This window comes from Pedobacter nutrimenti (genome assembly GCF_032678445.1).
Lineage (GTDB): Bacteria > Bacteroidota > Bacteroidia > Sphingobacteriales > Sphingobacteriaceae > Pedobacter > Pedobacter nutrimenti_A.
The window spans coordinates 115,343-346,028 of the sequence record NZ_JAVTSQ010000009.1; the positions used below are offsets into that span (position 1 = coordinate 115,343).

The 230,686-nt window shown below is 41.0% G+C and carries 186 protein-coding genes, 1 tRNA gene and 1 pseudogene (2 of these 188 cut by a window edge); 121 read left to right on the plus strand and 67 right to left on the minus strand.

Annotation, left to right across the window (positions count from 1 at the left end; translation table 11 throughout):
* From R2S08_RS17265 to R2S08_RS17285, 5 genes are all read left to right on the plus strand, one after another.
* On the plus strand, positions 1–682 hold the 3' end of the coding sequence (locus tag R2S08_RS17265; protein WP_316836307.1) for a M16 family metallopeptidase. 2,171 nt of this gene lie to the left of the window's left edge; 682 of the gene's 2,853 nt are visible here — the last part of the coding sequence; its start codon lies off the left edge, out of view; its stop codon occupies positions 680–682.
* Positions 683–884: 202 nt separating this feature from the next.
* Entirely contained in the window at positions 885–1,244 is a 360-nt protein-coding gene (locus R2S08_RS17270; RefSeq protein WP_133780008.1) for a helix-turn-helix domain-containing protein, read from the plus strand.
* A gap of 225 nt (positions 1,245–1,469) precedes the next feature.
* Positions 1,470–3,947, plus strand: a complete 2,478-nt coding sequence (locus R2S08_RS17275; RefSeq protein WP_316836308.1) for an SEL1-like repeat protein — start codon at positions 1,470–1,472, stop codon at positions 3,945–3,947.
* A 1-nt stretch (position 3,948) separates the two neighbouring features.
* Positions 3,949–5,739, plus strand: a complete 1,791-nt coding sequence (locus tag R2S08_RS17280; RefSeq protein ID WP_316836309.1) for an HSP90 family protein — start codon at positions 3,949–3,951, stop codon at positions 5,737–5,739.
* A gap of 4 nt (positions 5,740–5,743) precedes the next feature.
* Entirely contained in the window at positions 5,744–6,817 is a 1,074-nt protein-coding gene (locus tag R2S08_RS17285; RefSeq protein ID WP_316836310.1) for a hypothetical protein, read from the plus strand.
* A gap of 10 nt (positions 6,818–6,827) precedes the next feature.
* On the opposite strand, the gene R2S08_RS17290 is transcribed toward R2S08_RS17285, so the two are convergent.
* Positions 6,828–7,067, minus strand: a complete 240-nt coding sequence (locus tag R2S08_RS17290; protein ID WP_316836311.1) for a hypothetical protein — start codon at positions 7,065–7,067, stop codon at positions 6,828–6,830.
* Positions 7,068–7,156: 89 nt separating this feature from the next.
* On the opposite strand from R2S08_RS17290, the gene R2S08_RS17295 reads away from it, so the two are divergent.
* From R2S08_RS17295 to R2S08_RS17360, 14 genes are all read left to right on the plus strand, one after another.
* Entirely contained in the window at positions 7,157–7,588 is a 432-nt protein-coding gene (locus tag R2S08_RS17295; RefSeq protein ID WP_316836312.1) for a hypothetical protein, read from the plus strand.
* A gap of 139 nt (positions 7,589–7,727) precedes the next feature.
* Positions 7,728–9,494 (plus strand): circadian clock protein KaiC, encoded by a 1,767-nt coding sequence (gene kaiC, locus R2S08_RS17300; protein ID WP_316836313.1) that lies wholly within the window; start codon positions 7,728–7,730, stop codon positions 9,492–9,494.
* Positions 9,494–9,775, plus strand: a complete 282-nt coding sequence (gene kaiB, locus R2S08_RS17305; RefSeq protein ID WP_316836314.1) for a circadian clock protein KaiB — start codon at positions 9,494–9,496, stop codon at positions 9,773–9,775. The genes kaiC and kaiB overlap by 1 nt, the downstream gene beginning before the upstream one ends.
* Positions 9,776–9,792: 17 nt before the next feature.
* Complete coding sequence (locus tag R2S08_RS17310) at positions 9,793–10,080, plus strand: circadian clock KaiB family protein (protein ID WP_316836315.1); 288 nt, start codon at positions 9,793–9,795, stop codon at positions 10,078–10,080.
* A gap of 10 nt (positions 10,081–10,090) precedes the next feature.
* The gene (locus tag R2S08_RS17315) at positions 10,091–11,782 is read left to right on the plus strand and encodes an ATP-binding protein (protein ID WP_316836316.1); all 1,692 of its coding nucleotides are present in this window, start codon (positions 10,091–10,093) and stop codon (positions 11,780–11,782) included.
* A gap of 205 nt (positions 11,783–11,987) precedes the next feature.
* Entirely contained in the window at positions 11,988–13,661 is a 1,674-nt protein-coding gene (locus R2S08_RS17320) for a MutS-related protein (protein ID WP_316836317.1), read from the plus strand.
* A gap of 67 nt (positions 13,662–13,728) precedes the next feature.
* On the plus strand, positions 13,729–14,028 hold the full coding sequence (locus tag R2S08_RS17325) for a hypothetical protein (RefSeq protein ID WP_133780019.1): 300 nt from the start codon (positions 13,729–13,731) through the stop codon (positions 14,026–14,028).
* Positions 14,029–14,542: 514 nt separating this feature from the next.
* Positions 14,543–15,307 carry a carbonic anhydrase family protein gene (locus R2S08_RS17330; RefSeq protein ID WP_316836318.1) on the plus strand — a complete coding sequence of 255 codons (765 nt, stop codon included), beginning with the start codon at positions 14,543–14,545 and terminating at the stop codon, positions 15,305–15,307.
* A gap of 71 nt (positions 15,308–15,378) precedes the next feature.
* Complete coding sequence (locus R2S08_RS17335) at positions 15,379–16,989, plus strand: tetratricopeptide repeat protein (RefSeq protein WP_316836319.1); 1,611 nt, start codon at positions 15,379–15,381, stop codon at positions 16,987–16,989.
* A gap of 177 nt (positions 16,990–17,166) precedes the next feature.
* Positions 17,167–20,274: a TonB-dependent receptor gene (locus R2S08_RS17340; protein WP_316836320.1), complete on the plus strand. Its 3,108-nt coding sequence runs from the start codon at positions 17,167–17,169 to the stop codon at positions 20,272–20,274.
* A gap of 17 nt (positions 20,275–20,291) precedes the next feature.
* Positions 20,292–21,803 (plus strand): RagB/SusD family nutrient uptake outer membrane protein, encoded by a 1,512-nt coding sequence (locus R2S08_RS17345; protein ID WP_316836321.1) that lies wholly within the window; start codon positions 20,292–20,294, stop codon positions 21,801–21,803.
* A 30-nt stretch (positions 21,804–21,833) separates the two neighbouring features.
* Positions 21,834–24,965: a glycoside hydrolase family 2 TIM barrel-domain containing protein gene (locus tag R2S08_RS17350; RefSeq protein ID WP_316836322.1), complete on the plus strand. Its 3,132-nt coding sequence runs from the start codon at positions 21,834–21,836 to the stop codon at positions 24,963–24,965.
* 1 nt (position 24,966) lies between these two features.
* A complete protein-coding gene (locus R2S08_RS17355) occupies positions 24,967–26,922 on the plus strand; it encodes an MGH1-like glycoside hydrolase domain-containing protein (RefSeq protein ID WP_316836323.1) in 1,956 nt (651 codons plus the stop codon).
* The gene (locus tag R2S08_RS17360; RefSeq protein WP_316836324.1) at positions 26,919–29,213 is read left to right on the plus strand and encodes an aminotransferase class III-fold pyridoxal phosphate-dependent enzyme; all 2,295 of its coding nucleotides are present in this window, start codon (positions 26,919–26,921) and stop codon (positions 29,211–29,213) included. The genes R2S08_RS17355 and R2S08_RS17360 overlap by 4 nt, the downstream gene beginning before the upstream one ends.
* 39 nt (positions 29,214–29,252) lie before the next feature.
* On the opposite strand, the gene R2S08_RS17365 is transcribed toward R2S08_RS17360, so the two are convergent.
* The 5 genes from R2S08_RS17365 to R2S08_RS17385 form a co-directional block, all read right to left on the minus strand.
* Positions 29,253–29,918, minus strand: coding sequence for a response regulator transcription factor (locus R2S08_RS17365; protein ID WP_316836325.1), 666 nt, complete (start codon positions 29,916–29,918; stop codon positions 29,253–29,255).
* A 19-nt stretch (positions 29,919–29,937) separates the two neighbouring features.
* Complete coding sequence (locus R2S08_RS17370) at positions 29,938–30,678, minus strand: sensor histidine kinase (protein WP_316836326.1); 741 nt, start codon at positions 30,676–30,678, stop codon at positions 29,938–29,940.
* Position 30,679: 1 nt separating this feature from the next.
* Positions 30,680–31,321 (minus strand): hypothetical protein, encoded by a 642-nt coding sequence (locus R2S08_RS17375; RefSeq protein ID WP_316836327.1) that lies wholly within the window; start codon positions 31,319–31,321, stop codon positions 30,680–30,682.
* 17 nt (positions 31,322–31,338) lie between these two features.
* A complete protein-coding gene (locus R2S08_RS17380) occupies positions 31,339–31,842 on the minus strand; it encodes a hypothetical protein (RefSeq protein WP_316836328.1) in 504 nt (167 codons plus the stop codon).
* Between the two features lie 160 nt (positions 31,843–32,002).
* On the minus strand, positions 32,003–32,644 hold the full coding sequence (locus tag R2S08_RS17385; RefSeq protein WP_316836329.1) for a YiiX/YebB-like N1pC/P60 family cysteine hydrolase: 642 nt from the start codon (positions 32,642–32,644) through the stop codon (positions 32,003–32,005).
* A 167-nt stretch (positions 32,645–32,811) separates the two neighbouring features.
* Here R2S08_RS17385 and R2S08_RS17390 point away from each other — a divergent pair, with 167 nt between their 5' ends.
* The 13 genes from R2S08_RS17390 (at position 32,812) to R2S08_RS17450 (ending at position 49,245) form a co-directional block, all read left to right on the plus strand.
* Positions 32,812–33,186 carry a response regulator transcription factor gene (locus tag R2S08_RS17390; RefSeq protein WP_316836330.1) on the plus strand — a complete coding sequence of 125 codons (375 nt, stop codon included), beginning with the start codon at positions 32,812–32,814 and terminating at the stop codon, positions 33,184–33,186.
* Positions 33,187–33,228: 42 nt separating this feature from the next.
* Entirely contained in the window at positions 33,229–33,726 is a 498-nt protein-coding gene (locus R2S08_RS17395) for a phosphoheptose isomerase (RefSeq protein WP_316836331.1), read from the plus strand.
* A gap of 175 nt (positions 33,727–33,901) precedes the next feature.
* Complete coding sequence (locus tag R2S08_RS17400) at positions 33,902–34,630, plus strand: acyl-CoA desaturase (RefSeq protein ID WP_108549608.1); 729 nt, start codon at positions 33,902–33,904, stop codon at positions 34,628–34,630.
* A gap of 124 nt (positions 34,631–34,754) precedes the next feature.
* Entirely contained in the window at positions 34,755–35,171 is a 417-nt protein-coding gene (locus tag R2S08_RS17405; protein WP_316836332.1) for a hypothetical protein, read from the plus strand.
* A 136-nt stretch (positions 35,172–35,307) separates the two neighbouring features.
* On the plus strand, positions 35,308–36,270 hold the full coding sequence (locus tag R2S08_RS17410) for a 3',5'-cyclic-nucleotide phosphodiesterase (RefSeq protein ID WP_316836333.1): 963 nt from the start codon (positions 35,308–35,310) through the stop codon (positions 36,268–36,270).
* A 67-nt stretch (positions 36,271–36,337) separates the two neighbouring features.
* Positions 36,338–36,856 (plus strand): DUF1772 domain-containing protein, encoded by a 519-nt coding sequence (locus tag R2S08_RS17415; RefSeq protein WP_316836334.1) that lies wholly within the window; start codon positions 36,338–36,340, stop codon positions 36,854–36,856.
* A gap of 85 nt (positions 36,857–36,941) precedes the next feature.
* Entirely contained in the window at positions 36,942–39,179 is a 2,238-nt protein-coding gene (locus tag R2S08_RS17420) for a PAS domain S-box protein (protein ID WP_316836335.1), read from the plus strand.
* A 124-nt stretch (positions 39,180–39,303) separates the two neighbouring features.
* A complete protein-coding gene (locus R2S08_RS17425; RefSeq protein WP_316836336.1) occupies positions 39,304–39,888 on the plus strand; it encodes an RNA polymerase sigma-70 factor in 585 nt (194 codons plus the stop codon).
* 68 nt (positions 39,889–39,956) lie between these two features.
* On the plus strand, positions 39,957–41,141 hold the full coding sequence (locus R2S08_RS17430; protein ID WP_316836337.1) for a FecR family protein: 1,185 nt from the start codon (positions 39,957–39,959) through the stop codon (positions 41,139–41,141).
* Positions 41,142–41,415: 274 nt separating this feature from the next.
* A complete protein-coding gene (locus tag R2S08_RS17435; protein ID WP_316836338.1) occupies positions 41,416–45,036 on the plus strand; it encodes a SusC/RagA family TonB-linked outer membrane protein in 3,621 nt (1,206 codons plus the stop codon).
* A gap of 11 nt (positions 45,037–45,047) precedes the next feature.
* On the plus strand, positions 45,048–46,508 hold the full coding sequence (locus R2S08_RS17440) for a RagB/SusD family nutrient uptake outer membrane protein (RefSeq protein WP_316836339.1): 1,461 nt from the start codon (positions 45,048–45,050) through the stop codon (positions 46,506–46,508).
* 10 nt (positions 46,509–46,518) lie between these two features.
* Positions 46,519–47,880 carry a substrate import-associated zinc metallohydrolase lipoprotein gene (locus R2S08_RS17445; protein ID WP_316836340.1) on the plus strand — a complete coding sequence of 454 codons (1,362 nt, stop codon included), beginning with the start codon at positions 46,519–46,521 and terminating at the stop codon, positions 47,878–47,880.
* Between the two features lie 15 nt (positions 47,881–47,895).
* Positions 47,896–49,245: a DUF4302 domain-containing protein gene (locus tag R2S08_RS17450; RefSeq protein ID WP_316836341.1), complete on the plus strand. Its 1,350-nt coding sequence runs from the start codon at positions 47,896–47,898 to the stop codon at positions 49,243–49,245.
* A gap of 64 nt (positions 49,246–49,309) precedes the next feature.
* Here R2S08_RS17450 and R2S08_RS17455 read toward each other — a convergent pair whose 3' ends face one another.
* Positions 49,310–50,644, minus strand: a complete 1,335-nt coding sequence (locus tag R2S08_RS17455) for a DEAD/DEAH box helicase (RefSeq protein WP_108555457.1) — start codon at positions 50,642–50,644, stop codon at positions 49,310–49,312.
* 75 nt (positions 50,645–50,719) lie between these two features.
* Entirely contained in the window at positions 50,720–52,057 is a 1,338-nt protein-coding gene (locus R2S08_RS17460; protein ID WP_316836342.1) for an MFS transporter, read from the minus strand.
* A gap of 128 nt (positions 52,058–52,185) precedes the next feature.
* On the opposite strand from R2S08_RS17460, the gene R2S08_RS17465 reads away from it, so the two are divergent.
* Both R2S08_RS17465 and R2S08_RS17470 read left to right on the plus strand, forming a co-directional pair.
* Positions 52,186–54,087 (plus strand): DNA topoisomerase IV subunit B, encoded by a 1,902-nt coding sequence (locus R2S08_RS17465; protein ID WP_316836343.1) that lies wholly within the window; start codon positions 52,186–52,188, stop codon positions 54,085–54,087.
* Between the two features lie 113 nt (positions 54,088–54,200).
* The gene (locus tag R2S08_RS17470; RefSeq protein WP_316836344.1) at positions 54,201–56,312 is read left to right on the plus strand and encodes an ATP-binding protein; all 2,112 of its coding nucleotides are present in this window, start codon (positions 54,201–54,203) and stop codon (positions 56,310–56,312) included.
* Here the strand turns inward: R2S08_RS17470 and R2S08_RS17475 are convergent.
* From R2S08_RS17475 to R2S08_RS17485, 3 genes are read right to left on the minus strand one after another with little or no spacing between them, the layout of a single operon-like run.
* The gene (locus tag R2S08_RS17475) at positions 56,309–57,301 is read right to left on the minus strand and encodes a YihY/virulence factor BrkB family protein (protein WP_316836345.1); all 993 of its coding nucleotides are present in this window, start codon (positions 57,299–57,301) and stop codon (positions 56,309–56,311) included. The genes R2S08_RS17470 and R2S08_RS17475 overlap by 4 nt on opposite strands.
* A gap of 9 nt (positions 57,302–57,310) precedes the next feature.
* Positions 57,311–59,662, minus strand: coding sequence for a BamA/TamA family outer membrane protein (locus R2S08_RS17480; protein WP_316836346.1), 2,352 nt, complete (start codon positions 59,660–59,662; stop codon positions 57,311–57,313).
* A complete protein-coding gene (locus R2S08_RS17485) occupies positions 59,646–64,700 on the minus strand; it encodes a translocation/assembly module TamB domain-containing protein (protein ID WP_316836347.1) in 5,055 nt (1,684 codons plus the stop codon). Before R2S08_RS17485 ends, R2S08_RS17480 begins: the two co-directional genes overlap by 17 nt.
* Positions 64,701–64,890: 190 nt before the next feature.
* Between R2S08_RS17485 and R2S08_RS17490 the strand changes: the two genes are divergently transcribed.
* Positions 64,891–65,379 carry a cytidine deaminase gene (locus R2S08_RS17490; protein WP_133780047.1) on the plus strand — a complete coding sequence of 163 codons (489 nt, stop codon included), beginning with the start codon at positions 64,891–64,893 and terminating at the stop codon, positions 65,377–65,379.
* A gap of 105 nt (positions 65,380–65,484) precedes the next feature.
* Entirely contained in the window at positions 65,485–68,427 is a 2,943-nt protein-coding gene (locus R2S08_RS17495) for a DNA gyrase/topoisomerase IV subunit A (RefSeq protein WP_316836348.1), read from the plus strand.
* Here the strand turns inward: R2S08_RS17495 and R2S08_RS17500 are convergent.
* From R2S08_RS17500 to R2S08_RS17525, 6 genes are all read right to left on the minus strand, one after another.
* Positions 68,424–70,868 carry a bifunctional YncE family protein/alkaline phosphatase family protein gene (locus tag R2S08_RS17500; RefSeq protein ID WP_316836349.1) on the minus strand — a complete coding sequence of 815 codons (2,445 nt, stop codon included), beginning with the start codon at positions 70,866–70,868 and terminating at the stop codon, positions 68,424–68,426. The two genes, R2S08_RS17495 and R2S08_RS17500, sit on opposite strands and share 4 nt — an antisense overlap.
* An 80-nt stretch (positions 70,869–70,948) precedes the next feature.
* The gene (locus R2S08_RS17505) at positions 70,949–71,533 is read right to left on the minus strand and encodes a HupE/UreJ family protein (RefSeq protein WP_316836350.1); all 585 of its coding nucleotides are present in this window, start codon (positions 71,531–71,533) and stop codon (positions 70,949–70,951) included.
* Between the two features lie 143 nt (positions 71,534–71,676).
* Positions 71,677–72,726 carry a hypothetical protein gene (locus tag R2S08_RS17510; RefSeq protein ID WP_133780051.1) on the minus strand — a complete coding sequence of 350 codons (1,050 nt, stop codon included), beginning with the start codon at positions 72,724–72,726 and terminating at the stop codon, positions 71,677–71,679.
* A gap of 230 nt (positions 72,727–72,956) precedes the next feature.
* A complete protein-coding gene (locus R2S08_RS17515; RefSeq protein WP_108553148.1) occupies positions 72,957–73,838 on the minus strand; it encodes a class I SAM-dependent methyltransferase in 882 nt (293 codons plus the stop codon).
* Between the two features lie 24 nt (positions 73,839–73,862).
* A complete protein-coding gene (locus tag R2S08_RS17520; RefSeq protein ID WP_316836351.1) occupies positions 73,863–74,615 on the minus strand; it encodes an ABC transporter ATP-binding protein in 753 nt (250 codons plus the stop codon).
* Entirely contained in the window at positions 74,612–75,346 is a 735-nt protein-coding gene (locus tag R2S08_RS17525; protein ID WP_108553150.1) for an MlaE family ABC transporter permease, read from the minus strand. Before R2S08_RS17525 ends, R2S08_RS17520 begins: the two co-directional genes overlap by 4 nt.
* Positions 75,347–75,615: 269 nt before the next feature.
* On the opposite strand from R2S08_RS17525, the gene R2S08_RS17530 reads away from it, so the two are divergent.
* From R2S08_RS17530 to R2S08_RS17560, 7 genes are all read left to right on the plus strand, one after another.
* A complete protein-coding gene (locus R2S08_RS17530) occupies positions 75,616–76,218 on the plus strand; it encodes a GNAT family N-acetyltransferase (protein WP_316836352.1) in 603 nt (200 codons plus the stop codon).
* Positions 76,219–76,285: 67 nt separating this feature from the next.
* Positions 76,286–76,981 carry an SDR family oxidoreductase gene (locus tag R2S08_RS17535; RefSeq protein ID WP_316836353.1) on the plus strand — a complete coding sequence of 232 codons (696 nt, stop codon included), beginning with the start codon at positions 76,286–76,288 and terminating at the stop codon, positions 76,979–76,981.
* A gap of 14 nt (positions 76,982–76,995) precedes the next feature.
* Positions 76,996–77,658, plus strand: a complete 663-nt coding sequence (locus R2S08_RS17540; RefSeq protein WP_316836354.1) for a PspC domain-containing protein — start codon at positions 76,996–76,998, stop codon at positions 77,656–77,658.
* A 38-nt stretch (positions 77,659–77,696) separates the two neighbouring features.
* Positions 77,697–78,650 (plus strand): LiaF transmembrane domain-containing protein, encoded by a 954-nt coding sequence (locus R2S08_RS17545; protein ID WP_316836355.1) that lies wholly within the window; start codon positions 77,697–77,699, stop codon positions 78,648–78,650.
* Entirely contained in the window at positions 78,650–79,249 is a 600-nt protein-coding gene (locus R2S08_RS17550; RefSeq protein WP_316836356.1) for an RDD family protein, read from the plus strand. Before R2S08_RS17545 ends, R2S08_RS17550 begins: the two co-directional genes overlap by 1 nt.
* Before the next feature lie 29 nt (positions 79,250–79,278).
* On the plus strand, positions 79,279–81,258 hold the full coding sequence (gene ispG, locus R2S08_RS17555) for a (E)-4-hydroxy-3-methylbut-2-enyl-diphosphate synthase (protein WP_316836357.1): 1,980 nt from the start codon (positions 79,279–79,281) through the stop codon (positions 81,256–81,258).
* 41 nt (positions 81,259–81,299) lie between these two features.
* Positions 81,300–82,559: an MFS transporter gene (locus R2S08_RS17560; RefSeq protein ID WP_316836358.1), complete on the plus strand. Its 1,260-nt coding sequence runs from the start codon at positions 81,300–81,302 to the stop codon at positions 82,557–82,559.
* On the opposite strand, the gene R2S08_RS17565 is transcribed toward R2S08_RS17560, so the two are convergent.
* Entirely contained in the window at positions 82,551–83,369 is an 819-nt protein-coding gene (locus R2S08_RS17565; RefSeq protein ID WP_316836359.1) for an alpha/beta hydrolase, read from the minus strand. The two genes, R2S08_RS17560 and R2S08_RS17565, sit on opposite strands and share 9 nt — an antisense overlap.
* Before the next feature lie 171 nt (positions 83,370–83,540).
* Here R2S08_RS17565 and hemA point away from each other — a divergent pair, with 171 nt between their 5' ends.
* The 14 genes from hemA (at position 83,541) to R2S08_RS17635 (ending at position 96,838) form a co-directional block, all read left to right on the plus strand.
* On the plus strand, positions 83,541–84,767 hold the full coding sequence (gene hemA / locus R2S08_RS17570; RefSeq protein WP_316836360.1) for a glutamyl-tRNA reductase: 1,227 nt from the start codon (positions 83,541–83,543) through the stop codon (positions 84,765–84,767).
* Positions 84,768–84,806: 39 nt separating this feature from the next.
* The gene (gene hemC, locus R2S08_RS17575; RefSeq protein ID WP_316836361.1) at positions 84,807–86,390 is read left to right on the plus strand and encodes a hydroxymethylbilane synthase; all 1,584 of its coding nucleotides are present in this window, start codon (positions 84,807–84,809) and stop codon (positions 86,388–86,390) included.
* Between the two features lie 15 nt (positions 86,391–86,405).
* The gene (gene hemB / locus R2S08_RS17580) at positions 86,406–87,374 is read left to right on the plus strand and encodes a porphobilinogen synthase (RefSeq protein WP_133780062.1); all 969 of its coding nucleotides are present in this window, start codon (positions 86,406–86,408) and stop codon (positions 87,372–87,374) included.
* Position 87,375: 1 nt separating this feature from the next.
* Complete coding sequence (gene hemL / locus R2S08_RS17585; protein ID WP_316836362.1) at positions 87,376–88,749, plus strand: glutamate-1-semialdehyde 2,1-aminomutase; 1,374 nt, start codon at positions 87,376–87,378, stop codon at positions 88,747–88,749.
* A 32-nt stretch (positions 88,750–88,781) separates the two neighbouring features.
* Positions 88,782–89,648 (plus strand): sensor histidine kinase, encoded by an 867-nt coding sequence (locus tag R2S08_RS17590; protein ID WP_108553081.1) that lies wholly within the window; start codon positions 88,782–88,784, stop codon positions 89,646–89,648.
* Positions 89,649–89,653: 5 nt separating this feature from the next.
* Positions 89,654–90,361: a response regulator transcription factor gene (locus R2S08_RS17595; protein WP_108553082.1), complete on the plus strand. Its 708-nt coding sequence runs from the start codon at positions 89,654–89,656 to the stop codon at positions 90,359–90,361.
* On the plus strand, positions 90,361–90,876 hold the full coding sequence (locus R2S08_RS17600) for a hypothetical protein (RefSeq protein ID WP_108553083.1): 516 nt from the start codon (positions 90,361–90,363) through the stop codon (positions 90,874–90,876). Before R2S08_RS17595 ends, R2S08_RS17600 begins: the two co-directional genes overlap by 1 nt.
* A gap of 16 nt (positions 90,877–90,892) precedes the next feature.
* Positions 90,893–91,915: a uroporphyrinogen decarboxylase gene (hemE, locus tag R2S08_RS17605; protein ID WP_316836363.1), complete on the plus strand. Its 1,023-nt coding sequence runs from the start codon at positions 90,893–90,895 to the stop codon at positions 91,913–91,915.
* Between the two features lie 6 nt (positions 91,916–91,921).
* Positions 91,922–92,464, plus strand: a complete 543-nt coding sequence (locus R2S08_RS17610; protein ID WP_316836364.1) for a CopD family protein — start codon at positions 91,922–91,924, stop codon at positions 92,462–92,464.
* A gap of 3 nt (positions 92,465–92,467) precedes the next feature.
* A complete protein-coding gene (locus R2S08_RS17615; RefSeq protein WP_316836365.1) occupies positions 92,468–93,595 on the plus strand; it encodes a hypothetical protein in 1,128 nt (375 codons plus the stop codon).
* Between the two features lie 127 nt (positions 93,596–93,722).
* Positions 93,723–94,226 (plus strand): sigma-70 family RNA polymerase sigma factor, encoded by a 504-nt coding sequence (locus R2S08_RS17620; RefSeq protein WP_316836500.1) that lies wholly within the window; start codon positions 93,723–93,725, stop codon positions 94,224–94,226.
* Complete coding sequence (locus R2S08_RS17625) at positions 94,207–94,947, plus strand: hypothetical protein (protein ID WP_316836366.1); 741 nt, start codon at positions 94,207–94,209, stop codon at positions 94,945–94,947. The genes R2S08_RS17620 and R2S08_RS17625 overlap by 20 nt, the downstream gene beginning before the upstream one ends.
* A 9-nt stretch (positions 94,948–94,956) precedes the next feature.
* Complete coding sequence (locus tag R2S08_RS17630; protein WP_316836367.1) at positions 94,957–95,769, plus strand: outer membrane beta-barrel protein; 813 nt, start codon at positions 94,957–94,959, stop codon at positions 95,767–95,769.
* 76 nt (positions 95,770–95,845) lie between these two features.
* On the plus strand, positions 95,846–96,838 hold the full coding sequence (locus R2S08_RS17635) for an ABC transporter ATP-binding protein (RefSeq protein WP_316836368.1): 993 nt from the start codon (positions 95,846–95,848) through the stop codon (positions 96,836–96,838).
* A gap of 2 nt (positions 96,839–96,840) precedes the next feature.
* Here the strand turns inward: R2S08_RS17635 and R2S08_RS17640 are convergent, their stop codons facing one another.
* Both R2S08_RS17640 and R2S08_RS17645 read right to left on the minus strand, forming a co-directional pair.
* Positions 96,841–98,232 (minus strand): TIM44-like domain-containing protein, encoded by a 1,392-nt coding sequence (locus tag R2S08_RS17640; protein WP_316836369.1) that lies wholly within the window; start codon positions 98,230–98,232, stop codon positions 96,841–96,843.
* Positions 98,233–98,275: 43 nt separating this feature from the next.
* Positions 98,276–99,385: an SPFH domain-containing protein gene (locus tag R2S08_RS17645; protein ID WP_316836370.1), complete on the minus strand. Its 1,110-nt coding sequence runs from the start codon at positions 99,383–99,385 to the stop codon at positions 98,276–98,278.
* Between the two features lie 192 nt (positions 99,386–99,577).
* Between R2S08_RS17645 and R2S08_RS17650 the strand changes: the two genes are divergently transcribed.
* The 4 genes from R2S08_RS17650 (at position 99,578) to R2S08_RS17665 (ending at position 102,736) form a co-directional block, all read left to right on the plus strand.
* Positions 99,578–99,829: a hypothetical protein gene (locus tag R2S08_RS17650; RefSeq protein ID WP_316836371.1), complete on the plus strand. Its 252-nt coding sequence runs from the start codon at positions 99,578–99,580 to the stop codon at positions 99,827–99,829.
* Entirely contained in the window at positions 99,826–101,988 is a 2,163-nt protein-coding gene (locus tag R2S08_RS17655) for a peptidase domain-containing ABC transporter (RefSeq protein ID WP_316836372.1), read from the plus strand. Before R2S08_RS17650 ends, R2S08_RS17655 begins: the two co-directional genes overlap by 4 nt.
* Positions 101,989–101,994: 6 nt before the next feature.
* Complete coding sequence (locus tag R2S08_RS17660; RefSeq protein ID WP_316836373.1) at positions 101,995–102,330, plus strand: hypothetical protein; 336 nt, start codon at positions 101,995–101,997, stop codon at positions 102,328–102,330.
* A 118-nt stretch (positions 102,331–102,448) separates the two neighbouring features.
* Positions 102,449–102,736 carry a GNAT family N-acetyltransferase gene (locus tag R2S08_RS17665; protein ID WP_133780078.1) on the plus strand — a complete coding sequence of 96 codons (288 nt, stop codon included), beginning with the start codon at positions 102,449–102,451 and terminating at the stop codon, positions 102,734–102,736.
* Positions 102,737–103,294: 558 nt separating this feature from the next.
* On the opposite strand, the gene R2S08_RS17670 is transcribed toward R2S08_RS17665, so the two are convergent.
* Both R2S08_RS17670 and R2S08_RS17675 read right to left on the minus strand, forming a co-directional pair.
* Complete coding sequence (locus tag R2S08_RS17670) at positions 103,295–103,720, minus strand: hypothetical protein (protein WP_316836374.1); 426 nt, start codon at positions 103,718–103,720, stop codon at positions 103,295–103,297.
* A 136-nt stretch (positions 103,721–103,856) separates the two neighbouring features.
* A complete protein-coding gene (locus R2S08_RS17675) occupies positions 103,857–104,840 on the minus strand; it encodes a glycosyltransferase (RefSeq protein WP_316836375.1) in 984 nt (327 codons plus the stop codon).
* A gap of 338 nt (positions 104,841–105,178) precedes the next feature.
* On the opposite strand from R2S08_RS17675, the gene R2S08_RS17680 reads away from it, so the two are divergent.
* Positions 105,179–105,733: an RNA polymerase sigma factor gene (locus tag R2S08_RS17680; protein ID WP_316836376.1), complete on the plus strand. Its 555-nt coding sequence runs from the start codon at positions 105,179–105,181 to the stop codon at positions 105,731–105,733.
* Between the two features lie 129 nt (positions 105,734–105,862).
* On the opposite strand, the gene R2S08_RS17685 is transcribed toward R2S08_RS17680, so the two are convergent.
* From R2S08_RS17685 to R2S08_RS17700, 4 genes are all read right to left on the minus strand, one after another.
* Positions 105,863–106,657 (minus strand): hypothetical protein, encoded by a 795-nt coding sequence (locus R2S08_RS17685; RefSeq protein WP_316836377.1) that lies wholly within the window; start codon positions 106,655–106,657, stop codon positions 105,863–105,865.
* 89 nt (positions 106,658–106,746) lie between these two features.
* Positions 106,747–108,201 (minus strand): hypothetical protein, encoded by a 1,455-nt coding sequence (locus tag R2S08_RS17690; protein ID WP_133780084.1) that lies wholly within the window; start codon positions 108,199–108,201, stop codon positions 106,747–106,749.
* Between the two features lie 111 nt (positions 108,202–108,312).
* On the minus strand, positions 108,313–111,519 hold the full coding sequence (locus tag R2S08_RS17695) for a TonB-dependent receptor (RefSeq protein WP_316836378.1): 3,207 nt from the start codon (positions 111,517–111,519) through the stop codon (positions 108,313–108,315).
* Between the two features lie 145 nt (positions 111,520–111,664).
* Positions 111,665–112,654 (minus strand): FecR family protein, encoded by a 990-nt coding sequence (locus R2S08_RS17700; RefSeq protein WP_316836379.1) that lies wholly within the window; start codon positions 112,652–112,654, stop codon positions 111,665–111,667.
* A 265-nt stretch (positions 112,655–112,919) separates the two neighbouring features.
* On the opposite strand from R2S08_RS17700, the gene R2S08_RS17705 reads away from it, so the two are divergent.
* The gene (locus R2S08_RS17705) at positions 112,920–114,236 is read left to right on the plus strand and encodes a S41 family peptidase (RefSeq protein WP_316836501.1); all 1,317 of its coding nucleotides are present in this window, start codon (positions 112,920–112,922) and stop codon (positions 114,234–114,236) included.
* 78 nt (positions 114,237–114,314) lie between these two features.
* Here R2S08_RS17705 and ilvA read toward each other — a convergent pair whose 3' ends face one another.
* The 15 genes from ilvA to atpD form a co-directional block, all read right to left on the minus strand.
* Entirely contained in the window at positions 114,315–115,559 is a 1,245-nt protein-coding gene (ilvA, locus tag R2S08_RS17710; RefSeq protein ID WP_316836380.1) for a threonine ammonia-lyase IlvA, read from the minus strand.
* Between the two features lie 3 nt (positions 115,560–115,562).
* Entirely contained in the window at positions 115,563–116,621 is a 1,059-nt protein-coding gene (gene leuB / locus R2S08_RS17715) for a 3-isopropylmalate dehydrogenase (protein ID WP_316836381.1), read from the minus strand.
* 68 nt (positions 116,622–116,689) lie between these two features.
* Positions 116,690–118,207 (minus strand): alpha-isopropylmalate synthase regulatory domain-containing protein, encoded by a 1,518-nt coding sequence (locus R2S08_RS17720; protein ID WP_316836382.1) that lies wholly within the window; start codon positions 118,205–118,207, stop codon positions 116,690–116,692.
* Positions 118,208–118,225: 18 nt separating this feature from the next.
* Positions 118,226–118,822, minus strand: a complete 597-nt coding sequence (leuD, locus tag R2S08_RS17725; RefSeq protein WP_316836383.1) for a 3-isopropylmalate dehydratase small subunit — start codon at positions 118,820–118,822, stop codon at positions 118,226–118,228.
* Positions 118,823–118,839: 17 nt separating this feature from the next.
* Positions 118,840–120,246, minus strand: coding sequence for a 3-isopropylmalate dehydratase large subunit (leuC, locus tag R2S08_RS17730; protein WP_199076760.1), 1,407 nt, complete (start codon positions 120,244–120,246; stop codon positions 118,840–118,842).
* A gap of 39 nt (positions 120,247–120,285) precedes the next feature.
* A complete protein-coding gene (locus R2S08_RS17735) occupies positions 120,286–121,449 on the minus strand; it encodes a 2-isopropylmalate synthase (RefSeq protein ID WP_316836384.1) in 1,164 nt (387 codons plus the stop codon).
* 11 nt (positions 121,450–121,460) lie between these two features.
* Positions 121,461–122,936, minus strand: coding sequence for an ATP-binding cassette domain-containing protein (locus R2S08_RS17740; RefSeq protein WP_316836385.1), 1,476 nt, complete (start codon positions 122,934–122,936; stop codon positions 121,461–121,463).
* Between the two features lie 6 nt (positions 122,937–122,942).
* Positions 122,943–124,424 (minus strand): ketol-acid reductoisomerase, encoded by a 1,482-nt coding sequence (gene ilvC, locus R2S08_RS17745; RefSeq protein ID WP_316836386.1) that lies wholly within the window; start codon positions 124,422–124,424, stop codon positions 122,943–122,945.
* Between the two features lie 27 nt (positions 124,425–124,451).
* Entirely contained in the window at positions 124,452–124,925 is a 474-nt protein-coding gene (locus R2S08_RS17750) for a DinB family protein (protein WP_316836387.1), read from the minus strand.
* A 17-nt stretch (positions 124,926–124,942) separates the two neighbouring features.
* Positions 124,943–125,560: an acetolactate synthase small subunit gene (gene ilvN, locus R2S08_RS17755; protein WP_316836388.1), complete on the minus strand. Its 618-nt coding sequence runs from the start codon at positions 125,558–125,560 to the stop codon at positions 124,943–124,945.
* Between the two features lie 10 nt (positions 125,561–125,570).
* Positions 125,571–127,310 (minus strand): biosynthetic-type acetolactate synthase large subunit, encoded by a 1,740-nt coding sequence (gene ilvB / locus R2S08_RS17760; RefSeq protein ID WP_316836389.1) that lies wholly within the window; start codon positions 127,308–127,310, stop codon positions 125,571–125,573.
* Between the two features lie 31 nt (positions 127,311–127,341).
* Positions 127,342–129,039 carry a dihydroxy-acid dehydratase gene (ilvD, locus tag R2S08_RS17765; protein WP_316836390.1) on the minus strand — a complete coding sequence of 566 codons (1,698 nt, stop codon included), beginning with the start codon at positions 129,037–129,039 and terminating at the stop codon, positions 127,342–127,344.
* A gap of 20 nt (positions 129,040–129,059) precedes the next feature.
* Positions 129,060–129,950: a branched-chain amino acid transaminase gene (locus R2S08_RS17770; protein WP_316836391.1), complete on the minus strand. Its 891-nt coding sequence runs from the start codon at positions 129,948–129,950 to the stop codon at positions 129,060–129,062.
* A gap of 521 nt (positions 129,951–130,471) precedes the next feature.
* On the minus strand, positions 130,472–130,717 hold the full coding sequence (atpC, locus tag R2S08_RS17775) for an ATP synthase F1 subunit epsilon (protein ID WP_133780101.1): 246 nt from the start codon (positions 130,715–130,717) through the stop codon (positions 130,472–130,474).
* A 23-nt stretch (positions 130,718–130,740) separates the two neighbouring features.
* Complete coding sequence (atpD, locus tag R2S08_RS17780) at positions 130,741–132,246, minus strand: F0F1 ATP synthase subunit beta (protein ID WP_316836392.1); 1,506 nt, start codon at positions 132,244–132,246, stop codon at positions 130,741–130,743.
* Positions 132,247–132,417: 171 nt separating this feature from the next.
* Between atpD and R2S08_RS17785 the strand changes: the two genes are divergently transcribed.
* On the plus strand, positions 132,418–133,320 hold the full coding sequence (locus R2S08_RS17785) for an SDR family oxidoreductase (protein WP_316836393.1): 903 nt from the start codon (positions 132,418–132,420) through the stop codon (positions 133,318–133,320).
* A 570-nt stretch (positions 133,321–133,890) separates the two neighbouring features.
* Here the strand turns inward: R2S08_RS17785 and R2S08_RS17790 are convergent.
* Positions 133,891–134,283, minus strand: a complete 393-nt coding sequence (locus R2S08_RS17790; protein WP_316836394.1) for a VOC family protein — start codon at positions 134,281–134,283, stop codon at positions 133,891–133,893.
* A gap of 260 nt (positions 134,284–134,543) precedes the next feature.
* On the opposite strand from R2S08_RS17790, the pseudogene R2S08_RS28900 reads away from it, so the two are divergent.
* The 11 genes and pseudogenes from R2S08_RS28900 to R2S08_RS17840 all read left to right on the plus strand — a co-directional run.
* A pseudogene (locus R2S08_RS28900) lies at positions 134,544–134,624 on the plus strand (hypothetical protein); the annotation flags it as partial.
* Between the two features lie 52 nt (positions 134,625–134,676).
* Entirely contained in the window at positions 134,677–135,087 is a 411-nt protein-coding gene (locus tag R2S08_RS17795) for a hypothetical protein (RefSeq protein WP_316836395.1), read from the plus strand.
* A 136-nt stretch (positions 135,088–135,223) separates the two neighbouring features.
* Positions 135,224–135,799, plus strand: a complete 576-nt coding sequence (locus R2S08_RS17800) for an RNA polymerase sigma-70 factor (RefSeq protein ID WP_316836396.1) — start codon at positions 135,224–135,226, stop codon at positions 135,797–135,799.
* Between the two features lie 76 nt (positions 135,800–135,875).
* On the plus strand, positions 135,876–137,006 hold the full coding sequence (locus tag R2S08_RS17805) for a FecR family protein (protein WP_316836397.1): 1,131 nt from the start codon (positions 135,876–135,878) through the stop codon (positions 137,004–137,006).
* A 133-nt stretch (positions 137,007–137,139) separates the two neighbouring features.
* Positions 137,140–140,691, plus strand: a complete 3,552-nt coding sequence (locus tag R2S08_RS17810; RefSeq protein ID WP_316836398.1) for a SusC/RagA family TonB-linked outer membrane protein — start codon at positions 137,140–137,142, stop codon at positions 140,689–140,691.
* Positions 140,692–140,702: 11 nt separating this feature from the next.
* Positions 140,703–142,091: a RagB/SusD family nutrient uptake outer membrane protein gene (locus R2S08_RS17815; RefSeq protein WP_316836399.1), complete on the plus strand. Its 1,389-nt coding sequence runs from the start codon at positions 140,703–140,705 to the stop codon at positions 142,089–142,091.
* A 17-nt stretch (positions 142,092–142,108) separates the two neighbouring features.
* On the plus strand, positions 142,109–143,314 hold the full coding sequence (locus tag R2S08_RS17820) for a TlpA disulfide reductase family protein (protein WP_316836400.1): 1,206 nt from the start codon (positions 142,109–142,111) through the stop codon (positions 143,312–143,314).
* 179 nt (positions 143,315–143,493) lie between these two features.
* Positions 143,494–144,147 carry a VOC family protein gene (locus R2S08_RS17825; protein ID WP_316836401.1) on the plus strand — a complete coding sequence of 218 codons (654 nt, stop codon included), beginning with the start codon at positions 143,494–143,496 and terminating at the stop codon, positions 144,145–144,147.
* Between the two features lie 125 nt (positions 144,148–144,272).
* Entirely contained in the window at positions 144,273–145,136 is an 864-nt protein-coding gene (locus tag R2S08_RS17830; protein ID WP_316836402.1) for an OmpA family protein, read from the plus strand.
* 293 nt (positions 145,137–145,429) lie between these two features.
* Positions 145,430–145,702, plus strand: a complete 273-nt coding sequence (locus R2S08_RS17835) for a CBS domain-containing protein (protein ID WP_133780114.1) — start codon at positions 145,430–145,432, stop codon at positions 145,700–145,702.
* A gap of 733 nt (positions 145,703–146,435) precedes the next feature.
* Positions 146,436–146,509, plus strand: a tRNA-Arg gene (locus R2S08_RS17840).
* A gap of 87 nt (positions 146,510–146,596) precedes the next feature.
* Here the strand turns inward: R2S08_RS17840 and R2S08_RS17845 are convergent.
* Positions 146,597–148,990 (minus strand): patatin-like phospholipase family protein, encoded by a 2,394-nt coding sequence (locus R2S08_RS17845; protein WP_316836403.1) that lies wholly within the window; start codon positions 148,988–148,990, stop codon positions 146,597–146,599.
* Between the two features lie 222 nt (positions 148,991–149,212).
* Between R2S08_RS17845 and R2S08_RS17850 the strand changes: the two genes are divergently transcribed.
* A complete protein-coding gene (locus tag R2S08_RS17850) occupies positions 149,213–149,782 on the plus strand; it encodes a hypothetical protein (RefSeq protein ID WP_316836404.1) in 570 nt (189 codons plus the stop codon).
* A 774-nt stretch (positions 149,783–150,556) separates the two neighbouring features.
* Here R2S08_RS17850 and R2S08_RS17855 read toward each other — a convergent pair.
* Entirely contained in the window at positions 150,557–151,903 is a 1,347-nt protein-coding gene (locus tag R2S08_RS17855; RefSeq protein WP_316836405.1) for an alpha-L-fucosidase, read from the minus strand.
* A gap of 296 nt (positions 151,904–152,199) precedes the next feature.
* On the opposite strand from R2S08_RS17855, the gene R2S08_RS17860 reads away from it, so the two are divergent.
* Positions 152,200–153,396, plus strand: coding sequence for a winged helix-turn-helix domain-containing protein (locus R2S08_RS17860; protein ID WP_316836406.1), 1,197 nt, complete (start codon positions 152,200–152,202; stop codon positions 153,394–153,396).
* Positions 153,397–153,451: 55 nt separating this feature from the next.
* Here the strand turns inward: R2S08_RS17860 and R2S08_RS17865 are convergent, their stop codons facing one another.
* Entirely contained in the window at positions 153,452–154,003 is a 552-nt protein-coding gene (locus tag R2S08_RS17865) for a fasciclin domain-containing protein (protein WP_316836407.1), read from the minus strand.
* A gap of 172 nt (positions 154,004–154,175) precedes the next feature.
* Here R2S08_RS17865 and msrA point away from each other — a divergent pair, with 172 nt between their 5' ends.
* Together msrA and msrB are read left to right on the plus strand one after the other, a co-directional pair.
* Positions 154,176–154,835 (plus strand): peptide-methionine (S)-S-oxide reductase MsrA, encoded by a 660-nt coding sequence (gene msrA, locus R2S08_RS17870; protein WP_316836408.1) that lies wholly within the window; start codon positions 154,176–154,178, stop codon positions 154,833–154,835.
* Positions 154,836–154,842: 7 nt separating this feature from the next.
* Positions 154,843–155,355 (plus strand): peptide-methionine (R)-S-oxide reductase MsrB, encoded by a 513-nt coding sequence (gene msrB / locus R2S08_RS17875; RefSeq protein ID WP_316836409.1) that lies wholly within the window; start codon positions 154,843–154,845, stop codon positions 155,353–155,355.
* A gap of 10 nt (positions 155,356–155,365) precedes the next feature.
* On the opposite strand, the gene R2S08_RS17880 is transcribed toward msrB, so the two are convergent.
* On the minus strand, positions 155,366–156,898 hold the full coding sequence (locus tag R2S08_RS17880) for an MFS transporter (protein WP_316836410.1): 1,533 nt from the start codon (positions 156,896–156,898) through the stop codon (positions 155,366–155,368).
* A 359-nt stretch (positions 156,899–157,257) separates the two neighbouring features.
* Here R2S08_RS17880 and R2S08_RS17885 point away from each other — a divergent pair, with 359 nt between their 5' ends.
* From R2S08_RS17885 to R2S08_RS17940, 12 genes are all read left to right on the plus strand, one after another.
* Positions 157,258–157,827, plus strand: a complete 570-nt coding sequence (locus tag R2S08_RS17885; RefSeq protein WP_316836411.1) for an adenylate kinase — start codon at positions 157,258–157,260, stop codon at positions 157,825–157,827.
* Between the two features lie 101 nt (positions 157,828–157,928).
* Positions 157,929–158,930 (plus strand): GTPase ObgE, encoded by a 1,002-nt coding sequence (gene obgE / locus R2S08_RS17890; RefSeq protein ID WP_316836412.1) that lies wholly within the window; start codon positions 157,929–157,931, stop codon positions 158,928–158,930.
* 173 nt (positions 158,931–159,103) lie between these two features.
* Positions 159,104–159,691, plus strand: coding sequence for an N-acetyltransferase (locus tag R2S08_RS17895; RefSeq protein ID WP_316836413.1), 588 nt, complete (start codon positions 159,104–159,106; stop codon positions 159,689–159,691).
* Between the two features lie 5 nt (positions 159,692–159,696).
* Positions 159,697–160,104, plus strand: a complete 408-nt coding sequence (locus R2S08_RS17900) for a hypothetical protein (protein WP_316836414.1) — start codon at positions 159,697–159,699, stop codon at positions 160,102–160,104.
* Positions 160,105–160,181: 77 nt separating this feature from the next.
* Positions 160,182–161,513, plus strand: coding sequence for a sigma-54 dependent transcriptional regulator (locus tag R2S08_RS17905; protein ID WP_316836415.1), 1,332 nt, complete (start codon positions 160,182–160,184; stop codon positions 161,511–161,513).
* A gap of 264 nt (positions 161,514–161,777) precedes the next feature.
* Complete coding sequence (locus R2S08_RS17910) at positions 161,778–161,855, plus strand: potassium-transporting ATPase subunit F (RefSeq protein WP_108555258.1); 78 nt, start codon at positions 161,778–161,780, stop codon at positions 161,853–161,855.
* A gap of 23 nt (positions 161,856–161,878) precedes the next feature.
* The gene (gene kdpA / locus R2S08_RS17915; RefSeq protein WP_316836416.1) at positions 161,879–163,597 is read left to right on the plus strand and encodes a potassium-transporting ATPase subunit KdpA; all 1,719 of its coding nucleotides are present in this window, start codon (positions 161,879–161,881) and stop codon (positions 163,595–163,597) included.
* Positions 163,598–163,602: 5 nt separating this feature from the next.
* The gene (gene kdpB / locus R2S08_RS17920) at positions 163,603–165,633 is read left to right on the plus strand and encodes a potassium-transporting ATPase subunit KdpB (RefSeq protein ID WP_316836417.1); all 2,031 of its coding nucleotides are present in this window, start codon (positions 163,603–163,605) and stop codon (positions 165,631–165,633) included.
* A gap of 12 nt (positions 165,634–165,645) precedes the next feature.
* The gene (kdpC, locus tag R2S08_RS17925) at positions 165,646–166,212 is read left to right on the plus strand and encodes a potassium-transporting ATPase subunit KdpC (protein WP_316836418.1); all 567 of its coding nucleotides are present in this window, start codon (positions 165,646–165,648) and stop codon (positions 166,210–166,212) included.
* Between the two features lie 163 nt (positions 166,213–166,375).
* Entirely contained in the window at positions 166,376–167,446 is a 1,071-nt protein-coding gene (locus R2S08_RS17930) for a porin (protein WP_316836419.1), read from the plus strand.
* 66 nt (positions 167,447–167,512) lie between these two features.
* A complete protein-coding gene (locus R2S08_RS17935) occupies positions 167,513–168,640 on the plus strand; it encodes a sensor protein KdpD (protein ID WP_316836420.1) in 1,128 nt (375 codons plus the stop codon).
* A 25-nt stretch (positions 168,641–168,665) separates the two neighbouring features.
* Positions 168,666–170,420 (plus strand): ATP-binding protein, encoded by a 1,755-nt coding sequence (locus R2S08_RS17940; RefSeq protein WP_316836421.1) that lies wholly within the window; start codon positions 168,666–168,668, stop codon positions 170,418–170,420.
* 6 nt (positions 170,421–170,426) lie between these two features.
* Here R2S08_RS17940 and R2S08_RS17945 read toward each other — a convergent pair whose 3' ends face one another.
* Positions 170,427–171,611: an aspartate aminotransferase family protein gene (locus R2S08_RS17945; RefSeq protein ID WP_316836422.1), complete on the minus strand. Its 1,185-nt coding sequence runs from the start codon at positions 171,609–171,611 to the stop codon at positions 170,427–170,429.
* 14 nt (positions 171,612–171,625) lie between these two features.
* Positions 171,626–172,942, minus strand: coding sequence for a Na+/H+ antiporter NhaA (nhaA, locus tag R2S08_RS17950; RefSeq protein WP_316836423.1), 1,317 nt, complete (start codon positions 172,940–172,942; stop codon positions 171,626–171,628).
* A 138-nt stretch (positions 172,943–173,080) separates the two neighbouring features.
* Here nhaA and trxA point away from each other — a divergent pair, with 138 nt between their 5' ends.
* Positions 173,081–173,383, plus strand: coding sequence for a thioredoxin (gene trxA / locus R2S08_RS17955; RefSeq protein ID WP_316836424.1), 303 nt, complete (start codon positions 173,081–173,083; stop codon positions 173,381–173,383).
* Between the two features lie 6 nt (positions 173,384–173,389).
* Here the strand turns inward: trxA and R2S08_RS17960 are convergent, their stop codons facing one another.
* The 7 genes from R2S08_RS17960 to R2S08_RS17990 are packed head-to-tail and all read right to left on the minus strand — an operon-like array spanning position 173,390 to position 182,415.
* Complete coding sequence (locus R2S08_RS17960; RefSeq protein WP_316836425.1) at positions 173,390–173,938, minus strand: WcaF family extracellular polysaccharide biosynthesis acetyltransferase; 549 nt, start codon at positions 173,936–173,938, stop codon at positions 173,390–173,392.
* Positions 173,910–175,316, minus strand: coding sequence for a glycosyltransferase family 2 protein (locus R2S08_RS17965; RefSeq protein ID WP_316836426.1), 1,407 nt, complete (start codon positions 175,314–175,316; stop codon positions 173,910–173,912). The genes R2S08_RS17960 and R2S08_RS17965 overlap by 29 nt, the downstream gene beginning before the upstream one ends.
* Positions 175,306–176,493 (minus strand): XrtY-associated glycosyltransferase XYAG1, encoded by a 1,188-nt coding sequence (locus tag R2S08_RS17970; RefSeq protein ID WP_316836427.1) that lies wholly within the window; start codon positions 176,491–176,493, stop codon positions 175,306–175,308. Before R2S08_RS17970 ends, R2S08_RS17965 begins: the two co-directional genes overlap by 11 nt.
* Positions 176,459–177,895, minus strand: coding sequence for an exosortase Y-associated Wzy-like protein (locus tag R2S08_RS17975; protein ID WP_316836428.1), 1,437 nt, complete (start codon positions 177,893–177,895; stop codon positions 176,459–176,461). Before R2S08_RS17975 ends, R2S08_RS17970 begins: the two co-directional genes overlap by 35 nt.
* Positions 177,895–179,028, minus strand: coding sequence for a glycosyltransferase family 4 protein (locus R2S08_RS17980; RefSeq protein WP_316836429.1), 1,134 nt, complete (start codon positions 179,026–179,028; stop codon positions 177,895–177,897). Before R2S08_RS17980 ends, R2S08_RS17975 begins: the two co-directional genes overlap by 1 nt.
* Positions 179,021–180,148 carry a glycosyltransferase family 4 protein gene (locus tag R2S08_RS17985; protein WP_316836430.1) on the minus strand — a complete coding sequence of 376 codons (1,128 nt, stop codon included), beginning with the start codon at positions 180,146–180,148 and terminating at the stop codon, positions 179,021–179,023. The genes R2S08_RS17980 and R2S08_RS17985 overlap by 8 nt, the downstream gene beginning before the upstream one ends.
* Positions 180,145–182,415: a polysaccharide biosynthesis tyrosine autokinase gene (locus R2S08_RS17990; protein ID WP_316836431.1), complete on the minus strand. Its 2,271-nt coding sequence runs from the start codon at positions 182,413–182,415 to the stop codon at positions 180,145–180,147. Before R2S08_RS17990 ends, R2S08_RS17985 begins: the two co-directional genes overlap by 4 nt.
* 95 nt (positions 182,416–182,510) lie before the next feature.
* On the opposite strand from R2S08_RS17990, the gene R2S08_RS17995 reads away from it, so the two are divergent.
* From R2S08_RS17995 to R2S08_RS18085, 19 genes are all read left to right on the plus strand, one after another.
* Positions 182,511–183,257 (plus strand): glycosyltransferase family 2 protein, encoded by a 747-nt coding sequence (locus R2S08_RS17995; protein ID WP_316836432.1) that lies wholly within the window; start codon positions 182,511–182,513, stop codon positions 183,255–183,257.
* A gap of 73 nt (positions 183,258–183,330) precedes the next feature.
* On the plus strand, positions 183,331–184,326 hold the full coding sequence (gene gap / locus R2S08_RS18000) for a type I glyceraldehyde-3-phosphate dehydrogenase (RefSeq protein WP_316836433.1): 996 nt from the start codon (positions 183,331–183,333) through the stop codon (positions 184,324–184,326).
* The gene (locus R2S08_RS18005; protein WP_316836434.1) at positions 184,319–184,750 is read left to right on the plus strand and encodes a GNAT family N-acetyltransferase; all 432 of its coding nucleotides are present in this window, start codon (positions 184,319–184,321) and stop codon (positions 184,748–184,750) included. Before gap (R2S08_RS18000) ends, R2S08_RS18005 begins: the two co-directional genes overlap by 8 nt.
* Positions 184,747–185,940 carry a phosphoglycerate kinase gene (locus tag R2S08_RS18010; RefSeq protein WP_316836435.1) on the plus strand — a complete coding sequence of 398 codons (1,194 nt, stop codon included), beginning with the start codon at positions 184,747–184,749 and terminating at the stop codon, positions 185,938–185,940. Before R2S08_RS18005 ends, R2S08_RS18010 begins: the two co-directional genes overlap by 4 nt.
* A gap of 236 nt (positions 185,941–186,176) precedes the next feature.
* Positions 186,177–186,650 (plus strand): division/cell wall cluster transcriptional repressor MraZ, encoded by a 474-nt coding sequence (mraZ, locus tag R2S08_RS18015; RefSeq protein ID WP_316836436.1) that lies wholly within the window; start codon positions 186,177–186,179, stop codon positions 186,648–186,650.
* Positions 186,640–187,545 (plus strand): 16S rRNA (cytosine(1402)-N(4))-methyltransferase RsmH, encoded by a 906-nt coding sequence (gene rsmH, locus R2S08_RS18020; protein WP_316836502.1) that lies wholly within the window; start codon positions 186,640–186,642, stop codon positions 187,543–187,545. The genes mraZ and rsmH overlap by 11 nt, the downstream gene beginning before the upstream one ends.
* The gene (locus tag R2S08_RS18025) at positions 187,542–187,964 is read left to right on the plus strand and encodes an FtsL-like putative cell division protein (protein WP_133780145.1); all 423 of its coding nucleotides are present in this window, start codon (positions 187,542–187,544) and stop codon (positions 187,962–187,964) included. Before rsmH ends, R2S08_RS18025 begins: the two co-directional genes overlap by 4 nt.
* Positions 187,954–190,050 carry a penicillin-binding protein gene (locus R2S08_RS18030; protein WP_133780146.1) on the plus strand — a complete coding sequence of 699 codons (2,097 nt, stop codon included), beginning with the start codon at positions 187,954–187,956 and terminating at the stop codon, positions 190,048–190,050. Before R2S08_RS18025 ends, R2S08_RS18030 begins: the two co-directional genes overlap by 11 nt.
* Before the next feature lies 1 nt (position 190,051).
* A complete protein-coding gene (locus tag R2S08_RS18035; protein ID WP_316836437.1) occupies positions 190,052–191,509 on the plus strand; it encodes a UDP-N-acetylmuramoyl-L-alanyl-D-glutamate--2,6-diaminopimelate ligase in 1,458 nt (485 codons plus the stop codon).
* On the plus strand, positions 191,509–192,756 hold the full coding sequence (gene mraY, locus R2S08_RS18040; RefSeq protein ID WP_133780148.1) for a phospho-N-acetylmuramoyl-pentapeptide-transferase: 1,248 nt from the start codon (positions 191,509–191,511) through the stop codon (positions 192,754–192,756). The genes R2S08_RS18035 and mraY overlap by 1 nt, the downstream gene beginning before the upstream one ends.
* On the plus strand, positions 192,756–194,099 hold the full coding sequence (murD, locus tag R2S08_RS18045; RefSeq protein WP_316836438.1) for a UDP-N-acetylmuramoyl-L-alanine--D-glutamate ligase: 1,344 nt from the start codon (positions 192,756–192,758) through the stop codon (positions 194,097–194,099). The genes mraY and murD overlap by 1 nt, the downstream gene beginning before the upstream one ends.
* 4 nt (positions 194,100–194,103) lie before the next feature.
* Positions 194,104–195,297 carry an FtsW/RodA/SpoVE family cell cycle protein gene (locus R2S08_RS18050; protein WP_316836439.1) on the plus strand — a complete coding sequence of 398 codons (1,194 nt, stop codon included), beginning with the start codon at positions 194,104–194,106 and terminating at the stop codon, positions 195,295–195,297.
* 11 nt (positions 195,298–195,308) lie between these two features.
* Positions 195,309–196,421 carry an undecaprenyldiphospho-muramoylpentapeptide beta-N-acetylglucosaminyltransferase gene (murG, locus tag R2S08_RS18055; protein WP_316836440.1) on the plus strand — a complete coding sequence of 371 codons (1,113 nt, stop codon included), beginning with the start codon at positions 195,309–195,311 and terminating at the stop codon, positions 196,419–196,421.
* Positions 196,422–197,777, plus strand: coding sequence for a UDP-N-acetylmuramate--L-alanine ligase (gene murC / locus R2S08_RS18060; protein ID WP_316836441.1), 1,356 nt, complete (start codon positions 196,422–196,424; stop codon positions 197,775–197,777).
* The gene (locus tag R2S08_RS18065; protein WP_316836442.1) at positions 197,770–198,720 is read left to right on the plus strand and encodes a cell division protein FtsQ; all 951 of its coding nucleotides are present in this window, start codon (positions 197,770–197,772) and stop codon (positions 198,718–198,720) included. Before murC ends, R2S08_RS18065 begins: the two co-directional genes overlap by 8 nt.
* Positions 198,721–198,749: 29 nt before the next feature.
* Positions 198,750–200,111 carry a cell division protein FtsA gene (ftsA, locus tag R2S08_RS18070; RefSeq protein WP_133780154.1) on the plus strand — a complete coding sequence of 454 codons (1,362 nt, stop codon included), beginning with the start codon at positions 198,750–198,752 and terminating at the stop codon, positions 200,109–200,111.
* A 129-nt stretch (positions 200,112–200,240) separates the two neighbouring features.
* Complete coding sequence (gene ftsZ / locus R2S08_RS18075; protein WP_133780155.1) at positions 200,241–201,878, plus strand: cell division protein FtsZ; 1,638 nt, start codon at positions 200,241–200,243, stop codon at positions 201,876–201,878.
* A gap of 115 nt (positions 201,879–201,993) precedes the next feature.
* Complete coding sequence (locus R2S08_RS18080) at positions 201,994–203,232, plus strand: aminotransferase class I/II-fold pyridoxal phosphate-dependent enzyme (RefSeq protein WP_316836443.1); 1,239 nt, start codon at positions 201,994–201,996, stop codon at positions 203,230–203,232.
* A gap of 262 nt (positions 203,233–203,494) precedes the next feature.
* Positions 203,495–203,683, plus strand: a complete 189-nt coding sequence (locus tag R2S08_RS18085; protein WP_108555803.1) for a histone H1 — start codon at positions 203,495–203,497, stop codon at positions 203,681–203,683.
* A gap of 70 nt (positions 203,684–203,753) precedes the next feature.
* Here the strand turns inward: R2S08_RS18085 and dapA are convergent, their stop codons facing one another.
* From dapA to R2S08_RS18100, 3 genes are read right to left on the minus strand one after another with little or no spacing between them, the layout of a single operon-like run.
* The gene (gene dapA, locus R2S08_RS18090) at positions 203,754–204,635 is read right to left on the minus strand and encodes a 4-hydroxy-tetrahydrodipicolinate synthase (protein ID WP_316836444.1); all 882 of its coding nucleotides are present in this window, start codon (positions 204,633–204,635) and stop codon (positions 203,754–203,756) included.
* A gap of 10 nt (positions 204,636–204,645) precedes the next feature.
* A complete protein-coding gene (gene ligA / locus R2S08_RS18095) occupies positions 204,646–206,658 on the minus strand; it encodes an NAD-dependent DNA ligase LigA (RefSeq protein WP_316836445.1) in 2,013 nt (670 codons plus the stop codon).
* A gap of 19 nt (positions 206,659–206,677) precedes the next feature.
* Positions 206,678–207,349, minus strand: a complete 672-nt coding sequence (locus R2S08_RS18100) for a hypothetical protein (protein ID WP_316836446.1) — start codon at positions 207,347–207,349, stop codon at positions 206,678–206,680.
* A gap of 124 nt (positions 207,350–207,473) precedes the next feature.
* Between R2S08_RS18100 and tyrS the strand changes: the two genes are divergently transcribed.
* Positions 207,474–208,760 carry a tyrosine--tRNA ligase gene (gene tyrS / locus R2S08_RS18105; protein ID WP_316836447.1) on the plus strand — a complete coding sequence of 429 codons (1,287 nt, stop codon included), beginning with the start codon at positions 207,474–207,476 and terminating at the stop codon, positions 208,758–208,760.
* An 84-nt stretch (positions 208,761–208,844) separates the two neighbouring features.
* Here the strand turns inward: tyrS and R2S08_RS18110 are convergent, their stop codons facing one another.
* The 3 genes from R2S08_RS18110 to R2S08_RS18120 all read right to left on the minus strand — a co-directional run bounded on the left by R2S08_RS18110 (position 208,845) and on the right by R2S08_RS18120 (position 212,669).
* The gene (locus R2S08_RS18110; RefSeq protein ID WP_316836503.1) at positions 208,845–209,771 is read right to left on the minus strand and encodes an acyl transferase; all 927 of its coding nucleotides are present in this window, start codon (positions 209,769–209,771) and stop codon (positions 208,845–208,847) included.
* A 93-nt stretch (positions 209,772–209,864) separates the two neighbouring features.
* Positions 209,865–210,230 carry a hypothetical protein gene (locus R2S08_RS18115; RefSeq protein ID WP_199079417.1) on the minus strand — a complete coding sequence of 122 codons (366 nt, stop codon included), beginning with the start codon at positions 210,228–210,230 and terminating at the stop codon, positions 209,865–209,867.
* 3 nt (positions 210,231–210,233) lie between these two features.
* Positions 210,234–212,669 (minus strand): penicillin acylase family protein, encoded by a 2,436-nt coding sequence (locus R2S08_RS18120; protein WP_316836448.1) that lies wholly within the window; start codon positions 212,667–212,669, stop codon positions 210,234–210,236.
* Between the two features lie 197 nt (positions 212,670–212,866).
* Here R2S08_RS18120 and R2S08_RS18125 point away from each other — a divergent pair, with 197 nt between their 5' ends.
* The 3 genes from R2S08_RS18125 (at position 212,867) to glgB (ending at position 220,466) form a co-directional block, all read left to right on the plus strand.
* A complete protein-coding gene (locus tag R2S08_RS18125; protein ID WP_316836449.1) occupies positions 212,867–215,752 on the plus strand; it encodes a TonB-dependent receptor in 2,886 nt (961 codons plus the stop codon).
* A gap of 264 nt (positions 215,753–216,016) precedes the next feature.
* The gene (locus R2S08_RS18130) at positions 216,017–218,488 is read left to right on the plus strand and encodes a glycoside hydrolase family 31 protein (protein WP_316836450.1); all 2,472 of its coding nucleotides are present in this window, start codon (positions 216,017–216,019) and stop codon (positions 218,486–218,488) included.
* A 31-nt stretch (positions 218,489–218,519) separates the two neighbouring features.
* Entirely contained in the window at positions 218,520–220,466 is a 1,947-nt protein-coding gene (glgB, locus tag R2S08_RS18135) for a 1,4-alpha-glucan branching protein GlgB (RefSeq protein WP_316836451.1), read from the plus strand.
* Positions 220,467–220,895: 429 nt separating this feature from the next.
* Here the strand turns inward: glgB and R2S08_RS18140 are convergent, their stop codons facing one another.
* Positions 220,896–221,261, minus strand: a complete 366-nt coding sequence (locus R2S08_RS18140) for a DUF6799 domain-containing protein (protein WP_316836452.1) — start codon at positions 221,259–221,261, stop codon at positions 220,896–220,898.
* A gap of 274 nt (positions 221,262–221,535) precedes the next feature.
* Here R2S08_RS18140 and R2S08_RS18145 point away from each other — a divergent pair, with 274 nt between their 5' ends.
* The 3 genes from R2S08_RS18145 (at position 221,536) to map (ending at position 223,712) form a co-directional block, all read left to right on the plus strand.
* Positions 221,536–222,006, plus strand: coding sequence for a redoxin domain-containing protein (locus R2S08_RS18145; protein ID WP_316836453.1), 471 nt, complete (start codon positions 221,536–221,538; stop codon positions 222,004–222,006).
* A 464-nt stretch (positions 222,007–222,470) separates the two neighbouring features.
* Positions 222,471–222,878, plus strand: coding sequence for a GreA/GreB family elongation factor (locus R2S08_RS18150; RefSeq protein WP_316836454.1), 408 nt, complete (start codon positions 222,471–222,473; stop codon positions 222,876–222,878).
* Between the two features lie 69 nt (positions 222,879–222,947).
* On the plus strand, positions 222,948–223,712 hold the full coding sequence (gene map, locus R2S08_RS18155; RefSeq protein WP_316836455.1) for a type I methionyl aminopeptidase: 765 nt from the start codon (positions 222,948–222,950) through the stop codon (positions 223,710–223,712).
* On the opposite strand, the gene R2S08_RS18160 is transcribed toward map, so the two are convergent.
* Positions 223,709–224,599 (minus strand): LysR family transcriptional regulator, encoded by an 891-nt coding sequence (locus R2S08_RS18160; RefSeq protein ID WP_316836456.1) that lies wholly within the window; start codon positions 224,597–224,599, stop codon positions 223,709–223,711. The two genes, map and R2S08_RS18160, sit on opposite strands and share 4 nt — an antisense overlap.
* Before the next feature lie 91 nt (positions 224,600–224,690).
* On the opposite strand from R2S08_RS18160, the gene R2S08_RS18165 reads away from it, so the two are divergent.
* Complete coding sequence (locus R2S08_RS18165) at positions 224,691–225,413, plus strand: class I SAM-dependent methyltransferase (RefSeq protein WP_316836457.1); 723 nt, start codon at positions 224,691–224,693, stop codon at positions 225,411–225,413.
* Between the two features lie 73 nt (positions 225,414–225,486).
* Here the strand turns inward: R2S08_RS18165 and gap (R2S08_RS18170) are convergent, their stop codons facing one another.
* From gap (R2S08_RS18170) to pfkA, 3 genes are read right to left on the minus strand one after another with little or no spacing between them, the layout of a single operon-like run.
* A complete protein-coding gene (gene gap / locus R2S08_RS18170) occupies positions 225,487–226,488 on the minus strand; it encodes a type I glyceraldehyde-3-phosphate dehydrogenase (RefSeq protein WP_108555816.1) in 1,002 nt (333 codons plus the stop codon).
* Positions 226,489–226,493: 5 nt separating this feature from the next.
* Positions 226,494–227,336, minus strand: a complete 843-nt coding sequence (locus R2S08_RS18175) for a hypothetical protein (RefSeq protein WP_316836458.1) — start codon at positions 227,334–227,336, stop codon at positions 226,494–226,496.
* Between the two features lie 3 nt (positions 227,337–227,339).
* Positions 227,340–228,326: a 6-phosphofructokinase gene (gene pfkA, locus R2S08_RS18180; protein WP_316836459.1), complete on the minus strand. Its 987-nt coding sequence runs from the start codon at positions 228,324–228,326 to the stop codon at positions 227,340–227,342.
* Positions 228,327–228,444: 118 nt separating this feature from the next.
* On the opposite strand from pfkA, the gene R2S08_RS18185 reads away from it, so the two are divergent.
* Positions 228,445–229,134 (plus strand): NUDIX hydrolase, encoded by a 690-nt coding sequence (locus tag R2S08_RS18185; protein ID WP_108555819.1) that lies wholly within the window; start codon positions 228,445–228,447, stop codon positions 229,132–229,134.
* Between the two features lie 54 nt (positions 229,135–229,188).
* Here the strand turns inward: R2S08_RS18185 and R2S08_RS18190 are convergent, their stop codons facing one another.
* A complete protein-coding gene (locus R2S08_RS18190) occupies positions 229,189–230,046 on the minus strand; it encodes an N-acetylglucosamine kinase (protein WP_316836460.1) in 858 nt (285 codons plus the stop codon).
* 573 nt (positions 230,047–230,619) lie between these two features.
* On the opposite strand from R2S08_RS18190, the gene R2S08_RS18195 reads away from it, so the two are divergent.
* Positions 230,620–230,686, plus strand: the 5' portion of a protein-coding gene (locus tag R2S08_RS18195; RefSeq protein WP_316836461.1) for a GntG family PLP-dependent aldolase. It continues 959 nt past the right edge of the window; the window shows 67 of its 1,026 coding nt (coding positions 1–67); it begins with the start codon at positions 230,620–230,622; its stop codon lies beyond the right edge, outside the window.

A 230,686-nucleotide genomic window follows, 5' to 3' on the forward strand; every position in this document is an offset into this window, starting at 1 on the left:
TACTTTTGTAGGAAGTATTGATGAAGCAACCATAAAACCATTATTGGAAAAATATCTGGGCTCTTTGCCTTCAAACGGACGTCAGGAAGAAGCAAAAGATCTAGGTATTCATATCCCAGAAGGAAAGATCTCTAAAACAGTATATAAGGGAACAGAACAAAAATCAACTGTATATATGGTGTTTTCCGGGCCTTTCGATTATAGCTATGAAAATGATGTGAAAATGGAAGCTTTGAAAGAAACTTTGGAGATCAGGATGTTAGAGCGATTGAGAGAAGAGGAAAGTGGTGTATATACCCCAAGTGTACAAGTAAGCACTTCGAAGTATCCTCAAGGTAGATTCAGTATGGTCATTTCTTTTGGTTGCGCCCCTGGTAATGTAGAACGTCTGATTGCTTCTGCACTGGATGAAGTAAAGAAAGTAGGTAAAAATGGCCCGTCACTGGAAAATATCAATAAATTTAAAGCTGAAGACCAAAGGAGTAGAGAAACAGGGTTGAAGACGAATAATTTCTGGTTAAACTATTTGAACGGACAGTTGATCAATAATGAACCTTTGACCCAGGTTAATGATTATGATGCTGCGCTAGGCAAAGTTACAGTATCAGGTTTGAAAGATATCGCTGCGAAATATTTGAATGGAGATAATTACATCAGGCTTGTCCTGTCTCCTGAGAAATAATTTTACCGAGACAAAGTGAAAAAGAGCCTGATCATGATTTATGATACAGGCTCTTTTTTTTCAAAATATCCTTGATCCCAGACTAATTTGCTCTTCCTGGAAATAGATAAGAACACAAAAATGCTGTTCATTTGAAAATGAACTAAATGAACAGTATAAAATAGAAAGTTCATTTCTATATTAGAAAACACTTCTATTGTTTATGAGTAAAATAGGCCAAAAAATAAAGACTTTCCGTTTGAAAGCGAGGAAAACACAGGGAGAGCTTGCAGAAGTTCTCGGGATCTCTGTTCCTGCATTTTCGAAAATAGAAAATGGAATTACCGACGTAAATTCAGCCCGGATTATTCAGCTTGCTATTTTGTTTAAAGTAAATGCTGGTGCCTTTTTTGAAGAAACAGATGACCAGCGAGACGAAACCGAAAGAAAACAGGAGCTTTTGTTAAAGCAGCAGCAAGCAACGATTAGTGAATTGCAGGGAAAACTCATCACTTGTTTTGAAGAGAAGGACGAGCTGCAGAAAAGGATCAGAGAAACTGAAGCAGATGTAGTCAAGCATTAAGTTAAACAAGAATGCCACCCGCCCTTAATGAACGTAAAGGGCGGATTAAAATCTGTGCCCGTCTTCTGAGATTGTGGGCGTAAGAAACCCCGTCAAATTTCTATAGAACAGCTCATTTTTTGACCCCAATGGGCTGAAGTAAAAAAAATAATTTTATTATGTTTACCAGAATTCCACGGCGAAAAATGTTGTGGAAATTGTTTTTTTACATTAACCTATAGAAAAATGAATCTTAAACATGCTTATAACACGATCCTTCAGGAAACGGAGAAGGTGGATATAGCACAGGAAATTAGAAACTTAACCAAAGCCGATCTACAACAAAAAGACAATTGGTATAAAGGACTTGCTTTATTAGACCGCGCATCATCCGGTTTGGGGGAGAATAAAGACGAGGTTTTTGCTTTTTATAAGAAACTGGTTACAGAAGGACTGGACTTTAAAGCAAGTGTTTATCTTAATGAAGAAGATTACGACACGCATTTACACATTTTGCTGGCTGCTCTTGAAAAACTTGCAGTCTACTTCCCTATCATATATACACAGATTGCATTTCAGTGCAGAGAGGCCCGAAGATCTCACCGGGATGCTGAAAAAATAATCTATTATCTGGATAAGGCAATTGATCAAAAGGTAGAACTGGGTATTGCTGTAAAAGGTTATTTCCTGTATTATGGGGTATTGATCAAAGAAGATAAAGAAGCTGGTTTGAAATTGCTGAACAGTTCGTCGTCTTTATGGGTTAAATTATATAAAGGCTATATCTCTTTAAATACTGGAGATACCGAAGGGATGCTTTCTCTCATTGCTGAATTAAAAGAAAGTGAAGATTTCTTTTTACTAAAAAGTGCTTTTGTCCTGGAAGGAAATTATTACGATTCTATCCGGGATGAAGCAGCAGCGGCAGCGGTTTATCAAATGCTTTACCAGAACTATGAACATGATTACGCCTTGTTCAGGCTTGCCACAATGAAATTTGCATCCTCGGAAGATCCCGCTGTCAGATCGGAGGCTTTCGCGATGTGGAAAGAGGCTTTTGAATTAGGAACTGTAGAAGCAGCCATTCATTTGGGCTATCATGCTTTACCGGAAAATAATGGAGGTTCTTCATTTGAAGAGGCCATTCACTGGTTTGAATTAGGTTATCTGTATAACAATGCATTTGCGGCTTATCGTCTGGCTTTAATCTATTTGTATGTACCTGAATTTATAAACGGAGAAAAAGGTCTTCATTACCTGAATGTTGCTATTGCCGATGGTTCAGCAGATGCTTTAATTGAAAAGGCAGAAGTATTGCTGGATGGGGCTGTCGTACAAAAAGATGAGCAGGCCGGATTGGAGCTGCTTAGAAAAGCAGTTGAAGATAAAATGCCCTATGCAATGAACCGTTTAGGGTATTTCTATGAGGAAGGTATATTGGTTGGTGACACAGATGTAGAGAAGGCCTTGTCTTATTATGAACAAGCTGCCGAACAGAATTTCCCGGCAGGAATAAACAATTCAGGAAGGATCTACAGATATGGGGTGGCCGGTGAGCCAGATCAGGAAAAAGCAAGAGCTTATTTTGAAAAAGGCGTTGAAATGGGCTTCCCTTATGCCATGACAGAACTGGCTTTTATGTATGAGGATGGCACCATAGTGAAAGATCTTCAGCAATCTTTTGACTTGTTCAAAAGGGCCGCAGAAATGGACTATGCTTTTGCCATTCATGCGACTGGAACGTACCTGGAGAATGCTTACCATATTGAAAGTGCCGATCCAGAGGCTGCATTTAATTGGTACAAGAGAGGTGCAGAACTCGACGATGTGAATTGTACGTTTGAAACAGGGCGTTGCTATCGCTTTGGTATAGGTGTTCCGGAAGATCCGGATCAGGCTATTGCCTATTATCAAAAGGCAGCCGAAAGAGGTAACCCGAAAGCGATGGTAGAACTTGGACTATGCTATGAACACGAATATGGTGTCGCATTTGATGCTCAAAAAGCATTTGACTACATGCAAAGCGCTGCAGAACAAAACTATTATTACGGTGCCTATAAACTGGGTTACTATTATATGCACGGTTTGATCACACAGGATTCTGAAAAGGGATTGGAATGGTTTCATAAAGCGGCAGATGCCGGATATCCGCACGCTATGGTCGAAATTGGTGATTACTACATGTACGATTACGATCGAATTGACCAGGCTGAAAAGGCATTTGACTATTATCAACAGGCTTTTGAACGCGATGTATTGCATGAAGGGCTTGGACTTTGTTACGAGTATGGTTTAGGTGTGGAGACCAATTATCCCGAAGCCTTTAAATATTATGAGATGGCCGCTAACCGGGAATATATTCTGGCCATGTATCATACCGGACGTTGTTACCTCAATGGATCTGGTGTAAAGGCCAATCCGGAACAAGCCTTTCGCTGGTTTAATGATGCGGCACAGCACAACAACATTGCTTCTCAGTATTATACGGGTACGCTCTTACTGACAGGTAAAGGTGTTGCAATGAATAAAGAAGAAGGATTGCAGTGGCTTACTAAAGCTGCGGAAGAAAATTATGCGCTGGCGCAGTTTGAACTCGGAAATTGCTATTTAATGGGAGACGGAGTTGAGGAAGATGAAGAAATGGCGATGTCCTGGTTTGAAAGGGCGGCCGATAATGGCCATGAAAAAGCCATGAAACTCACTGGCAGGAAGAAAGGAAAATAATATGGATGAAAATCAGCAATATTTGTTTCAGGTGAACCTGAAAGGAATGATCTCGCTGTTGTCTGAACATTTATACAGCAATCCAAATACCTTTGTGCGGGAGCTTCTGCAAAATGGGGTAGACGCGATTACTGCATTTAAGACTATAGACGAAGGTCACCTTGGGGCGATACGGATTTACCTTCCCGATGCGAACCGAAAAGAGATGATCTTTGAGGATAACGGAATTGGTTTAAAAGAGGAAGAGATCCATAAATTCCTTGCGGTGATTGGCGAAAGTTCCAAAAGGGAGGCCTTTGAAGCAAAAGATTATATCGGGAAATTTGGGATCGGGCTGTTGTCCTGTTTTGTGGTGTCGAATGAAATTATCGTTGAATCCAGATCGGCACTCAGTGATAAAGCTTTCCGTTGGACAGGCAAGTCAGATGGGACTTACCAAATTACCGAAATCAGTGAGGAACGCCCAATAGGATCTAAAGTTATCCTGCTGCCAAAAGAAGAGTTCAAGCACTTATTTAAACCCGAAACTTTCCGTAAAAATCTGGAGAACTATGGCGAAGCATTGCCTATGCCAATTTATCTCTTTCACGATCAGGAGGAACACTGGATCAATGAAGGGGGAGCTATATGGCTGGACAGTACTGCATCTAAGGAAGAATTACTGGCTTATGGCCGTAAAGTTTTTAACACCAGTTTTTTGGACGCTTTCCCTGTCTCTTCTTCGGCAGGTGCTATAAAAGGGGTAGCTTATGTATTGCCCTTTAAAACCCAGTTTACAGGTAAACAAACCCATAAGATCTATTTAAAACGAATGTTTCTAAGCGATGATGATTGTCGTTTATTGCCCAGTTGGGCCTTTTTTATTCGTTGTGTACTCAATACCGATGGGCTGGATGCCATTGCATCCCGTGAGTCGCTGGTCTATAATGACTTGTTGAAGGAAGCAAAAAAACAAATCGGGCAGTCGATCAAAGGATATCTGAAATCTGTGGGGCTGGTGGATCATTCCATTTATCAAAAGTTGATCAATACACACTATCTGCATCTTAAAGCCATCGCCGCAGAAGATAATGAGCTTCTGCAGGTCTTTATGGATGATTTGCCTTTTGAAACCAATAAAGGAATCCGGACATTTAAAAACATTCGGGAACAGGGGCAGACCATATATTATACACCCAATATTGATGATTTTAAGCAGGTCAGACGTATTGCCGGATCGCAGGGGGTATTGATCATTAATGCTGCCTATACTTTCGAAGAAGAATTGCTCAAGAAAATCCAGCGACTGGACAAACACCTTAAAATTGAACAAATCTCTCCGGGCAGTTTACTGAATACTTTTCATGCCGTAGATATCGCAAATGAGCAGCAATTTGCGGAATTCGAGAAAAGGGCCGCAGAAGTGCTCAAGCCATTGAAATGTACCTGCAGTCTGAAACGTTTTAACCCGGAGGATATACCCGCGATCTATGTGGCACCGCAGGACGATATGAGTACCAGAAATGCGAAACAGGAAGTTTCAGCCAATAATCCCCTTGCAGCAGCTCTGGGTGCATTTGCTCCGAAAAAGAAGGCTGCAGAACCTGTTCTTTGTTTTAATGCCGATAATAAACTGGTAAAAAGGATGATTGAGATCAAGGACCCTTATGTTTTTCCTTCTATTATCCAGATCTTATACGTACAGGCATTATTATTGGGAAAATATCCGGTCAGCGATACAGAAATGAATTTGTTTAACGAAGCACTCCATAACCTGATTATTATGGGCATGGAGAATTTTATTAATATTTAAGAAGATGAGGTATACTTTAGAAATACAGAAGCTCCTAAACCGGGCAAACCAGGAAAACATTCATCCTAAAGATGCAGCTAAATTGTTGATTGAGGCCATCCAGATTGCAGATGCAAATGAGGATATAGAATGGGGATATGAACTTCGGGAAGATTTGATGGATACACAATGGAGATTGGTTGGAAGAGAAGAGTTTGTTCGGGCATTTAGCTGGATGCTGAATACCTATGATGCAGATCCCGAAAACTATGCTGTTGAAGACCTGCTCTGGAAATATAAATGGATTATAGATGAATTGTTCTCCAACCCTGTAGTTCCTTTGGAACAACTGGACAATGTACTTTCCGATTATAAAAGGAGACTGGAAGAAAAAGGCTATGGTTTGCGTTCCTATTACAGCAAACTTCTTCATGAAGCACTGGGTCAAAAAGAATCGGTAGGAAGTAAAAAATACCTGGATCTGGTCAACTCACTTCCAATTGATGAACTGAGCGATTGCAGGGCTTGTGAAATGGATACAGAAGTTGCTTTTCTGGTCAATGAAGGCGATTTTACCGCTGCTTATCAGAAAGCGCAGCCATTGCTGCAAAAACAATACACTTGTGCGCATGTTCCCGTAATCACCTTGTGTCAGCTGTGTTACCTTGCAGTTAAAAATAATGAAAATGAAAAAGCGGAGGAATTATTTGTCCGCGCTGAAGAAGAACTGCAGGAAAGGGAAGAAGATTCCACTTTAATTGTGTCTATCGGATTGCTGATCGTATTCTTGTTCCATAACCATAAAGAAAAAGGCTGGGAATATATAGTGAAATACCTTCCATGGGCAATGGAATGCAGAACCAGCCGGGAGTTTTTCTTTTCGCAGTATATGGCCGAAGCACTGAAACTGGAAGATCAGGAAAAACAAGTTACACTAGAATTGCCGCATGAACATCCTTTGTATACTTCTGCTCATACCTATAAAGTAAAAGATCTCTACGACTTCTATTGTAAACAAGCACAAAGAAATGCCGCACAATTCGATGAACGTAACGGCAATTCGAATTTTTCAACTCAATTGGAGCAGGCTCTGAATTAACATTGCCTGCTTAAGAATCGGTACCTCCTTCTTTTGCTTTGGGGGCAATGTTATCTTCCGCATCCAAAGTAAAAGAACTTTCAGCAGCATTAAATGCTTGCTTTAATAATTCCGTATCAGGTTGCTCACCGGCAGCCTGATCATATTCTTCATCAAAGCCATTGGAATGAATGTCTTTTTGACTCTGCTGATCATCTGATTCCGAGTTCAGTGAATCGTCTAATGGTACGTTATCTTCTGGATTTATCATCTTCTTTATTTTTTAGGAATATAACAACTCAGGCGAACTAATGTTTCAATCGATAATATTGAGTACCTTTAAGGTCAGAAAAAATAATTATGAATTACGAAGAGTATTACAATGAGCTTTCAAGTGAACTGGAGAGGTCTGCAAGTGTATTGAAAGAATACGATGATTTGGAAGCACATTTTATGAGCTCAACGCACAGCCGTGTCAGGTATGAATCTTATGTTTTAAGTTCTATGCCAGTGGGAATTGTTGACATCGTCTATATCCTCACCTCCGGAACCATGACAGTAAGCTTTGATATGGAGCTGAAAAATACTCTTAAAAACAATACCAGGTTGCAGTACACATTAGGCGTGAGCCGTCTGTTTGATAAAGAGAGAGTCAAGATATTAGGCATTTTCAAATCACTAACTGAAATTGCAAATGACGATGTGCTCTTAAACATATTAAATGGGATCAGAAATGACCTTAGCAAAAATGAAGACAGGATTGTTAAGCTTAAGGAGCTTATGAGAAGGTAATTCTTCTTCTGAAAAACATTTTTTTTTACAACGGGCATGGCTATATAAGTTATGCCCGTTTTTTTATGCACTAAACATTTAGGCATTATCCTTGTTATTTACATCATTCCCAAGTGGAGAAATCTATAGAGCGTAAAATATGTCGGTAAAAAAAGAAACTTCATTACGTTTAAATAAGAAACTGGTCACAATGCCCAAGACTAAAACGGGCATTAATGGATTAGATGAAATTACCCTGGGTGGTTTGCCTTCTGGCAGGCCAACCCTGATTTGTGGTGGCCCTGGATGTGGGAAAACATTATTCTCTCTTGAGTTTCTAGTTCGTGGAGCCCAGGATTTCAATGAACCAGGTGTGTTTGTTGCATTTGAAGAAAAGGCTGATGAACTGCTGATGAACGTGGCATCCCTGGGCTTTGACCTGGAAAAATTACAAAGAGAAAAAAAGATCAGGATGGATTATATCCATATTGACAAAACTGAAATTGAAGAAACAGGTGAATATGATCTGGAAGGGCTTTTTATCCGACTTGGTTATGCTATAGACAGCATTGGCGCTAAGAGGGTCGTATTAGACACGATAGAGAACCTCTTTGCCGGATTGTCTAACGAAGGGATACTGAGGGCCGAACTCCGCAGGTTGTTCCGGTGGCTAAAGGATAAAGGAGTAACCGCGATTGTAACTGGTGAAAAGGGAAAGGAAAGTCTAACCAGGCAGGGCTTGGAAGAATATGTTTCTGACTGTGTGATCCTACTCGATCACAGGGTAATTAACCAGATTTCGACCAGACGACTGAGAGTTGTGAAGTATAGAGGTTCGCTGCATGGCACTAATGAATATCCGTTTTTAATAGATCAGGATGGGATTTCGGTCTTGCCGGTAACCTCATTAACTTTAGATAAACCTGTTTCGTCAGAGACCATCTCTTCGGGGATCGGTGCACTGGACGAAATGTTTCCTATGGGGGGCTTTTACAAAGGAAGCAGCATCCTGGTTTCGGGAACGGCTGGTACAGGAAAGACCAGTATTGCGGCCAGCTTTGTAAATCATGCCTGCTTAAAAAAAGACAAATGCTTGTTTTTTGCATTCGAAGAATCGCCTGCGCAGATTGTCCGTAACATGAAATCCATAGGCATGAACTTGCAGGAACATATCGATAATGGCCTGCTTCAGTTTTATGCTTCGCGTCCAACTATGTTTGGACTGGAGATGCATCTGGTTGCAATTCACAAGGCCATCCAGAAATTTAAACCTAAAGTTGTGGTGCTGGATCCAATCACAAATCTGATCACAGTAGGCAGCTTTAGCGACGTTAAGGCGATGTTGGTGCGGTTAATTGATTTCTTGCAAAACGAACAGATTACGGTGATGTTTACGGCATTAACTTTAAATACAGTTATAAGTGAACAGACAGATGACGGTGTTTCTTCGCTGGTAGATGCCTGGTTGTATATTAAAGATATTGAACTTAATGGTGAGCGCAACCGGGGATTATACATTATGAAATCACGGGGAATGCACCATTCCAATCAAGTGCGGGAATTTCTGATCACTAGCGGGGGGCTGGAACTGGTTGATGTTTATCTTGGCCCGGAAGGTATATTGACCGGTTCGGCACGGGAAGCGCAAATGTTATTGGAAGAAACAGGACAAATTTTACATAGCCATGCGGTAAGCCGCAAGGACAGGGAACTGCTCCGTAAACGTAAAATACTGGAAGCAAAGATTGAGAATTTAAAATCTGAATTTGAATCGGCCGAAGAAGAACTGAACAAGATTTACACGGAGGAGGAGATTAAAAGGAGAGTAATGGAAGAAAACCGGCAAAAGATCACAGAAATCAGAAAAACCAGTGGAAAGTCTTTAGCTGACAAGCAACAGAATAATAAGTCAAAAACAAACAAATAGTGGAAGAGAGATATGAACTGAGGCTGTATGTAGCTGGTAAGACCCAGAAATCAGTCACTGCACTTAGCAATCTGAAGAAGTATTGCGAAGAACATTTAAGCGGTCAGTATTCCATTGAGGTGATCGATCTTCTTCTTCAGCCGCAACTGGCAGAAGGGGATCAGATCCTGGCTATTCCTACCTTGGTGAAGAAAGTCCCTGAACCGGTCAGGAAAATTATTGGAGATCTCTCCAATAAAGAAAAAGTATTAGTTGGATTAGATATCCGTCCCAGATCTTAATTGTATTACGAAGGATTATGAATATAGAAGAGGAGCCAGTTTATATACTCAGGTTATTTGTTGCAGGAGCTTCTTCTAAATCGATTCGGGCAATCAATAACCTGCAGGGAATTTTAGACGAAAAGCTTAAGAATAAATATGAAATGGAAATCATTGATGTGCATCAGCAGCCTGAAATTGTAAAAAGAGATGATGTTGTTGCTGTTCCCATGCTCATAAAGAAATCTCCAGGACCGGAAAGGCGTCTTGTTGGAGATATGTCAGATACTCAGCGTGTACTGAGAGGATTAGGACTATTGGTATAAAATTTTGCTTTTGGAGAATTTAAAGACACTTAAGGAATTACAGGACCAATTACGGGAAACTCAGTTTCAATTGGAAGAAGCGAAAGATATGCTCGAGGCCATACGCCTGGGGGAAGTGGACGCGCTGGTTCTTAAAGGAAACGATGGGCATCAGATCTATACGCTGAAAAGTGCCGATCAGACCTACAGGATCTTTATTGAACAGATGACCGAAGGGGCAATTACCCTGAATGAGAAAGGGAATATTCTGTATTGTAATTCCCGTTTTGCAGGATTGGTTGGTCTCCCCCTGGAAAAAGTAACTGGTCGGCCACTCGTGAAATTTATAGATAAAAAAGACTTGAAGAAGTATGAAGTACTCATTGAAGGGGCGTGGGGAAATACAATAAAGGGTGAATTGAAAATACGTACCTCTACTGGCGAAAAAATCTGTGTACAATTGTCTTTGAAAATGCTGGACCTGGAAGAGGGGCTATCCATGAGCATCATTATTACTGATCTGACAGACCAAAAGAAGAACGAAAAATTATTAAAGCAAAGGAACAAACAACTAAAAAGAGCGGAGCGCATCGCAAATGATCTGAATGTTAATCTGGAGAAGACGGTTAAAGAAAGAACGGCAGAGCTCCGCCGAAATCAGGAGCAACTTGGCAGGATTCTGGAAACCATGGCCGAAGGCGTTGGCATAACCGATGTAGAAGGGAAATTGCTTTATGCTAATCCTATGGCACAAAAAATATTAGGATTAAAGCCAGGTGAAATTACAAAAGGAATATATGATAATCCTCAATGGCAAAACCTTCGTTTAGACGGTAGTTTTTTACCAGAGGTTGAACACCCGATGCATCTGTCAATGAAAACAGGGAAGCCTGTTTATGATTTTGAAATTGGTATCCGACCTCCCGGCAGGGAAACCTTTTACATCTCTATTAATGCTGCTCCCATTCATGATGAGGAAGGAAATATTACGGGGAGTATTGGCACATTTATGGACGTAACACATCGACGGATGGCTATCCGGCAGAAGGATGATTTCATTAGTGTGGCCAGTCATGAACTTAAAACGCCTATCACCAGTCTTAAGGCTTCTCTTCAATTGCTGAACCGCTTAAAAGATAAGAATGAAATTTCCTCCAGTAATATGGTTCCTCTGCTCATTCAGCAGGCCAATAAGAGCATGGACAAAGTGACGGCTTTAATTAATGACCTTTTGAATGCGGGGAAATATACGGAAGGGCAGCTCCACCTCAACAAGACCCGCTTCAGTTTGGTGAAAATGATTAGAGAGAGCCTGCAGCATCTTCATGCTTCAGATGGCTATAAAATAAATGTAACGGGTGACGAAGATATCCTGGTTTTTGCAGATGCCGACCGGATTGAGCAAGTGGTCGTAAATTTTGTAAATAATGCAGTTAAATATGCTCCTGAATCCAAATTCATCTTTGTCTTGATATCAGGAACGGACCAGGAATCAAAACTGGAAGTTAGAGATGAAGGAAACGGAATTGCTGAAGAGAAACTCCCTTATATCTTTGAAAGATATTACCGTGTAGATGAAAGTGGCAGTCAATATTCTGGACTAGGGCTTGGGCTGTATATTTCGGCAGGAATTATCAAGAAGCATGGAGGGAAAATCGGTGTGGAGAGTAAACCGGGAAAGGGAAGCACATTTTGGTTTAGTCTTCCCGCGGAGCAATTGTAAAAAAAAAATATAAATAAATGACATTAAAGTGGTGGTATATGTTGGAACAATAATTATATTTGCTTCGAGAGCGTTAATTTAAGGGGGTAAATCGAAAGATTTATCTCCTTTTCTTTTTTTACCCCTGACTCTCGGTTCATTGGATTAATTTCTTTTTCGGATCTCTAAATTGTATAGATTTGGCAGAAATTAAATCCTTTTCAAGATGATCTACCTGCTGGGTATTCCCGTTGTCCTTATTCTTCTGTGGTTTTTTATAAGATTCAAGCGTCAGCAGGAAATGCGAAAACGGGCAGAAGAAGTCATCACCAAATGGTCTCAGCCCTCTGAACATTCTATAGACTTCAAACAGCTCAAAGGCTACTGCGCTTACTTTGCACAGGAAAGCGGAGGTCATTTATCTGATGCAATTGCTGCGGATATAGATCTTGAAAATCTGTTTGCCTATATAGACAGGACCAACAGTAAGCCGGGACAACAGTACCTGTACCAGAAATTAAGATCCGGGAAGAAAGACCCCGAAGCTTTGAAACAACTTGATCTTCTGGCAGAGCAATTTGCTGCAGATGAACACCTCAGGATCAGTACAGAAATTGAATTGTCTGCACTGGGCAGTAAGAATGCCTATTATATACATGAATTGTTTACCACAAGTTATCAAGCTTTGTACAGCGGATGGATCAGTTTGTACATCCGCTTTGCTGCGCTGCTGTGGATTGCTTCAGTTGTATTGACTGTTGTTTTAAAGAACCAGATGTTTTTTCTGCTGAGCCTGGGTCTGACGCTGTTTAACTTCTACCTGCATTACGGCAATAAAAAGAAAATATCAAGCTATGTTCATTCGCTGCCGCAATTGTATAAGCTGATGAGGGCGGCCGAGCGTATACTGAAGCTGGTGGTCCATCCGGATGCTCAGTCCGCAAAGGCAAGCTTGAAGGAACTTGCACCGCTTCAGCGTTCCCTGAGTATGGTTAATTTTCAGGATAAAACAAGCGGAGATCCAACGGATCTCAGTGCCAGCGCACTTGAACTGATTAAAACCTTTTTGCTGGTAGAACCGGCAATGTTCCTCAAATCTGTAAACCGGATCAATCAGCAGAGGAGCAACATAGAAATATTGTTCAATTTTATAGGTCAAACAGATATGGCCATTTCAGTGCTTTCTTTAAGAACAGGACTGCCTTATTATTGTAAACCCGATTTCAGCGGGGTAAAAGAAGAACTTAAGGTGACTGATCTGTACCATCCACTGGTGGAAAACTGTGTGGCCAATTCTATTAAAGTAAAGGCGGAACAGGGGGTATTGATCACGGGTTCAAATATGTCAGGAAAAACCACTTTTATCCGCTCTTTGGTCATCAATGCGCTCTTGTCGCAAACTTTATATACTTCCTGTTCCAATTGTTATTCGGCGCCTTTTATGAACCTGTTTACCAGTATCCGGATGAGCGATGATCTGGAAGAACACAAGAGTTATTTTCAGGCTGAGGCTTTGTCGATCCTGGATATTGTGAATAAAACGATGGGACAGAAGGAGAGCAGTCTGATTCTGATTGACGAGATCTTCAGAGGCACCAATACGATTGAACGTGTTGCTGCTGCTAAAGCCATTCTGTCTTATCTTACGGCCCATAAGAATTTTACCTTCGTTTCTACACATGATCTGGAGCTGGCAGAGCTGCTGGGTAAGGAATATGCAGTGTATTCATTTGAAGAATTGGTATCTGAAACGCGACTGGTATTTGATTATAAGATTAAACCTGGGGTACTGAAAAATAAAAACGGGCTGGCTATTTTATCTTCAATGGGCTATCCACAGTCTATTATTGAAGATGCGACTGCCATCAGTACGGTTTTGCGAAAAAAATATGATCTTTAATTCACAGGTTCAGAACTTTTTCAAATACAATTGCGTTATTTTTGATTATGTATTAATTTAGGCGGATATGCACGAATATAAGGAACAACTTTTTCAGAACCTTAAAAGACATCTAAAGGGTTCAGGGTGGACATTGGTTAAGCTATTTGAAGGCAGAGGAGAGATCCGGATCATTCTTCCAGGTAACCAGGATGTGAAGACTGAATTTGAAAAGATTTACAGCATTCTGGATCAGCTGCCTGACATAGATCTTGAACCCGAACAGGTTATCATTGGTTATTGTAATAAAGACGCGATCAATTATCATTGTACGATTATCAATCCTGATCAGGAATTATTGATAAAAAGCATGTATTTAAACGAGTAGTTTTTTATAAGTGAATTTTTGGAAAATTCTGTACAACTGCTTCAAGACTAACGATATCAGGCGGGCTGAAGAAGCCCGCAGATCTCTGAGGTCTTTCCGCAGTGTACGAGAATTTTCCTTAGCAAATTGCAGAGGAGGGTGGTGACCGGGTAAGGCGCAGAAACCGGGTAAGGCGCAGAGATTAGGTAAGGCGCAGAGATTGGGTGTGATGCAGAGATTAGGTGTGGTGCAGAAAGTGGGTATGGTGCAGAAAGGGGGTATGGATGGGGTCTGGGTTATACCTTGATCTGTGTTGGTTGTTCGATGATCCGGCCTTTTAGCGCCGATTGTTCGGTAGAAGTACCTGTTTGCCTAAGTTACGTCGCAGGAGCGGCGGAGAAGTGACGAACCGAGACGAAGCCACGTCTCTTTGTCTCGTCACTGAGTCTTATACGGATATAGCTATATAGTTGGTCTATTTTATTTATCCATTTAAATAACTACAATTGTGCTGCAAATTTAAACTTCGGCATTAATGAGCATTTTAGACACCCTACTCGTTTTCTCCCTAATTGTAATGGTTATTTTATTTGTCTTAAAGGGCAAAAATAAGGCAGGAACTCAACAAGGTGCTGTGGAAGATGAAATGAGTATTGACAAAAAGGAGGTGATTGCTGGAAAAGTACTCACTGCAGAAGAGCAGTCTGCCCTTGCGCCTGATACCGTGCTTGCTATTTTAAAAGAAGGGAACCGGGAATTTGTAGAGGGTGCCTTAACCGTAAGAAACAATTCTGAAAGAATTCGTCAGGCCTCTTTGGGTCAGTATCCACTTGCCGTTGTGCTGTCCTGCCTGGATTCCAGAGTTCCGGTAGAGGATGTTTTTCATCGGGGTATAGGTGATATTTTTGTCGCCAGGGTTGCGGGGAATATCGTCAATGAGGACATCCTGGGGAGTTTGGAGTATGCCTGCAAAGTTTCAGGTTCCAAGGTGATCCTGGTTCTTGGACATGAGCACTGTGGTGCTATTAAATCTGCTATTGATGATGTCAAGTTGGGAAATATCACCCCGTTACTGGCTAAAATACGTCCCGCGGTGCTGTCTAGCAGTGATTTTGTAGGTGAAAAGACATCTGCTAATGCGAAATATATGCACCATGTATGCGAAGAGAATGTAAAACTCAGTGTACGCAATATAAGAGAACATAGCCCGATCCTGAAAGAAATGGAGGAGGAAGGGGAAATCCTTATTGTCGGTGCTGTATACGATATGGGGACAGGCAAAGTAAATTTTTCCATGTAATTGCCTTAAAGATTCTATCTTTAACAACAGGATGTCTATTCATAACAAAGACGATCGGAAAATAACCAGATATGCTGAATAAAATTGGGATGGCTGCGGTGTTCAGGACTGCTGTTCTTGCTGCTTTATTTTTAATTTGTATTTCTTGCTTTGGTCAATCTGAAAGAGATCCGGTGAAGCAGAAAATTGCCTTATTGAACCAGAAAGCAAAACGCCTGAATCAGGACTCTACCAATCAGGCTATTGCTTATGCTTATCAAGCCTACCTGCTGGCTTACGAGAATAAGTTAAAGGAGCAGGAAGCGGATGCGATGGTGATCCTTGCTGAAGGTTATTTGTACAATGATATTTACGATCTGGCACTTGAATATGGCTTTAAGGCGCTGGAAATCTATAAAGTCAAAGGAACCCGGGAGCAGATTGCCGCCAACTATACTTTGCTGGGCTGGATCTATTATGATGTGGAAAATGCGGAACTTTCATTGAAATATCATACCATGGCTTATGAGCTGTATAAGAAAATTCATAATGAAAATAAAGCATCGGTTTCTTTAAATGGTATTGGCCTGAGCTATCAGTTAAAAAATGAGTTTAAAAAGGCGGCTGCTTACTTTAAGCAGGTATTGGCCGAAGCGGAACGTCTTCATAAAAAAGTACTGATCAGTGCGGCTTATAATAATTTGGGCATCAGCAGCAATAACGAAGATGACTATAACCAGGCTATTCTTTACTTTCATAAATCACTGGAATATTCAACAGGGCAGGTGCTTTCTCTTGCAGAAGTTCATAACCAGATGGCTTTTTCGCTGGTGAAGCTCGGTCGTTATAAGGATGCAAAAGAATCATTGGATAAAGCGCTGTTTTATATCAGCCAATCCAGTTCCAACTCTAAAAAGGAAAACCTGCTCGACAATTATAAAGTTTCCTCACAGCTCTATCAGTTAACTGGTGACTACCAAAAAGCTTATGAAAATATCCAAAAATACAATGCCATAAGAGAGGAATTCCTATCCAAGAACAAAGTAAATGCTTTGCTCTCTATGACGATGAAGAGGGAAGCCCAGGATAAAGAGCGGCAAATCAAAGCACTTTCCCTGGAGAAGAGCCTGAAATCTTATCAGCGGAACACATTGGCCATTATTATTGTGCTGTTGGTTATAATTGGGTTTCTGCTGTATAATAAGCTGCGGAGCAGGCAAAGAAAGAATACAGAGCTTGCAGAAATTAAACAGCAAGCCTTAAATAATAAATTAGAGTTCAACAATATGGAGCTGAAAAATTATGCTCTATATATGTCACATCGGAATGAGCTTATTACAAATTTTATTGAGGAATTAAGCGTACTGGACAAATCCGGTTCTGCAGAAATATCCTTAAAACTGCATAAGTTGATCCACAAATTTCGGTATGACATTAATATTGAAAAATACGTGGAAGATTTCAATTTGCAGATAGAAACCAAATACCGGGATTTCTTTTACAACCTGCAGCAGAAATTTCCTGATCTTACTCAAAACGAACGCCGGCTTTGTGCGCAGATCCGTCTAAGTTTGTCGATCAAAGAAATTGCCTCTCTGAACAATATTTCTGTTAAGTCAGCTGAAATGGCGAGGTACCGTTTGCGTAAACATTTTGGGCTGAATCCTACCGACAGTCTCAATGATTTCCTGAAATCTTTCTAATTTCAAAATGTTGCCTTAAATGGCTTCTATCGCCACATGTAGAGGTCGTGTAGGGGTAGTTTATGTTCGATGTAGGGGTAGGTCCCTTCGTTTTTTGCCTTATGTAATCTTTAGGTTTGAGTAACCAATGTAGCCAGGCCAGAGGTCTGGATATTTATCAACTTCAAACCAAATATTATGATTAAAAATTTACGATGGTCAATTCATTTCCTTTTTGGGCTGCTTCTGATCTTCCTGGGAGGAAGTGTCTATGCCCAGAATACCCTGGTTAAAGGGCAAGTCTTAAATGAGATCGATCAGCCGGTAGCCGGCATTAGCATCAAAATAAAAGGGAGTACTACAGGAACCACGTCAGCCGCAGATGGTAGTTTTTCGATCAGAGCGGGTGCAAAGGACATTCTGATTTTCTCGGCGGTCAGTTTTAAAACACAGGAAATCCCCGTTGTTCCAGGGAAAGACATCACCGTAAAGATGATCATGGACATGAAGGGGCTGGACGAAGTGGTTGTGGTGGGCTATGGTACACAGAAAAAAAGCAACCTGACCAGTGCGGTCAGTTCTGTAAGCGGAGAAAAGCTAGACCAGGTCGCTTCCAATAATCCTGTAAATGCTTTACAGGGCCGTGTAGCGGGCTTATCTGTCAGCAGCCCAGGAGGCAATCCAGGCCAGTCTTCGGATGTTCGTTTAAGAGGTGTAGGAACTTTTGGCGCACACCAGCCATTGTACATCATTGACGGTGTTCCGGGCGACCCATATTATTTGAGCAGTAATGATGTTGCTTCCGTTGAGGTGCTGAAGGACGGTGCTGCCGCCTCTATCTATGGCTCTAATAGTGCCAACGGGGTCATCCTCATCACCACCAAAAAAGGTAAAAAAGGGGCGCCAATAATTGATTTTTCAGGTTATTACAGCGCGGTTAATCCGACAAAGAAATACAGTTTCCTGGATGCCAATGGCTATAAGCAGGTGCACAATCAGATGTATACCAATGCCGGCGAATCAGCACCGGATTTTCCTGCGTATATCACCAAAGCCAGCAATAACAATACCGACTGGCAGAAGCTGATCAACCGTCAGGGCATTTCACAAAACTACAATCTGGGTTTAAATGGAGGAGGAGATTATCTGACCTATGCTTTGAGTGGTGACCTGACCGACGATAAAGGGACATTTATTGGTTCTGGTTTTAACAAAAAATCCTTTAAATCAAGGAATGATTTTACAAAGGGCATACTGACTGTAGGAAGTAACATTACGTATACGGAAACCATGTCTGAGCCAGCAAAATTTGATGTTAAAGATGCCTATTTCCAGTCACCTTTACTACCGGTATACGACACCAAGGAAAAATACGGATACGGATTAACCGAAAACGGTCTGCCTAAATTTCAGAATCCGATAGCGGCTGATCATTTCCTGGAAGCCAATACCAAAATTAAATACCTGGCCGCCAATATGAAGGTAGGACTTCAGTTGTATAAGGGCCTGAAGTATACCGCTAACCTCAGTTATATTTCTTCACAGCAGGAAGATTATTCCCACCATCCGCCCTATAGAGCCAATGCCAACGATCCTGCGGTGTCTTATCCACAGGTATATGACAGGATCTCCAATTATAAAGAACGTTTGATGGAGCATTTGCTCAACTATGACTTTGATATCGATAAACATAGTTTTAAATTACTTGCAGGTTATACCGCACAGGAGAAAACCAACCGGTACCTGAGCGCAACTGTAGATGGCAAGACCATTGTCCGCACGGTGGTTAATGGCAAAATTGTTGAAACCGAAGTGCCGGCAGGTTTTAGCAATCCTGATTTTAATACGATTAATGCAGGCCTGGGCGGTACTTTTAATGCTACCGGGTCCAACAATAAATATGTTCGCCTGTCTACACTGGGTAGATTTAACTATGCCTACGACAATAAATATTTGTTACAGGTTTCCGTGCGCCGGGATGGTTCTTCTGTATTTGGAGAGGACAGAAGATATGGAGTATTCCCTTCCGTATCTGCGGGCTGGAACATTAACAAAGAGAATTTCCTAAAAGAAATAACCTGGTTAAATGCTTTAAAACTCAGGGCAAGTTATGGCGAACTGGGTAATGAAGGCGCATTGGGCTTTTATGACCATCAGGCCTTGATCACGACCGACAACACCTGGGCAGGAGGTTATGTACAAGGCTCGGGGGCCACGCCATGGCCAGGTTCGGCCAGCTATTCTCTGCTGAACAGGGATTTGCGCTGGGAAACTATAAAATCTAAAAATATTGGACTTGACTTTGGTCTGTTCAACAATGCGCTGACCGGATCGTTAAACTATTTTAACAACACAACCGATGGATTGCTGATCACCAAAGAGGTGCCGCCATCGGCTGGATTAAACAATCCCATCCTGAACGTAGGCAAGATCGCCAATAAAGGACTGGAACTGGAAGCCAATTATAAATTCTCAAGAGAAGACTGGCATTTTGATTTTGGTGGTGCGTTCAGTTTGTTGAGAAACAGAGTGATCAGCCTGGCCAATGCAGATCAGATATTGATGGGAACCGGATTAAGGTATGGAACAGACCATATCCCTACACAAACCAGGGTAGGTAAAGAAATTGGTGCTTTCTATCTGTATGAAGCCAATGGTTTGTTTCAGTCTGATGCAGAAGCTGCCAACTATAAAAATTCAGCTGGCGAGCGTTTACAGCCGGATGCTAAAGCTGGTGATGTGAGGTTCCGGGATACCAATGGAGACGGGGTAATTGATGAGAAAGACAAGACTTACCAAGGCTCAGGTTTTGCCAGAGTGGAATACAGCTTAAACATGAGCGTAAATTATAAGAATTTTGACTTGTCACTTTTCTGGCAGGGTGTAGGTGGCAATAAGATTTATAATGGTAACCGTTTTGAATTGGAAGGTATGGATGCCGGAAGAAATTTCCTTTCTACCACTCTGGATGCCTGGACACCTCAGCACACCAATACAGATATGCCTCGTGCAGTGCTTGGTGATCCAAATGGCAATGCCAGAGAATCGACCCGTTTTTTGGAAAATGGAGCTTATCTCCGGTTAAAACTGGTACAATTGGGTTATACGCTTCCGGCTAAGGTGCTTCAAAAGATGAAGGTCAACCGATTGAGGGTGTATTTAAGTGCCCAAAACCTGATTACGATCACTAAATATTCAGGTCTTGATCCCGAAGTGGGCAATTTCACCGTACTGGATACAGGGGTAGACCGTATGCTTTATCCTCAGAATAAGAGATTACTGGCTGGTCTTCAACTAACTTTTTAACCTAATTCTATTTTCTGATGAACACAAAAAAACTATATATAGTCCTTTGCCTGCTGCTGGCAGTTGCAGGATGTAAAAAAAGTGAACTGGAACAAAATATTCCTGACCAGTTAACTGTAGATAATTTCTGGACCAGTAAAGAACATGCTTTGTCTGGGCTAGCTTCGGCCTATTCCCAACTGGAAGGCTTTGTTGCCTGGGATAATTACGTAGAAGCCCGCTCGGTAAGGGAGTTTTACCGGGAAGATTATGTGGTTCCTGGAGCTGATGCCTATAACTATCCCTGGTGGACCGAGCATTATAATTTTAATTTCACCTCCGGAAACTATGCTATAGATCTGCTTTGGAGAGAAAACTACAAGGGCATCAATTTTTCCAATCAGGTGATTGAAGGCCTGGTTAAAATGAGCAGTACGGCAATTGATGACGCCAGTAAGAATCAATATTTAGCAGAAGCGAAATTCCTGAGGGCCTATTATCATTTTAAACTGCTTAATAATTTCAGCAAGGTCATTATTCGGGACAAAGTCCCTACTTCAGAAGCTGACTTGTCTAAACCTTTTTCTTCCCGTGCGGAAGTCTATGATTTTATTTTGAAAGACTTGAAAGAAGCAGAGCCGAATCTTCCTTTAAGATCTGCCCGTCCGGCTACAGAACTGGGCAGGGTTACTAAAGGGGCTGCTGAAGCTTATTTAGGCAAAGTATATCTCTATCGCGCAGGCGAAGACAAAAACAACGCTTATTATACGGAGTCTGCTGGTTGGCTGCAGAAAGTAATTCTTTCCACAGAATATAGCCTGGATCCCAAGTTTGTGGACATGTTTAATGGCGTGACTAAAAACAGTGTAGAGTCTATTTTTGAATTGCAGCAGACAGCTGATGCTTCGAGCGGGGCTTATTACCGTTCTTATCTGAGCGATTGGGTGGCCGCATCAGAATTGGGTGGCTACGGCGAAATCTACGGTACACCACGTTTGCTGAACGAGATGACCAAGGAAGGAAAAATAGCCAGTGGTAAATACGATGCAAGGGTATACCAGACTTTGTATTTCAATGATCCTTATTTTAACAATCCTGCAGATCCGCAGATTTACGGAAGTACCTACAACGCATTATTTGGTGCAACAGCAAAGACAATTGCTTTTCGTAAATGGATACCGGCAACTCCAGATCGTATTGGTTTATCCAATGCCATCAATTTTCCTTTAATGCGTTATGCCGATGTGTTATTGATGTATGCAGAAGTTTTAAATGCGCAGAACAATGCTGAGGCTTCTAAGTACATCAACCTGGTGCGTAAAAGGGCTGGTTTGCCAGATGCGCCTTCGGGCAACCAGCAAACGGTATTTAACCAGATTGTACATGAAAGAGTGATGGAATTTACCCTGGAGGGCAGCCGGTTTTATGATCTGAGAAGATGGGGCCTGCTCAGCCAGAATATGCAAGCCGCAGGAAGAAGTTTCAGCCCCGATAAGGCCTTTTATCCAACACCGCTTAAAGAGGTGACCAACAACCCTGACGCTCAATAAATAAGATCTGAATCTATCATTTGGAAGGCTATGAAAATAGCCTTCCATCATTATATGCCCATGAAATGTCTTAAATTCTTTGTTTTACTTTGCTTCGCCTTGTTCCTGACGCCTGTGCTGATGAAAGGGCAGAATGCAGACTGGGAAAATCCATCCATACCCTCCAGGAACGTGGTAAAGCCTCATGCCTGGTTTCTTCCAAATCAGCCCCTGTTGCAATCTTTGGATGGGATGTGGAGGTTTAAAATCGTTCAGAATCCATCATTAAGGTCTTTGGATTTTTTTAAAGATACAGATCAGACCAAAGACTGGGGTCAGATAAAGGTTCCTGCACACTGGCAAACCGAAGGTTACGATAAATACATTTTCACAGATGTGGAATATCCTATCCCGCCAAACCCACCCTTTGTACCTAAAGATTATAATCCGGTTGGATCTTATCAGCGTGATTTTATCCTGGATCCCGACTGGGCAGATAAACAGGTATTTATCCATCTCGGTGCGGTTAACTCCTTCTTCTATATATGGATCAATGGACAGCTGATGGGTTTCAGCAAAGACAGCAAGACACCAACAGAGTTTGACATTACCAAAGCCTTGAAAAAAGGTAAGAATACGGTGTCCCTGCAAGTGTTTCGCTTCAGCGATGCGACCTATCTGGAAGGACAGGATATGTGGAAGTTAAGTGGGATTGAAAGAAGTGTCTTCCTGATCGCAAGACCTGTTTTTCACATTGCGGATTTTAGCATCAAAGCGACACTGGACAGTGCCTATCAGAACGGGCTTTTTGACCTGAATGTCGAATTCAACAAACGACCCGCAAAAAGCGAAACAGGCAGTCTAAAGGTAGAACTGACGGATGTTTCAGGAAAAGCGGTTTTCCAGCAAAATCAGCAGCTGAAATCTGGGGAGCGTTTTAATTTTGCTTCGAAGATCAATGCAGTTAGGGCTTGGAACGCCGAACATCCAAATCTATACACCCTTACCATCAGGCATCTGGATGCACAGGGGGCAGAAGTAGAAAGTATTACCCGTCAAATTGGCTTTAGAACAACCGAAGTTAAAGGTGGGCTTTTTCTACTCAATGGCCAGGCCATTAAAATCAAAGGCGTAAATCGCCACGAGCACAATATGCTGACGGGTAAGGTAATTACAGAAGCCGATATGCTTCGGGACATTCGCCTCATGAAGCAAATGAACATTAATGCGGTAAGGGCCAGTCATTATCCGAATGGAGAACGCTGGTATGAACTCTGTGACCAGTACGGTTTATATGTTATTGACGAGGTGAATCTGGAATGCGATGGTATGAGTTTTACGCCGATGGAGACGCTTTCAGGTCAGCCGGAATGGAAAAATTCCTATATGGACCGTACTCAGCGTATGTGGGAGCGTGACAAAAACTTTACCTGTATCATTACCTGGTCTTTGGGCAATGAAAGTGGATTTGGGCCCAATTTTGTAGCCACTTACAATTGGATCAAGTCAAGAGACAAGACTCGTCCGGTGCAATATGAAGCCACAAAAGATGAACATTACTCAGACATCTGGTGTCCAATGTACAAATCCATTAGTATTATGGAGAACTATGTGAAAACCTGGAGAACCAGACCGATGATTCAGTGCGAGTATGCCCATATGATGGGCAACAGCGGGGGTAATTTAAAAGACGACTGGGATTTGATCTATAAGCATAAACAGTTACAGGGTGGTTTTATCTGGGATTTTTCTGATCAGACTTTTGCCCGTAAGGATGAAAAAGGCAATAAGATTTGGGCCTATGGCCGGGACATGGGGACTGTGGGCCTGACCAGCGATACCAGTTTTTGTGCCGACGGCTTGTTAAATTCAGATCGTACTTTCCATCCGCAGGCCTATGAATTACAAAAGGTTTATCAGAATATTTCTTTCGAAAAGGTTGATCTTAAAAATTACAAGTTCAACATCAGAAACAGGTTTGACTTTACCAATTTATCGGCTTATGTCCTGCGCTGGTTCATAAAAGGGGATGGGGCGTTAATCTGCTCGGGAAAACTACCTGAAACAGTACTTGGTCCGCAGGAGGAAAAGGAGATAAGTATAGAGGTGCCAGCATTTGAAGCTAAACCTGGCGTTGAATATTTCATGACGCTGGAAGCCTATACGGGAAATGCATCCGGGTTGTTAGACAAGGATTTCATTATAGCAAAAGAGCAGTTTAAACTTCCTTTTGAGGTTAAGGCGGTGGTCGCAGAGACAGGAAGAAGTGAAAAGTTGAAGAAACAAGTGGAGGGGGAGCATCTTCGCCTTTATGGGAAGGATATCATGATTGGATTTAACCAAAAGACCGGCTTACTGGAAGCCTACGAGATTTCAGGCAGGCCTGTGATACAACAAGCTTTGGAACCGCATTTCTGGAGGGCAGCAACTGATAATGATATTGGCAACAGCCTGCAGATCCGGAGTAAGGTTTGGCAAAACGCTTTTCAGACTGCAGAACTGAAATCTTTTAAAAACACTATGGCGGGTAAAGACAAGGCCGTTGTAGAGACGATACATGAGCTGCCTGCTGTAGGCAGTACCATCACCACCAGGTATATCGTTCATAGCAGTGGAGATGTAGAGGTGAGTTATCAGATGAAAACGGGCACCCGTTCTGTGGCTGAACCGCAAAGGATTGGTATGAGGATGATCCTGAACCCGGAATTTGATCAGGCCAGCTGGCTTGGCAAAGGGCCTTTTGATAATTATTCAGACCGGAACTATGCTGCACATACTGATGTGTATCGTATGCCCGCAGATTCTCTGTTTTATCCATATCCAAGGGCACAGGAGAGTGGTTACCGGACCAGTATCCGCTGGGTATCTCTGCAGAACAGAGATGGAGAAGGGCTAATGGCTATTGCAGGTACTTCGCTACTAAGTACAGGTATCCTGCATTTTGATATGAAGAATCTTGATTTTGATAAAAATGCACCAAGGAATGTGCATGGAGGATCTATGACCAATGAAAAGTTGATCTGGTGGAATATTGACCATCAGCAGATGGGAGTAGGTGGCGACAACAGCTGGGGAGCACAAACTCATCCGCAGTACAGGCTTCCCTACCAGGATTATTCCTATTCTTTTACGTTGCGGCCAATTTTTAAAAATGAACAATTAACAGAAAGGGCTAAACCTTAATATGAAGAAATTATTTTTTGTACTGCTCAGTTTTGGGCTGAGTTTTTCTTATGCACAAAATACCCGGAGCAATTTCCCTGATGTTTTAAAGTTAGGTTATCAAGTCCAGCGGCCAGACCGAATTGAAACGAATGTATTTGCTGATTTAGGTGCATGGCATGCCTATACCTTACCTTCGGATAGTGGAGATTACGGTTCTTTTATTGGCCCTTTGGTCATGGATATGAGTGGCCAGTGGCTGGCCAATTCGATCGCTAAATTATCTGTGAAAGAAAGAGGAAAGATTATAGATCTGAGAAAAGGGCGGATAGTGCAGCATTATTATCCTGGAATGCTGGAACAGGAAATCCAGGTGGCACGACTCCGGATCACACTACGGCTTATTTATGTTTCCAGCATGGAAGCTATGGTGCAAACACAGATCTCTAATCTTTCCTTACAGAAACGTAAACTGGAATTGAGTTGGTCGGGTCAGGTACTTTTGAAAGATGCCGAATTGAAAAAGGATAAAAACGGTATTGCTGTTTTGTTTGATAAGGACCATGTTTTTCGTTTGAATTTTTCCGGTCAAAAGAACATTAAGATTCTGAAAGATACCTATCATGCCAGTCAGTTGCCTGTAAGCCTGGCCTCAGGCGGGGTTTATCAGACAGTATATGCGCAGTATTATCACCCTGAAAAAGCTTTAACCCTTTCCTTGTCCGGGTATACAGATTTTAAAAAAGCGCAACGGGCAAACCAGCTGCGCTGGAGCCATTATCTTGATCAATACTTTAATGCACCCGGAAAGCAGATTAAAGATCCCATGCAGCGCAGGATTGCAGTCAAATCTGTGGTCACCTTGATCACGAACTGGAGGACTAAGGCAAAGGACCTGCTCCATGACGGGGTATTTCCATCGCTGAATTACCAGGGGTTTTATGGGTTTTGGAGCTGGGACAGCTGGAAACAGGCCGTCGGGCTAAGTTATTTTAATCCTGAACTGGCCAAAAGCAATATTTTATCCATGTTTGACTATCAGGATAAGTATGGCATGGTGGCTGATTGTGTGTATACGGATAAAACAGAAAACAACTGGCGGGATACCAAACCACCTTTGGCTGCCTGGAGTGTATGGAAAATCCAAGAACAGGCACCAGATCCCACCTTTTTGAAGCGTATATATCCCATGCTGGTTAAGTACCATCAATGGTGGTATACAAACAGAGACCACAATCGGAATGGACTTTGTGAGTACGGGTCAACAGACGGGACGAGAATTGCTGCTGCCTGGGAAAGTGGGATGGATAATGCCGTTCGCTTTGATCTGGCTAAATTATTGAAAAACAATGATTCTGCCTGGTCGCTTAATCAGGAATCCGTAGACCTCAATGCCTATTTATATGCAGAAAAGGGTTACCTCGCCCGGATCGCTGGTGCCATCGGCTTGACCGAAGAGGCCAGACAGTGGGAAAGCGGACGAGCATCCTTAAAAAGTAAGATAAACGAAACTTTCTATCAGGCAGAGAAGGGCTATTACCATGATAAATTATTGGATGGCCAGTGGATGGAAGCCGAAGGGCCTGAAGGATGGATCCCATTGTGGTGTGGGATTGCCGATGCAGGACAGGCAGAAGCTGTATTAAAAGTGATGCAGGATCAGCATAAATTTAATACGTTTGTTCCTTTACCAACACTGGCTGCTGATCATCCGAGATTTGATCCCTTGAAAGGATATTGGCGAGGTCCGGTATGGTTAGATCAGGTATATTTTGGTTTAAGCGGATTGCAGCGATATGGTTATACGAAGGAGGCGGCTCGTTTGCTGGAGCAGCTCCTGAAAAATGCAGAAGGACTGTCTGCCCAGGGGCCTATACGTGAAAATTACCATCCCATTTCTGGTAAGGGGTTGAATGCCATGAATTTCAGTTGGTCTGCAGCCCATTTATTAATGTTATTAAAAGAAAACAAGTTATGATACTTTCCGAAACCTATATTAAAGAACTCATCACCGATCATTACCAGATGGAAGTCTCCGTACAAAAGATGGAGGGCTATGAGGATCAGAATTTCCTGCTTGAGGACCATGCCGGACAAAAATTTATTGCAAAAATTACCAGCGGCGCAGATCAGTTGCCGTTTTTGGAAGCACAGTTAAAAGCTATGCAGCATCTGGAGCAAAAGGGACATGATGCAATACAAAAGGTAGTTAAAAATAAGGAAGGAAATGCTTTGATTTCTTTTGTACAGGGCGACGCTGCATTGGCATTAAGGGTGTTGACCTATCTTGACGGTACTTTTATGGGCCATTCGGCTGTACGACTGCCTGTTGTTATGGATAGCCTGGGTACACAGCTGGCTATGATGGATAAGTATCTGGAAGATTTTAAGCATCCAGCAGCTTACCGCTATACCGAATGGGACCTGGCCAAGGTATTGGACAGCAGAAAAAAGCTGGTACATATTCAGGACCATGAAAAAAGAACCATGGCTGCTTACTTTTTGCTGCAGTATGAGATGGAGGTACTACCCCTGCAAAATCAGTTAAGAAAAGCGGTTATTCATAATGATGCGAATGATTATAATGTGCTGGTTAAAGACGGAACCGTTACGGGAATTATAGATTTTGGAGATATGGTGGAAAGTCAATTGGTGCATAATCTGGCCATTGCTTGTACATATGCCATGTTTAAACAGCCAGATCCACTGGCTATTGCAGAACGGCTGGTAAAAAGTTATCATAAAACTTATCCGATCACTGAAACTGAACTTTCGGTATTGTATTACCTCATTGCGGCCCGTTTGTCTATGAGTGTAAGTACTTCTGCGCATCAAAGAACCCAAAGTAATAATCCGCACCACTTTATTTCAGAGGAGGATGCCTGGACACTTTTATACCAGTGGATAAAAATCAATCCTCTGCTTGCCAGGAACAGATTTAACCTTTGTTGCGGATATGCGTCCGTATTTGTTCCTGAAGAGGCCTATTCGGCATTAAAAGAAGCAAGAAAAGAGCATATTGGAGCGAATCTGAGTATCAGTTACCGTAAAAGCCTGAAGATCAGCAGGGGAGCGCTACAGTATCTTTATGACGATCAGGGACGAACATATATTGATTGTGTCAATAATGTAAGCCATGTTGGTCATTGCCATCCGGTAGTGGTGAAAGCTATGCAAAAACAACTGGCCAGACTGAATACCAATACCCGTTACCTGCACGACAGCCTGGTGGAATATGCGCGTTTGCTTACAGCTACGTTACCTGAAAAGCTGAAAGTATGTTACTTTACCAATTCGGGTAGCGAGGCAAATGATCTGGCGATCCGGATCAGTAGACATTTTACCAAACAGAGGGATGTCATCGTGCTGGATCATGCCTATCATGGTACGTCCACTGTGGCTATGGAACTCAGTCCTTATAAATTTGATGGGCCAGGTGGGGCTGGCCAGCAGTCTTATATCCATAAGGGAATGAATCCGGACCTTTATCGTGGGCCTTACCGTTATGGAGATCCGGAAGCTGGTAAAAAATATGCTTCGGATATTTCGGATACCATTAAACAGCTTAAAGAACAAGGGACGGGTATCGCTGCCTTTATTTGTGAGACTTTACTTGGCGTAGGCGGACAGATTCCTCTTCCGGATGGTTATCTGAAAGAAGTTTATGCCCTGGTGCGCAAAGCCGGTGGTTTGTGTATTGCAGATGAGGTACAGGTGGGCTTTGGACGAGTGGGTGAGAAATTCTGGGGCTTTGAATTACAGGATGTGGAGCCAGATATTGTTGTTCTGGGTAAGCCTATAGGTAATGGTCATCCTCTTGCCGCAGTGGTGGTCACGGAGGAAGTGGCTGCAGCTTTCAATAATGGTATGGAGTATTTTAATACCTATGGTGGCAACCCCGTTTCTATGGAAACCGGAATTGCCGTGATGGAAGTGATCCGGGAAGAAAAATTGCAGGAAAGGGCGCTGGAAACAGGGAATTACCTGATCGAGGAACTGAAAAAGCTGATGTCAAAACACCAGATCATTGGAGATGTAAGAGGCAAAGGTTTATTTGTAGGCGTAGAATTGGTTACTGACCGGGAAAATCTGAACCCTGCGGTTCCGCAAATTGATGAAATTGTAGAAAAAATGAAAGAGCGTGGTTTTCTGATCAGTACAGATGGTCCTTTGCATAATGTCCTGAAAATTAAGCCGCCAATGGTGTTTAATATTGAAAATGCGTCTGCGTTAGCTGCTCATTTAGATGAGGTTCTAAAAGCTTATTGATGCTATATTATGGGGCTATCTAAACCCTTTTGGATAGCCTCATAATATATCTTCTTCACTGATGATGTTGTTCTTGAGAGCAAAAATAACCAGACCGGCCATATTTCTTGCATTGATTTTCTCCATAATCTTTATTCTGTGTCCTTCAACAGTTCTTTTGCTTAAAAATATTTTATCTGCAATTTGCTGAGCGGTGTATTGCTGGCAAATCAGTTTGATGATCTCTTTCTCTCGTTCTGTAAAGGAGATTTCTTTTTCTTTCCCCGATTTAAAACGGCTGCGGACAATCATAGAAGCCAGCAAGGAAGAAGTATGGCTGCAATAGTAGTTTTTACCGTCGTATACACTGGTCACGGCATCTATGATCTCATTTTTATGCGCATTTTTTAACAGATAACCGCTGGCCCCTGCTTCGAGCATCTCAATAATCAACTTCTCTTCATCAAACATAGATAGTGCAATCACTTTAACTTCCGGGTATTTTTGCCGGATCAGTTTTGTGGTTTCTATTCCATCCATAACGGGCATTTTAATGTCGGTAAGCACAACGTCTGGCATCTTTGAACCTACAAGTTCAAGCAGGTGGAGTCCATTAGAAACCTGCCCGCAAATGCTGAAGTTCTGCTGTCTGGATAACATTAGAGAGAGACCATCTAAAAAGATTTCGTGGTCATCGGCTATTGCAATGGTGATAGGGGGAATCATGTTGTTCTAAATTTACAAATTAATTCACTGGTATTTTAATGATAATTTCACAGCCTTTATTTCTTGAAGTTTGTATTTTACAGGAAGCACCAATGAGTTCACAGCGGCTCTCCATGCTTTTCAGACCGAGGCCTGTAGAGCTCTTTTGCACGTCTTCCAACTCAAAGCCAACACCATTGTCTTTGATATAGAGTACCAGTTCCTCCGGCTTTTCAACAGTATAGATTTGTAAGAACGTTGCCTTAGCGTGTTTAACAGCATTGTGTACTGTTTCCTGTATGATCCTGAACAAGTGGACCTCATTTTCGGCTGTAACTTTTTCAAGTCCGGGCCCCTGGAATTTAATCTTGAGCCCGTGAATTGAGCTGCAACGGTAAAGATATTCTTCAATAGCATCGGTAAGCCCTTTTCTGTGTAGGGTATTGGGCATTAGATTGTAAGATATTTCTCTCAGGCTTTTAATAATTTCATCGATGTGCTGCCCTGCTTTGTGGATGATCCGGCTATCCTCGGATTCTTGTACATCTATACTTTGTATATTTAATTTTACTGCCGAAAGCAATGGTCCAAGGCTATCATGAAGATCATTGGCAATCCTTTTTCTTTCCGATTCCTGCATCATGATTTCCGCCCTGATCCTTTCTCTCTGCAAGCTGATATAACGCCTGTGGTAGCGGATGATGGAAATAATAAAAAAAGCGATAATGACTGCAATTAGCAGGGAAATGAAAAGAACCGTATGAAGAATCTTATCTTCCATATTAAGTTTCCCGGGAAGGTATGAAATAAACTGCAGCTGCAAAAATCACATTTACGAAAAAATTGAGGTAACCGAAAAACAGAATGATCTTCCCCGCAATCAGAGATTTGTCGTATCCAATGTAGAATGAGGCTTCATAAATGATCTGATAAATGAAAAAGATCATGAATCCCATACTGAGAAGAAACCTGGTATTTCGGAACAGGTTGCCTTTATATTGAACAATCATGGCATTTATGGTATTGATACTGAGTAATACGATAATAAAGGCGTAGAAAATCCTAAAATAAGGTCTGAAACTGAAGAGATGCTGATAAATCAGATGGTCCATAATCCATACGCCTGAGGTGAGCAAGGCCAGACAGATAAAAAGTGTTTTTTTATGTTTAACAGATCCCCAAAGATAGAACTGATAGAGAATAATTAGACATTCGAGTAAACTGTAGATATTGGTTGAAATGGCATTGCTTTTATGGTAGATGTCGACCAGTAAGAAACTACTGATTTCAGAGATAAAAGCAATGCCAAGTAAAATAATGAAGGGAAGAAACTGCAGGTCGAAACTTTTTCTCAAGCGGAGGAATGCAATCAAAATAGGCAGCAATATGGATTGGCTTAAGAAAAAGGTGAAGAGCAGGTTCATAAAACATTTTTTAATGATTAATAGCCATCTAATTGACTTAACGAGCAAATAGTAGGACAACGCTGGCCGGTTTCCATAATGAGTCCCTCAGAAGACATGCTCTTCAGAGACTGGATATTGGATCTTTTTGGCAGGATATCATGATTCTCTCCATCTGTCCCCACTAAGATCAGACGGACCAGGCCCAGGCTATCTTTTCCCATATAGATTCTTATTCCACTTGCACCGTGCTGGTTCAGGAGCGCAAGTATAGCGTCTTTATTAAATCTTTCAGAATAAGGCATATTAAATGCTTTTTCCAGGTAGGTTGAATTGTTGAGCTGGCGGTTAAGTTCTGTTTTGCCTTTCTTAAATCCGGAGGTGAGCTGAATGGCTGTACCCAGGGAAATTTTGTGGACCTGTACACTGTCGATGTTCACCGGATAGCGTTGGTCAGGATCAATTTGCCTGCATCTGGAGAAACCAAGCAGGAAGATGATCCCTGCAATGTAGATTGGGAATGATTGGGTTAAGGTTTTCATAAAACTTTAATTTTTGGTTGATTATATGCAAATCGTTAGCCGCGTTTTATTTGTGGCCTTCTATTTGGTTGGTTTACACAAAGTAACGCAAAATTAAAGTGCTTTGAAAGCGTAGAATTGCCTGAAAAATTCAGGTATTAATACCTATAGATTTTTAGTTTTAATTTGAGTACACGCCCAGAATGTCAAGTTTAGGAGAAAGTGAAATTCCCCCAGGATTGCAACCGGGTTTGCCTTCTGGAACCGGTACGCCCAATTGATCAAAATATGCCTTCCATGCAGGGAAATAAGTATCAGATCCAGGTTGTTTATAGGTCATTGGAAGCAACTCAAAGAACGGATGATCATTATTTGCATATTTAAAGGCATCGTAAATCAATTCAGAACAATAGTATTTTCCGTTATCATACAAATATTGGTCATCATAGGGTACACCAAACTGGTGGATAGAATAGGTTAAAGCGCGCCGTATAAGAGATTTGTATGTTTTTTTTAGCCGGCCAACGTAATGCGGATGCTTGGACTTGCCAAGAAAGGCCTCTAGTGTACTCATGTGTACATCTTTACCCGAAGCTTCTATGATGTATGCCGTATCATTGCGCAGATAGACCATGCCCATATGACTGAATTTGTTGCCTCCATATCCCTGTGTAACGGCATTGATGGCATCGCAAAGCGGACCACAATCCAGGTCCTGGAAAATGAGATCACCAGATTTTAAGTGAATTTTTTGCTGAGCGAAACTTCCGAGGGTAATGAACATCAGAAAAAAAAGAAAATTGTATGGTTTAGAAGAGATCATGAAGTTCTTTATCAGTTATGTCTGTAAAAATGTAATAATTATTAAACAGTTCATAAATAATTAACACTCGTTAACGATTAAGTTAAACAAAAATGTAACATATATGCCCGATTTGAATTTTATGGCAATATTGTTGCTGTTAAAGCATTTCAACAAATATTTAAATTATGGTAAAAAGGATACATGTTCTCGAAGATGATACTGACATCAGATATATTATTGAATTTCTGCTTAAAGATGAAGGATATGAATTGCAGTTGTCTTCCTCTTTTAGTGAATTAAAGTCCAAATTAAGGGATTCTGTGCCCGATTTGTTTATTCTGGATGTGATGCTGCCTGATGGTGATGGTGCTGATATTTGTTCAGATTTAAAAAGTGATCTCTTTACAAAACATATTCCCGTAATTGTGATGTCTGCAAATGATCAGAATAAAGAGAAAAGCATAACAGCAGGGGCAGATGATTATATTAAAAAGCCTTTTGATATTGATTATATTGTAAGCAGGATTGATAAATTAATAGGCAAGGCTGTTAAAAAATAAATCTCATCTGTTATATTTGGTCAATCAATTACAAGATTTAAAATGTCAGATCAAAAGAAAGAAATATTTAGCGGCGTTACACAACGCCTTAAGATCGAAGGTTTCAACGTAGTTAACGTTGATGATACCCGTCCATGGGGTGGTTTTTTCGTGATAGATGAAGAACAGGCACAACAGTTTGCCAATGTCTACTTTGATGGATTAAATGTTAATGACCTTAAGATTAGCGGCAAATTGAGCCCTAAGATCCTGGTGGTTGCTCCTGATTCCCGTTTATCATGGCAATATCACCATCGTCGTGCTGAAATCTGGCAGGTGGTGAGTGGAAATGTGGGCATCATTACCAGTGATACGGATGAGCAGGGAGAAGTGAAAACGCTTACACCTGGTACCAGGGTAAAACTTGAAAAAGGAGAAAGACACCGTTTAATTGGTTTAAAAGACTGGGGTATAGTTTCCGAAATCTGGCAGCATACTGATCCTGAAAATCCTTCTGACGAATCTGATATCGTTAGGGTGCAGGATGATTTTGGAAGATAGAATATTTCCCTTATCAATAAAAAATGCCGTGGATTTGAATAGATCCACGGCATTTTTATTTGGAGATTTGAAAGCTGTTCAAAATAATTCTAAATAAGCGTCATAATTTGATTACTTTTGAGGTTTGAACAGTTTAACGTAAGCGGATTACGTTGGTATACATTCAGTGCTTTATATGATTATTTTAGTTTTCTTCCTTTTACATTGGTTTCTCTCTCTCTTTTCCCAGACTTTTTTTCTTCATCGTTATGCTTCGCATAAGATGTTTAAAATGAATACCTTTTGGGAGAAGTTTTTTTATCTGATTACATTCCTATCTCAGGGTTCGTCTTTTCTAAATCCTCGTGCTTACGCAATTTTGCACCGGATGCATCACGCTTTTAGTGACACAGAGAAAGATCCGCATTCGCCGCATTTTGTAAAAGACGTATGGGGAATGATGATCCAGACTAAAAATATATACCTGAATTATTCCAAATACAATGTTGAACCTGAAGAGCAGTTCAGGGATAAATACCCATCATGGCCTATAATTGATAAAATTGGTGACTCCTGGGTTACCCGGATCATCTTTATCAGTTTTTACGTGTGGTTTTATGTTACTTTTGCTACGGCCTGGTGGATGTTTCTGTTGTTACCTATTCATTTTTTAATGGGACCAATACATGGAGCTATTGTAAACTGGTGCGGGCATAAATATGGTTATTCTAATCATGACAACAATGATCACAGCAAGAATTCCTTACCGCTTGACTTTTTAATGTTAGGAGAGCTGTTTCAAAATAACCATCACAAAAAACCAAATAATCCAAATTTTGCATCAAGGTGGTTCGAGTTTGATCCTACTTATCCTGTCATGAAAGTGATGCACTGGATGCGCATCATACGCATCAGGAAGACCTAAGCCTTCCTGATACCTGAGTGCAGTTTAGTATTTCTGTCCCTTAAAAAACTTATTGTTATTTTGTATTTGATGTAGCGTTTCTTTTTTTTGCTTCGTTTATATCGATAACCAAAACGACTAAATTATGCGATCCATTCATTCTTTAACTAAATTCCTTTTCGTTTCCTGCTTATTTCTTATGGTATCCTGCAGCAAGGATAAAGCCAAACTCGTTGTCGATGAAACCCTACCAGGAACATGGAAACTTTCCGCGTCTTATGCTGATATTGGCAATGGTCAGGGTAAATGGACACCCGTATCCGAGCATTCTGCCTCTCTTTTTTTGGTCACGTTTAAAGATAATGGCGTGCTCGAAGGTAATGCCTATAGTGACTATTCGACTTATTCTGTGAAGGATAGTGTAACACTTACTTTTTTTAAGAAAGACAAAACCGAGCAGAATTATAGATTTAAAATTAGCAATGGTGAATTGACCATGAGCCCTGCCGGACCTATTATGTGTATAGAAGGTTGTGGTTCTAAATTCGTGAAAACGAAATAAAGTTCTTTACTTAAGGCCTTTTCCGGGTTTTTTATGTAGATAAAAGAGCAAGTTTAATACTGCTCTTTTTTTATGGTGATACCGGCGTGGTTATTCATCTGTTTATTTAAGTTTGTGCACTGCAATTCTATAAATTATGTTCAGAAAAACTTGTCTTATCGCTTTTATTGTGCTTGCCGCTTTTCATCAGGTATCTGCCCAGTCCCGTACGTCATCGTTTAAAGTCATTCCGCTTGGTGTTAAGGGTGGGATAGAAGAGGACAATCTTTCTGCCTATTTGCTTGCTCCGCAAGGTAGTGACAGTTATATCTGCCTGGATGCCGGAACCTTAAATACCGGGATACGCAAAGCGATAGACAGAGGTGTTCTGAAAGGAAAGCCTGATGAAGTATTAAAAAGGCAAATCAAAGGGTATTTGATATCACACGGACACCTCGATCATGTTTCTGGTCTGATCATTAATTCGCCGGAGGATAGTGTTAAAAAGATTTATGGCATGCCAAAGGTACTAGGAGTTTTAAGAGATAAATATTTTACCTGGGATGCCTGGGCCAATTTTGGTAATGAAGGAGAAAAGCCAATCTTGAAAAAATATAGTTATACGGCACTGGAAGAAAATGTTGAAAGGCCTCTCGATGGAACAGAGATGACTGTTAAAGCTTTTACGCTGAGTCATGGAAATCCTTATCAGAGTACAGCTTTTTTGGTAGGGCATCAGAATAGTTATGCGCTTTATCTCGGAGATACCGGCGCAGATGAAATTGAGAAGTCTGATAAAATGCGTCTTCTATGGGAGCAGGTTACACCTTTAATCAATAAAAACGAGTTGAAGGCTGTTTTCCTGGAAGTTTCTTTTCCAAATGAACAGCCTGAAAATCTGTTGTTTGGTCATCTTACACCAAAACTTTTTTTTAAAGAACTGGAGCAGTTAAAAAATCTTTGCAAAGCGGGTACATTTGAAAAAGTAAACTTTATTATTACTCATATTAAGCCACCTTTACAGGCAGAAGAGTTGATACGGAAAGAGCTTAAAGAAGCAAATACGAAAAATTTAAAGCTGATCTTTCCTAAGCAAGGAGAATTGTTGCTGTTGAATTGACAAGTTGTCGGTTTTGTTCTATTTCGTGCCTCTTGATTTCCATAATTTTAGGCAAATAAATAAAAACATGGAATCAAAAGAAAACATATTACCCGTAGTGGTATTGGTCCTTACTGCAACGATGGCTGCACTGGTAGCTGGTCTGTTCTACTCCTGGTCCTGCAGCGTAATCCCTGGCTTATCCCGTTTATCTGATAAAAACTATCTCGCTGCAATGCAGTCTATAAACAAGGCCATATTAAATCCTGTATTTTTTGTGAGTTTTATAGGAACATTAGTTTTACTCCCGCTCAGCACATACCAGTTTTATGTCAGGCCTTTATCCATTCAGTTCTGGCTATTGGCCATTGCCACATTGATCTATACTATTGGGGTTTTTGGAGTAACTGTTTTTGGAAATGTCCCCTTAAATGATCAGTTAGCTGCTTTCAACTTATCTTCAGCCGGGCCAACAGAGATTGCAGTTCATAGAATGAAATTTGAAGGGGCCTGGAATAACTTCAATACCCTTCGTACAATTTCTGCGGTATCGGTATTGGTTTTGGTCATTATTTGCTGTACGCAAATGACTGTCTCTGGAAAATAGCTTTTAACCTGCAAGAAAAATAACATTTTTCTTGTTTCAGTCGTTGTATTTCAAAGGTTATATTTGTTGTATTAAATGACCAAGTATGATTTCAGCTGCTGATTTACTCCAGATCTTCCACATCAGTCCTATACCTATTGCTATTTTGGATGTTGATCTGAAGCTTTTGGCAGTATCCAATCAATGGTTAAAAACCTATGGAATGGAAAGGGCGCAAGTAATTGGACAATCCTATTGCACTATTTTTCCAGAAAGAAGCAGAGAATGGCTTACTATTTTAGAGCAAGCTGTTAGGGGTAAAGACCAGTCAGGAGAAGATCAGATTAATGAGCCATCGTCCTTGAATAACAGGTGGATGAAATGGGAGGTCAAAGCCTGGAAAAGTCAGCATGGAAATGTGGGGGGCGTGATCATATATAGTGAAGATATTACACTCCATAAACAGAGTACCTTCCAGGACCAGCAGTTTCGTCTGTTTATGGATTACCTTCCTGGTTTATGCTGGATTACCAACGAGGAGAATGTCCTTACCTATGCGAATAATGATTTTTTTGAAACTCTGCATCTCCCTAAAGATGTGGTGGGTAAAAATAACGAAGAGATCTTTGGATCAGACGTCGCAAAAAATGCGCACATTAATAATATGGAAGTACTCCGGACCCAGCAAAGCAAGGAGTTGTTCCAGACTATTCGCGGACAGGATGGATATCCTCAGTATTTTAAAACCTATAAGTTCCCTTTTATGGATGCCTCAGGGAAACAGAATCTGGTTGGAGCAGTAAGTTTTGATATTACCAAGCATAAACAGCTGGAAGAGAACTTGTATCAAAGTGAGGAGCAGTTTAGACAAGCCTTTGAGCATTCTCTGATCGGTATGGCCTTGATCTCTCCCGAGGGCAGGTGGAAACGGGTCAATTCCAGTTTATGTGATATCCTTGGGTATTGCGAAGAAGAATTACAGCAATTGTATATACAGGACATTACACATCCTGAGGATTTGCATAGAAGTTCTGAAAGCCTGAAGGAACTGGCAGATGGGATCCGCGAAAACGTCAAAATGGAGAAACGGTATATCCATAAAGACGGATCAGTGATATGGGTGGTTATTGCAGCAACTATGTTGAAAGATAGCTTGGGGCATCCCCTGCACTATGTCTCCCAGATAGAGGATATTACCAAAAGAAAAGAAATTGAGGGGAATTTGCTGTTAAGTGAGAAAAAATACCGGACCATTTTTGAAAATGTACAGGACGTTTTTTATCAGGCAGACCAGCAGGGAAGAGTAACCGAAATCAGCCCCTCTATCTTGCAGTATTCCGGTTATACCCGGGAGGAGATTATTGGGCGGCCGGTTATTGATTTTTATTACTACCCTCATGACCGGGACAGAATTATCGAAAGCCTGCAAAAAGATGGATTTGTTATAGACTTTGAAGCCAGATTGAAAACAATTAACCAGGAACTCCGGTATGCTTCAGTGAATGCCAGACTGATCCGGGAGAATGGCCTGGTTGTGGGAACGGAAGGAAGTATGCGGGACATTACGGCCAGAAAATCACAAGATAATGCGCTGAAGGCATTAAATACGGAATTGACGGCCTCGAATGAGCAAAAGAACAAACTACTTTCCATCATAGGACATGATTTGCGTAACCCGATTTCAGGAAGTTTACAGTTACTGGATCTAACGTTAAATGATTTTCAATCCAGTTCGGCTGAAGAAGTACACACCTATCTTTCTATGATGAAACAGGAACTGTCTAGTGCAAATGAGCTTTTGGAAGATCTGCTGACCTGGGCCAAATCTCAGTTTAATGCAGTTAGTTTTAATCCTGTTAACATTGAGGACCTGGCCGCTCAGTTACAGAAGTGCTTACTCAGTATTTTGCCTATGGCGGAGAAGAAAGGCATTCGTGTGCTGCAGTCTGTGGAACCAGATTTAGAGCTCAGTGCAGATAAAGCGATGTTGGATACGATTATTCGAAATTTAGTTTCAAATGCAGTTAAGTTTTCCTATAAAAACGGAGAGATATTAATTAAAGCGATTAAAAATGATACAGGTGTACAGTTTTCTGTGAGTGACAGCGGAATTGGTATCCCTAAAGATAAGGTGCAGGAATTGTTTAACAGCAAATCAAATTATACGACTTTTGGAACGTTGGGAGAAAAGGGAACGGGGCTTGGACTCAATCTTGTAAGTGATTTTGTAGCCAAACACGGAGGAGAGATCTGGCTGGAGAGCGAAGAAGGAAAAGGAACCACATTCTATTTTACCATACCGGCTGGTATAGGTACATTTAAAGAAAACGAGGAAGAAGAATAGGCTTTAGCGATCTGATCTAAAGTTCCTTTTTTAGTATATTTTGTTATTACGGATAGATTTACGCATTTTAGTTAAGAATAATGCTGGTTAATCAGTAGAATCTTAAATGGAGTAGTTTTAATTTATGGGCAGATACAGTAAATACTCAGATAAGGAATTAGCCGACCTGTTAAAGTCTGGAGACCAGTCTGCCTTTACTGAAATTTATAATCGTTACTGGAGTGTAATGTACGCACATGTTTACAAAATGCTTCGCGACAGAGAAGAAGCAAAAGATGTCATCCAGGAAATTTTCAGTAAACTATGGCTTAAAGCAACTGAAATCAGATCTAATCAAAATCTTGCAGGTTTTTTATATGTTGCTGCACGTAACAGGGTTTTAAATCTCATGGAGCAACATCGGGTTCGGAACGATTATGTTAAATCCATTGCTTCATTTGTTTCGGAAATAGATCCTGGTGCGATTGACCGCGTAGATGAAAAAAAAATAACACAAATTATTGAACAGGAGATTCTTAACCTGCCTCCAAAAATGCGTGAAATTTTTGAAATGAGCAGAAAGGAGAATCTTTCACATAAAGAAATTGCGGAAAAACTGAATATATCTGATCAAACGGTGAAAAAGCAGGTTCAAAATGCATTAAAAATTATAAGGCCAAAGATCAGTAATCTGAGCATATTCGTTTTTGCTCTGATTATTTTGAAATAATTTAAAAATCTTCTACCCCCAAAGTCCTTTTGCCCGGTTTTATCTATAAATACATTAACTGAATTTAGATGAACCACAAAGAAGCTGCACTACTTCTTGAAAAATATAATAAAGGAACGGCTACTGATGAAGAAATCAGACTGTTGGAGAACTGGTACAATGCAGAAAGTCTGAGCCGGAGATTTGCCGATGATGAAACTGATCTGGATCGTTTGAAGGAAGAGATTTGGGAGGGAACATTAAAACGCTCAAATCTGGTAGCACCTCCCTGTAAATCCAAAGTAAAATCATCTGCACTGAGAATCTGGAGTTATCGCATTTCTGCAGCAGCTGTTGTTGTTCTTTGCCTGGGTATTTTCTTCATCCAGCGGTCAAAGCACCGTTTTGCGGTCACTATGGAAATGGCTAATCGTATCCCCGGTGGAAGTAACAAAGCCACCTTAACGCTTGCAAATGGGAGAAAGATTGTGTTGTCTGATGCAGTTAAAGGAAAACTGGCTGAAGAGGCTGGCGTAAACATTACTAAAACAGCAGATGGAAAATTGATTTATGAAATAAAGGAATCTTCGGACGGAAAGTCAGAAGACAGGGAGATCACTTCTGCTTTTAATATCATTTCTACCGCGCGGGGAGAAGAATATCAGGTTGTGCTTCCGGATGGGTCAAAAATATGGCTCAATGCAGAATCTTCTTTAAAATACCCAACTTCATTTAAAGCGAAAGCGGACCGGAAGGTTGAACTGACTGGTGAGGCTTACTTTGAGATCGCTAAAGATAAAGCACATCCTTTTAAGGTAAAAACAAAGGATCAGGAAGTGGAAGTATTGGGGACACACTTTAACATCAACAGTTATGTTGAAAATGGAGGTGTGAAAACCACACTTTTAGAGGGCTCGGTAAAGGTTTCTCCCCTTGGTAATGGGCAAAATGTCCTTCTGGAAAATTCTGTTCTCCTTAAACCAGGAGAACAGTCGGTTCACCAGGCAGGGAGTATAAGCGTAGTGCAGGCCAACCTGGAACAAGCAGTATCCTGGAAGGAGGGATGGTTTTATTATAAAAGTACAAGCCTCGAAAACGTATTACGGGAAGCTGCCAGATGGTACAATCTGGAGGTGGTTTATCAAGGTCATATTCCTGCCGATCGTTTTACAGGGAAAGTTCCCCGGAATGCCAGTTTGGGTAAGTTTATCAAGGTTCTTGAACTTAGTGATATAAAATTCAGAATAGAAGGCCGAAAAATGCTAGTGAATTAAACATATAATAATTAATCAATCAACTCAAATCCAAAAAACAACCAAAACATGGAAAAAATCTACAGAGACGACGGGATTTAAACTCCCGAAAGGTGATCAGAAATAAAGGACCCCGATGGCGATCGGGATCCTTATAATGACTGGGTTCACCCATTTAACATTTTTTTGCAATCCGTTTAATTAGAAACCCAACCAAAACAAAAATATGAATAATATTATTCATTGCGGCCTGCTGTCCAAAAAATGGCAGGTACGCAATCAAATTTGGCGAATTATGAAGTTAACCTTCGTTTTTTTATTCTCCGCATTTATGCAGTTAAGTGCGGCCGGAATAGCCCAAAGCATAAATCTTAATAAAAGAGATACCCCGCTCACCCAGATTTTTACAGATCTTGGTAAACAAAGTGGTTATCAGTTTTTCTACAATGAACGTTTACTGGAAAGAGCAAGTAAAGTAGATGTTAAAATTAAGAACGGGACCCTGGAAGAGGCATTGAATTTATGCTTTAAAGATCAACCTTTTTCCTATGAGATTCTGGATAAAATAGTGGTGATCAAGGAAAAGGACAAGACTATTTTTGACAGGATATCTGCTTACATTACGGCTGTCCAGATAAAAGGTCGTGTTACAGATCAAAGGGGCCATCCGATCCCAGGCGTAAGTGTACGGGAAAAGGGTAAAGGTGTCTCTGCGTTTACAAATGGAGAAGGCCAGTACCAGATTAATGCAGATGCTGGTGCAACACTTATATTTAGTTACATCGGGTATAAGACACAGGAAGTTAATGTTGCCGGAAGAACAACTTTAAATGTCAGTTTGGAGGAGGACGTGAGCGTATTGAAGGAGGTTAATATTTCAACAGGTTATCAAACCCTGGACAAGAAAACGTTTACGGGTTCTTCGACCCTGGTAAAGGCATCCGACGCAGAACGAAATGGGGTTCCCGACATTAGCCGGATGCTTGAAGGGCAGGTTGCCGGAGTAACTGTACAAAATGTTTCAGGAACGTTTGGTGCTGCACCTAAGATTCGTGTACGTGGTGCAACTTCCTTTTCGGGCGACAATAAGCCATTGTGGGTTGTGGATGGTATCATTTTGGAAGATGTTGTCAATATCTCTAATGAAGCCTTGACAACCGGAGATGCGAATACCTTAATTGGCTCTTCGGTGGCGGGTTTAAATCCAGACGATATTGAGAGTTTTAATATTCTGAAAGATGCGGCCGCGACGGGTATGTATGGTGCAAGAGCAATGAATGGGGTTATCGTTGTAACCACAAAAAAAGGCAGGCAAACACAAGGTGCTCCAAAGATTAGCTATAGTGGAAACTTCACGACCTATGCGAAACCATCTTATTCAAGTTTTGATGTGTTAAATTCTGCAGACCAGATGGCTGTTATGATTGAGATGCAGAATAAAGGATATTATCAGATCCCGGATGCATCCAGAGGCAATACGGGCGGGATCTTCTATAAAATGTACAACATGCTGTATGACTATGATGAAACCACAAAAACCTGGGCGCTCAGAAATGATAATGCCAGTAAGGTTGCATTCTTGTCCAGATATGCCAATGCAAATACGGATTGGTTCAATGTCTTATTTAAAAATTCTTTGCAGCAGGACCATTCCATCAGCATTAATTCAGGCACAGAAAAATTTCAAACCTATGCTTCTACCTCCTTTCTGCATGATGATGGACAAACAATAGGTAATAGTGTAGATCGTTTTACAGGGAATTATAGAGCCAATTTTAAATTAAGCGATAAGTTAAGTGGCGAATTGCTGGCAAATGGTTCTGTTCGTAACCAGCAGGCTCCTGGAACAACGGTCTTGCAATCTGATCCTGTTTATGGTAGTTATTATAGAGGATTTGACATTAATCCCTATAATTATGCGTTGAATACCAGTAGGTTGATTACGCCATATGATGAAAATGGAAACCTCGAATATTTCAGACAAAATAGTGCACCTTTTAATATCCTGAATGAGTTGAATACCAATTATCTAAAATTGGCAATGATCGACTTTAAAGTTCAGGGAGGCTTAAATTATAAGATTATACCTGAATTGACTTATTCATTGGATGGTGCTTATAGATTTACGAGAACAGAAAGCCAGATCTATATCTTAAAGAACTCCAATATGGCTACGTCATTTAGAACTGTTGATGATGCCACTTCTGCTCAGAACAATCCCAATTTATATAAAGATCCGGATTTTCCGAATGGTTTGCCGCTGAGTGTTCTTCCTGATGGCGGCTTTTATAAAATGACTGGAGATAATTTGAAATCCTATTATTTCCGACAAAATCTGCAGTACAATAAAACATTCAATAAAGACCACAACCTGAATGTTTTTGGAGCAATGGAGGTACGGTATGCGGACAGGCAGAATGAGTATTTTGACGGTGCGGGTTATCAGTATGAAAATGGAGGTCTGGTGAGCTCTGACTACCATTATTTCAAACAGGCTGCTGAAACTGGTAAGCCTTATTTTGGGATGGGGTACGGCCTGGACCGTTACATTGCCTATTTTTCCAATGCAGCCTATACTTATAAAGAAAAATATACCCTGAAGTTGTCTGGTCGTTATGATGGGTCTAATCTGATGGGAAAAAGTACGGTGGCCAGGTGGTTACCTACATGGAATGTGTCGGGTAGCTGGAACATTGACGAAGAAAGCTTTTGGCCAAAGAACAGTATTTTAACAGCCGCTAAACTTAGGGCTTCCTATGGCTTGGTTGCCAGTATCGGCAATGCGACAAATTCTTCTGCCGTCTTTTATAATCAAATTGCCAGGAGACCAAATATAAATGACCAGGAGGTACAAACTTTCATTTCAAGTTTAGAGAATGCTCAGTTAACCTGGGAAAAAACCAAGGACTTTAATATTGGACTGGATTTATCTTTGCTCAATGACCGATTGAACTTAACTGTTGATGTATACAACAGAAATATTTTTGATTTGATAGGTGATATTAAAACTTCAGGGATTGGAGGTCAGTATCAAAAAACGGCGAATTACGGAGGGATGAAAGGCCATGGTATTGAGTTTGCTATAACAGGCAAAGTTATAGATCATGAAAACTTCAAATGGAGAACAAATTTTAATTTTGGATACAATACCAATAAAGTAACTAATCTGGACGTTGCACCTAATGTATGGAGGTCAATTTCAGCCAATGGAGCTCCGGTAGAGGGCTATTCTCAGAGAAGTTTATTTTCTGTGAAATTTGCCGGTCTGAATCATGATTATGGATACCCAACTTTCATAGGGCCGGATGGGAAAGCGACGACTTATATCGGTTTGCAGGATGATGATTTGTCATTTTTAAAATATGAAGGCCCGGTTGATCCAACGTTTGCAGGCGGATTTTATAATCAATTCTCTTATAAGGGATTTAGCTTATCTGCATTGTTTGGCTTTTCTGCTGGAAATTTCCTTCGCTTAAAACCAACCGTTAAAAGCAGCTATGATGATCTGACGGCACTAAGCCGGGATGTCTTAAACAGATGGGTGCTGCCAGGAGATGAAAAGTTTACCAGCATACCCGCCATTTTAGACCCGCTTTCAGCGGCGAAGATAGTTGGCGCAGACGGGGCTACTGTAGATATCAGGTACCCGTATAATCTATACAATTACTCTACAGAAAGAGTAGTAAAAGGAGACTATATCAAACTCAGACAATTGTCTCTTACTTATAGCATTCCTAAAAAGATATATACAAAACTCAAAATGTCGAATGCGCAACTCTCGCTGGTGGGTAATAATATTTGGCTTATTTACGCTGATAAACGTTTGAACGGGCAGGATCCGGAGTTTTATGCATCTGGTGGCGTTGCTATGCCTGTTGCCAAGCAGTATACTTTATCGTTAAAATTTGGATTTTAATAAGAATAAATATGAAACTACATAAAATATCAGTTATCCTTTTGAGCCTTGTTCCCTTTGTTTTACCATCGTGTAAAAAATATTTAAACGAGGCGCCAGATAACAGAACAGAAATCAACTCCGTAGATAAGGTGGCCCAGCTGGTCTCTACTGCTTATCCTACCTACGATTATTTAACATTTACAGAATCTTCATCAGATAATGCAGAAGATAAGGGGGGAGGCATAGGAAGTACAAATGAGATGTTTGATTTGCCTTATGCCTGGATTGATGTAATTGGTGCGCAGACAAATTCAACGTCCAACTATTGGAATGGTTGTTATGAGGCGATAGCTGCGGCCAATCAGGCATTGGAGGCGATAGAAAAACAAGATCTGGGTACAGCTGTACTGCCTTATAAGGGTGAAGCGCTGGTGGCCCGTGCTTATGCGCATTTCATGCTGGTCATGTTGTATTCCAATCCTTATGAAATTGGCGGTGCGAACACTTCTCCTGGTGTTCCTTATATCACGGCACCAGAAACAAAGGTTATTGTACAGTACAGCAGAGGGACGGTTAAATCGACCTATGAAAAAATTGAGCAAGATCTTTTGGATGGAATCAAACTGCTTTCTGCTTCAGCCTATAAAGTGCCCAAATTCCATTTTACACCAGCTGCAGCTCACGCTTTTGCTGCCCGTTTTTATTTATTCAAAGGGGAATGGCAAAAGGCGGTGGATCATGCAACGCTAACGGTTCCCGGAAATGATTTTGTGGGGAATATACGCCCTATTACAACCACTTTGAAAGATATGACCGGGGAGGAATTTAATGCTGCTTTTAATTCCAGTTCGCAAAAATATAACCTCCTGTTGTCCAATAATTATTCTACCTACCATTATCAAAACGCACCAAGACATGGTTTCGGTGATCATCTGGTTAAGATGTTTACCACAGCGAATGTAACGGGTAAAATACTGGCCAACAGAGTGCCGTCTTATGGTGTACCGAATTATACCACCTATAAGTACAAGGGTTATTTCTTCAATACCGGGCCGGGAATTGGCTTCCCTTATTTGACTTCGGCTTCATTTACTGTTGACGAAGCGCTGATGAACAGGGCAGAGGCCTATGCGGAGCTGGGGCAATTTGACGCGGCTTTAAAGGATATTAATGATTTCTATAGTGTTAGAATTAATGGATATAATCCTGCTACTGATGCGGTAACACTGGCTAAGATCAGCGCATTTTACAGTATCTCTGATCCTAAAGAGGGTTTGGTGAAAACGATCTTGGATGCCAAGAAAGCAGAGTTTCTGCAGGAAGGGATGAGGTGGTTTGATATCATCAGGCGCAGGCTTACTGTGGTGCACAATAACTTTGACGCAACTGGCCTTGAAACCTTTACAGAACTTAAGTCCGATGACAAACGCAGGGTTTTTCAACTGCCAAAAGAGGTTAAATTATCAGGTATAGAATTAAACCCCAGATAAATTGAATATTATGAAACTTATATATAAACTTATATTTTTTGCTGCCTCTGTTACAACTGTAATTGGATGCCGGAAAACGGAAAATCTTGATGTAGATTATAGTAGTTTTAATGCCGACAACCCACAGACCAATACTGCGCTGGACAAATGGCTGAAAACAAACTTTTTAGATGCTTATAATATTGAAGTGGTGTACCGGTACAACAGGTATTACCATGGAAATACGGCAAATGTCACCCCAAATAAACTAGAGGATATCCAGCCGACGATGCAGGCTGTACTGGATGGATTTATAGGGCCATACAGGAAAATTGCCGGTGAAACCTTTTCTAAAAAATACATTCCTAAAGAATTTGTCTTATTTGGTTCCTATGCTTATGCGGATTCCAACGATCCTGGTGTAGCAGGGACTGCTGCTGGTGGAAGAAGGATAACCTTATACGGATTAAATGATTATGCTCCGCTTCCGGACGGCGCGTTCTATTTTTGGGACAGACAGAGAATCATGCACCACGAATTTGGCCATATCCTGAATCAGATCGTTCCTATTCCTACCGATTTCGAAAGCATTTCAAAAGGCTATTATAAACAGCCCTATAAAGATACGCCTATCGATTCCGCGCATAAGAATGGATTCGTAACCAGTTATGCCAGTGGAGTGTATACGGAGGATTATGCAGAGAGCATTAGCTGGTTATTAATTAACGGGCAGGTATGGTATGACAACTGGGCAAATACTGCATCTGCAGCTGGAAAAAGCAGGTTGATCCAAAAAGAACAGAATGTCATTACATACTATAATAATTTAGGTATCAACTTTAAAGAATTACAGAGAGAGGTGCAGCTGTATATGAAAAATACGCTAAACCTGAATGAATCCAAATTTCCCTACTGGTTAACAAAAAAAGCATTTGCTTCGATGTCGCTGGATCTGAAATCTGATGTTTATCTGAAATATGGTAGTTCAGATGCTTTTAATCAAGTCTATAACCAGGTAAAAACAGCAGTAAATGCACTGCCCGGGTATGGATTGACATTCAATCTTATGAAAGTCAATTTTACTTCGGCTACCACGGTCAATCTGGAGATTAGTTTTAACCAGGGGGCCAATGGATATGTTGCAGATTATCCTTTCAATATGAATGTGAACTCCACAACGGGAGAAGTTAAGTTTACATCAAATGGACCATGGACAGGAAACGCCACTTTACTTCAATCTTCTGTACAGCCCATGCTGGATTATTTAAGTAGCAACACTTTTGTAGCAGACTGGCTTCCTGTAAGTGTTAATGCAGATAACTATATGAAATATGGTGGTTTCTCCGTGAAAGGTAGCCCTGCAAATTATTTTTATGGACCATTAGCTTATTAATTTATTTAAGACAAAATGAAGAGATTATTATTTTTTATTGCACTCTTATCATTATTGATGGGCTGCAAAAAAACATCCTATGTTGCTAAATTTGATAAGACGCCTCAAGAGCGGGTTGGAGAGCAGATGGCTTTGGTTTCTAATATATTAACATCCGCTGAAAATGGCTGGATTGCCTCTTTACCTACCAGTGCAGGAGGTGGGTATGGTTTTTATGTGAGTTTTGATAAAGATCAAAATGTTAAAATGTATGCTGATATGACCGACCAAAGCGCTGCGGAGGTAGGAAAGTCGTATTACAGAATCAAACAGGATATGGGAACAGATCTGGTTTTTGATACCTATAACTACATATCGATGTTGGATGATCCGGATTCACAAGTTCTGGGAGGCGCAAGTAAGATTGGGTATAGCAGTGATGTAGAGTTTATCTATGACCGGTCAACTGCAGACAGTATAGTTCTTATTGGAAAAAAATACCGGCAGCCTTTTAAATTGGTTAAAGCCACTGCGGCACAAAGAGCGATTTATGAAGCAGGAGGTTATAAAACGGCGATTAATAAATTCAAGAACTTTTTCGCCATGACTAAAAATCCTTACATAGAGCTGGTTTCTGGTAATGCCACATTGAAAATTGGAATAACACCCAATATGACAAATGATCTTGATAATGGCAAGAGAGTAGATTTTACGGGAGTCTTGGCAGATGGCAGTACTGTGGCATCAAGTACTGAGAAATTTAATTTTACGCTGGATGGCGCTGTAATTCTTAATAAAGGCCTGGTTTTCCAAGGCATCAGCTTTGTGAAATTTGTTTGGAAAAACGAGACAACATTAGCAGTATATGATGCCAGTGGAAAAGAATATATCCTCAAAAGTTCAGCTACGCCTTTGGTTCCGCTTTACCAATTGTGGGGCAGTAAATACAGTGGAATGCTCTCTGAGTTTAAGACCATCTATAAAGGAACTTCAGCTAATGGTGCTGCTATTTTAAATTACTTTCATAATAACCTGACTACTTCTGCAGTTACGGGATATGTATTTAACTATGGACGGATAAATTTTGCCTGGAATGTAGTCAATAAGCGATTGACAATTAATGCGCATACCAGTCAAAGCGGTGGAGCAAGTACCTGGGTAACGACTTCGACCTATACTTATACGGTAGATGCAAATGGTGTATATAAATTTACATTGTTGTCTGCACCATCGGGCGGTTATGCAGGAAAGATTATAGTCAAGTTACATGATTTTATATTGGCCAACCGGGTTTCTTTTGACTATTATGTTGACGGTGAAAATACCTATGGCAAGATGACGAGCGTGGACGATCCGACCATTGTAATGACTTTTGTTTTGCAATAGATCTTCTTTATTTATCATCAATACAAAGGCCGGATTTTTGTCCGGCCTTTGTATTTTATAGATCTTAAGTTTTTGGTTTTCCTTTGCTGCTCCACCTTCTGGAACCACTGCTTGGCGTTCTTTTTGTTCCGCTTAAGTTTGGTTCCCGGTCCTGACGTTGTCCTTGTGGTTTACCATTAGGCTGACCTTGTCTTCCGCCTTGGCCGCCGCGGTTTCCGCTTTTAGCCTTTGGCTTTTCTGCCGTAGCCATTAAACTTTGCCAGCTCATGGCAAAAGGATTGTCTTCGGCTACAGGAACCGAAAGACCAATTAATTTTTCTATGTCCTTTAGATATTCTTTTTCTTCTGCATCACAGAATGAATAGGCAATACCACTTAAACCCGCACGGCCGGTACGGCCAATTCGATGGACATACGTCTCGGGAATATTTGGTAGTTCATAATTGATCACATGAGTCAGTTCATCTACATCAATTCCTCTTGCGGCAATATCTGTGGCCACTAAAATGCGGGTTGTTCTGGCTTTGAAATTTGTTAAAGCCCTTTGTCTTGCATTTTGTGATTTATTACCGTGGATGGCCTCAGCTCTAATGCCCGATTTGATCAGGTCTTTAACTACTTTGTCTGCACCATGTTTGGTTCTTGTAAAAACTAAGGCTGTTTCGATGCTTTTGTCCTGAAGGATATGGTTCAGTAAACTGCGTTTATCATTTTTAGTGACAAAATAAACGGCTTGTTGTATTTTTTCTGCAGTGGAAGAAACAGGTGTAACTTCTACTTTTGTTGGGTCCGTTAAAATAGTATTGGCCAATTTCTGAATTTCTCCAGGCATGGTTGCAGAGAAAAATAAGGTTTGTCTCTGTGCAGGAAGTTTGGCAATTACCTTTTTAACGTCGTGGATAAATCCCATATCCAGCATTCTGTCGGCTTCATCCAGTACAAATATTTCCAGATCGCGCAAGCTGATAAAGCCTTGTCCCATCAGATCTAATAGTCTTCCAGGTGTGGCGACTAAAATATCAACTCCCCGGTGAAGGGCATCTGTTTGTGCTTTCTGACCAACACCGCCAAAGATCACCAGATACTTTAAAGGTAGGTTTCTTCCATAAGCTTTGAAACTTTCCTCAATTTGAATTGCCAGCTCTCTGGTTGGTGTAAGAACCAATGCCTTGATGGTTTTTGGCCCTTTGGTATTGTTGTGGGGCTTATATAACAATTGCAGCATTGGAATGGCAAAAGCCGCAGTTTTACCTGTTCCGGTTTGTGCACAGCCCAATAGATCTTTGCCTTTTAATATAGTTGGGATGGATTGTTCTTGTATGGGGGTTGGTTGAGTATAACCTTCTGTTTGCAGCGCATTTAGAATCGGCTCAATCAGGTTTAATTCTTTGAATAACAATGTATATGTATTTAATGTTTAATGGAATGAAAAGAATAGATTTCAATTCCGTACAAATGTACGGATAAATTTAGGTTATTTTTTTTCTTTAAATCTGCTGAAAAAAAGAAGAGCAAAAACACAAAGGACAAAGCCAACAACTCCGTTCAGACGAAGTCCATAATCTTTTCCCGGATCTTTGCCATAGATGGTGAGCATGGCAAAGACAGCAATACCAAGGGTCTGACCCAATTTGACAAACAGATATTTTACGGCAAAGAACATACCTTCATGGTTCTCTCCTGTTTCTTCCGTATCGTTTTGGGCAATGTCTGCAAGGATAGCATTAGGTAAGATGCCAAGCGCCGCCAAAGGGAAAGAGGCACAACTGACCATGATATACATTTGTGCTGTGGCTGAAAATGGAAGTCTCCCAAGAAAATAGATGGTCACAAAAATGAGGCTGAGTACAGCAAAAGCAATCATAACCAGTGGTTTTTTTCCGAATCTTTTAGCGCCATAATTGATAAAGGGATAAAAAACCAGGGACAGGATGACCATAATTCCCATAAACTTGCCACCATCGGAATCCGGGAGGCCAAGCAATACCGTAACAAAAAAAAGTAATCCGCTGGAAATAATGCTGAGCGCTATATAATAGGAAAAATCTGAGATCAGGTAATATTTAAAGTTAGAATTTCTGAATGTGTTTTTAATGGCCGGAAGTAATGGGATATGCGTGGGCTTCGCTTCGCTGTATTCTCTTTCATCGATGGCAACTACAGGTACGATCATCACCAGGCCGGCAAGAATGCAAAGTCCCCACATGGTATATTGAAGGGCAAGCGTCCTGTCTGAAATGGCAAAGATATCCTGTAGCAGATCTGCGTAATTATTACATAGTGCAGCAATGATCATCCCGACAACGAAACCCACCTGCTGATAGGTTGAAAGCCGGACTTTCTTTTCAGGATTGTGGGCAAGCTCAGGAAGCAATGCATTATATGGAATGATATACGTTGTTAGCGAAATAAAGAATCCGGCCAGCATAAAAGTAAGCCACCAGGCGTTGGTCGTGCTTTCTCCGTTAACCAATGGATGAAAGACCAGACCGCAGAAAATGACCGCAGGAACAATAGCATAACGCATGATGGGGATTCTCCGTCCTTTTGGATTTTTGCTGCTGTCGCTTAGAGAAGCAATAAAGGGATCATACAAGGCATCAAATAAACGTCCGGAGGCTGCGATCAGGGAAAGAATATTAAATGCACCAAACACCAGAAGTTGCGGAACCAGGGGACTCAAACCAGAGTTGTTTGGTGGTAAATAAAAATAAGGAAGCATGACAATAATGATATTGGTCATGATGCTCCATCCCATCATGCCTGAAGCGTATGCGATTTCTTTTTTGAGTGGAAGTGTTTTGACAGGCATTGTAAACGATTTTCGCTGGGTATCCGGGAATTTTTGATGAAGATAATGTAAAATGTGTATTTGTTGAAACTTTGTGGAGGATAAGCCCTGCTTATTCATTAAATTTGTAGTTCTACACAATAAACATCATGGCAGAACCTATTTATAACGATGACAGTATACGGTCTCTCGACTGGAAAGAACACATCAGATTACGTCCCGGAATGTATATTGGGAAGTTGGGCGATGGCTCAGCTCAGGACGACGGGATCTATGTTTTACTGAAAGAGATCTTTGATAACTCTATTGATGAGTTTGTAATGGGCTCCGGACGTACGATTGAGATGACGGTTTCTGAACACAAGGTGAATGTACGTGATTACGGAAGGGGTATTCCTTTGGGTAAAGTGATTGATTGTGTATCCAAAATTAATACAGGTGGAAAATACGATAGTAATGCTTTCCAAAAGTCTGTTGGTTTAAATGGGGTGGGTACAAAAGCGGTGAATGCTTTATCTACCAGTTTTGTTGTACAGTCCTACCGCGATGGGAAAACAAAAAAGGTAGAATTCTCTAGAGGAGAAATTGTGATCGAACATCCGATCATTGATACCACACAACGAAATGGTACAGCTATTACTTTTTATCCGGATGAAAGTATATTCAGAAATTATCATTACATATCTGCTTTTGTAGAAAGTATGGTTTGGAATTATGTTTTTCTAAATACTGGCCTTACTGTAAATTATAATGGACAAAAGTTTTTATCCGAGCGGGGACTATACGATCTTCTGCATAAAGTAGCGGATGTGGAAAGCATCCGGTATCCCATCATCCATTTGAAAGGGCATGATATTGAAATTGCAATGACGCATGGCCAGCAATATGGAGAGGATTATCATTCCTTTGTCAATGGACAACATACGACACAGGGGGGAACACATCAGGCTGCCTTTAGGGAAGCTGTGGTAAAAACAATCCGGGAGTTTTATAAGAAAGAATACGATGCTTCAGACATCAGGGCTTCTATTATTGCTGCAATTTCCATCCGGGTACAGGAACCGGTATTCGAATCTCAGACCAAGACCAAATTAGGATCGCAAAATATGGGGCCTGAGGGGCCTTCGGTACGTACTTTTATCAATGATTTTGTTAAAAAGGAACTGGATGATTATTTGCACAAGAATCAGGAAGTTGCAGATGCATTACTAAAAAGGATCCTCCAATCTGAAAGGGAACGGAAGGACATTGCCGGAATCAAGAAATTGGCCAATGACCGGGCAAAGAAAGCATCTTTACACAATAAGAAACTTAGAGATTGTAAGGTTCACTTTAATACTACACACGATAAAAGATACGAAACTACCTTATTTATTACTGAGGGAGACTCTGCATCCGGATCTATCACTAAATCAAGAGATGTGGATTGCCAGGCCGTTTTCAGTTTAAAGGGGAAACCTTTGAACTGTTATGAACTGACTAAAAAAGTAGTGTATGAGAATGAGGAGTTCAACTTGCTTCAGCACGCCTTAAATATTGAAGATGGTCTGGAAGGTTTGCACTACAACAACATTGTTATTGCAACAGATGCGGATGTGGATGGAATGCACATCCGGTTATTAATGATGACTTTCTTTTTGCAGTTTTTTCCTGATCTGGTTAGGGCTGGTCACGTTTATATTCTGCAAACTCCATTATTCCGAGTCAGAAATAAAAAAGAGACGATCTACTGCTACAGTGATGATGAACGTAAGAAAGCCATTGCAAAGCTGGGCGCAAAGCCAGAGATTACCCGATTTAAAGGATTAGGTGAAATTTCCCCGGATGAATTTGGCCTGTTTATCGGAAAGGACATCAGACTTGATCCGGTGATTCTTAAGGACCAGACCATTAAAAATCTGCTTGAATATTATATGGGTAAAAATACACCGGATCGTCAGCAGCATATTATCAGGAATTTAAGGGTTGAAAAAGATACCATTGATGACATAGTTTCCACCGAGATGCCTTTGGAAGAAGATGAGCAGGATGATGCGTTGGATGTTGCTTAATCGTAGATAGATACGTCTTTTGTTCTTTTTTTTATTTATCATTGTATTCTAATCAGATCCCTTTTGCTAGAGAATAAACAGGTTTAATATTTATTGCTGTTTGCTTTACTTTTATGACATTTGTAGCAAAGGAAAAGTCTTCTTTTAACAACATTGTAGTGCTATTCGTAGTGCTTATACTGTTCCTCTTTGTGTTTTTTTTGTTCATGAGGAGCAATAAAGTAAATGCGCTAAAGCAAAACACAGAAGCCCTTGTCAATTTGCAGGAGGATTATTCCAAAATTGACAACTTCATTTATTTACTCTATGAGGCTGAAAGTAATTCCAGATTATATGAAGCTACGGCGGATAAGCGATATATCCGTGAGTTTTTGTCTCAAATCCAAACAGCGTCTGCTTTACTCGGAGATTTGGATGCAGGTCTGGATAAAGCAGAAATAAACGAACTCAAAAACAGCATTAAACAAAAGAAATTAAACAGGGAAAGTTATTTAGAAATAAGAAAACTTACAGATAGTTTAATTGTTGGTGTGTCCAAACTTGGTCTGGTAGAAAAGCAAGCTTTACCCAAGGGTGTTGTGATACCTAAAAAACCTGCGAAGGTGCAAACCATTGTTCATATGGATACGGTCAGAAAATACTCGCCAAGGAAAAAATTCCTGGGAAGATTGTTTTCCAGTAGCAACAGCAAGGATTCCTTATTGATTGTACGAAGAGAGGAAAAGAAAATTGTCCGCTCGGAAGTGAAGGGAATCAGTGCAAAACAGCGCAAGATTTTAGATGCGTATTATAGCAAGCTCTATTCCACTACGAACAAATTAAAACCTGAAGAAATTGACATCTTATTTCTGAACCATAAACTGATTGCAGAGATCATTGCTGATTTGCAGTTGTATAAGAAAAATCAGATTGGTGAGATAGAAAAAAACAGGACTATTCTGAGTAATGAACTTTCCAGGGAAATCAGACAATTGGACAGGATTTCTGTATTAAATGCTTTGTTATTGTTGAGCCTGGTAGGATTAATTATCTATAATGTGTTTAAACTATACAGGAACGAACAATTGCTGATCACGTTAACTAAGCGCTCATCACAAGAAGTTCACCTAAAAAGTCGTTTTCTGGCCAATATGAGTCATGAACTGCGTACCCCGTTAAATTCTGTGATTGGATTTTCAGAACAATTGGGCAAAAGTAATTTGGGTATAGAACAAAAGGAACAGGTTAGGGCTATCCGGCGATCTTCTGAAATGTTATTGGAGCTGGTGAATGAGATCCTGGATTTTTCCAAATATGAGATTGGAAAAGGAAACTTCGAAGTACAGCCATTCCATCCCCTTAAAGAAATAAAAGAGGTATTTAACAGTATGCACGTTCTTGCAGAAAACAAAAATATACAGCTGGTAGATAAGGTAGTTCTTGATAAAAAGCTTTGCCTGACAGGGGATAGGCTTAGGTTAAAACAGGTGGTCATGAACTTGTTAACCAATGCGATCAAGTTTACGGCGGATGGAGAAGTGAGGCTTAGTGTTCAGTTTGACCTGGAGGACAAGCAAAAAGGTGTCTTGAAAGTTCGGGTAGAAGACACAGGGATAGGTATTGTCAAAAAGGATCTTGACTATATTTTTGATGAATTTTACCAGTCTTATTCTTCCTCGCGTTCCAAACAACAGGGGACTGGGCTGGGCTTGGCTATATGCAAGAAGATAGTAGAATTGCAGGGAGGTAAAATTGAGGTCAGCAGTGTGGTTGATAAGGGATCGGTATTTAGTTTTGAAATTCCTTTTCCTATAGTAGAAGAAACTGAAAAGGCAGAAACGCCACCTGATAAAAAGGCTGGTCCTTTGACTACTCTGGCTGGAAAAAGGATACTATTGGTAGACGACAATAAAATGAATGTCCTGCTCGCCCAAACCATCCTTAAGAAATGGGAAATGATCTATGACTCTGCTTATGACGGAAAAGAAGCACTGGATTTATTTAAGAATAACGAATATGATCTTGTACTTACAGATATCCAGATGCCGGTAATGGGTGGGGTAGAACTCACTCATGAAATTCGCTACAACGGAGGCCCTGAAAAGTCCGGTATCCCTATCCTGGGGATAACTGCACACGTTTTGCAGGAGAACAGGGATGCCTACTTAAAGGTAGGTATGAATGACCTGGTGTTAAAACCTTTCCTGGAAAAAGAACTGATAGATAAGATTAAGAAGTATATCTAGTCCTCTGCATTTGTGGTTTCATTGGGGTGTTGCGGAGGTAACACATCTACTTTCTTCTCTACAACAACCGTTTTGGTGTGTACAGCATATTTGCTTGGTTGTATTCCATGGCCATATTTCTCTGCATAAGCCTGCGTGAACTCCGCTCCAAAATAAAGAATGATCGCCGTATAATAGATCCAGAGTAAAATAACAATAATAGAACCGGCTGCTCCAAAAGCAGAGCCTGGGTTTCCCTTCTCAATATAAATGCCTATCAGATATTTACCCAAGCTAAACAGCAGGGCGGTAAATAAGGCGCCTATAATTGCAGGCCTCCATTTGATAATCACATCCGGGAGTACTTTGAATATAATGGCAAAGATAGAAGTGACTACGGCAAGCGTGAGGGCATTGGTCAGGATCAGCATAAAGAGTTCGGATACTTTTTCAATGCCAACCTTAGAAGCCAGTCCTCCAAGCTTATTGCCCAGCCCTACAACAATACTGTTTACAATTAAAGTGACCAGCAACAGAAAACCAAGTGAGGCAATCAGTGAAAAGGATAACAATCTGTTGATGATGAGTTTTTTCCAGCCTTTTTTAGGGATGGCTTTTACTTTCCATATGAGATTGATGCTGTCTTGTATTTCAACGAAAATGGCCGTAGACCCAATAATCAGGGTGGCCACACCGATAATGAGGCCAATAGTACTTCTGCCGGATAAGTTTGCATTGATCACGAAACTCTGCAATTGTCTGGTTGCCGGTTCACCAATCATATCATTAATCTCTGCAAATAGCTGGGTGTCGGGATCAAGTTTATCTCCAAAGAACAGGCTGGCTGCGGATATGATGATCATGATCAACGGCGTAAGGGAGAATATCGTATAATAGGCAAGTGAAGCACTAAGCTTGGTAACCTTGTCGTCTATAAACCCATTCCCGGCTGCTAGGAATAGATTACCCAGGGCTTTGAAAAAATGTATGATCTTTTTAATGATTGTCATGAGCTGAGATTAGAAAGGATATCCAATTCCAATGTTATAAACCAAGTTGTCTTTACGCCATCCGCTGTCTCCAAAATCAATTTCATTAAATACCCAGCGCTTGCCCGGTTCATTATAAGGTTTGCGTACAGGGAAGGCTACATCTAAACGAATGACAAAAATAGAAGCGTCAACACGCAGTCCGGCACCGGTACCCACTGCGAATTCGCTTAAAGCGTTTTTAAAATCAAAACCCGATCCCAGGCGTGGCGGTGTACCTGGGCTGTCGGCGGTGGCTGGCGTACCCAAATCCTCTTTTCTAAGCCATACGTTACCTGCATCAGCAAAAAGAGCACCATATAATCTACCCGCCAATTTGAACCGTAGCTCCGAACTGATGAGCGCCTTAATGTCTCCGCTTTGGTCTACATACGTTGTATTGGCAACTTTCGGATCATTTTTGTAATAGTAAGTTCCCGGTCCGATGGATCTGGCTGCCCATGCGCGGATATCGTTTGTTCCTCCTGCAAAAAACTGACGAACAAAGGGGAGACTGGTCTGGTTACCGTAAGCATAACCATAGCCGAGGTCTATCCGGTTTGCCCAGATTATATTCCTGGTGAGTTTGTAATAATCCCGAAAATCTGCTTCCATACGTACATACTGGTTAATCTGTTGTCCGAGTATGGCTTTTTTCCCTTCCGAATTCCTTCCGGCAAATAAGCCCCAGACGTTTCCACCAGTTTCCAGTGTACCATTAAAATAAATATTGTTCTTTCTGTAATCTTCAAACTGGTTGGTGTAGGTAAAGCTATAGTTACTTCCAATGATAAATTGTTTCTCGATCACATTTCTTAATCCGGGAATTACGTCCAGTAAACTATCCCTTTTCTTAATATCATTAGTTAAACTGGAAGTTACATAATTAACAGAAATGGGGTTGAATGCATGTTCTTTATATTGGTTTTCATTCCATTTGTAACCATATTGAGCTTTAAAGGAATTGATGTCATATAAATAACCCCGGTGAAGCCGCTGATAGGTCAAGGAAGTAATTGTTTTAGGAATATAAGCATTGGTACTGTTGATGCCTTTAAAAGGTGTAATGAACCTCGGAAAGGTTAGCTTTGCTTCCCCTGTTAGGGAAAATGAGTTTAAACCTTGCGATTGTCCACCTACCTGGGTCTCGAAACCACCGCTTGCACTTAAATCCAGCTGTTCGGCACCCCTGAACAGATTTCTGGTCGTTTGGGTAACTTTTACTTCTGAGCCCATAAAGTTGTTCGACTTACTTGTTCCTGTTACTGAAAAGGTAAGGGAGTTCTTTTTTAGCGGGGTAAGAAAGATATTCAGATCCAGCTGGTCGTTCTTAAAACTGTCGAGAGGGATGAATTCTGCTTTTACGGATTGAAAAACCCCGATATTGACCAAACGGTTCAATGTTTGACTGTGGTCTTTTCTATTGTACAATTCTCCTTTTTTGAAGAAAACCAACCGGTTAAAAAGCGGGTCTTTAAACGTATGTTTAGGATCGTAAATTTTAAAGTCATTGTAAACAGAAGGCGTAGAATTTCTTAATGCACTGTCTCTTCTGATGGTATAATTAGGGTAGATATTGATGTTGTTAATGGTATAAGGCTTAAGCCCGGCATCTGGAGCAATTTCTTTAACCCGGATCCGGATGTCTACCAATTGTTTTCCAACTGTACTGTCCACCTGAAGGATCAGATAATCTGGGCTAAAATAAAAATAACCATTTTCTTTAAGGTCATTATCTATGCGGATACGTTCATTTTTAAATAGATCAAGATCATAATTATTGCCCGGTTTTAACAAGGTTTTTCCTTTATTGTTGTTGACAATTTTAGCGAGTGCACCGCTGCTGTCGGGAGGGAAAGAAACACTGTTGATCTTATACCTGATTCCTGTATTTGCAGTGTAGACAGCTTTCCCTTTTTTTCCTTTAACAACCGTGTCACCTATAACATCAGACTGAAGATAACCCTGACTGATCAGGTAGCTTTTAAGTACAGCGTTGTTATACGGGATTTTTACCTGGCTTAATAATACTGGAGGTTCACCCATCTTGGTGCGCAGCCAATGCCGGAAACCTTTGGGTTTCTTCGGTTCTCCGGCCAGGTTATAAAAACCAAGTTTGTATTTAATTCCCAAAATTGATTTATTAGGAGCAGGCCGGGTCTTCTCCTCCAGTGTGCTTTTGACCTCTTTCTGATCTGCAATTCTTACTGAAGAATCAGGATTGATCTTTACTTCGGCCCCGGTGTATAAAATCTCTCCCGGCTTGAGTCCCTTGGTACTGCTGCAGGCAGCCCAAATCATACAACTCAGTATACATAGGATCGGTTTAATTCTTTTTTTCATCTTTTGGCTTCTGTTCTACTCTGTTTCTTTTCTTTTTGGAAAATTTTTGAAATACTTCTCTGAATTTGTTGTAGTCTACCACAAGGGCGAAACCAACACCAGTTTCTATCAGCTGACCTTCAATAACACCTTCTGTTTGATTACGGCGATATGCCCTTAAACGGTATTTTCCGTCTTTGGAAAGCAGGTATTCGATATTGACGTTTCCGGCAATATTGGTTGAATTTCCCTGCTGCTGACCTTCTATCCCGAAAGAACTGCCCACGGTCACAATCAGCCTGTCGCTTAATAATTTTTTAGACAAACCTACTTCAAGAGCTGTATTGTTGGCAACTTGCCCGGAACTGTAATCTTGTGAAGAATTAATGCCAAAATTAATATCTACCCCTTTTACCAGATCTGAAGCCAGATTATTGAGTTGTTCTGTGAGGAGTTTACTTACACTTGACCGCGCAAAATCAGTAACCAATCCGTTGCCATTTCCGCCAAGGCTTTGGAACGGGTTATCTGCAATGAACCTGCCCAGAACAAGTAGAGCAAATACCTGTTTGTTTAGCTCACCTTCGTCGCTGTTCAAGGCTTGAAGTCGGCCGTAAACGGATCCACCAATAGCGCCTCTCTCATTTTCAGGTAAATCTATCTTAAACTTAATGGTAGGCTTAAGCAGTTCTCCGGTCATCATCAGGTATACCTGGAAAGGTAGTTTGTTTTTTGCTTCATTATTGCTCGGATCATTTAGCAGATCTGCAGGAGGAGCACTAACTTCGTACAAAGCTGTTAAATCTACGTTTGCACTGGTTGGATCGCCAGTCCATACAATATTGCTGCCTTGTTGTAATTTGAAACTCTTCTTAGCCGGTCCTACGGTAAGGTTGTAACTTCCATCGGAAACATCGTAACGGCCCGTCAGACTGGTTTTTCCGCTTGGATCCATTGTAGCGGTCAGATTAGCCTGTCCTTTTACTTTTAGTGCATCGCCATTGCCAGGATCAACCACGACGTTAAGTTCCGCACCCGGATCAATTTGAATGGTCGCACTTAGATTTATGCCCTTTATTGGGGCCTTACTGATAGAATCCTTTACTGAAAGTGCCTTTTTGCCATTATATGGAGGAGCACTAAAGTCAACAAATTGTACGATACCTTCCTGATCGATTACTGTAGGGTCATCAGGAGGCATAGCAAAGAAGAATTTGGTTTTGTCCTCTACTTTAATATTCATGTTTACATCTGGCTGGTTCAGATCGCCGCGCACTTTAATGTTGCTGGTGAGGTAGACAGTACCATAGATCATTTCATTGTCTGCAGAAGTAGAGTTCAGCGCTCTGAAATTATTGGTTCGGATGTCCATATTGAATTTGAAGTCCCGGTAATCGGAAGTTAAAATTCCTCCGGTAATTACGGCTTTTTGATTCAAGGAATCCAAAATTGTAAATTTATTGAAATTGATACCGGTATCTGTAAAGCTGATGGTTTCGTCAGGCATTCTGAAGAAAGAATTTACATAAGCCACATTGAAGCCAGCCTGGTTGAACTTAATATCGCCTAATACTTTTGGTGCGTCCAGTGAGCCCTTAACAGATAGTTCCCCACTCACCGTACCCGTACCTTTTCTGATCTGTCCCATAGAAAGGCTTTCTATGGCTTTGAGGTCTATCTTATCAATATTCAGTGTCAGATCCAGAGCACTTTGCGGCGCGGTATAATAGAAGCCACTTGCCCGAAGTTCATGAACACCCGATAAAGCGATATTGGTTTCATAAGCATTCTCCGTGTTGTTGTTCACTGCAATTCTTAGGGTACCCAGCATATCTTTCTGGTACCGTAAGTGGTCAACGGTTAAATTGGCTTCAAATTTAGGTGTATTCACCAGATCTTTAACATTTACAGTTCCGTTAATTGAGCCACCAACAAGGGCGCTGTCTGCCTCTGCAAAACGGGTAAGTGTTTCTATTCTGAAGTCTTTAAATTCTACCTTAAGGGGGGCATTTGGGATATTGCTTTCACTATTGATACGCAACTCCTGTCCGCCGTTACTGATGTTAAACTGATTGGCGAGGATACCTGATTGTCCAAACTGAAGATAATTTTCTGGCGCTACAACCCACTTGTCGTAGTTAAGTAATAACTTTTGAGGATCCAGGCTAAATCTGTAATCCTTGTTGATAGATTTAAAGAGTCCTCCCAAAACGTATTTGTCTTTGCGTTTGCTATCGCGCAGATAGATGTTCAAATTCAGGTCATTATTTACTGCGGCTCCGCTGATTTCATTGTTGAAGAAAGCCAGTGACGGGCTCTGCAGACTCTTTATAGTCAGTTTATAATTGAGTTTCTGATTGTCATTATTGACATTCAGCCGGGTACTGTCTATTTTATAAGTCCCATAAACCACCTGCGGAAAAGAGATATTCATCATCAAGCTGTCTTTTTGTGTATCCAGCAAGCCATTCATTCTGGCAGGGGCAAAGTTGGTCAGTTCCGGAACAAAGTTTTTTAAGATTTTAGGGTTGTAAAAATTCACGTAAAATCTGAAACGCTGGTCTGGAATTTTGGTTACCTGGCCAAACTGGTAATATTTGTTGATCTGGTTGATCACTGCAGCGCCTAAATTGGTCAGCTGATATTTGCCGTCAATCTTTGCTCTTAAGAATTCAGACTTCAAAGTAAGCAGGTTATGAGTTGCTGAAGCTTCAGAATGGACCAAAATGGTGTCCACATTAAAACGCTGGCCTTCTTTTACCACCTGCAAACCATTTACAGCAACATCACCATTTAGATAATCCGGATCTGCTGTTTGTATATCTGCTTTGATTAAGCCAGCCAGTTTAAATTCTGTCGTGCTAAAATTAAGCTTCTGGAGGTCTACCTGTTTCAGATCTGCATTGGCTTTAACAGCGGGATACTTACCTGCCATATCTACCAGTGCCTTCAGGCTAAAATTGATATTGGTGTCGGCCATACTGCCTTTAATATCAAGTTTTTGGGCCATATAGGTACCACTCAGCAGCAGGTTTTTGTAGGTGTACTTGTTGTAATAGGCATTGACTACCTGTGCGTTGAAGCTGGCAGCCGCTTTTTTCGCATCAAGACCCGTACCTTTAACAGAAGCTTTTGCTGTCAAGCGGCCTAGCTGTGGCTGCATTTTCAGTAGTCTGCCCACATTGAAATTCTTCAGATCGACATCAGCTGTATAACTTTCTTTGCCTTTAGGACCTTTCATGGAAGCCAGTAATCTGGCCGATCCCATATCGGTATTGATGTTAAATCCAGTGTTGAAATTGGTCATTGACCCCTTGAATTTTCCTGTTGCACTTATCGCATTAGGCAAGGTAATGTTAGAAGGGAGCGATTTCTTAGGGATCAACACCAAAAGATCACTTTTGGTGAGCGAGAATTTTTTAATATTAAGGTCCAGAAAAGTTTTATTCACATCAGGCAGGCCTTTTGCTGTACCATTAATGTCAATCTGAGTGCTTTTCAATCCGGTAATCTGTAAGCTTGGAATCACCAGGTTATTCATATAACCATGAGCAACAGCATTAATCTTGATTTTTTCGTTCCGGTAATTTGCCGGAACAGCGTCGCTAAAATAAGCAGCGTCTTTTAGACCTATAGTTGTGTTTTTAACCTGAAGATAGATTTTTACACGTTCCGGATGTTTGGTCAGGTCATCCATAGAGGTATAATTGAGCTGAGTATTGTTTTCTATGGTGGTATTTGGAGTTTTCACCAGTAATTTGCTGACTTTAATCTGCTTATCCGAATAAACAACTTCTCCTTTAAGTTGTTTCAGTTCGAAACCGCTCTTTTCCACAAATTTTCCATCTTTTACATTTACTTTAATCCCTGCATCGCTGTAGGCAAGTCCTTCGGCGTTCAAACCCAGGTTTTTTATCCTTAAATGGTTGTAGTCCATTCCTTTTACGGGTTTAGCCGCCAGATTGTCAAATTGAACATTATTTTCCGTCAAACTCAGGTTTTTGATCAGAAGTGCAAGAGGGGAGGATGCTGCAATTGTATCTTTTGTATTCTTTGCATTTTTTGCCGGGCTTTCTGGTTTGAAGGCAAAATGTATATCTGATTTGTTCAATATGGCCTGATCCGCCTCATATTTTCCCTTCGTTACATCTGCAAGAAGTTTGGTCATAGAGAATTCCTGGAGGTTCAGATTGGCTTTGGTACTATTTGCAGCCATTCCAAAGATGACCTTTGAATCATTGATCTTTGCTTCCTCCACTTTGTATTTATTATTGGTCAGATCAATGATCAGTTGAGTTAAAGCCAGTTTGTTCAAATCAACATCCGCATCCATTTTCGACAACTGATCCTTAAACAGAATTTTTACATTGTTAAAAGCAAAATCCTGGATTTCAACCAGGGGAAGTTTTCCTGTGGCAGTTTTTGCAGTGTCAATACTGTGCTCTAAATGGGCTTTTAGCTGGGTGAGGGGTTTTTGCTGCAGATAACTTAAAGAAGTATTCTTTAAATTGAGTTCTTTGATCACGTAATGCTGGTGGTCCAGATCAAAATCTTTTATCCTTGACGTAAATTCACCTAAATGCAGCTTTACATTATTTCCGGCTACATCATCCCGATATACAATTCCGATGTCTTTCAAGGAAATTTTATCTAAGGAAAACTTCAGGGTTGAGGTGGTGTCTTTCTTTACCTCTTCGTCAGGTTTTTTCTGTTCTGACATAAAAGCGTCTGCAAGAAAGGAGAAATTGAAGGTGGTGTCCGGATGGACCCGGGTAACGTTTGCCCTGATTTTTTCCAGCTCGATGTTGTTGATCTCTACTTTATTGCTGAGGAGTTTAAGCAGGCTGATGTCTACGGCTAATTTCTGCGCGTATAGTAGGGTGTCTTTTTTCTGATCCTCAATATAGAATTTATTAAGTACGATGTCTTTTGGAAAAGCGATTTTGATACTTTCCAGGCGAACTTCAGTATGTGTTTTGTTTTTGAGGTAGCTGATGGCCTTATCTTTTACAAAGTTTTGGACAGCAGGAATGTTTAAAGAGAGTGCAATTGATACCATCAATACAATAATTATGGATAGAATCCATAAAATAACCTTTAAACTTTTACGTAGATATTTATTCAAGTGAAATACAGATTGATTGATTAATGATAAGAAATTTTAACTAAAATCATGCCATTGAATTGCGTTTATTGATAGATGGAACAAAGATTTTGGTTGTTTTGTTTAGAAATATGTATGTTTAAATATGAATAAATTGAATTTGACGATCAATTATGAATCTTATAAAGACTTTAATGATCTGGAGGAGAGGGACCAAATACTCTGTGCAAAATCTGAAGAGGCCCTGGGAAGTTCCTATTCGCCTTATTCCGGATTTAAAGTAGGGACGGCTATACGCCTTGCAGATGGAAGAATTGTTTTGGGCAGTAACCAGGAAAATGTGGCATATCCGTCTGGCCTTTGCGCAGAACGTGTGGCGTTGTTTGCTATTGGGGCAACACATCCTGGAGTTGAAATAGAAAGTATGGCCATTACAGCTTATACGGGCCATTTTAAAATAGAAAAACCCATAACCTCTTGTGGTGCCTGCCTGCAGGTCATGGCTGAGTTTGAGCAAAGGCAGAAAAAAGAGATTGAGGTTTTGTTTTACTGTATGAACGGGGAGATTTTAAAGGTAAAAGGAATACGGAGTTTATTGCCATTTGTGTTTATTGAAGATCGTTTATCAGGCTGATTTCAGATGATTTTGCTTATCTTTGCGTTCTCAATGAATTGTTAAAAACTTCTGTTCAGAAATTTCAATTCATCAGTTATATTTACAACATCCAACATCATTTTAATGAGCGAAGAACTAGAAGAAAACGTTAACGAAGAAAATAAGCACAACATAATCCCTATCAACGGGCTTTATGAAAACTGGTTCCTCGATTATGCTTCTTATGTAATCCTGGACCGCGCAGTTCCCCATATTAATGACGGGTTAAAACCCGTACAGCGCAGGATCATGCATTCACTGAAAGAGATGGATGACGGGCGTTTCAATAAAGCCGCGAATGTAATTGGTAATACGATGAAGTACCATCCCCATGGAGATGCCTCCATCGGAGACGCTATGGTACAGATTGGACAGAAAGACCTGCTGATTGACTGTCAGGGAAACTGGGGTGATCCTGTAACTGGTGACAGTGCGGCGGCCCCGCGTTATATAGAAGCCCGCCTTTCTAAATTTGCTAATGAAGTTGTTTTTAATGCCGATACAACCATCTGGCAGCTCAGCTACGATGGAAGAAATAATGAACCCCTAACTCTGCCTGTAAAGTTCCCTTTGCTGTTGGCACAGGGGGCAGAAGGAATTGCTGTCGGTTTAGCCACAAAGGTTATGCCGCACAATTTCGTAGAGTTGCTGAATGCTTCTATAGAAGTTCTGAAAGGTGAACGGCCCAATATTCTTCCTGATTTCTTTACAGGAGGTATGGCCGATTTTTCTGCCTATAACGAAGGAATGAGAGGAGGAAAGGTCAGAGTGAGGGCTAAGATCACGGAAAAGGACAAAAAGACCTTGGTGATCACAGAAATTCCTTTCAGTACCACTACAGGTTCTGTAATTGACAGCATCTTGTCTGCAAATGATAAAGGCAAGATCAAGATTAAGAAAATAGAAGACAATACTGCTCAGAACGTAGAAATTGTAATTCAACTGGCGCCGGGTATCTCTCCGGATGTAACTATTGATGCACTGTATGCATTCACGTCCTGTGAGGTGTCCATTTCACCAAATACCTGTATCATTAAGGAGGATAAACCTCATTTTATGAGTGTTAATGATATCCTTATTGAGAATACAAAACACACGAAGGCGCTGTTGAAACAGGAACTGGAAATCCGTCTTTTCGAACTGGAAGAGAAGATTTTCTTTAGTTCTTTGCTGAAAATCTTTATCCAGGAGGGGATGTATAAACATCCTGATTATGAGAACTCCGGCAATTTTGATGGTGTTGTTGAAGTGTTAAATGTATTGTTTGAGCCATTTAAGGCAAAACTATACAGAGCGATTCTTCCGGAAGATTTTAAGAAGCTGATCGATAAGCCGATGAGCAGCATTACCCGCTTTGACGTTAAAAAGGCGGATGAGCAGATGAAAGCCCTGGAAGATGAAATCAAGGTGGTTAAAAATCACCTGAGACATCTGACGGATTATGCAATTGCCTGGTACCAGAAATTAAAAGACAAATATGGTAAAGGCCGCGAACGTAAAACCGAAATCCGTTTGTTCGACAGGGTGGAGGCTTCTAAAGTAGCCCTGGCCAATGTCAAATTGTATATGAATATTGCAGATGGGTTTATTGGAACCGGTTTGCGAAAAGATGAGTTTATTGCAGATTGTTCTGATCTGGATGAGATTATCGTATTCAGGGAGGATGGAAAATGCATCATTACCAAGGTTGCGGATAAAACCTTTGTTGGCAAGGGCATCATCCATGCGGCGGTATTTAAGAAAGGCGACGAGCGCACCATTTATAATATGATTTATAAAGATGGAGCGAGCGGGATTTCATATATCAAACGTTTTGCTGTGGTAGGTGTAACCCGCGACAAGGAATATGATCTGACCAAAGGAGGTAAGGGATCCAAAGTGCTTTACTTTACTGCAAATCCTAATGGAGAAGCAGAGATTGTGAATGTTCAACTTAAACCACACACCAAGCTGAAAAAGCTGGTGTTTGACCTTGATTTTGCAGAAATTGCAATTAAAGGCCGTGCCTCACAGGGAAATATTGTATCCAAGTACCCGATTAAAAAGATCATCTTAAAGACTAAGGGGGTATCTACCTTATCCGGACTGAAGATCTGGTATGATGACTTGTTGCGCCGTCTTAATGTAGATGGCAGAGGGAAATATCTTGGAGAATTTGATGGTGACGACAAAATACTGCAGGTGCATAAAGACGGTTGGTATGAACTCAGTACTTTTGAGCTGAGTAATCACTTTGACGCTGACTTGGTCCTGATCCAGAAATTTGATCCGGAAAAACCTTTCACGGTTGTACAATATGAGGGTAAAGCCAAGAACTACTTCATAAAGAGATTTCTTTTCGAAAGCATTGGCGTTGGTAAAAAACTCAGTCTGATCAGCGAAGAGCAGGGCTCGAAGTTTGTTTACCTGACGGGTAACCCTGCCGCCAGATTAACGGTGGACGTACTGAAAGGTAAAACGCAAATTCCCGAGACACTGGAAATTGTACTGGCCGAATTCATCGATGTGAAAGGCATCCGCGCCAATGGAAACAGAATGACACCTCACGATGTTAAAAACATTGAAATTTCGGATCATAAAGAAATCGAACCGACAGATGAGACCATTGTTTCCCCGGATACAGATCAGTCTGCAGAGGAAATAACAGAAGCTGATGTTTCAGGAGAGGAAGAACAAGCGCCTGCAGAGGAGACGCCAGCGGAAATCGAACCAGAGCTTCATGCAGAAGTTTTGGAGGTAATAGAAGAAACCGAAGTTATTGAAGTCCAGGAAGTGGCTGTTGCGGAACCTGAACCTCTAGCAGAAGAAGAGATTAAGCCAGCAGAGCCACCAGTTAAGGCAAAACCGAAGTTTGTGAGTCAGAAGCCGGCTGAGGCACCGGGACCTGAACCGGTTAAAAAAGCAAAAGCTGTTAAGGAAAGTACAGGAGATGAAGAGGAACCGGTTGTTAAAAAGAAAATTAAATTCGAGATCACCAATCCGGATGATGTTGATATTGATGACAAAGGGCAATTGGGATTATTCTAATCGTCATCATCTTTTTTCTTGTGCTCCAGGTTCACAAAAGCACTTCTTCTTGGGGGTGGCATAATGGAATGTTCCCCTTTTATTGATTTCCAGATCACTTCATTAAGATCAAGATCAGGAGCGGAATCTTCTTTTGCAAAGTTCCATTTTTCTGAACGTTCCATGCTTTTGTTTTGGACCAGGTTACGTTGTTCCATGTCAATAAGAGCAGGTTTAGCCTTGTAGGGGCTCAAGTCAGGTTTGCTGGTAAAACAACCGAATAAGGGCATGGCAGCAGCGTCGTATTGGCTCATAGGAGGAAGTCCCAGGATGAGCTCCATTGTTCTCAGTATGCCGGAGGTAGAGTACATGGTATGATTTATACTGCCTTTTTTAATATATGGACTAATTACAAAGGCAGGTGAACGGTGCGCATCAATATGATCGGGGCCATTTTGTGCATCATCTTCCAAGACAAAAACAGCAGATTCGGCCCATATAGAGCTTTCAGAAAGATGTTCTATCAATTGCCCCAATGCCAGATCGTTATCTGCGACTGCTGCGGTAGGGCTGATCTTTCCTTTTTTCTGGCCACTGGTGTGATCATTTGATAAACGTATAGTATTGAATTGAGGAACTGCATTCACAGACAGTAAGGAGTCGAAGTCCTTTTTCCAGACTCTTACCCGTTCCACATCTTTTATATCCAGATTGAAACCTGGAGCGTCCTTGCATATATGTCCCTCCAGCGACTTGATGTTTGCTTTCCCATTGTCGGCAAATTCTCCGTAGCTTCTGTAAGACAATCCTGCCCGCTGGCAATAATCCCAAATAAAGCCATCTTTAGGGTATGCGATTTTCCTGCTGCCCTCAAAATCATAATTTCCGCCCCGGCCACCATAACTAATTGGCCAGGTTTTTTCTACAAAATCAGTCGCATAGGCGGCCGTACTCCAATTGTGGCCATCAGCGCTTACCTCTGCATCCACATAAAAATTATCTAGTAGCACAAATTCACGGGCAAGGGCATGATGATTTGGTGTGTTTTTCTCAGGAAAAATACACAAAGCCGGATCTCCGTTGCCCTCTTTCATATCTCCTAGAACCTGGTCATACGTACGGTTCTCTTTAATGATATAGAATAGGTGTTTAATGGGTGATTTCTGCCCCGCCTGAGTTGGAATGATCAGATCATCGTTGCCAGGAGCCTTCGATTCTTTCTGCAAAGTAAATGGAGAATTGGCATAAACCTGGTTGGAATAGGTTTTGAGTTTTGCCTCATCAGGCTGGTCTATAAACGATAGTGTGCCTTTAAAAAGTCCGCCAATATATTGCACGTCTTTTTTTTCTGTAGAGCCTTTCTGGTAATCACTGTCGTCTTTTTTAATAGGTTGGGGGCCATTGGGATTTGCCATAGAAGAGAAGCCTTTTCCATTGGAAACCAGTAGCTTGTTTTTTAAGATTTTTAAACTCGTTGGATACCATCCGGTTGGGATGAATCCTTTGCTTATGCTTTTTCCTGGCGTACTCACGTCAAAAACCGCAAGACAGTTATTATCTGCATTGGCAATATATAATATCTTTCCATTTGGGGATAAAGCCAAGCCATTGGTTGTTGAACCGGTTAATTTTGTTGGATATAAAGACGCTGAAATAGATTCAACGGACTTTCTTGTCCGAAGATCTATGATGGTAACGGAGTTTGAGTTTGCATTAGCTACAAACAAATTTTTTCCATTTTTGCTAAGCAGCAATTCGTTTGGATGGCTTTCTGTTGGTATTTCTCCACTCAGCGTACCGGTTTTTGTGTCATAAACAGCAACCTCGTCACCACCCCATAAGGAGATATATAACGCTGATCTGTCAGCAGACAAAATGCAGCTGTAGGCTTCGTGACCCAACTCCATTTTTTTTTGGACTTTCCTGCTCAAAAGATCAATGATATAAAGGGAATTATCTTCTTTGGTTACCGTATATAAAAGATGTTTTGAGTCATCCACTTCAATACCTGTGGGACTGATTTTATTCTTAGGCCATGCTTTTCCCAGAGAAAGGCTATCCGGCTTTTCAAATTTATTATTTTTTAGAGGGTAGGCCAGAATAATATTGTCGTTTCCTCCCGATACATATAGTATTTTATCATTGTCGCTAAACTTCAGGCCATACCACGATTTACCAATGCTCACCTCATCCAGTAGCTGTTCTGTTGTAGGATCGATTAGTTGCAGGCTTTGTTTTCCTTGTCCATTGTTGGTTACCGCAAGGAGTTGTTTGGAGTGCGACAGTTGAATATTTAAGGGGAGATCACCTAATTTAAGAGATCTTCCCGCCGGAGTCAATGACCAGCCGTTAGGCAACAGTATTTTATCTGCAGAAGGGTTGTTGGTGGGAAGCTGTGCTGAGGCATTATTCAAAAATGCAGAAGCAGCAAGGCAGATAAATAATCCGAACTTTAAATTCATTGAAAAATGATTTATGAACTGTAAAGGTAGATAAATGTTGAGCTTAGCGGATATCTGAATAAAAACTTAATGAAAAGTTATTATAGAAGGGCATGAAGGCGTTCTGCCGCCATGACAAAGGAGATCCCGAATACGGCCGAGGATAGAAAGAATGTCCAGTCCCATTTCTTTATTTTTATGACCCAGATCAATATAAAGGAAACGATTAATGTTCCTGCAACTATGATGACCTGACCAAACTCAAGGCCTACATTGAAGGCAAATAATTCGGCTACGATGCTGGAACTTTTTCCCAGAATCGTTTTCAGGTAATTGGAAAATCCCATGCCATGGATTAATCCAAAGAACAAAGCAAGAATGTATTTAAACTGAACTCCATTCTTTTTGGGCTTTTTGTTCAGGATATTGGAGGCTGAAGTGATCAGTATGGTGAGCGGGATTAAAAATTCGACCAGGGGTGTATTAATGTGGATATAGTTGAGCACACTCAGGGCTAATGTAATGCTATGCCCAACCGTAAAAGCAGTGACAAGGATCAATACTTTTTTCCATTCAGAAATACTATAGGTACCACACAGAACCATTACAAATAGGATATGATCATATCCGCGCCAGTCAAGAATATGCTGCCAGCCCAGCTGAAAATAAAGAGAAAAATCTTGCATGAATTACCAAATTCGTAATTAAAATTAAATTAAACAAGAAAATGTTTAATTGTGAGTTGTTCTTTAGGCAGAGATTACAATCAGCTTTAACATAAAAAAACGTGCCTCGATTAAAAGGCACGTTTTTTTATGTTCTAAATGATTTATTGGTATTGAATATAAATCGGCTTAGGTTTTAATTTTAACAATTCCTCTGGTGTCATCATCTTGTTTGGTGCTTTTTTCAAATCATTCTTGTAGAACAATTTAAAGCCAGTGAATTGCACCGGTTCAGAAAAGATGAAGTGACGGTAAGTTCCTTTTTTTAACTCAGGTTCGCCCCATCCATCCATATGCATCACGATCTGAACTTCAGGACGTAATTTTATGTTTTGGTAATTGGTTACCATTTTTTTAGTAAAACGGTGAACAGTAAATACTTTTGGTGGGAGATTGTGCTTTTTAACAATATCGGCAAGGTATTGAGAAACATAATTGATATCTGCCGCATCATAAGTGCCTATTTTTTTGCCCGGAAGAGATCCGTCTTTCATCGAAAATTCCGGATCTATACCCAAATGTACAAAAGGAAGTTCCAGGTATTTTTCAATATGTGGCAATTCTGCTCTGATGTTACTTAGCGCGACCTGAAGATCTAAAAATACAATCGTATTTGGACGCATCCTGGCAATACTTAAAACAGAATCAATTTGTTTATTAGCCATACGGTTAATATACTTTCCGTCTTTGCCTGGAGTACCGCTTGCTACGGCAGCAATATAATGCAGTCCAGGCTGTACAGGCGTAGTTGGATCTGCTTTTTCCCAGTGCTTTACTTCTTGGTCAAGTCTTCTCCACATTTCTTTAGGAGCATATTCTCCGAGAGCACCCATTTTTTTAGAATGCAGGTTGCCATAATAAACCACAATCCTTTTAAAAGGCAAGATTGCTCCGGCCAGGGGATAAGGTTGTTTTTTTACCGGCCATTTGCCTGTCGTATCGCCATTAGCCAGTTCTTTCAGTATAGCGTTATATTTAGCCGTATCAATAGGCTTCCTTTCTATTTCTTTCTGAATTTTTGTGGTGTCCTCTCCGGCAGCAGAGGCTGTTTTAGTTTGTCCGTTTGCTTTTTTAGCATCTGAATTGCAATTGGCGAATAATCCAATCGTTAGTATTCCAATTAAGAATGTTCCCGCTAGGTAAGGTAGTTTCATGCTACAAAAATACACAATCATCTGACTTCTCCTAATTCCGGATATTTAAAGATTTATACCAGCTGTTTTATAGCTGATATTGGATATTTCAAATCTACATAGTTCAGCAGAGTATATTTTTTAAAACAAAGTATATCTAATTTGGTTATTTAACCTGTGTATATAAATGTGTTAGGAGTAAGGTGCCCGAAGTTCAGTTTGGGCACCTTATTTATGAGTATAGGATCAAATTAAAAGCTGTTGAATTTACCGAATACACCCAGGGGTAGTTTAATACCCGAAGTAGCTTGTAAATACAGTTCGCCTGTTTCCAGATTTCTAACCTGGGGAAAGGAAGTTTTGATCAGGTTTTCCACAATAACAGAAGAGAAGCCAAGAGAATACGTATTCAGGATCAGGAAATGTTCTTTTTCATCCAGGAGCTGTACTACATCCTGCATCATTTCCTGGATATGATCTTCCAGTTTCCATTTTTCTCCGTTTGGCCCATGACCAAAAGCTGGTGGATCAAGAATGATTCCATTGTATTTTTTGCCCCGCTTTAATTCCCTTTTTACAAATTTAAGTGCATCTTCTACAACCCAGCGCACATCACTCAATTTAGAAAGTTCCTGATTTTCATTTGCCCAGTTGACAACTTGTTTAATAGAGTCAACGTGAGTTGTATCTGCTCCGGCAGCTTTGGCAATTAAAGAAGCCGCTCCGGTATAGGCAAATAAGTTAAGGACTTTTGGTACAGGTGTTTTGAATTTTTTAACACAAGAGGAAATATAATCCCAGTTCACAGCCTGCTCTGGAAATACCCCTACATGCTTAAAGGAAGTTAGTCCTAAGCGGAGGTTGATCGTTACATCATCATTTTTATATTCCACATTCCATCTTTCAGGCAGTTGCTGTGCACTTTTTATCCACTCGCCCGTAGTAGCTGTACGGCCTTTAAACCTAATGTGTGTCTGTTTCTTCCAGGCTTGCTCTGAAAGCGTTTTTTTCCATACAGCCTGGGGCTCGGGTCTGCACAAGATCAGGTTACCAAAGCGTTCCAGCTTTTCAAAGTCACCACAATCAATCAACTCATAATCTTTCCAGTGTGTGGGGGTTAATAAGCTTATCATAAATGTATTTGTCAATAAATTATCTTAAAATTTCTCTTTTGCCGCTTTCATAAACCGACTGGCAAAAACGAAATCATTGAGTTCCTGGATATCGGTATGGGCAATTTCTTTGTTAGAACCTTCCCAGAATTTTTTGCCTTCATGCAGGAACATTATATAGTCTCCAATCCCCATTACGGAGTTCATGTCGTGTGTAACTACAATCGTTGTTGTATTGTATTCTTCGGTCAATTCCTTGATCAGCTCATCAATTACAATAGAAGTTTTTGGATCCAGTCCTGAATTGGGTTCGTCGCAGAACAAATATTTTGGGTTCATGGCGATGGCCCTCGCAATACCTACACGCTTTTTCATTCCTCCGGAAAGTTCTGCAGGGAACAGTTTGTTTTTTCCTTCCAGGTTTACCCTGTCCAGACAAAAATTAACACGGTCCAGTTTCTCACTTCTTGGTTGTTCAGTAAACATATTCAGCGGAAACATAATATTCTCCTCAACTGTCATGGAGTCAAAAAGTGCAGAACCCTGGAAAAGCATGCCAATCTCTTTCCTGATTTCTATACGTTCTTCAAAACTCATTTGAGTAAATTCTCTTCCATCATATTCTACGGAACCCGTTTCCGGATGATGTAATCCGATCATGCATTTTAGAAGCGTTGTTTTACCAGAGCCTGAGCCACCTATGATCAGATTAGTTACCCCAGCTTCAAATTTCCCTGAAATACCTTTTAAAACTTGGTTGTCGCCGAAAGATTTGTGAATGTCCTTGATTTCGATCATAATAAAAGTTGAGTTACAATATAATCACAAGCTAATATCGCTATACAGCTTACTACAACAGCTCTTGTACTGGCCTGTGCCACCTCAAGTGCGCCACCTTTTACATAAAAACCTTCGTAAGCAGGCACTGAGGTAATAATGAAACCAAATACAAATGCCTTAACCAGAGAAACTGTAATGGTATAAGGATTAAAATCAGTAGTGATTCCCTGAATATACTCAGAAGGAGATACCGCTCCGGATAATGTGCCGCCAATATAACCACCAGTAATGCTCAGTACCATGGCGAAGATGACCAGCAAAGGCACCATGGTGATGCCTGCAAGGATCTTAGGTAAGATGAGGTATCCCGGGGAATTTATTCCCATAATTTCCAGTGCATCAATCTGTTCAGTAACCCGCATAGTCCCGATTTCTGAAGAAATAGCCGATCCGATTTTGCCGGCCAGAACAATGGCGCTGATGGTTGGGCTTAATTCCAGAATACTGGAATCCCGGGTTACAGAACCAATCACGGTTTTTGGAATAAAATCGCTCACCAGCTGGAAAGCAATCTGAAGTGTCATTACAGCTCCGATAAAGGTTGCAATGATACTGATCAGACCCAGAGAACCAACTCCGATAAAGTCCATTTGCTGAAAAACAGCTTTCATATAGATCTTTGTCTTCTCAGGTTTTCTAAATACGGCCTTTAACAGGAGGATATACTTGCCAAAGTTTGTGAAATTCATTTATAGAAGATTAAGCGGATTGTAAATACAATATTAATACAAAGAAACAATAAAAAATGTTGTGGGTTTCTATTATTTATCAAAAACTCTGTTTGAGGTTATAGCAAAACGGGATCTGCACCTTCGTATCTGGCCATGAAAAATGTCATTATTGTGCTGGCTTTATATTGGTCAAATTTCAAATGAAAGAGTTGAAATTCGTCTTTGGCATGTTTTTGGTACTGGTTTGGCTGATCAAATAACTGATTAATGACTCTATATTACATATCATGATTAAAGCATGTCCCAAAGACAAAGATCTTATTCTGGATCTTTTAACTTATGCCTTTGAAGAGAACTTAAGTGTTAAGGACGTGGTCAAGTCCCGTGGGAACTATTGGGAAAACATCTATACATTAATGAATTATGCCTATAATATTTGCAGTGTATATGGTGATATTTTTCTCTCCGAAGATAAAAAAGCATGTGCACTGGTGTTGTTTCCTGATCAGAAAAGGAACACCATAAAGACCCGCTTTTGGGAATTGAAACTGGTACTGGGAGGAATTGGAGTCTCTAATGTAAATAAGGTTTTGACCCGTCAAAAGTTACTGGATTCCATTTTACCACACACTGCCGATCAACCTCCCATGTATCTGTGGTTATTGGGTGTAAAACCAGAAAATCAATTTTTGGGAGCGGGTACAGCATTGCTAAAGGATTTGTTGGAATATAGCCAGGAAAAAGGAAGAGCAATTTACCTTCGAACCTCTGTTGACCGGAATGTGGACTTTTATAAAAAATTTGGATTCCAGGTGTATAAAAAAATTGATGTTGGTTATCCGCTTAACTTTTTATGGAAAGCGGTTTCAGTAAAACGGCAAATTGCCTGATTTTTCATGGAGTAAGCTATTCCTCTTTTGTGTATTATTGCGTTTTAATAAAAAAGATGTTTAAACAATGAATGCAGTTGTAACTGGAGCTACAAAAGGAATTGGCCGTGCTATTGCCCTAAAACTGGCAGAAAGTGGTTATAACGTCTCTGTTTGCTCAAGAAACGAACAGGAACTTTGTTCCTTTGTGAAAGAGCTTGAATTGCTTGGAGTTAGAGCTGTTGGAATGGCAACAGATTGCAGCAACAAAGAGGAGATCAAAAAATTCTGTGAATTTACCGTCATTGAACTGGGAGATATAGATGTGCTGGTGAACAATGTAGGCACATTTTTACCGGCGTCTTTAATGGATGAAGAAGATGAGGTTTTTGAAAAGCAGTTGCTTTTAAATCTGAACGCTGCCTATTATTTTTCTAAATTCTTTGGTAAAATAATGGTTAGAAGGCAATCAGGGCATATTTTCAACATCTGTTCTATTGCCAGTAAACAAGTAGTTGAAAATGCAGGGAGTTATTGTGTAACTAAATCAGCAATGCTCAGTCTTAATAATGTATTACGGCAGGAGTTAGCTCAATACAACGTTAAAGTAACGGCTTTTTTACCAGGCTCTACATTAACTGCTTCCTGGGAAGGAACAAGTTTACCAAAAGAAGCATTTGTACAGCCTGAAGATATTGCAGATACTTTGCATACCATTTTAAATTTAAGTACTGGTGTGAATGTTGATGAAGTAATTCTAACGCCTAAAGAAATAAAATTGTAAAGGAGGATATTGTTATGGACAAGAGATTATTTAGAAACGAGCACGACAAGGTTATTGCGGGAGTTTCGTCCGGAATAGCAGAATATATGGAAGTTGATGTTACCATCATCAGGTTACTGTTCGTGTTGTCGACTATTTTTTTAGTCGGAACAGGGGTGCTCGTGTACCTGGTGATGTGGATTGTAGTGCCTGCAAATAACAATCCTGCAGCCCGTTTTTCAAGATTTAACGATTTTTTTGCTGATCAGCAAAGCTCGCCATTTACCAAAACAAATGTAACTGAGCAGGAACCGCCATTAGCAAATACAACAGGTAATGCACCAAACTGGAGCTCCTCAACTTTTGAGGAGGGAAAATTTAAAGCCAGTCAACAACCTGATTATAAAATAGCCAATAAAAGCAGCGACACAGGACGTACTGTAGGTGGTTTGTTTCTGCTCGTTATAGGGGTTTACTTTTTGATGAATGAGTTTGATATTATACCTTATTGGTTCAGGTTGGGTAAACTGTGGCCCTTGGTATTTGTAGCGATTGGAATTAGCTTTATCGCTAAATCGAAAAGGAAAAATGCCTGGGAAGATTGGAAGAGCCGTCAGGCACAGACGCCTCCTCCTGCAGAACAAACTAAACCAAATGTGCACTTTGAGCAAAAAGACGAGCCGGATCCAACCGTATAGGCATTCGTTTCTGATATTAAATACATAAACAGAAGAAGATGAAGCTAGATAGAATAATGTGGGGTATTATATTGCTTTTTATTGGCGGAGTGCTCCTACTCGAAAATTTTAACGTAATTAGTTTTTACTGGAGGAATGTATGGGGATTCTGGCCCGTGTTCCTGATCATTGCAGGGGTTAACATCCTTTTCAACAGGCAAAAGTCACAACTTGGCGGTGCCATATCTATTGGAGTACTGGTGGTTATGCTTGGGTTCCTGTTTTATAAAGGACAGCAGCCTCCAAAAAACAACTGGATAGGAGATAACCTGAAAACAGATCTGAATCTGGATGATGATGATGATCAGGACAGTACCTCTAATGAGCAAGGCCAGAATTTTAGCGAACCCTATACTGTGGAGAACAGTAAGAAAGTAATCCTGAATATATCAGGAGGTGGAACTACTTTTAACCTGAACGGTAGTACAGATAGCTTAATACAGGCATCTGTTAAAGATAGACGAGGTAACTTCTCCCTGAAAAAGGAAACAAACGACAGCACACAGGTGCTCACTTTTAAATCGCAGGACAAAAAAGGCAAATGGTCTATCAATGATGGGGGCAATGATGTCGATTTTAAATTGAACAAGCAACCGGAATGGGAAATGAATGTAAGCATGGGTGCGGGTGAGGTTGATTTTGATCTTGCTGATTATAAAATAAGGAGTTTTAGATTTGATGGAGGAGCTGCAGCTCTAAAGGTGAAAGTAGGTGATTTGCTGCCTATAACAGATGTGGTGGTTAAAACGGGGGTCGCAGATGTGAACATTAATATACCAACAAGTTCTGGCTGCCGGATTACAGCAAAAACTGGATTGTCCTCTAAAGATTTTCCGGGCTTCATTAAAATAAATGGAAGTACATACGAAACCTCAAATTATGCCAGTGCAGCAAAGAAGATCTTTATCGCCCTGGATGGAGGTTTGAGTAGCTTTGAGGTTAAAAGATATTAATGTATACCGTTGTCATCAATGGTAAGCCAAAAGGTCCGTATGAACTAAACCAGCTTGCCGAATTAAATATAGTTCCGGGTACTTTTGTGAAAAAGCCAGGAATGGATGATTATAAAGAAGCTCACGAGTTCCCTGAACTGCGTGAGCTTCTTGGTTTTACTTTTCAGCAAACCGCACCACAATATTTTGCTTCATTTGACCAGCGTTTGCTGGCCTCGGTTATAGACTACTTCTTTATCACTTTGTTCTATATTTCTCTGATCCTGATCTGTTTTATCTTTGTTACAGGTCAGACAGAAAGAATAACTCTGTTTTTGTCTTTTTTGCCAGCAATTCCTCTGGCGAAATTTTTTTATGGCAGTATTGCTGAGGCATCGTCAAGGCAGGCAACCCTCGGGAAGCGTTTGCTGAACATCAGGGTGACCGATCAGCTGGGTAACAGGATATCGCTAGGCGTTTCTTTTATCAGAAACCTCTCTAAAATATTGTCTGTTATCCCTTTGTTCTTCGGTTATCTGTACAGTTTTCTCAACAGAAAGCAACAATGCTGGCATGATATCGCGGCAAATACCTTAGTTATTAAAGATCGATTGATATAATCTTTATCTTTGCATCAGAAATACAAGTCATGGAAGAAGTATCTATTCAAAAGGAATTAAAGGGCGGTTATTGCAACAGTTTAACTCAGTATTCCAGGTTTTTGACCCGGGAAGTTCAGATCGGGGATATCCCAATGGGCGGGTTGAATCCAATAAGGATCCAGTCCATGACAACAACTGATACGATGGATACCCTTGGTACCGTAGAGCAAACCATTAGAATGGTACATTCAGGCTGTGAATATGTCCGCATAACAGCCCCAAGTATGAAAGAGGCCGAAAACCTGGCCAATATCAAAAAAGAACTCCGGATGCGTGGCTATACTGTACCTCTTGTTGCCGATATTCATTTTACACCAAATGCTGCGGAAGCAGCAGCACGGATTGTAGAAAAGGTGAGGGTAAACCCAGGTAATTATGCGGATAAAAAGCGCTTTGAAAATATAGAATATACACAACAAGCCTATCAGGCCGAGTTGGAGCGTATTTATAAGAAATTTACACCACTAGTTAAGATATGTAAAGAATATGGAACGGCGATGCGGATTGGTACCAACCATGGCTCCCTGTCAGACCGGATCATGAGTCATTATGGCGATACACCGAGAGGAATGGTGGAGTCAGCTATGGAGTTTATCCGCATGTGTGAGGACCTTAACTATTACAATCTCGTAATTTCTATGAAGGCCAGCAACACTCAGGTTATGGTGCAGGCCTATCGTTTATTGGTGGAAACCATGGTGAAGGAAGGAATGAACTATCCACTGCACCTTGGGGTAACAGAAGCCGGTGATGGCGAGGACGGAAGGATCAAATCTGCTGTTGGGATTGGAACATTGCTGGAGGATGGCTTGGGCGATACCATTCGGGTATCTTTAACAGAGGATCCTGAATTTGAAGCACCAGTGGCCAAAGCCTTGGCTTTAAGGTACGAAAAACGTGCTTTGTTGCTTTCCGGCAGGGAAGAGGAAAAAGAGAGGATTGAAGTGAAACCTCTTCCTTATAACCCTTTCGAATACAACAGGAGGCATACCATTCCGGTTCAGCATATAGGCGGCCATTTTCATCCGGTTGTGATGCTGGATGTTTCTGAACAAAATTTAAAAGATCCATTTTTCCTGCAGGTTGCGGGTTATAAGTATAGTGCAGGACTGGATAAATACAATATGGCCGATCAGGCCTGTGACCTGGTTTATCTGGGAGATGCCTTACCTTCTTTTTCTTTCCCTGGCAATTTGAAACAGGTATATAACTACCAGACCTGGCTTGGATTAAAAGATAAAACCAATTGTCATCCGATCTTCTCCATAAAAGATTATATCGCTAATGATCTTAAGGATTCTTTTTTAAACCTGGTGCGTGTAGATGCCTCAGACTTCAGCATATTGGAGTTAAAGGCTTTGGATCCGGTAACTAGTATTCTGGTATTGGAAACCTCTGCGACGAATGGAATGGCTGAACAACGCCTGTTCTTTACGGCTTTGTTAAACGCTGGAATCACATTGCCGGTTATTATCAAACGCGTTTATAAGGACATCACCGCAGATGATCTGATGTTGTATGCAGCTACCGATCTTGGTGCATTACTAACCGATGGATTTGGTGATGGAGTCTGGATAGAAGCCAGTACTATAGATCTTACCCTGCTCAATGCCACCAGTTTTGGGATTTTGCAGGCTACGCGTACCCGTATCTCTAAAACAGAGTATATATCCTGCCCGAGCTGCGGTAGAACACTATTTGATTTGCAGGAAACCACGCAGCTGATTCGTTCCAGAACAGACCATTTGAAAGGGATTAAAATCGGGATTATGGGCTGTATTGTTAATGGGCCGGGTGAGATGGCAGATGCTGACTACGGCTATGTTGGAACAGGCCCGGATAAAATTACCTTGTACCGGGGTAAAGAAGTTGTTAAAAAGAACGTACATGCAAATTATGCATTAGACGACCTGATTGAACTGATTAAAGAAGATGGCAACTGGATAGAAAAAGAATTAGGAGACTAAGATGTATCCACTCCTCTGGGTTTTGAAGAATTGGAAGCAGTATGATGGATATTAGTACATTTAGCGCTTTTAAGAGCCGGAATTACCGCTTGTATTTTAGTGGCCAATCTATTTCCCTGATTGGCACCTGGATGCAGAAAACAGCTGTCAGCTGGGTAATTTATTCAGAAACCCATTCTAAATTTATGCTTGGGCTTACGCTTTTTGCAAGTCTTTTCCCTTCCTTTATTTTCTCCTTTCTGGGTGGTGTAGTTTCAGACCGGTATAACCGCTACAAGGTTTTGCTGGTTACACAGGTTGCCTCTATGATCCAGGCTGTCCTGCTCACATTGCTCATTTTTTTCAGACATTATTCTGTGTGGGAAATTATTGCTTTAAGTGCTTTACTTGGGCTGATCAATGCTTTTGATGTACCGGCCAGACAATCGCTGGTCTATGAAATGGTCGATGATAAAGCAGATTTGCCCAATGCTCTGGCCTTGAATTCTTCCATGGTGAATCTTTCCAGGCTGATCGGTCCGGGAATAGCAGGGTTGGCACTGGAAAAATTTGGTGATGACATTTGTTTTGGTCTGAATGCACTGAGTTTTATTGCGGTAATCGGATCATTGTTAATGATGAAATTGCCCAAATACATTCCAAAACCGCATCATAAAAACGTATTTGGTGATCTGAAAGAAGGTTTTTTATATATCAAACAAACACCTTCTATTGCTTTGGTACTTCTTATGCTTGCCTTGATCAGTCTTTTGGTTTTGCCGTATTCTACTTTAATCCCGGTCTATGCAAAAGATATTTTTAAAGGAACAGCTTCCACTTTTGGTATTATTGACAGTGTCATTGGCCTTGGTGCGTTTTGCGGGGCGATCTATCTGGCTTCCCTTAAACCGGGCAGAAATCTGAGGAAAATCCTGGCCAGAAACACAGTGATCTTTGGTGTTGGGCTTGTTTTATTCTCCCATGCTACAAATTATCCGTTGGCGCTTCTCTTCTCTGCAGTAGTTGGATTTGGGATGATGTCTCAAATTACCATTAGTAATACACTCATTCAAACAACGGTGGATCCTGCAATGAGAGGCAGGGTAATCAGCTTTTATGCGATGGCTTTTTTTGGAATGCAGCCTTTAGGAGGGTTATTGGTAGGGACTATTTCACAGTGGATCGGAACACCGGATACGGTGTTGATACAGGGAATCATTACCCTGATTATTGGTGTAGTTTTATACCGTTTTCTGAAAAAAGAAAGAGAAAGAAAACTCGCAATGATGTCCTTTCCAAAATCGGAGGATAAACTATTTTAAGAAATCCAGCGTCTTTTTACAAAGCTCCTTCAGATGTGGAGGTTTTATTTTTTCCTTATAAGGATGTGAAGCGCCGTAAACGTGGTTGGCACCTTCTATCTTTTGCAGTTTTGCATTAGGCTGTGCTTGAGCAAGATGCTGTGCCACACTGAAAGGAACGTTAATATCTTCATCCCCGTGAAGAATCAGCCAGGGGATTTTCACTCTTTTCGCGGCATCGATCACGTTATAAGCCGCTTTATGTGCCTTAAAATCCTCCAGTAAAGATATATTCAGAGGCATTTTTTCTTTGGTGCGGGCGTTGATGACATGGATCTGGCCGTTTTTTTTCCATTCTGCTTCTTGTTCGGGCTTCCAGAGGCTGCTGAAATCACCTATCGCACTCCAGGTAATGAGTTTGTGAATTCTTGGATCTTCTGCGGCCTTTAATATCGCCAAAGCGCCGCCCCGGCTATGGCCAATGAGATTGATCTTTGAAAAAGCATGCGTAGAAGAGAGATGATTAATAACGATATTCACATCAGCGAGTTCTTTGCTGATGGTATTGGAGGCAAAAGCTTCAAGATCAGTAACCTCATCCGGGTTTTGTGGAGTTGTTCCTCCATGAGAGAGGTTAAACTTTATATAGTTATAGCCATGGTTCGCAAAGTGCTCAGCCACAAGGTTATGTGCGCCCCAATCTTTAAATCCTTTAAATCCGTGAATGAACAGGATCACCTCATGATTCGTGTTTTTATCGTCGAAAGTACTGTCGCCAAGAATGGGTTTTCCGTGTGATCCGCTTAATATAAATTGCAGTTTCTGTATCATAAGTGTCTATTGATATGGTGCTTACCAGATATAACAAAATTAAAGTTTGGAATGTTTAGTCTATTTTATCAATTTATAATCTTTCTAAATTAGTCTTAATTACAGCATAATGACAGACACTGCGCATGGTGTTGTTACTTTTGTTGAGCGAAAAAAATACTCAACCTCACATTGGAATATTTAAAGATCATTGCTTTTACACATAAACAGATTGACCTGAAATCTTTAGGGAAATTAGTGATTTGTGAGCAAACACTCGACAGCAGGCTAAAAAACATTCAGGAGAAGCTGAATATCAAGGAGATATTTTATATCGGTACTTGTAACCGTGTTGAGTTTGTATTTACTTCCAAAAACCTGGTTGATAAAGACTTCACCCTCCGTTTTCTTACAGAACTGGACATGGGCCTCCCTGAACAATATATGGAACGTTTTATAGAAAATGTTTCCGTTTATGAACAGGTTGAAGCTTTTAACCATTTACTTCGTACTTCCTGCTCCCTGGAGAGTCTGGTCGTTGGCGAAAAAGAGATCCTGGCACAAGTGCGCAAGGCTTATGAAGCTTGCCGCCTGGGTGGCTTTACTGGTGATTATATGCGGACCGTAATGGATCATGTGGTGAAAACAGCTAAAGAAGTATACACCCATACCAATATCTCTAAAAACCCGGTTTCCGTGGTTTCACTGGCTTACCGTAAACTCCGCGATCTGAAAATGTGTGCCAACTCCCGTTTGCTTATCATTGGTGCAGGAGAAACCAACAAGAATATTGCCCAATATCTTAAAAAACATAAGTATTCTAATTTCTCCGTATTCAACAGAACCGTAGAGAATGCAGAATATCTGGCCCGTGAATTAAAGGGCAAAGCTTACCCGCTTTCAGAACTCCAAAACTTTGAAGGAGGCTTTGATGTCATTATTACCTGTACCGGAGCAACAGAGCCGGTAATCACTGAAGAAATTTACGCCAAACTCCTCAATGGGGATACCAGTAAGAAAGTGATTGTTGATTTGGCTATTCCAAACGATACAGCCCCGGAGATCCTTAAGAAATTCCCTGTCCATTATATCGAAGTAGAATCTTTAAAAGAAACTGCCCGCAAGAACATCCAGGAACGTTACAAGGAACTGATCAATGCAGAGCACATCATAGAGCAAAATATCAAAGAGTTTGAACTGGTCCTTCGTCAGCGTAAGATTGAAATTGCAATGAGCGGCGTTCCTCAGAAGATCAAAGAAATCAAACATACTGCAATGACAGCAGTTTTTGCAGATGAAATCAGCGGTCTGGATGAAAATTCAAGATTGGTACTGGAAAGGGTAATGAACTATATGGAAAAGAAATGCATCAGCGTTCCTATGGTTCTTGCAAAAGAAATATTGGTGAATAACAGCTAATTCTAGCTATATTAGTCAGCAAAAAATTGTATAGTTTAAGTGAAAAAACTCATTATAGGCACACGGGGCAGCGACCTGGCTTTATGGCAAGCCAACTTTATAAAGGATAAGCTTGCAGAAATTGGCGCAGAGGCCGAATTGAAAATTATCAAAACTCAGGGTGACAAGATCCTGAACCTCAGACTCGATAAACTCGAAGGAAAAGGATTCTTTACCAAGGAACTGGAAGAGGAATTGCTCGGCGGTACCATAGATATTGCTGTACACTCTCACAAAGATTTACCAACCAATCATCCGGCAGGTTTAATTATAGCTGCAGTTCCGGAAAGAGAAGATCCTTCGGAGCTTTTGCTGATTCTAAAGGATTGCGTGGACATCACCCAGAAACTTTCTTTAAAAACAGGGGCTATGGTGGGAACCTCCTCTAACCGAAGGAAAGCACAATTGCTTGCCCTTCGTCCGGATCTGAATATCGAAGACCTGCGTGGAAATGTTCCTACCCGCATTGGAAAATTAAGAGATGAGGACTATGACGCGATCCTGCTTGCAAAGGCCGGAGTGAACCGTCTTGGAATAGACCTGAGCGAATTTCACGTAGAAGTTCTGGATACCACAGAACTGGTGCCTTCACCTGCACAAGGTGCTTTAGGTATACAGATCCGGGAAAATGATACCGAGCTGTTCCAGTTGCTTCAACAGCTCAACCATGCGGCTACCGCCGAAGAAATTGCAGTAGAGCGTAAGGTACTCAATTTATTTGAGGGGGGCTGCCATATGCCGCTAGGCTGTTACTGTAAAAAAGAGAACGGCCAGTTCGAAGTATGGACGTCGAAAGCAGAAAGCGATGAAGATTTTCCTGACCGCCTGTTTTACCGGGTAGATCATTTAGATGGCCTGGCAGAAAAGATCGTTGAAAAATACACCAGCGAACGTAAACTGCCATCCAAGGTCTTTATATCAAGGGAAATCGGAGAGCACAGTTATTTTAGAAGAGCATTAGAAAAACACCATATTGAAATTGAAGGCAGATCATTGATCCGCACTTTTCCGATTGTACATGTACTGGACCCATTCTATCTGAAAAATATAGACTGGATCTTCTTCAGCAGCAGGAACTGTGTAGAGTATTTCTTTAACCTGAAACCTACTTTATCTAAAAAGACAAAGTTTGGTGTTGTAGGCCGGGGATCTGAAGATGCCTTAAGAAGAGCCGGTCATCTGGCCGATTATGTAGGTGAAGGTGGTGATATTGATGAGGTTGCAGAAGGCTTTGCGGCTCTTGTAGAAAATGAAACCGTAATGTTCCCCCGGGCACAGGATTCCCTGCTGAGCATACAAAAAGCTTTGAAAGAGAGCACTAAAGTCGTAGATCTTCCCATCTATGAGACCGCAATTGTGGACGATATAGACCAGACCTATGCCGACGTACTCATCTTTACCAGCCCTTCTAATGTAGATGCATATTTTGCAGATAATTTACTAGACCCCGGACAGCAGGTCATTGCCATTGGCAATTCTACAGGGAAGAAATTTGATGAAATGGGTGTAAAATACCTTTTACCCTATTCTCCTGACGAAATTGGTTTGGCAGAAGCTGTCTTTGGAATAGACATTAAATCATAAAAAAGAGAGGTTGATATGTTACACCGCCCAAGAAGGTTAAGAAAAAATCCAATTGTCAGAGAAATGATCGCCGAAACAAGGCTGTCTAAAGACATGTTCATTTACCCGTATTTTATTGTACCGGGAAATGGCGTGGTCCATGCTTTAGATGCCATGCCAGGAATTAATCATTACTCTACAGACACCTTAATTAAAGATGTTGAAAAAGGATTAAAACTGGGTGTAAATAAAATTATGCTGTTTGGAGTGGGAGATGAGAAAAGCGAAGATGCACATTCTGCTTACCATGACCATTCTTTAGTACCAGTTGCAGTAAGAGAATTAAAAAAGAACTTTGGCGACGACCTATATGTGGTTACCGATGTTTGTGTTTGCTCCTACACTACGCACGGACACTGTGGTATCTTAAAGGACGATTATGTTCAAAATGATGCGACCGTAGAAGTGATTGCAAAAATGGGCCTTACTCATGCGGAAGCAGGAGCAGATATGCTGGCCCCCTCAGATATGATGGATGGTAGAATAGGTGCGATGAGAAGTGTACTGGACGGTGCCGGTTTTGTCAATACGGCGATCATGTCGCATGCAACAAAATTTGCCTCCGCCTATTACGGACCTTTCAGAGAGGCCGCAGACTGTGCTCCAAGTAAAGGGGACAGAAAAGCGTATCAAATGGATTTCAGAAATGGAAATGAAGCCCTGAGGGAAGCCTTATTAGATGAAAGTGAAGGAGCAGATGTCCTGATGGTGAAACCTGCACTGGCTTACCTGGATGTGATGCAGAATCTGAAACAGCATACCGATCTTCCAATTGCCTGCTATAACGTATCCGGAGAATATTCAATGGTGAAAGCTGCTGCAGAGCGAGGATGGATTGATGAACAAAAAGTAGTAATGGAAACCATGCATGCCTTTGCCAGAGCAGGAGCAAGCATTATTACCACATACCATATTAGAGATATTGTAGAAAAGAATTGGTTGTAATATGTTAGAGTCTTTAAAAAAAATGTTCTCCGGAAATGAGGGCGATATGCCTGTAAACACCGGAAGCAAACCAGATATTTCAAGGGAAAAGTCTGCAGAATTGTATGAAAAAGCCAAAACATTCTTTCCTGGTGGCGTAAACTCACCGGTAAGGGCTTTTAAGTCTGTTTACGGGACACCTTTATTTATACAAAAAGGCGATGGTTGTTTTGTATGGGACGCCGATGGAAACCAGTTTATTGATTTCTGCGGAAGCTGGGGGCCTTTGATTCTTGGGCACAACCATCCAAAAGTAAGAGAAAAAGTAACGGAGGTGATGCAGAACGGAATGAGCTTTGGCGCACCAACAGCGCTGGAGAACGAACTGGCAGAACTGATCGTGAAAAATAACAAACACGTAGAGAAGATTCGTTTTACCAGTTCTGGTACAGAGGCTGTAATGTCTGCCATCAGACTGGCCAGAGGTTATACTGGTCGCGATAAGATCCTTAAATTTGAAGGTTGTTATCACGGACACTCCGATTCATTATTGGTTAAAGCCGGTTCAGGTCTGGTTACCTTTGGAGAAACTTCCTCTGCAGGAGTTCCAAAATCTTTTGCAGAAGAAACCATTGTTATTGGCCTGAATGATAAAGAAGCGCTAGAAAAAGCTTTTGAACAGTTCAAAGACCAGATTGCAGCCGTGATTATAGAGGGGATTCCCGCAAATAACGGTTTACTGATCCAGGATCCAGATTATGTAGAATTTTTGCAGCAGATCTGTAAAGACAATAAGTCCCTGCTCATTTTTGATGAGGTCATTACCGGCTTCAGATTGGGTTTTGAAGGTGCTGCCTCTCATTATGGGGTAAAACCTGATATTGTTACTTACGGTAAGATCATTGGCGGAGGTTTGCCTGTTGGAATGTATGGCGCCTCGGCAGAGATCATGAGCCATATCTCTCCCGATGGAGGTGTATACCAGGCCGGTACTTTATCTGGTAATCCGGTAGCTATGGCGGCAGGAATTGCACAGCTGACCGAATTGTTAAGATCAGGCTTTTATAAAGAACTCAATAGCAAAGCAGGTGAATTTGCAGAAAGCATTCAGAGGTTTGCCACAGCAAGAAACTATAAACTGAAAGTTTTCCATGTAGGTTCTATTTTCTGGATGGCCTTTACCGATAAAGACAAAATCCAAACCGCCGAAGATATTGATCCGGCAAGCATGGAGAAATTCAAGCTGATGCACAGAGAACTGTTAAACCGTGGGATCTATTTTGGTCCTTCCGGTTATGAAGTCGGTTTCGTTTCTGCCGCACATACAAAAATTGAACTGGAAAAGGCAAAGAGAGCCATATTCGAAGCTCTCGATATCGTTTTCAGAAACAAGTAATATTTGGTACATTAGATTAGTAATCAGAACAGATGAAGAAGTCGATCGTCATATTTTATTTCCTGTTGCTGTATAGCCTGGTGCAACTCATTTCCTGGGGGACACTGGTGGTTAAACTACAGCCATCCAGAATGGCGATGATCATGGGTGAGGGCTCTGTATTTTTGTTTTTGTTGTGCATAGGTGCTTATTTTCTGCACCAGTCCATCAAAAAAGAAGACCGCCTGCACGAACAGCAAACCAATTTCCTGTTGTCGGTTACCCATGAATTAAAATCTCCTCTGGCTGCCATTAAGTTATCTATTCAGACCATCATTAAGAGAGACCTGGATAAAGCACGCCAAACCTCTTTACTGTCCAATTCCCTGAAAGATATTGAGCGTCTGGATGACCTGGTGGAAAATATGCTGCTGGCTACTAAAATTGAGAACCGGTCTTATTCCTTTCCTAAAGAGGAGTTTGATTTTTCTGAACTGGTCACTAAAATTACAGATCGTTTGCAGATCCATACCTGCGGTTGTGAGCAGGTCATTAAATCTAAAATACAACCCGGAATCAAAATTAGCGGAGACGCATTTGCTCTTTCTTCTGTGGTCACTAACCTGGTAGAGAACGCTGTTAAGTATTCAGGTCCATGTGCAGAAGTAAGTGTAGAACTTGCCCAGCAAAACGGACATGCCTTTTTGGCAGTTTCGGATAAAGGACCAGGTATACCGGATGACGAAAAGATGCTTATTTTCGATAAATTCTATCGTGTGGGTGATGAAAGTGTGCGGAAAGCAAAAGGAACAGGTTTAGGCCTGTTTATTGTTAAAGAAGTATTACAAAACCACGACGCCGATATCAGCGTTAAAGATAACGTACCGCAGGGTACTATTTTTGAAGTAACATTTAGTTGATCATTATGCCACAGAAATTAAGAATATTACTGGTCGAAGATGAAGACCACTTATTAGATGCCATAAAATTAAATCTTGAATTAGAAGGTTATAAAGTACATGCCGTTAAAGATGGCAAAACCGCCCTTAAAATATTCAAGGAAGAACGTTTTAACCTCATCATCCTGGATGTGATGCTGCCCGAAATGGACGGCTTCCAGGTTTGTGAAACCATTCGTCTGGAAAATACCGAAGTTCCAATTCTTTTCTTAACTGCTAAAAATACCAGCGAAGACAGGGTTATGGGCTTGAAAAAAGGTGCTGACGATTACCTGGTGAAACCATTTAACCTGGAGGAACTGATCCTTCGTGTAGGTATCCTGGTTAAACGCAGTATGAAAGCAGATGATCTGAAAGAATTGAATTCTTATAAAATCGGCGATAAAACCATCTATTTCAACTCTTTTGAATTGAAACAGGATGATGGTGTTGTTGTTCCGCTGACCAAGAAAGAAACCATGCTGCTTAAATTGCTTATTGAGCGTAAGAACGAAGCCGTTTCAAGAGAGCAGATCCTGGAAACCGTTTGGAATTATGATGTGTATCCGTCTACAAGGACGATTGATAACTTCATTTTAACTTTCCGTAAGTATTTTGAACCAGATCAAAAAAATCCGGTATACTTTCATTCCATCAGAGGTGTAGGCTATAAATTTACGGATATACACAGTTAATGTTTAACGCAAAGACCAGGTATGGCCTGATGGTAATTTTTGCCATCGCTGCCATTGCATGCCTGATATACCAACAATATCAACTGGCCGCTTTTGGCGGTCTTTTGCTTGTTATCCTCATTTGGAGCCACTTTAAACAGAGTTCTGTTTTATTGGCTTCCAAGCATTTTAAGCGGAAGGACTACGAAGCAACAGTAGAAGCTTTGGCAGAAGTTCCGGATCCGGAGCGTCTGGCTAAGAACAGGAGAGGATATTATGAATTTATGCTGGCCAATATTGCCTTGCAAAGTGAGGAATATGAGGAAGCAGAATATCATTTCCAGCTGGCCAGCAGGTTTCCATTAGGCGGTAAAACAGATAAGGCCTTTGTCATGATCCACCTAGCCAATCTTGCATTAAGAAAGAAGGATAAAGTAAGGATACTGGCCTATATAGAGAAAGCAAAAGAACTGGCTACAACACCAAAAGCCAGGGACATAATTAATAAATTAGAGAAAGAAGCGAACAGCTTATAAAACCATTAAAATTTAGATGAACACGTTATTTTTAGATGCAGCATTTTCGAAGCAAACAGAACGTCCGCCGGTATGGATGATGCGCCAGGCAGGCCGTTTTATGCCACAATACTGGGAAATCAAAAACAAATATTCTTTCCTGGAGATGTGCAAAACCCCTGAAATTGCTGCTGATGTAACGATGTTACCAGTCGATTTACTGGGAATTGATGCCGCCATTCTTTTTTCCGATATCCTGGTTACAGGTGAGGCTATGGGCGGAGACCTGAGCTTTACCCAGGGCGTAGGCCCTAAATTTGCCAACCCGGTACGGACACTGGCCGATGTAGATGCATTGGAAGTAGATGTACTTGACCGTTTGCAATATGTAGCCGACGCGATTAAAGTGATCCAGCAGCGCTTAAACGGCAGCATTCCATTAATTGGCTTTGCAGGTGCACCATTTACAGTGATGAGCTATCTGGTTGAAGGCGGTTCATCCAAAGATTTTAAGACCACCAAACTCATGCTGCACAATCAGCCTGAAGTAGCCCATAAACTACTGGCTAAAATTGCAAAAGTGACAGCCGATTATCTGAACCTTCAAATCGCAGCTGGAGTAAATGCCATCCAGATCTTCGACAGCTGGGCACAAGCCCTGTCCTGGAACGATTATCAGGAATTTTCTCACCGTTATATCCAGGAAATCATTGCCAACCTGGACAGAAAAGACATCCCTGTGATTTCCTTCTGTAAAGGAAGTTCTGTATTTGCACCAATCATGGCGCAGGCCAAGCCAGATGTAATTTCTGTTGACTGGAATGCAGATCTGTTGAACATTAAAAAAAGCCTGCCTGCAGGCATTGCTGTACAGGGAAATCTTGATCCGCATATTCTATATGCAGACAAACCGGTGATCAAAAAACATATCCTTCAGTTGTTTGAGCGTATGCGTGGAGAGAATGGATTTATCTTTAATCTGGGACATGGTATTATGCCGGATATTCCGTTTGACCATGTGAAATACGCGATTGAAGTTATTAAGGATTTTAAATACTAATTCATTATGGCCTATTCTTACATACTCGCTGTTCATATCATCTTTGTGGTAAGCTGGATGGCTGGTCTGTTTTATGGAGTCCGCTTGTTCATTTACCACACAGAAGCTAATGACCGCCCGGAAAACGAGCGGATCATCCTGCAAAAAGAGTATGAGAAGATAGAAGATAAACTGTGGTATATTATCACGACACCCGCTATGATTTTAACTGTGCTGGCGGGTGCTACGATGATCTTTTTAAGGCCAGGGTACCTTTTGGCACCCTGGCTTCATGTAAAACTGGCATTCGTGGCCGGGTTATTGATTTATCATTTCATTTGTCAGCGCATTATGAAACAAATGAAAGCAGGTATCTTTAAATTAAGTTCGTTCAGACTCCGGCTCTGGAATGAAGTCGCTACCATCTTCCTGGTAGCCATTGTATTTACTGTCGTACTCAAAAGTGCAGTAGACTGGGCCTATGGATTGGTTGGGCTCATTGCTTTTTCTATGGTGATCATGATGGCTGTTAAATGGTATAAAGGATACAGGAAAAGAAAAGGCGAATAGTGTATGAGGAAATGTTTAGTGCTGGTTTTCCTGCTGTTCTTAGGGAAAGCCTCTTTGTGTCAGTTTAATAATGCTGCTTTAGAAAACCGCATCCGTCCAGACAGCAGTTTAACAGGGGAACTTCATTTTGATTTTTACAACCTCAACTTTGTAAGAAATTACGAATACACCAATAATTTTCATGATGGTTATACCATATACGGGGCACAGTTTCAGCCCCAGCTGGTCTATTATGCCCATCCCAACCTCGCCTTAACCGGGGGTGTATTTTACCGTAAAGATTTTGGAAATGGCGGTGTCTCCCTGGTCAAACCTTTGTTCAGCATCAAATACCAGAAGAATGATCTAAGCCTGATCTTTGGTAGTCTGGAAGGGGGAATTCAGCACCATTATGTAGAACCTATCTACGATTTCGAACGCCAGCTCACCAACCCATTGGAATATGGAACACAACTCCTGCTGGAAAAAAAGGCAATTAAGCTGGATGCCTGGATTGCCTGGCAAAACATGATCTATAAAGGCTCAGACTATAAAGAGGAAATCATTGGCGGTCTTTCCATGGAAGCTACAGTTGCGGAAAATAATGGATGGAGGCTCAGCCTTCCGGGCCAGTTTCTTGCCCAGCACCGGGGCGGACAGATTGATGAACTGAAACAAATCCCTGTGCAGACTCTATTTAACGGCGCTACAGGAATAAAACTGCATAAAAAAATCCAGGGCAGGGTTAAAGAAGTATATACCGATAACTATATTGTTGGCTATAAAGACTTTTCCAAACAAAGAGACCAGAACTATATGGGCGGCTTTGGACTTTGGCTTACTGCAGGGATGGACACCAAATACGGCAGCCTTTTGGCCACTTACTGGGGCGGAAATAACTTTATTACCATCAAAGGCATGCCTTTGTATGAATCCGTATCTGAGAACCTCTATGATCAGGGCTTTACCCAAAACCACCGGAATGTGTTATCTGTCCGTTATGCCTATCAGGAAGAACTCTTACCAAACTTTTACCTGGATGTTCGTTTTGAACCCCATTTTGATCTTGATCATGCTGACCATCAGCTACAATTCAATCATTCTTTCTTCTTAACCTACAAGAAAAGTTTCAAACTTCTTAAGATTAAATAATTATTTTTACCGGCGTGCAACCTTTGCCTCATTTTATTCATCTTCTTTGAGCTAAACACAAAATGATTTGACGCCAACCTATACAATAAAAGACTTGATTGACGGGTGCAAGGCCGGAGAGCGAAAGATGCAGGCGGAGCTATATAAGCAAACTGCGTCAAAAATGCTGATGGTCTGTATGCGTTACGCAAAGGATAAAATGGAAGCAGAAGATGTGCTGCAGATCGGCTATGTGAAGATTTTTCAAAAAATAAGAGAATATAGAGGTGAGGGATCCTTTGAAGGATGGATGCGGCGGATCATGGTGCATACCGCGATTGAAAGTTACAGAAAGAACCTCAAATACCTGGGCCATGTGCAGATAGAAGAGGCTTTTGAGCAGCCCTCTACCGGATTTGACTTTGGTACACTGGATATGCAGGACTTGCTGAATATTATTCAGAAACTAGCCGATGGGTACCGGCTTGTTTTTAATATGTACGCCATAGAAGGGTACTCACACAAAGAAATAGCAGAAACACTTGGGATCTCGGAAGGCGCCAGCAAATCACAGCTGTCGAGGGCAAGGGCGATCCTGAGAGAAGAAATTATAAAAATGGAGGGCATAAATTATGCATCACACACAGGATAAAGAATTTGACCAGTTGTTTAAAGACCGGTTCGAACAGGCGGAGCTGGAACCTTCTGCGGGCTTATGGGACAAGATAGAACCACAACTGCAGCCTGCAGTGAAAAAACATTTTCCGGTGTACTGGATGGCAGCGGCATTAACTGCACTAGCCCTTACCGCTGGTTTGCTGTTCATCAATAAACCCGAGAAGATCCGTCTTCAGGGGCAACAGGAGCGTGTGGCACAGGTGGAAGATAAACCAGCACCTGCAGTAGTTAATGACCATACACCAAACAAAACTGCGGTTCGGAATGTTGAAATCCGGTCTGTTGAATCCAGAGTCTTAGAAAAGGAAGTATCAAAACCTGTTGTCGTTCCTGCCTCTGCAAAAAAAGTTTTAATCGCGATGCAACCTATTCCCGCCGACGATCATCTTAAGGTTATAGTAGAACATGTAAAACCAGTGGTACAACAATCTGCAGAGCGCTTGCAGGAGGAAGGACAAAAGGCACTTGCTGCGGCAGGTACAGAGATGAATGAACCAGATAAGGTGGTCAATGAGAACGAGCAGGCAGAGAGAAAAGGCATCCGGAATTTTGGCGACCTGGTCAACTATGTTGTAGACAAAGTTGATAAAAGAGAACAGAAGATCGTACGCTTTAAAACAGATGACGATGATGAATCCTCACTGGTGGCCATTAATATTGGATTTATAAAACTTAACCCGAAGAAACACAAATAAACCAGCAATATGAAGAGAATAGTTTTTGCAGCACTTTTGGTAAGCGGTCTTACCAGTGGATTGAGCAGTAACGTAATGGCCCAACAGGATACGACTGCAAAAAAGAAAAATAAATTTGAAATCACTCATGGAATTGGCATCAGTATAGAATCAAATTCCAATAAAACAGATAGTACAGGTAAAAAAAGTGCAGCCAAAGGCCGTTTTATAGGTGGAATAACCTTAACCAGGATAGACTGGGGTTTTTCCAGGTTGATTGATAATGGCAGTTTTACACTCTCTCCAAAGAATGATTTTCTCAGCTACAGAGGTGCCAAGACAAGTACATTTTCTTTCGATGTCATCCAGTTTGGCTATCGCTTCAATCCAAACTTTAAAGTGTATCTGGCCGGTGGATTTGACTGGACACTGATCCGTTTGAGAAAAGACATTACCATCCAGCGGGGCGGAACCGACCTGACTTATGTGGAAGACAATATCCATTACAGCAAGAACCGTTTCTCAAATAGCTATGTACATATTCCACTGAACTTTGAATTCCGAACCAAAGAAAATCACGATGGGAAACGCTTTTATTTTGTAGTGGGCCCTGAAGTGAGTTTCCTGCTCAACGGAAAAATCAAGCAGATCAGCGACGAAAATGGAAAAGTTAAAATCAGGGATGACTACCATTTCCAGCCTTTCCGTTACGGAGGAACTGCCCGTATAGGTTATGGATGGATCGGACTTTTCACCAAATATTATTTCAACGATATGTTCGACAGTCCTGGGCAGAAAGGTTTGAAAAATATGTCCTTCGGTGTTACCATAGGATTGAATTAAAAAACTTACACACACAAATAAAACAGAATCCTGCGGTTTGTACTGCAGGATTTTTTTATATCCTTATCTTTACAGGGTGAAGCAACAAATCATCAGCGTAAAGAACTTAACCAAACAATATCAGACGGAACAGTCATCAGGTGTCCGGGATATCAGTTTTGATATTGAAAGCGGAAAAATCGTAGCCATTCTGGGCGAAAGTGGCAGCGGAAAATCAACTTTACTGAAGTGCATTTATGGTCTCCTGAAAACAGATGAGGGCGAAGTACACTTTAAGGGTAAACGAGTTCTGGGTCCGGATGAACAGCTGATCCCGGGACATAAAGAAATGAAAATGGTAACGCAGGACTTTTCATTGAACATCTATGCCAAAGTTTACGACAATATTGCTTCTATGCTGTCCAATACCGATGTTCAGGGAAAGAAAGAGAAGACATTTCAGATGATGCGGCACCTGAACATCGAACACTTAAAGGACAAAAAGATCACCCAGCTGAGCGGGGGTGAGCAGCAGCGTGTAGCCATTGCCAAGGCTTTAGTAAGCGATACTTCTCTGCTTTTATTAGATGAGCCCTTTAGCCAGGTAGATGCTTTACTAAAAAATCAACTGCGTGCAGACATTAAAAGGATAGCGGAAGAAACCGGTGTTACCGTAATTATGGTGTCACACGACCCTGCCGACGGACTTTTCCTGGCCGATCAGTTGTTGCTCATCAAAGACGGGCAATTGCTCCAGCAGGGAGAACCTTCCTTTGTATACAACCATCCGGATCACATCTATACCGCCCGGCTGTTGGGCAATGCCGTTGTTTTACATGCAGCAGAAGCCGAAAAAATAGGTTTACAGGCCAAAGGCCAGACCGTGGTATTCTATCCGGAATGGGCAGAATTAAAAAGCTCCTGGAACAGCAGAAGGTTTGAAGTGAAAGATGTATACTATAAAGGCTTTTATGAAGAACTCTTACTGGAAAGAAACGGAGTGACCATCCGGGCGATACAGCTGAATAGGGGAGAACATAAGAAAAATGACCATGTTCAGGTGAACATTGATCATTTTCTCAGATTTTAATATCAATAACCCCCAAAATCGGTGAGTACCCAGTTTTTTGCGGTGTCTACCACCAGTGCATCACAGTAAGAGCAGGTATCATTAGTGGTATCATTATAGGGCGCACCGCAACTGGCACATTCATAACTGAAGGCAATTTCTTTCTGAGGCTTATTTAAGGCCGCCAGATCCTTAGACAACACCAACTTAAAACGATGAACATCCATCTCCTGATCCAATGCGGTTAGTTTGGAGCCCAGTTGCACACGCTGGTAAGTTGCACTCAACGTAAACATCAGGTTTAGTTTCTCATTAGCCTGGTTGTATTGTGATAAAGTAACGTCATTAAGATACAAGCGGTCAAACACAAAACTTCCAGCCGATGCTTTTTGCTGTATGAGCTTTTCTGCCAGAGAAGCCTCTGCAAAGCGCAATAGTTTTTTGTTATTTTCGCCGGTAAATACTTCCATAATCTGCATAAAAACATTGGATGCAATATCTTCCATACGCTGTATAGAGAACAGTGGGTCATTTTTGATCAACTCGTGAAGGTTGACATCATTCAGCAAAGGATTCTTTCCGCCATAATCCTCCATTTGCGTAATCTCACTCAATACCCAATCATAAGCAGCATTGTTGGTGAGTGTTTTACAGCTCAGGCAACGGCTAACTTCACCCAGTTTATCCTCCAGTGGCGCTCCGCAATTGGGGCAATTGTCTGTATGGTACAGATCTGCACCGGAAGGTTTTGAATCTGTACGTTTGATAAAGGTCCAGTATTCTGTATCCGTGTCGCCTTCATAAGATTCATTGAGCGAAGGATATTGCTGACTGATAAACTCATCATCCATAGAAAAAGAGATCGCTACATCTGCGGTTTGGTAGGCCCCATCAGTATTGAGGGATGCTACTGCAATATTGTGGATACGGATATTGCTGAGTCGATTGTACTGGGTTAATTTTTTCATCATAGCAAACTGCGCAGTAAATCGCTGATATACACCATCAGACATCCATTTGCGCACTTTACTCAAATCCTGTTGCTGCCAGGCTTGCTGCAATTCCATAAAAGAAGTCCCGACCTTTTCAGGAGTCAGCCCTTCTGGAAATTGATGTTGTGGGCTCGGTGACATGATCGGCTGAGATTGTCCATTATTGCTACCTGGATTGAGCTTGTTTTTAAACATGGTGTACAGCACTATAGCAATAATGATGATCACAATCATGCCCGGACTTAAGGGGAGGCCCAAACCACCTCCTCCACCACCGCCAAAGCCGTGGCTGCTGCTATGAGATCCGCCACCGCTATGTCCGCCAGCGCCGCCAACGCGCGCCATTGCAGAGTAACTGTATAAAAGGACTAAAGCTGCCGCAAGTAGTATTACTTTTCGGGCAGGAGATGCTGTTATTCTCATTAAAAGGTAATTATAGATAGAAGACTTCTTTTTAATTGGGTTTTTATCCTGGAAGTGGAGGTGGAACATTGTTGAATAAATCAGACAATTCAGCTACTGATGAAGCTTCGGCCCATTGCGCCATACCTGTTTTCCATACCATAGATTCACGTTTCAGCGTGCCCGACTGTGTCATTTGCGCCAGTTGTTCTGCATTAAAAGGGCCGGTTTGCTGGCCATTGGATGCAACAAAGAACTGTACTGCTCCTGGTATTGGTGGCGGTGTTGTATTGGCTGGCTGCGGTGTGTTTGTACTGGAAGCATTGCCTAAAGCATTTGAAATCGTTTGGCCCATGCCTAAACCTACGCCCAAACCTACTCCGGCACCTGCAATCCCCCCAGGATTTTCAGCGGCGATCTCAATACTTTGCGCTGTTTTAAACTGAGCAAGTTTTTGCATGTCAATGCGGTCGAGACGGGAGTAATCAAAAATTTCTTTTTTGATGTCATCAGGCATAGATACATTTTCTACCAGGAACTTTGTGATCTTAAGTCCATAGGCCTCAAAATCTTCATTTAGTTTATCCTGGCAAAGCTGAGAAAGATCTTCAAGACTTGCCGCTACTTTATCAATCGGGATATTACCATTGCCAATGGCATTGGTAAACTTAGTGACGATCAGGCTTCGCAGCTGACCATTTATTTCTTCTGTTGTAAATTCCCCTGAGGTTCCTGCAATTTCTTTAATGAATTTACCGCCATCTGCTATACGAAATGCAAACGTACCAAAAGCACGCAGTTCGATCATTCCAAAACGAGGATCATTTAGGGTAATCGCATTTTTGGTACCCCAGCGCTGGTCCGTAAACTGCCGGGTACTGATAAAAAATACATCAGCTTTGAACGGGCTTTCAAAACCATACTTCCAACCTTTCAGCGTAGCCAGGATGGGCATGTTTTGTGTTTGCAGCGTGTACATACCAGGCTGGTATACATCTGCAATTGTTCCTTCATTTAAAAAAATGGCCTGCTGAGACTCCCGTACAGTGAGCTTAGCATTCATTTTGATCTCGTTATCATAGCGTGGAAATTTCCATACCAGCGTATCACCGCTGTTGTCTTCCCATTGTATAATGTCTATAAATTCATTCCGTAGCTTATCAAAAAATCCCATAGTTGATCTTTGTTGAATAAAAAATAATTTATGTAAATATAATAGTTTGGAGGAATTGTGAGCAGTCCTGTTGTTTTTTTAACAAGAAGGTAAAAACGCAACTTAGATTTTTAGTGTTTTTTCAAATACAACTTCTGGTTGTTGCGTATAGCCTTTAATCCACAGAACTTTACAAAAGTAAATCTGGAGATTATGGCGATTAAGGAAAGCTTTTCTGATCATTTAAATATACCCTATATGCAAAGCCTTAAGGTGCGCAGCCAGGCCATTTATCTCAGTGTACTGCTTTTTACGCTCCTTGTTTTCGCTACGTTGCCCCTTATAAAGCTACAGGTTAGCGAAGTAAAAGGCCAGGTTGTAGAACGTACGGCCTATCAGATTCTTTGCAGCCATTTAAATAACTGGTTAGATACAGACGTTCCGGGAAAGGGCAAAGGTTTATGAACGTAAAGGTGAAACAAAGGGACATCACCGACTGCGGGGCCGCATGTCTGGCCAGTGTAGCCGCTCATTATAAACTTCAGCTGCCTGTAGCCAAACTCAGACAACTGGCCAGTACAGATAAGAAAGGAACCAATATCCTTGGTATGATTGAAGCGGCGAAAAAGATTGGCTTTGATGCGAAAGGCGTGCGTGGTGATTTCAACGATCTTACTAAAATCCCGAAGCCTGCCATTGCTCATATGATTGTTAAAGAAACTTTGCATCATTATGTAGTGGTTTATGGTGTGACCACAACATATGTGGAAGTCATGGAGCCTGGTCAGGGTAAAATGCTCAGAAGGAGTCATGACGAATTCAAAAAAGAATGGACGGGTGTTCTGGTACTTCTAATGCCAAATGAAAGCTTTGAAGCCGGCAATAAAAAGATCAGCATTCGCAGAAGGTTTTTGAACCTGATCCTACCCCATAAGGCCGTAATGGCACAAGTGTTTTTTGGTGCCATTATCTATACCATACTCGGTCTTTCCACCTCTGTTTTTGTACAGAAAATTGTAGATAATGTACTGATTGAAGGGAATAGAAACCTGTTAAACCTGCTCAGTGTGGGTATGTTTGCCATCCTCCTGCTACAGGTTTTTATAGGGGTGGGGAGAACGGTTTTCACCCTGCGTACAGGGCAACAGATCGATGCCAGCCTGATCCTGGGCTATTACAAGCATTTACTGAAACTTCCACAGCAGTTTTTTGATACCATGCGGGTAGGTGAAATTACTTCCCGCATTAACGATGCGGTGAAGATCAGGACCTTCATCAACCAGGTTTCCGTAGATCTGGCTGTGAATATCTGCACCGTACTTTTCGCGTTTGTCCTCATGTTCAGTTATTACTGGAAACTTGCCGTGGTTATGCTGGCTATTATTCCTTTGTACATGGGGATTTATTATATCGCAAATCTGCTGAACAGGACAGTACAGCGTAAACTGATGGAAGACAGTGCAGAACTGGAATCACAGCTGGTAGAGAGCATTACTACGGCATCTACCATTAAACGTTTTGGACTGGAAGATTTTGCGAACAACAAGACCGAGATCCGTTTTGTACAATTGTTGAAAACCATCTATAAATCCGGAATGAACAGTGTTTTTGCAGGGGTGTCTACAGAAACCATTTCCAGGATATTTACCATTATACTTTTATGGACCGGTGCAGGTTATGTTCTCGACGGACAAATCACGGCCGGCGAATTACTCTCATTCTATGCGCTCACAGGCTATTTTACCGCTCCTGCTGCTTCATTAATTGGTATTAATAAGACAGTTCAGGATGCGGTAATTGCCGCCGACAGATTGTTTGAGATCATGGACCTTGAAATTGAGAATGACGAGGAGAAGTTCCATCTTCATCCGGCAGATATCGGAGACATCCGCTTTGAAAAAGTAGGCTTCCGTTATGGCAGCAGAATCAGTGTTTTTGAAGATCTGAACCTGCGGATCCCAGTTGGAAAAACAACCGCTATAGTTGGCGAAAGTGGTTCCGGAAAATCTACACTGATTGCTCTTCTGCAAAATATATATCCAATCAGCAGCGGGAACGTATTTATTGGAAAGTATGCAGTGAAATACATTCGCAATGCTGATCTCCGCCGTTTGGTTGGTGTAGTACCTCAACAGATAGATTTATTTAATGGAAATGTAATTGATAATATCGCCGTTGGCGATTATGACCCTGACCTCCGTTTGATTCTGAACATCTGTGAGAGCCTGGGCATTTTATCTTTTATAGAAGATCTTCCAAATGGATTTAAAACGCAGTTAGGGGAAAATGGGGCAGCATTATCGGGGGGGCAAAAGCAAAGGATCGCTATTGCCAGGGCACTATACCAAAAACCTGAAATCCTGTTGCTGGACGAGGCCACTTCTTCCCTGGACCCGGAAGCCGAATCCTATGTTCAGAAAACAATAGACTACCTGGCCTCCCGGGGAAAAACCATTATTCTGATTGCCCATCGTTTAAGTACAATACAAAGGGCCGATCATATTGTTGTTTTAAAGAAAGGTAAGGTTGCAGAAGAAGGCAACCACGAAGAACTGCTTAGAGAGCAACGGGAGTATTTTAATTTATGGGAACGGACCAATGCAATGTCTGTTCTTTCAATCTGAGAAAATATGGCTGTAAAAATATTTCAATATATAGAGATGATGAACCGGATGCATCTGCTGATCACCCAACAGGAAACAGGGAATCCCAACGACCTGGCCAAAACCTTAGAAACAAATTTGGATCAGATGTATTCGATTCTGGAAGAATTGAGATCGACGGGTGCTTCTATCGCTTATTCCACAAAAAAATGCAGTTACTATTATACCAGGCCTTTTGAACTCGACATCAGTATCAATTATGGTGAACTTCGACCATTTGAACTCAGAGTGATCCGGGGCGGTGGAATCTTATCCAAAAGAAGGTTGTTTGATTATTTTTCTTATCCTAGATCAATTTTTTAAAACGCAGTGCAGGGTATATTTGTTATATTACTAATTGTTAAAAAAATCATGATATGAAGAAGCTGATTGCCTGTATACTTGCCCTTTGGACAGCCCGTCAGTTTAAAAAGATAAGCAGATGAAGTACGAAGAAATTAAACTGGTTAATAATGAAGTCGGTCATCGTTTTGAACTGACTGTAGAAGGATACACAGCCTTTATTGATTACAAAATTAAAAAGGATAAGGCTTATCTTATCCATACGGAGGCACCTGAAGAACTCAAAGGAAAAGGAGTAGCAGAGGCCTTGGTAGAAAAGACTTTAATTTATCTGGAAGAACAGCATCTAAAGCTGGTTCCTCTGTGTCCATATGTACAACTTTTCTTAAAGAGACACCCCGACTGGAACCGTCTGGTAGCTGAATAATTATACCGAAAAGGGGTATCCAATATCTTTGGAAACCCCTTTTACTTATGTTGTGCCTGCCCTACACGGATCCCCCGTTCACAGGACTTTTTTATCGTTGTTTTCTATTCAACAATTTAGGAATTTATTGGTTTGATCTGGATTGAAAATTTTGCACATATGTGGAAAAGGTAAACCTGTCTGTGGAGGAGATTAATTCGGAGAGTATGCGATTGTTATTTTAACTTCTTTCGTTTGCTCTTACTGCTCTCTTTTAATCTATTGTCCGATTGCATCAATTTTATTCTTTACCGGAAGGACTTCCTGGAAAGCTGGGATAGGGCTGGCTGTTGATAACTCCACTTTTATAATGGATCTAATATGGATATAGTCCGCATTTTTATATAAAAATGCGGACTGTATGCGGACTAGATGCAGAGTATATGCGGATTCATCTACTCTTAATCCTATTTGTTGTCTTACTCTATTCTGGCTATACGCTAATCTTTAAATAAAAAGAGGCTGATCATAATTTTATGATCAGCCTCTTTTTATTTAAAGAAATGTTTACCTTATTACTTAAGGAACGTATTTGGATGGTAAAATAACGATTTTTGCTTTTAAATTTTTAGTTGGCTTAATGGCTAAATTGTTTTGGTCATCAGAACTTTGAATGTCGATTCTGATCTTTCCTTTAGAGAGCTTGTAGCTATAAGCATCTACATTGTAAACGTAGGGTAATTGAATATATGCATCCGGATTTGCAACATCAGATGGATGGTTGAGATAAACTAAAACCCCCTCATCATCAAGTGTTATTTGATCAATCTCATTTACATTAAGCGTTGTAGAGTAAGTGAGTCCGTTGTCACTTGTAGTCCAGTCAGATGGCAGGATTGTATAATTAAACGTTCTGTTTTGTGTTTCCTGAACAATCGTTTCCTTCTTGCATGAAGCCAGGCCCAGCGTAGCTATGCATAGTAATAGTAAAAATTTTATTTTCATATTTCAGTGTGTTTTAGTTTTCCCTGCAAATATTTTGCCATAAAGATTTTATACGAAATAGAAATCTGTTTTGAAGAACGTTTATTCGACAAACCGGGGATTTTACCAGATGAAACAGAAGTCTGTTTAACCGTGGCTAATCTTTGTGCCAGGGTAAATATTTAGGCGTTACCTCTTGAAGTGTAGGTTGATTTGGATGGAGTTTTTTGTTATTCAGTACATCTTCATACAAACGAAGATAGTTGTCTGCCATTTGCTTCAGGTTGAAATGGGTAACTGCATAATCATGGCAAATCTGATTACTAAACTGATCTACACTTTTCAATCCTTCCGTAAGAACAGATCGGCTGCTGCTGAGCAGTCCAACTTCCGGGCTAACCAGTTCTGTTAAAGAACCATAGGGCGTACCAAAAACCGGGCAGCCAAAATAAAGACTTTCTATAATGGCAATTCCGAAAGGTTCATTCCATAAAACAGGAAAAAGGAGTGCTTTAGAATGTTTCATTACAGCAGATTTCTCTGCATTATCCACCATTCCTTTAAAGCTGACATTTAGATTTGGCGTAAAACGAAAACCCATTTTAAAGTTGAGGCGGTGCCCACCTAATACCACCAGCTTATTTCCACTGGCTGTCGCGATATCAATGGCGCCCGTTACATTTTTAACCCTCCATGCTGCTTTCGCTAGGAAATGAGTATAGGAACGTTTCCCGGAAAGATCAGGTTTAGGATAGTCATCTGGATCCAAACCATGATGCACGTAAGCAGAAGCGCCGTAACGGCTGGCGTGATTGCCGGAAACAAAAACAGAATTCTGATCGAGTAATTCTCCAAAGCCCGGATTGCCATGCACGGAAACCAGGTAAGGTTTTTTATGAAAATCCGGCATCTGATAATTAAAATGGACAATGTCTATATCATCAGGTACCTGCAGGTTGATGTCGACAGCGGGATCGAAAACCAATACCTTGGCGAAAGGGCATTCAGAACCTGCACCAACCAGATAGGTTACCTGATGGCCTTGTCTGTTCAGTTCTTTACCCAGCCACCAGATTACTCTCTCCGTACCACCGTATTTTGTGGCCGGGATCCGGGTATTGTTGACGATCAATATTTTCATCAGTATATAATTATTAATGCTTTGTTTATTGTTTTGATTTGTATTAATGAGCTCGTAAACTCGGTTTGTTTTTTAATGGAGATGAAGCTATCATGAGCATATTCATTTCGGTTTGTGTAGTGCTGTACATGATGGTTTCATCCCACCGCAAATATCCCAATAAAAGCGTAAAACAGAAGGAATAAATAAAACCGGGAAAATCCTGAAGAATGAGATGTATGCACAGGGGTTCTTATTGTCAATAAATGAGCAGGTTATCTTCGGAAAACCATCAAACTTATAGGACAATTAACATGCAATTAATATTGGGAATTTAAATTTGAGAATATTCATTTACCATGAAGAAAGAACGCTATCAAATTGAAAAGGAGTTACGATTTAAGTCCATTTATCTGGCAACTTTTGACAAACTCCACTCTTTATTCTTACGCTCGTTTAAAGACCAGGACCTGGTGCATGATGCACTGCAGGAAGGTTATCTGAAACTCTGGGAAAAACTGGAAGAACAGGAAGAAGGGGGGGATTGTATGCCTTTTCTGTATTTCTATACCCGCAACTATGCCCTGAAGCAAATTTCCAGAAATATTAAACGTGATTTGCTACAGCAGGACCTTTTTAGGGGCGCAGACCAGACCAATATGGAAAGGGAACTTGAGCATAAAGAATATCAGGTACAGTTAAGCCGGGTAGTGGATGACTTGCCTCAAAAGAGGAAAGAAGTATTTCGTTTATTTAATGAAGAAGGTTTAAGCTACAAATCTATTGGAAGCAGATTGGGCATTTCAAGTAAGACAGTGGACAGTCATCTTGCAAAAGCCACAAGAGCAATAAAGAGAGACCTTTGTTCTATTTATGGAATTGTGAAGATCTTTCTGATCCTTTTTGTATGCTGATTTATTTACATTTGATTCATATTAATTTAATCCTTAAATTCGAGCTATATTTTCTTGCTAAACGCAGTCAATATTAAAATGAATTTAAGGTTTGCTTTGTGGAGCAAACCTTTTTTATTTAAGTTGGTTTTATTGTATTTGACGCTGAAAAATAAGCTGCGGGCTTCTCAATGTTGTGCTTCCGTCTGCCGGGGCGGGTCCTATTCCAAAAGAGATGATGTTATTGGGTATCCATATAGAGAGTTGGTCGACAGAATATTCCAGGTAACTGCAATTGAATTCCTCAATGCTCATTACTTTTTTATGATTCCCCGTAGCAGTTGCATCGTAGCCCTCAATAACATAGAAGATCATACTGGAATCGAAACTGGGGTCAATTACGTTTGGATGAGGTAATTGGATATAGGCACTGAACTTATCTTTCCTGATCCCTTTCAGGGTCTTGTTTTTTAAAGGAATGAGCGTACCACCAAAATCATATAAAGAAATTTCAATGTCCATAAGGTCTGGTAAGACTTTGTCTGTGGTCACAAATCTGATTAAAAGACTATCTGTCTGTGGCTTCACGGTAGGGTCAAGGTTATCTACAAGTACTGTTGTCCCATTAAAAAAGCAGGTTAATGAAATGGGTTTCCTCGGTTCGATCATAACTGTAGTATCCAATATTTTCTTTTTCTGTAAATCGACAATGGAGATCTGTCTCTTACCGGCTTCCAGTTTAATGTTTACAGTTTTACCCTCAAGGGTATCTTTAAGAACTCCATCTACCTGTAATAAAACAGGGCTGGAACCACTGGGCGATGTTAAACTGATTGAAAACTGGCCAAATGAAGGAACTTCTATGATTTCTCCGTTCTTTTTACAGGAAAAAATCAGCATGGGTATGGCAAGCAGGAGAATAAAAAGGGTACTGTTTTGTTTCATGTTTTGTGGATTAAATAACCCTCTGCCAGCTATGCTGACAGAGGGAGACTTTTAACTATATCGTATATTAAATCAGAAAAGACACAGGATTACAAGTATGGATTGGTTTGAGGGGTATAAGTTGCCCAGTTGTCATCCCAACGGGCTGCAGTGTTGGCACCAAAAGCACCAAGGTAAACCGGTGTTGTATCAAATGCAGTCAATGCACCACCTGGATGTGTTACGCTGATGCTTGAAAAACTAGCTCCTGTTGCTGCAGGTGAAGGTGTTGGAGCCGTTACATAACGGAAATCAGGAATTGGTTTTGTAACTGTACAAATGTTTACATTGAATGGGTTTACCAATCTGATAAAGGCATTTGTAGAGGTCGCAGTGCTGGTGGTTACGCTAAACGGACTACCTGCAGTTGCTGCTGTGAACCCATGAACCAGACTGTTTCCAAAGAAACTACCACTTGTAGTCGCACCAGAAATGTTAGCGCCTGTTGCAAAACCGGCAACGATAGAATTACTTACTTTATAGGCAGAGTTTACTCTGAACAATGCACCGTTACTGGCTGTGAAAGGTGCTGCAGTTGGAGCAGATGGCTGGCCAAGGATGGTAAAGTTAGACAAAACTGGCTGGGTTAAACGTGAAGCATCAACCACAACTACAGGGCTGGTGATGTTATTGCTCTCAATGCCGTTAGGGCTTGGTGAATAAGCTAAGCAAGGAACTTTTACAGATACAGCAAACTGGATAGATCCTTGATATCCCTGGTCAAAATCAAAGTCGTCGTCATTGTTGCCATAAGAAACAAGATATTTTGCGTTTGCAGATCCGCCAAAGAATTCAAAAGCATCATCGGCACCATAACTTACCTGGATATGATCTAAAGTAGTAGCAGATCCTACGCCGCCAAGGGTAAGTCCGTTCAGCTCATTTCCTTCACTAATCACGTCTCCGGCAAACTCAATACGTACATATTTCAGCGTGCCTGAATTGTCTGCTTCTACAGAACCACCGTATTGAACAACATTAGTAGAAAGTCCAAGGTCAGTCATATACTCTGGTTTCATTCCTTCAACAGCCTGTGTGGTGGCCACGTTGGTTTTACCGTTTCCTAGAAGTACAATACCTCCCCAGTCACCAGGGGTACGGCTGTTGGCTGCTTCGTTACTGGTAAATACAATTGGATTGGCTTCAGTACCGCTGGCCTCAAGTTTAGCGCCTTTGGTGATCACCAGAAATGAAGGTTTAGAAGTAGGTGTAGGCTTCTTAACTCCCTTGATATAAGTTCCTGCCTGAACGGTAAGGGTCGCATTGTTGGTTACAAAGGTTGGTCCGTTAACGATCCATACTTTATCGCTGGTTAATGTTGTGTTCGTTGAAATTACATTAGGTAGGGTTTGTGTGGTGTTTGGAATATCACGCGTATCTTCCAGTCCGGCAGATGATGAGCGATCAAAATTTCCTGATCCTGTATTACTTCCCTGGTCTTTCTTACAAGCAGAGATAAAAACTATTAGTGACAGTGCAATAATTAAAAATGAATTTTTTTTCATGATGATTTTCTTTAGATTTTAGATTTTAGCGAGTCGTTGTGGCAACTCTTTTTTTCATGGATTGATTTTTCTTTGATTGACCTCCTCTTTCTTAATTTATATAGGGTATAGTTAAAAGCGATAACTGAAACTCAGGCTGTAAGTCGTTCCGTTCCGTATACGTCCGGCTACAAGATCATAACCTGGGTTATAAGAGGTTCCTTTAGGATCCGCTTGTCCTTCGGCCAATTGATAACTTGCACCGGGTACATCCTGAACCGAAGGTTCTCCTTCTTTGAAATGAGGGTTTCCTTTTGGATATTGATTTCTGTAAATGATGGTTTCTGCGTTGAGCAGGTCACTGATGTTGAATTTTACCTCGGCGCGTTGCTGTTTCAAGAACTTGTAATTAATTTGTAGATCCACCAGATTGCGTGGTTTCTCATATTCATCATAAGAGATACCTGCAGAAGCAAAGACAATACGCTTACCGTACCGGTTATATAAAACGTTGAGCCCAAATTGTCTGCCTGTGTAATTTATCCCAGCATTGATAATGTATGGCGATTGCCCATATAAAGGCCTGCTTCTTTTATAGCTGTCGCCTTTCAGGTCTTTACTGGGTTCGAGTTCAACACTCGCATCCAGTATGGTTAAACTTCCTGACATAAAGATGTTTTTTAGAAGTCCCGCATCCGGACTGATGAAATCCAGTGATTTTCTGAAGTCAATTTCCAGCCCCAGGTCTTTGGCTGAGGCCAAGTTCGTATATTTATAGGATGGTGCTCCTGAAGTTGGCACTAATTGAAGCTCAATTGGGTTTTTGAATTTCTTGTAAAAGCCCGATATCGAAATAACCTCCCCAGGTGAGGGATAAAATTCATATCTCAGGTCTAAATTTTCTATTGTTGTACTCTTTAAACTGCTTCCATAGATACTTCTCATCAATACCGGATCAAAGTATTCGAAACTTGACAGCTCCCGCAGGTCCGGACGTGCTACGGTTTTATACCAGGCCGCCCTGACATTCATTTTTTCATTGAGGCTGTAAATCAAATTGGCAGAGGGTAACCAGTCTGTTTTTCTTAAACTGACCAATTCTTCCTTGCCTGTATTTGCCTTCAAATTGGTTACGCTCTGATCATTTTTTTCTGCTCTTAAGCCGGCAATTAAACGCAATTTGCTTAAGAGTTTCAAATCGAACATTCCGTAAAACGCATCTAAATGCTGGGAACCATTATAACCTTGACCCGATCCCTCTGAGCTTATGTCTTTTCCACTACCTCCAATAGGGTAAAGATAGAGTTCGCTGTTTGCGAAATTTGCTGAATTATAGATATCATAATAGGCAAAGCCTGAATAATCCGCAAACGAACCCGAGGCTTGTTTTAGGTATCTGATCCGGAAAATGTCTGCACCGAAGTCGGCTTTTCTATATTTTCCCTGATAACCGGCTTTAAAACTTTGATTAAGGTTTAAGAATTGGAAGGGCACCTGGAAGTTTGCAGCCCAGGTATATAGTTTCTCTTTTAGTTTGGAATAATAAAGTGATCCTAAAGCAGCCTGCAGATCCGTAAAAACGGGATCGTAAAGATCTTTGGGACCGGTATAATTTGCGGGTTGTCTTCTGTCCATAATTTTTGTAAAGGGCTGATCACGCTTCAGATCGGCCATGCTGGCCTGCCAGTCAAATTTTATACCCCGTTTGCCAAGACTGTGTTCACCAGAAAGTACAGATTGAAAGAGTTGATTGATGACCACCACATCGCTGTAGTCATTAACAAAGGAATCATTCATAAAATCATTACCTTCAAATTTATATAACTGGTCAGATAGCTTCCTGTTATAGGTATTTTTCAACGTAATCTTGTTTTTGCCAAAACGGTAAGCCAGGCCGAGAGCGCCCCCTAAAGTAGTGGTAAATGTATAGTCTATACCTTTATAATCATTTACTGTTGCCTGATAACGATCGTTCTGATCTGCTTCCTGTTCGTTCCGGTAAGTCAGTGCAGCGATAATGCCAATCGTATTTCCCCCGACAGGAATACTTCTGCCCAGACTAAACTGATAGTTTTGTGTGGGTAGTGCCGTATATTTACGCATAGCCCAGTTGTTGGGCAGTGTAGAAAGGAATGATGCGGCTTGTTTCCGTTGTTCTATGTTGCCGGGGTCTGGTAATTGTGAGACAATGCCCATATATTGCTTAAAGGTCATACCGGTGGGCCGGTCGTAATGACTATCGCCGAAGCCCAGATAAGCATATTTACTTCTGGCCAATCCGATAAAATCTTTACCGGTCGCCCTGGAATTGTATCCTGTACCTACAGTGAGCTGTGTGAAATTCTCGTCTGGAATATCCTTGGTCGTAATTTGTACCAATCCACCTGTAAATTCTCCGGTCAGGTCGGGAGTAGCGGTTTTATTGACTACGATATTGTCAACCAGTGCACTTGGAACCATGTCAAAGGCAAAGTCTCTTCTGTTGGGCTCACTGCTGGGCAGCGGTGCTCCATTCATCATCAGGTTATTGTAACGGTCGCTTAGGCCTCTGATCACCACATATTTATTCTGTGAAATCTGCAGCCCGCTTACCCGTTTGAGTACTTGTGCCGTATTGTTGTCTGGTGTCCTGCTGATTTGTTCAGCTGTGATTCCATCGCTTAAAGCTGCATTGTTCTTTTGACGTGCATATAAACCCTCGATAGATGCTTTTTTATAGCTAGCGGTTACCACTACGGCATTCAGAGATTTTGAATCCGATTTTAGCAAAATGTCAAGCGGCGTATTTTGACCTGCTTTGATCGTTACATCGGTGATTCTCTTGGTTTGATAGCCCATAAAAGAAACCTCTATTGCATAAGTTCCAGGCTCCAGGCTTTGCTGATAAGTACCGTCAGTGGCACTTTGAAAGCTCATACTGGTGGAGAGGATTTTAATGGATGCCCCGGGCAGCGTTTCTCCTTTATCGTCCATAATGCGGCCGGATAATTTTCCTGGTTTTTGCTGTGATTTCCGGAGATTAAATTTCTCTGGTGATTCTATCCGGATGGATACTTCGTTGCGCAGTACTTCGTATTCGAGAGGAAGTTCTTTGTGCATTCTCCGTAAAGCTTCCTCCATGGTGAGCTTCTTAAAGGCAAGGTGATGAACAACAACCTTTTTTGCGGCTTCTTTGTCGTAAAAGAAATCATAGCTGGTTTGAGACTTTAGAATGCCAATCACCTCATTGAGGTTTTGGTTGGTAATTTGCAGATCGATAAGTGGTTTGCTTGAAGCAGATTGTCCTTTTGCGGGATTGATCAGCAAAGCAATGGGGATAGAAATTGCAAGTAAACTCAATTTATTCCGTAAAAAAATAATTAGTTTTGTAGTTATGTGCATAAAGTTGTAGTAGTAGAAATTCTGCTATTCAATTTTGTGATGAGGAGTGTCAGTTCCAGTGACATTCCTCTCTTTTTTTATAGGGTAGATATTGAGGTGGTGTTTATGGCTCAATTACATAGTTGTGGTCTCCTTTCTTATGGTGGTGTAATCCGTGGATAAATAAAATCCTGGTTAAGGCCAATTCTGCATTATCCCGGTAGTAATTTCCGGTGATCCTTTTGTTGTCCAGCAGGCTTTCGTCCGGAATGGTGATTTTGAGTTCAAATGCCCGCTCTACTCTTTTCAGGGCTTCTTTCAGTGGCAGGTTTTCAAAGACCAGTTTGCCATGGGTAAATAGCTCCTGCTTGTCCGAAATGTCTACTGACTTGACGTTTACTTGTTCATTTTTTCGGGAAAAGCCAAGTAATTGCCCCGGGCGCAGCATTTCCTGAGATTTGCCTGCATTTATCCGAACACTTCCGGTAACCAGCATGACACGGGTTTCCGCTTCATTTTCGTAAGCTTCGACATTAAATGAGGTACCCAGAACAGTGGTGGTCAATTTTCCGGCTTTGACCTGGAAAGGTTTTTTAACATCGTGTGTAACGTTAAAATAGGCCTCACCACTTAAACTTACCTGTCTGAGGGAACCAGCGAAGTTTCTTTTATTGTAAGTGATCGTTGTTCCCGGATTCATCCAGATTTTGGTTCCGTCGGCCAGTTCTACCATTTTCAGGTTCCTGCCCTTATTGGTGATTTTTGTAAGTAGGGTGCCTGTTTCAGCAGTGGCCTGCTTTTGTCTTTTGAGGTATAAAAGGCCACTTGCCGTGCAAATGATAATCACAGCAGCGGCTATTTTAAACCAGGGGGTAAAACGAATATTTTTTCGTTCGTTCACCTGGTTTTGCTGTTGTTTTAGGTTAGAAGTCAATTCGTCAAAAAACATCAGTTTGTATTGTTCATCCACAGCTGGAGGATGGATGGAATCCTGCTCTTTAATATATTCGTCAAGGAGGTTTAGGTGATCTCCCTGCAAATAGTCCTGCACCTGTTTCTTCTCCTGCTTGTTGCTCTTTCCTTCAAAAAATCGCTTTAATATTTCTTTATCCATTATTCTGCTCATTTAGCACGTTTCCTGCGCTGTTTTCTTCAGCTTCTGTTGGTGCCTTTTATTAGATAATCTTCGGGAAGCTTAATCTCCCTACCCGATGGGCGTATTTTTTTTTAAAAAAGGATAGGAAATATTTATTTTTCCCTAGCGTAGGGAATAGGGCTTGTTCAAAGATTATATAAGAGGTGGTGTACTTATTTTTTGGACCGTGAAACTAATTCAAAACAGAATATCTGAGATTTTCCTTGTACTGCTTGCCTTTTCAATGGTCCTTGGGTGTAAAAAAGAGCATCGATCCGATAACCTCACAGGTAGCAATCGATGGATTCTGGACAGTATGCGTGTATATTATTATTGGAAAGACCAATTGCCGGTGAATCCTCCTGATCAAACGAATGCGAGTTCTTTCTTTAAATCCTTGTTGTATTCTGCCGACCGGTTTTCTTTTCTGGATAACCCGGATGAAGATAGAAAAGAGTACTCCTCATTCGCCTGGTATGGCTTTGAATATGCTTTGCTGGAGCGTGAAAATCATCCTGGGGAACTTATGGGGATAATCACCCTGGTTGTTCCCGACGGACCGGCAGACAGGAAAGGGCTGGCGCGGGGTGATGTCTTTACTGCGGTAAATGGTATGGCACTTCAACAGGCAAATATCGATCAGGTGACTAAAACATTAAAGCTGGGTTCTGGCGTGCAGTTGTCTTTAGCCAATTTTGTTGCAGGAGAACTGGTGCCAGGAAAAAGTATAGATGTGCAATATGCAAGGCATAATGAATTGCCTGTTTACCTGACTAAGGTATTTGATGTACATGGTAAAAAGACCGGATATATTTTTTACAACCAGTTTTCAGGCGGTTATGATTATCAGATATTAGAATCTTTAAGCAGGCTTGGGAATGAGGGGATTACAGATCTTGTAATTGATCTTCGCTACAATCCTGGCGGAGATGTTTCGACGAGCGCGAAAATTGCAGGGATATTGAGCAATGCAACAGCAGATCAGACTTTCGTTATTTATCAGGGCAACAACAAGGCAGGAAGAAGGATAAGTTCATTCCAGAAAACGATGCGGGAGAATGATTTTGAACCTCAGTTGTTTAGTGAGTTGCTGAATTACCGTCTGTCACTAAGTCGGGTTATGGTATTGACTTCAGGATCTACGGCTTCGGCCGCTGAGTTGCTGATCAATAATTTAAGGCCGTATACCAGGGTGATTCAGATTGGAAGCAAGACCATGGGTAAAGATATGGCAAGCTTCGCTATTGCAGATCTGCGCAGCCCGAAGCTGGTGAATATGGTGTTGCACCCTTTGATCTTTAAGTTGTTCAATGCACAGAATGCCGGGAATTATGAAACGGGCTTAAAGCCAGATTATGAGGTGGATGAATTTGCTGACTTGCCGTTGAAAGCTTTTGGCGACCCGAATGATCCTTTGTTGAAAAAAGCACTTGAAATTTCCGGGAGCCAGCCTGTAGCTACAGCCTTGTTGAAAAGCCTGCACTGGGGATCCGGAAATTTAAAATATCATTCTGCTATGATCAGGAACCGGGAACATGCCATTCTGGAGATCAGCAAATGACCAGTGTTTCCATCTTTTATTCAGCAAAAAAGGCAATATCATTAGGATATTGCCTTTTTTATGTTGTTTGAAGCCTCGTTATACCAGATATTCAAACAGCGTCTGGTCGTTGTTCAGTTCAATAATGTCAAACTTAAATTCTTTCATTCGTTGAACCAATGCTTGATAATCCGCTTTATCGGCCAGTTCAATCCCCACTAATGCAGGTCCGTTTTCTTTATTGGTTTTTTTGATGAACTCAAAACGTGTAATATCGTCATGAGGGCCAAGGACACTGTTTACAAAAAGCTTTAAGGCACCTGGTCTCTGCGGAAAGCGTACAATAAAATAATGCTTGAGTCCTTCATACAGCAAAGATTTTTCTTTTATCTCCTGCATGCGTTCAATGTCATTGTTCCCTCCGCTGATGACACATACCACTTTTTTGCCTTTGATTTCGGCTGCACATGCGTCAAGTGCGGTTACGGATAAGGCTCCCGCAGGTTCAACTACAATGGCATCCTCATTATAGAGCTTTAAAATGGTGGTGCAAACCTGGCCTTCGGCAACAGAAAGCATTTTGTCCAGTACCTTTGCGCACAGCGAGTAGGTTAATTCACCCACCCGCTTTACAGCAGCTCCGTCAACAAAACGGTTGATATCGCCTAAAGTTACCGGTCCGCCTTCCTGAAGTGCCTGCAGCATAGATGGGGCACCCTCAGGTTCCACACCAATCAGCCTGATCCCTGGTTTTTTATTTTTCAGATAAGTTCCTGTGCCAGCGGCAAGACCGCCACCGCCAACGGGCATAATCACCACCTCCGTATCAGGCTGGTCTTCCAGTATTTCCACGCCAACGGTTCCTTGTCCCTCAATTACGCTGTAGTTGTCGAAAGGAGGGATGAAGGTCATGTTGTGCAGTTTTGTATAGGCCAGTGCTTCGGCCAGGCAATCGTCAAAAGTATCACCCACCAGAACAAGTTCTACATGGCCATTGCCAAACATTTCTGTCTGTTTTACTTTTTGCCTGGGTGTAATTTCAGGCATAAAGATAACGCCCCTGGTGCCCAGCTTATCGCAAGAGAAAGCCACACCCTGGGCGTGGTTACCGGCACTTGCACAAACGATGCCCTGACTGAGCTGTTCGGCAGTCAGCTGACTAATCATATTATAGGCTCCACGTAATTTGTAGGAACGTACAACTTGCAGGTCTTCACGCTTCAGGTAAACTTCAGCTTCGTATTTTTCAGATAATTTGGCATTGTATATCAGCGGGGTACGTTTTACAATACCTTTAAGCCGCTTGGAGGCTGCCTCAGAATCCAGTTGAATCAAATCAGTCATTTTTTAGATGTTGCTCGCCAGCCAGTCGCCTACTTCGCTTGTTTTATACGCTTTGTTTTTTCCAGACAAATCTTCGGTTACAATTCCTTCGGCCAATGATTTGTTGACAACTGATCTGATCAGTTCTGCTTCTTCTTTTAACCCGAAGGCATCTTCGAACATCATTGCAGCAGACAATACCGTAGCCAGAGGGTTGGCAATGTCTTTACCTGCAGCCTGTGGATAAGAGCCGTGAATAGGTTCAAACAAAGAAGTATGTACACCAATAGAGGCAGATGGCATTAAGCCCATGGAACCGGAAATTACTGAAGCTTCATCTGTTAAAATATCGCCAAACAAATTCTCTGTGATCAATACATCATATGAGCTTGGCCATTGCACCAAACGCATAGCTACTGCATCTACGAATTCGTAGCTTACTTTAACTTCAGGATAATCTTTTTCCATATCTTGTACGGTTTCTCTCCACAAGCGTGAAGATTCCAATACATTGGCCTTATCTACGCAACACAATTTTTTGCTGCGCGTCATGGCCATTTCAAAACCTAATTTAGCTAAACGCTGAATTTCTGCCCTGGTATAGGTACAGGTGTCGAAAGCTGTATTGCCATCATCTTTTCTGCCTCGCTCACCAAAATAGATACCGCCTGTCAATTCGCGCAGGATGATCAGGTCTGTACCTTCAATACGCTCTCTTTTTAACGGAGAATTGTCTATTAAGGAAGGGAAGGTGAATGTTGGACGTACATTGGCGAATAGGCCCAGCTTCTGACGCATTTTTAGCAAACCTTGTTCCGGACGAACGGTCGCTTTAGGATCGTTGTCAAAACGTGGGTGGCCAATGGCGCCAAAAAGTACAGCATCAGCAGCCATACAAATTTCATGTGTAGCATCTGGATAAGGTTCGCCAACAGCATCAATTGCTGCGGCTCCTGTTATTCCTGATGTCCATACTATTTCGTGGTTAAATTTCTTTGCTACCGCATTTGATACTTTAACAGCCTGTTCTATAACCTCTGGTCCAATTCCATCTCCTGCTAAAAGAGCAATATTAAGTTTCATATATTCTTAATTGTGTTTTAGTGTTTGTTTATTTTATATCAGTTTTGATGTTTTTAAAGCCCTTGGGCTTAAATAATATTCAGCATTTTCTGAGTGGCCTTAATGGCACAAACCGTTTGGTCTGAATCCAATCCTCTGGTGATAAAGACTTTCTTATCCGTTTCCCAGGTAATCACGGTTTCGCACAAAGCATCCGAATTACTGCCGGGGGCAATGCGCACGGTATAATCGATCAGCTTAGGTAAATCCCGTTGTTTCTTCGTGTAAACCTTGTTTAATGCATTCATGAAGGCGTCAAATTGCCCGTCGCCCTGTGCGTGCTCCTCAAATTTTTCGCCCTCAATTAAGACCGAAATGGTTGCAGAAGGACGCAAACCCATAGCATTGGTCAGTACATAGGATTGCACGGTGACTTTCTCTTCGTATAAGGAGCTGTCAAGTACATCAGAAATGATATAAGGCAAATCTTCCTTGGTGACGGTTTCCTTTTTATCGCCCAGTTCAATGACGCGCTGGGTAACTTTTTTCAGATCGGCATCATTTAGCTTTAAGCCCAGTTCCTGCAAATTTTTCTCAATGTTTGCTTTTCCTGATGTTTTTCCAAGTGCATATTTCCGTTTTCTTCCAAATCTTTCCGGAAGGAGGTCATTGAAATATAGATTGTTCTTGTTGTCGCCATCTGCGTGGATACCCGCTGTTTGGGTAAATACGCTGTCGCCTACAATAGGTTTGTTAGAAGGAATTCTTACTCCGGAGAAGGTTTCGACCAGTTTGCTGACTTTATAAATGGACGACTCTTTGATCTGTATATCTACCTCAGGTACAAAATCTTTAATCACAGCAACAGCACTGGCCATTGCGGCATTTCCTGCTCTTTCGCCCATACCATTTACCGTCAGATGAAGACCATTTATTCCAGCCTTTACTGCTTCCAGCACATTGGCCGTGCCCAGATCGTAATCATTGTGGGCATGGAAATCAAAATGGATTCCGGGATATTTGGCCAGCAACTGAGTCAGGAACTTCGTAGTTTCTGCCGGTGTTAAAATTCCAAGCGTATCCGGGAGTAAAATCCTTTTTACAGGTTGGGTGGTCAGGAAATCCAGGAACTGGAAAACATATTCAGGAGAATTACGCATGCCATTGCTCCAGTCTTCCAGATACACATTAGTGGCAATATTGTTCGCTGTTGCAAGGTCAATCACCTGCTTAATCTCTGCAAAATGCTGTTCGCTTGTTTTCTTCAGCTGATGGGTTAAATGGTTTAGTGAACCCTTGGTGAGCAAGTTCTGAACTTTAACGCCTGCATTGAGCATCCATTCAATAGAAACACCATTGTCTACAAAAGACAAGACTTCTATACGGTCGGCATAGCCATGCTGGTTTGCCCAGTTTAAAACTGCTTTAACTGCCAGGAATTCTCCATCAGATACACGTGCAGAAGCAATTTCAACCCGGTCTACATGGAGTTCTTCCAAGAGCAGCTGGGTGATGGTTAGTTTTTCTGAAATGGAAAAAGACACTCCCGATGTTTGTTCGCCATCGCGGAGTGTGGTATCCATTATCTCTATTTTCCTTCTTTCCATGTAACTGGTTATGATTGATTAAAGAGGAAGGTGCAAGGCAAATTCCTCAATTTCTGGTTTTATACTTTGCAGATAATCGATATCGTCAAAGCCATTCAGCATATTGTCTTTTTTGTAGGGGCTGATTTCAAAAGTCTCTTTCTCGCCAGTAGCCAGAAGTGTTACCGTTTGCTCAGGTAAGTTTACTTCTAATTCCGTTTGAGGATCGGCATGAATTGCGGTAAAGATCTTTTCAGCAAACTCCGGACTAACCTGTACAGGCAGTACACCAATGTTTAAGCAGTTGTTTCTAAAGATGTCTGCAAAAAAACTGGAAATTACGCATCTGAAGCCGTAATCATAGACTGCCCATGCCGCATGCTCTCTGGAGGATCCTGATCCGAAGTTTTTACCGCCAACCAGTATTTTGCCACTGTAAATGGGATTGTTCAGTACAAAGTCTTTTTTAGGCGTATTGTCTGGATTGTATCTCCAGTCGCGGAACAAGTTATCTCCAAATCCAACACGCTCAGTTGCTTTCAAAAAACGTGCAGGGATCAACTGATCGGTATCTATATTTTCAATAGGAAGCGGAACTGCAGTGCTTCTTAATGTATTAAATTTATCGTAAGCCATTTTAATGTTTGTTTGTGTTAGACGAGTTCTTCAATTAATGTTCTTGGGTCTGTAACTACGCCGGTAACGGCAGCAGCAGCAGCAACAAGCGGACTGGCCAGCATGGTTCTTGAACCAGGGCCCTGTCTGCCTTCAAAGTTCCTGTTAGAAGTACTTACCGCGTATTTACCTGCAGGTATTTTATCGTCGTTCATAGCTAAACATGCAGAACAACCTGGCTGACGTAAGGTAAAGCCGGCTTCGGTTAAAATGTCCAGTAAGCCTTCGTCCTTGATCTGTGATTCAACAATATGTGAACCTGGTACCAGCCAAACGGTCACATCATCCGCTTTGTGACGGCCCTTTACGATTGAGGTAAATGCCCTGAAATCTTCAATACGGCCATTGGTGCAACTGCCCACAAAAACAAAATCTACTTTCTTGCCAATCATAGAGTCGCCTTCATGGAATCCCATATAATCTAATGATTTGGCATAAGTTGCGGCACCACCTTCAACATGTGCTGCATCGGGAATGTCATGAGAAATTCCCATACCCATTCCTGGATTGGTACCATAGGTAATCATTGGCTCAATGGTGGCGCCATCAAAGGTGAGCTCTTTATCAAAAACAGCATCAGGATCTGTTTTTAATGTTTTGTAGTAAGCCAGTGCTTTATCCCAGGCTTCACCCTTAGGACTAAATTCGCGGCCTTTTACATAGTTGATGGTGGTTTCATCCGGAGCGATCATACCGCCACGTGCACCCATTTCGATACTTAGATTACAAACCGTCATCCGGCCTTCCATGCTCATGTTTTCGAAAACGTCACCAGCATATTCAACAAAGTAGCCTGTTGCACCCGATGTGGTTAACTGAGAAATGATGAACAAAGCAACGTCTTTAGGGGTAACACCTACACCTAATTTGCCATTTACGTTGATGCGCATCTTTTTAGGTTTTGGCTGCATGATACATTGTGTGGAAAGTACCATTTCTACTTCGGAAGTACCTATACCAAAAGCAATAGCACCAAAGGCACCATGAGTAGAAGTATGGGAATCACCACAAACGATGGTCGCACCTGGTTGTGTAATTCCATATTCTGGTCCTACAACGTGAACAATACCATTTTTCTGATGGCCTAAACCCCAGTGGCTGATGCCGTATTCATTAGAGTTGGACTCCAGTGCTTTTAACTGGTTGGCAGAAAGGGGATCTGCAACGGGTAAATGCTGGTTAATGGTTGGGGTATTGTGATCCGCAGTAGCGAAAGTGCGTTCCGGGTACAATACTTTTATCCCCCTGCTTTTTAAGCCTAAAAAGGCCACAGGGCTGGTTACTTCGTGAATAAGGTGACGATCAATAAAAAGTACATCTGGACCACCTTCTATCTTACGTACGACGTGAGTATCCCACACCTTATCAAATAATGTCTTGCTCATTTTTTAATTTATTATAAATTCATTTATACGGATGATGGGTTAGGCCAATTGTTGCTTGCCCATCATCAAGATCAAATCCTGATCGTTAATATCTAATTTATTGTCTGCTACAGTAAGAAAGCGGTAATAGGCATCGGCCAGTTCCTCTTTACTTAATGTAAAACCTAAACGCTCCAAATGGAACTTTAAGGCATGTCTGCCGCTGCGGGCGGTAAGTACGATACTGGCATCAGGGAAACCAACATCTTCCGGACGTATAATTTCGTAATTTTCACGGTTTTTAAGAAATCCATCCTGATGTATTCCAGAGCTGTGTGCAAAGGCATTACTGCCTACAATGGCTTTGTTAGGCTGTACCGGCATGCGCATTTGACTGCTGACCATGCGGCTGAGCTCGTAAAAGTTCTTTGTATTGATATTGGTGTTTAAGCCCAGGGCCTGGTGTGTTTTCAAGATCATGACGACTTCTTCAATGGAGGTGTTTCCTGCACGTTCTCCAATACCATTAATGGTACCTTCGATCTGGCGGGCACCGTTTTGAAGACCGGCAATAGAGTTGGCGGTAGCTAAACCCAAATCGTTGTGGCAATGTACAGAGATAATGGCCTGGTCAATGTTTTTTACATTTTCTTTCAGGAATTTGATCTTGCTGCCATATTGGTCAGGAAGACAATAACCATTGGTGTCTGGTATGTTGACCACGGTAGCACCGGCAGCAATAACGGCTTCTACCATTTGTGCCAGGTAATGAATGTCTGCCCGGCCTGCATCTTCAGCGTAAAATTCTATATCCTCCACAAATTGTTTTGCATATTTAACGGCTTCAACGGCCCTGGCCAGGATGTCCTCGCGGGTACTGTTGAACTTGTGTTTAATGTGCATGTCTGATGAACCGATACCCGTATGGATCCTGGGGCGTTTGGCATATTTCAAGGCAGCAACAGCAGAATCAATATCCCCTTTATTTGCCCGTGTTAATGCACAAATGATGGGTTCAGATACAGCCTTGGAAAGCTCTACAACACTCTGGAAATCGCCAGGGCTTGAAATAGGAAAGCCTGCTTCGATGATATCCACGCCAAGCGCTTCAAGTTCTTTGGCAATTTCAATTTTTTCTGGGGTTGTCAATTGGCAACCTGGTACTTGTTCACCATCACGAAGGGTGGTGTCAAACACATAAACTCTATTCGGATCGTGTAACATAATCTTGTTTTTTAGTTAGTATAGGTTTTTTGTGTAATGGTTTTGACGGATTTTACCTCGCCGTTCTCTAATAAAATTCTTTTCTCTATACAGTTGGGTATCTGCGATTCAAAATGGCCTACGTAAATCAATGTGGTGCCATTTTTACACAATTCATCTACCAAGCTGTTAAAATGTTGTGTTTGTTGCTGATCTAAACCTTGACAAGGTTCATCCAGGATCAATAATTCCGGGTTTTTTACAATTGTTCGGCCCAGCAAGGCCAGTCGTTGTTTACCAAGTGGAAGTTCGTTCACCAGGGTGTCTTTGTATTCTTCCAGTCCGAAATAACGGATCAGTTCATCGGCCTGAGCTTTTTTGGTGTAACCGGGATCGGAAAAAAGGCCTGAGCTATCATAAAAGCCAGAAACAATACTTTGCCAAACGGTTGCGGAGGGGTCAAAATACCAATGGAGTTCTGGCGATATTAAGCCAATCCGTTGTTTAATTTCCCAGATGCTTTCGCCGCTGCCTCTTTTATTTCCGAACAGATGGAAATCATTGGCATAGGCCTGTGGATGGTCTCCGCAAATTAAGCTCAATAAGGTAGATTTTCCTGACCCATTATGGCCATGCAATACCCATTTTTCACCAGCTTTAACTTCCCAGCTGATGTTTTTTAACACCTGCTTGTCGCCATAACTCACGTTCACATCAGTCATTTTAATGATCTGTTCTGAAGAGAACGGAGCAACAGCATCACTTAGAAATGCAGGAACGGGTTTGTTCACTGTCTCTAATTCATTTCTGTTGTGTTCAGCTGCCGGAATCTCGACCAGTTTGCCGGATTCGATGAGGGCAAAATGATCTATACATGCAGGTAATTCATTTTCATTGCTGATTAAAATGAGCTGTGTGCCGCTTTTGGTGATCTGTTCCAACAGGGTATTGAGGTTTTGGCGGGAAAGTGCATCTAAACCATTGTAGGGAAGGTCCAGAATCAATAACTGGGGTTTAAGCCACAGGGCTTTAATCAGTTGTAGTTTTTTGTGCTCTCCGCTGGACAACTGGATCAGTGTCGCATTTTTTTGCTCTGAAAAACCCAATGCGTCCAAAATGCCATCTATTTCATCAAATTGAAGCGCATATTTTTTGCCAAAGTTTTCCAGTTCGGCCTGCACGGTAGCGATAGTTTCTACAGATTGTTTGTTGTAGCGTTGCTGATAGTAGAAATTGGACTGGCCTTCCAGATCTTTAAACTGATGCCAGTTGGCAACATAGTAAACCATTGCCGGTAAACTGCTTTGCGGGTTGAAGCCGATGGCTATATTCCCGTAACTGTGTGTTAAACCAGCAATGGCTTTTGCTAATGATGTCTTTCCGGTTCCGCTTGCTCCGCAAAGTAACCAGTTTTCCCCCCGGCTTATGGTCCAGCACAAATCCTTAAGTACCGGTTTGTTCCGGTACTTTAAATTCAGGTTTGTGATATGGACGACGGGTTGTATCATATTTAATTAAGCTGTTTTGATAGATTTCATAGCAGTCATGGCTTTTCTTAACTGGGCGCCAATAACTTCAACTTCATGTGTACGCAAAGCTTCGTTTACGGCAATCAGTACTCTGTTGTCCACACCAGCATCTTTACCTTCATTAAAGTTTTTACCAACCAGGTCGGTATCTACTTTTTTCATGAAGTCGGCCAATAGGGGCTTACATGCCTGGTCAAATAAATAACAGCCATATTCTGCAGTATCGGAGATGACACGGTTCATTTCAAATAATTTTTTACGTGCAATGGTATTGGCGATTAGTGGTGTTTCGTGTAAAGACTCATAATAGGCTGATTCTGGTTTAATACCAGCTTGAACCATAGTTTCAAAAGCAAGTTCAACACCGGCTCTTACAAAAGCAACCATTAAGGTATAATTGTCGAAATATTCTTGCTCTGCAATTTTAACATCACCTGCAGGAGTTTTCTCGAAAGCAGTTTCGCCTGTTTCTGCACGCCATGCCAATAGGTTTTTATCGCCTGCAGCCCAGTCTTCCATCATGATACGGCTGAATTCGCCACTCATAATGTCGTCCTGATGTTTTTGGAACAATGGGCGCATGATGTCTTTCAACTCTTCTGAAATTTCAAAAGCTTTGATTTTAGCCGGGTTGCTCAATCTGTCCAACATGCCGGTTACACCACCATGTTTTAAAGCTTCGGTGATCACTTCTACGCCATATTGAACCAGTTTGGATGCATAACCCGCATCAATTCCTTTTTCAATCATTTTATCGAATGAAAGGATTGAACCAGTTTGCAGCAAACCGCAAAGAATGGTCTGCTCACCCATCAGATCTGATTTTACTTCAGCAACAAAGGATGATTTTAATACACCTGCTCTGTGGCCGCCGGTTCCAACACAATAAGCTTTTGCTTGTGCCAAACCTTTTCCTTCAGGATCATTTTCTGGGTGCACTGCAATCAGGGTTGGTACACCAAAGCCACGTACATATTCTGCTCTTACTTCAGAACCAGGACATTTAGGAGCTACCATGATTACGGTAAGGTCTTTACGGATCTGCATGCCTTCTTCCACAATATTGAAACCATGGGAGTAGGAGAGTGTAGCACCTTGTTTCATTAAAGGCATTACTGCGTTAACTACTGAAGTATGTTGTTTATCTGGAGTAAGGTTGATCACTACATCTGCAGTAGGGATCAGTTCTTCATAAGTACCTACAGTGAAATTGTTTTCTGTAGCATTTTTCCAGGAATCTCTTTTGCCTTCAATAGCTGCTGCACGCAGTGCATAAGAAACGTCCAATCCACTATCTCTTAAATTTAAACCTTGGTTAAGGCCTTGTGCGCCGCAACCTACAATTACGAGTTTTTTTCCTTTTAATGCATTTACGCCGTCCAGAAATTCTGAACTGTCCATGAAATCGCAAACACCTAATTGGTTTAATTTTTCTCTAAGAGGTAATGTGTTAAAATAATTTGACATCGTTTTTATTGGTTTTATTTTAAGGTTCTAATTTTTATCTGTTTTATTTAGTGCTTTTTTTATAGCCAGTGCATAACCGTAATGTAGTGCGTCGTGTACCGGGAAAAATTGAACAGCATCATTTGTACTCTTTAATTCTACACCAAAACTTGTGGTAAAGGCATTGTAGTTCACAAACAGGTTATTGTCCAAATCTTTTTCCAATTGATCAATCGTACTACGAATGAGCCCTTTTATGTTATTGATTTCTTCCGCGTTAACAAATCCCTCTGGCCGGGTACCCTTTTTATAGGCCAGGATATATGCCGGATCAATAATAGGGTTTAAACCGGCAAGTTGATAACAAAGCAATTGCTGACTGGTCATAATGTGCCCCAGGTTCCAAATGATGTTGTTACTAAAGCCGGCAGGTACTTCGTTCAATTCTTCAATGGTTGAAGTTTCGATCAGCCTTATGAAATTTTCCCGGGTTTGCCTGGTGATATTTAATAGATGTTTCATCTGTGCTATGTTCTGGACTACATGGAAAAAACATTCTTCTCTTTATCGAGAAATTCGTTTTCAATCACTTCTTCTCCCGGATCCTTGCGCTCAAACTCTCTCAGTTTGCGGTTAAAGCCATCGCTGTCTTTAATAATGGCTACCCTTGCACTTCTAACAAACTCGATCAGGCCGTAAGGTTGCAATACTTCAATCAGTTTGTCGGTTTCTTCGCGATGTCCGGTGGTTTCAAATACGGTATAGTCTTTACGGATCACTACGGCGCGGGCACCAAATTCGCGCAGTAAACGCTCTACGGATACTTTCTCAGCGATGGTGTCTGTGGGCACTTTATATAGGGCCATTTCCTGCCAGATGATGTCTTCGTTGGTATTGTAATATACTTTCAAGACTTCTACTTGTTTCTCAATCTGACGGGCCAGTTTGCGCACCACTTCTTCTGTCTCGTGGATCAGGATGTTGAAACGGTGAATATGCTCAATCTCTGAAGGAGAGGTATTCAGGCTTTCAATATTGATTTTTCTTCTGGAGAAGATAATGGCAATACGGTTTAGTATGCCGATTCTGTTTTCGGTGTATACAGTAATTGTAAATTCCTGTTTTCCGTTTAATTCTAATTCGTTGGAATTGCTCATGGTCTTACAATTATTTAAGTCTGATTTCACTTACACTACTACCTTGTGGTACCATTGGGAACACGTTATGTTCTTTAGCTACCATCACCTCTAAGAGGTAAGAACCTTTGTGGTTCAGCATTTCTTCCAGGGCTGAAACCAGTTCCTCTCTTTCGGAGATCTTTTTACCTGCGATATAATAAGATTCGGCAAGTTTTACAAAATCAGGACTGGTGATGTCTACAAACGAATAACGTTTCTCATGGAACAGTTGTTGCCATTGACGTACCATGCCCAGGAACCTGTTGTTCAGGATCATGATTTTTACGTCAATGCCGCTTTGCATAATGGTACCCAGCTCCTGTAAGGTCATCTGGAAACCACCATCTCCGATAATGGCCACTACGGTTTTATCTTGTGCTCCAAATTTGGCGCCGATGGCCGCAGGAAGTCCAAAGCCCATGGTACCAAGTCCACCACTGGTTATATTGCTGCGGGTGTTGTTGAACTTGGCATAACGGCAGGCCACCATTTGGTGCTGGCCAACGTCGGTTACGATGATGGCCTCTCCATGGGTCAGCTCATTTAATTTGTTCACCACTTCACCCATGGTCATTTCACCTGTTTCCGGGTTCAGTTCTTTTTGGATAACGGTTTCCTCTTCTTCTTTATCAAAGGCCCTGAATTCGGCAAGCCATTCCGGGTGTGTTTTTTCTTCTACCAATGCTGTTAATGCAGGCAGGGTTTCTTTACAGTCACCCCAAACTGGTACATCAGCTTTTACGTTTTTGTCGATCTCGGCCGGATCTATGTCCAGATGGATCACTTTGGCTTGTTTGGCATATTTGTCCAGACGGCCGGTTACCCTATCGTCAAAGCGCATCCCTATAGCGATCAGCACATCGCAGGCATTGGTTTGTACGTTAGGACCGTAATTGCCGTGCATGCCCAGCATACCTACATTTAAGGGATGATCTGTTGGGATCGCACCAGCACCCAAAATAGTCCAGGCTGCGGGAATTCCGCTTTTTTCTACAAAAGCTTTGAATTCTTTTTCTGCTTCACCCAATAAAACCCCCTGGCCAAACAAAATAAAAGGTTTTTTTGCAGTGTTGATCAGCGCGGCTGCTTGTTCAATATATTCTTTACGGATGTTTGGTTTTGGGCGGTAGCTCCTGATGTGGTCACAAGGCGTGTAGCCTTCATAATCAAACAACTGCAATTGTGCATTCTTTGTAATGTCAATTAATACCGGGCCGGGTCTGCCGCTTCTGGCAATATAAAAAGCTTTGGCCAGTACAGCTGGGATTTCAGTAGCATCGGTTACCTGGTAATTCCATTTGGTTACTGGTGTGGTGATGTTGATCACATCGGTTTCCTGGAAAGCATCGGTTCCCAAAAGATGTGCATATACCTGTCCGGTGATGCAAACCAGGGGCGTACTGTCAATCTGCGCATCAGCCAATCCTGTGACCAGGTTGGTTGCACCCGGACCGCTGGTGGCAAATACAACGCCTACTTTCCCTGAAGAACGGGCATAGCCTTGTCCGGCATGGATGCCGCCCTGCTCGTGTCTTACCAGGATATGGTTTAATTTTTCTTTGTAATCATAAAGTGCATCATAGATGGGCATGATGGCACCACCAGGATATCCAAAAATGGTATCGGTACCTTCAGCGATTAAGCCCTCTAGTAAAGCTACAGAACCAGTAACCGTTGTGGTTGTTTTTGGTTCGGTTAGGGTGGATGCTTCCGCTTGTGCTGTAGTCATTTTATTGTTTTTAAGGTGGGTTGTCAAATGTTTAATCGGTATAGGCGTCGGTTACGCAACCTTCGCTGGCATCACTTACTTGTTTAATGTATTTATAGAGTACACCTTTGGTGACGGGTGGAGGTAACTGTGTCCAAACTGAGCGGCGCGTAGCCAGTTGTTCGTCTGTCAGGTGAACATTTATCGTATTGTTTACCGCATCAATGGTAATGATGTCATCGTCATGAACCAGGGCAATGTTTCCTCCATCCCATGCTTCAGGCGTGATGTGTCCAACTACAAAACCGTGGGTACCACCAGAGAAGCGACCATCTGTAATCAATGCCACCGATTTACCTAAGCCTGCACCAATAATCAATGAAGTAGGTTTCAGCATTTCAGGCATGCCGGGTGCACCTTTAGGACCAACCTGTCTGATGACCACAACATCTCCACTTTTTAGTCTTCCACTTTGGATACCGGCCATAAGCGCTTTTTCTCCATCAAAAACACGTGCCGGGCCTGTGAATTTCTCTCCTTCTTTACCACTGATTTTAGCTACAGAGCCTTTAGTAGCCAGGTTGCCATACAACATTTGAAGGTGACCGGTTTCTTTAATCGGGTTTTCTATCGGGAAGATGATCTTTTGAGTATCAAAATTCAGGTCAGGAGCATCAGCAACATTTTCTGCTATCGTTTTACTCGTAACTGTTAAGCAGTCGCCATGGATCAATCCTACTTTTAACAAGTATTTTAATACTGCTGGTACACCACCAATTTCATGGAGGTCTTCCATTAAATAGGTTCCACTTGGTTTTAAGTCGCCCAATACCGGGGTATTGTCACTAACTTTTTGGAAATCATCTAATGTTAAGTTCAAACCAACAGACTTAGCCATGGCAATTAAGTGCAATACCGCGTTGGTAGAGCCGCCCAATACCATAACGGTTACCATCGCATTGTGAAATGCTTTGTCGGTCATGATGTCGGCAGGGAGGATGTTTCTTTCTAAAAGGATGCGGATGTATTTTCCGGCTTCCAGACATTCGTTCTTTTTCTCATCGCTTGTAGCGGGGTAGGAAGAACTATATGGTAAACTCATACCCAATGCCTCAATGGCCGAAGCCATGGTGTTTGCAGTATACATACCACCACAAGCACCTGCACCAGGGCAAGCATTTTTAATAACGCCCTGGAAATCTTCTTCTTCTAAATTACCTGCCAGTTTTTGTCCTAAAGCTTCAAAAGCAGATACAATATTTAATGAAGCACCTTTATATTTTCCGGAGTGTATACTTCCACCATACACCATAATGGATGGACGGTTTAAGCGACCCATAGCCATAATAGAGCCAGGCATGTTTTTATCACAACCAGGAATGGTAATCAAACCGTCGTAGTATTGTCCACCGCAAATGGTTTCAATCGAATCTGCAATCACATCTCTGGATACCAGGGAATAACGCATCCCATCTGTTCCGTTAGACATTCCGTCACTTACACCAATGGTACCGAAAGTTAAACCGACCATGTCATTTTTCCAGACCCCGTCTTTTACAATTTTTGCAAGATCATTTAAGTGCATGTTGCAGGTGTTTCCATCGTATCCCATGCTGGCGATGCCAACCTGAGCTTTGTCCATGTCTTCTTTGGTCAATCCAATTCCGTACAACATGGCTTGTGCAGCTGGTTGTGTCGGATCTTGTGTAAATGTTTTACTGTATCGGTTAATTTCAGGAGTTTGTGACATATTCGGTCTATAGCTATGTTTTATATGATTACTTCGTAGTTCTGTTTTTCTAATACTAGGCACTTATAGGTGCGCTGAAGGGTTGCTCCAATGCTGTCCTGCCATTTAAGCGGGAAAATGGTTTCATCTACAGACTTGATTCCGGCAATTTCTACTGCGGTTCCACAGAAGAAAGCGCTGTCTGCATTTTTCAAATCTTCTACAGTGAGTACCCTTTCTATACATTCAATATCCAATCTTCTGCACAATTGTATCACCGTAGCACGTGTGATGCCCGGTAAAATATGTCCGGCAGGAGGGGTATATAATTTTCCATTTTTTTCAACAAAGATGTTGGCACCAGGTGCTTCTGCAACATGGTTGTTCATGTCCAGCAAAATGGCTTCATCAAAACCCTTGCTCTTTGCTTCTGTAGTGGCTAAAATGGAGTTTACATAATGTGCGCTCACTTTAGCTTCCATTGGCATGGATTTGGGGTTTGGCCGTTGATAACTGGAGATGCCTACCTTTAGTTGTTTGTTTCCTAGGTAAGCTGCCCATTCCCAGGCACCGATCATGATGTTTACTTCTGTTGGGGCTGAAAGCGACATATTCGGTCCGCAATAAACCAGCGGACGGATGTAGGCGTCTTTCAGGTTATTCAATTCCAATACTTTATAGGTTTGCCGGATCAGGTCATTGATGTCCCATGGAAAAGGAATGTGAACCAGTTCGCAGGAACGTTTAAGGCGTTCATAATGGGCCCTGGCTTTAAAAACGCGGACACCGTTGTGGGTACTGTAAGCCCTTATTCCTTCAAATACAGCATAGCCATAGTGCAGAGACTGGCTATAAAGATCAGTGCCGGCTTCCGATGCTTTGACAAGGTCGCCGTTCAAATAAAGTACTGTGTTTGAATTGAAGTATTGCATTGGGTAGATATAGGTTGGTTTTGTTTTGTTGCTTTCATTAAAAAAGCGCCTCTTTTGAAGGCGCTTTGGTTCTTTATTAAAAACTCATTTACAGCGCCTTGCTCTCCTGGATAATCAGCAGGAGGTTCAGGTTAATAATGACATTGTTAAATGTTGTATTTGAGCTGTTCATTTTGTATTTTGTTCTAACTAATTTCTATAAAACCAATTTAGTTTTTGGTTCAGATTCTATCAATAGCTACAGTAAAATAATTGAAAAAAAATATTATTCTGTAATTTTGCTTGTTTACCTTTATTTAATTCTGCATAAAGCTTGATTTTGACACTAATGATGGTAGCTGCTATACCAAATATGATTTCGGTATTCGGTATAGATATTATGCTAGCATACCACTTTTCTGAAAATTCTGCGTAAAATGATGAAAGTCATGAAAAAACTTGATGAAACCGACTAAAAAAATTAAATAAAAAAAGCCCCCTGATCTTTTCGATCAGGGGGCTTTTACATTCGTTATTAGAGATTAAGCAACACCTTCGGCTAAAACAATAATCTTGTTTTTTAAAACCTCCACAACTCCACCTTTAATTACAAAGATTTCATCTTCGGCTTTGTTGCTTTTTATAGTTACTGGACCATCTTCCAAAGTAGAGATAATTGGTGCATGGTCTTTCAGGATCTGAAAAGAACCCATAGTACCAGGTACAGTAACTGCTGTTACTTCTCCTTCGTAGATTTTTTTGTCTGGTGTTAAAATTTCTAATGTCATATATATAATAATATACGCTACAATTAAGCGTTTGCTTCAGCTAATAGTTTTTTACCTTTTTCAATAGCATCTTCAATGCTACCTACCAAGTTAAATGCAGCCTCAGGATATTCATCAACTTCACCATCCATAATCATGTTGAATGCTTTGATGGTATCTTTGATGTCAACCAATACACCTTTTAATCCGGTGAACTGCTCTGCTACGTGGAAAGGCTGAGATAAGAAACGTTGAACACGACGTGCGCGGTGAACGGTTAATTTATCTTCCTCAGATAATTCGTCCATACCAAGGATGGCGATGATATCTTGTAGTTCTTTATAGCGTTGCAGGATTTCTTTAACACGTTGAGCAGTGTTGTAATGCTCATCACCTAATACTGCAGGAGACAAAATACGTGAAGTAGAATCCAGTGGATCTACGGCAGGGTAGATACCAAGCTCAGAGATCTTACGTGAAAGTACTGTAGTTGCATCCAAGTGGGCAAATGTTGTTGCCGGAGCCGGGTCAGTTAAATCATCCGCAGGTACATAAACCGCCTGTACAGATGTAATTGAACCACGTTTTGTTGAAGTGATACGCTCTTGCATCAGACCCATCTCTGTTGCTAATGTAGGTTGATAACCTACCGCAGAAGGCATACGACCCAAAAGTGCCGATACCTCAGAACCTGCCTGGGTAAAACGGAAAATGTTGTCAACGAAGAAAAGGATATCTTTACCAGCGCCTTCACCATCACCATCACGGAAGTATTCCGCTACAGTTAGTCCTGATAAGGCAACACGTGCACGTGCACCAGGAGGCTCGTTCATTTGACCGAATACCAAAGTAGCTTTAGATTCCTTTAATTTTTCAGTGTCAACTTTAGATAAGTCCCATCCGCCTTTTTCCATAGAATGAAGGAAGTCCTCGCCATAGTTGATTACACCAGATTCGATAAACTCACGCAAAAGGTCATTACCTTCACGTGTACGCTCACCTACACCGGCGAATACAGAAAGACCAGAGTGCGCTTTGGCAATGTTGTTTACCAGCTCCATGATCAATACCGTTTTACCTACACCCGCACCACCAAACAAACCGATTTTACCACCTTTTGCATAAGGCTCTAATAAATCGATAACTTTAATACCGGTAAAAAGAACTTCTGTTTCAGTAGATAACTCGTCAAATCTGGGAGGAGCATTGTGGATAGCTTTACCATTGGATTTATCGATGGTATTGATACCATCAATAGCATCACCAACAACATTGAATAAGCGACCTTTGATTTGTTCTCCTGTTGGCATTTTGATCGGTGCACCAGTGTCTACTACTTGCATACCGCGAACTAAACCATCGGTTGAATCCATTGCGATTGCACGTACACGGTCTTCACCAAGGTGCTGTTGAACTTCTAAAACGATCTTCTGTCCGTTTTCTTTTTGAATCTCTAGGGCCGAGAAAATTTTAGGTAACTGAGCATCGTCAGCAAAACTTACGTCAACTACCGGTCCTATAATCTGCGCTATCTTTCCAATGTTAGGCATATATTGTTTTGGGTAAAATTATAAATATCAATTTGTTAAAGGCTGTTTTAAAGCCCGTAATTTGGTTCGCAAAGTTAAGAGTTTTCAACTTAAATTTTATATATAAATAAAAAGTTTTTCAACAGTTTATTTATTGATACTTTAGACTGCATAAAAACCTGTTCTATATTCATGAAAACGATACTTGTTACTGGTAGTAATGGCCTTTTGGGTCAGAAGATTACAGAAAGAAATCTGCATTTTAAACAATTTAACTTGATAGCGACGGCGAAAGGAGCAAATCGTTTTCCCTCGTCTGAGGAATATACTTATGCGGAAATGGATATCCTGAACCCGGAGCAGGTAAGGGCGGTTGTGGATAAATTTCGGCCCGATGCGATCATTCATACGGCAGCATTAACCAATGTGGATACTTGCGAAACAGAGCGGGAACTGGCGGATGCATTGAACGTTACTGCAGTAAAAACCCTGGTTGGCATTTGTGAGGAACTGGGTATTCAACTGGTACATGTATCTACTGATTTTGTTTTTGATGGTTTAGATGGTCCTTACGATGAACAGGCCGTTCCTAATCCTGTAAGTTATTATGGTCTGACGAAACTTAGAGCAGAGGAAGTTGTGCAAGAGGCAACTTGTACATGGGCGATTTTAAGGACCATTATTGTTTATGGTATTGTGCAGGACATGAGCCGGAGTAATATTGTGCTTTGGGCAAAGGGGGCATTAGAGAAGGGGGAGCCGATCAATGTGGTGAACGACCAGTGGCGGATGCCAACTTTGGCGGAGGATCTGGCGGATTGTTGTTTGCTTGCGGTAGAGAAGCAGGCGCAGGGGATTTATAATGCGAGTGGGAAAGATATGATGAGTATTGTGGAGCTGGTGTATAAGGTTGCTGATTTTTGGGGATTGGATAAGGGTTTGATTAGGGAGGTGAGTGGGGCGAGTTTGAACCAGAGGGCTAAACGTCCTGGAAGGACTGGATTTATATTGGATAAGACGATAAGGGATTTGGGGTATAAGCCGCATAGTTTTGAAGAGGGATTGGTGGTGTTGAACGGGCAATTGGGTTTGTAGGGAGGTGAATTTTTTGGAAAATTCTGTACAGCTGCTTCAAGACTAACGATATCAGGCGGGCCGAAGAAGCCCGCAGATCTCTGAGGTCTTTCCGCAGCGTACGAGAATTTTCCTTAGCAAATTGCAGAGGAGGGTGGTGACCGGGTATGGCGCATGGACTAGGTATGGCGCATAGACTAGGTATGGTGTATAAACTAGGTATGGTGCGGAGCGGGTTATGGATGGGGGCTGGATTATACCTGGCTTTGTGTTAGTTGTTCGATGATCCGGCCTTCTAGCGCCGATTGTCCGGTAAAAGTACTTGTTTACCTAAGTTACGGCGCAGAAGCGGCGGAGAAGTGACGAACCAAGACGGAGCCAGGGACAATTTAGGACGGGACAAGCTTGGGGTTGCTGTCCTATAGCTTTGTTGTATTTCTGTATCTGTAAGTGTGGTTCAAGTTGATGAACAGATCGGACAAGGGAAATGAATTTTGTTTTTCTTTTAAACCTTTTGATGTGCGCTGAGTCAAAGATTTGAGAGCGTTAATTTGGCGGGTCACTTCGGAACGTGAGGTGGCTCGCTTTTTTTTAAGGTTTCATTTTTTCTAGGATTGACAGGATATTTCCTGCGGGGTCCTTAAACCAGGCAATTTTGGGGTTTCCGTCGAGAATGCCTCTTTCATCTGTTTTCAAGTGTTCTTCATTGTAGATTTCAAATTGTACGCCGAGGTCGTTCAGATCGTTAACAGCGGATTCTACATTGTTTACGTTGAAATTTAGTACAGTAAAAGTTGCTGGTTGATGATTTGGTTTAGGATAGATCATAACCGGAAGGCTGTCTTTTAGGTGTAGTGTGAGTAATCCGTTGGATTCTTCCACCTCTAATCCAAGGATATCATTGTAAAAGGTTTTTGCTTTTTGCAGGTCATTGACTGAAAAGCTGCTGAAAGCGGCAGTGTTTTTAAACAGGTTCTTTTTCATGGCACTTGGTATGAAGTAATAGAGTAGATGCATATGGCTAATTTACAACATCTGAGAAATAAAAAACGACAGCAAATGAGACAATTATGAGGCTTTTTGCGACAGGATATGAATATTGCTCCGTATGGTTGCTGGCTTAAAACAGTTAGGGAATTTAGGAAAGCAATTGTAATTATAAAAGCAGGTCAACCCGAAGTTTTACAGATGGTAGAAAGATTCAGACCGATACCTTCTGCCACTGAAGTGCTGATCAAGTCTTTCCAATGCAGCAGGCGGCCCAGGCTCATGAGTTGATGGAAAGCAGTGCGCACATTGGAAAGGTGATGCTGAGTTTGGATTAACTGGTTATAATACAGATGTATTTACATATGTTTACCTTAAATAACTGACTTTATGAAAACGCTGACAAAATCACCCCTGCTTATTCTTTTACTGTTCATGATGCTGGCCGGCTGTAAAACGACGAAATCTTTAGAATCTAAATTGAATGGTCAATGGGAATTACGGCATGTTAAAGGCATACAAGTAGCTAATGTGGATCCGAATTTCCCTAAAGGGAACGGTTATATCCTGAAATTTGACAATGGAAAGCTTGAAAAGTATGCGAAAGGAAAGTTGGAAGAGAGCGATGATTATACGGTTAAGGAAGAAAAAACCAGGATCAATAACAGCGAGGTGATGTATACTATCTTCTTTAAAAAATCGAATTCCACTAAGCATTTTAATATTTCTGACCAGAAGCTGGTGATATTTGATGGGGAGCTTGCTGCGGATGGAACAGAATCTGCTTATGAAAAGTTATAAAAAGAAGATTTTGTTGGTTCTGCAGAAAATTTGATAATTCTTTAGCAGTAAAGACAAAAAATAATACCTTTAAAAAATCAATTTTAACGTTAACGTGCTCCATTAACTGTAAAAGCTTAACTGACGGATTAATATAATGGCTTCTTATAGTTCATTTAGCGACATGGAATTAACGGCTTTGTTAAAGAAGGGGGACCATGAGGCCTTTGTAGAAATTTACAACAGGTTTAAGGCCCCGCTCTATGTTCATGCCTATAATAAGTTAAGAAATACAGAGGAAGCTAAAGATACCATACAGGAACTGTTTACCAAGCTATGGAACAACCGCGAATCGCTTACGCTAACGCATGACCTGATCTCCTATCTCTATGCCGCAGTGCGAAACAGGGTTTTCCGGCAGATTGAAAGAAAGGGGCTGGAGTCGGGCTATATCAGTTCTATTCAGCATACTATCCAGAGCGGATATAATTTTACAGATCATCAGGTACGGGAGAAGCAGCTTTCTGCGATTATTGAAAAAGAGATTGAAGCTTTGCCTGCTAAAATGAAAGAGGTATTTGTGCTGAGTCGAAAGATGAATTTGAGTCACAAGGAAATCGCTGAACATTTAGGTATTGCTGAGCCTACAGTAAAAAAACAGGTAAACAATGCGTTAAAGATACTCAGGGTAAAACTGGGCATTTTTGTGTATTTAATATTTTTATTAAAATAATTTCTTTTTCTCTACGCCCAATCTACTTTTCGGGTATCATACATATAACAGACAAAATAAGGAAGTTTGTGGGGCTATGAATAAAGAAGAGGTTTTCGAACTGATCAGAAGATATAATGAAGGGAAATGCACGGAGCAGGAGCAAAGTTTGCTGGAAACCTGGTACGTGAACCAATTTCCTGCACCTGCCGAAGAGCTTGCTGAATTTAAACTGGAGCAGGATCTTCATGATATTCTTTGTGCCTTACCTAAACCAGACAGAAAAATGAAGCTTTGGTATAAGATTGCTGCAGCTGCGGCTGTTTTGCTGGTGATGGGGACAGGATATTTTTATATGGAGCGACACGCTGCTGAAAATAAGGATCAGATTTATGTAAGAAGTGATATAAAACCAGGAGGAAACAAGGCTGTAATTACGCTGGGAAATGGAAAAACGATCGATTTGAACAAGGCGGGAACCGGAATACTGAGTCATGAGGCGGGTTTGGTCATTACAAAAACGGCTGGTGGGCAGGTCATATGCAAGCTTGATCCATATGCAGCAAAGGAATCTTCTTTGATGACGATTACTACTCCCAGAGGTGGGGCTTATATGCTGGAGTTACCAGATGGAACAAAGGTTTGGTTAAATGCAGCATCTTCTTTACAATACTTGCCTGCAAGGGCTAAGGCAGCAGAGCGACGAGTAACACTTCGGGGAGAAGCTTATTTTGAAGTTGCTAAAGATAAGGCCAGACCATTTTTTGTGGAGACAGCTCAGCAGGTGGTTAAGGTTTTGGGAACACATTTTAATGTGAGCGCGTATGAGGAAGACCTAAGTACCAGAACGACCTTATTTGAGGGATCCGTATGGGTACATGAATCCGGACAAGGGGTTGAATCTGTTGGGCGCCAGGCCATCCTGATGCCCGGCCAACAATCTTTATGGACGCCTAAAGGATTTAAAATTGCGGCTGCGGATGTTAAAGAGGCCTTGGCCTGGAAAAATGGCTATTTTATTTTTAATGAAGAAACACTGGGCAGCATTATGCAAAAGGTGTCCAGATGGTATAACATAGATGTTGTTTTTAAAGATAATTTAGAAAAAACATCATTTATTGGAGTGATCTCCAGATCGAAGAATCTGGCCTCTGTGCTGCAGTTGCTCCAGGAAACAGGAAATGTTCATTTCAAAATGGAAGGAAGGAGCGTAATCGTTATGAAATAAAAAACTACAACTCAAAAAAGGGTAGTTAAAGATAGCCGGGAAAGATCCGACCCTCTCCCGGCAGCAGTTTGAGCTTACCCGTTAAAACCGTATTAACAATTATCAACAACCTAAACCCAAACCAATCAAATATATGATTTATTATCATCATGGGAACAGCCCTTGTCCGGGTGTTCTCAAAAAATGGATTATGCGGATTAACCTGACCATTATCGCTATGATCGCTTTCTTTCTCCAGGTCAGTGCAGGCAGTTATGCACAACGGATCACCCTGAATGAAAGAAATGCTTCATTTGAAACCATCATAAACAGTATACAGGCCCAGAGTGGCTATGATTTTATTGGCAACACGAACCTGATTAAGAATGCAAGGCCAATTAGCATTCATGTAACGCAGGTGAGTCTGAAGGAAGCTCTTGATCTGTGTTTTGCAGACCAGCAACTGGTCTATGTATTAAAGGACCGAACGTTAGTGGTTAAAGAAAAGCCCGTTTCTGTTGTGGAAAAGGTATTGGATTTTTTTAATGCCGCAGATATAGAAGGTAAAGTGACGGATGAAAAAGGGGCTCCTTTGGTAGGGGCAACGATCCGGGTAAAAGATACACGGAGATCTGTCGCAACCAATGTTAACGGGGAATTCTCCCTGAGAAACATAGATGAAAATGCGATCATACAGATTTATTATATAGGCTACAAGACCCGGGAGCTGACCGTAAAGTCATTGAAGACTTATTCCGTAATCAAACTGGAGGTGAATACCGGTGAATTGGATGAGGTAGCAGTAACTTATACTGGTTATCAGAAAATCAAAACGGAACAGCTGACCGGATCTGTGAGTTCTATCAATACAAAAGCATACGAATCCGTGATTACCACGAATAATTTCCTGCAGGGTCTCCAAAATAAATTACCAGGTCTGTTGATCAATAATGATCTGAAATTTGAAGGTAATTCATTATTTCAGGTTAGAGGTGTTTCAACCATATCGGCCAACAAACAGCCTCTGGTGGTGGTTGATGGCTATCCAACAGAACTTACCCTGGATGCGATAAATCCCAATGAAATAGAATCTGTAACCTTATTGAAAGATGCCGCTGCAGCAGCTATTTATGGTGTACGGGCTTCTAATGGGGTGATCATTGTGGAACGTAAAAAAGCAAAAAGAGGGGATACCAAATTTGAATTCCGGAGTACACTGAGCATGACCCCGAAGGAAGATTATACTACTTACAGATTGGCACCTGCAAAAACACCGATGAATTACAGAATTGATTCCTATTACAGGAATGGTGGGCAAGGCCGCGATTATTATATTAAAAACCCGGGGTTGTATGCTCCTGGAACAGAGCCTATGCTGGATCTTTCTGCCATGAAAAACCCGACAAAAGCGGATACCCTGGCTATGGTTCAAAAAATGAATGCCATTTATGATTACGACAATACCAAGGATTTCAGCAGGTTATTTGAACAGAACAAAGTAACCCAGCAATATGATTTCAATCTTTCAGGAGGTTCAGACAAAGCGCTGTATTTTATATCCTCCAATTTTACCAGGAACCAGTTTTCTTCCCTGAAAAATGATGACCGGAAATTTTTGCTTTCGGGTCGGGGAACCTATAATTTTAACAGTAAACTTTCTTTCCGGCTGACAGCAGATTTTAGCCAGTCCAGGGCAAACGCTGCGCCCAAATACAACTATACTGATTTTGCATCCTTTGAACGTTTTCAGGACAGCAATGGGAACGCACTGCCTTCTTTTGCCGGTTCGTCTACTAATCCATTATATAATCCTGGTATAATGGCTTTGGGTTATTATGATAACCTGAATTATCCCTTAACAGAATTGAATGAAGAGCGTGACATCAACAAGCTGACCATGAATAAGATTGTTGGTGATCTGAGTTATAAAATAATCCCTGACCTGACATTGACCCTAGGGGGTGTATATGAATATAGCAGTCAGAACAAATTACATTATGCTTCGGAAAATTCATCACAAAGCCGGCAGTATGTGAATTACTACAGTGAACTGAAGAACGGGAGCATTTTGTTTAACCTTCCACGGGGAGGATATCAGACGACAACGGTTGCCAGTACTTTAGGTTATACGTTTCGGGGCCAGCTGAGTTATAATAAAAAATTGAATGAAGACCACTCCCTTAACCTCATCGCTGGTGCGGAAATGCGCAAAATAGTGAATGAAGCCAGCAGTTTTGCGAATTTCGGATATAATGAACAGACTATGCTGCAAATGCCCGTTGATTATACCAAGATCCTTGGGACTGATTACTGGCCGAACTCAAGGTTTCCGCAGAATCCAGCATTAAGGTATACCAATTTGTTTAATAAGGCCTACCAGGAGGACAGATATGTTTCTGGTTATTTTAATGGTGTGTATGCCTATCGGTCCAAGTATATCCTTTCGGCCAGTTTACGTATAGACCAGTCCAATTTATTTGGTACCGATCCTAAATATCAGTTCAAGCCGCTCTGGTCAGTCGGGGCTGCCTGGAATATCGAAAAGGAAGCTTTTATGAAATCGCTGACCTGGGTAAACAGTCTGAAGCTTCGTCTGTCTGAAGGCTTTAACGGAAATGTATCTAAAGAAAGTCTGCCTCAGATTGTTGCGAAATATGCATTGAATAATCGTACGCAGCCGAATGCGACCTCATTGAATATCATCAGCCTTGAAAATAGTTCGTTGCGATGGGAAGAAACCAATAATTTTAATGCCGGACTGGATTTTACCTTGTTCAACAGGATTTCCGGAAGCATAGATTATTATTTGAAAAAGAGCAAAGATCTATTGGCTAATGCTGCAATAGATCCGACGAAAGGTGCTGCAGCGACAATCCTGAACTCTGCCAGAATTGAAAATAAAGGCCTCGAATTTACCCTTAACGGTGACTGGATCCAGCGCAAAGACTTTAATTGGAATACCGGAGTTGCTTTCAGTTACAATACGAGTAAAGTCATTGATGTATATCAGAACAATCTTAAATACAATTATCAGTATGTTGATGGTTCAGTTGCTGCAAATTACATTGTGGGTTATCCGGTGGGCTCTATGTTCAGTTATCGCTTTGCAGGGCTGAATTCACTTGGCCTGCCAACGGTATATGACCAGAATCACAATGCAAAACAGCTCAGCTATATCAGTAATGATGAGGGGATCCGCGATCTGGATTATTCTGGTAACAGTATCCCCGCCTATACCCTTGGTATGAGTAACCGCTTTGATATAGGACCTTTTTACCTCTATTTTATGGTAGATTTCAATGCCGGGTTCAAAACACGGATACCAAGACCGTCACCAGGTGCTATGCGGCCGATGGAGGGCGCAGAAAATTATTTCAGAAATCCGGGTGATGAAAAGAATACGGATGTAATGGGCTTCCCTGGAACCTATAGTTACGATAGCAATCGCATATATTCCGTTTACAATAACTCTGATACCTATGTGGTGAATGCGGCCTATCTGTTGTTAAGGGATGTGACGGCTTCTTACAGATTGAATTCTACCTTCCTGAAACGCATTGGGTTCAGCAATTTTGAACTCAAGGCCCAGGGTACAAATTTATATACACATGGTTTTAACAAATATAATTACAGCGTGATCACGGGTTCTTATATGAGAAGAAATCTTGTGCCAACATTCACTTTAGGTTTATTTACCAATTTTTAATATTCCATATCATGATTTTTCATAAACACTATATACTGGCTTTTCTTCTGATCCTGGTTTGTGGTACTTCCTGCAAGAAGTTTCTGGATATAGAGCCTAGGGGAAAGGTAATGCTAAAGACCATTTCCGATTTTGACCTGCTTTTAAATGGAAGGGGATTAACCTCAAGTGGTAATTCCTATCTGAATTTAATGACGGACGAATGTGATAAACCTGCTATTAAGTCGGATGATTACAGTTCTGATGCTTTATCCTACCTGTGGCAGGAACAATTAACTGCAGATGCAGGTAAACCCCCTGTGATCTGGACAGAGGCTTATACGAATATTTATGTATACAATGCGGTGATCAACCAGGTAGAAAATGCTACTACAGGATCGGTACTGGAAAAAAAGAAGCTGAAAGCAGAAGCTTTGCTGGGGCGGGCATTTGAATATCTCTATCTGGTGAATATGTATGCAAAACCTTATAACAAGGCTACTGCTGATGTGGATTTGTCAGTCCCTTTTGTCAATTCCACAGACATCACTACGAAAACGCCGGCCAGGGCTACCGTTAACTTTATGTACAACCAGATCCTAAACGACATCAATGCTGCGCTTCCGGACCTGATGAAAGGGAATAATCCGAATAAGTTCCGGGGGTCCGTAAATGCAGCCTATAGTGTACTCGCAAGGGCCTATTTCTGGAAGAATGACTATACGGAGGCGGAAAAGTATGCTGTACTGGCGCTTGCTGATCCTGCCAACGGCTTGCTGGACCTGAATACTTTTGCTGCCCCAGGCGATATGCCGGCAATGATTGCGAGTAAACAGGAAATTTATGCAAGGTACGGAACAACTCCCATACAGACCCTGGCCTCAGATATCAATTTCCTGAAAACCTTCAGCGAGGGGGACCTTCGTTTGAAAATGTATTATGTGAATGTGAGTTTGAATTATGCCCCTGTAGAAACGATTGATTTTACCAAACTGAAAAGAGGGGATATCCTGTTTTACCCCCAGGGACCGGTACCAAGTTTCGGAACTTCTGTAGCTGAAATGAAACTCATCATTGCAGAGGCTGCTGCAAGGAGCGGTAATCTTAGTCTTGCCCTTACACATCTAAATGAATTGAGGCTTTCCCGAATGAGTAACAAAAAGCCTTATCAGCCTTATGAATCGTCAGATCCGGAAATGGTGCTTCAGCAAATTTTAATGGAAAGAAGACATGAGCTTGCATCAAGTGGAATGAGATGGATAGATATGCGCAGGCTTGATGTAGAAAAAAGAATTCCTGCGATAAACCGCTTCGATGCGAATGGAAAGATTATTATGACCCTGCAGCCCAACAGCAAGCAATATGTGCTGAAGATCCCGACTAATGTTTTAGGTTTTAACCCGGACATGCCTCAGAATTAAATAAACCTGGATTGAAAATGATGAAACTAAACAAACGAATGATATTGCTTCTCCTGGCTTTGTACGGAGGAGCACCGATGGTGAACGCTCAATCTTTCTCCATTGCAGGAAAGCTTGCTGATGCTAAAATGGCTCTTGACCAAATGATCTATCTGAAATTCAAACAAAATGGAAAAGAGATCAAAGACAGTACCCAAATGGTTAATGGGGCTTACGCCTTTAAGGGCACAATTCTTTATCCTGTTAAGGCTATACTCCAGTTAAAGGTACCTGACAGTATAGAAAGTTATTATAATACGAGACATTTTTTAAAAGAATATAGTTGCACTTTCTATCTGGAAAGAGGAACTATAACCGCAGATTCCAGAAAAACGCTGGATCAGAGCCTTGTTAAAGGCTCGCGGGCAGATGCAGATGCCAAGGAGCTTGAGGTAATACTTAAGCCATATTATAAGGAAGGGGATATGCTGTATAAGCAAGAAGGCAGGCAGGCATATGAGCGAAAGGATAGTGTTGCAATAGCAGTTTATACTAAAAAGATGTATGTCAGTGAAAGTCGGATGGACTCGGTAAGGAAAGACTTTATGCTTTCTCATTTACAATCGGGTGTTGCATTGGATATGTTAATGGAGTATACCCGGAGTTTAATGGATCCGAGAGAAATTGAACCTTTATTTAACCAGTTGGAGCCCTCTTTAAAAGCTTCGGATGAAGGTAAAGCTTATTGGACCCGAATTCAGGAGGCCAAAAGAACAGCAATAGGTACAATTGCTCCTGATTTTGTATTGAAGGACAGTGAAGGTAAAGAAATGAGTTTATCCTCGTTGAAAGGCAAATTAGTTCTGCTGGATTTCTGGGGAAGCTGGTGTTATCCCTGCCGGGCCAGCCATCCTCACCTTAAAAAGCTATATCAGGAGTATAAAAACATGGGCTTTGAAATTTTAGGGGTTTCCAGTGAGTCTGGTAAAGCTGAGGAAGATTATAAAAAATGGACCACAGCAATTAATGAAGATGGTATGAACTGGCTGAATGTTCTGAGCAACACCAGCAGATCGGAGCGATCAAGAGGGATATTGAATCAATATAGTGTCACCGTATTTCCCACAAAAATATTAATTGATAAAAATGGAGTGATCTTAAAGCGTTTTGCAGGAAATACTCCGGAAAATGCAAGGTTGCTGGATCAGAATGTAAAGGATTATCTGGAGGGCCATAAACTGTAAAATGTTGTCATCTGAGAACGCTCAGTCATGAAGCGGTTAAGGCAGGTGCTTTAACCGCTTTATTATTTATAACCAGGTTTTGGAGTTGAAAAATAAAACCGAAATCACTGTTGATCATTTCCTGGCTTCTATTGCCAGATAGGAGGAGATTTTTCTTATCATTGTAGAAATACAGAAAGATGAAGCTTCAGGAAATTAAACTTAGTACAAACGATATTAACGCAACCGCCTCTTTTTATAAAGAAGTCTTACAACTGGAGCCCATCTTCAATGAAGATTACAGCATTAGTATTGAAGCAGGGCGGTCGGTTCTGACTTTTGTACAAAATGATGATATCGAAACGCCTGTATACCATTTTGCTTTTAATATTCCCCAGAATCAGCTTGAACAGGCTATTGAATGGGCAAAAGGAAGGGTTGAATTATTGAGTCTTCCTGAAAATAAAGTGATTGCAGACTTTGAGAACTGGAATGCAAAAGCAATTTATTTTCTGGATAATAATGGAAATATACTGGAGTTTATAGCCCGTTATGATTTGCGGAACAAATCGGATCAGGCTTTCTCGACGCAGGCCATAGAATGCATCAGTGAGATAGGAATTGCTGACGACCAGGTATCCGAGCTGGCTGATCAATTGATAGCCGCCTATGGTTTACCTGTATTTGCGAAACAGCCCCGGGATGAAAAATTTACTGCACTGGGCGATGACCAGGGTTTGTTGATTCTTGCTGAGTTTGGCAGGAACTGGTTCCCAACGCAGATTCCGGCCGATAGCTTCCCTATGGAAATCACAATAGACGATAAATACGGAAAAAAGGTATTGTCTTTATAGCAATTTTGATAGGTACAGTGGAAAACCAACCGGGCTGTAGGTACAACGTTGTACACGCTGAAAATACTGTCTTCAAAACAATAATAGAATACCAACTGTTACGTTTTAATACAATATGTAAAATTATGAAATTCCCCATAATACCTTGTATTGCACTTATCGCAGCTGTATTGACTCAGGGCTGTGTCAGCAATAAAAAATTCAATGAGTTACAGGCAAATTATAATCAGTTAAAGGATAAGAATCATGAGCTGAACCAGAAATTTCAGAGCAGTCAGCAGGAACTTTCAGGTTCCAGTACCAGGGTGAAAAGTTTAGAAGAGCAGATTGCGTCAGAACGTTCTAATATAGCGGCACTTCAGGAAGCCCTGAACAATTGTTTAAACAACAGTAAACAGGGAAATGTGAACATCTCTAAACTTGTAGATGAGATCAATGCCTCTAATAAGTATATACAGCATTTGGTGAATGTTAAGAATACCAGCGATTCCCTGAATATGGTTTTGACGAATAATCTGACCCGCTCTTTAAGCAGGGAAGAAATGAGTGATGTAGATGTGAAAGTATTGAAAGGGGTTGTTTATATTTCCTTATCGGATAATATGCTGTATAAATCGGGTAGTTACGAGATTTCAGATAAAGCGGGAGCAACGTTGAATAAGATTGCGAAGATTATTAAAGATTACCAGAATTATGATGTGCTGATCGAAGGTAATACGGATAATGTACCTATTTCGCAGGTTAATATCCGCAACAACTGGGATTTAAGTGCGCTGAGAGCCTCTTCTGTGGTCCAATCCTTGCAGAATAACTATGGGGTAGACCCTAAACGTTTAACAGCGGGTGGAAGAGGAGAGTATAATCCTGTTGCAGGAAATGACAGCGAGGAGGGAAAAGCCAAGAACAGACGCACGCAGATCATCATCACGCCGAAACTGGATCAGTTTATGGAGTTGATTGGGAAGGCTCCCGAGACACCTAAACCTTAAGGAATAAAGGGCACGAGTTAATCGTGCCTTTTTTATGAAAATCAATCTGTAAAAACCAACGCCACTCTGTTGCTTATTCCAGAAAAATGGATATGAAATAGTACAGCCCTCCACCTCAAGCTTCTATTTTCTGATGTAAATGGCCGGAAACTTTATATCGAGATGGACGGTTGAGAGCTAATTATTGCTTCTTTACCTATTGTTTTTGCCTTTCTACCTATTCTTGCTTTTGTGGTGTTTAATCTGGCGGTACTTTTGATAAGTATTTTACACAACACACCTTAATGAAAATCATGTCCCTGATAAATGAGAAGGAAATTTATGTTCCTGAATTTGACGATGCCGTTTCTTTACACCCGGAACAGCTGGTCATTAATGCGTTAGAAGTTTTGCTGGATAATGACCGGGAAGCTTTACCTGTTCGTAAAAACGGGATTTGCGTTGGTATTGTATATACCAAAGATTTAATCTGGTTCCTGACGAACAGCAATAAAGAGTATAATTTGCTCTTTCATAAGTTTAATTTTGATTTGAATACCGCAGTTGCTATGATGCATTTAAAATAAGCCAAGAGCAACTGCGATAAAGTAAACAAATCTTATTGCCACTTTAATATGATTGTTCCCTGGTCTATAAAATAGGCTAGTGTTGTTATGATACACATGAGGCAAACAAACAGGATTAAAAGTCTGTATGCTTCTTTATCTGTCTTTTTTAAAGGTTGTGATTTTTCCTTGTCCATGGTGTTGTCGTATTGTTTGTGAAACTGCGTACCAAAAAAGTGCCTTATTTGAAGGCTTGAATTAAAAGTAGGGTCTATCTTATTTAAACAAACATATTGTTTTTTTTAAGCGATTATTGGTGTTAAAAGGTCTTTCATTTTGAAAGGTATTTTATCAAAATAACAGGGGTAGATAAAAAATAATACTTTTCTAAAACTTTATTTACTACTGTGCGTTTATACAATTGAGAGAGTTAATTTAGATAAGCGGGACACGTTGGACGACGTGTTTCGCTTTTTTATTTTAAAAGAAGATAGCGCTGTTCTTTGAATTTATTACCGAACTTCAATTTCAGGCGGAGAAGATTGAAATACTGAAGAGAAGATTCTAAAGTTTTGTAGAAGTAAAGCATTGGTTACTTTTTTGCTCAGCAATGGAGTGAATTGATCTGCCTGATTTATATTGAATTAGCTTTATTTTAGGTCTGGTTGCCCTATTTTATTTGATTTTTTTTCATAAAAAGTTTTGTTTTTCAATTTCAAACATTACTTTTGCAGTCCGTTAACGAAACGGAAATGCATTTGTAGCTCAATTGGATAGAGCATCTCACTACGGATGAGAAGGTTTGGGGTTCGAATCCCTACAAGTGCACAGAGAGAAGCCTTAGAGAAATCTAAGGCTTTTTGCTTTAATAGAATTTTAATCCCTGTCTTTTGGATTTTTAATGCAACTTATTAACTAAAACTTATATCCAAAAGAAAAATACAACCGCCAAGGCAAACTGATTCCGCCTATTTCTGCCTTACTTATAACAAAATCAACAGGACCTATCGCTGACATATAACCCAAGTGAAGACCATAGCCCCGGTAATCACTATTCCTTTTGAAAACATTGGCAGTAATATTATAACCGTTACCGTCCGCAGCATAATTAAAAGTAGGCGTCAGGTATAATTTTTCCACGGGCGAGTATTGTATAGCTAAAGCAAGAGATAATAAACTTCTTACAGGCACTTCTCCTTGTTTTAATCCGATAAAGTTGAGGTTAGCAGTCATTTCTCTTTCCTCAGTTCCGCCCAGCCTGAAATAATTATTAAGGTAGAGATAACCGTTGGTATTTGCGCCAAAGTTGCTACCGCTATTGACCCCTGCCATAGCAGATACTTTTAGCGCTAAATGACCGATAACTGGAATAGCCAACTGGTCTTTTATGTAAATCCTGGAGACAGTACCGGGCAAACCGGAAGGACTGTAAATGCTGCCATTCGGATTCAAATACTGATAAACCGATGTTGCATTGGAATCATTGGGCTGAGCAAGCGTTAAATGATGATTAAAAGTATATTTAAATTCCGCTTCAAGTTTATTCCCTTTGACCGCGTAATAGGGGCTGGTTAATGTGTTTTGTACAAAGCGGATAAATAGGTTTTGGTTATAATGGGCGTAAAGTTTGTTTTCAGAGTTAAAACGCAATATGGCCGACGCCAGCGATTTTGATTTGTGAATGTTTTCAGCATCATATCCAGTTCCAGCTTCAATATAAGCAGACCGGCTGATGGAATACCCCAGCCCGCCAGTTGATCTGAAATCCTGGTTAAAATAATCCGGTGGTGAGGTATTTATATCACTGGTAGACAGTAGTGATAATAAAACGTCGTTACTTTTAACATTACGATACTCGGCATTTACTTTTACCCATAATTTATTATTATGCGTTAAAAATTTATAATAGTTAACGCGCGATTTAAACCGTTCTGTTGCATCGATGGTAGCTAAAAATCGTGATCGTTTAAATAACAGATCCCGATATGTATAATTTAAAATAATCCCGGCAGACTGATCGGTATCATAATGTATGGCTGCTTTGAAATAACCTCTAATACCCCGTTTAATATGGATGTCCATTTCTAAACCTCCTGCCCTGTTATTAAAAGTGTAATAAACGTTAGTGTAGAAACGGGAGCCGTAAAGCTTTTGTATGGCTAAATCAATTTCGCCAGTGTTATAAAACCGCCCCGGCTTTAATACCCAGGCCCGTTGCAACTGTTCCAGTTCCAGGGGATTCGTGATCGGTTCATTTTTATCGGTAACAAAGTTGTATTTAACCGTAGGTGTTTGTAAGGAGGGCATAACGGGGCGCTCTAATGTTATGCCACTGGCTTTCTGCAAATCGGCAATTTGCTGTAACTCGGGCAAATACTTTTCGGCCGCAATTTTGCCCAGGTTCAGTATCTCCTGATATTTATTAAAATCGTAGGCACTGTAATTGGTCAATAGGTTGCTATAATCTATCAGCAGATCGGTATTGTTTCTTTGCTTTTCTGCCTCATTGACACCACTGAAAGAAAACGCCTGCATCAACTGATTAAGGGGAGAATTCATTTTGTCTTCTTTTAAGAGCTGGAATCCCGTATAGCCACCTATTACATAGTCGGCTCCCATTCTTTTTACTTCGCCGACAGGATAATTACGGTCTACACCACCGTCTACCAGTAATTTTCCATCAATGTACACACTAGAAAACACACCAGGAATAGACATGGTTGCCCTGATGGCCAACGGTAAAGATCCTGATTTTTGAAAGACGGTGCCACCGTTGATAATATCTGTTGTAGCCAGACGTAAAGGAATAAAAAGCTGTGAAAAATCATTGACATTCCTAACCGGGAAAGTCTGGTCATTTAAAAACTCGGAGAGGTATTGTCCTTCAATAGCGGCATCCGGTAGGCGGGGCCTGCCATTTTTTAAAGGAAGTTCAACTAAATAATTCCTATACTCGTCTTTTTCTTCAATATTGATTTGGTTTAAAGGGACTGCGTTGCTTAGTACACGCTCCCATGAAATATGCTTAACAATATCTTCCAATTGCTTGCCGGTGTACCCCATGGCATATAAGCCACCAACAATGCCGCCCATACTGGTGCCTGTAACGTAATTTACTTTTATCCCTAACGAGTCAATCTTTTTAAGCAGACCAATATAAGCTAATCCTTTGGCGCCGCCACCGCTTAGGGTCAGGCCGATTTTTTGAGAAGCCTTATATTTGATGTGTGAAACCGTTTGTGCGAAAGTTCCAAGACTATAACATAAAAGAATGCCTACAATTACCAGTTGGGTTACTTTTTTCTTCATCTGCGCACAGGTGGATAAGGATTAATGAACTTAGCGTCGAAGATATATAATTCTTGAATTAGAAGGTGCATATTTTCTGACCAAAAACCTTGGGATCGGAGCTGAATTGACATCAAAATCCTAAGAATCTTGCAGAAAAATGCTACGCAGGTAACCTATCCGACATGAGATTTTTTAACGCTGTTTTTTAAAATTTGCTAAATTTGGGATAAAATTTAAAACATGAAAAAAATATTTCTCGTAACTTTATTAATGAGTTGTTTTACGCTGGTTAGGGCACAGAAAATAGAAGTTTATGGAGCTTATGGACTAGGCTCTGCACAGGAAATTGTAGATGGTCTGTCTGATATGGCTACTTCATTAGGTTCTGCAGGGTTAGTAGGCAGTAGCACAGACCATCGGTATGGGCCGATCATGGTAGGTATTAATTATTACCTGACCCCGCGTCTGAGTGCTGGTGTATTATACTCAAATACGTCATCAAGATCAGTTATTTCCGGTGCAAATACTGCTGACTCGTATTATAAAAATACTTATAATGTTTTTATGGCTAGAACTGACTACCGATATGTGAATAAGATAATTCAGTTATACTCAGGGATTAGTGTAGGTACATCGTTTACTAAAACCAAGCCCGACAATGTCTCCAATACTAAAACAGCGAGTACTACGGATATTGCTTATCAAATCAATGCTTTCGGTATAAGAGCGGGTAGAAAGATAGGTGCTTTTGCGGAGTTAGGTTTTGGGTATAATGGTATTATAAATCTAGGCGTTTCGGCGAAGTTCTAAAGTTTATTGACCATTCCTTGGTGCTGCGATCGTTGCAGCACTAATAATAGTTTGCCCCCTTAACAATAAATGATACGAAACAAAATCATATTCTTTTTTGCAGAGTTGAGGGTAAAGAGCAGGAACTCGCCGAATTTAGCGCCTTAGAAACACCGCGCCAACCTATTCCGAAAGTAATGACTTAGACATGCATCTCAATGTATGGTCGGGCATTTTTTCCGGGTTGTTGCATTTTGTTTTTATCCCTCATACCAATTTACTCAGATAATTGAGCTGATCAGTACCTATGAAAGTTACTCACGTCTCGAACTGAAAGAAACGGCAGCTCTTAAACTAAAGCTTGAATCTCGTCGTGCAGCTTTGTATGGTAGGAAAGAATAGAGAAACTACGATACTTCAAATTACTCTACTGGAGATTGTATTGCACCATTTGAATTGAATTGTTTAGCACTTGTATGAAACCATTATCGGCCAAATTTTACTATAGAGCCTATTTTTATCCTTTTTTCTTTTTCAAGGTTCGCTTGTATTTTAACGAAAAATCTCTACTAAGGGGTTCCTGGGGAACCAACTCACTAATCCGTGCAATTTTCCTTAAATCATCAATATTTTTTTGAGTTCAGGTCGAAGGGGAGCACTGAAAGCCTTTGAGAAATCCAAGGCTTTTTTGCGTTTTAGGTACTGAAGGAGTAGTTTGTCAGCCTTTCAATTATAACTGAATTCATAAATAGCAACAGGTTAGCCAGATCAGTAATTGAATAACTTACGCACGGCCTAAAAGATAATTTTTAATGCATCTGGCATTCGAGTTCTATCTTTTGGTGGAATTTCGACATATAGGTGATTACCATCTTTTTTAAATTGGAGGGATTTTCCGGTTCTCAATAAAACTACTTTTTTAGGGGTTGAAGAAGTTCCTATTTTCATGGTTCCCTGATAACCAGGTAGTGCAAAAGCATACAGGATATTGTTTTTTACCGTAACTGGTACGTTGGATACTTCTGGGTAATTACCACCTTCGACATCAGCCACAGATTCTTTACTATGTTTCATCCATATCGCCATTTCATTCATTGCGGTTAATGCTGGTTGAGGTACAGCACCATCACCATCCGGCGCAAGATTGGCCAGATAATTACCTCCCCAAGCTCTTAGTTTTATTAGATTGGTGATGACGGTACTAGCCTCATCGTAAGTATCGTTGGTACTGAAGCTCCACCATCTGGTTGGCCAAATAGGATCGCAGGTTTCAAACCAGCCATTAAAACGGTTTTCCGGAAGTTTACCTTCAGAATCTCCATAATCGCCAGCCCCATTGTTTCTGCGGTTAAGTACAATGCCGGGCTGGAGCTTACGTACCTCATCGTTACTTATTTCGCCTGTTCCACCATCAAACCAAAGCAGGTCGATTTTCCCATAATTAGTCAGCAGTTCGCGAACCTGGTTAGCTACCATCTCTTTTCTTTTGATGTCGTGGTCTGCAGGTTTTTGAGGTAATGAGGCGATGGGTTGATGGTTCATATCTAATAAACTACCACTGTAGCTCCAGCTGCGATATTTTCTGTCAAACCACCAATCGGGTGGGGAGTAGTACAGACCAACTTTTAGACCGTATTTCCTACAGGCTTCAATAAACGGCTTTACAAAGTCTCTACCATTTAGCTTGGTTTGAGTGCCCAAGTCACCATATTTGGATGGCCAGAGTGTATAACCATCGTGGTGCTTGGTTGTCAATACCGCGTATTCAAAACCTGCATTTTTAGCCTGTTTGATTATTTCGTCGGGATTATATTTTTGTGGATTCCATTTATCCATCAGGCTATAATAAAAATTGGGTGTTACCGTACCATCATCTGGCCAGGACTTATTGGCCAACATACACCAGGAAATATCTCCACCTCCATAAGTAGATATAGCACCCCAGTGAATAAAAAGTCCTAATCCCGCCTTAGGAAACCACGCTGCCAATGGATCTGGGTTAAACTTTTTAGTTCCTGCTAAGGGATCTGCAGGCATATTTAGCAATTGATGCTGGGCTCTTGCTGCATCATTATTTTGTGCATTAGAAACTGTAATACAAGTAAAAAGGAGGACTGAAAAGCATAGTTCTTTTAAAAGCATATTGATTTTTAAGAAGTTTATTTCTGTTATTTGGACTTGGCTCAACTTAGGTTTTAAACGAATTTACACTAACGTAAGCATACATGAAATATTTTTGTTTATTTATATTAAACTTTGTTTAGTATTTGTTTGGTGTTGAAGAATATTTTATCCCAGGATCAGAAGAAGCAGGAGCGGTAATAAAATTTAAATACGTTTCATAACCCATTTTATATTGGCTCAACAGTGAATTTGGTTAATCTACTTTATTCTGAGTATTTTTGCTTCCTATGCTTCGTAAATAAGCATTCTACCTAATGGAATCTATTGCCCTTACCAAACCACAAGCACGGAAGATCATTCTTACCGCTGCCGGACTCGCCCAAAAGGCACAGTTCGGTACAGGAATTGAGGCTGTTTACCGGGTGATTGACCATCTGGGGTTTGTACAGCTGGATACGAATTATGTTGTAGAGCGTGCACACCACCATGTCATGGCTGCGCGTGTGCCAGATTATCAAACGGAATGGCTGGCTGATCTTTGTGAAGATGGCCGAATTTATGAGTATTTCACTTCTGATGCCGGTTATCTCCCTATGTGCGATTTTCGTTTTTCATTGCCTGTGAAAAAGGCTTTTGAAACACATGGCAAACCGCTCACCAAACCGGAGATCAATTTAATGAAACAGATTTTGGACCGGGTGGAAAGGGAAGGGCCACTCATGGTTGGGGATTTTGAGAACGACCGCCAGGAAGCGAGCTCAGGCTGGTGGGACTGGCGGCCTGCCAAGGTTGCGCTCGAAAGGCTTTACCTCAATGGGGACCTGATGATCAGCCGTACCAAGGCCTTTCAGAAAGTTTATGACTTGCCACTCAATTTAGTGCCTCAGGAAACAGACTTCAACATGCCCACAGAAGAAGAGTATGCCCGTTTCGTCATTTTTCGCACTTTAGGGGCACTAGGTATTGCCTCTGTTAAGGAAATGGCCTGGCGTGCCCGTCGTGTGAAAGGTAACCTGATCAAAAAGGAACTGGAAAAAATGATGCAGACTGGCGAAATAAAAATAGTAGTTGTTGACGGACTGAAAGGTCCATTCTATATGCTCCCTGATCAAAAAGTTGGTCTTGAGTTATCCAATGAGGTCTTCATTCTGTCGCCTTTCGATATCCTCAACGTCTTCCGTCACCGCCTAAAGGATTTCTTTAATTTTGACTACCAGATCGAATGCTTTGTACCTGCCCCCAAACGCCTGTACGGTTATTTTTCACTACCTGTACTCGCTGGAGAAATCTTTATTGCAAGGATAGATGCAAAAGCTGACCGCAAACAAAAAGTCCTGATCGTTCATAACATCCATTTTGAACCGGTTGATCTCGTGCCAGTCATTATTGAAAGGTTTACTCAAGCCTTAAAAGAATTTGTTCAATTCAACCAATGCCGGGACATTGTCTTCAAGCGATCCAATAATGAAATTTACCTGGAAGCGATTCGCAAAGGTTTTCTCAATAAATAAAAAACCGCCCCACTAAGAAGTGATGGCGGTCGTTCTGGTTGGTTAGCTGTCGGGATTAATTTGGCATTAATACGGTATCCACTACATGGATCACCCCGTTTTTCTGGTAAACATCTGCTATGGTCACCATGCTTGTTCCACCTTTCTCATCTTTCAACATTAATTTCTTTCCTTCCATCCAGGCCCAGAGTTTACCGCCTTCAACAGTAGTTAATTCTGCTTTGCCCTTTCCTTCTTTAATTGCTTTAGCAATCATTTTGGAGTCCATCTTCCCAGCTACAACGTGGTAAGTTAAGATTTTGGTCAGCATCTCTTTGTTTTCTGGTTTTACAAGTGTTGCTACAGTTCCCTCTGGCAATTTGTCGAAAGCCTCATTGGTCGGTGCAAAAACTGTAAATGGACCAGGCCCTTTAAGGGTTTCTACTAAGCCAGCTGCTTTAACAGCTGCAACCAACGTGGTGTGGTCCTTTGAGTTCACAGCGTTGTCTACAATGTCTTTGGTTGAGTACATTGCTGCACCGCCCACCATTGGATTTTTCTGAGCGTAAACTTGTGTTGACAATGCCATAACTATTAGGGCTGCAACGGATAAAATAATTTTTTTCATAATCAGATCTTTTCGTTTGGATGCATGTACGCAAAAGATAACCAGCTTGGTTTTTTAGCTTACAAATATTTTAATTGTAAGCGAATTGTCTTTTCTCAGCTAAAAGACAAAAAACGAAACCCAAGCATCCTTTTTTTACGTTTATTGGATAAATAAAACAAATCTTAAAAAGATGAGAAAGATAGTTTGCTATATGGTCTTATACACCTTAACGATCTGCTCTGCATTTGCAGTATCGTCCAATGGCCCTGGTGTAACGAATGTTAAAAAAGAGAAACAGCCATCTCAAAAAATAAAATTAGATACTGCCACTTTTGCTACAGGTTGTTTTTGGTGTACGGAAGCTAAATTTAAAGAGCTCAGAGGCGTGGAAAAAGTAGTTTCCGGTTTTAGCGGGGGGAATGTGGCCAATCCAAGTTACAGAGAGGTATGTACAGGAACTACCGGTCACGCAGAAGCTTGCAACATTATCTACAATCCTTCGGTGATTTCTTTCGATGAACTGTTGCAGGCCTTTTTTGTAGCCCATGATCCAACACAACTGAACAGGCAAGGGAATGATGTAGGAACACAATATCGTTCTGCTATTTTCTATCACAATGCAGCCCAGAAAGACAAAGCCATCTATTATGTGAATAAACTCAATGCCGAAAAAGTCTATAAAAACAAAATTGTAACCCAGGTGGTGCCTTTCAAGGTATTTTATAAGGCGGAAGATTATCATCAGGACTATTTTAGCCAAAATGGCAATGAGCCTTATTGTAAATATGTAATACAGCCCGAACTTGAAAAATTCAAAAAGGTGTTTAAAGATAAAATCAAAAATAAATGATCAGGCGATGAAAACATTCATTTTAATAGCAATCGTGTGCTTATTTTCTTTTACGCGGGGAAATGCACAGCATCTGAAGTCTGTCAAAGGTCACGAAAATAATCCTTATTACTCTAATACAGATACGAAACCAGTAAAGATTTCCAATGCAGTATGGAAAAAGATCCTCTCGCCTGAGTTGTATGCTGTTGCCCGGGAACAGGCAACAGAACAGCCCTTTACCGGGCAGTACTGGAATCAGGATGCTAAAGGAACTTACTACTGTGCAGTTTGCGGAAATGTATTGTTTAAATCGGATGCTAAATTTTCCAGTACTTGTGGCTGGCCCAGTTTTTTTGAACCCATAGGAAAGAAAAGTGTGATTTACAGAGAAGACAATTCGCATGGTATGCAGAGAACTGAAGTGATTTGTGCCAGATGTGGATCTCATCTCGGACATATCTTTGATGATGGGCCTCCGCCAACCGGCAAAAGATTTTGTATGAATTCTGTTTCGCTGGATTTTGAGCCAGACAGATAAGATTTGCGAATTAGCCTGGTTTATTTTTAATGCTTAGGAAAGCCATCAATGCAGCTAGAAAGGCCAGCCCTGCGGCTACTTTCATGATCTTCCCATAGGCATTGATAAAACTGTTGTGATAAACTGTTTTTATTTGTTTTTTAACGGATGGGGGGAGATCTGCTGGTACTTTAGCATCTCCCAGATTAATGGCCTGGCTGAGTATGACCTGCTTCTGTTGTGGGTGCAGAGGAAGACTGGTCAGTTCTTTTTGTAATGCTCCTGTAAAGAACAAAACGGCCAGCGCGCCAAGAATTGCATTGGCAAACACGCCTGATATCCTTGAAATGGCATTATTTATGCCGGATGCGGTTCCGGAAAATTGATCACTTACCGCACCCATTACTGCTGCGGTAAGTGGAGCAACAGTAAGCGACATGCCAAATCCAAAAACAAGTATTCCGGGGAAAAAAGTGATCCAGTAATCTGAGGCACCTCGGGTCTGCTCTACAAAAGACAACATCAATAATCCCGCCCCTGCAAGAAAAGGTCCGAAAATCAGAAATAACCGGGGGCCATATTTATCTGCCAGACTACCAGCAAAGCGAGCATTCACGACCATGAAAATAGTGAATGGCAGAAAGGTTAGTCCGGATTGAAGCTGGGTATAGCCTTGTATCTGAACCATGTTTAAAGAAAGGAATAACATTCCTGCACCAAGTCCGGCATAAAGGAAAAAAGTGAGCAGGTTGGTTCCGCTAAAAATCTTATTTTGGAAGAGGCGCAATGGCATCATCGGTTGAGGACTTTTGTATTCTATAAAAAGAAAGACCAAAAGTAGTATAAGGCCCGCTGCGATAGAGCCGTAGCCCTGGATGTGATTAAAACCAACAGCGGGGATACGCAGGAATCCGAAAGTGAGCAGGGCCAGGCCAAAAGCAATCGCTATTGCGCCTTCAAAATCGAGTCTTTTTGGACTGGCCATGTCTCTTGTTTCCCGTACTTTAAATGCTAAAATAAGCAGTACAAGAACCCCAATAGGTACATTGATGAAAAATATATAACGCCATAAACCGGCATCAGCCAACGCTCCTCCAAGTGCAGGTCCACCCATAGTAACCAGTGTAGTTGCAGCAGACCAGGTTCCAATGGCTTTGCCTCTTTCTTTTTCCTGGATAGAAGAGGATATCAGGGATAAGCTCCCGGGAATCATAAATGCACCGCCTATGCCTTGCACAACCCTCAGGACGATCAGCATAGGCGCTGAAGAGGAAATTCCACAGGCTGCTGAGCCAAGAATGAAAATAAAAATTCCGGCCATGAAGATCTTCTTACGGCCAAAATGATCTCCCATTGTACCGCCAATCAGGATCAGTGCGGCAAGCATAAGCAAGTATGCGTTCAATATCCAGAATAAATCAGGGCCGGATGCATGCAGGCTCTGCTGCAGGGAAGGTAAAACCACATTTAAGGCAGTAGCATCTATAAAGGCCATAGCAGAGGCCATTATGGTAGAAGCCATTATCCATTTGCCTTCTGTGCTTTGAAGTGCTACTGTTGCCATAACCAATTGTATGATTTCATTTACTAAATATACCTAATTATCCAGATCTTTAGACCACCAAGGAACGGACGAGATGGATAGCAACCTCATACCAGATTCGCAGCATGTTCGCAAAACAGGTGCCCTTTTGCGAACATGCTGCGAATCTGGTATGCATTTAGTGTACAGTAGCCCATAACCTGTTATAAGTATGAGCTGTATCAAGATGCTGTTGCTGTAAAATAGCATCCTGTTTTAAGTCCTATTTTTATTAAATTCTTGTTAAATTGGTTACGGATACGTAACTTTGCAATCTCAAAACTGAGAAAAGCCTAACTGCGGATGGCAGAAAGGCTTTTAAATTTTTAAAGACAACCCAAATGCTGAATTTTGTTCTCTTTGGCCCACCGGGTGCAGGCAAAGGCACCCAATCTGAAAAATTAATTGATAAATATCAATTAATCCACATCTCTACCGGTGACCTTTTTAGGGCACATATTAAAAATCAATCTCCGCTAGGCCAAAAAGTGAGTCAGCTTATTGCAGACGGACAACTTGTTCCGGATGAAATTACGATTGCAATGCTGGAAGAAGAAGTGGATAAGAACCCTGATGCAAAAGGATTCATTTTTGATGGTTTTCCGCGGACGGTTCCGCAGGCACAGGCCCTGGATGAATTTTTAGAAAGCAAGGGCAGTAGTATTGCAGGTGTAATTGCCCTGGATGTAGATCAGGATGAATTGACCAAAAGGATTGCCCAGCGTCAAAAAGAGACGGGTAGAGTGGATGACCAGGCGGATAAACTGCAGAAACGTATTGAAGAGTATTTCAATAAGACCATTCATGTTTTGCCTTATTATGAGGCGCAGGGAAAATTGAGCAAAGTAAATGGTATCGGAAAAATTGATGATATCTTTGCAAACCTGTCTACTGTTATTGATCAGTATTAATAAAAATATTTGTTTAAATAGCGGGACAGATCTAAGTTCTTCCCGCTATTTTTATTTATAATGAAATTTTCAGAAGAGATTCTGATTCAAATAAAAAGATTATGTCGCAAGGTTCGAATTTTGTAGATTATGTTAAAATATGCTGCCGTTCTGGTAAGGGAGGAGCAGGTTCTGCACATTTACACCGCGATAAAAAGACGGCGATGGGTGGACCGGATGGTGGTGATGGTGGTCGTGGAGGACATATTATCTTAAGGGGTAATACGCAATTCTGGACCTTGTTACACTTAAAATACCGTAAACATATCATTGCTGAAGATGGAGGATGTGGTTCCAGCGGACTTTCGTCTGGTAAATTTGGAAAGGATGAAATTTTGGATGTTCCTCTGGGAACGATCGCAAAAGACGCGGAAACGGGAGAGGTGTTATTTGAGATTACCGAAGAAGGTGAAACCAAGATTCTGACTCCGGGAGGTCGTGGCGGATTGGGTAACTGGCATTTTAAAACACCTACACTGCAAACACCGCGTTTTGCACAGCCGGGCGAACTGGGAATTGAGAGATGGATGGTGTTAGAATTGAAAGTTTTAGCTGATGTAGGTTTGGTGGGTTTTCCAAATGCAGGTAAATCGACCTTGCTTTCTGTGTTGTCTGCTGCTAAACCGGAAATTGCTGATTATCCTTTTACGACATTGGTGCCTAATCTGGGAATTGTTTCTTACAGAGGCGGTAAATCTTTCGTCATGGCAGATATTCCTGGAATTATTGAAGGTGCCTCTAAAGGAAAAGGTTTAGGCTATCGTTTTTTACGCCATATTGAGCGTAACTCTGTTCTACTATTTATGGTACCTGCGGATACCACCCGTTCCATTAAGGAAGAGTATGAGATCCTGAAAAAAGAATTGCAGGAATACAATCCTGAATTGATGCAAAAACCTCATTTGCTGGCAGTAACTAAGGCAGATATGCTGGACGAGGAGCTGGTGGCAGAGATGAAAAAAGAGTTACCAGAGCATATTCCATCTATATTTATTTCTTCTGTAGCACAAAAGGGGCTTACAGAACTCAAGGATATGCTTTGGAAGGCAATAGATCCCGAATAGTATAATTTATTTCCAATATGAAATAATCCACCCCATTTTGATAGGGTGGATTTTTTTTTCGAAAATTCTGAATAAAATAATTCAGCCTTTTAGCCCGTTTGACCGTGTTTTTCCAGATTTAACCTATTGCGGGCATTTCTTTTGAATGGCGCAGAAGATCAAATTATATTCAAATGGAAAATCAATTGATCTTTGTACGGATCGCAACCATAAACGACATCAGGTATATTGATGAAATCATACAAGAAACCGAAGCCTCTGCTCTGGCCAGAGGGACTGGAATTGCTAAACGTTCACCTGAATCTATTGCTAAGAAAATCTGTGAAGGCAAAGCGGTCATTGCTGTAACAAGCAGAGGCGTCTGGGCAGGCTTTGCCTATTTTGAGGTTTGGGATGGAGGAAGATTTGTATCCAACTCCGGCTTGATTGTCGCGCCGGCTTTTAGAAATTGCGGCGTGGCGCGCGCCATTAAGGAAAGGGTATTTCTGGTTTCCAGAAGAACTTATCCTGAAGCAAGGATTTTTAGCATTACATCAGGATTAACCGTTATGAAAATGAACTCCAGTCTGGGTTTTCAACCTGTTACCTTTTCAGAAATTGCGCAAGCGCCTGGTTTCTGGGAAGGTTGTAAGAGTTGCGTTAACTACGATGTTCTGGAAAGGAAGGGGAAATGCAATTGTATCTGTACGGCGATACTGTTTGATCCGATGTTGCCTGCAAATCAGTCAGTTGCTGCGCAAAATGTATCTGTTCAACGCTAATTTTTATGGACTTAAGAAAAAATCAAACGAATCTAATGGAAAATGAATCCTGCTTGGTTCTGAAAGAAGAAGATATAGAAAAACCTGTGTTTTTAAATTCTATGGTCTTAAGCTGCACGTCGGATGGATGCAGGCGGCAGGGTACCGAAAATAAAGATAATCATGTAATTTGTGAAGCTATAGAAGATATTCATTGGTTTTGTAGCTATATCTTCCCTATAGAAGGAAATTTGATGAATCCGGTGAAAATGACCGTTTTGGAAATTGAAACCTTGCCATTGGATCATGGGGTACCATGTACCTGTACTTTTAGAGTGGAGATCAGATTTACCTCTAGTTATAATCGTAAAGAAATTTTGAATACGGTCAGAAACCATGTTTTCTGCCAGTTTATAGTGGAGCAAGAAAGATAATAACCGGGCTTCAGCTTTAAATTCAAATTATATTTTGATAAAATATTAATGCTTAATATTGCTTAAATTATCAGTTTATGCAGAATACCGTTCTAATTATAGACGATGAAAAGAAGATTTGCAGTCTTTTGGCGCGCATTATAGAATTGGAAGGTTTTAAGGTTTTTCAGGCTGGTACCGGGAAGGAAGGCTTGAAACTTCTTGCCAATCAGGAAATTGATGTGGTGATCAGTGATGTGAAATTACCAGATATTAATGGCGTAGAGCTGGTTAAACAGATCAAGAAATTAAAGCCTTATACTGAGGTAATCAATCTGACAGCTTTTGGTACTATCCAGGATGGGGTAATGGCCATGAGGAATGGGGCCTTTGACTATATTACCAAAGGAGATGATAACGATAAGATCATTCCATTGGTGTATAAAGCTATGGATAAGGCCAAATTGCAGCTCAGGGTATACGAGCTGGAAAATAAGGTGAGCCGGCAATACAGTTTTGATGCAATTCTGGGACAGTCAAAAGCCATCAAAGAGGCTTTGGAACTGGCCAGGAAGGTAGCATCAACTGATACCACAGTATTGCTCCTTGGGGAAACGGGTACAGGTAAGGAGGTGTTTGCGCAGGCTATTCATTACGAAAGTTTACGGAGCCTGAAACCTTTTGTAGCTGTAAACTGCAGCGGCTTTAACCCCGAACTGCTGGAAAGCGAGCTTTTCGGCTATAAGGAGGGTGCTTTTACCGGTGCACTAAAAGACAAAAAGGGCTTACTGGAAGAGGCTAATGAAGGAACGCTGTTTTTGGATGAAATTGGGGAAATGAACCTGGACCTGCAAGCCAAATTGCTTCGGGTACTGGAGAACCAGACCTATATTAAAGTGGGTGATACACAAACTAAAAAAGTAAATGTCAGGATTATTGCGGCAACCAACCGGGATCTGAAAGAAGAAGCAGAGGCAGGAAAATTCCGGCTGGATCTGTATTACAGACTTTCTGTTTTTTCTATCGAACTGCCGCCTTTAAATGCGCGCAAGATCGATATCCCTTTGATAGCCAAACATTATTTGAAAGAATTTGCGGCCAAGGTAAATAAACCTGATTTTACGATGGAAGAAGATTTTGCCCATCTTTTACAAGAGCATTCCTGGAAAGGCAATATCAGAGAGCTCAAAAATGTAATGGAACGGGTGGTGATTCTGGCCGATACTCAGGTATTAACAGCGAGCCTGCTGCCTTATGAATTTCATGTGCATAGTGCCAAAGATGATTCCATGAGTATGGAAGCCATAGAAAAACAACACATCATCAAAGTACTCAAATTTACCAGGGGTAATAAAACGGAGACTTCGCGCTTGCTGGGGATAGGATTGACTACACTTTACCGAAAGATGGAAGAATATAAAATCAGTTAATTCTTATCCTCTTTTTCAATATGATAAAAACCCTTCCATTTTGGAAGGGTTTTTTGCGTTTAAAAAAATGCTAAAAATAAATATTTGCTGTTTTATGTCTGATAATCAGTGTATTGTGTGTGCTTCTCTTGAGTGTGGTATACAGATTGGTTATTGGTATTAAAAATATACAACTATGGTCACATTTATTCTTCTTTTAGCCCTGCTTGCCTTTTGCTGGGTGTTTTATAAATCAATCGACTGGTTCGAAAAAATCTAAATCACATGATCGCATTATTCATTATCGCAATTGCCGTATTCCTGTATATGGTGTACGTCTTAATCAAACCCGAAAAATTTTAAAATCGCTTTTCAACAATTAAAAAATGAACACTGAATTATTTGGAATCATAGCAACCTACCTGCTAACGGTAGTTTTGGCTATCCCTCTGGGAATTTACCTTTCCAAGGTATTTGCCGGAGAAAAGGTCTGGACAGACTTTCTAAAACCCCTGGAGAACGGGATATATAAACTTTCGGGCATCAATGTTAAGGAGCAGATGAACTGGAAACAGCATATGAAAGCCTTGATGACCATTAACCTGGTTTGGCTGGTGTATGGTTTCTTTGTTTTGCTTCAGCAGGATAAACTGCCGCTAAATCCGGATGGTAATCCAGGAATGTCACCTGATCTAGCCTTTAATACCATCATCAGTTTTGTGGTGAACTGTAACCTGCAGCACTACTCTGGGGAGTCTGGCGTAAGTTACCTCACGCAGCATTTTGTATTGATGTTCCTGCAATTTGTGAGTGCAGCCACCGGGATTGCAGCAGCTGTGGTTTTCTTTAAAGCATTCAGAGACAAAACAACGACCTCTCTTGGTAACTTCTGGGAATTCTTTGTAAAATCTATTACCCGTTTATTGCTTCCGCTTTCTGTTTTAATGGGGCTTATAATGGCGTTTAGTGGTACACCAACCAGTTACCAGGGCAAAGACCAGTTTATTTCCCTGCAGGGAGATACTGTACATGTGTCAAGAGGACCTGCTGCCGGATTTATTGCCATTAAACATTTAGGCACCAATGGTGGTGGATGGTTTGGTGCCAACTCTGCACATCCTTTGGAAAACCCAAATTACCTGACCAATATGGTGGAATTGATTGCTCAGGTGATTATTCCTATAGCTATGGTGATTGCCTTTGGGTATTTTATCCGCCGCAAAAAGCTGGCCTGGATGATCTTTGGAGTAATGACCATTGGTATGTTAATGCTGTTGTTACCGACGATGAGCAGCGAGCTTGGTGGTAATCCTGCTATTGCCAAAATGGGCGTGTCGCAGGCCACTGGTGCCATGGAAGGCAAAGAGGTGCGTTTTGGACCTACTGTGTCGGCCTACTGGAGTACGGTGACTACCATTATTTCTACAGGTTCTGTAAACAGTATGCACGATAGCGGGATGCCTTTGACCGGTTTATGGCAATTGCTGGGTATGATGATCAACTCTTTTTATGGAGGTTGTGGCGTCGGTATGCTGAACTATTTTATTTATCTGATTATAGCCGTGTTTATTTCTGGTTTAATGGTAGGCCGCACGCCGGAATTTCTGGGCCATAAGGTCGAAGCCAGAGAGGTGAAGATTGCGGCGTTGATTACCTTGCTGAGCCCTTTTCTGATTCTTGCAGGTACGGCTATTGCCGCTTATGTATTTACCAATCATGGTGGTGCAGCCTGGGCTGTTCAGCCTAAGACCTGGTTAAACAATCCTGGTTTCCATGGCTTCTCAGAGATGTTGTATGAAATGACCTCTTCGAATGCCAATAACGGTTCTGGTTTTGAAGGACTGGGCGACGGTAATACATTCTGGAATGTTTCTACTGGTTTTGTATTGTTGCTGGGCAGATTCCTTCCTATTATAGGTCCTGTAGCGATTGCTGGCTTACTGGGTGCCAAGAAATTTATCCCTGAATCAGCGGGTACTTTAAAAACCGATACGTTGACATTTAGCCTGATGACCTTTGCGGTGATCCTGGTTTTGAATGCCCTTTCATATTTCCCTGCATTGGCTTTAGGTCCTTTGGCAGAGTATTTTACCTTATTTAAATAATAAAAATGAAAACTTCAAATAAATTATTTGAACCTGCATTGGTGCAAACCGCATTAAAACAATCATTTATTAAGCTGGATCCGCGGGTAATGGTTCGTAACCCGGTTATGTTTACGGTGGAAATAGGCACGATCGTGATGGCTTATGTCACTGTCTACTCCATAAGCCATAGTGGACAAGGATCTGCATTATATAATTTTATCATATTTCTGGTGTTACTGCTGACGGTACTGTTTGCAAATTTTGCAGAGGCTATTGCAGAAGCCAGGGGTAAAGCACAAGCAGATAGTCTTCGTAAAACCCGCGAAGAAACTCCTGCTAAACTGGTATTGGCCAATGGTTCTATTGAAATGCGTTCGTCCAGCCAGTTGAGAAAAGGCGATGTGTTCTTTTGCGAAACAGGTGATATCATTCCAACAGATGGAGAGATCATCGAAGGGATAGCTACGATTGATGAATCTGCTATTACCGGAGAGTCTGCACCTGTGATCCGGGAGTCGGGGGGAGATAAATCTTCTGTGACTGGTGGAACCAAGGTCTTGTCTGATGAAATCAAGGTAAAGGTAAGTACCGAGCCAGGTGAAAGCTTTTTGGATAAGATGATTGCTTTGGTGGAAGGAGCTTCCCGTCAAAAAACGCCAAATGAGATTGCTCTGACCATTTTGCTGGCAAGTTTTACATTGGTGTTTATCATTGTCTGTGTAACGCTGAAGCCGTTTGCTGATTATGCCAATACACCGATTACCATTGCGGCTTTAATTTCTTTATTCGTATGTCTGATCCCAACCACAATCGGTGGTTTACTGTCAGCCATAGGTATTGCGGGAATGGACAGGGCGCTGAGGGCTAATGTGATCACCAAGTCTGGTAAAGCTGTGGAAACCGCAGGTGATATTGATGTATTGTTGCTGGATAAAACAGGTACCATTACGATCGGTAACCGTAAAGCAACTAACTTTCATCCCACTGAGGGAATAAGCCCGAATACTTTTGTGGAGGCTTGTGTATTGAGTTCTCTTGCAGATGAAACTCCGGAAGGTAAATCTATTATCGAACTGGCCAGTGCAGATGGAAGGCCGGCTTTACGCAAAGCACCTGAGGGCGCTCAGTTCATTAAATTTACGGCTGAAACACGATCAAGTGGAATAGATACACCTGATGGCAGAAGAATTCGTAAAGGGGCATTTGATTCGATACGTAATATTGTAGAGAAAGCTGGGAATCATTTTCCTGCTGATATTGAAACCGAGGTAAAAAATATTGCTTCCAACGGGGGAACACCTTTAGTGGTTTCTGAAAATGAAAAAGCCCTTGGAGTGATTGAATTACAGGATATTATTAAACCAGGAATTAGCGAGCGTTTTGAACGTCTGCGCAAAATGGGGGTTAAAACCGTAATGGTTACTGGCGATAATCCTTTAACGGCAAAATATATTGCAGAAAAAGCGGGGGTGGATGATTTTATTGCTGAGGCGAAGCCGGAAGATAAAATGAACTATATCAAAGAGGAACAAATGCAGGGGAAACTGGTGGCCATGATGGGAGACGGTACCAATGATGCGCCGGCTTTGGCCCAGGCAGATGTAGGTGTAGCGATGAATAGTGGAACACAGGCTGCTAAAGAGGCGGGGAATATGGTGGATTTGGATAATGACCCAACCAAACTGATCGAGATTGTTGAAATTGGTAAACAATTACTGATCACCAGGGGTACTTTAACCACTTTCTCTATTGCAAATGATGTGGCCAAATACTTTGCTATTGTACCGGCTTTGTTTATCGCTTCTATTCCGGCTTTAGAAAGCCTGAATATTATGGGACTGCATAGTCCGGAAAGTGCGATCCTGTCGGCAGTGATCTTTAATGCGATCATTATTCCGATTTTGATCCCACTGGCTCTAAAGGGTGTGGCCTACAAACCGATCGGTGCAAGTGCCTTGCTGAGAAGAAATTTATTCATTTATGGTTTGGGTGGTGTTATCGCTCCATTTATAGGAATTAAACTCATTGATTTGGCTGTTGGCCTGTTCGTTTAAAAATTATATATCATGAAAAAGTACTTATTACAATCTATACGTCTCACTGTGGTACTGTTGGTATTGCTATGCGGAGCTTATCCTTTATTTCTTTCTTTTGCCGGTGGATTCTCCAAAGGCAAAGGAGAGGGAGAGAAGATCATGTCGAATGGAAAGGTGGTTGGTTACGCGCTGATTGGCCAATCCTTTACCAAACCCCAGTATTTCTGGGGCCGTCCTTCTGCAGTTTCCTATAATGCGGCTGGTTCTGGGGGTTCTAACAAAGCGGCTTCCAATCCTGATTATGAAAAGGATGTTCAAAATAGACTGGATACTTTAGTGAAGTATCATCCTTACCTGAAAAAAGGGGAGATTCCTGCGGATATGGTTACGGCTTCAGGTAGTGGACTGGATCCAAATATTTCGGAGCAGGGGGCTGCTATCCAGATCAAACGGGTAGCTGAATTTAGAAAGCTTGATGAAAAAACAGTGGCTGATCTGGTGGCCCAAAATACGGAACATCCTTTATTTGGTCTTTTTGGGCCAAGTAAAGTGAATGTATTGAAATTAAATGTTGCACTGGATAACTTAAAGAAATAGAAACAATCCCAAGAGTTACCCGATCCTACGCGTTTGCCAAGTTGCAGGATCTGGGTAGCTCCACAGGACTTACACAACAATATTAATGAAACCATCCTGAGCTTCCAAATAAAATAACAACAGCTCCTGATCGCTTCATTACCATTGAAAGACAATAATATTAATGAAAAAAATAATCACATTAATTGCAGGATTAGCTGCAAGCGTCAATTTATTCGCACAAGAAGATTCAAAAGTTAAATTTTCGGGCTATGTAGAAGCCTATTATGGATACGATTTTAACAAACCTTCGGACAACAACAGACCGGGGTTTATTTATTCACATAACAGAAGTAATGAAGTGAATGTCAATTTAGCCTATCTTAAAGGAGCCTATGACGACGGTAATATCCGGGCAAATATTGCAGTAATGGCGGGTACATACGCCAATGCAAATATGAGTGCGGAATCTGGTGTGCTGAAAAACATTTACGAAGCCAATGCTGGTATTAAACTATCTAAAAAGGCAAATTTGTGGCTAGATGCGGGGGTATTCTCTTCACATATTGGATTTGAAAGTGCGATCTCAAAGGATTGCTGGGTATTGACCAGGAATATTTCTTCTGAGAATACACCTTATTTTGAAACAGGAGCAAAGTTAAGTTATGCAACTGCTGATGGCCAGTTCAGTGCATCGGTATTGTATTTGAATGGCTGGCAACGGATCAGCAGACAGGACGGTAACAGCAAGCCTGCTGGTGGTGTGCAACTGACCTGGAAGCCAACAGAAAAAATCACCGTAAACTATAGTAATTATTTAGGAAAGGAAGGTGCCGATTCTGTGAGTGTGAGGAGGTTTTATCATAATTTATATGGAATCTTTCAATTGGATGAACAATTTGGTGTGACCCTGGGTGTTGATTATGGTACACAACAAACATCAAAGGGAAGCAGTACTTATCATCATGTTTTTGCACCAGTAGCAATTGCTCAGTATAAATTTGATCCTAAATGGGCTGTTGCAGGTAGAATAGAATATTATAACGATAAAAATGGAGTATTCATAGCGACAGGAACGCCTCAAGGCTTCAAGACAACGGGGTATTCGCTAAACCTGGATTATGCACCTGTTAAAAATGCGGTGCTGAGACTGGAAGGAAAATTATACAACAGTAAAGATAAGGTGTTTAAAAGGGATCAGGATTTGGTAAATTACAATGGTCTGATTACGGGAAGTATTGCGGTATCGTTCTAATAAATAAAAAAATGACAGCATAAAGAAGCAAAATCTTCTTTGTGCTGTTTTTGAATAAGAAGTAACATGGAAGACAACAAAGAAGATTCTGTACGAAAGTTCCTTGAACTGGTGAAAAAATCGAGACGGGGAAAATTGAAGATCTATATTGGCATGAGTGCTGGTGTGGGGAAGACATTTCGTATGCTGCAGGAAGCTCATGCTTTGTTGAGGGGGGGAGTAAATGTTCAGATTGGATATATCGAAACGCACAGGCGGGAAGAAACCCATGCTTTGCTGGAGGGCCTGCCGCTGATTCCAAGAAGAAAGATTTTTTACCGGGGTAAGGAGCTGGAGGAAATGGACTTGAATTCCATTTTGAGCATCCACCCGGATGTTGTTATTGTAGATGAGCTGGCCCATACCAATGCAGAGGGTAGCAAGAATGCAAAGCGCTGGCAGGATGTATTCGATTTACTGGATGCGGGCATCAGTGTGATTTCTGCGGTGAATATCCAGCACCTGGAAAGTATTAATGAAGAGATAGAACATATTACCGGAGTTGCCGTTACAGAAAGGATACCAGATAAAATTCTGGAAATTGCTGATGAAATTGTCAATATAGATTTAACAGCTGATGAGCTGGTTACCCGTTTAAAAGAAGGTAAAATCTATGATAAGAGCAAGATTGCCACAGCGCTTGGAAATTTCTTCCAGCCGGAAAGAATTTTGCAGCTTAGGGAGCTGGCGCTGAAGGAAGTGGCCCACCAGGTAGAGCGCAAGGTAAGTTTGGAAGTGCCGAAGCAAATTAAATTAAGATCGGAACGCTTTCTGGCCTGTATTTCTTCGAATGCAGATACGGCCAAAGTGGTGATCCGTAAAACGGCAAGGCTGGCTTCGTATTATCGTTCTCCATGGATTGTATTATATGTGCAGAGCAGCAGTGAAAGCGGGGATAAAATCAAACTGGATAAGCAACGCCATTTGATCAATAACCTGAAGCTGGCCACTGAACTTGGGGCAGAGGTTTTGAAAATAAAAAGTGACCAGGTGACACAGACAATTATAAAAGTTGCAGAAGAAAAAGAAATTACAACAATATGTATCGGAAAGCCGCATTTGAATCTCTTTCAGGTGATGATGCGAACGGCTATCTTTAACCAGCTTTTGAGAAGTCTGGCCATGCGGGATACCGATCTGGTGATTTTGAGTTAGCAAAGAATAATTAATATCTATAATAATGAAGATCAAAACAAAACTCCGTCTCGGATTTGGATTCCTGTTCGTGATGGTACTCTTCTTCGGTTCCATTTCACTTTTCTATTTGAATGAGATCTCCGGCAGTGCAAAGGTCATCCTGAAGGACAATTACAAAACACTGAAGTTTACCGGGGCCATGAGAACGCTGCTTGATGAGCACGATTTGCCGCTTACACCTGTTGTACAACAGGATTTTGAGCAGCAGTTGCAAGGAGAAGAAAAGAATATAACGGAGGTTGGTGAAGGCACTGCTGTAAAAGCATTAAAACAGGCTTATCAGGAAATGACGGTAACCGGGGTAGCTGCAGTTGCGCAACAAACGGCTTTAAGAAAGGTGCGTGCGCAGCTGAGAACGATTGAAGACGTGAACATGAGGGCAATTGTGAGGAAGAATGATGCCGCACAAGCATCTGTTTCTAAAGCTACGTTATACCTGGTTTTTGCAGCTTCCATCAGCTTTTTGATTTTATTTAGTTTTATAGTGAATTTTCCTGGTTTTGTGGCCAATCCGCTCCAGGAATTTACAGAGGCCATACGCGAAATCAGTAAGAAGAATTATAAACAGCGTCTGGAATTTCATAATAATGATGAGTTTTCTGAATTGGCTGCAGCCTTTAATGGAATGGCTTTGCAGCTCAATAAATGGGAGAACAGCAATCTGGCGGAGCTGAAGTCAGAGAAGCTGCGGATAGAGGCCATTATTGAACAAATGGATGATGCGATTATAGGTTTGAATGATAAACAGGATGTTTTGTTTATCAATAAAGTTGCTGCACAACTGATCAGTCTTTCTCCGGCCCAGGTGGTTGGTCAGAATGCAACTGATCTGCAAAAAAAGAATGAACTTTTGAACCGGATCTTAAACGGTCAGGGGAAAGACCAGAACCTAAAGATTTATGCCAATGAGAAGGAATCTCATTTCCAACTGGAGAGCAGGGAAATTGTGATCCCTAATTTTGAGGACCAGGAGAATAATGTGATTTTCGCTTCCGGGAAATCGGCGGGTAAGGTTTATATCCTCAAAAATATCACAGAATTTAAGGAACTGGACCAGGCAAAGACAAATTTTATTGCTACGGTATCCCATGAGCTGAAAACTCCGCTTTCTTCAATTAAAATGAGCCTTAAATTGCTTAAGGATGAAAGGGTAGGCGATATGAATAAGGAGCAGAAAGAGCTGGTGGAGCACATTAATGAAGATAGTGATCGCTTGCTTAAAATTACCAGCGAATTGCTGGATCTTGCACAGGTAGAAACGGGAAACCTGCAGTTGAATTTTGTGAAATCTGATCCCCGACAAATTGTGGATTATGCAATAGAATCTGTGAAATTGCAGGCCGACCAGAAACACATACACTTAGAGCTGGTGAGTAAAAATTCTTTACCCATGGTAAATGCTGATGTAGAGAAGACCGCCTGGGTACTGATTAATTTTCTTTCCAATGCGCTTCGGTACAGTCCGGAGAAATCTAAACTGGTGATCCAGGTTTTAGAAAAGAATAGTGAGGTTGAGTTTTCGGTTCGTGATTTTGGAAAGGGAATTGAAGAACAATATCAGCAAAGATTGTTTGATCGCTATTTTCAGGTGCCTACTGATGGAAACAATAAATCCGGATCCGGGCTTGGACTGGCCATCTCGAAAGATTTTATTGAGGCTGAACAAGGCAGGATCTGGGTTGAAAGTGCTTTAGGTGAGGGGAGTCGCTTTTGTTTTGCTTTGCCTGTGGCAGGTTAAATCATCTTATAAGAGATCCAGTACTTCTATAATCGTTTTACAAACTGTATGGATTTCCTCTTCTTTAATGATCAAGGGAGGGGCGATCCGCATGGCGGTTTCACAATGTAAAAACCAGTCTATTACGACACCGCGTTCCCTGCATAGGGCACTTACTTTTTCTACCTGGTCAAAACTATCCAGCTGAATACTGAGCATTAAACCTTTACCGCGAACTTCTTTAATTAGCGGGTGGACAAGAAGCCTGCGAAAAAGTTCTCCTTTTTTATTGACGTCTTTAACGAGTTCTTCTTCCAGTATCACCTCCAGACTGGCCAGACCTGCGCTACAGGAAACCGGGTGGCCGCCAAATGTAGTGATATGTCCCAGGATCGGATTTTCTTTAAGTACCCCCATAACTTCTCTATTGGCAATAAAGGCACCGATTGGCATACCTCCTCCAAGGGCTTTGGCTAGCAATAGAATATCAGGAACAATATCAAAATTTTCAAAGGCAAATAATTTTCCGGTACGACCAAATGCGGCCTGAATCTCATCAAGGATCAGTAAAGCACCAACTTCGGTGCAGCGGTTGCGGAGTTTGGTCATGTAATTTTCAGAGGGAACACGGATGCCGGCTTCTCCCTGGACGGTTTCCATGATCACGCAAGCGGTTTCCTCTGTGATCATGGAGAGCTCTGCTTCTTCATTGAAGTGGATAAATTGCACATCAGGAAGGAGTGGGCGGTAGGCTTGCTTGTAATGCTCATTTCCCATAACGCTTAATGCACCGTGGGTACTGCCATGATAGGAATTGAAACAGGAAATGATACCGCTTCTGCCGGTATATCTTTTGGCGAGTTTTAAGGCGCCTTCTGTCGCTTCGGCACCTGAATTGACAAAGTAAACATTGTTCAATGTCTCTGGTAAGACCGAGATGAGTTTTTGCGCGAAAAGGATCATCGGGCTTTGTACATATTCTCCGTAGACCGTGAGGTGCATGTATTTGTCCAGTTGTGCTTTTATGGCATCGATTACTCTTGGATGTCGGTGTCCGATATTGCTTACTGCAAATCCGGAAACCAAATCAATATAGGATTTCTTTTGTTTATCGTATAGATAGATTCCTTCTGCATAATCGATTTCCAGTAAATTAGGACTGGTAGAAGTTTGTGCATTGTTGAGAAGGAAAAGTTGTTTGTTACTGATCATAAATTCTAAAAATATTAGCCCTTTTTGGGAGCAGGTGTTCTTTTGAGGGCGATGGTGCCTAAAATGCCGGCAACAACGGAAGCGAGCAGAATACCATATTTGGCCTGATTGATCATGGTTTCACTGGTGAAGGCGAGGTTGCTGATAAACAGAGACATGGTAAAGCCTACACCAGCCAATAAGGCGACACCTGTAATGTGGGTCCAGTTGGCCTGATCTGGAAGACGAGAGATTTTTAACTTCACCATGAGCCAGGTAAAGAGTAAAATACCCGTAAATTTGCCCACGATGAGGCCAGAGGTTACGCCCATACTCACTGGGTTTAGCAGTGCAGTAAAAAAATCGGACTTAATGACCATGCCTGAGTTGGCAAGTGCAAATAAGGGCATAATAATAAAAGCCACCCAGGGATGAAGGGCATATTCAATTTTCTGTAATGGGGTTTCTGCAGCGGTACTTAATTTCTTAATCTCTTCAATGGTTTGGTGCTGTTGAGGCGTGGTCAATGTGCTATTATTGGGTATTTCCTGCTCAAAATCTGTGGCGAGTTTTTTGATTTTTTTTGCATACATCATTTCGTCGATCTTTGTAGAGGCCGGAATGGTAAAGGCAACCAATACACCGGCGATCGTGGCATGAACCCCCGAAAGCAGGAAGCCCATCCAGACGACTAGTCCCATGATCAGATAAAATGCGCTGCTTCTGATGCCCAGGAGATTTCCAATCATCATGATGACCAGAAAAAGTCCGGCTATACCAAGTGGAATGAAATTTAAGTCTGAACTGTAAAAAAAAGCAATGACCAAGACTGCTCCAAGATCATCGGCTACAGCAAGGGCAGATAAAAATACTTTTACAGAAGAAGGGATATGTTTTCCTGCCATGGATAGCAAAGCAAGGGCAAAGGCGATATCTGTAGCCATGGGAATCCCCCATCCGTGTTCAGATTCCATTCCTTTATTCATGAAAAAATAAATCAGTGCGGGAACGATCATTCCGCCCAGAGCGGCCATCATGGGTAAGGAGGCTTTTTTCATACTGGAAAGTTCTCCATCCATAAATTCCCTTTTGAGTTCCAGTCCAATGACAAAAAAGAAAATAGCCATTAAGCCATCGTTGATCCAGATGTGCAGGGGTTGGTTGAACACATGTTTATCAAAGCCTACTGACAAATGGAGATCCCAGACCTGGTGGTAAGAATCATGATAAGGTGAATTTGCCCAAATAATAGCTGCAATGACACTGAGCAGTAAAACAATTCCACTGGTATACTCCAGATGAATAAATTTGCTAACCGGGGCTATAATTTTATCAATAGGAGATTTCTGCATAGGGTATTTATTTAGGGCGTATGACAAAAATAGGGTTTTATATTAAAATAAGATTTTTAATCTTGGACAGTCGGTAAACAATTAAAACCAGATGGCTGGTTTATTGTTCTTATTTTTACAATTCTAAATTAGAGTACGATGGCAAATTTTTCAGAAATTATAAAATCGGATAAACCTGTTTTGGTTGATTTTTCTGCCGAATGGTGCGGCCCTTGTAAAATGATGGCGCCAATACTAGATCAGCTTAAAGGGATGATCGGAGATAAGGCAACGATACTTAAAGTAGATGTGGATAAGAACCCTTCCGTTTCCAGGATCTACCAGATTCAGGGTGTACCTACCTTAATTTTATTTAAGGGAGGACAGATTAAATGGAGGCAATCCGGGGTTATACAGGCCAGTCAGTTGAAAACTATTATTGAGGGGGCAATAAACAGCTGATGCCGGCTACTTAATTATTCTTTCCTTGATTTTAACGGCCGGGTTTCCTGAATAAATTGTAAATGTATCCAAATTAGACGTGGCTACTGAACTTACCGTCAATACCGCGTGCGCTCCTACAGTAACACCGGGGCATACGGTCGCCCCAGTTCCGATCCATGCACCATCTTCTACTGTTATTCCTGCATTGCGCAGGTCAAAGGTGCTTTTTGTGTAATCGTGATTTCCGGTGAGCAATATCGCTTTTTGCGAGATACAAACGTTCCTTCCTATGCGAACCTCTTCCAGGTTTTCTATATAACAGTCTGCTAGCCAGGAATGGTTGCCTAATGACAACTTCCATGGATATTTAATGTGGATAAAGGGTTTGATGCGTACGTCACTTCCGATTTTTGCGCCAAATAATTGGAGTATGCCAACGAGCAGGGTACTGCTTGGAAGCAGTCCGGACCTGAACAACAATAAGCTGGTTAAATACCAGAGGCTGAGTTTAAGCTTACTGGCTCCCGGATGATAGGATCCTTTGTTAAAGGCTTTTCTTAGTTTTGTTTCCATATTGATTCTTAGAACGTACCCATATCATGATCAGGAACCCCATGATACTGTAGGTAAGAAGGTTGAATAGAAAATGTAGGTTTATCCTATAATCTGGCCGCCAATAAATTGTAATAAGCAACAGACGAAGTAAATTGAGGCTTTGGAAGCTTGCTGCCCCCAGCAGCAGGAATAGGAGTTTCGATTTAAGGGATTTAGAATAAGCCATAACGAAGGCTGTAAATACGCTCATGACCCCATAACCGAGACAAGAGTAGACCAGACGAAAACCAGATCTGCCAATAACATGGAGATTAAACAGGCTTTTTTTTACTTCGTAGCCCATCAGGTTCAACAGGGCTGCGGAAGAGGAAATATTAAATTCACGCCAGAATCTGATATAGTTGAGGTGCTGGTCCAGCCATTGATTGTAGAACCTTCCGGGTGTTGTTATTCCTATAAAGGTCAGGTTGCCGAGATAGAGGAGCAGAAAAAACAGAAGAAACCTGAAAGCAAATTTCCTGCCGATAGACGGCTGCGGTTGTATGCCTTTTAGTCTGAACTGCTCTTCAATTTTTATGTCAACAATTAACCTGAACCAGAATGCCTGTAGGAAATGGTATAAGAGGCCGGTTGCTCCGTCCAATATCCCTTTTTGAAAAAAGAGGCGAAATAAAAAGTAAAGATAGGGCCTCAGGTATCTTGGAAGGGTATTCCACAATTGTTTTAACCTGGCTATACGTTCGTTGGGGCTACCCCACAGGTTGGCCCTGCATACTTTCTTAGGGTGTTGTAAAAATCGGTTGACTTCTTCTTCTGCCAGAAGATCACTGTACCTGTTGTGTTTTTCCAGCCAGAAGGAGATGTGGTTTTCTTTTAGATTTTCTTCAATCAGGTATCCTTTTCTCCATATTTGCGTTGGTCCGGAAACCAGGAAACGATGATCCATATTTTGACTGAGATCGGAATAGCCGATGTTGTACCGGAACATCTTGAGCATATATTTAGGGAAGTAGCCTCCATGTTTGATCCACTTACCCCTGAAAAGGTACTTTCTGTTGAAATAGATTCCGGTTAAGTGATGATGATCCTGGTGTCTGAAATTTTTGAGTTGCCTGTACAGTTCCGGACTGAGTACTTGATCGGCATCAAGTCCAATCACCCAGGGCGTGCGTATAGGGAAGATGTTGAGGGCGTAGTGCCATTGTTTAGGGTGGTTGTCAAAAGGACGGCAGGTATATTGGACCTGATAGGTGCTGCAAATATCAAGGGTCTTGTCTGTACTGCCAGAATCTAAAATGAAAATAGGGGCTTGAAGTCCCTTGATAGAGTTCAGTAGTTTGGGAAGATGTATTTCTTCGTTGAAAGTGAGGATGATAAAGGTATAGTCAGTTTGCATTTTTTAGGGTTTGCTGGTACATGTCCTGATAAAGAATGGTCAGACGGGGGGCGGAGAAATCGGTCAGAATTTGTTTTGGTGCACATTTCCTGATTTCACTCCTTTTACGGATGTCCTTATAGGCCTTGTAAAGGGTGTGTGTTAAATCTGCAACATTGGATCTGCAGATCCAGCCAAGATTATGTTGCAGTACATAGGTTGCCAGTCCAACTTCCCTGGTGAGTAGAACAGGTGTGCCGCTGGCGAGACTTTCTATGATCACGTTGGCGAAATTTTCATTTTGGGAAGGTAAAACCAGCAAGTCGTGTTTTTGGATAAAATCAAATTTCTCCTGTTCGTTGTGGTAACCTGTCCAGTTGATGTGCTGATGGATGTTTAAATGAAAACTTAGATTCTTTAATGACCAGATATAGTCCGGACAACCTTGACCGGCTATAGATAGGGTCCATGCAAATTTAGTTCTGCTTAAGGCCTTAAACAGGAGATCTATTCCCTTTTTTTCTTCTATCCTGGAAAGAAATAGAAGTCGAAATACATTCTTTTCTGTTGTAATACCAGATTTTTCAGGGGTCAGGTCCTGGTGAAAAAGTGAGCTTGGGCAATTGATGAAATTGGGAATAATATAAATGTCTTTTGGATGGAGTCGGATTTTGTAAAGATCTTCCATTTCCTTTTCTGAGGTGGCATGTATAATACATCGTTTAAGCAGCCAGCTTCCAATGGTCTTATGAAAAAGTTTCTTGAGCAATGATTTCCTGTTTTGCAATGTATAAGGAGTGAGCATTCCTCTGGGTGAAAGAATTACAGGTATGCGGTACCATATAGCCAGTAGGATAGAAAAAATGGCGACCATGTTCCACCAGGAGTGAATGTGGATGATCAAATGCTGTTTATGATGGCTTTTGATCTGCTTTCTAAGATACCAGAGCAAAGCCGGTGAAAGATGACTGTGATCTTTTGTAAGGCGTTTAAAATACCAGATCTTGACATTGTCTACAAGACAAGGGAGATTTGTCGGAGTTTCCAGAACAGACTGTCCGTTGGCATTAGTGGTCAGGACTTCTATTTCTAAATTGCTTTTGACGAGTTCTTCGCATAATTTGGAAATGGAGGTGGTGGTTCCGCCATAGACATAAGCGGGCTTATAAGAGGGGGTGATCTGGAGGATTTTTAGCATCGTTTAGTTTTTGAAGTATTTGAAAATGTTTGAGCAAATGGAACAGCAGGAGCATCAGGACAAAGCCATATATAATGTTGTTGATTAGAAATTCCCAGTTGTTCCCGCGCCAAAGTGGTTGAAAAAAACCATTGAAGATAGTGATGCATCCTAGTGGATAACCGCCAAATATGGTTTCAGCTTTATTGCAAAGCCACTGGGCAATCAGACCATAAAAGAACATAGCTAAAAAGACAATCGTGGCTCCTCCACTCAGATAGGCATCGGTTACAGGGCGGGTTTTGGCGGAGGCTGCCGATAAACGGTTTACTGCCCCGCAGGTATATACCCTTTCCATAGAGACTTTTTCAGTATTGGGTTTTTGACTCCAGAAAGTTCTTGGAATTAAGGCGTAAAAAGAATTCCTTAAAATTTTGAAGCCATAATAGGGTTGCTGATCCGGTACAGCTTTGATATACTGACAAAACATTTCTGTCTCACTGAAACGGTGCGTTAGGAAATTCCAGTTGTTGTCACTGATCTTGGTTCCTTCGGATTCACTAAGCAGGGATTCAAGGGCTTCCTGACGGACTTCTTTTGCTGGTTTATGATTCTTCCAGGAGGAGGCTCTGATCATTAGGGTGAGGGTAGGTAGGGTGTAGAATACGAGGTAAAGCAGAGGGAGGAAGAAGATTAGAACCGTTTTCCTGAAGTAGGGGAAAGAGATGAGACCGATCAGCAGCAGACTGACAAGGAGATTTTCTTTGTAACCGCTGAGGCTGGCATTTAAGAGTTGTAAGCCGAGGGCTATGCCGGCTGGTATTGCCTGTCGTAATTTCCTGTGGAGAATACCGGAGACGAACAGGTAAGACACGCAGCAGGCGGATAAATGAAGTAAATAATATTTGATCTGCAGACATGAGGGATAGTGATCCAGTATTAAAGTACAGAGGAAAGAAATGAAATACAGGCGGGTCAATAGTGGAGCCAAAGGCATTGTACATTGGTATTTCTGAAGCAGGGCTTTGGTTTGGTACTGAATACCTGTAACTAATCCGATATGCGCAAGAAGGGCTATCTGTTGGGATTTGGCAATTAAAAAGGTTTGTGAACTGATGGTGAAATTGCCTTTTACTGATTCAAAGTATTTGTAGCCCAGGTGATCTGCGAAGTAGAAGATAGAGGTGCAGCACATGAAACCTGCAAAAATGAGTTGTATAAGAACAATGGGTCGCATGATCTGCAAGCCCGGTGTTTCATCTCTATTTGTGTATTTCCACGGTGAAAAAAGTGTGTAGTAAAAGATGAACCAGGACCCTGAAAAGGCAATTAGATAGGAGAGGACCGGGTGATGTGCCAATACGACGGAAATAAGCCAGGGGAGGCCAATTGTAAGCAGGTTCTGGATTTTAATATGGGGCATTAAAGGCATTTTAGGATACTTTTAACTTGTTCATAAAAATTCCATGTAGAGATGAGTTTCGCTGAGGCAATCCCTGCCTTTTCAAGTTTTTCTTTACATTGAAGAAGCAGATCAAGTTTTGTGGTGAGGTCATCCAGATGATTACTTTTAAAGATCATTCCATTAGTTGTTGTAACAAGATCAGTGGCGGCGCCACATTGGTCGGATACCAGTACTGCTTTCCCGCAAGCCATGGCTTCATTAATGCTAAGACCCCAGGTATCCTGTAAGGAGGGTAAGCAAAAAAGATTGCAGGCTTTATAAAAACACGGCATGATTTTCTGATTTTGAAAAGGAAGGATATGGATATTCGTGTGTGTTTTCGCTTCTTTTTTTATAAGGGTTTCCAGTGGTCCGGAACCAATGTAAAGGAGGTGGTGGTTCTTTTTACTGATTTTTTTGAAGGCTTTTAAAAGCAATATTGGGTTTTTTCCTTTGTTGAATTTTCCAGCGAAAAGGAGGAGGATGTCGGTCTCCTTTAGCCCCAGACTTTTGCGGATCAATTTACCGGAGCCTGTTGAGCCAAAACGTTCATTGTCTATACTGTGTGGTAGAAAAAGGAGTTTTTCATCCTTTACACCATAATGTTTAAAATAAGTCTTGTTGTTTGTTCCGGCATATAATATGATATCTGTGTAAGTAAATAGCCAGGTGAGGAAGATTTTTTTGAAAGGTCTTTTCCATAATGAAAGTTTATTTGATAAAATGGAGTCTCCCCTGAAAATGGTTTTGACTTTGCCTTTAAAATGCTTTAGGATCTTGAAATGGCTAAGGTTTGACCAGCCATAAATCAACAGGTACCTGGGATTAAATTCTTCGATCTGCTGGCAGGCATCTGGATTGATGATTCCCCAAAAATGATGTGTCCCCGGGTATTTGGCTGTATTGGTTAAGAAAGTGTAATCATATCCCTCCAATAGTGGAATGTCCCAATTGATCTGACAAAGAAAATTTCTGTCGTAAAGAGCGGTTGTTCCGCAAGTGTAAAACACTTTAAGTGTGATGCTTTTTGCCAGTAATTGGAAAAGTGGGGCATAGTATTGAATGGGGTGACTGATTAATACGGCCAGTTTCATTTGCGGTTCCTTAGTCATGGCCTAATAAGTTTTTAAGGTGATACTTGTATTGAGGATAATTGAAATAGATAAGACATAAGTTTTGTCTTGCATAGGCCATTTCTAATCTTGCTGATTCTTTGAGCTGGGTAAGAATTGCCTGATAAAGAGCTTCCAGGTCTTCCGGGTCTATTAATGTGCCCAAAATGCCATTTGCTATTGCTTCTTTACTGCCATCTTTGTTGCCGCAGATAATTCTGCAACCCGTGGCAGCAGCTTCTGTAAATACGAGGCCGAACCCTTCTTTTTTACTTGGAAGGACAAAAATGTCGCATAATAAATAGTGATCTGTGAGTACGGCTTCGGGAATAAAGCCAATTAATTTGATATGGTTTTCCAGGTTTTCTTTCCTGATCAGTTCCTGCAGGAAAGCCTTTTCTTCTTTGTCAGGTAACCCGCCCAGGAGATAACATATATTTGGAAATCTTTCTCTTAATCTTTTTAGGATCCGAATCACCTGTAAATAACCTTTATCACGGTCGTTTGAACTGAGCCTGCAGATGCTTAATAGTATGGGTTGTGTAGGCTGTAAACTATAGTACGAAAGCAGGTAGTCCGGTTTATGAAGTATTCCTGGAATATTGAAATGAGGATCCAGGCAGTTGTTCAATACGAAGGCATTTTGTCCTTTGATGCCATGCTTTTTTTCGATCGTTTCTGCTGTAAAATGACTTACACACCAAATTTGAATGTGTTGTTTTATGAACCATACTTTCCATCTAGAAAGCTTTCCCCAGATTTCGATGCCATGTGCGAGAAGGATAATTCTGCTGTTTGGTCTTAAAATCTTGATCATTAAAGCTATAGGCAGTAGGTGGATATGGCTTATAAGGACATTTGGGTGTAATGAACTCTTTTTAATAGCATGAAAGGTGAACAATAGTTTTTGATTGTTAAATCCCCTGAACTGTTCGGAAGATATATATCTGGAGTCTGCTTGTATGGTTTGGTCTTTTAAGGCAAAGACCTGCAGTGCGGAGTTCCTTTCTGTAGAAATATCTGACAGGGCTTTACTCATTGTCCGGCATACTTTCTGAATTCCTCCGGTGTCACAAAAACTGCTTAAGGTAAGGAATAGAACATCATGTTTTTTTTTCATAGGTCTTTGCTGTAATTGTCGGGCAGATTATAATATTCTTGTTGAAAATGGTCTTTTTCGAAGCCGTTCAGTATGAGGGAAATATTGGGTAGTCTGAATTCTTTAAGTAGCTTTTCTGGCAGGGCGGCAGAATATTTTTTAGACATACCGTATCTGAGGATAAAGAGGTTAATGTCTGATATTTTTAACAGCGGTACGGTATCTGAGACAAGGCCAACAGGAGCTGAATCGAGAAGGATGTAATCGTGGGTCTTCTTTAGTTCAGCAATCAGTTCCTCCATTCTGGGGTGTTGCAGCAATTCGGAGGGATTAGGTGGAATAGGTCCGGAGGGAATGAAACTGAGGTTACTGATAAAGGTCTTGTGGCAGATTTGAGAGATTGTATGCTGTCCGGAAAGATAATTGCTCAGGCCGTAATGATTGTTGATGGATAGATCGATATGCAGCGCTGACTTTCTCAGATCAGTAGCAATCAGACATACTTTTTTATCAATTAAGCTTAAAGAAGCAGCGAGGTTCAGTGAAACAAATGACTTGCCTTCGCCCGAATTACCTGAAGTTATACAAATCACTTTGCTGCTGCTCTCTATACAGAGGTAGTTGAGATTGATACGGAGTGCTTTTATAGATTCTGAGAAGTGGGATCTGGGTTCTTCTATAGAGAGGACAGATGTAAGGGCTCTTTTTTTGGTATCTGTTCTTATATAGCCAATTATTGCCACAGAACTGATTTCTTTGATTAAAGAGGTATCATATAACCTGGTGTTTAATTTGTATTGCAGGAAGATGAGCAGCAGGCCAGTAAGAACACCTCCAAGCGCGAAGTCGGTGTAGATCTGACCTGGGATAGGGTATACAGGCTCATCAGGAAGGGTTGCATGATCAATAATCTGTATCCCTGATATAATTGCAGCTGCGGAGATTCCGGCTTCCAGCTTTTTTTCAGAAAGGTAATTGTAAACTTTCTGATTTACTTCAAAGCGGGACTGTAGTTCTATAAATTCTTTTTCTGTTTTTGGAAATGAACTCATTGTTTTGCAGAGGTCAGCAATTTGATGAGAGAAGTAAGCCATCAGTTTTCCATTTTGTTGTTCCTGATTTTTTAAGGTGGACTGAATAGATTGTTTGATATTGCCGATTTGGTTGTCTACATACATAACGGGAGATGCGTCAGGCTTGTAGAAGAGTAGAAGCTCGGTTTTTTTCTGTAGAAGGGAGTTGTAATTTTGCAGAAGTGCGATGAGCTGGGGATCTTGAATACCTTGTAAATTATAATTCAATTTATCTGTGGAAATTGGCTCGCTCAGGCTCCTGAGTAGCTCTTTGTTGATTAGGTTCAGGATGGATAATTGCCTTTTTTCTTTTTCAAGATCAGATAATCTGGTGATCATTTCTTTTGTGCTGGAAGAGATATCTGAAAAACCGCGGGCAGTTTTAAAGTTTTGTATTTCCGACGAGGAACGAAAAAGCACGAAAGCCATTTTTTTTAGCAAGGTGTCAATGAAGAGTGCGGTTTGTTTGCTGGGGGCAATACGTTGTGATTTGTCGTACTTTTGATATTCATGGAGGACTGCGTTTAAAATATCTCTGGCAAGGAAAGGATTCGGATCGCTGAATTGAAGTTTAAGGATATTTGTGTTTGGGTTGTCGTCAATTTTCAATTTTTCGATGATGTATTTAAGGAAGTTGGTTTCGTCATTGAATTTGAAGAGACAGCCTTCCAGAATATTTTTCTGTGGAGTAAGGATCCTGAAGAGCAGGCCTGGAAGTATGATTATTGAATTATACGGGAACTTTCTGATGGTTTTCTTTCCTGCCCATATGTAGGAGAGCTGGAAGATTTTTCTGTTGAAGGGTTCAAATTTAAAAAGCACTTTATTTTCGTTTTTTCCGCTCAACTCCAGGATTTGTATATCGAGGGGCTTGGCCGGATAGAGATTGATCATCCGGAAGGGATGCGATTCAAAAAAGGAAATTTTGTAATTCAAGGCAGTTATAGCCTTCCCAATTACATTTCTTGAGGCCAATATTGTCTTTTCAGCTTCACTTTTGCTATTTCGGTCATAAATGTTTCTGATGGTGATGAGTTCAGAAAGTTCAGATCTTCGATCTTCCAGTTTCAATGATGCATTGGCACAGTAGATAGGGGTACTTGTGTAGAGGAACAGATATGCTAACCCTATTGATACGGTGGTAATCGTTGTGATATAGCTCCACTTTTTCAGGATCAAACTCCATATTTTTAAATAATGATTTTTATTTTCCATGTAGTTAATATTTAACTTCATTAATACGTTTTTATGTATTTATTTTAATTGTAAAGTTTTAATATTTATATTTAAAGCAAAACTATTAATAATAAATGAAAGTTAGTATAGTAAGTGTTGTTTTAAATTGTAGAGATTACATTGGCGATTGTATTCTATCCGTTATCGGACAGGATTATTCTGAAATCGAGTATGTTGTCATAGATGGGGGCTCTACGGATGGTACATTGGATGTTATTCAACAGTACCAGGATCGTATTCACGTCTTTGTCAGCCAAAAAGATCAGGGGTTCTATGACGGGCTTAATAAGGGGATTGCCCTGGCTACGGGAGATATTATAGGGATACTGAATGCGGACGATATTATTGCAGAACCTGGAACGATCTCCATGGTTGTTCATTATTTTGCGGCAACATCGTGTGATGGGGTATATGGGAATTTAAAGTATACGGACAGGAAAAATATCGAAAGAGTAGTCAGAAGCTGGAGACCCGGAGATTTTAGCCTGCAAAAACTCAAAAGAGGATGGATGCCTCCACATCCTACTTTATACCTGTACAAAGAACTGTATGGTCGGTGCGGCAATTATTCGATGGATTTTGGTACTTCAGCAGACTATGAATTTATTCTGAGGTTGTTTTCTACCTATGGAACGAGTATGGTGTATATTGATCATTTACTGGTGAAAATGCGTAAAGGAGGAATGAGTAATGCAGGGATGATGCCGTTCTTATTGGCTTGTATTTACGACTACAGATCACTGTTACTGCATAGATTTCGCTGGCCTGTACTGGTTACAATTTGTAAAAAGCTTAGAAAAATTAAGCAGTTTTTCTACTAAAAAGACATAATTAGAAATAACTAACCTACCTAGGTAGAATATAGGTACTTTTGCGGAAAAATTAACTGTATTCATGAAGATAGCGATAAATGGTTTTGGTAGGATCGGGCGTATTTTCCTACGTACGGCAATAGAAAGGGGCGTTGACATTGCCGCGATCAATGACCTGGCAGACCCTGCAACCCTTGCTCATCTGTTTAAGTATGACACTGTACACCGTGGGTTTAAAGGTGAAGTGTCTTTTGACAAAGAGGCACTGATCATTAATGGTAAAAGAATTCTTGTCTATTCCAATCCCAACGCAAAAGAGCTGCCTTGGGCTGAATTGGAGATAGATCTGGTTTTGGAGTCTACTGGCAAACATACTTCCAGGGCAACGGCTTCATTGCACTTGCAGGCTGGGGCAAAACAGGTATTGATTTCAGCACCTGCCTCAGATAAAGACATTCCAATGGTGATACTTGGTGTAAATGATCAGGAAATTGATCTGCGGGCAGAAGTGCTTTCTAATGCCTCCTGTACGACCAATAATGTAGCGCCAATGGTGAAAGTGCTGGACGATAATTGGGGAATATTAGATGGCTATATTACAACCGTACATTCGATGACGGGGGATCAGAATTTACATGATGCGCCTCATAAAGATTTAAGAAGGGCACGTGCAGCTTCTGCTTCTATCATACCGACTTCTACAGGGGCAGCGAAGGCGATTACGCATATTTTTCCGCATTTGGATGGAAAGCTCGGTGGCGCTGGGATCAGAGTACCGGTTTTAAATGGTTCTTTGACTGATTTTACTTGTATTTTAAAAAATCCTACAACTATTGAAGAAATTAATGCAGCTTTCAGGAAGGTTTCTGAAAATGAGATGAGTGCTATTCTGGAATATACAGAGGATCCGATCGTTTCGGTTGATATTTTAGATAATCCTCATTCCTGTATTTTTGATGCCCAGTTGACTTCCATTGTTGGGGATCTGGTTAAGGTTGTTGGTTGGTACGATAATGAATCTGGTTATTCTGCGAGACTGGTGGATCTGGTTTTAAAAATGGCTGAACTTTATGATTAAATTAATTACCGATAGAGATACGCTATCGCTAAGGAGTACTGTGCTTAGAAATGGCGCGCCTGAGGTTGAATGCATTTTTCCTACTGATGGCGAAGGGTTTCATCTTGGGAAATTTGTGATGGAAAAGTTGGTGTGTATTGCCACGTTCTTTCCTGAAGATTATCCGGATCAGGGGCCGGGTGGCCATCGCTTGCGAGGAATGGCAACAGATCCTGATTTTGCAGGTAAGGGTTATGGCGCTCAAATTATAAATTTTGCAATAGATAAGCTAATAGCTGAGAATGCTTCTTATATTTGGTGCAACGCACGCAGTTCTGCGGTTGGCTTCTATAAAAAACAGGGATTTGAATTGATCTCTGATGAATTTGAGGTCCCGGGAATAGGTATGCACTTTAATATGATGTACAACTTAAATAGGATATGAAGACAATAGACCAATGTGATTTTAATGATAAAAAGGCTCTTGTAAGGGTGGATTTCAATGTGCCTTTGGATAAGGATTTTAATATTACAGATGATAAAAGGATGCGTGCCGCATTGCCTACTATTAACAAAATTCTAAATGATGGTGGCGCTGTGATATTGATGTCTCATTTGGGCAGACCAAAGGGTGGTCCTGAGGATAAATATTCTTTAAAGCATATTCTTGGCGATCTTTCCAGGATGCTTGATCTGGAAGTGAAATTTGCCGATGATTGCATTGGTGAATCGGCTATTCAGAAAGCAAAAAATCTGGAGCCGGGGCAAGTGTTGTTATTGGAAAACCTTCGTTTTTATAAAGAAGAAGAAAAAGGAGATCGTGATTTTGCCGGGAAATTAGCTAAGCTAGGTGATGTTTATGTGAATGACGCTTTTGGTACAGCTCATCGTGCTCATGCTTCTACAGCAATTGTTGCTGAGTTTTTTCCTCATGCGAAGTACTTTGGTTACCTGATGGCTGAAGAGTTGAAAAATGCCGAGAAAGTAAATCACGGAGCTGTTAAGCCCTTTACCGCTATTATGGGTGGTGCTAAAGTTTCAGATAAAATCCTGTTGATTGAGAGTTTGCTGGAAAAGGTTGATAACCTGATTATTGGTGGCGGTATGGCTTATACTTTTGCTAAAGCGCAGGGTGGTGAGATCGGTACCTCACTTCTTGAAGAAGACCGGATGGCATTGTGTTTAGAATTGATGGAAAAAGCGAAGGCAAAGGGTGTTAATCTTGTTTTGCCTGTGGATACTGTTATTGCGGATAAGTTTGATAATGAGGCTCAAAAGAAAGATGTAGATTCTGGACAGATTCCTCAGGATTGGATGGGCTTGGATATTGGTCCAAAAACCATTGCATTGTTTTCTGAAATCGTAAAAAACTCTAAGACATTGCTTTGGAATGGTCCTATGGGTGTTTTTGAAATGGATAATTTTGCTCATGGAACACGTGCTATTGCGGATGCAGTTGTTGCTGCAACGCAGGATAATGGTGCTTTTTCTCTAATAGGGGGTGGCGACTCTGCTGCTGCAATTGCCAAATTTAATCTGGAAGATCAGGTGAGTTATGTGTCTACTGGTGGTGGTGCACTGCTGGAATATATGGAAGGAAAGGAATTGCCTGGTGTAAAGGCAATTAATTCTTAACCTGTCAAGATATACTTTTTGTTAAATTGATCTGATGGTCAGAGATATTTATTACAGGCATTTCGGAAAAACCGGAATGCCTGTTTGTTTTTACCACTTGCTATATGGCCTTGTAAGGGGCTAAAATAGAAGAAAATGGTAAAAAACACCTATGTTGAAAACTTTTTGTGGTAGAATGTGGTAAAAAGTGGTAGAAGTACCTATTTTTACACTACATAAAAAGTGTACATATTATAATGGTTCAATTGTTAGGAGAATTTGATTGTAAGTTAGATGCGAAAGGCCGGCTGATGGTCCCTTCGAATCTAAAGAAACAATTGCCTAATGTTGAGCAGGAGGGATTGGTTGTTAACAGAGGTTTTGAAAAACACCTGGTGATCTATCCGAAAAAAGTGTGGGAGGGAATAGTGGAAGATTTGAGTAGATTAAATCCTTATGAGCAGAAAAACAGGGAGTTTATCCGTTACTTCACCAGAGGGGCGACAGAACTAAACCTGGATGCGACAGGAAGAGTAAACCTTCCAAAGTCATTACTGGAATCAGTAGGGATTTCTATCAATACAGAATTGGTGCTGGCTTGCCAGTTTGATAAGATAGAGGTTTGGTCTAAAACAGCTTACGATGCTTTATTTGATCAGGAACCGGAAAATTTTGCAAGTCTGGCTGAAGAAGTGATGGGCAATAAGAATAGGAGGGATGATGGAAAGTAATTATCATGTTCCTGTAATGCTGGAGGCTTGCCTTGATGGTTTAAATATTAAGCCTGATGGGGTTTATGTAGATGTTACTTTTGGTGGTGGTGGGCATTCCAGGGCAATCCTTGAAAAGTTAGGAAAAAATGGGGTATTGATTGCATTTGATCAGGATCCTGATGCTCAAAGGAATAAAATTGATGATCCAAGGTTTTTGTTTGTGGATCAGAACTTTGCTTTTTTGAAAAATAATCTGAGATTGTTGGGGTACAGACAGGTGGACGGCATTCTTGCAGATCTTGGTGTTTCTTCCCATCAATTCAACGAGCCTGAAAGAGGTTTTTCTACCCGTTTTGATTCTTCTCTGGATATGAGGATGGATAAGCAGGGAAAGTTGACGGCAGCGGATGTTCTGAATACTTATGCAGAGGAAGATTTGCATAAAATATTTGGAATCTATGGTGAGGTGAAAAATGCAAAATCCTTAGCCAGGACTATTGTTACTGCAAGGGCATCGGCGCCAATTATAACTCTTGCTGAATTTAAAAAAGCGATTTCGGCTCACATTCCTAAAGGGAAAGAGCATAAATATATGGCACAGGTTTTTCAGGCCTTGCGTATTGAAGTGAATGGAGAGATTGATGTGTTGGAGCGTTTTCTGGAGCAAACGGCAGATGTCATAAAGCCTGGCGGCCGCCTGGTGGTGATGTCATACCATTCGCTGGAAGACAGGCCTGTAAAGAATTTTATTGCAAAAGGGAAGTTTAGAGGGGAGGTAGAAAAGGACTTTTATGGAAATCAGCAAAAGCCTTTTAATGTGATTACCCGAAAAGCGATTATGGCAGATGAAGAAGAGTTGATCAGGAATACCAGATCCAGAAGTGCAAAACTTAGAATCGGAGAAAGAATATGAGTAACCGCTTCAGAGAAGATATAGAGGAAGAAGAGCCAGAACCGGAAGAAGAGCCGGTGTTGAAGGTGAAAAAGGAAAAGGTAAAAAATCCGGAAAGTGGAAGGACGTTTTTTACAAAGCTTTTTACCGAAGGCGTAGTGACCAAGGAAGCTGCAACGGAGATGTTGCCGTTTTTGTTGTTTATATCCTTTTTGTGTATGCTGTACATAGCAAACAGTCATATGGCTGTGAAGAATATAAGAAGTATAGATAAATTAAATAAAGAAGTAAAAGAATTAAGCTGGGAGTATAAGTCTTTAAAAGCAGATCTGATGTTTAAAAGTAAACTGACGGAAGTTGCTAAAAAGGTAGATACTCTTGGTATAAAAGAATTAACGGCGCCGCCGAAAAAAATTGTAGTAGGTAACGATGAACATTAGAGCGAACATATTATTGCGTGTTTATCTGGCTTTTGGCCTGATTGTACTGTTTGCCGTGGCAGTACTGATCAGGCTATGCGATGTACAGTTTGTGGAGGGACATAAGTGGCGTGCCATGGCCGACAGTCTCTCTACAAAGTATGTCAATGTGGAGGCGGCACGAGGTAATATTTATTCTAATGACGGGAGCTTGCTGGCTACCTCTGTTCCTGAATACGAACTTAGAATGGACCTGTATGCCGGGGGGATAGAAGACCGGGATGTTTTTAATGGAAAGGTGGATTCACTGGCCTTGCGACTGTCACAGTTTTTTGGCGATAAAACGCCTAAAGAATATTCAAGATACCTGCGGTCAGCGAGACAGGATAGTGTTCGTTATCTTTTGATTAAACGTAAGGTGAATTATCAGGATCTAAAGACCATCCGGACATTTCCTCTATTTAATATAGGTAAATATAGCGGTGGATTGATCGCTATTCAGCAGAACAAAAGGATTCTGCCGTTTAAATCTCTCGCTGCAAGAACTATTGGATATAAGAATGAGAATGTAGCCAATGGTGTTGGTCTGGAGGGGACTTTTGGCAATTATATAAATGGAGAAAGTGGAAAGAGATTAGTGCAGCGTATTGCCGGAGGGGTTTGGATGCCTGTGAACGATGAGGCAGAGATCGCACCGAAAGAAGGCGCGGATATTATATCTACTATAGATATTAATATGCAGGATCTTGCTCAAAGTGCTTTGGAAAAGCAATTGATTGCGAGCGATGCAGATCACGGTTGTGTGATCTTAATGGAGGTAGCTACAGGTGAAGTACGTGCAGTAGCTAATTTCACCAGAGTAGCTAAAGGAGAGTACAAGGAAACTTTTAATTATGCCATTGCTGGAAACCAGGATCCGGGTTCGACATTTAAAGTGGCATCCTATATGGCCTTGCTGGAAGATAAAAAAGTAGATACCAATACGCTTGTGGCTACTGGTAACTATAAAGTTCCGGGACATTTGATTAAGGACTCCCATGGTAGTATTGGTGTAGTTACGGTGAAAAAGGCATTTGAAGAATCTTCTAATGCGGCTATTGCTCAAATGGTGGATCAACATTACAAGGAGAATCAGGCTCAGTTTACGGATCATTTGTATGACTGGCACTTAAATGAGAAATTACGCCTTCAGATTCCTGGAGAAGCGCAGCCTGTAGTTAAAAATCCGAAAAACAAAAGCTGGAATAAGAATTTGACCTTGCCTCAGATGGCTTACGGTTATGAAATGCAGTTAACACCTTTAAAGATGCTTTCTTTCTACAATGCTATTGCTAATAATGGAAAATACGTTGCGCCAATCTTTGTGAAAGAGATCAGGAGGCTAGGAAATCCTATAGAGCAGTTTAAAGCCCGTGTTGTTAATCCCAAGATTTGTTCTGATGAAACCCTGGAAAAAATGCATGCATTGCTGGAAGGTGTGTTTACAGAGGGAACCGGAAAGAGTTTAGCTTCTCCTTTTTTTAGAATTGCGGGTAAAACAGGTACTGCACAGGTAGCAGACGGCAATAAAGGTTATAAAGCTAAAAAGCAATATCAATCTTCTTTTTGTGGTTATTTCCCGGCAGATCATCCTAAGTATTCTTTAATTGTAGTCATTAATGATCCTAAAGGCAGCTATTATGCGGCATTGGTTGCAGGTCCTCCTTTCAGAGAAATTGCAGACCGGATTTATGCCAGTGACATGCAAATGTATAATGAAGTTTCAGATCGGTTGGTTGGCAATACAAAAAGTCCGGAAGCAAAGTCAGGACAGACCAAAGATGTTAAAAGGGTATATAATGCTTTTGGTATTAAGGCCTTGTACGCTGCCAAATCAGACTATTTCAATAGTGTTGATACCAGTAATGGGGTTGTTTATGAGGAATACAGTGCGGTTAAGGGTGCAATGCCTAATGTAAATGGCATGGGCTTAAAGGATGCATTATACTTAATTGGTAATGCTGGATTGAAGGCTCAGGTTAAGGGCAGTGGAAAAGTGGTGAGTCAATCGATTCCCGCGGGAAGTAAAATTGGAAAAGGATTATCAGTACAAATAGAATTGAAATAAAATGCAGTTGCAGGAAATATTATATGGAGTAGCTATAACAGAACTGGTTGGATTAACCAACAGGGAAGTTAGTGCGCTAACATTTGATTCCCGTCAGGTGGCGAAAGGATCTGTATTCTTCGCTATTAAAGGAACATTGTCTGACGGACATTCCTATATTGCCCAAACTGTTGAGGCAGGTGCAGAGGTGATTGTTTGCGAGGAGATGCCATCGGAATTAAAAGAAGGAATAACCTATATACAGGTAGAGGATTCGCATATTGCTTTAGGCAAAGCGGCATCTAATTTTTATGAGCATCCTTCAGCCGGATTAAAGCTGATTGGAATTACAGGGACGAATGGCAAGACAACCATTGCTACATTGTTGTTTAAATTGTTCAGGGCTTCGGGCTATAATGTAGGCCTGATTTCAACTGTTCAGAACCAGATTAACGAGGAGATTATTCCGGCGACACATACCACGCCGAATCCAATTGCATTGAATGAGTTGTTGCAGAAGATGGTGCGTAGCGGATGTGACTTTTGCTTTATGGAAGTAAGTTCTCATGCAGTTGCTCAACATAGAATTGAAGGCCTGGACTTTACAGGCGGAGTGTTCTCTAATATTACACATGATCATCTGGATTTTCATAAAACATTTGAGAATTATCTGAAGGCCAAAAAGGCATTTTTCGATGCTTTGCCTAAATCGGCCTTCGCATTAACCAACGCCGATGATAAAAATGGGATGGTTATGCTGCAAAACACCAAAGCTTTAAAGAAAACATATGCTTTAAAGCAATTGGCCGATTTTAAAGCAAGAATTATTGAAAATAAATTTAGCGGGTTAAATCTGGATATTGATCATGTAGATGTTTTCTTTAAGCTCGTAGGTTCTTTTAATGCTTACAACTTATTGGCTGTATATGGAACGGCTGTTTTGTTGGGTGAGGACAAATTTAATGTTTTGACACTGTTAAGTAATCTTACCGGTGCTGAGGGACGTTTTGACTATGTGAGCAATAAACTCAATATTATTGGCATTGTGGATTATGCGCATACCCCTGATGCTGTACAGAATGTATTGAGTACCATTCACGACATTAGAAAGGGGACAGAGCAGGTCATTACTGTTATTGGCTGTGGTGGCGACAGGGATAAAACCAAACGTCCGATTATGGCGCAGGTGGCTTGTGACTGGAGCGATAAAGTAATTCTGACTTCTGATAATCCGAGAACTGAGGATCCGCTTTCTATTGTGCAGGATATGGAGGCCGGCGTTTCACCAACAAACAGACGTAAAACACTGACTATAGTTGATAGAAAAGAAGCCATAAAAACAGCCTGTCATTTGGCTAAGCCAGGAGATATCATCCTGCTTGCTGGAAAAGGCCATGAAAAATACCAGGAAATAAATGGTGTTAGACATCATTTTGATGATAAGGAAATATTATTGGAACAACTAAACCTCATTAGCTAATGTTATACCATTTATCAGAATATCTTCGTCAGCATTATGATATCCCCGGATTAAGGTTGTTTCAATACATTACCTTCAGGACTTCGCTTGCCATTATTATTTCCCTGATCATTACGACTGTGTATGGTAGAAGGCTGATCAATTACCTGCAAAAAAAGCAGGTAGGGGAAACGGTCAGAAACCTTGGGTTGGAAGGTCAAATGCAAAAGCAGGGCACACCAACGATGGGGGGGCTTATTATTTTATTAGGTATTTTAGTTCCTACATTGTTATTGGCTAATTTGACCAACGTATATGTCATTTTAATGATTGTAACCACAGTCTGGATGGGAGCTGTAGGTTTTCTGGATGATTATATTAAAGTCTTCAGAAAAAACAAAGAAGGGCTTGCCGGCAAGTTTAAGATTGTTGGACAAGTTGGCTTGGGGTTAATTATTGGTTATACCATGTATTTTAATCCAAATATTGTGGTCCGTCAAACCGTTTCAGATACTGAAAAACCAACTTCTACTGCTCCAATTATATTAAGAGAAAAAGGTGGGAGTTACTATTATACCCAGGATGTAAAATCTACAAAGACGAACGTTCCTTTCTATAAAAAGAATGAATTTGATTATGCCAAAGTATTGAAATTCACAGGAAAGGGTTATGAGAAATATGCACTAGCTGTATTTTTGTTGTTTACTGTGGTGATCATTACCGGCGTATCTAATGGTGCCAATATTACAGATGGAATTGATGGTCTGGCCACGGGGACCTCTGCCATTATAGGTATTACGCTTGGTTTATTGGCTTATGTTTCTGGTAATACAGTAATTGCAGATTACCTGAATATTATGTATATCCCGAATTCGGGAGAGCTGATGATTTTTGCCGGTGCTTTTGTGGGCGCCTGTGTTGGCTTCTTGTGGTACAATTCTTATCCTGCCCAGGTATTTATGGGAGATACAGGAAGTTTGGCTATCGGTGGCATCATAGCAGCCTTTGCTATTATGATCAGAAAAGAATGGCTGATCCCTGTGCTTTGTGGTGTGTTTCTGATTGAAATACTCTCTGTGATGATACAGGTTAGTTATTTTAAATATACAAAAAGGCGTTTTGGGGAAGGCCGAAGGGTCTTTTTAATGTCTCCTTTACATCACCATTACCAGAAAAAAGGCTATCATGAAGCTAAGATTGTAACCCGTTTCTGGATCATCAGTATTTTGCTGGCTATTATCACTATTGTAACCTTAAAAGTAAGATAATGGAAAAGCAAAGGATCGTAATTTTAGGGGCAGGAGAAAGTGGAGTAGGTGCAGCAATCCTTGCCAGGAAGCAGGGGTTTGACGTTTTTGTATCTGATCTTGGACCTATTGCCGAGCGCTACAAAACGATGCTGGAGGATCTGGGCGTGTCCTATGAAGAGAAACAACATACGGAAGAGTTGATACTGAATGCTGCAGAGGTGATCAAGAGTCCCGGTATTCCAGGAACAGTACCTCTGGTAAAGCAACTAAGGGCTAAGGGGGTTCCGGTAATTTCTGAAATAGAGTTTGCAAAACGGTATACACAGGCTAAAACTGTTTGTATAACGGGCTCTAATGGAAAGACAACAACGACTATGCTTACCTATCATATTCTGAAGAAGGCCGGATTAAATGTTGGACTCGCTGGTAATATTGGCAATAGCTTCGCAGCGCAGGTAGCGACAGAAAATTTTGACTGGTATGTACTGGAGATTTCTAGTTTTATGCTCGACGACATGTACCAGTTTAAAGCAGATATCGCTGTGCTGCTAAATATTACTCCGGATCATCTGGATCGCTATGAGTATAAACTGGCTAATTATGCTGCATCTAAAATGAGGATCGTTCGGAATCAGACTGCTGAGGATTACTTCATTTATTGTGCAGATGATGAGGAAACCCTGAAAGTTTTAAAAAACACAAAGGTCGAGTCCAGACAATACCCTTTTTCTATCCGTAAAAAAATTGAGGAGGGTGCCTACTTAGAAGGGAACAACTTACACATCAATATAAACCAAGAGGATCAACTAACCATGTCTATTTCAGATTTAGCCTTGCAAGGCAAGCACAACATCTACAACTCTATGGCTTCAGGAATCGTAGCCAAAGTGCTGGATATCCGGAATGCAACCATTCGCGAAAGTATGGGCGATATCAAGAATATCGAACATCGGCTGGAGCATGTGGCCAAGATCTCTGGTGTTGATTATATCAACGATTCAAAGGCAACCAATGTAAACTCTACGTGGTATGCCCTTGAAAGTGTGAATCCGCAGGTAATTCTTATCATGGGGGGCGTAGACAAAGGTAATGACTATGAAATGCTTCGGGAATTGGTGCAGGATAAAGTTAAGGCAATTATATGCCTGGGTAAAGACAATAAACGTATACACGAGGCTTTTGAAGGTGAGGTTGAAGTGATTGTTAATACATTTTCTGCACACGAGGCTGTGCAGGTGGCCTATCACCTGGCTAAAAAGGGAGATACTGTATTGTTGTCTCCTGCATGTGCAAGTTTTGATTTGTTTAAAAATTATGAAGACCGTGGAAATCAATTTAAGATGGCCGTGAAAGAACTATAAAGATATGACTGCTGTTCAGACGCTTTTAGAAAAAACCAAGGGAGACAGATGGATCTGGCTGATCATTATCCTGTTGTCGCTGATCTCTATACTTGCCGTTTATAGTGCAACAGGTACACTGGCCTATAAACAAGGGAAGACTGTGGAGAAACTCCTGCTCACCAAGCACCTGATCTTTGTGGTGATGGGGATTGGTATGATCTATATTGCGCATTTGCTGGACTATAAATATTATGCGGGAATTTCTAAAGTATTGATGATCATAACTATTCCGCTGCTGTTTTATACCCTTATTTTCGGAACAAATCTGAATGATGCCTCCAGATGGGTAAAGATTCCGATTATTGGTTTGACTTTTCAGACTTCCGATTTAGCGAAATTGGCATTGATTACTTTTCTGGCGCGTATGCTCACCAGAAAACAGGAGAATATAAAAGACGTTAAAAAGGCTTTTATGCCTATTATGGCTTCTGTTTGCGTAGTTTTTGTGCTCATCGCGCTTGCTAACCTTTCTACTGCACTTATGTTGTTTGGGGTAAGTATATTGTTGCTGATCATTGGAAGAATAAGTATTAAACAAATCTCCATTGTATGTGCAGGTGGCTTTGTTTTATTGTTGCTTGTGGCATTTTTAGGCCCAAGAAGAGAAACCTACAAATCAAGGATCAATACCTTTTTACATCCCGAGATGCAGCATTCTGATAAAACTTATCAGGCTGATCAGGCAAAAATTGCACTGGCTGCAGGAGGTGTATTTGGAAAGGGACCAGGAAACAGTACACAACGTAACTTTTTACCACATCCTTATTCGGATTTTATTTTTGCCATCATTGTTGAAGAATATGGTCTTTTTGGTGCAATGATCATTATTGTGCTTTATCTGATCCTGCTTTACCGGTGTATACGGATTGTCACGCAAAGCCCTAAAGCATTTGGTGCTTTACTGGCAGCAGGGCTGAGTTTTAGTTTAACTATTCAGGCTTTTGCCAATATGGCTGTTGCGGTTGGTTTAGGTCCTGTTACGGGTGTTCCGTTGCCATTAGTGAGTATGGGGGGAACATCCATGATCTTCACCAGTATTGCATTTGGTATTATTTTAAGTGTAAGCAGGGATATTGAGGAAAATGGTAAAAAGGGCAAGGATATTGAAGAAGAAATTAATAACAAAGTTATTGTAGGTGAGATTCCTGCAATGTAATATTTAGAGAGATGGAACCAACAAGAATAATTATTTCAGGTGGCGGAACCGGAGGACATATCTTCCCGGCGATTGCGATTGCCAATGCGCTTAAGCATATGGAGGAAGGCTGTGAAATTTTATTTGTTGGCGCAGCAGGCCGTATGGAGATGGAGAAAGTTCCGGCTGCCGGATATAAGATCGTAGGCTTGAATATTAGTGGCATGCAGCGGGGCTCGATACTTAAAAATCTTTCTTTGCCTTTTAAGATGATCGGAAGTTTAAATAAAGCTTTAAAACTGATTTCTGAATTTAGACCAGATGTTGTAGTTGGGGTCGGGGGATATGCTTCGGGACCGTTATTATATGCAGCATCTCTAAAGGGTATTCCTTATTTGATACAAGAACAAAATTCTTATGCAGGAATAACCAATAAATGGCTTGGAAAAAAGGCTGCAAAAATATGTGTGGCATTTGACCATATGGATCAGTTCTTCCCTGCATCGAAGATCCTTAAAACAGGAAATCCGGTGAGAAAAGAAGCCGTTGATGTTTTTAATAAACATTTTGCAGGAGCAGAGTTGCTGAAGTTGGATCCTTTAAAGAAAACCATTCTGGTTACGGGTGGGAGCCTTGGTGCGGGAACACTGAATAAAAGTATAGAAAAACATATACAGGAAATCCTGGATCAGGATGTTCAGCTGATCTGGCAAACGGGTAAATACTATTATAAAGGAATTATTGAGCGTTTGGGCGAGAATACCTATCCTCAGGTTCGGATCCTGGAATTTTTAAATAGAATGGACCTGGCTTACGCTGCGGCAGATGTGATCATTTCCAGGGCTGGGGCAGGAACTATTGCAGAGCTTTGTCTTGTAAAAAAGCCGGTCATCCTGGTGCCTTCGCCAAATGTAGCAGAAGACCATCAGACTAAAAATGCACTGGCGCTTGCAAAAAACAACGCGGCAATTATTATTACCGATCACTCAGCAGAAGACACCCTGGTTGATGAGGCGCTGTCTTTATTGAAGAATACAGAGAAGTGTGCCGAATTATCGCTGAACATAGGAAAAATGGCTTTGGCAGAAGCGGATGAACAAATCGCGGGAGAAGTTTTAAAGTTAGCAGGAAGGAGAACGAATTAAATGGAACTGGAAGCAATAAAAAGGGTATATTTTGTAGGGATCGGAGGAATTGGAATGAGTGCGCTTGCCCGTTATTTTGCTAAGCGTGGCTGCCTGGTTTGCGGCTATGACAAAACCAGGACCAATCTCACTATCGATCTGGAGCGGGAAGGGATCTTAATTTCTTACATGGATGATGATTCTGCTTTGCCGGTCAGTTTCCATGAAAAACATGAAGATACTTTAATTGTATATACTCCTGCCATTCCTAAGAATTCTGTGTTGATGCATTATTTCAAACAACGAGGATTCGCATTAAAGAAACGTTCCGAAGTATTGGGAATCATCAGTAAAGGACAATTCTGCATTGCAGTAGCGGGTACACATGGTAAAACTACAACCTCTTCTATTGTTGCTCACATTCTGACTCATAGCGGCTTTGGGTGTACGGCTTTTTTGGGGGGAATAGCGACCAACTATAACAGTAACTTTCTTTTAGGAGATAATCATGTGGTTGTGGTTGAGGCGGATGAGTATGACAGATCATTTTTAACCCTTCATCCTGACCTTGCAGTAATTACTTCTATGGACGCTGATCATCTTGATATTTATGGAGATTCTTCAAGCTTGCAAGAGTCCTTCCATTTATTTGCAAGTCAGCTTAAACCAGAGGGAACTTTATTTGTAAAAGCAGGTCTGCCTATTACTGATGGAATTACCTATAGTCTGGATAAATATGCTGATGTAAGCGGATTAAACATCAGGGTTGAGCAGGCACATTTTGTGTTTGATTATCATTCTGAGGCGCAGAATATCAATGGCCTGAGTTTGATGTTGCCTGGTAAACACAATGTGGAGAATGCGGTTGCGGCCATTTCTATTGCTTTAAAACTAGGGATTGACCCTGAGAAAATAAAAGAGGCGGTGGCTACTTTTAAAGGCGTGAAAAGAAGGTTTGAATATATTGTGAATTCTCCTGAGCATATTTATATTGATGATTATGCGCATCACCCGGAAGAATTAAGGGCCTGTTTTGATGCAGTTAGACAATTGTACCCGGAAAAGAAGCTAACCGTTATTTTTCAGCCACATTTATTTACCCGTACCAGAGATTTTGCAGACGATTTTGCTCAGGTTCTTGGTACCGCTGATGATTTGATACTATTGGATATATATCCGGCAAGGGAGCTTCCTTTGGAGGGGATAGATTCACAAATGTTGCTGGATAAAATTGACCTGGGATCAAAAGCACTTTATCGAAAAGCTGAGGTGCTGGATGTGATTAAAAATAAACAGCCCGAATTGCTTTTGACTGTCGGAGCCGGAGATATAGATACGATCATACAACCTCTAAAAACAATATTGAGCCATGCTTAAAAGGATCAATTGGACATCGGTTTTGAAGGGGCTGGCCTGGGTAGTTTGCCTGGCCGGGGTAGTTGTACTGATGAGTTTTGTGGGGGTAAAGAAGCATACCGTGAAATGCACCAATGTGAAGATCTTAATTCCAGGTGCTGATAACTTTATAGAACGTGAAGAAATTGATGCGATCCTGAAGCAAAGTCAGGGAACATTAATTGGCAGAAAGCTGGAAGGCATTAACCTGAACGATATTGAGCAAAAAATTAAATCCAATCCTTATATCGCTTTTGCTAAAATTTACGCGGACATGGATGGGGTGATTCACATCGAAATCAAGCAACGACAACCTATTTTGAGAGTGATCAATGCAGGTAGTCAGGATTTTTATATTGATAGAAATGGCCTTAAAATGCCGGTATCTGCAAACTTCACGGCAAATGTACTGGCTGCTAATGGTAATATAAGTGAACCTTTTGGTGGTAGGTTGGATACCTTGAAAACACAATTGGCCCAGGATTTGTACAGGACGGCTTTGTTCATTAAAAGTGATACACTTTGGGATGCACAGATTGAGCAGATTTTTGTAGATGAGAAGAAAGATATTGAACTGGTACCAAGGGTGGGCAATCAACGTATTATTTTAGGAAATGCAGATTCGCTGGAAGTGAAGATGCGAAATTTGCTCACATTTTATAAGAAAGCCATGCCTAAGGTAGGCTGGGATACCTATAAAACAATTAATATTAAATACACGAATCAAATTGTGTGCGAAAGGAATAAGCTGGATTCACTCGCTCCAAAAGTATATAAAGCACCCGAAATACGGAGAGATAGTGCTCCTGCAACCAAGAAAGTTATTGATTCTATGGTGTTGGACGCTATTCTTCAGGAAGAAGGGGCAAAACCACCTCCGGCAGTAAAAGCAAAAGTTAAAACAGATACCAAGAAAAACAAATAGTAATAAACTCAACAATCAATAATATAGTTATGGGCAAAGAAAAATCTACCATGCAGTCTCCAATAGTAGTAGGCCTTGACATTGGTACTACTAAGATCTGTGTGATCGTCGGTCGCAGGACGCAACACGGTAAAATTGAAGTACTGGGTATAGGGAAAGCAGAATCTGCGGGCGTAACACGCGGTGTGGTCTCCAATATTCAAAAGACAGTCCAGGGCATTTCTCAAGCTGTTGAGGTAGCCAGCGGACAGTCCAACGTAGAGATACGTGTGGTGAATGTTGGTATTGCAGGTCAGCACATCAAGAGCCTTCAGCACCGCGGAATCCTTACAAGAAGAGAGTTAAATAATGAAATAGGTAAAAAAGATATCGACAAGCTGATCGATGATATGTTCAAACTGGTTATGCCCCCGGGAGAAGAGATCATCCATGTTTTGCCGCAAGAGTTTACCATTGACAATGAACCGGGGGTTAAAGATCCGATCGGTATGGCGGGAGTGCGTTTGGAGGCGAATTTCCACATCATATCCGGACAGGTGACTGCGGTTAAAAATATTATGCGATGTGTGTCCAATGCGGGGCTGCAAACACAGGAATTAATTTTAGAGCCTCTGGCTTCTTCTGAATCGGTGTTGAGCGAAGAGGAAAAAGAAGCCGGTATAGCTCTGGTCGATATTGGCGGTGGTACAACAGATATTGCGATCTTCCATGAAGGTATCATTCGTCATACGGCAGTGATTCCATTTGGTGGAAACAGTGTAACAGAGGATATACGTGAAGGTTGTTCTGTAATGAGGAACCAGGCAGAACTGTTAAAAACCAGGTTCGGTTCTTCGCTTGCAGAAGAAAACAAAGAAAACGAGATCATCTGTGTGCCGGGATTAAGAGGCCGGGAACCGAAAGAGATTTCTGTAAAAAACCTTGCTTATGTGATCCAGGCCCGTATGGAAGAAATCATAGAGCATGTTTATTATGAAATCAAGTCATCTGGTTATGAGAAGAAACTGATTGGTGGGGTTGTGATTACCGGGGGCGGTGCTCTATTGAAGCATTTATCTCAGTTGGTGGAATATGTAACCGGATTGGACTGCCGAGTAGGCTATCCAAACGAGCATTTGTCCAAATATGAAGATATGCCGAAGACGATTTATGATGATCTGAAAAGTCCAATGTATGCAACTAGTGTGGGTTTACTGATCAAAGGAATTCAAAAGGCTGAAGAGCTGATTGAGGAAATGAAACAGCCGGGTGTTTACGTAGAAAAGCAACAGGAAGTAAAAGAGAAAAGTAAGCGGAGCGGTGGTGGACTTTTTGATAAGTTATTGGCTAAGACTAAAGACTTTATCAAAGATGATATGAACGTGAGCGATGAAGATTATATTAAACCGTAATATTTTTCCACAAAACATGATTTTTCCACATTTCTAACAATTGTGGAAAACGCCTGTTAAAAAAGTGTTAATATTACAAGGAGAGATGAACAGGTACAGCTAATTTTTAAATAACTGATTCATAAAGATATGCAGTTCGAAATGTTAAAAGATAAGTCATCAATCATCAAGGTTATTGGTGTTGGTGGCGGTGGTGGTAATGCGGTAAACCATATGTACCGTCAAGGAATTACTGGAGTGGACTTTATTATTTGTAATACCGATGCTCAGGCATTGGAATTTAGTCCTATCCCAAACAAGGTGCAACTGGGCGCAAGTTTGACGGAGGGAATGGGTGCAGGCTCTATTCCTGAAGTGGGCAAAAACTCTGCTATTGAGAATATAGACGACATCAAGCAGATGTTGGGCAGCACAACCAAAATGTTGTTCATCACAGCAGGAATGGGTGGAGGTACCGGTACAGGTGCGAGCCCTATTATTGCTCAGGCTGCTAAAGAATTGGATATACTTACCGTTGCGATTATTACAACGCCTTTCTCTTTTGAAGGAAAGCGTCGTAAAATGCAGGCGGAAGATGGATTGGATGAGCTGAAGAAATACGTGGATTCCTACTTGGTCATCTCTAACGACAGGCTGCGCGAAATCTTTGGTAACCTGACTCTGGGGTCTGCATTTGCCCAGGCAGATGATATTTTAACGACTGCGGCCAAAGGGATTGCTGAGATCATTACTGTTCCGGGATACATTAACGTGGATTTTAAAGATGTGCGTACCGTAATGAAGGACAGTGGCGTTTGTATCATGGGTAGTTTTGCCTGCGATGGTGAGAACAGGGCTCTTACAGCTGTGGAAGGCGCTTTAGCTTCTCCATTATTGAAGGATAATGAAATTGAGGGGGCAAGATATATCTTGTTAAATATCAGTTCTGGTGTTCGTGAAGTAACCATGGACGAAGTGACTATTATTACAGACTATATTCAGGACAAAGCGGGTCTTTCTGCTGATCTGATTTGGGGTAACTGTATTGATGAGAGTCTGGAAGATAAATTATCTGTAACTATTATTGCCACTGGTTTCCAAACTACAGAACAACGTGCGCACGATAAGAAGAATGTGAAGAAGATTTCTCTTCTGACACCAGAAGAGGCACCTCTGATCAAACCGGTAGAACCTGTAAATTCTTTTATTGAGCCTAGGGTCCAGCCGGTTTCCAGCGAACCCGTTTTAAAGGCTAAAGAGGAAATTAAACAATCTGACCTTTTTGGAGATTTGTTTAATGGAAACAGGACCAGAAAGACTGAAGAACCCGAAAATGCCGTAATCAGACATACGCTTGTTGAAGAAGAAAAACCTTCGGCAGAAACACAGCAGGAATCAGGTTTTGAGTTTGAAATAAAGCTTGCCGAAACAGATTTTGTTTTTGAAACCCCTGCGGCAAATTTTGGGACACCGGTTTCTCAGCAACAGCCTGAACCTGTACAGGAAGTAGGTTTGGATGATGATAAAAATGATGAATCTATAGAAGACCAGTTAAAGAAATCCAAAGAGAGGATTTTGAGGTTAAAGGATTTAAGTATGAAACTGCGTACCACCAATGGTTTACAGGAGCTGGAGAATGAACCAGCTTATAAACGTAAACAGATGCAGTTACAACAGGTTCAGCACTCTTCAGAGTCCCAGGTTTCCAGATTTACCTTAAGTAATGATGAGGATGGAACTACAGAGATCAGACCAAACAATTCGTTTCTGCACGATAATGTTGATTAATACACAACTGAAATAAAAGAAAGCCTTAGCAAAACCACTGTTAAGGCTTTTCTCGTAAAAATGATTTGAGTAAATTTGCAGCAAAAAAAATAAGTTAACTTAACAACATATAGAATTGGATATTTTTGAAAAGATAGCGAAGCATATGGGCCCCATCGGGCAGCACCAAAAATGGTCACATGGCTATTTCTCTTTCCCTAAATTAGAGGGAGAGATTGCGCCGCATATGAACTTCAGGGGGAAAGAACATTTGGTATGGAGCCTGAATAATTACCTTGGTCTGGCCAACCATCCTGAGGTAAGGGAGGCCGATCAGAAAGGAGCAACGGATTTTGGAATGGCCTATCCAATGGGTGCCAGAATGATGTCTGGTAATTCTAAATACCATGAACAACTGGAACAGGAACTGGCAGCTTTTGTTGGTAAACCCGATGCTTTCTTGTTGAACTTTGGTTACCAGGGAATGGTATCTATAATTGATAGCCTGGTAGACCGTAATGACGTTATCGTTTATGATGGGGAATCGCATGCCTGCATTATTGATGGTTTGAGACTCCATATGGGGAAACGTTTTGTTTATAAACATAACGATATTGAAAGTGCAAGAAAGCAACTGGAGCGTGCTACAAAACTGGTTGAACAAAGTGGAGGAGGAATTCTGCTGATCACTGAAGGTGTTTTTGGTATGTCTGGTGCTCAGGGGAAACTTAAAGAGCTTGTAGATCTTAAAAAAGAATTTGATTTCAGATTGCTGATTGATGATGCACATGGTTTTGGTACTATGGGTAAAACGGGTGCAGGAACTCATGAAGAGCAAGATTGTATTGAAGGAGTGGATGTTTATTTTGGGACCTTTGCAAAGGCTATGGCTGGCATCGGGGCTTTTGTAGCTTCTACAGAAGAAATCACCAATTTCCTGCGCTATAATATGCGGTCACAGACTTTCGCAAAAGCCTTACCTATGCCTATGGTTATTGGTTTATTGAAACGTCTGGAATTGCTTAAAGGAAAATCTGAACTCAGAGAGAAACTCTGGAATATAGCTACTACACTACAAAAGGGCTTACGTGACCGTGGTTTCGACTTGGGGATTACCAATACAATGGTGACGCCTGTATTTTTAAAGGGTGAACTATTGGAAGCAACCGCTTTAACAATGGACTTAAGAGAAAACCACGGTATCTTTTGTTCAATTGTTGTTTATCCGGTTATCCCTAAAGGATTAATCGAGCTCAGACTTATTCCTACAGCCGTTCACACACTGGAGGATGTACAGCGGACGCTTGATGCCTTTAGTGAAGTTGCCGAGAAATTGAAAAGCGGATATTATAAGGAAAATCAATTTGAAATGTAACCCGTTTCTAACAACATACAAGAAAGGCCTTTAAATACGTTTAAAGGCCTTTCTTGTATCTATTAGTTTTGTAATGTATTGATTTTTAGATTGTTGGTTGTTGATTTTGTGAGGCTATATGTGAATAACCGCCTTGATTGTGGAAAAAAAGCGCATTTTGGTGATTTATTTCTTGTGCCAAAAGTTTTTTTATTAAAATAAACATGCTACTTTAGTAATAGAGTATAAACCTAACCTTAAAAACCTAAAAGAAGAATTAAAAATGGCAAAGATCGAGAAATTCAATGAATTGAAAGACCTTATTAACGGTCTTGAAGCAGACGCTGACAAGTTTTATAACAAAGCAAACAGTGCTGCAGGTACACGCGTGAGAAAAGGATTACAAGACGTTAAAAACCTTGCTCAGGCCATCCGTTTAGAAATTCAGGCAGCTAAGAACAAAGAAGCATAAGAATTGCGGATTTGTATCTCATAAAAAAGGCCTTCAAATTGTTGAAGGCCTTTTTTATACGGTTTATTTTTTAAGCCATCAGTTTTTTAACCTGGGCAATTATTTGTTCTTCCAATCCGGTAGAAACGCCAACCAGAGGCAATCTTACTTTGTCTCCGCAAATATCAAGATATTTTAAAGCTGTTTTTACGCCAGCTGGATTACCTTCTGCGAACACGAGACGAGTAAACTCTATCAAGCTTAAATGTGCAGGAGTAGCCTGGGCAAATTCGCCTTGAAGGCATAGTCTGATCATATCAGAAAGAGCCTTCGGTAGCGCATTTCCGATGACCGAAATAACTCCAACTGCTCCGAGTGCCATCATAGGCAGAGCAACAGGATCATCACCGGAGATCAGCATAAAACCTTCAGGTTTGTCACGGAGGATTTGATTAAATTGATCAAAACTGCCGGAAGCTTCTTTAGTACCAATGATATTCTTAAAATCTGAAGCCAGTCTGCAAGTCGTTTCAGGACTGACATTACTACCTGTTCTCCCTGGTACATTATAGAGCAAAACTGGTAAAGCGCTGGCTTCACTAATTGCTTTATAATGTTGGTAAATGCCTTCCTGAGTAGGTTTGTTATAATATGGGCTGGCAGATAAGATGGCATCATAACCATTAACTTCAAATGTTCTGATGCTTTCGGTTACTTCTGCAGTATCATTACCGCCAATGCCAGCAACAAGCGGAAGGCGACCGTTATTAATTTCAGCAGTATATTCCCAGATCTTCTTCTTTTCGTTCTTATTGAGTGTTGATGCTTCTCCTGTAGTACCTAAAGATACCAGATAGTCTACCTTTCCGTGAACCATATAGTTGATCAGGTTTTTCAACCCTTCAAAATCTACTGATCCATCTGCATTAAATGGTGTAACCAATGCCACACCGGTTCCATGAAATTTTTTCATTTTTAAATTATTATTTCAACATCTCTAATAAATCGTCCTCTGAGATCAGGGGAACATTTAGCTTTTGAGCCTTTTCCAGTTTGGAAGGGCCCATATTATCTCCGGCAACCAGATAGTTCAACTTTGCAGAAATACTGCTCAGGATCTTACCTCCATTACTTTCAATTAAATCCTTAAGTTCCTCGCGGCTGAATTTCTCGAAAACGCCCGAAATTACAAATGTTTTTCCAGTTAATTTCTCACTTTGCAGGGTAATTTCAATTTCTTTTGCCTGAAACTGCAATCCGGCAATTTTTAAGAGCTCAATTTGCTGTAAATGCTCTGTTTTACTAAAATATTCTATGATGCTTTCGGCAATCCGCTGGCCAATTTCATCTATGGCTATCAGCTCTTCCAGGGTGGCTGAGGCGAGGCGGTCGATATTTTTGGTGCCAAATGCGAGTTTTCTTGCTACAGTTTCTCCAACATACCGGATCCCTAAACCAAAAAGTACCTTTTCGAATGGCATTTCTTTAGATTGCTCAATTCCTTTGAGCATATTTTCAATCGACTTTTCTCCAAAGCGTTCTATGCCTTTCAATTCATCCGATTTTTCATGGAGCGTATAGATATCGCTAATATGTCTTAGTAAGCCTCTCTGGTAAAAGTTTTCGATGGTTTCATCGCCTAATCCATCAATGTTCATTGCCTTTCTGCCAATAAAATGCTGTATTTTTCCAACGATCTGAGGTGGACAGCCTTCATCATTCGGGCAGTAAAAAGCCACTTCACCTTCTTTTCTGATCAAACTGGTCCCGCATTCAGGACAAACTGTAGGATAGATGATCTTTAAGGCGTCCGGTTTTCTTTTAGCAAGGTTTACATTAATGATCTTTGGGATGATCTCGCCTCCTTTTTCTACAAATACACTGTCTCCCTGATGTAGGTCCAGCCGTTCAATCTCATTGGCATTGTGTAATGTGGCCCTTTTAACTGTTGTACCTGCCAGTAAAACTGGTTTTAGATTTGCAACAGGCGTAACTGCCCCTGTTCTTCCCACCTGATAAGTGACCTGGTCAAGTATGGTTTCTACTTCTTCAGCTTTGAATTTGTAAGAAATAGCCCAGCGTGGGGATTTTGCAGTAAAGCCAAGTTCCTGTTGCTGGCCATAGCTGTTTACTTTAATTACAATACCATCAATATCATAGCCCAGGTTGAAACGTTCTTCTTCCCAGTATTTAATGAAATCAAATACTCCGGTAATGGAATTGACCAGTTTGCTGTGTTCACTCACATGGAAGCCCCAGGATTTTAGTGTCTGCAAACTTTCCCAATGTGTCTTAAAATAGGTTTTGTCAGTATTCAGAGAATACAAAAAGCAATCGAGCGGACGTCTGGCCACTTCTTTAGAATCCTGCATTTTTACCGTACCGGCAGCAAAATTTCTGGGATTTGCATAAGTGACTTCGCCTAATTCTTCCCGTTCTTTATTGAGGCGCTCAAAAGCCGCCCGGTGCATGAAGATCTCCCCTCTGATCTCAAAAAGTTCCGGGGCCTGTGTTGTCTTTAATTGATGGGGAATGGTGTGGATGGTTTTAACGTTTGAAGTAACATCATCACCTTTTGCTCCGTCACCCCGGGTTACAGCTCTGGAAAGTTTGTTGTTTTCGTAAGTTAGGCTGATGGATAGTCCATCAAATTTAAGTTCGCAAACGTATTGAAAATCATCTCCAATTGCTTTTTTGATCCTTTCATCAAAGTCGAGGAGATCTTGCTCGTTGTACGTATTGCCCAAAGAAAGCATGGGCCATTTATGTGGAACTGTGACAAAATTTTTAGTGATATCACCACCAACTTTCTGAGTAGGGGAATCAGGATCTGCAAATTCCGGGTTTTCCCGTTCCAGCTTTTGCAGGGCTTCTAATTTTTGATCAAATTCATAATCGCCAATAGTTGGCATAGCGAGTACATAGTAATTGTAGGTGTGCTGGTTAAGCTCTTTAACCAGGGCATCCATCGTGTCTTTTATAGCTGATTTCGACATACAGCGAAGATACGAATGATTATAATTTACTTTCGATTTCTTTAAAAATACTCAGGTAATCTTTTTGGAGTTGATCGCGAAATAATAAAAGACTTTTAGTTACTTGTTCAAGTTGCTCTTTCTGAAAAGGATTTTCCCATAAGCGCATACAGATGCGGTTCAATGCATAGGTAATATTTTCGATTTTCTGGTAACTCAGCAAATATCTGCTGGAGATGAAGTTATTCAGAAAACGAAGGAAATGATCCAGGTCTTTGATTCCAGCTAAAGTGAGAAAAGACTGTAGTTCGTGCGTATTGGCTTGCTGAAGCTGTTCATAGAATCGGTTGATGTTGATCCGGCCTTCAATGGTCAGCAAGTGGTCCAGCATCAGTTCCAAACCAATATGTGCCAGGAAGAAAGGTTTTACAGGGCCGGATTGTAAAGAAGGCAGTAATAATTGTTTTAGTGTTGCAGTCCGGGTGATGAAAAAATCTGAAGAATGGAATAATTTATCAACCTCAAGATGCCTTTCCCATCCGCAAAGTAAGGATTCATGGGCCAGATCGTCTGAAAATAAATGTGCTTCTTTTTGAGGGTTAAGGTTCCAGTCTTTATGCGCATTTTTAACAAAATCAGGCAATACAACACCAATTACAATGTTGTGGTCAGGATTATGTCTTTCAAAATAATAATGCGATAAGAAGTTCATCGCTTTAAATGTAATGAAAATTGTTTGGAAAGCGGATGATCTTCAGGTCAATTTAGGGCGAAGAAGAATTCAATTTAACAGATAACATAGCTTTTCCTATATTTGCCGCAAAAGGATAGAAACAATGACCAATTTTGTAGAGGAACTAAGATGGAGAGGCATGTTGCAGGACATGATGCCTGGTACCGAGGAAAAATTAAATGAGGGCATGACATCCGGGTATATAGGTTTTGACCCAACCGCGGATTCATTGCACGTGGGGCATTTGACCCAGATCATGACACTTATTCATTTCCAGCGCGCCGGACATAAACCCTATGCCCTTGTTGGGGGAGCTACAGGAATGGTAGGAGATCCATCCGGTAAATCTGATGAAAGAAATCTTCAGACAGAGGCCATGGTAGAACATAACCTGGCCGGGATGAAAAAGCAACTTTCTAAATTTTTGAAATTTGAGGAAGCAGGGAACGGTGCGGTAATGGTGAACAATAATGACTGGTTTAAGGATATGAACCTGTTTACTTTTATCAGAGACGTGGGCAAGCACATTACTGTTAATTATATGATGGCCAAGGACAGTGTAAAAAGACGTTTGGAAGGCGATTCCGGATTGTCGTTTACCGAGTTCTGCTACCAGCTGATCCAGGGTTTTGATTTTTATTACCTCTGGAAACACCACAATTGTCTGGTACAAATGGGGGGCTCAGATCAATGGGGTAATATTGTTACAGGTACTGAACTGATCAGACGCAAAGATGCTGGTACGGCCTTCGCGATCACCACGCAACTTATAAAGAAAGCTGACGGCACCAAATTTGGTAAAACGGAAAGTGGGGCGGTTTGGCTAGACCCGGAAAAAACCTCTCCGTATAAATTCTACCAGTTTTGGCTAAATGCTTCTGATGATGATACGAAGAAATGGATCAGGATCTTTACACTGAAAACTCAAGCAGAAATTGAAGCTTTGGAGAAAGAGCATGATGCTGCACCTCATCTGCGTATTTTGCAGAAAGCATTGGCCGAAGATATTACGGTTAGGACCCATTCAGAAGAGGCCTTAGAGACTGCCATCAAGACTTCAGAGTTTTTGTTTGGTAACGGCGCTCTGGACTTTTTTGCAACCCTAAATGATACGCAGGTACTGGAGATTTTTGAAGGTGTGCCTCAATATACAATTTCTAAAGTGGAGTTAGAGGGTGGAATTGACGCTTCAACTTTACTGGCTGAAAAAACAAGTGTATTCCCTTCAAAAGGCGAAGCGAAAAAGACCATACAGGGTGGTGGGGTTTCTCTAAATAAAGAAAAGATTAAAGAGGCTTCTGCTGTATTCAATGCAGAGCATCTGTTAAATGGCAAGTATATTATCATCCAAAAAGGGAAAAAGAATTATTTTCTTTTAACTGCAGAATAGCCTAAGGCCTTTCATAAAAAAACCGTTAGAGTGTAAGCTTTAACGGTTTTTTTATGAAAGAACTGGATCTGAAATTTAATGCAGCTACTGTACCAGTAAATTACAGCCCCTGATGTCTGCATTATCGAAACGGCCCAGTACTTCGAAAGAACCATTCGGATATATTTTTCCTAAATCCTGCGTAGCAATAAAAGAGCAGGAATTTATATTAGCGAGGTCAATGACATTGATGCCGCCGGTTTGCTGATTCTGAATTAAACTCAAAGGGTCATTGGTATCTCGCAGTACAATTTTCATCCATGCAGGACAGTGAAAAACGCCTTCTCCAAAAGAATAAGCCTGCGAAAGGAGCTCCGTCATTCCATATTCGCTGTGGATGGCACTTACACCAAAACCAGCCTGAAGCAAATTATGAAGTTCTTCTCTCACCATTTCCTTCCTTTTGCCTTTCATTCCCCCGGTTTCCATGACAATCAATTCAGGGAAATCCAGCTGATATTGCTCGATAAAATCAAGCAAAGCATAAGTTACACCGATTAAAATGGTTCTTTGTTTGTTCTTTTGCAGCTTTTTTAGCCTATGGAACAGTTCATCATGGTTGTGCAGGAAATAGCCGCTGTCTGGATGTTTGCTCTGTTTTAGTAAAGCATCCACCATGTAAATTAAAGAAGAGCCATCTCTTTCCAGATAAGACGGCAATAATGCCAGAAGGCAGGTATCCTCTATCTTCCCGTAGAACTGCTCAAAAGCCTTGTTAAAACTAGTTTCATAGATGCCAACGTCTGTAACCAGATGACGGCTTTGCACCATTCCTGTTGTACCCGAACTGCTGAAAACAATTTCCGGGGTTTTCGCATCACTCAGTACTTCATGCGTTTTAAAAAAGGAAATGGGTAAATAAGGGATATCCTTCACGCTGCTGATACGAGCAGGGGAAATGTTGAGGTGTTGGATATAAGATGCATATACTGCACAATGTTTTGCCTGATGTTTAAAAACGGCCAGTGCCATCTCATCAAACTCAAAATCATTATTTATAGAAAATATTTGCTGGATCGGATTCACCTTGCAAAAATACACAAGATTTTTGTTTTAGAATGCCCTTTAGCCAGCATGCTGTCCTGATTTCGTTTTTTTACACAATACTGCCTTGCGAAAATGATATCCGCAAATGCCACTGATTGCAGCAACAAAACCACCAAGAACTCCCGTTAGTATCAACACCAATATCCATGATTTTACAGCCAGCATTTCTGCTATACGTCCTGCTAGTATATTGTGGTTTGGAATGCTCTTAAACAGAGCCATGCCAATCCACAGCAGAAATATGGCTGCAAAAGGAAACCATAATGATATTTTAGCCGTTTTTCCGATCAGGCCGCAGGTAACGAAACTGATGATCACAATGACCCACCATGGAAAGATGATCTGTAATAGAAATGAAGCGATTAGTATAACGATAAAGACCATAATCTATTTGTTGGAGATGTGCAGGTTAGAAATTATTTTGGCGGATGGGTCGTTTGGTGTCTGCATAAAATATAAATCATACAGCTCACCCCTTGACCAGGTTCCGATCATATTGTCGTAGAAGGGGCTGCCAGGGTTACCAGACTGCCCCCCTGGAAATACCCCATGTCCTTTAGGATTTTTACCGAGTTCAACCACCATTCTCCATGATGGTCCGTTCTTTTCACCAAGGGCATTAATGGTGCTTTTTGCACCACCCATCATTAGGGTCTTTGAGCCTAGACCCGGTATATTAGCTAAATGCGGAACATGGGTTTGTTTCACCCTGGCCCATTCCCAGTTCTTCCCGATAAGACCAAATTTTCTCTCCAGACTGTCGCATGTATATTTAAACGATTCATTAACCAGATCGGTCAAGGTTTCCTTTTTGGAAGTCTGAACATTATCAAACCACTTGGAGTTTGGATCTTTCAGAATGAGCTCTATTGTCCGGTCCCGGGAAGGATAGCGCATTGGAATTCCCTTAATCGTGAAATCGTCATCCCAGATATCAAAGAACAAACGTGTAGACCATAAATCAAAGACGCTGGCACCAATTTCTTTTGCGTTATAATATTTATTCCATTTGCTGATGATGTTAAAGGCTTCCTTCTGTGTTGCGTTCAGGGCGTTGTTGTCTACCCGGCTGAGGAGAGCAGGAAGCAGGTTCTCCGCAAAAATGCTGTATGCATCACTTTGCATGAGGCGTATACTGTCGGCTGTCGCATTGGTCATTTTGCTTAGACGATCGTTAATGCGCTTTCCCCGTTCGTAAGAACTGAATTCCCAGTTGATATAGTATGGATAAGTTTGATCGGTGGAGCTCTGGTTGGCGGAGCTCACAAAATGACGGGGTGGATTTTTAACTGTCGGATTTTGAGAAGCAGGTATCCAGCCTTGCCAGTCACTTTTAGGATCACTGCCATCCAGAATAAATTTTCCCTGGTCTTTCCATTTTAAAGGAAATTTACCATTTGGCGTAATGGCAATATCATTATCTGCTGAAGCAAAAATGAAATTTTGTGCGGGAGCAGTATAATAGGTGAGTGCTTTTCGGTAGTCGCTATAGTTTTTGCCCCTGTTGAGGTAATAGAAAGTCATGAGTTCGTTTGACTTTTCATGAGCTATCCACCTCAAAGCATGACCTAATGGGATATTGTCTGCCCTGGAAAGCTTCTCTGGCCTCTGGAAATAGACCACCGGGCCATGATGCGTGTAAATTACCGTATCTGTTTCTGTGTGGCCTCCCCTGATCTTAATTTTTTCCAGCCTTTCAGTGGTCTTGTTCCATTTGTTGTTGTACCAGTATTCTTTATGACTGTTGTCTTTAAATTTAATTTGATAGAAATCCAGCACATCGGCGGCCACATTCGTTACACCCCAGGCAATACGCTGATTAAATCCTATAGTAATACCAGGAGCACCGGGAAGGGAAACACCATAGGCATTTAAACCCGGGGCATGCAATTGTATCTGATACCAGATCGAAGGTAAGGTTAGATCCAGGTGCGGGTCATTTTCCAGAATGGGTGATCCGGAAGCTGTTTTTTCCCCCGAGAGCGCCCAATTGTTGCTGCCAATTCCGTCTATTTTTTGCTTCGTCCTGATGTCGCCGGTAACCATCTGGTTAAAAGCCAACGGCGCTGCTGGAACAGGGAGTGGTTTAAAATCCCATTTTGTGCCTTTAGGGATGATAGGGTCTTCTCTGAATGGATAATCCGGAAAGAGATCGCCGGTTACCTCAGGGCCATATTTTTTAAGGATATTTGACATGTAAAATTCGTCGGAACCCATGGCCAGCACGGCCGACATTTGTTTGAGAAGCAAAGCACATTTAAGTGGAGTCCAGTCTTCAGGTACAAAATCCAGGATCTTATACTCCAAAGGCAGGTTCGCCTTGGAAAGAGAATGGATGTAGGCATTGATTCCTTCGGTATAAGCGGTCATCATCTCCTTGGATTTTGGATCCTGCATCATGCCTTTCAGAGAATTTTCAGCGCCATAAACCATTCCCATACGGCGTTGATAACGGTCAAGCTCTATAGCTTTACTACCTACGACCTCGGATAAGCGACCGGCAGCAAATCGGGTCTGGAAATCCATTTGCCATAAGCGGTGCATAGCGGTAACATAACCTTGAGTATAATACACGTCATAATCATTATTCGCAAAAATATGAGGGATCATCCGGTCATCAAAGACCACTTCAACACGGTCGTGGGTGCCTTTAAGCACAACCTTGTGATTCAGGCCAATACCAGATGGCTCTGCATTTTGCCAGAATCCGGTAAAAGGGTTCAGGAATTTAAGCAAAGGAGGGACAGCGCCAAATTTGGTGTTGAAAATATAAACTAACAAAAGAGGGATGACGACACAGAATGTAGCTTTAACTTTATTCATTGTAGTTTAGTTAATAAATCGTCGTGTTGGAACAAGCAATCTATTTGGTTTTCTAAGGCAATTTAATAAAACTTAGATCAATTTTCACCCAATCCAAATTTTCTGATCTTAATGTGGCTTAAAAATGAATTTGTTAGTTTCATTAATTGTGTTAAATTTATGTACACTAAGTTAAACCCAAATCTAAATTACAGCGTATGATGAGAAATTTTACAAAAATTGTGTTGATCCTTCTGGTCTGTTGTTCTGCTGTGCTATCGGTACATGCACAATCCATTGCGATTAGTGGAACAGTTACAGATAAGCTCAGCCATGAACCTATACCGGGTGTAGGGATCACTGTTAAAGGAACTACAGCAGGTACTTCAACAGACCAAAACGGAAAATTTTCATTCAGTACCACGGAAAAAAGGCCACTTACTTTAGTCATTTCCTATATTGGGTATGCCTCTGTAGAAAGGACAATTACAGGCCCCGCTGCAGCACTGAATATAGAACTCGAACAGACAGGGATATTAGGGCAGGAAGTCGTTATTTCAGCCTCAAGAACACCGGAGCGAATTTTGGAATCACCAGTTTCTATTGAAAGGATGGGGCAGAGCACGCTTAAAGAACTGCCGGCACCTTCTTTTTATGATGCGCTGACCAATATGAAAGGTGTAGAGGTAAGTACACAGAGTTTGACTTTTAAATCCATTAATACAAGAGGATTTAATTCCAACGGAAACAACAGGTTCAACCAGTATGTAGATGGCATGGATAACCAGGCACCAGGGTTGAATTTTTCGGTGGGTAATATTGTGGGTATAAATGATCTGGATGTGGACAATGTGGAACTCCTGCCAGGAGCATCTTCGGCTTTATATGGAGCCGGGGGAATTAACGGTACAATGCTCATGACTTCAAAAAGTCCTTTTGAATATCAGGGACCAAGTTTTCAGTTCAAGTCTGGAATTAACCACGTAAATGACAACAACAGCAGTACCCAGCCATTTAATCAGTTGGATGTAAGGGTAGCTAAAGCCTGGAACAATAAATTTGCCGCCAAGGCGACTTTCTCTTTTTTGCAAGCCCAGGACTGGCAGGCGGATAATTATAATAACTTTAACCGCGCTTCAAGGACGGTCATTCCGGGAGACAGAAATTCAGACCCCAATTATGATGGGGTAAACGTGTACGGAGACGAAGTTAGCCAGAACATGAGAAATGTGGCTCAGTCGGTTTTGAATGCAGGAACTTCTGCTTTTGTGAAAGGGGCATTGGGTTTGCAGACAGATCCTAGTGCAGCCCAGATTGCAGCTTTTAAAGCCAACCCTGTTACTCAAGGTTATCTGACGAATTTTTTAAGTACCAATGCACAAATGAGGCCTTTTTTTGCGGGGCTGAATACCCCCGGATTACTGCCCAACCAGAATGTGTCCAGAACCGGTTACAATGAGCGGGACCTGGTAGATTATAAGACACAATCTCTAAAGATATCCGGAGCACTGCATTATAAATTTACGCCTACTATAGAGGCTATCGCTCAGGCCAACTGGGGAACTGGTACATCTGTATATACAGGTTCTGATAGATATTCTTTGAGAAATTTTAGTATCGGTCAATACAAACTGGAATTAAAAGGGCAGGATTTCTTTGTGAGGGCTTATACCACGCAGGAGCGTTCAGGTGATTCTTATATCTCTTCTATTTTAGGAAGTTATATCAATGAGGTCTCTAAGTCTTCTACGCAATGGTTTCCAGAGTACGTAGGTACTTATGTCGGAGCTAAAGCACAGGGCGCAAGTGACGCAGCCGCGAATGCTGCTGCCAGAGCAGCTGCAAACCAGGGGCGATTTGAGCCAGGCTCACCAGCCTTTGAGACGGCGAAAGATCAGATTATGAACACTACCATCGCCAGTACAGACTTTGCTAAAGGTAAATATGGTGCTAAATTTGATGATAAAACCAATTTGTACCACTATGAAGGTATGTATAACTTCAGCAATGCATTTAATAATGTGGTAGAATTTCAGGTTGGTGCATCCTACCGGCTTTTCCAGCTCCGTTCAGGAGGTACTATATTCGATGATTTAAACAGGGATATTGATATTAAAGAATACGGAAGTTTTGCTCAGTTGGGTAAGAAATTTCTGGACGATAAATTAAAACTTACTTTTTCTGGGCGCTATGATAAAAGCAAGAACTTTGATGGTCGTTTTACGCCAAGGATTACCGGGGTACTTACTGTCGCGCCGAACAATAATATCCGGGTTTCTTATCAGACAGGGTATCGGAACCCAACTACGCAGAATCAGTACATAGATCTATCTGTTGGTGGAGGGTCACAAAGACTAATTGGTGGTTTGCCTGAAATTCTTAATAAATACAACTTGTTTACCAATCAGGCTTTTACGGATGTGAGTTATCGCGCATTTTTGAATTCCGCGGCAACCGGAACGCCTAATCCTGCTTTATTAATGCCTTATACCTTTGATTCGAGAGGGGTAAGGCCGGAAAGTGTTCAGGCCTATGAAGTGGGGTATAAAGGTTTGCTTGGGCCTAAATTTTTGATTGACGCTTATGCTTACTATAATATCTATAAAGATTTTATTACCGCAGTAGATGTTTACCAAAGCAACGGGGCCGGGTCCTTTACCAAATTTGGCGTTCCGGTGAATGCAACTGGAAAAGTAACCTCGTATGGTGCAGCTTTAGGTATAGATTATCTTTTGGGCAAATACAATCTGAGCGGTAATATATCCTTTAATAAGATAGGCGATATTCCAGCTGATTACATCAATGATTTTAATACACCCGAAATCCGTTATAATTTAGGCTTTGGAAATAAAGAAATCATAAAAAATATTGGCTTTAATGTAAACTATCGCTGGCAGGGTAGCTTCTATTGGAATTCCTCTTTTTCTTCAGGAGAAGTTCCTGCTTTTGGAACGATGGATGCCCAGGTTAACCTGAAGATCCGGTCCGTAAACTCTATGATTAAGATCGGAGGGTCAAATATTTTGAACAAATACTATATTACCTCCTATGGTAATCCGGCTGCAGGCGCCATATATTATGTGGCCTATGCTTTTAATCTTTAGGAACTATTCTTTATTCTTACGAGCCCCGGTATTTTTTACCGGGGCTTTTTTTATAATCATCATTCCAACTTTGCAAAGCCCTCCTTTTAAATAAGCCCCAAAAATGAACATCAGAAAAATCAGAAAACTTGGTTAAAGTGTCAAATGCAAATAATTGGTGCTAATTATATATCTAATTATCCTTTGCTTTTAATATAAAAATTAACACTTTAGATGTATAAAGTACACGATCTCAGGATTTCCAATTTTTATACAAACGATTTCATGGAAGAAAGAAACGAACAAGGAAAAGAAATAAAAGACAACGAAAATATTCAGGAAATAGTTGAAGAAACCATCCAACATTTAAACAATCCGGTTACTGTTCTTAAACCTATAGTAAAGAAATACCTTTCATCTGTAACTAAAGTGGTTACAGAAGGAAATAAATTTTTCTTCTCTGATGGCGATGCCAGGGTCGAAGTTCGTGTGGTAAGCGATGAAATTATTCGCGTAAGGCTTGCACCGCACGGTGTTTTTCTGGATGATTTTTCTTATGCAGTAAAAACTGTAGATCAGAAGGTTACAACTTTTGGAATGGTGGAATTTGAAGACCGTTATTCTATCTCTACGAACACGATTACCTGTAATATCAGGAAGTCAGATTTCCTGATTTCATTTGTAGAAAACAGTTCGCAAATGGTGATGAGCGAAGACGAATCACCTATGCACTGGGAAGAAAATGTTGAATTCGGCGGCTACTATGTGTATGCTACCAAAAAATGTTTACCCCAAGAGAACTTTTTTGGCTTGGGAGACAAGTCTGGTAATTTAAATTTAAGAGGCAGGCACTTTCAGAACTGGAACACAGATGCCTACTCCTTTGGATGGGATCAGGATCCTTTGTACAGAACTATACCTTTTTATAGTGGCTTGCATGATCAGGCTGCCTATGGAATATTTTTCGACAATACCTTCCGTTCCTATTTTGACTTTGGTAAGGAAGATGTTTCCAAGACGAGTTTCTGGGCAGACGGAGGTGAGTTACAGTATTATTATATCCATGGCCCTCATTTAATGGATGTAGTGAAACGCTATCAAACCTTAACCGGGACACACCCGATGCCACCAAAATGGGCTTTAGGCTATCATCAGTGTCGCTGGAGTTATTATCCTGAAAGTAAGGTGAAAGAAATTGCAGAAGGATTCCGCTCCCGGGATATTCCATGTGATGCCATTTACCTGGATATCGATTATATGGATGGCTATCGCTGTTTCACCTGGAATAAGAAATATTTTCCTGATCCCAAAAGAATGATCAAAGAACTGCTCAATATCGGGATGAAAACGGTAGTGATGATTGATCCGGGAATTAAAGTGGATGATAATTACTGGGTATTTAAAGAAGGCAAAGAGAACAATTACTTTTGCCGCAGGAGTGACGATTATTTTATGGAAGGACATGTCTGGCCTGGACGTTGCCAGTTCCCTGACTTTACCAATCCTGCTGTTCGTGAATGGTGGGGTGGATTGTACAAAGAATTGGTAGATATGGGCGTGGCCGGTGTTTGGAATGATATGAATGAGCCCGCTGTTTTTGGTTCAGGAACTTTTCCTAATGATGTGAGGCATAATTTTGATGGCTACCGCGGATCGCACCGAAAAGCTCATAATGTTTATGGCATGCAGATGGTTCGTTCTACTTACGATGGACTGAAGAAACTGATGCGTAATAAACGTCCTTTCACCATCACCAGGGCTGGTTATTCGGGTATGCAGCGTTATGGTTGTGTATGGACTGGTGATAATGTGGCCACATGGGAACATTTAAAAATGGGAAATATTCAATGCCAGAGAATGTCCGTATCCGGAGTTCCATTCTGTGGAACAGATATTGGTGGTTTTAGCGGCGAACCCGACGGAGAATTGTTTACCCGGTGGATACAGATGGGAACCTTCTCTCCCTTTATGCGGGCCCACTCTGCGGGTGATACTTCTGAAAGAGAGCCCTGGAGCTTTGGGGAACCTTTTACCAGCATCAACCGAAAATTCATAGAACTAAGGTATAAACTGATGCCTTATATTTATTCGGTATTCTGGGAACACCACCGTTATGGTTTCCCAATTTTGAGGCCTTTGGTGATGCTGGAGCAGGATAAGATAACTAACCATTACAGACAGGATGAATTTACTTTTGGCGACAAGATCATGGTTTGTCCGGTTTTAGAACAAGGGGCTATATCCAGGATCGTTTATCTGCCAAAAGGAAAGTGGTATAATTTCTGGACTAACGAATTGCTTGAAGGAGAAAAAGAACATGATGTTGAAGCTCCGATAGAAAGTATGCCACTGTTTGTGAAGGCCGGATCTGTAATACCGGAATATCCTGTGATGCAATATGTTGGTGAAAAACATATTGATGAGGTGATGTTAAACGTTTATTATAGTGACTACGAAGTAAATTCTTTCTTCTTTGAAGATCATGGGGATACTTTTGCATATGAACAAGATATTTATTCAGAAAAGAAGTTCAGCGTAAGAGGTGATGCCGTATCTTTACTGATAGAGCAAACCACAGATGGACTGTATACTCCAAATTATGAGTTGTACAGCTATCAGGTCATTGGTATTCCGTTTCAGGTGAAAAGGATTATTATTGACGACCGGGAGCTAACCGATTTTACCTTGGATGAAAATGGTCAGCTTTGCTTTAAGTCCAATAAGAATTTTGGCGATATTAGAATATTTACCATATAACCTTATATAAACCCAGTTTCAATCCGATATCATGAGCAAGTCCTCAAAAAGTGTTTCTAAAAAACAAAGTACCCCGGTTTGGATCTATAGTTTATTTACCGATTTTGATACTTCCTTGTTCATATCTGGTAAACATTTCCGCCTGTATGAGAAATTAGGCGCTCATGTGATGGAGGTTGATGGAACACCAGGTACTTTTTTTGCAGTGTGGGCACCTAATGCCCGGGAAGTTGGTGTTACGGGTAACTTTAACCAATGGAGCAAAACAGCCCATCTCTTGTACCGGAGACTGGACAGTTCAGGGATCTGGGAAGGGTTTATTCCAGGAATAGGAAAAGGTGAAGTCTATAAATATGCCATAAAGGGTTTTGATGGTGCTGATATAGAAAAGGGAGATCCCTTTGCCAGCCGCTGGGAGCAGCCCCCACGTACAGCTTCCGTAGTTTGGGACACAGATTATACCTGGAAGGATAAGAACTGGCTGAGCAAACGGCCTAAATTAAATACATTGAGTCAGCCTGTTTCTGTATATGAATTGCATTTGGGCTCCTGGCAAAGGGATCCAAGTGATCCTGATCGTATTCTGACCTATAAGGAAATTGCGAATACACTGGTGCCCTATATACTTGAAATGGGTTTTACTCATGTAGAGCTTATGCCCGTTATGGAATATCCTTATTTTCCATCATGGGGCTACCAGATCACCGGGTATTTTGCCGCAAGTTCCCGGCATGGAACACCACAGGAGCTGATGTACCTTATTGAGCAGCTTCATAAAAGTAATATTGCTGTGATCCTGGATTGGGTACCTTCTCATTTTCCGGGTGATGCACATGGTCTGTATAAATTTGATGGAACACATTTATATGAGCATGCAGATATGAGAAAAGGTTTTCATCCGGACTGGAAGTCTTATATCTTTAATTATGACAGGAATGAGATCAGGTCTTTCCTGATCAGCAATGCCTTGTTCTGGATGGATAAATTTCACGTAGATGGACTCAGAGTAGATGCAGTAGCATCTATGTTGTATTTCGATTTTTCCAGGAAGGACGGAGAGGCAGGTACTAACGAGTATGGAGGGAGCGACAATCTTGGCGCTATCCAGTTCCTGAAAGATATGAATGAAGCTGTATATGGAAATTATGACGGTGTACTAACCATTGCAGAAGAAAGTAGTACCTTTCCTGGGGTTACACATCCGGTTTCAGAAGGAGGGCTTGGTTTTGGCTTAAAGTGGATGATGGGCTGGATGAACGATACGCTCAAGTATTTTAAAAATGATCCGATCAACAGAAAACACCATCACCATCAATTGACTTTTAGCATTACCTATGCTTTTTCCGAGAAATTCATGATGCCTTTTTCCCACGATGAGGTGGTGCATGGCAAATCTTCTATGATTTATAAAATGCCGGGCGATGAATGGCAGAAATTTGCAAACCTGAGGACTTTGTATACCTATATGTTTACCCAGCCGGGAAGTAAACTATTGTTCATGGGCAATGAAATTGCACAAAACGGAGAATGGAATTTTACCAAATCTCTGGATTGGGACTTGTTACAGTATGATTCTCATAAAGGGATGCAGAATACTGTAAAGGCACTGAACCATTTGTATAGGACAGAACCAGCATTATATGCCAATAACTATTCTTATGAAAGTTTTGAATGGATCAATGCTGATGACGCGCAACAATCCGTTTATGTGTACATCAGAAAGGGATTGAAAGCTAAGGATACGCTGATTGTCATCTTAAATCTGACACCCGTTTTCAGGGAAAATTATAGGATTGGTTTGCCTTTTAAAGCAGAATGGAAGGAAATTTTTAATTCTGACGCTGTTGAATTTTTTGGAAGTGGGAAAATCAATGAGGGAATTTATCTGCCGGAGCACGTCGGTTGTCATTTCAGAGAATATTCTATAAGTATGGATATTCCGCCCTTGGGGGCCATTGTTTTAAAACAGGCAAAATAATTTAGAGAGGTGAATTGTGCGGAAAATTCTGTACAACTGCTTCAAGACTGACGATATCAGGCGGGCTGAAGAAGCCCGCAGATCTCTGAGGTCTTTCCGCAGCGTACGAGAATTTTCCGTAGCAAATTGCAAAGGACGGAGGTGATCCGGGCTTGGTGGTAGATTTCATTCAGGCTGGACAAAATGCGCTAAAATGACAGCTATAGGCTGTGTGTGGAGATATTCTGTGAAAATCCAATTGATCTGGACGTTATCGTCATTTGTCCGGTTAAGCACCTAGAAAAAAAGAATATATCTGCAGAGAATACCTTTTAAGGTTTGCGGACTTTTTCAGTCCGCCTAAGCTTAAGCAGTATTCGAGCAGATGTATTCTTTTTTTAAGCTATTTAAAATTTAGGCGATTTAAAAATTACAGAAAATGACGTCCTTTTACATGACGCTGGTACTGTCTTTTTTCATCGTTTTCATACGTTTTTTCATCATTTTCATAGAGTGCATTTTACCCTCCATATTGATCATGTCGCCATTTTTCATCATGGAAGTTTTACCGTCGGCCATTTTTACAGTGCCATCGGTCATCACCATAGTTCCATTTTTGAGTGTCATGGTTTCTTTCATTTCCATATGTTTCCCATCTTTCATGACCCACATTTTTCCATCTTTCATCATAATGTGATCATGCATTTTACCCATTTTTTGGGTATGCATTTTTTTGTGCATGGTTGTGTCTTGTGCCATTGCAGCGCTGCAGGTCAGCATAACTAATGCTGTAAATGCCAATAATAGTTTTTTCATTTTTGTTGTTGTTTGTGTTGATGATATTTTGTGTTTTGTTTGTTGCTTGGAATAATATTTTTGTTTATTAAACAATTGCAGTTTAAATAGGTTTTAAATGATTGGTGTATTTTTCCGGTAAAGAAGCAGGTTGGGGATGACTATAGCCGGCCGGAGATTGTTGCACAGTGGTCATAATTAAAATTGATCCTAAATTCATTGCGGTTAATTAAATTAGAATGCGATATTTACTTTTATGTTTTTAAACCTGTTTAAGGGAATAGTTATGAAGTCTATGAAATCTTTGTTTTTTATGCTGATATGTTCTGTATTCTGTTTTAGTGTTGCTGCTCAGGTTCCAGCAACCATGCCTGATTTTAAATTTTATACTTCCGGTCAGACAGGGTTTACAAAAAACAATATTCCAGCCGGAAAACAGTCATTGATAGTTTTTTTTGATGCAACCTGCCCGCATTGCCAAAAAGTAGCGGGAGAACTTTCTAAAAAGACAAAAGAACTGAGTAAAATCAATATCTATATGGTTTCTCTGGATGAATTCAGGACCATAAATTATTTTATGGAACATTATGCAAAATCTTTAATCGGATTAAAAAACGTCACCCTTCTGCAAGATCGGGATCATGTATTTATACCACTGTTTTCACCTTCTAAATATCCTTCAGTGTATCTGTATGCTGCGGACAAAAAGTTAAAATTCAATAATTCTGGAGAGATAGAGGTTTCGAAGATCCTGAACAAACTTTAAATACTCTAAGATCCCGCTGGCAGCCATGGTTTTGTTTTTCTGTTAATTTACCCTATCTTTATTAAAATGCGGTGCTGTTTATATGGCCGCTTTTAAGATTCAATGGAAAAATTAAGTGCATTTTATTTAGACAGTTTATTGTGTTTCGCCTGCAAATCGCGGCGAGCCTACTTGTCTTATGCACGTGTAAATAGCTTCCATTCTCCCTTTGGATTTTCTTTCCAGCAGAGCAGTAAAGACTTTCTAGTTTAAGCCCCAATCCATTTAGCTTCAAGGTTTGGGGCAAATACATGGAAAATTTTACGGGTGATTTTGTGCATGTAAGGGAATTTCTCCTCTCCTACTCTTTGTCGCAAACCTTTAATTTTCATTTGTAGAATAAGCCCTCCGGGTCGGGAAGCAGCATGCGGTTTTACATAAACCGCGAAATTCATTCATCACAAATAGATATTAAAACAATCATCATGGAAAAGAACCAATTGATCATTACCAAAAGAGAATACGAATTGTTATCCAATCATTTAAAATTAAGCAGCAGATTGTCTGATTTCAACAAGGATAAATTACATCATGAACTCAAGTCTGCAAAGATTGTTACAAAGGATAACTTGCCTGAGAATGCTATTGTCCTGGATTCCCTGGTCACTATAAAGGATGAGGAAACGGCACAGGAATTTACTTTTCATCTGGTTACACCTGAAGAGGCAAATATGAGGCTGAATAAACTTTCGGTCCTGGCGCCAATTGGAATTGCATTATTGGGATATACCAGCGGAGCACGTGTAGACTGGGAGATGCCAACAGGCGTTAAAAAATTTAAAGTAATCAAAGTAAATCGATATGTAAATGAAAATGACAAGGAGATCGCATAATAGAGGGTGATTTCGAAGAGTACTGAGCAATTTTTGGTAGCTTTGTGAATCATCTTAAATTTAAATTTTATGTCAGTAAGTACAGAAGAAGAATTTATAGGAATGCAGGAGGTAAGCCAGGCTGTAGCGTCTACGCTAAAACAAATGCGTGAATTTGCTAAGCCCGGAATGTCAACAAAAGAACTGGATGATTTTGGTGGTCAGATGCTGGAAAGCTTTGGAGCTAAATCTGCACCGAGACTCACTTATGACTTTCCCGGATGGACTTGTATCAGCATAAATAACGAAGCAGCACATGGTATCCCTTCTGAGGAGAAAATTCTTTTGGATGGTGATTTGATCAATATAGATGTTTCTGCTGAGTTGAATGGTTTCTGGGCAGACAATGGTGGTTCTTTTGTTCTTGGCGAGGATATTCATCATCACTTGCGGCTGGTTAATGCTTCTAAGGAAATTCTATACAAGGCTATTGGTAAAATAAGAGGTGGTGTCAAAATTTCAGAAATTGGCAGACTGATAGAAACAGAAGCAAAAAAGCAAGGTTATACGGTGATCAGAAATCTGGCCGGACATGGTGTTGGAAGAAGTCTTCATGAGGCTCCCGAAGGGATCTTGAATTGTTATGATAAATACAATACGGAGCGGTTCCGGAAGAATTCTACAGTAGCTATAGAAACTTTCATTTCTACAAAATCAACATATGCAGTTGAACAGGAAGACGGTTGGACACTGAAGGGGAATAAAGGCGGCTTTGTGGCTCAACATGAACATACTATTCTGGTTACAGATGGAGAGCCACAAATTCTGACCATTTCCAATGGGATATTTGATTAAGTCCTGTTTGGTGTAGGCTTGTATCTTTTTATAAACCATTGTAAAGCTTCCTGATTGTTGTTGTTCCTGTAGGCCAGCACAACTTCTGTGTAGATAGACAGATTTTTCAGATCGGCAAAGTTAATTTGCAGGTATTTATAGTGCTCTTTTAAGGAGTGGGGTAAAATGGATACTCCCGCTCCGCTTTCCACCAGTCGTAATATAGAATGTACATTGTTTGCCTCATGGGAGAGTTGGGGGCTAAAACCTAGTCTATTGCAGATTTCAACTAACTTCTGATGATAGGCAGGTGCATAATCACGGTTGAAAAATATAAAAGGTTTTTCGGCCAGGTATTTTCCAAGTGTCTCGTTAGACGAAAACCGAGGGCTACCTGCAGGTAAGACTGCAATAAAGGGATCGTAAAAAAGTGTATTCAGGGTAAGTTGTGTTGAGGCTATAGGCGCGCGCATAATTCCTATATCCAGTTTTCCTTCCTCAAGGGCATGAATTTGCTTCTGAGTGGGAAGTTCATAAAGTTGTATAGACAGATAGGGGAAATGTATCCGCATTTCCTTTAATACCTCCATCAGCAGGGGATGATAGGTGGAACTGATATAACCTATCCTGAATTCTCCGTTCAAATGATCGTGGATCTGTTTAACGGTATTTTTTGTTTCATTGATCCTCGTTAAAATCTCATCTACTTCTTTTTTAAAATAGAGCCCGGCACTGGTCAATGTAACACGCTTATTGTTGCGGGTGAAGAGCTGGGCACCCAGTTCTTCTTCCAACTCTCTAATCTGCCGGCTAAGCGGGGGTTGGGAAATGAACAGTTTTTCTGCCGCTTTTCTGAAATGAAGTTCTTCGGCAACCATTTTGAAGTAAATTAAATGTCTAAGTTCCATTGATAGCTATTGGGTATCATTAATAGGAGTAATTGATATTTTTAAACTATCAATTATAAAGATAGTTTTGGTTAAATAAAAATGAAAAGATATGAATCATCAAGACAATAAGAAATCTTCTTTGGACGAGATCAGAGAGCGCTTTGATCATGATGTGGAGCGGTTTTCTAATCTGGAGACAGGGCAGCAGACCACAATAGATGCTCCGGTTACCCTTGAGCTCACTACAAGTGCTGCACTTTTTGTAAACCCAGATGCTAAAGCCCTGCTTGATATAGGCTGTGGAGCAGGTAACTACAGCCTGAAAATGCTGGAGAAAATCCCGGGTCTGGATTGTACACTAGTGGATTTGAGCAGGCCCATGCTGGATAGAGCAAAAGAAAGAGTTTCGGCAGCAACATCTGGTACCGTGGAAATCTTGCAGCAGGATATCCTTGAGGCGGAATTTCCTGTAGAACATTTTGATATTATACTTGCGGCAGCCGTGTTGCACCACCTGCGTGAAGATGCAGACTGGGAACGGGTATTTTCAAAATTGTACCAGTCGCTTAAGCCAGGAGGAAGTTTTTGGATTTCAGACCTTATTGTACACGATGCCGTGCATTTAAATCAATTGTTTACACAAAGTTACGCTGAATACCTCGAAGAATTGGGTGGTTCGGAATACAGACAAAAGGTATTTGATTATATAGAAAAAGAAGATACGCCGCGATCTGTTAATTTCCAACTGGATTTAATGAAAAAAGTTGGTTTCAGGGATACTGAAGTATTACATAAAAACGGATGCTTTGCAGCATTTGGTGGCATAAAATGAAGGTAAAAAGAAAGGGATGTCGCATCCACGCACATCCCTTTTCTAACCAAATATAAACCTGTATGAACGGGTTTTACTTTAAGTTTCCGTAATATTCTACGAATTTAGCTAATGCAGAAGAATAGCCCCATTCGTTATCATACCAGGAAACAACTTTAACAAAGTTATCATTTAAGGAGATACCAGCTTTTGCATCGAAAATAGAAGCGTGGTCATCACCAATAAAGTCAGAAGAAACAACTTCTTCGTCTGTATAGGCCAGCACACCTTTTAACTCGCCTTCAGAAGCTGCTTTCATTGCCGCTTTGATCTGCTCGTAAGTAGCTGGTTTTTCTAAACGTGCAGTTAAATCTACTACAGAAACGTCTGCAACAGGCACGCGGAACGACATACCAGTTAATTTTCCTTTTAATTCAGGAAGAACCATTCCTACCGCTTTAGCAGCACCAGTTGAAGAAGGGATGATGTTAGAGAAACCACCACGGCCACCTCTCCAGTCTTTTGCAGAAGGACCATCAACTGTTTTTTGAGTTGCAGTCACAGCGTGGATGGTGCTCATTAAACCTTCAACGATACCGAAATTATCATTTAATACTTTAGCGATTGGTGCCAAGCAGTTTGTTGTACAAGAAGCGTTAGAAACGATAGTTTGATCTGCCGTTAATTTATGGTGGTTAACACCCATTACATAAGTTGGAATGTCGCTGTCTTTAGCAGGAGCAGAGAAAACTACTCTTTTAGCACCAGCAGCAATATGTTTTTCAGCGTCAACACGTGTTAAAAATAAACCAGTAGATTCAATTACGGTTTCTACGCCAACTTCATTCCATTTTAAGTTTGCAGGGTCTCTCTCTGCTGTAATACGGATGGTTTTTCCGTTCACTACTAAATGTCCGTTTTCTACTTCAATAGTTCCGTCGAAACGTCCGTGAGTAGAATCATATTTTAACATATAAGCCATATAATCCGGCTCAACAAGATCGTTGATGGCAACAATATCTAATCCTCTTTTTAATGCAGCTCTGAAAACCAGTCTGCCGATACGGCCAAAGCCGTTTATTCCAATTTTGCTCATATTATTTAATTTGAATAGTAGTTAAGTAAATTATATATTGGTTCTTTAGTAATGGTGGTAATTTCGATACCGTACTTTTTGGTAATGGCTCTTAACCTGTCCTGAAAATGTCCGGCAACAATACCTACAAAATGAATTTCTTTGCCAGGATGCTGTGTGATCACAGGCAGCAGGTAAATATTAACATAGCGTTCAAAGGCATCATCTACACATTTCTGTATAAAACTATGATTTCTGTTGTCTACGAAAAAATCAAAAAAAGAACTTAGAAACTGCTGTGCAAGTGGTTTCTTGTAAATTCTGTCAAGAACCTGTGCACGGTCCAGATTGTATTTGTTGTCTAGCTGGCTGGATAATTCTTCAGGAAGTTTCTCTGTCATAAAACTTTTTAGAAGCATTTTTCCTAAATAGTTTGAAGAGCCTTCATCTCCAAGAATAAAACCTAAACCAAAATTATTGGCTTCCAGATTCTTTCCGTCGAAATAAGCACAGTTGGCTCCGCTACCCAAAATTCCTATAATTCCGCTATTGGTATAACAAGCAGATATGGCTGCACCATATAAATCATCTTTAACCGAGATTTTACTATATTTAAAGAACATCGACAGCGTTTCAGTCAGCTCGTTGATCCTTTGTTCTGAAGTCGCCCCAGCTGCAAAAACATACATCTTCTTTATGCTTTCTGCATAATTGATCAATGTTGTTTTTTTGTTTAGCATTTGAAGAATAGACTTCTGATCATTAAAACAAGGATTAATGCCGGGCATACTACATTCTGCGATGGTTTTTCCATCCTTAGCTATTTTCCAAAAAGCTGTTTTAGAACCACTGTATACTACCGCTACCATATGTTATATTGATAAAACCTTTGTCATCTCCAACAGATCACTTTCCAACTTAAAAGTATGATTGCTTAAAGCATCATCTATGCTGGTTGTTTTAATGTCATTTCCACGTAAACCAACCATTTGTCTGGTATTGCCCTTCAACATTTCATTAATAGCAGCAAATCCTAAACGGCTGCCTAAAATCCTGTCAAAACTGCTTGGACTACCACCGCGCTGCAAGTGTCCCAATATGGTTACCTTGGTGTCGTAATGGTTGAATTTCTCTTTCACTTTTTTTGCAATATCATAAGCTCCGCCAGCTTTATGGCCTTCGGATACAATAACGATACTGGAAGATTTTTTAGTACTTGCACCTGAAGCCAACTGGGCAACAAGTTCATCTATACTGGTGTGGCGTTCTGGCAACAAGACGGCTTCAGCACCGCTTGCTACGGCGCTTCTTAATGCGATACATCCTGAATCACGGCCCATAACTTCTATAAAGAATAAACGGTCGTGAGAATCGGCAGTATCCCTGATCTTGTCAATAGCTTCTATAACGGTATTAATAGCTGTGTCGTAACCCAAGGTAAAGTCTGAACCGTAAAGATCATTGTCGATGGTACCTGGAATACCCATTACTTTAATGTCATATTTTTTGGAAAAATTACGGGCTCCGGTAAATGTGCCATCACCACCAATTACGATTAATCCATCAATATCACGGGCTTTTAAATTTTGGAAGGCTGTTTCCATTCCTTCTTCTGTTTTAAATGCTAAACAACGGGCTGTTTTTAAGATTGTACCACCAAGATGAATGATATTACTTACAGAGCGAGCATCCATCGGATTAATATTATTATTAATTAACCCCTGATAACCTTGTAAAACTCCAAACATATTAATACCATTGTATATGCCAGTTCGAACAACAGCTCTTATGCAAGCATTCATCCCCGGAGCGTCTCCTCCAGAGGTAAGTACAGCGATATTTTTTATATTTGGTCTCATCTTAATTATATTACGAATATAGTGTGTATTTACTACACTAAGTAATTTATTTTTATTTTTTTTATGTAATATTGCATCAAGTACATTTATTTGCTTCTGTATTTAAAAATTTAATGGTTTGAAAGAAGATTTACCACAGTTTAATTCAACGTTCTCTATTGATTGTGTTGTATTCGGATTTGATGAAGGAGAATTAAAAGTTCTGCTGATTGAAAGAAATGAAGAACCATTTAAAGACTGGTGTGCATTGCCAGGAAATTTGGTTAGGGTAGACGAGAGTCTGGATCAGTCCGCTTCGCGGATTTTGAAGGAACTTACTGGTCTGGGTGATATTTTTATGGAGCAATATTACACCTTTGGAGATGTGCAGCGCCACCCTCAGGGTAGGGTAATCAGTATTGCCTATTATGCATTGCTGAGACTCGGCGGAGACAAAGCCTTAAAACCCCTTACAAGTTATGCGAAAAAGGCTTTCTGGAAAAATGTAAGCGATCTTCCGAAACTGGCTTTTGATCACCAGATGATCTTTGAAAAGGGCCTGGAAAAAATTAAACGAAGGATTAAACATCAGCCCATTGCTTTTGAGCTGTTACCAGAGAAATTTACACTAACCCAGTTGCAAAATGTATATGAACTGATCATTGGCAAGAAGCTGGACAAGAGGAATTTTAGAAAAAAGATGCTGAGTTTTGGCGTACTGAAAGAACTGGATGAAAAGCAAAAGGGGGTTTCTTTCAGAGCGGCTATGCTGTATAAATTTGACCGGAGGAAATACGCTAAATTATTTGGTAAAGAGATCTCTTTTTAAGACCGGTTTCTCTAATAAAAAAAAATCCCCGGAATTTAAGTTCCGGGGATTTTTTTATGCTTTTGATTTACTCAAATGATAATCTACCAGATCATCTATAGGTGAGCGAATAATTTTTCCAACACCCATTTCATACCGGTCGGCCACAATGCTTAGGATATCTCTGAAGCTATATCCTACAGAACCCACACAGTTTAATTTGTACGATTTGTAGTTTGGATAATGGATCACCAGATTCTCAAAGAAGGCTGTGAAAGCATATTCTATCGTAGAGAAAGTATAGTCTTCATAGTTATCTTTGTAGTCATATAAGAATTTACTGAAACTTGCGCAAAAACGGTTTGGCAGGGGTTTGTTGTAGATATGATCATAAATATCCTCATTGGTCAAGGCAAAGTTATCATAGAAACTCTCTCTTAAGCCTTTTGGCATATAGCCTTTCATGTAATCACTTAAAATGCGTTTTCCAATAAAACACCCACTTCCCTCATCGCCTAGGAAATAACCAAGAGAATCAATATTCAGGGTAATGTCGGTGCCATCATAAAGGCAACTGTTTGTTCCAGTTCCAAGAATGGCAGCAAATCCTTCTTCATCACCAAGTAAAGCTCTGCACGATGCCATCAAATCATGGCCTATGCTTATTTTTGCATTAGGAAATACCTGTTGCATAGCGTCTTCAACAATTTTTCTTTTGGCATCTGTTGAGCAGCCCGCACCGTAGTAATAAACTTCAGTCAGTTTATCTGCTTCCACATGGTCTGGAAGAGTTTTTCTTAACGAATCAATGATATACTCTGTGCTTGAAAAGTAAGGATTGTATCCTTCTGTATTAAAATGAATTTTTCTACCTGCTTCATTAATTAAGCACCAATTGGTTTTGGTTGAACCACCGTCTGCAATAACTATCATCTTAATTTGTTTTTGTGGTGATAAAAGTAAAAAATACGACCACTTCTGAGTGATTTTTTTTCATTAGAATCTATTTGTTTTTTTATTCGTATAAAAGAGGCTTCATCAGATCATTTTTTTAATTTGATTTATGCCTTTTTTATTCAATTTAATTTATATTGTTTCAAGGTTGCTCGTCTCAATTTCTGTCGTTTAATTGCCTTAAAAAGAAACAAAATTCTCACCTTAAATCCGGAGGATTTTGACTCGAAAAATGGGGTCTTTTATGGGGTCTTAAATTACAGAATTAAGATATTGTTAAAAAAACACTAAGCCTAAATTACATTTGTTATTTTGAATTCCAAATTTTAATAGCTGATTTCTGTTTTTTTGACAAATGGCGAGGTGTTTTTTTTAGTGCTTTTTGCCGTATTAATTCGTTGTTTTATAGTTATTAAGGTGTTTTTTTTGGTGGTATTTGAGGCGTTTTCCGGAATTCAGTTTTTTGAGTCAAAAATTGTAAAAAAAAAGTAATGGTGGGAAACTAAAGTAATAAAAAGCTAATATTTGTGTTCATGTATTTTAAGAAATAGGATGGTAAAGATTGACCTTAGAAGTGATACGGTAACCAAGCCAACAGCGGGCATGCTGGAGGCAATGA

Coding starts and splice junctions, on each gene's coding strand:
- R2S08_RS18120 (WP_316836448.1), bottom strand. CDS start 212,669: ATGAATAAAGTTAAAGCTACATTCTGTGTCGTCATCCCTCTTTTGTTA.
- R2S08_RS17620 (WP_316836500.1), top strand. CDS start 93,723: ATGCAGGCGGAGCTATATAAGCAAACTGCGTCAAAAATGCTGATGGTC.
- murC (WP_316836441.1), top strand. CDS start 196,422: ATGGAACTGGAAGCAATAAAAAGGGTATATTTTGTAGGGATCGGAGGA.
- R2S08_RS17610 (WP_316836364.1), top strand. CDS start 91,922: ATGGCCTATTCTTACATACTCGCTGTTCATATCATCTTTGTGGTAAGC.
- R2S08_RS17655 (WP_316836372.1), top strand. CDS start 99,826: ATGAACGTAAAGGTGAAACAAAGGGACATCACCGACTGCGGGGCCGCA.
- kaiC (WP_316836313.1), top strand. CDS start 7,728: ATGTCGGTAAAAAAAGAAACTTCATTACGTTTAAATAAGAAACTGGTC.
- R2S08_RS17410 (WP_316836333.1), top strand. CDS start 35,308: ATGTTCAGAAAAACTTGTCTTATCGCTTTTATTGTGCTTGCCGCTTTT.
- R2S08_RS17990 (WP_316836431.1), bottom strand. CDS start 182,415: ATGGAAAATAAAAATCATTATTTAAAAATATGGAGTTTGATCCTGAAA.
- R2S08_RS17970 (WP_316836427.1), bottom strand. CDS start 176,493: ATGCTAAAAATCCTCCAGATCACCCCCTCTTATAAGCCCGCTTATGTC.
- R2S08_RS17910 (WP_108555258.1), top strand. CDS start 161,778: ATGATCGCATTATTCATTATCGCAATTGCCGTATTCCTGTATATGGTG.
- gap (WP_108555816.1), bottom strand. CDS start 226,488: ATGAGCAAAATTGGAATAAACGGCTTTGGCCGTATCGGCAGACTGGTT.
- R2S08_RS17850 (WP_316836404.1), top strand. CDS start 149,213: ATGAAAAAAATATTTCTCGTAACTTTATTAATGAGTTGTTTTACGCTG.
- ilvD (WP_316836390.1), bottom strand. CDS start 129,039: ATGTCACAAACTCCTGAAATTAACCGATACAGTAAAACATTTACACAA.
- R2S08_RS18100 (WP_316836446.1), bottom strand. CDS start 207,349: ATGAACTTCTTATCGCATTATTATTTTGAAAGACATAATCCTGACCAC.
- R2S08_RS17770 (WP_316836391.1), bottom strand. CDS start 129,950: ATGCAATACTTCAATTCAAACACAGTACTTTATTTGAACGGCGACCTT.
- R2S08_RS17535 (WP_316836353.1), top strand. CDS start 76,286: ATGAATGCAGTTGTAACTGGAGCTACAAAAGGAATTGGCCGTGCTATT.
- R2S08_RS18050 (WP_316836439.1), top strand. CDS start 194,104: ATGACTGCTGTTCAGACGCTTTTAGAAAAAACCAAGGGAGACAGATGG.
- R2S08_RS17385 (WP_316836329.1), bottom strand. CDS start 32,644: ATGATCTCTTCTAAACCATACAATTTTCTTTTTTTTCTGATGTTCATT.
- R2S08_RS17690 (WP_133780084.1), bottom strand. CDS start 108,201: ATGAAAAAAAATTCATTTTTAATTATTGCACTGTCACTAATAGTTTTT.
- R2S08_RS17470 (WP_316836344.1), top strand. CDS start 54,201: ATGACATTTGTAGCAAAGGAAAAGTCTTCTTTTAACAACATTGTAGTG.
- R2S08_RS17370 (WP_316836326.1), bottom strand. CDS start 30,678: ATGGAAGATAAGATTCTTCATACGGTTCTTTTCATTTCCCTGCTAATT.
- R2S08_RS17720 (WP_316836382.1), bottom strand. CDS start 118,207: ATGGAAAGAAGGAAAATAGAGATAATGGATACCACACTCCGCGATGGC.
- R2S08_RS18065 (WP_316836442.1), top strand. CDS start 197,770: ATGCTTAAAAGGATCAATTGGACATCGGTTTTGAAGGGGCTGGCCTGG.
- R2S08_RS17865 (WP_316836407.1), bottom strand. CDS start 154,003: ATGAAAAAAATTATTTTATCCGTTGCAGCCCTAATAGTTATGGCATTG.
- R2S08_RS17905 (WP_316836415.1), top strand. CDS start 160,182: ATGCAGAATACCGTTCTAATTATAGACGATGAAAAGAAGATTTGCAGT.
- R2S08_RS18030 (WP_133780146.1), top strand. CDS start 187,954: ATGAACATTAGAGCGAACATATTATTGCGTGTTTATCTGGCTTTTGGC.
- R2S08_RS17520 (WP_316836351.1), bottom strand. CDS start 74,615: ATGATCGAAATCAAGGACATTCACAAATCTTTCGGCGACAACCAAGTT.
- rsmH (WP_316836502.1), top strand. CDS start 186,640: ATGGAAAGTAATTATCATGTTCCTGTAATGCTGGAGGCTTGCCTTGAT.
- R2S08_RS17490 (WP_133780047.1), top strand. CDS start 64,891: ATGAATAAATTGAATTTGACGATCAATTATGAATCTTATAAAGACTTT.
- dapA (WP_316836444.1), bottom strand. CDS start 204,635: ATGAAAAAATTTCATGGAACCGGTGTGGCATTGGTTACACCATTTAAT.
- R2S08_RS18175 (WP_316836458.1), bottom strand. CDS start 227,336: ATGGTAGCGGTAGTATACAGTGGTTCTAAAACAGCTTTTTGGAAAATA.
- msrA (WP_316836408.1), top strand. CDS start 154,176: ATGAGAAAGATAGTTTGCTATATGGTCTTATACACCTTAACGATCTGC.
- R2S08_RS17700 (WP_316836379.1), bottom strand. CDS start 112,654: ATGGATAAAGAAATATTAAAGCGATTTTTTGAAGGAAAGAGCAACAAG.
- mraZ (WP_316836436.1), top strand. CDS start 186,177: ATGGTTCAATTGTTAGGAGAATTTGATTGTAAGTTAGATGCGAAAGGC.
- R2S08_RS17595 (WP_108553082.1), top strand. CDS start 89,654: ATGCCACAGAAATTAAGAATATTACTGGTCGAAGATGAAGACCACTTA.
- kdpC (WP_316836418.1), top strand. CDS start 165,646: ATGAAAAAGTACTTATTACAATCTATACGTCTCACTGTGGTACTGTTG.
- R2S08_RS17805 (WP_316836397.1), top strand. CDS start 135,876: ATGAATAAAGAAGAGGTTTTCGAACTGATCAGAAGATATAATGAAGGG.
- R2S08_RS17685 (WP_316836377.1), bottom strand. CDS start 106,657: ATGAAACAAAACAGTACCCTTTTTATTCTCCTGCTTGCCATACCCATG.
- R2S08_RS17475 (WP_316836345.1), bottom strand. CDS start 57,301: ATGACAATCATTAAAAAGATCATACATTTTTTCAAAGCCCTGGGTAAT.
- R2S08_RS17480 (WP_316836346.1), bottom strand. CDS start 59,662: ATGAAAAAAAGAATTAAACCGATCCTATGTATACTGAGTTGTATGATT.
- R2S08_RS17355 (WP_316836323.1), top strand. CDS start 24,967: ATGAAGAAATTATTTTTTGTACTGCTCAGTTTTGGGCTGAGTTTTTCT.
- R2S08_RS17510 (WP_133780051.1), bottom strand. CDS start 72,726: ATGAAACTACCTTACCTAGCGGGAACATTCTTAATTGGAATACTAACG.
- ftsZ (WP_133780155.1), top strand. CDS start 200,241: ATGCAGTTCGAAATGTTAAAAGATAAGTCATCAATCATCAAGGTTATT.
- R2S08_RS17945 (WP_316836422.1), bottom strand. CDS start 171,611: ATGATCAGTAACAAACAACTTTTCCTTCTCAACAATGCACAAACTTCT.
- R2S08_RS17630 (WP_316836367.1), top strand. CDS start 94,957: ATGAAGAGAATAGTTTTTGCAGCACTTTTGGTAAGCGGTCTTACCAGT.
- R2S08_RS18140 (WP_316836452.1), bottom strand. CDS start 221,261: ATGAAAAAACTATTATTGGCATTTACAGCATTAGTTATGCTGACCTGC.
- R2S08_RS17445 (WP_316836340.1), top strand. CDS start 46,519: ATGAAACTTATATATAAACTTATATTTTTTGCTGCCTCTGTTACAACT.
- R2S08_RS18165 (WP_316836457.1), top strand. CDS start 224,691: ATGAATCATCAAGACAATAAGAAATCTTCTTTGGACGAGATCAGAGAG.
- R2S08_RS17530 (WP_316836352.1), top strand. CDS start 75,616: ATGATTAAAGCATGTCCCAAAGACAAAGATCTTATTCTGGATCTTTTA.
- gap (WP_316836433.1), top strand. CDS start 183,331: ATGAAGATAGCGATAAATGGTTTTGGTAGGATCGGGCGTATTTTCCTA.
- R2S08_RS17845 (WP_316836403.1), bottom strand. CDS start 148,990: ATGAAGAAAAAAGTAACCCAACTGGTAATTGTAGGCATTCTTTTATGT.
- R2S08_RS17615 (WP_316836365.1), top strand. CDS start 92,468: ATGAGGAAATGTTTAGTGCTGGTTTTCCTGCTGTTCTTAGGGAAAGCC.
- trxA (WP_316836424.1), top strand. CDS start 173,081: ATGGCAAATTTTTCAGAAATTATAAAATCGGATAAACCTGTTTTGGTT.
- R2S08_RS17485 (WP_316836347.1), bottom strand. CDS start 64,700: ATGGTATCAATTGCACTCTCTTTAAACATTCCTGCTGTCCAAAACTTT.
- R2S08_RS17670 (WP_316836374.1), bottom strand. CDS start 103,720: ATGAAAATAAAATTTTTACTATTACTATGCATAGCTACGCTGGGCCTG.
- R2S08_RS17885 (WP_316836411.1), top strand. CDS start 157,258: ATGCTGAATTTTGTTCTCTTTGGCCCACCGGGTGCAGGCAAAGGCACC.
- R2S08_RS17835 (WP_133780114.1), top strand. CDS start 145,430: ATGTCCCTGATAAATGAGAAGGAAATTTATGTTCCTGAATTTGACGAT.
- R2S08_RS17900 (WP_316836414.1), top strand. CDS start 159,697: ATGGACTTAAGAAAAAATCAAACGAATCTAATGGAAAATGAATCCTGC.
- R2S08_RS17995 (WP_316836432.1), top strand. CDS start 182,511: ATGAAAGTTAGTATAGTAAGTGTTGTTTTAAATTGTAGAGATTACATT.
- R2S08_RS17280 (WP_316836309.1), top strand. CDS start 3,949: ATGGATGAAAATCAGCAATATTTGTTTCAGGTGAACCTGAAAGGAATG.
- R2S08_RS17285 (WP_316836310.1), top strand. CDS start 5,744: ATGAGGTATACTTTAGAAATACAGAAGCTCCTAAACCGGGCAAACCAG.
- R2S08_RS17420 (WP_316836335.1), top strand. CDS start 36,942: ATGATTTCAGCTGCTGATTTACTCCAGATCTTCCACATCAGTCCTATA.
- atpD (WP_316836392.1), bottom strand. CDS start 132,246: ATGCCTAACATTGGAAAGATAGCGCAGATTATAGGACCGGTAGTTGAC.
- R2S08_RS17820 (WP_316836400.1), top strand. CDS start 142,109: ATGATGAAACTAAACAAACGAATGATATTGCTTCTCCTGGCTTTGTAC.
- R2S08_RS17345 (WP_316836321.1), top strand. CDS start 20,292: ATGAACACAAAAAAACTATATATAGTCCTTTGCCTGCTGCTGGCAGTT.
- R2S08_RS17400 (WP_108549608.1), top strand. CDS start 33,902: ATGATTATTTTAGTTTTCTTCCTTTTACATTGGTTTCTCTCTCTCTTT.
- R2S08_RS18190 (WP_316836460.1), bottom strand. CDS start 230,046: ATGATAGTTATTGCAGACGGTGGTTCAACCAAAACCAATTGGTGCTTA.
- R2S08_RS17640 (WP_316836369.1), bottom strand. CDS start 98,232: ATGAGAATAACAGCATCTCCTGCCCGAAAAGTAATACTACTTGCGGCA.
- R2S08_RS17825 (WP_316836401.1), top strand. CDS start 143,494: ATGAAGCTTCAGGAAATTAAACTTAGTACAAACGATATTAACGCAACC.
- R2S08_RS18145 (WP_316836453.1), top strand. CDS start 221,536: ATGAAATCTTTGTTTTTTATGCTGATATGTTCTGTATTCTGTTTTAGT.
- leuD (WP_316836383.1), bottom strand. CDS start 118,822: ATGGCTTACGATAAATTTAATACATTAAGAAGCACTGCAGTTCCGCTT.
- R2S08_RS17740 (WP_316836385.1), bottom strand. CDS start 122,936: ATGATACAACCCGTCGTCCATATCACAAACCTGAATTTAAAGTACCGG.
- R2S08_RS17460 (WP_316836342.1), bottom strand. CDS start 52,057: ATGCCTGTCAAAACACTTCCACTCAAAAAAGAAATCGCATACGCTTCA.
- hemB (WP_133780062.1), top strand. CDS start 86,406: ATGTTACACCGCCCAAGAAGGTTAAGAAAAAATCCAATTGTCAGAGAA.
- R2S08_RS17785 (WP_316836393.1), top strand. CDS start 132,418: ATGAAAACGATACTTGTTACTGGTAGTAATGGCCTTTTGGGTCAGAAG.
- R2S08_RS17930 (WP_316836419.1), top strand. CDS start 166,376: ATGAAAAAAATAATCACATTAATTGCAGGATTAGCTGCAAGCGTCAAT.
- ilvN (WP_316836388.1), bottom strand. CDS start 125,560: ATGAGCAATTCCAACGAATTAGAATTAAACGGAAAACAGGAATTTACA.
- R2S08_RS17495 (WP_316836348.1), top strand. CDS start 65,485: ATGAGCGAAGAACTAGAAGAAAACGTTAACGAAGAAAATAAGCACAAC.
- R2S08_RS17415 (WP_316836334.1), top strand. CDS start 36,338: ATGGAATCAAAAGAAAACATATTACCCGTAGTGGTATTGGTCCTTACT.
- obgE (WP_316836412.1), top strand. CDS start 157,929: ATGTCGCAAGGTTCGAATTTTGTAGATTATGTTAAAATATGCTGCCGT.
- R2S08_RS17295 (WP_316836312.1), top strand. CDS start 7,157: ATGAATTACGAAGAGTATTACAATGAGCTTTCAAGTGAACTGGAGAGG.
- murD (WP_316836438.1), top strand. CDS start 192,756: ATGGAAAAGCAAAGGATCGTAATTTTAGGGGCAGGAGAAAGTGGAGTA.
- R2S08_RS17795 (WP_316836395.1), top strand. CDS start 134,677: ATGAAAACGCTGACAAAATCACCCCTGCTTATTCTTTTACTGTTCATG.
- R2S08_RS18115 (WP_199079417.1), bottom strand. CDS start 210,230: ATGGTCTTTATCGTTATACTAATCGCTTCATTTCTATTACAGATCATC.
- R2S08_RS18035 (WP_316836437.1), top strand. CDS start 190,052: ATGCAGTTGCAGGAAATATTATATGGAGTAGCTATAACAGAACTGGTT.
- ilvB (WP_316836389.1), bottom strand. CDS start 127,310: ATGACTACAGCACAAGCGGAAGCATCCACCCTAACCGAACCAAAAACA.
- R2S08_RS17550 (WP_316836356.1), top strand. CDS start 78,650: ATGTATACCGTTGTCATCAATGGTAAGCCAAAAGGTCCGTATGAACTA.
- R2S08_RS17565 (WP_316836359.1), bottom strand. CDS start 83,369: ATGATACAGAAACTGCAATTTATATTAAGCGGATCACACGGAAAACCC.
- R2S08_RS17440 (WP_316836339.1), top strand. CDS start 45,048: ATGAAACTACATAAAATATCAGTTATCCTTTTGAGCCTTGTTCCCTTT.
- R2S08_RS17935 (WP_316836420.1), top strand. CDS start 167,513: ATGGAAGACAACAAAGAAGATTCTGTACGAAAGTTCCTTGAACTGGTG.
- R2S08_RS18110 (WP_316836503.1), bottom strand. CDS start 209,771: ATGGCACTGGCCGTTTTTAAACATCAGGCAAAACATTGTGCAGTATAT.
- ispG (WP_316836357.1), top strand. CDS start 79,279: ATGGAAGAAGTATCTATTCAAAAGGAATTAAAGGGCGGTTATTGCAAC.
- R2S08_RS17515 (WP_108553148.1), bottom strand. CDS start 73,838: ATGATAAGCTTATTAACCCCCACACACTGGAAAGATTATGAGTTGATT.
- R2S08_RS17430 (WP_316836337.1), top strand. CDS start 39,957: ATGAACCACAAAGAAGCTGCACTACTTCTTGAAAAATATAATAAAGGA.
- R2S08_RS17540 (WP_316836354.1), top strand. CDS start 76,996: ATGGACAAGAGATTATTTAGAAACGAGCACGACAAGGTTATTGCGGGA.
- R2S08_RS17680 (WP_316836376.1), top strand. CDS start 105,179: ATGAAGAAAGAACGCTATCAAATTGAAAAGGAGTTACGATTTAAGTCC.
- pfkA (WP_316836459.1), bottom strand. CDS start 228,326: ATGAGACCAAATATAAAAAATATCGCTGTACTTACCTCTGGAGGAGAC.
- R2S08_RS17325 (WP_133780019.1), top strand. CDS start 13,729: ATGCACGAATATAAGGAACAACTTTTTCAGAACCTTAAAAGACATCTA.
- leuC (WP_199076760.1), bottom strand. CDS start 120,246: ATGAGCAAGACATTATTTGATAAGGTGTGGGATACTCACGTCGTACGT.
- ftsA (WP_133780154.1), top strand. CDS start 198,750: ATGGGCAAAGAAAAATCTACCATGCAGTCTCCAATAGTAGTAGGCCTT.
- R2S08_RS17965 (WP_316836426.1), bottom strand. CDS start 175,316: ATGCAAACTGACTATACCTTTATCATCCTCACTTTCAACGAAGAAATA.
- R2S08_RS17395 (WP_316836331.1), top strand. CDS start 33,229: ATGTCAGATCAAAAGAAAGAAATATTTAGCGGCGTTACACAACGCCTT.
- R2S08_RS17590 (WP_108553081.1), top strand. CDS start 88,782: ATGAAGAAGTCGATCGTCATATTTTATTTCCTGTTGCTGTATAGCCTG.
- kdpA (WP_316836416.1), top strand. CDS start 161,879: ATGAACACTGAATTATTTGGAATCATAGCAACCTACCTGCTAACGGTA.
- R2S08_RS17705 (WP_316836501.1), top strand. CDS start 112,920: ATGGTCCTTGGGTGTAAAAAAGAGCATCGATCCGATAACCTCACAGGT.
- msrB (WP_316836409.1), top strand. CDS start 154,843: ATGAAAACATTCATTTTAATAGCAATCGTGTGCTTATTTTCTTTTACG.
- R2S08_RS18025 (WP_133780145.1), top strand. CDS start 187,542: ATGAGTAACCGCTTCAGAGAAGATATAGAGGAAGAAGAGCCAGAACCG.
- R2S08_RS17940 (WP_316836421.1), top strand. CDS start 168,666: ATGAAGATCAAAACAAAACTCCGTCTCGGATTTGGATTCCTGTTCGTG.
- R2S08_RS17975 (WP_316836428.1), bottom strand. CDS start 177,895: ATGCCCCATATTAAAATCCAGAACCTGCTTACAATTGGCCTCCCCTGG.
- hemE (WP_316836363.1), top strand. CDS start 90,893: ATGAACACGTTATTTTTAGATGCAGCATTTTCGAAGCAAACAGAACGT.
- R2S08_RS18085 (WP_108555803.1), top strand. CDS start 203,495: ATGGCAAAGATCGAGAAATTCAATGAATTGAAAGACCTTATTAACGGT.
- R2S08_RS17895 (WP_316836413.1), top strand. CDS start 159,104: ATGGAAAATCAATTGATCTTTGTACGGATCGCAACCATAAACGACATC.
- R2S08_RS17425 (WP_316836336.1), top strand. CDS start 39,304: ATGGGCAGATACAGTAAATACTCAGATAAGGAATTAGCCGACCTGTTA.
- R2S08_RS17855 (WP_316836405.1), bottom strand. CDS start 151,903: ATGCTTTTAAAAGAACTATGCTTTTCAGTCCTCCTTTTTACTTGTATT.
- R2S08_RS17330 (WP_316836318.1), top strand. CDS start 14,543: ATGAGCATTTTAGACACCCTACTCGTTTTCTCCCTAATTGTAATGGTT.
- R2S08_RS18150 (WP_316836454.1), top strand. CDS start 222,471: ATGGAAAAGAACCAATTGATCATTACCAAAAGAGAATACGAATTGTTA.
- R2S08_RS17545 (WP_316836355.1), top strand. CDS start 77,697: ATGAAGCTAGATAGAATAATGTGGGGTATTATATTGCTTTTTATTGGC.
- R2S08_RS18160 (WP_316836456.1), bottom strand. CDS start 224,599: ATGGAACTTAGACATTTAATTTACTTCAAAATGGTTGCCGAAGAACTT.
- R2S08_RS17560 (WP_316836358.1), top strand. CDS start 81,300: ATGATGGATATTAGTACATTTAGCGCTTTTAAGAGCCGGAATTACCGC.
- nhaA (WP_316836423.1), bottom strand. CDS start 172,942: ATGCAGAAATCTCCTATTGATAAAATTATAGCCCCGGTTAGCAAATTT.
- ilvC (WP_316836386.1), bottom strand. CDS start 124,424: ATGTCAAATTATTTTAACACATTACCTCTTAGAGAAAAATTAAACCAA.
- murG (WP_316836440.1), top strand. CDS start 195,309: ATGGAACCAACAAGAATAATTATTTCAGGTGGCGGAACCGGAGGACAT.
- R2S08_RS17405 (WP_316836332.1), top strand. CDS start 34,755: ATGCGATCCATTCATTCTTTAACTAAATTCCTTTTCGTTTCCTGCTTA.
- R2S08_RS17750 (WP_316836387.1), bottom strand. CDS start 124,925: ATGAAACATCTATTAAATATCACCAGGCAAACCCGGGAAAATTTCATA.
- leuB (WP_316836381.1), bottom strand. CDS start 116,621: ATGAAACTTAATATTGCTCTTTTAGCAGGAGATGGAATTGGACCAGAG.
- R2S08_RS17860 (WP_316836406.1), top strand. CDS start 152,200: ATGGAATCTATTGCCCTTACCAAACCACAAGCACGGAAGATCATTCTT.
- glgB (WP_316836451.1), top strand. CDS start 218,520: ATGAGCAAGTCCTCAAAAAGTGTTTCTAAAAAACAAAGTACCCCGGTT.
- R2S08_RS17350 (WP_316836322.1), top strand. CDS start 21,834: ATGAAAATAGCCTTCCATCATTATATGCCCATGAAATGTCTTAAATTC.
- R2S08_RS17625 (WP_316836366.1), top strand. CDS start 94,207: ATGCATCACACACAGGATAAAGAATTTGACCAGTTGTTTAAAGACCGG.
- R2S08_RS17435 (WP_316836338.1), top strand. CDS start 41,416: ATGAAGTTAACCTTCGTTTTTTTATTCTCCGCATTTATGCAGTTAAGT.
- R2S08_RS17985 (WP_316836430.1), bottom strand. CDS start 180,148: ATGAAAAAAAAACATGATGTTCTATTCCTTACCTTAAGCAGTTTTTGT.
- map (WP_316836455.1), top strand. CDS start 222,948: ATGTCAGTAAGTACAGAAGAAGAATTTATAGGAATGCAGGAGGTAAGC.
- R2S08_RS17810 (WP_316836398.1), top strand. CDS start 137,140: ATGATTTATTATCATCATGGGAACAGCCCTTGTCCGGGTGTTCTCAAA.
- R2S08_RS17310 (WP_316836315.1), top strand. CDS start 9,793: ATGAATATAGAAGAGGAGCCAGTTTATATACTCAGGTTATTTGTTGCA.
- ilvA (WP_316836380.1), bottom strand. CDS start 115,559: ATGACTGATTTGATTCAACTGGATTCTGAGGCAGCCTCCAAGCGGCTT.
- R2S08_RS17660 (WP_316836373.1), top strand. CDS start 101,995: ATGGCTGTAAAAATATTTCAATATATAGAGATGATGAACCGGATGCAT.
- R2S08_RS17800 (WP_316836396.1), top strand. CDS start 135,224: ATGGCTTCTTATAGTTCATTTAGCGACATGGAATTAACGGCTTTGTTA.
- atpC (WP_133780101.1), bottom strand. CDS start 130,717: ATGACATTAGAAATTTTAACACCAGACAAAAAAATCTACGAAGGAGAA.
- R2S08_RS17390 (WP_316836330.1), top strand. CDS start 32,812: ATGGTAAAAAGGATACATGTTCTCGAAGATGATACTGACATCAGATAT.
- R2S08_RS17365 (WP_316836325.1), bottom strand. CDS start 29,918: ATGATTCCCCCTATCACCATTGCAATAGCCGATGACCACGAAATCTTT.
- R2S08_RS17375 (WP_316836327.1), bottom strand. CDS start 31,321: ATGAACCTGCTCTTCACCTTTTTCTTAAGCCAATCCATATTGCTGCCT.
- R2S08_RS17650 (WP_316836371.1), top strand. CDS start 99,578: ATGGCGATTAAGGAAAGCTTTTCTGATCATTTAAATATACCCTATATG.
- R2S08_RS17275 (WP_316836308.1), top strand. CDS start 1,470: ATGAATCTTAAACATGCTTATAACACGATCCTTCAGGAAACGGAGAAG.
- R2S08_RS17665 (WP_133780078.1), top strand. CDS start 102,449: ATGAAGTACGAAGAAATTAAACTGGTTAATAATGAAGTCGGTCATCGT.
- R2S08_RS17320 (WP_316836317.1), top strand. CDS start 11,988: ATGATCTACCTGCTGGGTATTCCCGTTGTCCTTATTCTTCTGTGGTTT.
- R2S08_RS18125 (WP_316836449.1), top strand. CDS start 212,867: ATGATGAGAAATTTTACAAAAATTGTGTTGATCCTTCTGGTCTGTTGT.
- R2S08_RS17340 (WP_316836320.1), top strand. CDS start 17,167: ATGATTAAAAATTTACGATGGTCAATTCATTTCCTTTTTGGGCTGCTT.
- tyrS (WP_316836447.1), top strand. CDS start 207,474: ATGACCAATTTTGTAGAGGAACTAAGATGGAGAGGCATGTTGCAGGAC.
- R2S08_RS18010 (WP_316836435.1), top strand. CDS start 184,747: ATGAAGACAATAGACCAATGTGATTTTAATGATAAAAAGGCTCTTGTA.
- R2S08_RS17335 (WP_316836319.1), top strand. CDS start 15,379: ATGCTGAATAAAATTGGGATGGCTGCGGTGTTCAGGACTGCTGTTCTT.
- R2S08_RS17360 (WP_316836324.1), top strand. CDS start 26,919: ATGATACTTTCCGAAACCTATATTAAAGAACTCATCACCGATCATTAC.
- R2S08_RS18130 (WP_316836450.1), top strand. CDS start 216,017: ATGGAAGAAAGAAACGAACAAGGAAAAGAAATAAAAGACAACGAAAAT.
- R2S08_RS17270 (WP_133780008.1), top strand. CDS start 885: ATGAGTAAAATAGGCCAAAAAATAAAGACTTTCCGTTTGAAAGCGAGG.
- R2S08_RS17525 (WP_108553150.1), bottom strand. CDS start 75,346: ATGAATTTCACAAACTTTGGCAAGTATATCCTCCTGTTAAAGGCCGTA.
- R2S08_RS17450 (WP_316836341.1), top strand. CDS start 47,896: ATGAAGAGATTATTATTTTTTATTGCACTCTTATCATTATTGATGGGC.
- R2S08_RS17645 (WP_316836370.1), bottom strand. CDS start 99,385: ATGGGATTTTTTGATAAGCTACGGAATGAATTTATAGACATTATACAA.
- R2S08_RS17790 (WP_316836394.1), bottom strand. CDS start 134,283: ATGAAAAAGAACCTGTTTAAAAACACTGCCGCTTTCAGCAGCTTTTCA.
- kdpB (WP_316836417.1), top strand. CDS start 163,603: ATGAAAACTTCAAATAAATTATTTGAACCTGCATTGGTGCAAACCGCA.
- R2S08_RS17465 (WP_316836343.1), top strand. CDS start 52,186: ATGGCAGAACCTATTTATAACGATGACAGTATACGGTCTCTCGACTGG.
- R2S08_RS17880 (WP_316836410.1), bottom strand. CDS start 156,898: ATGGCAACAGTAGCACTTCAAAGCACAGAAGGCAAATGGATAATGGCT.
- R2S08_RS17830 (WP_316836402.1), top strand. CDS start 144,273: ATGAAATTCCCCATAATACCTTGTATTGCACTTATCGCAGCTGTATTG.
- R2S08_RS17735 (WP_316836384.1), bottom strand. CDS start 121,449: ATGTTACACGATCCGAATAGAGTTTATGTGTTTGACACCACCCTTCGT.
- R2S08_RS17500 (WP_316836349.1), bottom strand. CDS start 70,868: ATGAATTTAAAGTTCGGATTATTTATCTGCCTTGCTGCTTCTGCATTT.
- R2S08_RS17960 (WP_316836425.1), bottom strand. CDS start 173,938: ATGGAAACAAAACTAAGAAAAGCCTTTAACAAAGGATCCTATCATCCG.
- R2S08_RS17505 (WP_316836350.1), bottom strand. CDS start 71,533: ATGCAAGATTTTTCTCTTTATTTTCAGCTGGGCTGGCAGCATATTCTT.
- R2S08_RS17290 (WP_316836311.1), bottom strand. CDS start 7,067: ATGATAAATCCAGAAGATAACGTACCATTAGACGATTCACTGAACTCG.
- mraY (WP_133780148.1), top strand. CDS start 191,509: ATGTTATACCATTTATCAGAATATCTTCGTCAGCATTATGATATCCCC.
- hemL (WP_316836362.1), top strand. CDS start 87,376: ATGTTAGAGTCTTTAAAAAAAATGTTCTCCGGAAATGAGGGCGATATG.
- R2S08_RS17600 (WP_108553083.1), top strand. CDS start 90,361: ATGTTTAACGCAAAGACCAGGTATGGCCTGATGGTAATTTTTGCCATC.
- ligA (WP_316836445.1), bottom strand. CDS start 206,658: ATGTCGAAATCAGCTATAAAAGACACGATGGATGCCCTGGTTAAAGAG.
- R2S08_RS18005 (WP_316836434.1), top strand. CDS start 184,319: ATGATTAAATTAATTACCGATAGAGATACGCTATCGCTAAGGAGTACT.
- R2S08_RS17675 (WP_316836375.1), bottom strand. CDS start 104,840: ATGAAAATATTGATCGTCAACAATACCCGGATCCCGGCCACAAAATAC.
- R2S08_RS17980 (WP_316836429.1), bottom strand. CDS start 179,028: ATGACTAAGGAACCGCAAATGAAACTGGCCGTATTAATCAGTCACCCC.
- R2S08_RS17380 (WP_316836328.1), bottom strand. CDS start 31,842: ATGAAAACCTTAACCCAATCATTCCCAATCTACATTGCAGGGATCATC.
- R2S08_RS17815 (WP_316836399.1), top strand. CDS start 140,703: ATGATTTTTCATAAACACTATATACTGGCTTTTCTTCTGATCCTGGTT.